We start from the raw sequence: 230,686 nt of genomic DNA, 5'->3' as shown, positions 1-230,686 counted from the left end.
TCGAAGGGTTCAAGCGCGAGCCGCATCGCAAGATCGAGGTGCATCGCGCCGGCAACGACAAGCCGCTGTTGTTCCCCGACGATCCCGGCATTGTCGGGATCGCGACCGACGTCGCGGTTGAAACCCGGCTGCCGACTGTCCATCTCGATGACATCGAGGCCGCTGCGGCACTGCTGCTGCGCGCGGCGATGCCAGTCGAGGAAGCGGTGGCAAGAAGCGCGGCGACGCGCTGACGAGGCACCATGGCGCAACTGTCGGACGATTGCTTTGCCTTCGGCGGACCGATGATGTCGGTCGACGAGGCCGTTGGCCTGATTACGGCACGCGTCAGCGCGATTGCCGATCTCGAGACGGTCGCACTCGTCGATGCCGACGGACGTGTCCTGGCGCGCGATGTCGCAGCGCCGCTGCCGCTGCCGCCGTTCACCAACTCCGCCGTCGATGGCTACGCCGTGCGCAATGCCGACGTTCCGCAAGGCGCCGAACGGGCGTTCCCGCTCGATGGCCGCATCCAGGCTGGTGGCTTGGCGCAGACCTCGATCAAGCCCGGCTATACCGCGCGTATCTTCACCGGCGCGCCGATGCCGCCGGGGGCCGAGACCGTCTTCATGCAGGAAGATGTCCGCATCGATGAGGCCGGCAAGATCGTGCTGCCGCCCGGGTTGAAGCGAGGTGCCAATGTTCGTCCGGCAGGCGAGGACATTCCAGTGGGACACGTCGCGTTGCGCGCCGGCCAGCGCTTGCTGCCCCAGCATGTCGCGCTTGCCGGAGCCTTCGGTCTGACCCGGCTCGATGTCGTCAGGCGCATCCGCGTCGCGGTATTCTCGACCGGCGACGAGCTAGTCTCGCCCGGCGAGCCGCGCGCGGCCTCGCAGCTGTTCGATTCCAACCGCTTCATGCTCATGGCGATGCTGCGCCGTCTCGGCTGCGAGGTCTCGGATCTCGGCATTCTGCGTGACGAACGCACCTCGCTCGCCAACGGATTGAAGCAGGTTGCCGGTCACCACGATCTGATCCTGACCACCGGCGGCGTCTCGACCGGCGAGGAAGACCACGTCAAGGCGGCGGTCGAGAGCGTCGGTTCACTCGTGCTGTGGCGGATGGCGATCAAGCCCGGCCGGCCCGTGGCGATGGGCGTCATCGGCGGCACGCCGTTGATCGGGCTGCCCGGAAATCCCGTCGCGAGTTTTGTCACATTCGTCCATGTGGTGCGGCCGACCGTGCTGGCACTTGCCGGCAGCTTGTCGCAGCCGCTGTTGCCGATCCCGCTGCGCGCGGCGTTCACCTACAAGAAAAAGCTCGGCCGTCGCGAATATGTGCGCGCATCGTTGCGGCGAGCAGAGGATGGCGCACTGGAGGCTGTGAAGTTTCCGCGCGAAGGGGCAGGCCTGCTGTCGTCATTGGTCGAGACTGATGGCCTGATCGAACTGGGCGAAGACGTTGTGCGGGTCGAGCCGGGCGAGAGCGTAGGTTTCTTGTCCTATGCTGATCTTCTCTAGGCCGTTGCATTGACGTGCTCGAGCCCTCCCGCCATGTTGCGCCCATGACAAGAGCAACGACCAGAACGACGCTTGATCTCACCGGGCTGAAATGCCCGCTGCCAGCCCTAAAAACGCGCAAGGCGCTGAAACCATTGCAGCCGGGCGATCAGCTCGAAGTGCACTGTACTGATCCGTTGTCGGTGATTGACATTCCGAACCTGATCCGCGAGACGGGCGACACGGTGGAGATCACCGAGCGCAACGAGGCGCGCATCGTGTTCTTGATAGAAAAAGCAAATGGTTCGATAGACAGCGCCAATGCTGCGCTGCGTTCTTGAGCGCGTTACCGCGCTGATACCGACCATTTATCTATCGACATCGATGACGGCTTCTGCCCCAATTGACTTTCTCCGTGCAGGCGCGGAGGTTGAGTCTCGTCCGCGATACGCGGATCAGCGGGCCACGTACGAAGCCTGCAAATCGTATCGGGCATAGAGCGCCGATCAAGGGGTTAACTTTTCAGACGCGCGTGACGATCCTGGCGCGTGTCGGGTGATTGTGCGGAGCAGCAGGGACAACAGCTGCACCGCAATGGGCTGAGGACCAGGATGGTAGCGGCAGTTTTGCTCAGAAGGGCAGCTGCAGGGGAGGAATGCATGGCTACAATTGAGAGCGCTGGAACGATTTCGGGCGCCGGCGCGGGGTTTCTTGATCGCGAGCGAACCATCGCGACCGCCGGCTTCAATCGCTGGCTGGTGCCGCCGGCGGCGCTGTGCATCCATCTGTGCATCGGCATGGCCTATGGCTTCTCGGTGTTCTGGCTGCCGCTGTCGCGCGCGATCGGTTTGACCGCGCCGAAGGCCTGCCCGGACATCTCGCTGTGGTCGGAGCTCTTCACCACCACTTGCGACTGGAAGGTCGCAAGCCTCGGCTGGATGTACACGCTGTTCTTCGTCGTGCTCGGCCTCTCGGCCGCGATGTGGGGCGGCTGGCTCGAGCGTGCCGGCCCGCGCAAGGCAGGCTTCGTCGCTGCGCTGTGCTGGTGTGGTGGCCTCGTGCTCGGCGCCATCGGCATCTATCTGCACCAGCTCTGGATCATGTGGCTCGGCTCCGGCGTGATCGGCGGCGTGGGTCTCGGCCTCGGCTACATCTCGCCCGTGTCGACGCTGGTAAAGTGGTTCCCTGATCGCCGCGGCATGGCAACCGGCATGGCCATCATGGGCTTCGGCGGTGGTGCCATGATTGGTGCGCCGCTCGCCAACTGGCTGATGGACACGTTCAAGAGCCCGACCTCGGTCGGTGTCTGGGAAACGTTCCTCACCATGGGCATCATCTATTTCGTCTTCATGATGATCGGCGCGTTCCGCTATCGCCTGCCTCCGACCGGGTGGAAGCCCGAGGGCTGGACGGCGCCGAGCGAGAAGAAGACGATGATCTCCGAGCATCATGTCCATCTCAACAATGCGCACAAGACGCCGCAGTTCTGGCTGATCTGGTGGGTGCTGTGCTTGAACGTGTCGGCCGGCATCGGCGTGATCGGCATGGCCTCGCCGATGCTCCAGGAAATCTTCGCGGGCAAGCTGATCGGCCTTCCGGACGTCGGCTTCAACGCGCTGAACGCGGCACAGAAGGCACAGATCGCCGGCATCGCCGCGGGCTTTGCCGGCCTGCTCTCGCTGTTCAACATCGGCGGTCGCTTCGTCTGGGCGTCGCTGTCGGACTATATCGGCCGCAAGAACACCTATTACACGTTCTTCATCCTCGGCATCGTGCTCTACGCGCTGGCGCCGACCTTCGCGGCAATGGGCTCGAAGCTGCTCTTCGTGCTTGGCTTCGGCATCATCCTGTCGATGTATGGCGGCGGCTTCGCGACCGTGCCGGCCTATCTGGCCGACATGTTCGGGACCCAGTTCGTCGGCGCCATTCATGGCCGGCTGCTGACGGCGTGGTCCACCGCGGGCATCATCGGCCCTGTCGTGGTCAACTACATCCGCGAGTTCCAGCTCGCGGCCGGTGTGCCGCGCGACCAGCTTTACAACACCACCATGTATATCCTCTGCGCGATGCTGATCGCGGGCCTGATCTGCAACTACCTGGTCAAGCCGGTCGATTCGAAGTGGTACATGAGCGAAGCCGAGGTGGCGAAACTGCAGGCCTCAACGGCCGGAGCGAGTGCGGGTCAGCAGAGTGGCTCGTTCGGGATCGGCACCGGCGGTCTCGACGGCAAGGCCGCGCTGTTCTGGGCTTTCGTCGCCATTCCGCTGGCTTACGGCGTGTACAAGACGCTCGAGAGCGCGGTGAAGATCTTCTGATCGCACACCCACATCGTCGCGGGATGCTGCACCTCAGCATCCCGCGATGCTCGCCTGACAAAACTGAGAATGGGATCTAGGGGGATTCTGATGTTTCGCACCCGTATCTGTCTTGCCGCCATGCTGCTGGCCGCAAGCGTTCATGTCGCGTCCGCGCAAACCGCAGCGGCGCCCGCCACCACCGCTCCTGCCGCAACGACTGACGCCAAGCCGCCGGGCAAGATCAAGCTCACCATGCAGAAGCTGAAGCAGATGAAGGCCACATGGGCGGCCAACAAGCCGAAGCTGAAGGCATGCCGTGCCGAGGTGAAGGCGAAGGGGCTGATCGGCGATGACCGCTGGTTTTACATCCAGGATTGCATGAGCAAGACCTGAGGAGGTTCCACGATCAAGTCGCATAGAGGGGGCGTGGCAGGGCGGCTGCCCGCCTCCTAAATGATTATAGAGACGTTCTAAATTTACTTGGCCTCTGGTATACCAGCGGCTAGAGTTGCGTGGAATGAGGCTTGACCTCAGGGCCGCGTGCGACGCGGTTCCCGAGTGTCAGGTCTGGAAATGAGGGTGGATCGCGATGGCAATCCCGCCCTGAGATCATCGCGCTTTTGAGGAGAACGCGACGTTTCCATGAGCAGCAACGACGACGTTCACAAGGTCAGGGAATTCGAGCATCCGGGCGAGGGCCGCCGGCGCGCCAAGGCCACGCCCAAGGGGCGGCAGGTCGATCCGACTGCCTCCCATGAGATCGAACAATTGCTCGGCGACAGGCCGCGGCGGCGCGATCTCCTGATCGAATATCTCCACCTGATCCAGGACAAATATCACCAGATCTCGGCTGCGCATCTTGCCGCGCTCGCCGACGAGATGAAGCTCGCCTTCGCCGAAGTGTTCGAGACCGCGACGTTCTATGCGCATTTTGATGTGGTGAAGGAAGGCGAGCCTGACATCGCGCCGCTGACCATCCGCGTCTGTGACTCGCTGACCTGCGCGATGCTCGGTGGTGAAAAGCTGCTCGAGGATCTGCAGCGCGCATCGGGACCCGGCATCCGCGTCGTGCGTGCGCCCTGTGTCGGCCGCTGCGACACGGCGCCGGCCGCCGAAGTCGGCCACAACTTCGTCGACCATGCGACCGTCGCCAATGTGATGGCGGCCGCGAAGAGCGGCGACACCCACGCGCATCTGCCGAAATATATCGACTACGACGCCTATGTCGCCGGCGGCGGCTACAAGCTGCTGGGTCGCGTGCGTTCGGGCGAGATGTCGAAGGACGATCTGCTGAAGGGTCTCGACGACGCTTCGCTGCGCGGCCTCGGCGGCGCCGGCTTCCCGACGGGGCGCAAATGGCGCGCGGTGCTCGGTGAGCCCGGTCCGCGCCTGATGGCGATCAACGGCGACGAGGGCGAGCCCGGCACGTTCAAGGACCGGGTCTATCTCGAGAGCGATCCGCACCGTTTCATCGAGGGCATGCTGATCGGCGCGCATGTGGTGCAGGCCTCCGACGTCTACATCTACCTTCGCGACGAGTATCCGGCCTCCCGCGAGATCCTCGAGCGCGAGCTCGCAAAACTTCCCGCGGGCGGTCCGACGCTGCACATGCGCCGCGGCGCCGGTGCCTACATCTGCGGCGAGGAGTCTTCGCTGCTCGAAAGCATCGAGGGCAAGCGCGGCCTGCCCCGGCACAAGCCGCCTTATCCGTTCCAGGTCGGCCTGTTCGGCCTGCCGACGCTGATCAACAATATCGAGACGCTGTGGTGGGTACGCGACATCGTCGAGAAGGGCGCCGACTGGTGGAAGGGCAATGGCCGCCACGAACGCCACGGCCTGCGCAGCTTCTCGGTCTCGGGCCGCGTCAAGAACCCCGGCATGAAGCTCGCTCCCGCCGGCATCACCGTGCGCGAGCTGATCGACGAATATTGCGGCGGCATGGCCGACGGCCATCAGTTTTACGCCTATCTCCCTGGCGGCGCCTCCGGCGGCATTCTGCCGGCGTCGATGGACGACATCCCGCTCGATTTCGGCACGCTGGAGAAATACGGCTGCTTCATTGGATCGGCGGCAATCGTGATCCTGTCGCAGAAGGACAGTGTGCGTGCGGCGGCGCTGAACCTGATGAAGTTCTTCGAGGACGAAAGCTGCGGCCAGTGCACGCCGTGCCGCGTCGGAACCCAGAAGGCGGCGCAACTGATGCAGAAGCCGGTCTGGAACCGCGCGTTGCTGGAAGAATTGAGCCAGGCGATGCGCGATGCGTCGATCTGCGGGCTTGGACAGGCGGCATCGAATCCGTTGTCTTCCGTGATCAAATATTTCCCTGACGAGTTCAAGGAAGCGGCCGAATGACCAAGATTACGTTCGAGCTCGACGGCAAGCAGGTCGAAGCCAAGCCCGGCGAGACGATCTGGCAAGTCGCAAAACGTCAGGGTCGCGAGATTCCGCATCTTTGCTATTCGCCCGCGCCGGATTATCGCCCCGACGGCAATTGTCGCGCCTGCATGGTCGAGATCGAGGGTGAGCGCGTGCTGGCCGCGTCCTGCAAGCGCACGCCGTCGGTGGGCATGAAGGTGAAGACCGAATCCGCGCGTGCGGTGTCTGCCCAGAAGATGGTGATGGAGCTGTTGGTCGCCGATCAGCCGGCGCGCGAGACCAGCCACGACCCGGATTCGAAGTTCTGGCATTGGGCAGAAACCACCGGTGTCACCGAGAGCCGCTTCCCCGCTGCCGAGCGTTGGGAAACCGACGCCAGCCATCCGGCGATGCGCGTCAATCTCGACGCCTGCATCCAGTGCGGCCTCTGCGTGCGCGCGTGCCGCGAGGTCCAGGTCAACGACGTCATCGGCATGGCCTACCGCAGTCATGGCTCGAAGATCGTGTTCGACTTCGACGATCCGATGGGCGAGTCCACTTGCGTCGCTTGCGGAGAGTGCGTGCAGGCCTGTCCCACCGGTGCGCTGATGCCGGCGGTGATGCTCGACGACAAGCAGACCCGCGTGACCTACGCGGACAAGAAGGTAGATTCACTCTGCCCGTTCTGCGGCGTCGGCTGCCAGGTGACCTATGAGGTCAAGGACGAAAAGGTGATCTATGCCGAGGGCCGCGACGGCCCCGCCAATCACAATCGTCTTTGCGTCAAGGGCCGCTTCGGTTTCGACTACATCCATCATCCGCATCGCCTGACGAAGCCGCTGGTGCGGCTGCCGAATGCGAAGAAGGATTCCAACGACCAGGTCGATCCCGCCAATCCCTTCACGCATTTTCGTGAAGCGAGCTGGGATGAAGCGCTCGACATCGCAGCCAAGGGTCTCGTCAAGATCCGCGACGAGAAGGGTGTGAAGGCGCTAGCCGGCTTCGGTTCGGCCAAGGGATCGAACGAAGAGGCCTATCTGTTCCAGAAGCTGGTCCGCACCGGCTTCGGTTCGAACAATGTCGATCACTGTACGCGCCTGTGCCACGCCTCATCGGTCGCGGCGCTGTTCGAGGGCCTGAGCTCGGGCGCGGTGTCGGCGCCGTTCTCGGCGGCAATGGATGCCGAAGTGATCTGGGTGATCGGCGCCAACCCGACCGTGAACCATCCGGTCGCGGCGACCTTCATGAAGAACGCGGTCAAGCAGAACGGCGCAAAGCTGTTCGTGATGGATCCGCGCCGGCAGACGCTGTCGCGTCATGCGACCAAGCATCTGCAGTTCAAGCCCGGCTCCGATGTCGCCATGCTGAATGCGATGATCAACACGATCATCACCGAAGGCCTGACCGACGACCAGTACATCGCCGGCTACACCGAGGGGTTCGAGGACCTCAAGGAGAAGATCAAGGAATTCACCCCGGAGAAGATGGAGGCGATCTGCGGAATCCCGGCACAGACGCTCCGCGAGGTGGCGCGAACCTATGCGCGTGCCAAATCGTCGATCATCTTCTGGGGCATGGGCATCAGCCAGCATGTCCACGGCACCGACAACGCGCGCTGCCTGATTGCGCTGGCGCTGATCACCGGCCAGGTCGGCCGGCCCGGCACCGGGCTGCATCCGCTGCGCGGCCAGAACAACGTGCAGGGCGCCTCCGATGCCGGCCTGATCCCGATGTTCCTGCCGGACTACCAGCCCGTCGGCCGCGACGATCTGCGCGGCAGTTTCGAAAAGCTCTGGCAGCAGGAGCTCGATCCCGTGCGCGGCCTGACCGTGGTCGAGATCATGAATGCGATTCACGCCGGCGAGATCACGGGCATGTATATCGAGGGCGAGAACCCCGCGATGTCCGACCCTGATCTCCAGCATGCGCGCCAGGCGCTGGCGATGCTCGATCATCTCGTGGTGCAGGATCTCTTTGTCACCGAGACCGCGTTCCATGCCGACGTCATCCTGCCGGCCTCTGCTTTTGCGGAGAAGGACGGCTCCTTCACCAACACCGACCGTCGCGTCCAGCTCGCGCGTCAGGTGATCAAGCCGCCGGGTGATGCGCGGCAGGATCTCTGGATCATCCAGGAGATCGGCAAGCGCATGGGCCTGCCTTGGAATTATTCCGGCCCGGGGGATGTCTACACCGAGATGGCGGAGCTGATGCCGTCGCTCAAGAACATCAGCTGGGAGCGGCTGGTGCGCGAAGGCGCCGTCACCTATCCGGCCGATGATCCGAACAAGCCGGGCAACGAGATCATCTTCACCACGGGATTTCCGACCGCGAGCGGTCGCGGCAAGATCGTGCCGGCCCATGTCATTCCGCCGGACGAAGTCCCAGACGACGAATATCCGATGGTGCTCTCGACCGGTCGCGTGCTGGAGCACTGGCACACCGGCTCGATGACGCGTCGCGCCCAGGTGCTCGACCAGATCGAGCCCGAGGCGGTCGCATTCATGTCGCCGAAGGACATGCGCAAGAAGAAGCTGGTGCCCGGCGATTTCATTCGGCTCGAGACCCGCCGCGGCGCCGTCGAGGTCAAGGTCCGTTCCGACCGCGACGTGCCGGAGAACATGGTGTTCATGCCGTTCTGCTACGCAGAGGCGGCAGCGAACTTGCTGACCAACCCGGCACTCGACCCGTTCGGCAAGATCCCGGAATTCAAGTTCTGCGCCGCGAGAGCCGAACGCGCGGAGATGAGGGACGCGGCGGAGTAGCGTCTTTCTGGTGTTTGACGCGACGGCTTGGCCAACCAACCGCTGTCGTCCCGGCGAACGCCGGGACCCATACCGCGTGGTCCATCAATTGCTGACGGTCGCAGTCCCGGACTACAAGCCTTAGCCAAACTCCTTCCTGGGGTTATGGGTCCCGGCGTTCGCCGGGACGACAGCTACACGTGCCGCGGCCTATGCCGCTTCGCCGCTGACGGTGTTACACATCGCCCATGTCCAAGGTCACCCCCGCCACCCGCGCACTCACAGCTGCCCGCGTTGCCTTCACCGTTCACGCTTACGACTATGATCCCGATGCCGAAAGCATCGGGATCCAGGCCGCCGCGGCGCTCGGCGAAGATCCGGCTCGCGTCCTGAAGACGCTGATGGCGCTGGTGGACGGCAAGCCGGTTTGCGTGATCGTACCCTCCGACCAGGAAGTCTCGATGAAGAAGCTCGCCGCTTCCGTGAGCGGCAAGTCGGCGCAGATGATGAAACCGACGGAGGCCGAGCGTGTCACCGGCTACAAGGTCGGCGGTATCAGCCCATTCGGGCAGCGCAAGCCGGTCCGCACCGTGATCGAGCAGAGCGCGCTCGCGCATGCTCTGGTCTATCTCAATGGCGGCCAGCGTGGCTTGCAGGTGCGGATGAAGCCGACCGATGTGCGCGATGTCGTGAAGGCGGTGGTGGCGGACGTGCTGGCGTGACGGCACTCAAGAAAACAGAGAAAGGTTGGCGTCCTGCGCCCGCGTTCTCTCTCGGGATGCCAAGGTCGGGTATGGGAGCGACATGGACTTGTCTAGCATTTCCGATTTGGATCATTTAATCCTCAAGACCCGCCAGAGCGCCAATCCGGCTCTGTGGAAACGCGCAATTTCGCAGACAAGCAGATCAAAGAGCTTTCAAAGGCAATGAAACGACCGTAGCAAATCAGATGGGATGCCGATGGCCTCCATGGATGCGAGTGCGGAGCGTAACGCCGGGGAGCGGCTTGAGCCAACCTCCAACCAGGTCAGGAAGATCAACCTTGCGCTTCAGGGAGGTGGCGCGCATGGCGCCTTTACCTGGGGTGTACTCGATCGGCTGCTGGACGAAGAGAAATTGGCCTTTGATGGACTGAGTGCGACCAGCGCCGGCGCGATGAATGCCGCGGCCTTCGCATACGGGTTGACGGTTGGCGGTCGTGATGGCGCGCACAAGGCGCTCACCGACTATTGGAAGCGTGTCAGTGAGGCAGCGAGGCGTGGGCCGTTGCAGCCGAGTCCGTTCGACCGGATGCTGGGCGATCACAAGCTGTCATGGTCGCCGATATTCTCAATGATCGGCTTCGTGACACGCATGCTCTCGCCCTATCAATTCAACCCGATCAACTACAACCCTTTACGTGAGGTGGTCGAGCAGTCGATCGATTTTGGCGTATTGCAACGAGCGAACTGTCCGGTCAAACTCTTCCTGTCAGCGACCAATGTTCGCACTGGCAAGGTGAAGATCTTTGCGGAAAAGGAGATCTCGGTCGATGCAGTGATGGCTTCGGCCTGCCTCCCGACTATGTTTCATGCGGTGGAGATCGACGGTGAAGCCTATTGGGACGGCGGTTATATGGGAAATCCCGCAATTTTCCCGCTAATCTACAACTGCGAGAGCGCCGACACCGTCATTGTCCACATCAACCCGTTGCTGCGCACAGATGTGCCCCGCACGGCCGACGATATCCTCAACCGCATCAACGAGATCAGCTTCAACTCGTCCCTGATGCGGGAGATGCGCGCGATCGGCTTCGTCACCAGCCTGATCAGGCAAAAGCGTGTCACGGATGGCGGGCTGAAGAGCGTGCTGATCCACAGCATCTCGGATGACGGCTTCATGGGCGCGCTCACGCCGACCAGCAAGTACAACGCCGACTGGGATTTCCTGATTTTTCTTCGCGATCAGGGCCGCAAATGCGCGGACGACTGGCTCGCGAAGAACTTCGTCAAACTCGGCGTCGAATCCTCGGTGGACCTCGATAAGATCTACCTCTGATATCAGACGCGTCCCGGCGGCATGCCCCGCGGACGCTTCAGGTCATAAGCAGTCGATGCCGACCAAACGGGGCGACCTCCGCTAAACCCGCGGGAGCTGACTTTCATGCGCAAACGCCCTACTGCTTCTGCAGCAGCTTGAGCCGGCAGCGCAGCGCCTCGCGAATGTGGGCGCGCGCGAGCTGCTCGGCCTTGTCGCCGTCGCGCGCCGCGATGGCCTCGATGATGCCCTGGTGCTCGCCATGGCTGGTCGAGGGCCGTCCCGTCACGGTGAAAGTGGTCGGGCCGAGCAGCGCGATCCAGTCCTGCAGCTCGCGCGAGGCATTGTCGAGATAGCGGTTGCGCGCGGCGCGGCAGATCGCCTCGTGGAAGGCGCGGTTGAGCCTTGCCATTTCTCCGGCCATCTCGGCGGCCTCGGATGCCTCGACAAAGGCCTGCTCGATGTCCCTGAGTGCGTCGATCTCTGGTGCGGAGGCGTGCTCCGCGGCGAGGCGCGCGGCGGCGCCTTCCATGATCTCGCGCATGGCGTAGAGCTCAAGCACCTCCGAGATGTCGAGGTTGCGCACGATCAGCCCGCGGCCGCCGGCGGGCTCAACGAAGCCGCGTGCGGCGAGCCGGCCAAGCGCCTCCCGCACCGGTGTGCGGCTGACCTTCAGCCGTTGCGCGACCTCTTCCTCGCGCAGGCGATCGCCGGCGCGGTAGCTGCCGGCCTGAAGGGCCTCGCAGAGCGAGCGGAACACCGCTTCGCCCAGCGCGACGCCACCGCCGCGTGCGATCGATCCGCCTGCCTTTGCCGGGCGTCTGGCCATGATTCCTCGGGCTCGCAATGCGCATCCTGCCCATGCAGAGATGCGGCTTGCATCGCGTCTGTATATCTTTGTATACAAAAGTACGCAATGGCTGCCAGCCTTGACCGGGGCTGCCTGCGGGCAGAATGTCTCTAACTTCATCGCATCGGACTGACGGTATGAGCGGCAAATACGATGTGCTGGTGATCGGCGGCGGCAACGCAGCGCTGTGCGCGGCGATCGCGGCGCGCCGCGGCGGTGCCTCGGTGCTGGTGCTCGAAGGTGCGCCAAAGTTCTATCGCGGCGGCAACACCCGCCACACCCGCAACATGCGCTGTGCCCATGACGCCGCGACCGAAATCCTGACCGGTCCCTACACCGAGGATGAGTTTTGGGAGGATCTGCTGCGCGTCACCGGCGGCCAGACCGACGAGGTGCTCGCCCGCCATATGATCCGGGAGTCCAAGGACATCCTGAACTGGATCGTGGAACAGGGCGTGCGCTGGCAGCCCTCGCTTGGCGGTACTCTGAGCCTCGGCCGCACCAACTCCTTTTTCCTCGGCGGCGGCCGCGCCATGCTGAACGCGCTTTATCTGACCGCCGAGCGGCTCGGCGTCGACGTCGAATATGACGCCGAGGTCACCGATCTCGTGATCGAAGACGGCATGTTTCTCGCCGCGCGCCTGAAGCGGCCGATCAACGGCGAGGCCGAGGTCCGCGCGACGTCGCTGGTTGCCGCCGCCGGCGGGTTTGAGGCGAACATCGAATGGTTGAAGCAATATTGGGGCGAGGCAGCCGACAATTTCCTGATCCGCGGCACGCCCTACAATCGCGGCTCGATCCTGAAGATGCTGCTCGACAAGGGCGTGCAGGAGGTCGGCGATCCCACCCAGTGCCATGCGGTTGCGATCGATGCCCGCGCGCCGAAATTCGACGGCGGCATCATTACGCGGCATGACTCCGTCGTGTTCGGCATCGTCGTCAACAAGCATTCGCAGCGCTTCTACGACGAAGGCGAGGACATCTGGCCGAAGCGCTACGCGATCTGGGGCCGGCTGGTCGCGGCGCAGCCCGACCAGATCGCCTACATCATCTTTGACTCCACTGTCGTCACCTCGTTCATGCCGACGCTGTTTCCGCCGATCGCCGGGCAGACGATCGCCGAGCTTGCCGGCAAGCTGACGCTCGACCCGGCCGCGCTGGAAAAGACCATCACCGAATTCAACGCGGCGGTGCGGCCCGGCACGTTCGATCACACCATTCTGGATGATTGCCGCACCGAAGGCATCACGCCGCAAAAGACGCACTGGGCGCGCAAAATCGACACGCCGCCTTATCTCGCCTATCCGGTGCGGCCTGGCATCACCTTCACCTATCTCGGCACGCGTGTGAACAAGGAGGCGCGGATGCTGATGGCAGACGGCAAGCCGTCGGCCAACATGTTCGCAGCCGGCGAGATCATGGCGGGCAATGTGCTCGGCAAGGGGTATGCCGCCGGCATGGGCATGACCATCGGCAGCGTGTTCGGGCGGATCGCAGGACGGGAAGCGGCGAAACATGCACGGAACTAGAATTCTGGACGAAGCCGACCGTCTGATGACGGTCTGCAATTCCTGCCGGTATTGCGAGGGTCTTTGCGCGGTATTTCCCGCGATGGAGATGCGCCGCGCCTTCTCCGACGGCGATCTCAACTACCTCGCCAACCTCTGCCATTCCTGCGGCGCCTGCTACGTCGATTGCCAGTTCTCGCCGCCGCACGAGTTCAACGTCAACGTCCCGAAGACGCTGGCGGTCGCGCGCGCCGAATCTTATGCCGCTTATGCCTGGCCGCAGGCGCTGTCCGGCGCCTTCGCACGCAATGGCCTCGTCATCAGCATCGTCGCTGCACTGAGCATGGCGGCCTTCATCTTCGGCTTTGCGGCCCTGAACGATCGCAGCGTGCTGCTTGGCGTGCACACCGGTCCCGGCGCCTTCTACAAGCTGATGCCGCACAATGCGATGGCCGCGCTGTTCAGCGCAGCCTTTCTCTATGCGATCCTCGCACTGGTCATGAGCGTCCGCGCCTTCTGGCGCGACATCGGCACGCCGATCGGCGGGCGGGCTGATGGTGGCTCCATTTTCCAGGCCACCCGGGACGCCGGCGAGTTGCGCTATCTCCATGGTGGCGGGGTCGGTTGCTACAACGAGGACGACACGCCGACCGACCGTCGCAAGCTTTTCCATCATTTGACGTTCTATGGCTTCCTGCTGTGCTTTGCCGCGACCTCGGTCGCTACGCTGTACCACTATCTTCTCGGCCGTGAGGCGCCGTATCCGTTGTGGGATCTGCCCGTGGTGCTCGGCACACTCGGCGGCATCGGGCTCGTCGTTGGTCCGATTGGCCTGTTCCTCGCGAAAACGCGCCGCGATCCGGCCCTGCTCGACGAGAACCGTTACGGCATGGATGTCGGCTTCATCGCCATGCTGTTCCTGACCGGTTTCACCGGCATGCTGCTTCTGCTCCTGCGCGAGACTCCGGCCATGGGGCCGCTGCTGGCGCTGCATCTCGGTGCGGTGTTCGCGCTGTTCATCACCATGCCCTATGGCAAGTTCGTGCACGGCATCTATCGCTTCGCGGCGCTGGTGCGCTACGCTCAGGAGCGGCGCAGCGAAGCCGGCTCTTGAGGGGCGTGCAGGGCTGACGTATCTCTTGCGCCGCTCGCGCGATGCGCGAATCGCCTGGGGGAGCCCGCGCTCATGTACATGTTTCTGCCTTTCTTGCTGGCGCTGGCAGGCTGCGCGTCGGTCTGGTGTTCGCGCGCGGGACTGAGCTATGCGCTCTGGAGCGCGACGATCGTCGTCACCATCGCATGGTTCTTTCACCACGCGACCGATCCGCTGAAGTTCTCGTTCTGACGGGGGCGAGATGAGCACGACGGAAATGAGCGAACAACGATCGGTCGGTGCGGTCCTGAACATGCTCGGGCTGCTCGGGATCTCGCTGGTTCTGGCGGTCGCGTTTTTCTATCAGCTTGCGCTCGGCGAGCTGCCATGTCCGCTGTGTCTGCTGCAGCGGGCTGGTTTCATCGCGATCGGCATGGGGTTCCTGTTCAACATTCGCGTCGGTGAGCGTCCGTCGCACTATGCGATGATCCTGATCGCCAGCCTCGTCACGGGAGTCATTTCGATGCGGCAAGTCTCGCTGCATCTCGCACCCGGCGACGCTGGATATGGTTCGGCGCTGTTCGGGCTGCATTTCTACACCTGGGCGCTGATCGCGGCCGTCGGCATGATCTGCTATGTCGCGCTGGTCTTCATCCTGAAGGATTTGGCCGGCGAGCGAGATGCCGCTGCGCCGATAAGCGGGCCGGCATCGAACGCAGTGTTCGCCATCTTCGCGTTGCTGGTTGCCGCAAACCTGCTGTCCACGGTGCTGGAGTGTGGCGCCGGCCAATGCGACGACAATCCGGTTCGCTATCTCTTGCTCAGGTAATCGGGCTGAAGCGGCCGTCGTGCAGGAAGGCGATCGTCTGCTCGATCGCAACGCTGTGGCGCGGCAGCCTGGTATGGGACGCCTTGACGACGATGTGGTCGGCCATATCGTCGAGCTTCGCACTCGCGACGGAAACCCTGCCGTCATTGGGCCGCGGCAGGACGAAGGCCGAGGCGATCGGCGCGATGGTGCGACACCCCGCGATGATGCCGACCGCATAGTCCGGCGACGGCAGAGCGGCGAGCACGGGATCCGGGATGGTCGTCAATTGCTGGCCGGACGGCCCAAACGCTGCGCGGTAGACGGAGAGATCCTTCACGAGATCCGCGACCTCGCTGCCGTGATTGGGCGTGCCCAGCATCACGACGCGGCCGAGCCGCGCCGGCCGGTGCCTGAAAATATAGACGCGCGCGAGCAAGCCACCCATGGAATGAGCGACGAAGTGGATCGTGCCGCCGCATTGCTCGGCGAATGCGGCGATTGACGCGTGGATGTCCTCCGCAAGCTGTTCGAGAGGCCTCTTCCGGCTGGCATAGTCGAGATTGAGCGTCGTGAAACCGCGGCGCTGCAGCGCTCGTTCGAGCCGCTTCAGCGTCCAGGAGCCAACCCCGATGCCGTGAAGCAAGACCACGCCGTCGCGCCGGAGGTCCGGCGCGACGGCGATGGGTTTTATCTCACGCAACCTCGCGCTCCGATGTTGGCGTCGCTTGCTCGCGGGCCATCGTCGTTGCCGTGACGTAGTCGGTCTTGCCGGTGCCGAGCAGCGGCACCTTGTCGACCACCATGATCGTTGCGGGCACGGTCAGCTCGGAGGCCCCGATCGTCTTGGCCTGGGCCTGCATTGCGCTGCGCTCGGCATTCTTCTCCGTCGTCAGCAGCACGACGCGCTCGCCCTTGCGCTGGTCGGGGATCGACACGGCGACTGACGCGGCCTGCGGCCACAGCGTCGTCGCGATGCTCTCGACCGCCGACAGCGAGACCATTTCGCCCGCGATCTTGGCAAAGCGCTTGGCGCGCCCCTTGATGGTGATGAAGCCGGCGGCGTCGATCGCTACGATGTCGCCGGTGTCATGCCAGCCCTCTGCGAGCGGCTCGAGCACGCCGGGATTTTCGGCCCGCAAGTAACCGAGCATCACATTCGGTCCGCGCACCGAGAGGCGTCCGCCTTCCTCGATGCCGGGGACCGGATCGAGGCGGCTTTCCATCAGCGGCGACAGGCGGCCGACGGTGCCGGGGCGGTTGGCCATCGGCGTGTTCATCGCCAGCACCGGCGCCGTCTCGGTGACGCCATAGCCTTCGAGGATGCGGATGCCGTAGCGTTCCATGAACACCTGGCGCGTCCGGTCCTTGACCGCTTCGGCGCCGGCGATCACCAGGCGCAGGGTGCGGAAGTCGTAGGCATGCGCCGAACGTGCGTAACCGGTGAGAAACGTGTCGGTGCCGAACAGGATCGTGGCGCCGGTCTGGTAGATCAGCTCGGGCACGATGCGATAGTGCAGCGGCGAGGGATACATGTAGATCGGAATGCCCGCGAGCAGCGGCATCATCATTCCGCCGGTCAAACCGAACGAGTGGAACACCGGCAGCACGTTGAACACCTTGTCATTGGCATTGGCATCGACCCGCGCCAGCGCCTGCGCTGCGTTGGCGAGGATGTTGCGGTGGGACAGCACCACGCCCTTGGGCGTGCCTTCCGAGCCCGATGTGAACAGCACGACGGCGGGATCGTTGGCCTGACGGGCAACGCGCGGTGCGGTGCCGGCGAGCAGGCCCTTGATCTTGTCGGCGGTGCCGATCGAGGCGCGGACGTCCTCGAGATAGACGACGCGGGCCTCGGCCGAAATCGCGGCCATCAACTTGTCGAGCTTGCCCTTCTCGATGAAGGCTTTCGACGTCAGCACGGTCTTGACCTGCGCAGCCTTCATGGCGGCGAGGACGTTGACCGGGCCGGCGGAGAAGTTGAGCATCGCCGGAACCCGGCCGATGCTCTGCAGTGCCATGAAGACGACGGCGACGCCCGCGGAGTTCGGCAGCAGCACGCCGACATTCTCGCCGGCCATCGTGCCGGTTTCGAGCTTGCGGCTCAGGACCTGCGCGCCGAGGATCAGCTTGCGATAGGTCAGCTTGGTGCCGAGCGCGTCTTCGATGATGACCTTGCCGGTGTCGCGGTCGCGATAGGCGTGGCCGAGCGCTTCGAACAGCGTGTGGTCGAGCATGGCGTTCTTGACCATCGCATCGATCATGACGTCCTGGAGCGCCGCGCCCGCGGCGTTGCGGCGCGCCTTGCCCTTCAGGGCCGGATCGACCGGCAGCTTGACCGGCGGCAGGATCGTCACCGTCACCCGCGGAAACCACGAGCGCTTGATCTGGCTGCCGTTGAGGTAACTGAGATGCGAGCGTTGCGCGCCTTCGATGCGAACCGGCACGACCACGGCGTCGGCCTTGTCGGCAATCATCGCGGTACCGTCATAGACCTTCATCAGCGAGCCGGAGACGGTGATGCGTCCTTCCGGGAAGATGACAACCGGTTCGCCGGCGGCGACGAGCTTGATCAGGTCGCGTGCGGCCAGCGGCTTGCTCGGGTCCATGGTGTAGTGCTTGACGACGCGCAGGAACGGCTTCGCCCACCAGGCCTTGGAGATGCCGGTATCGACCGCGAAGCTCGCGTCGATCGGCAGCACGGCGTGCAGCAGCGGGCCGTCGATCAGGCTGACATGGTTGGGCGCGATCAGCATGCGTGTGCCCGGAGGCGGCAGGTTCTCGAGCCCGCGCACCTCGGTGCGGAACAGGGCACGGAACAAGAGCCCGCCGAAATCGCGCACGCCTTCCTTGCCCCATTTCGTCAGCACGAACCACACCGCGCCGAAGCTCGCGACACCCAGGCCGAGGAAGATCCAGCCGACATGCAATCCGGCCGCCTGCAGCAGCGCGACGAACAGCGAGCCGACCACCATGAAGGCGGCCTGCAGCACGTTGCCGGCGGCGATGATGCGGGCGCGCTCGTTCGGAGCCGACCAGGCCTGCACGGCCGCGAAGGACGGAACGACGAACAGCCCGCCGCCGAAAGCGAAGACGACGAAGTCGAGCAGCATGCGCAGGCCGGCAAACGAGGTTGCGAAATCGACCGCCGCGATGTCGTTGCCCTTCACCGTGACGCCGATGGCCCAGGCGAGGTCAATGCCGGCAAATCCCATCATGATGGCGCCGATCGGCACCAGCGCGAGGTTCGGGCGCACATGGCTCAGGCTGGCTGCAAACAGCGAGCCGATGGCGATGCCGATCGCGAAGATCGCCAGGCACAGCGTCACCACGCCTTCGCTGCCACCGACAACGTCCTTGACCAGCGCCGGCAGCAGCGACAGCACGATCGCGCCGACCAGCCAGAACCAGGACACGATCACCGTGCCGTCCCACAGCCGGTGGTCCGCGTGGAGTGTCTTCAACAGGCTGAGCGTCGAGGTCCAGGGATTGGCATCGACGGGCAGATCGGGCGCGGACGGCGTCGTTTGCGGAATGCGGGAGGCGAAGGCCCACGACAACAGCGCCAGCACGACCACGGCCGATGCGACCCAGCCCATATGGGCGGAGCCGGCCACGAACTGGCCACCCGCGACGGTGCCGAGCAGGATGGCCATGAAGGTCGCGCCTTCGACCAGCGCGTTGCCGGTCGCGAGCTCACCGAGCTCGAGCTGGTCCGGCAGCATGGAGTATTTTACGGGGCCGAACAGGGCGGCGATGATGCCGAACAGCGCAAGCGCCGTGAACAGCAGCGGCACCGAGTGCATGAAGAAGCCGGCGGCGGCGAAAGCCGCAGCGAAGATCTCAGCGAATTTCAACCGCCTTGCGACGACCGATTTGACGTATTTGTCGGCGAGCTGGCCGCCGAGCCCGGACAGGATGAAATAGGGGAAGATGAAGACGGCGCCTGCGACCGTCACCAGCGCATCGCCGTGGCCGGTCGCGGCACTGTAAAGCAGGATGATGACGAGCGCGTTCTTGAGCACGTTGTCATTGAGCGCCGAGAAAAATTGCGCCCAGAACAGCGGCGCGAAGCGGCGAGACGACATCAAATCCCTGATCATGACGAGTCCTGTTTTCGGGAGGCAGCCTGAGGTTGTTGCGTTGTCGGTGAAACGTCACGACCGGAAGGGTGTGGGAGAGCGGTTGCAGGGTGACGACGGTCATCGGCCTGCGCAGTCCCCTCGGTCCTTCCGATCCTGTTGGTCTCCAGGTGGTCTCGTTAGGTTCGCAATTATCCGGTTGCGGCCGCGGTTTCGGGCGGAATTGCCGCGCTTACGGGGATATCGCGACGGCCGATGAGGAAAAGCTGAACGGCATCTCCGACATCAGCGGCATCGGCCACGAATCTCCGGACATATTGAGTCTTTTGTTGCGGCCAATCCTCGCATTCGAGTGGATTCGCATGCGCACCGGCTTCCCCTCAGGTGAGGTGGGCGAGATGGCGGAAGGGGTTCAAGCGGCCGAGCAGGCTGAAGCGGCGGCGCTCGTGGCGGGCACGGGCCCGGCTGGACCGCCACATCCGGAAGGTTGCGCGGCGCTCGGCGAGGACGCCGGCAATGTCGCAGGCATTTGCGATCCGATCGACCGGGGCCATGACGATCCGCAGCACGGCGCGGCCGAAGCCGCTCAAGAGGGCCGCGGCGTCATCGAGAAAGGTGGCGGCGATATCAACAGCGAGGGTTTGCATTTTGCTGGTCTCCGAGTTAATTTGAACAATGTTCACATGAGTAGCTTGAAAATGAACAATGTTCAAGAAGAATCGCTGCGAGACCAGAAAAAAAATCGACGGCGTCTCCAGATCCTGGAGATCGCCCGCAGCATTATCGCGACTAAGGGATTGAGATCGTTGAAGGTTCGGGACGTGGCCGAGGCCGCGGGTTGCTCGGTCGGCAGCGTCTATAATGAATTCGGCGACTTCGACGGGGTGATCCTGACGGTCAATCGGGAAACGGTTCAGGCGCTGACGGCGCGGCTGGGCAAGGTTCCGGCTGAGGATCCGGTCCGCCAGCTCTATGGTCTGGCGGAGACCTATCTCGAATTCTTCGCCGAAAACGCCAATCTGTTGCGCTCGCTGTTCGAGCATCGGATGGAAGACGACCGTCCCTATCCCGACGACATTCTTCAGATGGTGATGGACGCCTTCGCGTTGATGCATCCGCCTCTGGTGCGTGTGCTGCCGGATGCGGATGACGTGAAGATCGCACTATTGTCGCGCACGCTGTTCTCCGCAGTGCATGGAATCATCTCGCTCGGCCTCGAAGAACGAATGATCGCGGTGCCGCCACAGATGCTTCGCCAGCAGGTCACGCAGTTCCTGGACGCGCATCTCCTGGGTCTCGGGATCCTGCCGGCGCGGTAATTGCGACGGTCACGCGCGGGCAGCTTCGCGCGGCCGCGCTGCGACGAGCACGACGTCCGGTTTTCCGTTGTCGACTTGAACCCGGTTGCGTCCCTTTTCCTTGGCGCGATAGCAGGCCACGTCCGCCCGGCGCATCGCCTCTTCGAGCGTGGTGTCGGCGTCGGCAATGCAGGCGACGCCGATGCTGGCGGTCACCGCAAAGCATTGATCGTCCCAGGCGAAGTTGAACAGCTCGAGCGACCGCCGCAGCCGCTCGGCGATGTCGACGGCGTCGTACGGCGCGCATTGCGGCAGGATCAGGCCGAACTCGTCGCCGCCGAGCCGTGCGACCAGATCCGGTGGCCGCCGCTCCTGCTGCAACAGTCGCGCGACCTGACACAGCAGCCGATCTCCGGCGAGATGACCGCAGCCGTCGTTGACGCTTTTGAACTGGTCGAGGTCGAGCAGGATCAGGCTCAGCGTATTTTCGCCGCGACCATCGAGCTCGCTCTGCAGGCGCGCCTCGAAGGCCCGCCGGTTGGCGAGGCCGGTCAGCCAGTCATGCGAAGCCTGAAAGGCGAGGCGCTCCTTCTCGGCATGCAGCGCATCCTCGAACGCCTGCCGTTGCAGCACCAGTCGCCGCGTGTGCCAGATCAGGAGCAGGATCAGGGTCGCGGCGGTGACGATGTTGAGGCATGTCAGCGTGAACTTGATGGCGCGGGAGCCTTCGCCCAGCACCGTCGAGAACCGCTCGGCATGACCCGTGAACTGCCTGTTGAGCTCCGACAGCCGCGACGACAGGAATTGCAGCCGGTCGCTATCCCCAATGGGGCCGTTCTTAAGTTCACTCTTGATGACTTCACCGAACACGCTGAGCTCCAGCAGCATCGGATCGGTGGCAGTCCACTCGCGGATCGCTTCGCGCAGGAAGCTGACCTTGTTGAAATAGCGGAACAGCCAGATCAGGCCGGGAACATCATCGGGATGGTTGCCGCCTTGCAGGAAGCCGATGCGCGCGAGCTCGACGTCGACCGGATCGCCCTCGAGGGCCCATCTCGCATATTCGTCGCCGATCGGCACGGCGAGAGAACTCTGATACCGCGCGAACTGGTGGGCTTCGCCCGAACGCAGATAGAGATTGAGGGAATAGACGGCGTTCTTCTGCGAGCGCGACCACATCGCTTCGCCCGCGACATAGGCGCGAACCGATGACATCACCTCCAGGCTGAATCCCGCGATCGCCGCCTGAAGTACGACGACCATGACGAAAGGCGAGACGAGCTTGATGACGTGAAGGAAGCTGCGTTCCTTCGCCGACGCTGCAGTTCTGCGAAACACTCTGCGTTCCCCAAATCACTCAACGATCCCAGCGGAGCGTTCCGCTGATAACGCCAATGAGGCGGGAACGCTGCTTAACTCAACCTGAAAGAGCAGAGAGACTGTCTCGCAGGGTGAAAGCGCTGTGAAACGGATGCGCGCAGATCGTCGCAAATGCCGCTGAACCGGAACCAGCGCGGCATCGGCGCGCCGATGTCGCGAATCCGACCGGCGCGATTTACCCGATTGAGAGAATTTGGATCGGACTAGACCAGCACCGGCTTGCGGACACGGCCGGCATCGCCGAACACGCGCAGATAACGCTCGATCTCCGAGGGCATGCCGGTCGCCTTCTCCGGATTGTCGGAGAGCTTGACCGCGGGGTGTCCGTCGACCGACGACACCTTGCAGACCAGCGAGATGGGATCGAGATTGAACGAGCCGTCCGGCGCGCAGCCGACGAAATCATTGGTGAGGTTGGTGCCCCAGCCGAACGAGAGGCGCACGCGACCGGAGAAGTGGTGATAGGTCTCCTCGATCGAGCCGACATCCATCGCGTCGGAGAACACGAGCAGCTTGTCCTTGGGGTTGCGGCCCTTCTTCTCCCACCAGGCGACGATTTCCTCGCCGGCCTGGATCGGCGGCGCGCTGTCGGGGCGGAAGCCGGTCCAGTCGGCCACCCATTCCGGCGCGTCGCGCAGGAAGGCTTTGGTGCCGAAAGCATCCGGCAGTGCGATCAGCAGGTTGCCGCCATAGGTCTGGCGCCACTGATCGAGAATGCGATAGGGCGCCCAGCGCAATTCCTCGTCGTCCTTGGCGAGTGCGGCGGCGACCATCGGCAGTTCATGAGCGTTGGTGCCGATGGCCTCGAGATCGTTGTCCATCGCGAGCAGCACGTTGGAGGTGCCGATGAAGGACGAACCCAGCCCTTCCTTCACCGCCTCCACGCACCAGCGTTGCCACAGGAAGCCATGCCGGCGGCGGGTGCCGAAGTCAGAGAGCCTCAGATTCTCCAGCTTGCGCAGCCGCTCCACCTTGGTCCACAACTTGGCCTTGGCGCGCGCATAGAGCACGTCGAGCTCGAAACGGCCGCGGCCCTTCATCGCCGAGCGCGAACGCAACTCGTTGAGGATGGCGAGTGCTGGAATCTCCCACATCGTGGTGTGGGTCCAGGGCCCGTGGAAATGCAGCTCGTACTGCCCCTCGACCTTGCGCAGCTCGTATTCGGGCAGGCGGAATTCGGACAGCCAGCGGATGAAATCCGCCGAGAACATATGGGTCTTGCCGTAGAAGGTGTTACCGGCAAGCCAGATCAGCTCCTTCTTGGTGAAGCGGATGGTGCGGGCATGGTCGAGCTGAGCGCGAAGCTCGCCCTCGTCGATGATCTCGGCAAGGCGGACATGGCGCGAGCGGTTGATGACCGAAAATGTCACCTGCTGATGCGGGTATGATTCCCGAATCATCTGTAACATCAACAGCTTATAAAAGTCGGTATCAAGCAGGCTGCGGATGATGGGATCCAGCCGCCAGCTGTGATTGTAGGTTCGGCTCGCGATATCGGTCACTGTCATGGCCGAATTCTAGCGTGGCCGCCCGCGCGCAACCAGTGGGTTTGGCGAAGGGCAGGCCACCGCCGCGGCTGCTGGCAAGCACTATCGTGACCGGCGCTGAAACAACGTCTTGGTCCAGCGCAGCGGCGCTGTCACCCGCCAGGACGTCGAGCGGTGGACCGCCGCCAATTGCGCCCGCGCCTGATCCCGCTCCGACGCGAGCTCGTACCGTTTGGCGAGGGCGGAATCCCGCTCGCCGGTGACCCAGTCGCGCATGGCCGCGTCCTCGCGCCACAGGCCGAACTGGCGGGCGATCGCCTGACGCACATCGGCATCGAGCCCTTCGCGCATCGACGCCGTCAGGGCATCCGCCTCGACCATCTTGAGCCGCGTCGACGGATTGCTGATCCCGGCATAGTGGTGAACGATCGGGTCCGGCGCGGTGGCGAGCCCGGGGATCGAATTCCAGGCCGTGTCGAGACGCGCGACATGAGACCGGTTGGGTTCGTCCGGGCGATCCGGTCCAAGTCCCAGACAGTCATCGTAGCCGAGCGCGTGGAGGATGGTCGCCTGGTCGAACCAGGCATGCTGCACCTGGCCGATCTCCCAGACCCGTTCGAAAAACGCGCGCGACCAGTCGGTCACGCGGATCAGCATGACGCCTGAATTGAAGTGCGGCACGAAATCGGCGGCCATGATCTCGGATGTATCGGGACCGTGCCAGGCCATGTGCAGGTCGGCGGCATCTATCGCCGCGGTCCTGACATCGACATCGTTACGGAGCACGACGGCATCGACGTCCATCCAGAGCACGAAGTCGAAATTGTCTTCGAGAGCGGCGCGGATCACCTCGATCTTCAGCCATCCGCGCGGACGTTTCCAATCATTGCGGTGAACGAAACGCTGCTGGTATCCCTGTGCTGCCGCGAAGGCTTGCATGCGGGGAATCGTGAAGTCGGCAAGCGGCCTCTGAAGGGAATCGCAGGCCGTCAGAAGGCACAGGCTGGACTTCACAAGGCTTCTCCGAACGCCTTCGCATCGGCGTTGCCTTCGCACGTCCTTGTGGTGTCGCCAATGAACCGTCGTTCGCAATCGACGCGTCGGATTCAGGCGGCGGCCGTCGCTGCCATGGACTCCAGTTGCGCGCGAATCCAGCGATGCGCCGGGTCCTTCTGATAACGCTGGTGCCAGACCATGAACATCGGCAGCTCGGCCAGCGTGCGTGTGCGCGAGGCTAGCGGAATCCGCGCATGCGCGAAGCCGTGCATCACGCCGGGCGCCAGCAGGCTCGGCATGCTCGCCAGCATCTGCGTCCCGCGCAGGAACGACGGCACGCCGGAAAAGCTCGGCACGGAGATGGCGATGTCGCGGTGAAAGCCGTTCGCGGCGAGCCGGCGGTCGAAGTCGAGCCGCTCGTTGTCGGTGTAGACCACGGTGATGTGGCGCGCGGCGAGATAGGCGCTGCGACTGCCCGGTGCGGCCCGTGCCTTGGGATCGAAATAGCACACGTAATGATCCCGCAGCAGTCGCTTCTGCACGATGTCGATGCCGGACGGCGGCAGCGGTGTGATCAGGAGATCGCACCGATTCTCGCGCAACATGGCAGGTGAGGGCGACTGCGACGGGATCACGCGCAGATTGAGGCTCTTCACCTGCGCGGCGACATGTCCGAAGAAGCGCGGCAGCAGCAGGTCGCGCTGGAAATCATTCGCAGCGATCGTCAGCGAAAGCTGGGCGCTTGCCGGTTCAAACGTGACGCCGCCGGCGAAGCTGCGCATCTCGTCGATCAGCGCCCGCGCCTTTGCGGCCAGCGCCTGGGCATGGGCGGTCGCGACGATGCCGCGGCCGGATTTGGCGAACAGCGGATCTCCCGCGATCCGCCGCAACTTGTTCAGGGCGTGACTGACGGCCGATTGCGTCAGGCCGAGCCGGGTCGCGGCGGCCGTCACCGAACCCTCCTCCAGCACGGCGAGGAACAGTTCGAGGGCGTGGCCGTCCAGCGCCAAATGATCGATTTCTTTCATGCAATATATTATAATCGATCTATTTATCTGTGGAATAGGCCGGCCCATGATCTCCCGATAAGCCGCGCGCCCGGACCGAGGCGCTACAGGGAGAGACAACGCCGATGAATGTCCAGGCGCCAGCCTTAAGGGATCCCCGCCTCAACAGCCCCGAGCCGTTCACCCCGCGTGACGGCGGCTTCTTCCAGCGCGACCGCACCATCCATCCGCCGGCCTACGCGCCCGGCTACAAATCCTCGGTGCTGCGTTCGCCGCGCCAGGCGCTGCTATCGATCGAGAACTCGGTCTCGGAGATCACCGGGCCAGTGTTCGGCCATAACGATCTCGGGCCGCTCGACAACGATTTGATCCGCAACTACGCCAAGGACGGCGATCCCGTCGGCGAACGCATCATCGTCCACGGCCGCGTGCTGGACGAGACCGGCCGCGGCGTGCCGAACACGCTGGTCGAGTTCTGGCAGGCCAATGCCGGCGGCCGCTACCGGCACAAGAAGGACACCTATCTCGCGCCGATCGATCCGAATTTCGGCGGCTGCGGCCGCGCGCTGACTGACGACACCGGCTACTATTATTTCCGTACCGTGAAGCCGGGCCCCTATCCCTGGCGCAACTTCGTCAACAGCTGGCGTCCTGCCCATATCCACTTCTCGGTGTTCGGCTCGGGCTTTGCACAGCGGCTGATCACGCAGATGTACTTCGAGGGTGATCCGCTTATTCCGGTCTGCCCGATCCTGACGACGATCCCGGACAAGGACGCGCTCGAACGTCTGGTCGCGCCGCTCGACCTTAACGCCTCGACGCCGTTCGACTCGCTCGCCTATCGCTTCGACATCGTGCTGCGCGGTCAGCGCTCCACTTATTTCGAGAACCGCCCGGAGGGGAACTGAGCCATGCCGCAGCCGCTCAACTATCTCAAGGAAACCGCTTCGCAGACTGCCGGGCCCTACGTCCATATCGGCCTGATTCCGGCCATGGCCGGCTTCGACATTTTCGAGAAGAATTTTTCCAACGTGCTGGTGACGCCGAACACGCAGGGCGAGCGCATCACGCTGGAAGGCAAGGTGATCGACGGCAGCGGTTCGCCACTGCGCGACGTTCTGCTCGAGATCTGGCAGGCCAACGCGGTCGGCCGCTACAATCATCCGGCCGATCGCTCCGCCGGCGCTTTGGACGGGGATTTTCGCGGCTGGGGCCGCGGCGGCTCGGATTTCGAGAATGGGCTCGTCACCTTCGAGACCATCAAGCCGGGCGCCATCACCGACAAGGCGGGGCGCAAATGCGCGCCGTACGTCAACATCTGGATTGTCGCGCGCGGCATCAATATCGGGCTCAACACGCGGCTTTATTTCTCCGACGAAGAAGCCGCAAACGCCGCCGATCCGGTGCTCAATCTGGTCGAACCTCCAATGCGTCGCAAGACGCTGATCGCGACCCGCAGCGAGCGTGCCGGCAAGGTTGTTTATTCCTTCACGATCAATCTGCAGGGGCCCGACGAGACGGTGTTCTTCGACGTCTGACGACCCGGGGATCGTCGCGCCGGATCATTCCAGCCGGTCGCTTCGATTCACCGACCCGCGCGCGTTGAATTGTGGCGGTTGCTGACGCATCTCGCGCGATCCCGGCCGTTCCGCCGGATCGCGTCCCACTTTCGGCTTCAGTTCCGCCAGGTCAACGAAGATGTCCGCCTGCCGGCGCAGTTCGTCGGCGATCATCGGCGGCTGGCTGGCTAGCGTGGAGATGACGGTCACCCGGACGCCGCGGCGTTGCACCGCCTGAACCAGCGACCGAAAATCTCCGTCGCCCGAGAACAACACCATCTGATCGACGTGTCCGGCGAGCTCCATCGCCGTCACGGCGAGGTCCACATCCATGCTGCCCTTCATCTTGCGGCGGCCGGTGGTGGCGTCGACGAACTCCTTGGAGAACTTGGTGACGACGGTATACCCGTTATAGTCGAGCCAGTCGATCAATGGGCGGATTGACGAGTATTCCTGATCCTCGATGACGGTCGTGTAATAGAAGGCTCGCAGCAACACGCCTCGGCTGCGAAATTCGCTGAGCAGACGCCTGTAATCGATGTCGAAACCGAGCGCCTTGGAGGTGGCATGGAGATTGGAGCCATCGATAAAGAGTGCGATCTTCTCAAACGAAGACATTATGCACGAAGCTCCAGTTTCGCATGGAAGCCGGCAGTTTCGACCGCGAGGGCTCGATGTGGCGGCCGGGGAAACACGAAGGTGGCTACGGCCTGCTGAAAAGGCGGCGCAGACGACCGGACAGGGTGTGGCCGTCTTGCGCCAAGGTTAGGGAGGTCCCGTGCCACCAGCGCCTGGGCGCCGAATGCAGCCACGATAAGGCGTGGGCATTCCGGGCTCAATCGTACGGAGGTAAACGAATTCTATCAAAAGGGTTGGTCGTTCTATACGAAGGTAAGTAGACGCGCCGGGAATAGGGGCGGGCCCGGTCCAAATTCACCCGATCCCGGTTATGGCCGCCTTCGTGTATTCCTTCGCGATCAACTTGCAGGAGGGCCGGAGGAGGTCGTCGTCTTCGACGTTCCCTTCACGTGACCAGGAATAAGCCGGCCGCATCCGATGATGAGGCCGGCTCTCTTATCGTGGTTGAGCTTGCACCGCCGCGTTTTGTCGGCGGCGCGCCGGCTAGAAGCCGGTCGGTCCCACCGCGCCGATCCAGCGCTTGACCTTGTTGGGGTCCTTTTCGTCCATGTAGAAGAAATGGGCCATCGTCGGCCTCACGGCTGCGATGGTGGGATCGTCGAAGCGCATCGCGACCTTGCCGTGGAAGATCTTGAGCTCGGGACTATCCCAGAACTCGACGACGTCATGGAGCGCGGTAAAGCCGCGGTCGATGAACTGCCGCAGATTATTGCGGATCGCCTCGCGGCCGTGCCAGTCGGCGACGCCGAGATTGCAGATCGCGTCTTCGGCGAAACAGTCAAAACCCTTGCCGAAGGTCTTGTCGTCGATCTCCTTCCACATCGCGAGAAGCCAGTCCGGCGGGGCGGTCTTGATGAAAGTCTTGGTGGTCATGGTCTCTCCTCGAGGCTGGACAGCGGCAACATAACCGGGCACGCTTTGGCGCAAATGCCAAAGAACCCTCGTTTCTCGCCAAGCTCCAGGTCACGCGCCATGCGGAACTCCGCGCGGGTGATCGAGGTGCTGGCCTATCCGTCGGTGCAACTGCTCGACGTCACCGGTCCGCTCCAGGTCTTCGCGACCGCCAACGAGCAGATCGCGGAGGCCGGCGGAACGCCGCCTTATGTGCTTCGCGTGGTGGCGAAAGGCCGCGCGTGTGTAACGGCATCCTCGGGATTGGAGATTGCAACGGAGCTGCTGCCGCGCGCCGGCAGCGGGCTGGACACGTTGCTGGTTGCGGGAGGTCCGGGCGTTGATGCCGCCGCCTCCGATCCGGTGCTGCTGGACTGGCTGCGGCAGCGGGTGAAGAAGGCACGCCGCGTGGCGTCGGTCTGCACCGGCGCGTTCCTGCTCGGTGCATCCGGCGCGCTCGACGGGCGCCGTGCGGTGACCCATTGGTCGTATTGCGCCGAGCTGGCGCGGCGTTTCCCGGCCGTGCGCGTCGAGCCCGATCCGATCTTCGTGCGCGATGGTGCGATCTGGACTTCGGCAGGCGTGACGGCCGGCATCGATCTGGCGTTGGCCCTGGTCGAGGAAGATCTCGGCCGCGCCACGGCGCTGGCCGTGGCGCGTTATCTCGTCGTCTTTCTCAAGCGGCCCGGTGGGCAGGCGCAGTTCAGCGAGGCGCTATCGCTGCAATCCGCAGAGGATGAATTCGGCGCGCTGCACCAGTGGATCGGCACGCACCTCGCCGGCGATCTCTCTCTGTCCAGGCTGGCGCGCGAGGCCGGCATGAGCGAGCGCAGCTTCAGCCGCCATTATGCCAGGGCGACCGGGCTGACGCCGCTTCGGGCCATCGAGCGGCTGCGGGTGGAAGCTGCGCGGCGAATGCTGTCGGAGACGCGCCTGCCGGTGAAGCGGATATCCCAGCGCTGCGGCTTCGGCTCCGAGGAGACCATGCGCCGCAGCTTCTTGCGCGTGCTCGCGACCGCACCGCAGGACTATCGCCGCCGCTTCGGTTCCTGAGTGAGACCAAAGTCTAGGCAGCCAATCCGCACCCAATAGGAACAAAATCGCGCGCCGCCCCTTGCTTCGACAGATCCCTCGCGGAGGGTTTGCCATGAGCAAGCTGCAAGAGCGTGAAACTGCCCCTGACGTCTACAATCTGTTTCTCGCGGCCGTCCTCTTTATATCGCCGTGGCTGTTCAAGCTGACCAACAGCCAGGGCAAGATCGACCTCTGGGTCACCAGCGCCATCATTGTCGTGCTCTCGCTGGCGGCCATCATCGCCTACCGGGACTGGGAGGAATGGATCAACGTCCTGATGGGCGTCTGGCTCATCGCTTCGCCCTGGCTGCTCGGATTTCCCCATACGCGGGCGATGCATCTGAGCATCGGTTTCGGTATCGCCATCGTGCTTCTGGCGTTGCTCGATCTCTTCCTGCATTATGAGAAGAGGCATCCGGAGGATGCGCGAACTGAAACCGGGAATCGGGCGCACCAATAGGCCCCGGATCAGCCCTCGCCGCCAAGCAGTTGCTCCCGAAACGCGCGCGGCGACAGCCCCGTGGCGGCGGCGTAGACCCGGCTGAAATAGGCGGGGTCCTCGAAGCCGAGCGCGTACGCAATCGTCGAGACCGGCAGGTTGGTATAGACGAGGTTGCGGCGGGCTTCGCGGATCAGCCGGTTCAGGATCAGATGCGAGGCGGTGTCGCCGGTCGCTGCGCGTGTGACGCGGTTGAGATGGGTCGGCGTGATCGCCAGTGTGTTCGCATAGTCCGCAACGGTCCAGCGCTCCAGATGATGTTGTTCGAGTAGGGCTTCGAAGCGGCGGAACAGATTTGATTCAGAGCTGCTACCGGTGCCGCTCTCGCCTGTCAGCGCGCGTGCCACGAGTCCGATCATGGCCGCCGACAACGCGCGAAGCACATGCGCGCGGCCGAAATCGCGCGCGGCGTGCTCGGCAAAGATCTGCTTCATCGTCGCGCGGATCTGCGGCGTGCCGCGCACCACGGCCGATCGTGACAGCACGCCGCGCAGGCCCTCGGCGGCGAGCAGGGCCTCATCCAGGATTTCCGCAGCGATGGTCAGCACCCAGCCCTGGGTCCCCGGCACGAAGCGGAAGCCATGGACATGGCCGACCGGTACGTTGACGATCCGCATCGGCTTGAGCGGCACCACACGTCCATCGAGCGTCGCTTCGCCGCCGCCGCGCTCGATCAGCAGCACCTGGTGCAGACGGGCGTGGCGGTGCACGGCGAGCGTCCAGTCATGCAGCACCGAACGCGACGCAATCGTCTCGCAATGGACGACGTCGGGCAGGTCGCCGGCTTCGCCGAACAGATTGTAGACCCGGATGGCCGGGGCGGGGGCTGCGGTTCTCATGTTCGAATAGTACAAGACAATGGCGAAACCCTCCATCGGTCCGGACTGCTGAATCTGCAAAAAGGTGCCGACGGGAGGACGGAAAGATGAAAGTCCAGGTTTGCATCATCGGCGGTGGGCCGTCCGGGCTGCTGCTGTCCCAACTCCTGCACCTGAAGGGCATCGACACCATCGTGCTGGAGAAATACAGCCGCGAGCACGTGCTGGCGCGCATCCGCGCCGGCGTGCTCGAGCACGGGTTTGCCCGGCTGATGCGCGAGGCGCAATGCGGCGAGCGGATGGACCGCGAGGGCGAGATCCACAACGGCTTCGAGATCGCCCATGACGGCGTGCTCTCCCATATCGACCTGCACAGGTATTCCGGCGGCAATTCGGTGCTGGTCTATGGCCAGACCGAGCTGACGCGCGACCTCTATGAGGCGCGCGATCGTCTTGGCGGCAAGGTCGTGCACAACGCCGAGGATGTGACGCCGCATGATCTGATCTCCGCCCGGCCCTACGTGACGTATCGATCGAACGGCGAGGCGATCCGCGTCGACTGCGACTACATCGTCGGCGCCGATGGATTTCACGGCGTCAGCCGCAAATCGATCCCGAAAGACGTGCTGCGCGAATACGAGAAGGTTTATCCGTTCGGCTGGTTAGGGGTGCTGTCGCGCACGAAACCGGTGTCGCCGGAGCTGATCTACGTGAAGCACGCGCGCGGCTTTGCGCTCTGCTCGCTGCGCTCACAGGTGCTGAGCCGCTATTACGTCCAGGTACCGCTGACGGACAAGGTCGAGGACTGGTCGGACGATGCGTTCTGGGCGGAGCTGAAGTGTCGCCTGCCCGACGAGGTCGCCGACCGTTTGACAACCGGCCCCTCGATTGAAAAGAGCATCGCTCCCTTGCGCAGCTTCGTCGCCGAGCCGATGAGCTATGGCCGCCTGTTTCTCGCCGGCGATGCCGCCCACATCGTGCCGCCGACCGGCGCGCGCGGGCTGAACAGCGCCGCCTCCGACATCTATTACCTCTACCACGCGATGCTCGCGCATTATCAGGATGGTGACGATTCCGGACTGGAGGGCTATTCCGCCAAGGCATTGGCGCGGATCTGGAAGGCGCAACGCTTCTCGTGGTGGATGACGATGATGCTGCACCGTTTCCCGGATCGCTCCGACTATGAAGACCGGCTGCAGCAGACCGAGCTCGAATACCTGCTGTCGTCCGAGACGGCGCAGCGGTTGCTCGCGGAGAATTATGTGGGGCTGCCGTTCTAGGCGTCGGCCTTCACCCTCCCCTGGAGGGGGAGGGTCGATCGCGCGTAGCGCGAGCGGGGTGGGGTGACGGTCTCTCCACGATGAACAGTGCCCGCGGGGAGAGATCACCCCACCCCGTCTCACATTTTCGCTGCGCTTAATGTGAGCCGACCCTCCCCCTCCAAGGGAGGGTAAGAGATCGCTACTTCCCTTCGAGCGTATTCACCGGTGTCCACTCGCCTGGCGGCGGATTCGTTGCCAGGGCTCGGGCACGCCTGGCAAAATACCGGCTCGGCGGATCATCGCGTGCGGCACTTTCGAACAGCGCAGCGGCTTGCGCGAAGTCGCGCGCGCGCCAGCATGCGAGTCCCTCGGCGTAAGCTGCCGCGCGGGTACCCTGCTCCTGCGTCTCCTGGTTCACGTCGGCGAGCGGCTCGTATACCCTGATCGGCTCGTCGCGTCCCTGCACCCTCACCATGTCCAGCTCGCGCCAGGTGTAGGCGTTGCGGCTCTGGTCCACGGTCATCTCGGACGCCATGATCACGGTGCCAAAATATTTGTTGGCGCCTTCGAGCCGTGAGGCAAGATTCACGGTGTCGCTCATGACGGTGTAGTTGAAGCGCCGGCGCGAGCCGATATTGCCGACCACGGCTTCGCCGCTGTTCAACCCGATGCGGTGGGCGAGGCCGCGGCCGCGGAACGCGGGATGGCTTTCGTTGAGCTCCTCGAGCCGGTCGCGGCATTGCAACGCGGCGGCGACCGCGTTGCGTGCATGATCGGGATCGTCGGCCGGCGCGCCGAACATCGCGACGATGGAATCGCCGATATATTTGTCGACGTAGCCGCCATGGCTTTCGATGATGTCTGTCATCGCCGAGAGATAGTCGTTCATCAACGCGACCAGCTCGCTCGGCGTCATCTTTTCGGCGATCGAGGAGAAGCCACTGAGGTCCGAGAAGAACATGGTGATGTTGCGCATCTCGCCGCCAAGCACCGGCATCTTGCCGGAGGCGACCATGCCGTCGATCACCTCGGGCGCGAGATAGAACGCAAAGCTCTTGCGCAGGAAGCGTTCCTCACGGTCGGCGATCACGAAGCGGTAGCCGATCATCAGCGCGAGCGCTGCGAGACCCGCGAGCACCGGCTCGGTCAGGGGCAGCGCGATGGCATGCGTGAACGTGCCGACGGCGACGGCGGCGTAGGCGACGGTGAGCCCAAGCCAGGTGATCGCCGCGCCGGTCGGAGCGAGCAGGCAGGCGGCCGCGGCAATGATCGCCGCGAACGCAATTGTCAGGATCGCTCGCAGCGGGAAGCCGAGCTCGGTGATGGCATCGTGTTCGAGCAGATTTCGCACGACGGTGGCGTGGACGAAGACGCCGGCGACGGCGTTGCGGGCTTGTTGCGCCGCGCCCGCAGGCGCGGGCGGGGCGCATCGCGAGCCGGGTGTCCCGTCATATCCGCCGGCCAGGCGCATAGAGGTGAGCTTGCGGTCGTCGAAATTGAGGATGCTGCCGAGCAGCACGATCTTGCCGTCGAAGGCGCGGCGGAAGAACTCGGCATCTCCCTTCTCGACACAGGCGCGTAAATCGGCGAAGGAATAGGCGGGGATGTCGCGGCCCATGCCGCGGAAGTTGAGCGTGAGCGTGTTGGGGACCGGGCCTGGGATCGCGTAGCCCGACAAATTCGTCACGCCGGTCGGCCCGGTCTCGGGCTTGGCAGCGAGCGCGCGCGCGGTGAGTTCGACGGCCATTGCGGGCATCGGCTGGCCCGCGATGGAAAAGCTCAGCGGCATTCGCCGGATCACGTCGTCGGCGTCGGTATGGACGTTGAGCGCGCGGATGTTGTTTTTCACCGCCAGTTGCTGCGCGCGATCGGGCCTGTCCGGATGGTCGTTGCTGAGAATCTCGCCGAGCACGAGCTTGCCGCTGTCGGAGAGTTTTCGCAGGGCGATGAGATAGTCCCGGTCAAATCCCTTCACACGGTTGCCGAACGATGTGTCGCCAAAGGGAATTTCCGACTGCTCGATCGAGCTCGGAAAGATGACGTCAAATCCGATGACCTTGGCGCCGCCTTCGGTGATGCTTCCGAGCACCCGGCCGATCTCGCGTGTCCAGGTCTGGGTCGGCGATCCCTTGAAGGGCGGGGTCTCGTAGGTCTCGCCGTCGATCGCTACGACGACGACCGGCGATGTCGCGGGATCGCGGCGGTCGCCGACCAGCTTCCAGCGCAAGGCTGTGAGAATGTCGAGCGAGAGACCTTGCAGGGTCTGCAACGGCGGAGACGTGAAGGCCGCACCCGCAACGAGCGCAATCAGGATTGCCGCAACGATGTCCCGCTTGCCGATCAGCCGCATCGTTGCCGTCGCGGACGTCTATTCGAGCCGCAGCAGACGGCCGACGATCGGCGTCGGCGACGCGGTCGCGCTGGCGTCGACCTGGAACGTGTAGCGCTTGGTGCCGAGCTTCGCGAGATAGCTGCCGCCCGGGGTCAGCGACTTGCCGGCTTTCGAGAGGTCATAGAATTTTCCGGCGACCATGATGTCGCTCTTGAGCGGGAGGTTGATCGTGGGCTCCTTGCCGTCGGTGCGCTCGATCACCAGCGTGCTGCCGCTCTTGGCCTGAATCAGCGGGGCTGTGCCGTAGATCGTCGGCAGCTTGGCCGGTGAGCTATTGGCGTCGGCGCGCATGCTGCGGAACGTGGTCGCCGCGCTCTGGTTGGCCTCGCGCTCGGAGAGCTGCACGGCGTTGGCATCGCACGGCACCTTGACGCGCTCGACGTTGCCGAGCTGCACGGTGCTCTGCTCCGCGCCGACCAGCACGACGCCCTCGGTGATGGTCTCGCGCAGGCAGGATTTCAAATAGCTGAGCGTGACGCCAGCCTTGGGGCCGAGCTTGATGATCTTGCCGGGCGCCACGTAGTCCATGAACTCGATGCCGTCGACCTTGCCTTGCACGTCCTCGACGATGGCGGCGGGCGTCTCGGCAATGGCCGGACCCGCGAGGCAAAACACGCCGGCGATTGCGCCGATCAGGCTTCTCATGACTTTCTCATCCAGTTCGAACGATATACCCGACTGATCCACGTCCCGGCGGGAGCCTAGCAGTGGATCGCCCAGGCAAGTGTGATCAGAATCACTCTTGGTATTGGTGCACCCTAGCAGGAACAGGTTCAAACCGGTGATGGCAGAAAACGGCGCCGCGGCAAACCGTTACTGTTGGTGCAATGTCAGCCCCCGCGGTGGCCCCGCCCATGCGGTCCAGCTCCGGGCGGCTCCCGGTCGCCCCTAATATAAAGGGTGCGAGGGTGGCCTCGGATTTCGGCAGCGGCGTCGGCCCGGCGGCGATCGCCACCACCTCATCCCAGCGCGACAGGAAGGCCTCGACGCAGGCCGGGTCGAACTGCCGTCCCTGGTTCTCGACCAAATAGTCACGCGCCACGTCCAGCGGCATCGGCTCTTTATATGGGCGCCGCGTCGTCAGGGCGTCGAAGACGTCGGCGACCGCGACCACGCGTGCAGCGACCGGGATTTCGTCCGCCCTGAGGCCGTTCGGATAGCCGGCGCCATCCCATCGCTCATGATGGCCTGCGGCAATTTGCGCACCGAGCTGGATCAGCTCGCAGCTGGAGTCGGCCAAAATCTTCTCGCCGATCGTGGCGTGGGTGCGGATCACCGCCATCTCGTCGTCGGTCAGCCGGCCGGGCTTGAGCAGGATGTTGTCGGGAATCGCGACCTTGCCGACGTCGTGCAGTGGGGCGGCGAGATAGATGTCGCGGCAGAGGCGGGGCGGGAGCCCGAGTTGCTCGGCGATGATCCGGCTGTAGCGCGCGACCCGCAGCGTGTGCTCGCCGGTGTCGTTGTCGCGGTACTCGACCGCGAGGGCGAGCCGCAGGATGATCTCCTCCTCGCGCTCGCCGAGCTTGCGCGTTGCGGCGGCGACTTCGCTCGCCAGATGGGCAGCGCGATCGTTGAGCTTGCGTACGGCTGCACCAAGCTGAATTAAATTCCGCAGCCGCACCGTCATCTCGACGCTCTGTGGTGCCTTGGGCAGGAAATCGGTTGCACCTGCCTGCAGCGCTTCCATTTTGATGTCGTCGGTCTGCCGCGACGTGATCATCGCGATCGGAATGTCGGTGCATCCCGGCAGCGTACGAAGCGTGCGGATGAAGCTGATGCCGTCCATGTGCGGCATTTCGTAATCGACCAGCACGAGATCGAAGACCCGCTCGCGCGCGCAAGCCAGCGCCTCGACGGGATCGAGGAAGGTGGTGGCCTCGACGAGGCCTTCCGCTTCGATATGACGTTTCAGGAAATTGAGGACAGAGCGGCTGTCGTCAACCAGAAGCGCTTGGGTCAGCATCGGCGGCCCGACTCGTTCGGATGGCGAGGCGTGACCTCAACAGATAGCTCGCGCGATTTAACGCGGAGCAAACGTCCATGCCGCGTCAAACTGCCTCAACGTTGCGCGCAGCGCATGAGATTTGCGCCGGCTATGCACGCATGCATGCACACGCGAAGTTTCTGGGAATGTGACCCGTAGTTGTACGGAGGATTCCATTAGGGGTTTGCATACTCTCCAACGCGAATAGTCATCGTGCGGGATTCGCGCGATGCGTGCAGTGAATCCCATGAATTTGGGGGACGAATGTCGTCTGATGTCACTGAGCCGAAGTGGTCCCTACGGCTGCCTGCAGATTGCAGCATCGCTGCGATCCGCAGTGTCTATGACCTGATCCGCGAAGCGTTCGGCCGGCAGGACCGGCTCGAGATTGATTGCTCCAGCGTCGACAAGGCCGACGTGACCTCGATCCAGCTTCTGCTGTCGGCTGCCAAGACCGGTGATGCCCAAGGCCGCCCGGTGGTCCTGACGTCTTTCTCCCAGTCTCTGCGCAACACCCTTCGCCGCGCCGGCTTCGCCAGCGAGGCGATGATCGATCAGCACTTCCCGCAAAAGAAAGATGGCGCCTAATGGCCACGATTCTGACCGTCGACGATTCGCCCAGCATCCGGCAGATGATCAAGGTCGTGCTCGAGCCGGCCGGTCATAGCGTGATCGAGGCCGGCGATGGTGCGCAGGGCCTCGCCAAGGCGCAGGCCGGCAAGCTCGATCTCGTCATCACCGACCTTAATATGCCTGTCATGAACGGGCTGGAGCTGATCAAGGCGCTGCGCAAGCTGCCGAGCGCTGTCGGCATGCCAATCGTGTTCCTGACCACCGAATCCAATGACGCGGTGAAGCAGGAAGCCAAGAGCGCCGGCGCCACCGGCTGGATCACCAAACCCTTCAAGCCCGAGCAGCTGCTCGCCGTGGTCGCAAAGCTGGTGCGCGCATGAACGCGATGGACCCGACCGAGGTCTTTCGCCAGGAAGCCAGCGAGCTGTTCGAGGTCCTGGAAGGGGCCTTGCTCGACCTCGGCCAGCGTCCCGACGACCGCGAGCTGGTCGATTCCGCCTTCCGTGCCCTGCACACGATCAAGGGCTCGGGTGCGATGTTCGGCTTCGACAAGGTCGCCTCCTTCGCCCACGAATTCGAGACCGCCTTCGACCGCGTCCGCAAGGGCGAGATCAAGCCGACCCAGGAGCTGATCTCGGTCGCGCTGGCCGCCAAGGACTATATCCGCGCGCTGATCGAGGATCCGCAGTCGACCGACGACATCATCGGCGAAGCCATCCTCGACGACCTCAAACGCTTCGTCTCGTCGGACCAGCCTGCCGCTCCGGTCGCCGAGATCGCGGAAGCTCCGCCGCTCGCGCCCGTCGAGAGCAAGCAGGCCGGCTGGCACCTTTACCTGGAATTCGAATCCCACATCCTGCGCAACGGCTCGAACCCGCTCGATCTGCTGGAGGATCTCTGCAAGCTCGGTCCCTGCTTTGTCGTTCCCGTGACCGACGGCATCCCGTTCCTCGACGAGATGGAGCCGGAAGATTGCTATCTGAAGTGGGACGTCAAGCTGCACGCCGCCTGCGACAAGGATGCGATCGACGACGTCTTCATGTTCGTCTCGGACGAGATGAAGCTGACGCTCTCGCCGCTGGAACATGTCGAGGCGCCTGCGCCGATGCCGCTGTTCCAGCTCCTCGACGAGGAGCCGGCTCCGATGGTCGAGATGGCTGCCCCGGTCGGTGAGGTTGTCACTGCACCCGTCGCCGCTCAGCCCGTCGCAAAGGCGGACTCGAAGCCCGAAGTTAAGGTCGACGCGAAGCCGGAATCGAAGGCCGAAGCCAAGCGCGACGATCGTGGCATCGCCACCGTCCGGGTTCAGGCCGAGCGCCTCGATGAGCTGATGGACCGCGTCGGCGAGCTCGTCATCGCCCAGGCCCGGCTGACCCAGCTCGCCGCCTCCGGTTCCGATCTCTCGATCAAGATGATCGCCGAGGAGATCGAGCGCCTGGCTTCATCCCTGCGCGATACGACGATGGGCGCGCGCATGGTGCCGATCGGCTCGCTGTTCGGCCGCTTCCGCCGCCTCATCCACGACCTGTCGCGCGACCTGTCGAAGCCGGTCGAGTTCGTCACCACTGGCGAGGATACCGAGCTCGACAAGACCATGATCGAGTGCCTGGCCGATCCGCTGGTACACCTGATCCGCAACGCCATCGACCATGGCATCGAGGACACCGCGACCCGCAGCGCCAATGGCAAGACCGAGCAGGGCCGCATCGAGCTCGCGGCCGTGCATTCCGGCGCGCAGGTGCTCGTCACCGTCAAGGACCATGGCGGCGGCCTCAACACCGCCCGCATCCGCGCCAAGGCCGAAGAACAGGGCCTGATCGCGGCCGGTGCGGTGCTCTCCGATCACGAGATCCATCAATTCCTGTTCCATCCGGGTTTTTCGACCGCGCAGACCATTTCCGCGCTGTCCGGCCGCGGCGTCGGCATGGATGTGGTCAAGCGCACCATCGAGAACATGCGCGGCTCGATCGACCTGTCGACCCGACCGGGCCAGGGCACCACGGTGACGCTGCGTCTGCCGCTGACGCTGGCGATCATCGAGGGTCTTTTGATCCGCGTCGGTGAAGGCCGCTACATCATTCCGCTGTCGGCCGTTGAGGAATGCATCGAGCTGACCGCCGAGGACGAACGCTCCCGCGGACGCAACTTCCTCAACGTGCGCGGCAACCTCGTGCCTTTCCTTCGCCTGCGCGAGATCATGTCGTCGTCGGGCACGCCTGATCGGCACCAGAAGACGATCATCATTTCGACCGGCGAGACTCACGTCGGCCTCGTCGCCGACCAGATCATCGGAAACCACCAGACCGTGATCAAGTCGCTCTCCAAGCTGCATTCGGACGTCACGATCTTCTCCGGCGCGACCATCCTGGGCGACGGCACGGCGGCGCTGATCCTCGACGTCGCCCAGCTCGTCGCGCTGGCGCAGTCGAAGGTCGAGAAACAGCATATCAGCGAGGCGGCGTGATGAGCGACGGATTGGCGGGAGAACATCAGGCCGGCGCGATGCAGGTCGTGATGATCGGGCTCGGCGACGAGAAATTCGCGCTCGACGCCGGCCTCGTGCGCGAAATCATCGATCCCGTGCCCGTGACCAAGGTGGCCGGCGCGCGGGCCTTCGTTCCCAGCGTGATCAACGTGCGCGGCAATGTCATTCCGCTCGCGGATTTGCGCATCCGCTTCGGCATGCCGCAGCCGGAAGACTCCGCGGATACGCGCATCGTCGTTATCGAGATAGAGCTGGACAACGAACCGGTGCTGGTCGGCGTTACCGCCGACAAGGTCTACGAGGTTACGGAGATCTCGCATACCGACGTGCAGCAAACGCCGCGCGTCGGCATGCACTGGAAGCCGGAGTTCATTCGCTTCATCGCGAAATGGCGTGAAGAGTTCGTCATCGTTCCCAACATGGAACGCATTCTGAATTGAAACGACGTCTCGGGGCGAGACTGGGGTTAGGGGCTGGATATGAGATTTACGGTCAAGGCAAAGCTTGCCAGCGCATTCGGCGTGGTTCTGTTGCTGTCGATGGCGGCGGGCGGTCTCGCTTATGTCAAGCTGACCGAGATGATCGAGACCGCTGACAGCCTGGTGTCGCGCGCCAATCGGATGGAGCGGGCCGCCGAGCTCGAGAAGGGGATCTTGCTGCAGGTCCGTGCCGAGAAGAATCTTATCATGGCCGCGGAGAGCGACGCGGACCGTTTCCAGGCCGAGATCGCCAAGCAGCGTGAGGCACTCCTGAAGTTCAAGGACGAGATCCAGGCGGCGGCCTCTCCCGAAGGGAAGAAGCTCCTCGATGTCTTCGGTGCCGCCTACGCGCGGATGAATGCGCTTCAGGACGAAGCTCTCAAGATCGCGCGGACCGACAAGGCCAAGGCCGCCGAGCGCTCGATGACCGACGTCCGCAAGGCGGTTGGCGAGGCGATGGAAGCCGCCAGTGCCTACATCTCCAACGTCAAGAAGAACATGGCCGATCAGGCGGCCCAGGCCCATGAGGACGGCAATCGCGCCCAGTTCCTGCTGACTTCGGCCGTGCTGGCGTCGCTCATCATCGGCCTGATTGCCGCGATCTGGATTTCGCTCAGCATCGCCCGCGGCCTCGGCCGTGCGGTGGGTCTCGCCGGCTCGGTTGCCGACGGCGACCTCAGTCAGATGATCAAGATCTCCAGCAATGATGAGATCGGCGATCTCACCAAGTCGCTGAACGTGATGGTCGAAAAGCTTCGCCAGATCGTCCACGAGGCGCTCACTGCCGCGCAGAACGTCTCTGCCGGCAGCCAGGAGCTCTCGGCCAGCGCCGAGCAGCTCTCGCAGGGCGCGACCGAGCAGGCGTCGTCCGCCGAGGAGGCTTCTTCCTCGATGGAAGAGATGGCCTCGAACGTGAAGCAGAACGCCGACAACGCCAACCAGACCGAGAAGATCGCGGCGCAGTCGGCCAAGGATGCCGAGGCCAGCGGCGTCGCTGTCGGCCGCGCCGTCCAGGCGATGCAGACCATCGCCGAGAAGATCACCATCGTGCAGGAGATTGCGCGTCAGACCGACCTGCTCGCCCTGAATGCCGCGGTCGAAGCCGCCCGCGCAGGCGAGCACGGCAAGGGTTTTGCGGTGGTTGCCTCCGAAGTGCGCAAGCTCGCCGAGCGCAGCCAGGCGGCCGCGGCCGACATCGGCACGCTGTCGAGCGAGACCGTGAAGGTTGCGCAGGAAGCCGGAGAGATGCTGTCGAAGCTGGTGCCCGACATCAAGAAGACCGCCGAGCTGGTGCAGGAGATTACCGCCGCCTGCCGCGAGCAGGATGTCGGTTCCTCGCAGATCAACCAGGCCATCCAGCAGCTCGACAAGGTCGGCCAGCAGAACGCCAGCGCCTCCGAACAGGTGTCCTCGACCTCGGAAGAGCTCGCCTCGCAGGCCGAGCAGCTGCAGTCGACCATCTCGTTCTTCCGCATCGAGCAGGCCGGTCGTGGCGAGAGCGCTTCGTCCGCGCCGATCGACCGTGCCGTGACCCAGCTCCGCAGCAAGGCAGGGCAGATGCAGGCGGCGGATCGTGGCGCAAAGAAGCCTGTGCCCACGCGCAAGCCGGCGCGCGCGATGAAGGTCGCCAATGGCGGCGGTTTCGCCTTCGACATGCATGACGGCGAAGACGATCGCGACGCCGAGTTTCAGCGCTGACAATTAGAACCATCTGACCCTGGACTTGAGCATGGCCGCAACCTCGCAATATCTGACGCTCGGGCTCGCCGGCGAGACGTTCGGCATCTCGATCCGCAACGTGCGCGAAATCCTCGACATGCGGCCGATCTCGCGTCTGCCGCATGCGCCGAGTTTTCTGCTTGGCATGATCGACGTGCGTGGCGCCGGCTATCCGATCGTGGATCTCCGCACCAAGCTCGGCCTCCCGGCCGTGGCAGCGACCGAGGCGACCCGCATCATCATCCTCGATGTGCCGATGAAGGAGCGCCTGGTCGGCGTCGGATTCGTCGCGGACTGCGTGTTCGAGGTCACCGACATCGACGAGCAGGCGATCGAGCCGATCCCCGAGGTGGGCGGCAAATGGCAGTCCGACTATGCCGCCGGCATCGGCCGCAAAGGCGAGAAATTCGTCGTCATCTTCGATCTCGCCAAGCTGATGGCAAATGACGAGCTACCGGGCGAGGCGCCTCGCGCCGCCTGATCCTAGATTTTGTGCAGCAAGCGTAAGCAACATTAATCCAGAACTACGAGATACATCATGAGATTCACCGTCAAAGCCAAGCTTGCCAGTGCCTTCGGCGTCGTCATCCTGCTGTCCATGATCGCCGGTGCGGTCGGGTATTTGAAGCTGTCGGATATGGTCGGTACCACCGAGCAGCTGGTCGGCCGCGCGGGCCGGATGGAAAAGGCCGCCGAGCTCAAGGAAGGCGTGCTGTTCCTGGTGCGCGCCGAGAAGAACTCGATCCTCGCGGCAAGCGATGCCGAATATGATCAGTTTCAAGCCGACCTCGCCAAGAACCGCGAAGCGCTGACCAAGTCCAAGGACGAGATCACCGCCGCGGCCAGCGAAAGCGGCAAGAAGCTGATGGAGAATTTCTCCGTCGCGTTCGCCAAGCTGAATGCCTATCAGGACGAGACCGTCAAGCTTGCGAAGACCGACAAGCCGAAGGCGCTCGACCGCTCCATGCATGACGGCCGCAAGGTCGTCGCGGACGCGTTGGAGGCAGCTGACGGCTACATCAAGAACGTCAAGAAGAACATGGCGGAGCAGGCCGAGCAGTCCAAGCAGGACGGCGCCCGCGCCGAGATGCTGCTGATCAGCCTGGTGATTGCCTCGCTCCTGATCGCCGTCGTCGCGGCGACCTGGATCGCGCTCAATATCAGCCGTGCGCTGGCGCAGGCCGTCGGCCTCGCCGACGCGGTCGCGATCGGTGATCTGAGCCAGAAGATCGAGTCTTCGAGCAATGACGAGATCGGCGATCTCATCAAGTCGCTGAATGCGATGACGGTGAACCTGAACGCCACCGCGGCCCTTGCCAACCAGATTGCGCAGGGCGACCTCACCGTCGAAGCCAAGGCGCTGTCGGACAAGGATACGCTCGGCCTCGCGCTCGAACGGATGGTGGAGAAGCTCCGTCAGATCGTCTCGGAAGCTCTGACCGCGGCGCAGAACGTCTCGGCCGGCAGCCAGGAGCTCTCGGCCAGCGCCGAGCAGCTTTCGCAGGGCGCGACAGAGCAGGCCTCGTCTGCCGAGGAGGCTTCGTCTTCGATGGAAGAGATGGCTTCGAACGTGAAGCAGAACGCGGACAACGCCAACCAGACCGAGAAAATCGCTGCGCAGTCGGCCAAGGACGCCGAAGCCAGCGGTGCTGCGGTGGGCCGTGCTGTCAACGCGATGCAGACCATCGCCGAGAAGATCACCATCGTGCAGGAGATCGCACGCCAGACCGATCTGCTCGCGCTCAACGCCGCGGTCGAGGCCGCGCGCGCCGGCGAGCACGGCAAGGGCTTTGCGGTGGTCGCCTCCGAAGTGCGCAAGCTCGCCGAGCGCAGCCAGGCGGCTGCGGCCGAGATCGGCACGCTGTCGGCCGACACCGTCAAGGTCGCGCAGGAAGCAGGCGCCATGCTGTCCAAGCTCGTCCCCGACATCAAGAAGACCGCAGAGCTCGTCGAGGAGATCACCGCGGCCTGCCGCGAGCAGGACGTCGGCTCGGCCCAGATCAACCAGGCGATCCAGCAGCTCGACAAGGTCGGCCAGCAGAACGCCAGCGCCTCCGAGCAGGTGTCTTCGACCTCGGAAGAGCTCGCCTCGCAAGCCGAGCAGTTGCAGTCGACGATCGCCTATTTCCGCATCGAGCATGGCGGGAAGAGCAACGCGCCGGCACCTATCGACCGGGCCGTCACTCAGCTCCGCGCCAAGGCCGCGACCATGGCAGCGGCCGAGCGCCCCGCCAAGAAGCCGCCGGCCAGGCCGGCACGCGCCATGAAGGCGGCGGGCGGTGGCGGCTTTGCTTTCGACATGAACGACGGTGAGGATGATCGGGACGCCGATTTTCAGCGCTGAGATTTTCCGGGAACAGGTCCGCCCGCCGATCGGGCGGACTTGTTCTCTTCTCTTGTGTAGACGCGTAGGAAGCAAAATGGCCCGGTTGGCCCGACATTCATTGCATGCGGGCCGTCAGGGCCGGGGCAGGCGGCCATGATGCCCGCCATGCAGGATACGGCCGTGCACCTGTCGGACCGTCATTTCCGGACCATTGCCGAACTGATCGAAGGCCAGGTCGGCATCAAGCTGCCGCAGGGCAAGCGGCTGATGCTGGAGGGACGTCTGCACAAGCGCGTGCGCGCGTTGAACTTCTCCGACCTGAACGAATATGTCGACAACCTGTTCGAGGCCGATCATTTCGACACCGAGCTCACCCATCTGATCGATGTGGTGACGACCAACAAGACCGACTTCTTCCGCGAGCCGCAGCACTTCACTTTCATGCGGGACATCGCCATCCCGGCGCTGCTCAAGTCGCACGGCCGCAAGAATGCGAACCTGAAACTCTGGAGCTCGGCGAGCTCTACCGGCATGGAAGCCTACACCACCGCGATGGTGCTGGACGACATGACGCGGAGCGGGTCGCGATTTCAGTATCGCATCCTCGGCACCGACATCTCGACCGCGGTGCTACGCCTCGCCAAGACCGCGATCTACACCCGCGACGTGCTGGCACCGGTGCCGGAGCCGTTCGTGAAGCGATATTTCCTGTCGTCGCGCGACAAGTCGCGTGGTGAGGTGCGCGTCGTGCCGGAACTGCGGCGCATGACGCATTTCATGCGCATGAACCTGATGGATCCGTCCTATCCCGTCGACCGGGACGTCGACGTGATTTTCTGCCGCAACGTGCTGATCTATTTCGACAAGCCGACCCAGCGTAAGGTCGTCGAGCAGCTTTGCAATCATCTGCGGCCGGGCGGGTATTTGCTGGTCGGCCATTCGGAATCCATGATTCACAGTGCCGTCCCGGGTTTGAAGCAGGTTCAGCCCACCATTTTTCAGGTCTGATTGGAGCTCCGCCGAATATGCCGAAAGGGAAAGTTCGCGTACTGATCGTGGACGATTCGGCGTCGGTGCGCCAAATCCTTCAAACGATCCTCAACGATGATCCCGACATCGAGGTGATGGCGACGGCGTCGGATCCGTTCGTGGCGGCCCGTCGTCTCCAGGACGAACTTCCCGACGTCATGATCCTCGACCTCGAGATGCCGCGCATGGACGGCATGACGTTCCTGCGCAAGATCATGGCGCAGCGTCCGATCCCCGTGATCATCTGCTCGTCGCTCACCGAGGAAGGCTCGAACGTGATGTTCGAGGCTTTCGAGGCCGGCGCCGTCGATATCGTACCCAAGCCGAAGATCGACACGCGGCAGGCGCTGCTGGAGTGCTCGACGCGGCTGCGCGAATCCGTGAAGTCGGCGGCGCGTGCGCGCGTGCGGCCGCGCACGGAACGACGGGTGATCGAGAAGAAGCTGACGGCCGACGCCATCATCCCGCCGCCGGTGCAGGGCAAGGTCCGGCCGACAACCGAGCGCATCGTGTGCATCGGCGCTTCGACGGGGGGAACGGAAGCGCTCAACGACGTGCTCGAGATGCTGCCGGCGAACTGCCCTCCGATTTTGATCGTCCAGCACATGCCGGCGGGCTTTACGGCCGCCTTCGCCAGGCGCCTCGACGGCGTCTGCCAGATCCGCGTCAAGGAGGCGGAGGATGGCGAGCCGGTACTGCCGGGCTGGGCCTATATCGCACCGGGCGCCCGGCACATGTTGCTCCAGCGCATCGGCTTGCGCTATCAGGTCGCGATCAAGGACGGCCCGCCGGTGTCGCGGCATCGGCCCTCCGTCGACGTGCTGTTTCGCTCCGCGGCCCAGCATGCCGGCGCCAATGCGCTCGGGGTCATCATGACCGGCATGGGCGATGACGGCGCGCGCGGCATGTTGGAAATGCGCAAGCTCGGCGCCTCGACCCGCGCGCAGGACGAAGAGAGCTGCGTCGTGTTCGGCATGCCCAAGGAAGCCATCGCCCATGGCGGGGTCGAGAAAGTGGTCGCGCTGAATCATATCCCGCGCGAGATCATGCACTGGTACCAGGCCGGGCACGCGGCGGCGGTGGGTTGATCGCAATGTCCGTGCTTCCGGCCAACACGCTGACGGATACGATTTCCGCGGTCGAAGACGTCTCGTCGCGCATCGAGGACGTGTTTGCGCGCGTCGGTCACGAGCTCGGTCGCGGCCAGATCATCTTCAAGGAGCTGAATCAGGGGCTCGCGTCTCTTTCCGAAGAGCTCTCCGGTGCCGAGATCGAAGGTGCCGCGACTGCGCTGCAGGAGATCGCGGCGCGGCTGAGCGAGCTGGCGCAGGCACTGCCGGCCGAGAGTGCGCTGCTGGCGATGATCGGCAAGAGCACGACCGAGGCATCCGCGCTGCTGAAGCCGCTGTTCAAGCATATCCAGATGATCACCATCATCGCGCGCAGCGCGCGGATCGAGGCGGCGTCGCTCGATGGCGATCGCGAGGGCTTTCTCGCCTTCACGCAGGAAGCCTACGATCTCGGCAAGGCCGTGCAGGGCTCGATCGAGGGGTGCGCGCGAGACCAGCAGCGCCTGTCGGACGCGGTCGCGACTGCCTCCGGCCGGCAGAAGGAGTTCGAGAGAAGTTACGGCGATCAGCTGGTCGCCGAGAGCGCCGAACTCGGTGCGGCCTATTCCGGCCTGCGCGACCAGCGCAGCAAGAGCAGCCATCTCGCCGATCTCGCCAGCGGCAGCACGCGGAAGATCGCCGAGGCGGTCGGCGGTGCGATCATTTCCCTGCAGGCCGGCGACAGCACGCGGCAGCGCCTCGAACATGTCTGCCACGGCTTGCGCCTCTCATCCGACGCCGCGCCGAGCCTCGTCCCGGAACCGGTTGCGAGCGATGACGGCGCGCATGCGATCCGCCGGCTGCAGGCGGCTCAGCTCAGGGACGCGCAGCGCGAGTTCGGCGGCGACATCGGCCAGATCATCCGCGCGCTGTCGGCGATCCTGAACGATGCAAGTGGCGTCGTCGGTCACGGCCGCTCGCTGTTCGGTGGCGAGAACGGTTCTTCCGCGTCGTTCCTGACCCGCATCAAGCAGACGCTGGCCCAGGCCTCGACCCTGATCGGCACGTGCGAAAGCGCCGGACGCGCGGTCGACGAGGCGCTCGCGGTGGTCGAGGATACGCTGGCGAAATTCCGCCAGGCGATTGCGGGGCTGGCGGAGGCCACGGTCGACATCACGCTGATCGGCATGAACGCGGGTCTCAAGGCGAGCCATCTCGGCAGCCGCGGCAGCGCCTTCGTCGTGATCGCGAACGAGCTCAAGGCGACTGCAGACCAGGTGTCGGCCGGCGCAGGGCGCTTGCGCCCCGTGCTCGACGGCATCGAGCGCTCCGCCAATGCGTTGAAGGAGCTCCGCGTCCAGGGCGATCCGACGCAACTCGCCAATCTGGAGCCGCAGATCCTCCAGGCGCTGCGCGAGGTCGAAGCTGGCAACGAACGGCTCGGCAAGCTGATGAGCCGGCTCGTCGACGAAGGCGCCGAGTTCGAAGGCCTGATGAATTCGGCGCAAGGGCTGATGAGCTCGCTCGGCGAGAGCTCTGCGACGCTGCCCACCGTCGCTGCGCGCCTGGAGACGGCAAGCGCAGGCACGCATCGGCCGCAGCCGCAGGACGAGGCGCTGCTCGACGATCTCTTCGCGCGCTACACGATGGAGCGCGAGCGCGACGTCCACCGGGAATTTTTGCAAGCGCTCGGGCTGTCGTCGAGCGCTGCCGCTCGCCGGGTCGAGGCTGTCGAGCCTGCGGATGATGGCATCGAATTGTTTTGAGTTGCCGCGGGCGTCGCGCATGCGGCACACCGCAATTTGACGCTTTGGTTTTGCAGGGCGTTAACCGTGGCGGAATACCCGCCATATCGGCCATTGTCGCGCCCCAGAGTTGGTCGCAAATACGTTTGAATATTGCGACGGATGTTGTTCATGTTGAGAGACGGCAAATACGCTGCCTGGTTCAGAACCCCGCGTGGCCAGGGCACCGGCCTCGTTGAATTGATCGAGGGGCGAATCTCGGGCCGTGACAGCTTCTTCACCTATGGCGGCTCCTATCAGGTCGATCAGCAACGCTTCACGGCTGTTCTGACCGTGAAGCGCCACGCCGAGGGCAATCCGAGCGTGTTTGGTCCTGATGAGGTCGAGGTCAATCTGACCGGCCTCTGCAGCGGCGCGATGGCGACATGCTCGGGCACGGCGCGAGAGGCGCCCGAGGTCGGGTTCGAGTGCACGTTGATCTACAGCCAGGAAGAAGCGCTGCCGGCCGATGCGAAATGCGCCGTCCTCAAGCTCAATCCCGACAAGTTGCCCAAGGGGCTCGACAGCCGGTCGCGGCCGCGGCCGCCATTCACGCCCTCCAGGCCTCCGGCGTCCTGACGCATCCCGCGCCTTAGCTTTGCGTTGACGCTGTTGTCGCGAAAGCACGTGAAGACCGCACCGCGGCAACAGTGCTTTTAGATGTGAAATCTAGGTTGAGGCCCATAACAAAAGGCGGACAGGGATATGCCTCAGATCTGGATGACTTATGACGAACTCGCGACGCTCAGCGGCTGCACGGCCTCTGAAGCCAGGGTGCTGGCACTGCACTTGTTGCTCGATCGGCGCAAGAGCCGCGATGGAAACACCCGCGTCAAGCTGGACTTTGGCTTGATGACCCGCTTCTTCGAGACCATTCGCGAGGGCGAATTCGGCCTCGATGACGCGATCACGGCGCTGCGCGAAACCCACCGGCAGATGTCCGCCGGATTCGGCGCCGATCAGGACGGCTTCAGGCGCGGCGTGGCGTAGGTCCGCCGCTCCGGCAGCAGTCGGCTCCGCTCGAATCAGGCATAATCATCCAGGCGGAATTTGGTGCGACCTCCGGTGTTTCACACCGGAACAGGTCGAAGCCAACGGAATCCGGGCTGGGAGGTTGCCATGTTGAGAGCCGTGTACCTGACGGGTGCGTTGGTTTTTGCGCTCCCGCCTCTTCTCATGACCACCGCCAGCGCCGAAGTGGTCAAACTGCAGGCCGACCTCAAGGGCAGCAACGAGGTGCCGCCCAACACGAGTTCCGGCTCCGGCAAGGCCGAGGCGGCTTTCGACACCGATACCAAGGTTCTGACCTACACGGTCACCTACGCGAATCTGACCGGTCCGGCGCTCGGCGCGCATTTCCATGGACCGAGCGAATCCGGCAAGAATGCCGGCATCGCACTGCCGTTCAAGTCGACGCAAAGCCCGATCCAGGGCACCGCAACCCTCACCGAGACGCAGGCTGCCGATCTCCTGGCCGGCAAATGGTATGCGAACATTCACACCGCGGCCAATCCAGGCGGTGAGCTGCGCGGGCAGATGGCAAAATGATCTGTCGGCCCGGGCTGGATATCGCGTTCGCGATGTGAGCCGACGCCGCCCGCGTCAGGACGGCGGTCTGGGCAGGAAAGCCAGAATGGTCTGGGCGAGGCTGACGCCGAGGATGCCGCCGGCCGACTTTTGCAGCACGTCGATGAATCGCGGATCGCGATCCGGCACCAGCATCTGCAGGACCTCGAGTCCGACGGCGACCGCGATCACGAATGCGCAAGCCAGCCTGAAACGTCCTGGCAGCAGGAAGGACAGCAGGAAGCCCAGCAGGCAATAGGCGCTGAAGCGCTCGATGACGACGACCCAATACGCCTCGGCATGGCCGATCAACACCGGCCTGCCCGCAAGCGTCGCCAGCGTGGCATAGACGATCAGCGCAAGGCAGACGGCCGCAGCTGCGATGAGATGATTTCGGCGCATTGCAGCATCATAGCCGGTCGACCGGCGTGCCGCTCTCGAAAGCGGAAAATATCGTTAAGGGGCGTATCTCTTCGATGGCGCCTTCATGACAGGTGGTTCGCACCGGGACATGGTGCGGATCGCAACTGTCCGAATTCGGACCAGCCGGGCAGGCCTACGCCACCAGCGCGGTATCGCCTGCCGGAGCCACGGTCGCGGCACGCCGCGACGCCAGCAATTCGCTGAATTTCGCCAAGGGCAGGGGCGCGGCGACGAGATAGCCCTGACCCTCTTCGACGCCGCACGAGATCAGCGCGCGGACCTGCTCCTCGGTTTCGATGCCTTCCGCAACCACGGTCATGTGGAAATCCCGGGCGAGCGCCACCAGCATCTCAACGATCGTCGTGGTCGAGGCGTCCACCGTGATGGTGTCGACGAAGAACTTGTCGATCTTGATCGTGTTGGCACCGAGCCCCTTCAATCGCGACAGTCCGCTATGGCCTACGCCGACGTCGTCGATGGCCACGCGAAAACCGTAGTCGCGCAACTCGCCCACCACGGCCGCGGCGCGCGCGAGATCGTCGAGCTCGTCGCGCTCGGTCACCTCGAGCACGATCTGCCGCGCGGACACCCGTGCTGCCGCGACGGTGCTGCGAAGCGTTTCGACGAACCCTGCGCCGAGCAGGTGCCTGGGAACGACATTGAATGAGAGCTTGAAATCCTTGTCGGCCTTGAGAAGCGGCTGGAGGTCGGCCAGCGCGCGGCCGAGCAGCTGCCAGGTCATGGCCTCGATCCGTCCGCTGGATTCCGCCAGTGGAATGAAGTTCATCGGCGGCACCACCGTGCCGTCCTCGCGCAACCAGCGCGCGAGCATCTCGCAGCCTCTGATCTCGCCGGTGTGGAGATCGAAGATCGGTTGGAAGTAAGGCTTGAATTCACCCCGCGCCAGCGCGCGATCGAGATCGGCGACGGGTCCTTCCATGCGCCGCGTCCGCGACAACAGGACCCCGAACAGCACACCGAGTGTGACCGCGACCGCCATCGCCGGCCAATAGATCTCGCTGTTCCAGGTCGACAGCACGGAATTGTCGATGCGGATGACCGCGCGCAACGGATAGCGCGCTGAGCCTTTCTCGAACTCAATCGGATGCGCCTGCGTTTTGTCGGCGTCGAGCGCGAACTCGCCGAGCTGTGCGCCGTTCTTGAGTGCCAGCAGCACCTCGCCATGGGCGCGCAGCTCGGCCGGCATGATGTCGAACAGGCTGGAGTTGATGCCGAGAATGGCGACCAGTGCCTTGTTGTCGCCGATGTCCCTGAGCACGCCGAGCGCGTCGCCGCCGAACTGCTCGACACGGAACAGCATCAGCTTCGAATCGCGGGATGCAAGCATGTCGGCCCGATCGACCCAGCCCTTGTCGAATTCGAGCGTCTCCGAATAGGCCGAGCAGATCACGGAGCCGTCCGAATTGACGAGGCGGACGTCCTTCACGGCGGAGCGCTGATAGACGTGGAGGCGGATCGCCTGGAGCGAGGCGGGGGCGCATGTGGCGAGCCCGCGGCCGGCCAGCTCGTCAAGGCTCGCGGTCGCGAAGTCGACGGCGAATTCGGACCGGCGCAGCACGACTTCGGTCAGCTCGTCGAGCTGGCGCGCTTGCTGATCCCGGATGAACCGTGTCGCCGCGATGTGACCGGCAAGGGCGAACGCAACCATGCCCGCAAGCACGAGCACTGCCAGTGAAAGTATCGGCCGTGTTGCTTTCATCCGGCCCGCAGAGGTTAAGAGAGAATGACCAGAACTCTAACCTCGGAGGCGCTAAGATAGGGTTTAAGGCGATCGCGTGTGGTTGCATGACGCCAGTTGACAGTCCCGGGAACGCCCGAAAGGCCTCCGGCGCGACCGGTGATGTCGGCGGCGTCAGGCGTGGCGGCGCAATTGCGATTTCACCCTGACGGGACCGAGATGGCGGGCGCGGGTATCAATGTTCCAGCTATCGGGCCGGCTCACCCACAATCGCCACGCCGCGACCAGGACATTAATGGCGAGCCAAATCGACATCACAATTAGGAAAGAGTTTGCCATGATGGGCTCCGCCCCCGCATTCCCTAAGGGAGCAATGCTGAGGCGGCCCGGGAGTTCCGTTTATCGAGGGTTGGGCAAGCGATCGCGGCGCCGCTCAAATTCTCGTCATCCGCGGGTGCGGCCCGTCGGGGCAAGCGCGACGAGGATCGGTTCGCTGCCAGGACGATGGCGTCGGCGGCGCGCCGCGTTCAACGTCGATTGTAGGACCAGCCCTTGTCGACATTGGTCGGGTAGCGGGCCGCGAAGTAGGGATTCTTGAGGCAGTTATGCGCGGGGTCATAGATCCGGTCGGCGCATTCGTGGAAATTCAGGAATCGGCAATCGAAGCCAAACGCACACCAGGGTGCCCCCTTCGGGAAACCGAACCCGACGGGAACTTGCGCCGACGCCACGGAAGGAAGAGCCAGGAGCAAGGCGACGGCGAGAGCGCGGGACAACATGGTGCAATCCTCCAACAGATTATCGATCGGATACCGAGGCCGTCGAGCAAATGCCTCGGTAACAAAAAAGCCGACGTTCAATTGGAGAGCCTAACATCCGGGCGCGGAGAGATCGAGAGCGCTGCGACGTCCGGAATGCGTCGTTTTGCGACTTGCATTCGGCCGGTGCCGACGGCAATGGCCCGCATCCACGAATTGTCGCTCGCGCGGCATAAGCCGGCTAGCCCTTCTTGGCGGCCTTCGACTTCAGCGCCAGGCCGAGACGCAAGGCCATTCGCTTGATTGCGTCGGGCGATCGCCCGAGCTGCTTCGCTGCGTCCTCCAACGACGTCGAAGATTTGGCCAGCTCCATGAGCCGGCGGTCTTCCTTGAACGACCAGGGCTTCCGCGCCATAACCGAAATCATCCTCTTCCATCGACACAACGACAAAGCCGCCAAGCGGACCCATGTCGCTCGACGGCTTTGCTTGGGTGGGGCCGGGCTCTTGGGGAAAGCCCGGTGCGAAGATGGATATGCGATCGGTGAGACTTCGCAACAAACAACGGGGATTAAGCTAACCCCTCAACCTTACCGCGAGGAAATCAGCCCTTGGCGCTCCGTACAATTCCGGGGTTTTCCTTGTCGCGCGTCAATCGGCGACCTTCGCGACCATCCGACCTGACATCCCGCCACCACGTCCGGTTGCCGCCGAACCGGTCTCCGCTCTGTCCGCAAGACAGCTTGCAAAACTTCACATGCAGTCGGAAGGACTCACGTGAAAGTTGCAAACTCTTGATTCGCAAAAATTACGCACAAACGCGTCGTCGGAAAAATTGTTCCGCGTTCCGACGTTGCGGGCCGCATCGATTCAAAATTCGTTGAAGATCGCTGTCGTGATGGAGTCCGCATGCGCGGCGACCGTTTCTCGTCTGCATCCGTCACGAGATCGTCGAATTCATTCGGCTATGATCGCGCGAGCGATACAAGAAAAAGAAGATCGAGATGCTTCAAAAAACGCTATCTACAAAGCCTCTATCGAAGATGAGAGAGCGGGCATTCGAAGGTGCCTTTCTCGGCATTGCGCTGATCGCAATGGCAGGGTGGGCCTATTTCATCGTTCTGCTGTCGGTGAAATTCTTCTTCTGGCTGTTTGGCTGACGCGAACGGCCAGGAAGCAAGCACGCTGCTGCCCAAAAATTCCCGCCTGTGACGACAAAATCAGCGACCGCGATCACGATCTCGACACAACTCGAAGGTGAGAATGTTCGCACTCCGAAAGGAGGCGGCGGACGCGCGGCCAAAGTGAAAGACCTCGGATGAGTTGGGTTTCGATTCTGATTTCAATCTTCGTCGGCTTCTGCATCGGCTATGCGATGCGCGGGCGGCGGGCGCGCAGGGAACAGCGACCGGTCCAGGCTGCCTGGCAGCGCCAGCACCTGTCGTTTGCCAGGGCGCGCCGTGCGTTCTGAGCGAATTCAGCCGAAACCGCGCCGCGCGAAGGTAACCATACGAGGCAGGTTAGGTCGTGCCCGATATTGTTCCGCTCGCATGCCCTCACTAAGTTGCGCACGGTTCTTGCGGGACTTGATGGTCCCTGCGTGCGTGACTGAGTTTTGGAATCCGACGCGGATGGTCCGGCAATTTGCCCCTGGCCGTTCGGGCTTGCGGGCATCGTCCGGTTGGTCTGAGCGGCCCGTGGATCGCGAAAGAGGTTCGCTATGACGAGCGTCAGGAACAACAATGCGCCGCGGCGATATTTTGTCGATGCGGTCGGCAGGCGCGTTCTGATCGGGCTCACGCTCGAGGAGACCTTTGAGTTCGAGCGGCTCGACAGCGAGCCGGATGCCGGTCGAACCGGAGCAATCTGGATCGAGCGAAGCTCTCAGCCTGCTCCGGGCGAGCAGCGCTGGCTGGAGCTCTATGCCAAGCATGAAGACGCATGGAAGGTCTGGATGGCGCAAAGCCGCGTCGATCGGCCCTACCTCTAGCCTTTTACAGGCTCCAATCTCAGGCCAGTTCGTCCGGGACAGGCGGCGCGGGAAAAAGCTTCGCGAGGCGGTCCAGCCCGATCCCACGTACCCTTGCGTCAAGAGCATGTCGGGCCATGACGTGCCTGAACTTCCATTCCGGCCCGGAAAACTGCTCCGCGTCCCAGATCTGCGGCTTCGGACGACCATCCAGGCCGCGAATCCAGACGAAATAGGATTCGTGCATCCTTGTGTGAGTCCCTCTTGCGGATCGACGTGGTCGGCTGCCGTCACATCTTGCGGGACGGCAGCTGCCACCAAGGGGGCGGTCGATCCCTAGCCGAGGCCGATGCGCTTCTGCTGGTAGCCGCGATCGAGAATGGCTTGCCACCAGTCGCGGTTGTCGAAGAACCAGCGAACCGTCTTGGCAAGGCCGCTTTCGAAATTCTCGTCGGCGCGCCATCCGAGCTCGCGCTCGAGCTTCGAAGCATCGATCGCGTAGCGGCGATCGTGACCGGGGCGGTCGGCGACGAACGAAATCAGGCCGCGCCGGGGACCTGCGGTGCGTGGCGACATTTCGTCCAGCATGTCGCAAATGCTTTCGACGACGTGCAAATTGGTGCGCTCGTTTCGGCCGCCGACATTGTACGTCTCGCCGATTGCACCGCGCTCGAGCACGAGCGTGAGCGCCTTGGCGTGGTCCTCGACGTAGAGCCAGTCGCGAATGTTCTGTCCGTCGCCGTACACCGGCAGCGGCTCGCCGGCGAGCCCCTTGATGATGATGTGGGGAATGAGCTTCTCGGGAAAGTGATACGGCCCGTAATTGTTCGAGCAGTTCGTCACCATCGTCGGAAGGTCGTAGGTCTCGCGCCAGGCGCGCACCAGATGGTCGGACGACGCCTTGCTCGCCGAGTAGGGCGAGTTGGGCGAATAGGACGTGGTCTCGGTGAAGTAACCGTCCTTGCCGAGCGACCCGAACACCTCGTCTGTGGAGATGTGGAGAAAGCGGAATTGCGAGCGGCGGTCCGGGCTCAGCCCCCTCCAGTATCGCAGCGCCTCCTGCAGCAGCGTGAAGGTGCCGACGATGTTGGTCTGGATGAATTCGCCGGGGCCGTCGATCGAACGATCGACATGGCTCTCGGCCGCGAGATTCATGACCGCGGCGGGCTGGTACTTCTCGAACAGCTTGCGGAGCGAGGCAGCCTCGCAAATGCATTGCTGCTCGAATGCATAACGCGGATTGGCCTCGGCGTCGGGGATCGACTCGAGGTTCGCCGCATAAGTCAGCTTGTCGATGTTGACGACGCGCGCGTGCGTGTCGCGGAGGAGATGACGGACGACTGCAGAGCCGATGAAGCCTGCACCGCCCGTGACGAAAATCGTTGAGCCTTCGAAACGCATGTGTGATTTGCCTCAGTCGTGAGCGGCGAAGGAGCGGGCAACCGATTGCAGATACTCGCCGTAGCTGCTCTTGGCGGTCCTCTCAGCAACCTTCTTGAAGGCCTCGAGAGAAATGTAACCGCGCCGCAACGCGATTTCCTCGGGGCAGGCGATGCGCAAGCCCTGGCGCTGTTCCAGTATCTGAACGAAGTGGCTGGCTTCGACCAGCGAGGCGTGCGTGCCGGTGTCGAGCCAGGCAAACCCGCGCCCGAGCACTTCGACGAACAGGTCGCCACGCGCGAGATAGGCGTTGTTCACGTCGGTGATCTCGATCTCGCCCCGCGCCGAAGGTTTGATCCCCGCCGCGATGTCGACCACGCTGTTGTCGTAGAAATAGAGGCCAGTGACGGCCACATTCGACTTCGGCTGCTTGGGCTTCTCTTCGATCGAGCGCGCACGCCCGTCACCATCGAGCTCGACCACGCCGTATTGTTCGGGCGAGTTGACGACGTAGCCGAAGACCGTGGCGCCGCTCTTGCGTGCTGCCGCCCTGGCCAGCATCTCCGGAAGTCCGTGGCCGTAGAAGATATTGTCGCCGAGAACCAGCGCGACGGAATCCGATCCCACGAATTCGCGTCCGACGATGAAGGCGTCGGCAAGACCGCGCGGGGTGTCCTGTGTCGCATAGGAGAAGTTGACGCCGATCTGCGATCCATCGCCAAGCAAGCGCTGGAACAGCGGCTTGTCCTGCGGCGTCGAGATGATGAGAATGTCGCGGATCCCAGCGAGCATCAACGTCGACAGCGGATAGTAGATCATCGGCTTGTCGAAAACCGGAAGCAGCTGCTTCGACACCACTGTCGTGACGGGAAAAAGGCGCGAGCCTGTTCCGCCAGCGAGTATAATTCCCTTCATAGGTCCCTCTGGTTTACCAATTCGAAAATATCAGATAGTGTGCGCTGCACAAGATTGTTGTACGTGCGGAGCTGAAGTCGCTGGAATGAACATCATCAAGACAGATCTGCCAGAGGTTTTGATCATCGAGCCGAAGCTATTCGGCGATCAACGCGGCTTTTTCTTGGAGACCTACCAATTCGAGCGCTACGCGCAGAGCGGGGTTGCGCGGCCGTTCGTTCAGGACAATCTGTCACGCTCGCGTCATGGAGTGTTGCGTGGGCTGCACCTACAAAATCCGGGCGCGCAGGGCAAGCTGGTCACGGCGCTCCGCGGCAGAGTCCTGGACGTTGCTGTCGACATTCGCGTCGGTAGCCCAAATTTTGGGCGTCATGTCGCCGTCGAACTGAATGAGGAGAATCGACGGCAATTGTGGGTTCCTCGCGGCTTCGCCCATGGTTTCGCCGTTCTCTCCGAGACGGCCGATTTCTTCTACAAATGCGACGCGCTCTACAGCCCGAAGGATGAGATCTCGATTCGATGGAACGATCCGGCGATCGGTATCGACTGGGGCCTCGCAGATCCCGCGCTGTCGGCCAAGGATGCCGATGCGCCCTTGCTCGCAGATGTGAAGAACCTCCCGCGCTACGGGGAGGTCTGACATGAAGATTCTTCTGACGGGCACTGCTGGGCAGGTGGGCGGAGCTCTGCTTCCGCTGCTCAAGGGACGCGCCGATGTCGTTGCGCCGGAGCTGGAGGAGTTCGATTTCTCGCGACCGGACGAGCTTGCAGGCAAGCTGGATTCGATCAAGCCGGATCTGATCATCAACCCCGCCGCCTACACCGCCGTCGATCGTGCTGAGGACGAGCGAGAGCTTGCGTTCCGGATCAACGCGGAATCTCCCAAGGCGATCGCCCGATGGGCGGCGCCCCGCGGCGTGCCGCTGGTGCACTTTTCGACGGACTATGTCTTCGACGGCTCCGGTCATCGTCCGTGGCGCGAGGACAGCACGCCGGGTCCTCTCTCGGTCTACGGCCAAAGCAAGCTCGCCGGCGATCAGGCCATTGCCGAGGCGGGTGCCCTGCATGTGATCGCGCGGACGTCCTGGGTTTATTCCGCGACGGGTGCGAGCTTTCTCAAGACGATCGTGCGGCTCGCCGGAGAGCGCGAGCAGTTGCGGATCGTCGCCGATCAGATCGGCGCGCCCACGACAGCCGATGCGATTTCGCAAGCAGTGGTTGCGATGCTGCCGCGGAGCGACGACGACCTTCGCAAGACGTTCGAGCAGCGCGGCGGCGTCGTCAATCTGGTCTGCGGGGGCGAGACCAGCTGGCACGGCTTTGCGACTGCGATCGTTGCCGGGCTGCGATCGAGAGGCGTGCAATTCGCCGTGAAGGAAATCGTTCCAATCCGCTCGGACGAATTTCCGGTCAAGGCGAAGCGGCCCTCCAATTCCCGCCTTGATCTCACGCGACTGCGCGAGCAGTTCGGCGTTACGCCGCCGAGCTGGCAACAGGCGCTCGATCGCGAGCTGGATGCTTTCAAGGCGACGATTTGAACGCCTGTTCACGCGGCCGCATCGGAGCACAACGTTCCGCGGCCTTTAAACTTTGTTAACCATCCAGGGCCCATTTTCCGGTTTGGCGCCTCGAACCGGAAAGTGCACGCATGTTTCAGCTCTTCTTGCGGGCCCGCACTCACAATTTCCTGAAAGACCGCTTCGGCGGAGAGCAAACGTTCCGTGCCCGCTCGCCCGAGCGCGACGCCGAGACCGATCGCACGCGCATCGAAGGCATCATGAGCGCAATCGAGGAGGCGCTGCAGGCCGCGGAGCGTGAGCAATCAGGTCTGAACCGCCGGGTCGAGGACGTGCTGGCGCGCGCGGCCGTGACCATCGGCAACGGCAATGACGAATATCTCGAGCGCGAAGCGCTGGACAATCACCATCAGGATCTGTTCGACACGGAAATCCTCAACGGTCAGCGCAGGCTCAAGGAGCTCAGCGCCTCGATCGCCCATTTCAAATTCCTGAAGGCCGCGATGCTCAGCCGGTTCCCGGAATACCGGCCGCCGGCCAGCCAGACCAATTGACGCTTCGCGCCGTGCGCGGGCGCGCCGGATTTTGTTTTGACGCGTTTTCTTGACGCGAACCGGTGTCCACTTCGCTCGAAAACGCTAGCTAGATCGCGAGCATGCTGTTGCCCTGAATCGACAACAGGGTCAGGTTGCCGGTCGCGTACGCCCCGGTGTCGATATTGGCGCGGTTCTCGAGCAGCTCGGCTTGGCGCACCGGCGTATGGCCGTGCACGACGTATTTGCCGAATCGCTTCTTGCTCTGCAGAAATTCGTCCCTGATCCACAGCAGATCCTGCTCGCGCTGCTCGGACAGCGGGATTCCCGGACGAACGCCGGCATGCACGAAGAAAAAGTCGCCGCATGTGAAGGTCGGCCGCAGCTGGCGCAGGAACGCAATGTGCTGTGGCGGCATCGCGGAGGTGAGTTCGCGCACGAGATCCGACTGTTCGTCCTTGCTGAGATCGGGCGCTGCCGAGATCCCGTATGACATCAGGGTCTGGAGCCCGCCGAACTGAAACCAGTCGGCTGTGCGCGAGGGATCATCCAGCACCGAGGTGAAATAGGCCTCGTGATTGCCCTTGAGAAAGACCGTGTTGCGGCGGCGGCTGCGGTCGATCAGCAGATCGAGGGTGTGACGTGAGTCCGGTCCGCGATCAATGTAGTCGCCGAGAAAGACCTCGATCGCGCGATAGGGCCGGCTGTTCGCCATGTCCGCATCGATGACAGCGAACATCTGTTCAAGCAGATGCGCGCAGCCGTGGATGTCGCTGAGTGCGTAGATTCGCACGCCGTTCGGCAGCTTCGGCCGGGGCGAGGTCTGAGTCGGGGTCGTGACCATGAGGTCCAACTCTTTCAGAGAGCTTCGCCCGAGATGTCAATATGCTATCGACGAATTTGGGGCCGCACGAGCAGCTTTTTTTGTCGACGCCATGTGAACGTCGGTTCGTGCAACCGCCTTGATCACCCGTGTGGTCTGATGAGGTGTCGATTTGCCGCGCTGGGTGCGCTCAACCGAAGCTGCGGGCTGTCGAACGACGCTGCGGCCTCGGTGCGATACGCTGCCGCACGCGAGCGGACCAGAAGCGCGCCGCAGAGATAGCCAAGCTGCAGCAAGCTCGCAAAGACGACGATCATAACGACAATGTGAGCGGCGCCTTGTCCCTGCCAGGCCGAGACCGCGCCAATGATCGCTCCGCCCAGCACGATTGCCGGAGGCAGAATAAAAATCCGGAATCTGCCTCCAAGCAACGATCCGATCAGCAGACTGAAAATGGCGACGGCACTCACGGCACAACTCCCTCGAAACTGCCACGAGTGTTAATGGCGCCGGCCTAAGGTCGGCTTAAGTAACAGGGTTGAACAACCGTTCAAATGCGCGCGCAAATATGTTTAAAACTAGAATGATTTGATGCGAAATACGGCGCGATGCTCAGTTAGATGTCAGGCCTGTGACAACACTTTGAGCATGCGCGAATGCGAGCGCCGTGTTGCAGAAAGCGGGTGCTGTATTGCAGAAAATAGATTTGATTTTTTAGGTGCGGTGCCGCATTGTTGCTTTGTTTAGTTAAGACATTGTCGAAGACGCACCCCCAAATTTAAAACGACTGCATGCAATCGGCGGTTGCGAATGCGTGACGAGGCAGCGAGGTTCGGATGGCTGTAGCAACTTATGGTTCGGAAAACTATTATTCGGCTATATCGAACCGTCGCGGTGCCCTCCAACGTCCCCTCCAGATCGCTCTGATCGCGGGTGACTTTCTCGCACTCCTGCTGAGCTATTTCGCGGCGAGCGGTCTGTATCGCCTGCTCGTTGCCGAACAGGATTCGTCGGTCGGCGCGGGCCTTGTGGTCGCCGCGGTGTTCGTGACGATCTCCTACTTCCAGGGCATCTACGATCACCATCGTCTGCTCAACACGGTCTGGCAGCTCCGCAAGACGCTCGCGATCTGGGCGATCTCGCTGACCATTCTCGCGGTCGAGGCGTTCCTGCTCAAATCGTCGGCGGATCTGTCGCGCGGAACCACGCTGCTGTTCGCTGCGACCGGTGGTGCTGCCCTCGGTGGTCTCCGGGTGCTGTGGCGCATCGCGCTGAACTCGAGCTATGCGAGAGGCCGCCTGGTCGACCGCAAGGTCGTGCTGCTCAGCCTGAAGCCGCTCGATTTCACGTCGAGCCGTTTCAAGGATTTGCGCAAGCACGGCTTCAATGTCGTGCGTCATTTCGTTCTCGGCCCGTCCGAAGATGGTGAGGGGTGGGATCACGAGATTCGCGACGTCGTCCGCCAGGCGCGCGCGGCTGATGTCGAGGAATATCTCCTGGTCATCGACTGGGACGAGATGCCGCTGCTCCAGAAGCTGAGCCAGCACCTGCGCGTGGTTCCCCAGCCGATTCGTCTGTTGCCGGATTTTCCGATCGCCGATCTGGTCTCGCGGCCGTTCCAGCCGGTCAGCGGCACGGTGGCCATCGAGATCCAGCGCGCGCCGCTGACCGTGTACGAGCGAGCGCAGAAGCGCTGCCTGGATATCGGCCTTGCCTCGTTTGCCCTGCTGCTGCTGGCACCGCTGCTGATGACGGCGGCGATCATGATCAAGCTCGACTCGATGGGCAATGTGATCTTCAAGCAGTCCCGGCGCGGGTTCAACGGCAAGCCGTTCCAGATCTGGAAGTTCCGTTCCATGACGGTGGCGGAGAATGGCCACACCGTGACGCAAGCGACGAAGTCTGACGCCCGGGTCACCCGCGTCGGTCGCGTGCTGCGACGAACCAGCATCGATGAGTTGCCGCAGCTCTGGAACGTCCTGCGCGGTGAGATGTCGCTGGTCGGACCGCGGCCGCATGCGCTTGCGCACGACAATTATTACGACCAGCTGATCAGCAACTACGTGTATCGGCACCACATGAAGCCGGGCCTGACCGGTTGGGCTCAGGTCAACGGTTTCCGCGGCGAGACGCCGACCATCGACCTGATGGAGAAGCGCGTCGAGTATGACGTCTGGTACGTCAGCAATTGGAGCATCTGGCTGGATATCAGGATCATCCTGAAGACCGCTCTGGCCCTGATCCATCAGGAAGCCTACTGAGAAGCGCGAGCCTCTGCCGGTCGTCGGCAGAACGTTCTCTACCGCATCGATCTCATGAGAGCTGATGAGGCGCAGTGCTCCTGTCCGTGCGCTAGCGGTGCAGCCGGGCGCAGCCGCTAATTCTCGAGCAGATAGCGCGGGCGGTCGTCTGCCGGATAGCAGCGATGCTGGATCTTTCCTCCGGCGTCCCTGACCAGATACCAGAAAGCCAATTTCTCCCTGGCGGACACGTCGCAGGTCAGATCGAGAAGTCTGCCGCGTGTCGACGCCGGCGCCTTGACGTAGAGGACGGCTGCGCTCGGATACAGCCGGTCATGGAAGACGTCGTTGAAATCCTGCACTGTCGCGTCCGTCAACGCCGTGGGCAGCGCGTCGAATGCCCGGAAGGCGAGGGGCACGCGCATCATTTGCAGCCAGACCTCATGCGGTGCCAGGCGGTACGATTCGCCGAGAAGAGCGACCGTTTTGGCCGTTAGTCCGTCCTGGCGCGAGCCGGCCCAGAACGCTGCCAGCCATCCGAGTGATTCGGTCGGAGCGCATCCCAGCAGGATCCTGCTCATGCGCTGGACCGCATCAACGTCCGCATCCGCCTGCGTCAGGTCGGTGCCGCGGACGGTCATGTCGGCGGCCGACAATTGCAGGACGAGCAACTCCCGAAGTGCCTTCGGTTCGCACTGGTGCTGAGCCGCGGGCAGGTTCGCCGCGACGATACGCCTCAGCAATTGCGCATCGTAGCTCTCGCCGGCGGCGATTTGCCGGGCAACCCGCGAGACCGTGGGATCGGTCAGGTTGGGAAGGATCGATGCCGCCCATGCCAGGGCGGAAGCCGCCAGCAAGCAATTGGCGCCGCGCGCGAGCCAGCGCGAGCGGCGAGATGCGCCGGCTTCGGCCTTAGGCTCCCTCGACATAGTACGCGTTGTAGTGCGAGCCTTTGTAGCCCTCGATGCGCTTCAGCATCTTCGGGTTTGCACCGTTGAGAACGGCGCCCAGCACCTTCTTCTGGATGCCTTCTGAGCTCGACATCGATTCCTGCAGGGCGGTACGCGTGGTGCGGCCCCATTCGATGACATAGATATAGGCGTCGATGAGGTGGCTGATGGCCTTGGCGTCGGTCACCGGCATCACCGGTGCAAGATCGATGACGATGTAGTCGTATTCGTTACGCAGCAGCGTCAACAAATCGGCCATCGCCTTCGATGCCATGATGTCGGCGGAGTTCACCATGCGCGTGACGGCAAAGGAGGGCAGGAAATCCAGGCCGGTCTCGGCGCTGCGCCGGATGTGATGTCCGACCGATTGCGGACTCTTGAGAGCCTCGAGCAACCCGCTCTTGGCGGTCGGGTCGAGCTCCTTGGTGAGCGAACGCGTATGGAGGTCGCCGTCGATCAGCAGCACGCGCTTGCCTGTGAATGCGGTGAGGTGCGCGAAGTTGGCGGAAACCGTGGTTTTGCCTTCCTTCGGAAGCGACGACACGATGCCGATGACCTTCACCTCGCGGGACAGGCGGGCGAGATCGATCGAGACCTTGATGTTGCGCATGGTCTCGGCATAGCGCGAGAAGGGATGGTCGATGACGTAGCGGGAGAGCGGGCCGGCGTCGGCTCCGCCGTCGGGCGGTCGCGATCCGCGCACCTTCGGCAAGCCCATCGCCTTGGCGCCGATGGCCGGAAGCACTCCGAGACATTTGACGCCGATCTCGTCCTCGACCTCGATCGGAGAACGCAGCACGTCGCTCAGCATCTCGCGGGCGAAGGCAGCGCCCAGGCCGAAGCAAAGGCCACCGAACAGCGCGCCGATCAGCGAAAGCACGGTCTTGGGGGAGCTCTTGCGGTCCGGCTTCACAGCGGTGCTGATGATCCGGGATTCGCTGATCGGGAAGCTCTGGTTCTGCATCGCCTGCTGCTGCTTCTCGAGGAAGCTGTTGTACAGGTTGCGGTAGGTGTCGGCCGCGCTCTCGAGGTCGCGCAGCTTCACCTGCGCCTGGCCGGTGTTGCCGGCCTGGCTGACCAGGTTCTTGAGGTTTTCCTCCAGCGAGGTCTCGCGGCTCTTGGCGATTTCGTAGTCGCTGCGATAGGCGTCGCCGATACGCTTGACTTCGTCCGCGATCGACTTGCGCAGCTCTTCCATGCGGTTGGCGAGATTGACCGAGGCCTGGTGGGTCTTGCCGTAGCGGGCCGACCAATCGGAATACTGCGCCTGCAGATCGAGATATTGAGCGCGCAGGCGGGTGATGACGGGATTGTTCAGCGCGTCGGTGACCGTCGGCTGGGCAAGATCCTTGTCGCTGATCGCCTCGATGCGGTCGAGCCGTGCCTTGGCCTCGGAGGTGGCCGCGCGCGCCTGGATGAGCTGCGTGTTCACGTCGGTGAGCTGCTGCTCGTTCATCAGGCCGCGGCTGGTGCCGACGATATTGTTCTGGCTCTTGAAGGTCTGCACGGCGCGATCGCTGGCGGTCGCCTGCTCGCGCAACTCGGCACTGCGCTGCTGCAGCCATTCGCTGGCGCGCTTGGTGGACTGATACTTCGCGTCGAGCGCGCCCACGATATAGGCGTCGGCGATCTCGTTGGCGATCTGGGCCGCCTTGTCGGGGTCCCGCGAGCGGAAGCTGGCCGACAGGACGTAGGTCGTCAGCAGGCGCTCGACCTTGAGGTTGTTCTCGACCGCAGCGACCGTCCCGCGTTCGATGCGTTCCTTCGAGGCAGGCCCGTCCGATCCGAACAGCCCGATGACTTTTCCGATAATGGCGGGCAGCAGGCCCGGATCCGAGCCGTTGAACTCGGGATCCTCCGTCAGATTCATGCGGCGGACGACGGACCGGATCAGATCGTCCGAGGTGATGATCTCGACCTGGCTATCGACGAAGCCGGGGTCGATCAGCGCGTTGGGCGTGCCGTTGTCCTTGTCGAGCACCTGCGTCTGACGGGTGTCCATCAGGATGCGCGTGTTCGCCGTATACATCGGCGTCGCCGTCAGCAGGTAGACGAGGCAGATCGCCACCGCGACGCCGACGACCCCCGCGATGACAGGCCACTGCCGGCGCAGAATGCCAATGATGCGCTCGAGGCTGAGAGACGACCCCGCCAAATCGAAGGCGGACCTCTCTTGCAGCTGGAATTGCTCTCTGGGCTGATACATCTGAATGTTCATCGACCTGACGTGGGATTATTGGGGGAGCGGCGCAGGAGCAAACGGATCGCCGACATCCGTACTCCACTCGCCGGACATGAGGCTGTTGGCAGAACCAGAAGGCTTGTTGGTCGCCGACCCTGGCGCACTTCCCGACGGGGACGCCACCGCATTCGGATTGAATTCGACAGCCTCGAGCTCCGCGGAGTAGCCGGCGCTCACGGCCGAGTCTGACAGCTTCTGCACGAACTGACTGATCTTCTGGGCGTTCTCGGGTTTGCGCGGCACGCAAATCAGCTGCGCCCGGCGCAGCGCCATGCCGATCGAGGTCCGTTCGACATTGGCGGATTCGCTGACGAGCGCGCGCACCGCGGACAGAATCGTGATGTCACTCACGACATAGGCTGCAAGGCGACCCGTGAGCTTGTTGCGGTCGCCGCGGACGTCGCGGTCCCGCAGGAGCGACGTCGGCTCCATCTGGAAGACCTTCAAGATCTCCGCGGACACACGCTCCCCCTGCTCGACGCATTGCGCCTCGCAACGGCCGGCAGCGCACACCAGCATCAGCACTGCGAGAGCAAGTGCCGCGCGAAATCCGCCCAAGAAACCACCTGAGGCACGATCGGAAGATTGTCGTCGTTGAGGCAGGCCCAAACCACTCATCGCGTTCATTCAAATCGCCGCAAGACTTCGCTCAAACCGAGTGTCGCGCTTAACTATGTCAAATTCTTGTGCGGTGCAAAATATAGTCTGGAACCCCGGAGATTCATAGCAAATTTCACAATGCGCGATGACCTGTTGCGAACAGGGTATACGGCAACGCCCGCGGCGCGAGCCACGGGCGTTGATATACACGATCCGCTTAAGAAGTGGGATCCGGAGGCGCAACAATCAGAGCGACGAACCCGAAAGGGAAGCGAAGCGCTTCTCGCGGAGCTTGCGTCCATGATCGCCGATGTTCACCCAGAAGCGCGGGTTGGCGCCGGACTGCATCGAGATCCATTCGTAGCCGAGCGAATTCCAGGGGCGGACGCTCGCGGACAGATTGTCCAGCACCACGTCGCCGTCGGAAAGCCGGGCCACCAGCACCAGGTGACCCTGTCCGCCATCGATGCGCACAACCGCAAGGCGCAGGGCGGCCTGTGGCCATCCCATCGCGATCAGCTGGTGACGCTTGGTGACTGCGTAGTCATTACAGTCACCCGCTGACGGCGAGACCGTCCAGTTTGCGGTCACCGGATCCGTCGGCTTGCGCATCGGCGCAATCGATTCGTTGACCGAGAGGTTCACCTGGCGAAGCATCGCCATGGCGGTGTCGGCAGGCGGCAACGAGCGCTCGCTGACATCGGTGCCGCATTCCGCATCGTTCTTCATGCAGAATTTGACGAAGTTCATCGGCGCGAGTGCGTTGTCGAATTCTTCGATGAACGAAGCTCCGGCCGGACGTTGCGTGCTGTCCGACTCGGCCTTCGCGGTGTTGCCGGCGCAGGCAATCAGGGCTGCGAGCAACGGCGCGTACAACAGTTTCATGTCATTCCCCGTTATCCGTCTTTCTTGACGCAACAGGTGTCGCACAAAAGATTTTAGAGGCAGGTTCCCCGAACCTCTAAAATTGAATGCAAATGACCCGGCCACGTCTGCACGTGGCCGGTTTGGTTAATCAATCCGCTGGGGTTGAATTCGTTCCGGGCTAGCGCGACGGGCTAGTGGCCGTAAGCGACGAGGTCCCCGTCGATGCCGCGAACAGGGTCGTCGTCGTTGTCGTTGACTGGGAAGCAGCGCCCGCTCCGGCACTAAACGAGGGGGGCGGAGGGGGGCTGATCGCGCCGCCCGAGCTCGGGGTTGGTGTCGTCCCTTGTCCGCCACCTGCGGTGGTGTCGCCGTTGGCGTCCGCGCCGGTGATGGCCTCGGTCGGAATGTCGCCGGTGATGCTCGTGAAGGACTGGATCAGCCCCGGCTTTTCGGTCTTCAGCGCGACCTCTTGGATCTGCTGGGCGAACTGGGGCTGCGTCAGCACGCAGACCGCAGCGGCGGTGCCCATTCCCGCGCCAATTGCACGGCCCTGGTCATCCGAACTCGCCTTGGCCAGCGAGGCCATGCCTTCCAGGCTTTCCGGGCGATTGGTCAGGAGATCGCGGACCTGCGAAGCAAGACCGCCCTGACCGTCCTTGAACTGGTCGAGCAGAGCGGCAGGGTTACCAAGAAATTGGATTGCCCCCTCAGACGTCACTGCGGGATTTGGCACGCAGCCGTTCTGTGCTGCAAAAGTCGACGTCGCTGCCGTCATGGCGAGCAAGGCAGCCCCGAGCCCCACGGAAATACGCATTCAGCTCCCCAACCATGCAATCGAAAAAGTTTGACTTAACATATTGCCAAAACCGCAATTACGCTACTTTTTTTGCTCGGATGAGGGCCTGCTTTGCGCCAGCCCGCAGCCTGTGATCGCCGCAAAAAACACGCCGAAACCTGGAATCTGCAACGAGAAATCGATGCTCGTATGCAGGAAGCCAAGCGTCGCCACACTTGCACCGATGATCGGTATGTAGCGGTCACGCCGCCGATGCAAGCTTCCATTTAACAAATGGTAAAGATACCAGAGACATGTGACTATAATCAAACAAGCAGCAGGAAGGCCGAGCTCGGCTGCAAGCTCGAGCGGCGTGCTGTGCGCGCGGTCCCAAACTCCGAGACTTCCGAGTGAATCCGGCCGATAGGCGGGAAATGCGCTTTCGAAGTTTCCGTAGCCGATCCCGAGCAGCGGATGCTCCTGGATCATTGTCAGTACGGTTCGATACATCGTGAACCGCTGTTCATCCACGAGGCCGTAAGTCAGGATTCGTCCCGCCACAGCGCCGCCGACGAGCTGAAACAGCAACAGCGCTGCCACCGCGATTCCTGCGAGCCAGCCCCAGCGGCGAAGCTTGCCGATGCGCAGCGGTGCGAAGAAGAGCGCGGTCGCCATAAAGACCGTCAGGATCAGCAGCAGAAGCCCCGCGCGCGAGCCTGTCATCGCCGTCGCAACCATGCAGACGACAAAGCCGCTTCCCAGCGCCACGGGGGAGGACAGATAATATGCGATCAGTGCGGTCATTTGCCGCGAAGGCGGTCGACTTGGCCGATCCTGCCGATAGATGAAGCGCAGCAATGGCAGCAGAAACAGCAGGGCGCAGCTCGCAAAGAAGGTCGCAGCCGTGTTCCTGTTGACGAATGTGCCCGTGACGAAGCCGATATAGGCTTCCTTGCGGCGGAACAGGAGCGAGGTCGGATCGCCGATCCCCGCGAGGATTCCGTAGAGAGCATAGGCAAGCCCCGTCCAGGCGAGGATGCGCAGCAGCTGCCGCGCGTTCTCCGCGTCGGTGGCGATGTAGACGGCGCGCGTGAAGGCAAGCACAAACAATAGCGGATAGCCGAATGCGAGCCATGGCCCGTTGGCGGTGACCGAGACGCGGCCGGGCAGATCTGCTCCCACCACGCCTCGCGCCACCGCCCACGCCGCATCGACCTCGTGAAGAGGTGAATTCGGCCATAACTGGACCGTGATCACGGCTGCGACGACGACGAGAACGGCGAACAACGGCAGCAACAGGTAGAAATCATCGAGCGTCGCGCTGCGCAGGTCGGCGGTGGCGAGGCTGAACGCGAGCAGCGCCGTCCAGATGCAGATCCAGACCGTCTCGGCGGAGCCGAACGGCAGCGGGGCCAGCATGAATACCCCGATCGCCGTAAACCGCGAAACCTTGTACAAGATCAACTCCCGAGAGCCGCAGCGCGGCTCCGCATTCCAGTTCCCGAAGCTGGGTGCTCTTTTGCCACATTCGTGCCGAATGAATAGGTTAATTGCACAGTTCGCGAACATGCAAAGCGAGCAGCATTAACGCGAAGGGTGTGTGGCGCGATCAGCTTGTTGTCCTGCAGATGGCAAGCTGCACATCCCGAGGCACGCGGCCGATTCGTTCGCCACCTGCCGGGTGCATTTCCTGCGGCAAATTAACCGTCGTGCCAATGCCTTCGATATGGGCGACACCTCCAATCGATATGCATGCGACGAGTGCGGGCGGGACATTGTATTCAAATCGAATGCCCAGTAGAAATGCTGCACTGCAAGGTACTAGGAAATTGCCGTGACGGTGCCCGCTCATCGCGAGAAAGCGCATGTCCTCACTCTGGACAGCATTCGGGGAATTGCCGCGGTCACCGTGGTGATTCACCATGTGATCCTGATGCCGACCTTTCTTGCGGCATTTCCGAATCGTTCGTGGATCGACTGTGCGTTCTTCCGCAGTGGCGGATTTCTGGTCGACCTGTTCTTCGTGCTCAGCGGCATCGTGATGTCGTTGAGCTATCTGCAGACCGATTTCGGGCGCTTCTCCCTGCGCGACTTCATGGTTCGACGGTTCGCGCGCGTCTATCCGCTGCACATCGTGATGCTTCTGGTGTTGTTGCTATTCCGTCTCGCGCGCATCGGGCTTGGCCTGGTGATGGCGGGCGTCGTCGTGACCGCTCCCGCGGCCTTTGAAGTCAACAACGGCTATTCGTTTTTCCTGAACGTCTTCCTGCTGCACTCGCTGGGCTTTGTTCAGTACCTGAACTGGAATGCGCCGAGCTGGAGCATCAGCGTCGAATTCTACACCTATCTGGTGTTCGGCCTGATGCTGCTGGCCGCGCAGCGGCTCAATTCGCTCGCCTGGTTTTATGTCGGGGCCGTCGCTCTGGCGATCGGCAGCTGGTTGATTCTCACGCTGGTGATCGCGACGCCTCAACTGGACGTCCAGTTTGATTGGGGGCTGCTGCGATGTTTCACCAGCTTCTTTCTCGGCGTGCTCACCGTGAAAGCGGTCGAGGTACTGCCGCGTGACATCAGCCCCGCTTTTCAGGGCGGCATTCAGTTTGCGGCCGCGGTTGCAGCCGTGGCGCATGTGTCGCTGACCGAAGCATATCCCTGGGCCAGCTATCTCGCGCCCGTAACCTTTGCCGTGCTCCTTGGCTCGCTATTGGCGTTTCCGAAGGCCGCCGTCGTTCCTGCTACGCTCACGATCAGGCCATTGTTATGGCTCGGTCAGCGGTCATACTCGATCTACATGGTTCACGCCTTCGTCGTGCTGCTTGCCGAGTATTTTGTTCGCGCTGCCGGCAAGCCGGCGGTGGACAGGCTGGAAGCGATCCATCCAGGACTGGCGCCCACGCTCAATCTGCTGATCGTGCTCGGCGCCGTACTCGCTCTCTCGCAATTGACGTATCGGTGGATTGAATTGCCTGGGTCCAGGCTGGTGCGGAACATGTTCCGCGGAGCGTTGACGTATTCGCCGGCACCGGCCGAACCCTCTACACGCCTTTCGAGCTAAGGACGAATATGACGACGACAACGCTAGCGCTGCGCCGGACAATGCCGCTGTTGCGATTCCCCGTGCTGATGTGGGGAGCGTTCAGCCTCGACGCCGTTGCGATGGCCACATATTTCCTGCGCGACGATTTCTCGGCGGCCGCCCGATATTATCTCTACATCGCCCATCTGAGCCCGATCTGGTTCATACCGGATGCCTTCGGGTTCGTCTGTCTCTTCCTGTTCATTAATCGCTGCATTATCCAGAACCGCAGCATCATTGCCGTGGTCGTGCTGGTGTGGATCTTTCTGTCGCTCGGGATCGGCTATCTCTTCCTGGGCAACACCACCGCGCTCGCCTCGTCCTTCAAGATGATCCTGCCCGTCTTCATCGGTTTCAGCTTTTGCGACGCGGAAACCGGGACCTACAAGAAGCTTCTGCTGCTGATGACGGTTCTGTTCTACGCGTCGATCTTCGGCGTGGTCGTGTCGGCCTATTGGAAGGCGCCGTGGCTCAATTACACCTATGAGGCGTTCGGCGTGAAGCGACAGGCGGGGCGCCTGTGGTGGGCGGGCTCCGAACAGCGGCTGTCCGGTTTCTGTGAGGACAGCACCGTCGTTAGTCTCTTCATTCTCGTTGCTTTCGTCATGACGTCGATACGAAAGAACGTGTTGTGGTGCCTCGTTTGTGGCGCGCTTGCCCTCTACGCCTTGAAGCTGACGACGAGTAAGACGACCATGGGCGTTCTTGCCATCTATCTGATGGCGTTGCTCGTCGTCCGGGCCATGCCTGAAAATATGCGCTTCCCGACCCTGAGGATGCTGGCGGCATGGTCCTATGCCACGATCCTCGTTCCCATCTTCTTGATCCTGGTCTTTGGCGGAACGTCTGTCGGCCAAAAGGCTTTCCTCTTCAGCCTGGTCGACCGGATCAACAATAGCTGGCAGAAGCCGTTCATCTTCATGTCCCAGTTGATGCCGGTCGGCTACATCACCGGCTGCGGTGTCGGCTGCTTCAACTATCCGATGAACCAGTTTTCAAACCTGACGTCGTATTGGGTGCCGGTCGACAATTTCTATCTCGTCACCTTCCTGATGTTTGGCTTGCCTTTCGTCGTCTTCATGTTCTTCGTCATCCGTGCGACGTTGCTGACGACCGATGTCTACAAACTGTCCCTCACATTCGTGCTGAATATCTTCAGCGTCACTGTGGCCGACTACGGGCCGGCGTCGGGTCTGTTGTTGATGTCGTTCATCTTCAGTGGGGTGTTCTCCAAGCGTGCTTCCTTCGTCTTCCAGGGAGGGAAGCTGAAGCGGCGCTTCGCGCTGCCTCCGAATGCGGCTGCTCAAGGCGTCCCGGCCATGGGCGGAGCCACGCCCAGATTAAGCGAATCGGGCTGAAGGGCCGGTGATGCACAGGCGTCTCGCATTCATAGATACCTTACGCGGCATCGCTGTTCTGTCGGTGCTGCTCCAGCACGCGCTGGAGCAGATCGTGCTGAACCAGGCGGCCGGCGACTATTATCGGTTCTTCCACAATGCGGTCGGCGAGTATTTCAACTTCGGCCGGTTCGGCGTCGTGCTGTTCTTCTTCGTCAGCGGCTTCGTGATTCCAAACAGCTTTCCGAACAGCTCCGCGCCGATCCGCGACTTTGCGATCAGCCGCTTTTTCAGGCTTTACCCCGCCTATTGGGTGTCGATCGTCGTGGTCCTGCTCATTGCGCCGGCGTTCGAGGGGAAGACGTTTCCCCTGTCGCAGATCCTGGCCAACATCACCATGTTGCAGATGTTCATGAACATCCAGAACCTCAACATCGGATATTGGACGCTTGCTGTTGAGTTGATCTTTTATGTCGGATGCATCGCGTTGTTTGCGATCGGGCTCCTCAGGGCGCGCTGGACTGCGATTTGCATCGTCGTCGCGGCTTCTCTGACCGCAATCGTGGCCTTTCCCTTCGTCAAGAACCATCTCGTCTGGGGCTTGCTCGAGCTCATACTGGATCTGACGGCGATGTTTCTCGGCAAGGTGGTGCGCGATGCCGTGATCGGCGAGCGTCTGCAATGGCGCCACGTCGCCGTCTGCACACTGCTTTACGTGCTCTATGCGGCCGCCTGCGCCTATCGGCGCTACGGCGTGGATTATCAGGACAATTTCTTCTGCGCTTACGGCATGGGGGCCGCCTATATCGGAGCTGCCTTCTTGTTCCTGGCGTTTGCCGCTCTCGGCGAGCGCGGAGCTTCTGGCGTTCTGTCCTTTGTCGGCCGCATCAGCTATTCGGTCTATCTGATGGGGCCCTACGTGCTTGTGGTGATCGTGCAGTATTTCGGAACGGGTCAGAGCCCGGGCCAATGGTCCCTCTTTGTGATCGGAGTTGCTTTGGGGTCGATCCTGGTCAGCTGGTTGAACTATCTCACTGTGGAGAAGCCGATGGTGGCGTTCGGTCACCGGTTTCGTTCGCAGGCATTTACCGCGGTCGGGCTTCAGCCGTCGCTGCGGGGACAGGGGGCCGAATGAGCAGCCAAAACGAAAAAACCTACGCGGAGTCCGGCGGCGCCTTCGTGCCGTCAATTCAGGGATTGCGTGGAATTGCTGCGCTCACCGTTTTGATCTGTCACTTCCGCGACATGCCGAAGGGGGGCATGCCTGACGGGCCCGTCGCAGGCTTCCTGCCGCCGATCTGGCCGTGGCTTCAAGCCGTGCTCAACTCGGGCGGCCACGGAGTCGAGCTGTTCTTCATGATCAGCGGCTTCCTGATTCCGGCAAGCCTGGTGCGGCATGCGTCGATCGGCAAGTTCATCTACGACCGCGTTCTGCGCATCATGCCGCTCTTCGTCATCCTGCACCTGACGGTGTTCCTGGTCGGGCCGTTCGTCGGATACAAGTTCTTCCGCGGCTTGGACCTGCCGGGCTATATCGAGGTCTTCATCGCAAACCTGTTCTTCCTGCAGAATGCGCTCGGCTTGCCGATCGCGCAGCAGAACGCCTGGACGCTGACCTATGAATGGGCGTTCTACATCTGGTTTGCGCTGACCTTCTGCGCGGTGATCCAACTCAAGAACTGGTGGCTGGCGGCGCCGATGATGGTGGTGGCGGTGATCTGCTTGCTCTATTGGCCGATCGCGGCGTTCTTCGGCATCGGCATGCTGTTCAGTGCCACGAACATCCGTATTCCTGTGTCCGGTCCGCTGGGACTGGCTGCGGGCCTGATCTGCTTTGCCGCGATGTACGCAGCGCTCGACCTCTTTCATCCCTTCGTCAGCCTCATTCCCGGTTTCCTGCTGTTCGGGATGGTGCTCGCGCCGGGGTCCGGCGTCTCGACGGTTCTCAAGGCGTCGCCGCTGCAATATCTCGGCAAGATCAGCTACAGCTTCTACCTGGTCCATCCCTTCATGCTGTTTCCGCTGCAGATGATGGGGCTGAAGCTGGTCGACCGCGGATACGATCGATGGCTGCTGTGGTCGGGCTTCGTGGTCATCGGGACAGTGCTGGTGCTGATCGCCAGCGCGATGAGCTACGAACTCATCGAGGTCCGTTTCCGCCGCCTGATCGACAGCACGTTCCGGAGCGCCTTGTTTGGAAAGAGGGTGGAGCGCAGCCCGGCTTGACCTGCTGATCCGGAACCGGGCTACGCGCGGCTCCGTCAGGCCGGCCTCTGATAGAACCGGCGCAGCCGCAGCGCCGGTTTTTCAATGACGTTCCAGGAGAAGGCCGCAAAGCCGAGCGTCAGCACGATGACGATCGGCAGGATCACCGCCAGCGAGAGGCGGTGATCGGGCCCTAAGACGCGCTGGAAGATGTCGATCGTCGCCTGCGTGATCGGGAATCCGTAGAGATAGATGCCGTAGGAGAGATCCTGGCTGAACAGGCGATCGAATGCTTTGAAGCTCTGCATGCCGATGTAGACCGTGCAATAGGTCAGGAAGATCCCGGCCAGCGGCAGCAGGACGTTGAGCCACATGATCGCGGCGTAGCAGAGCGCCGAGGCGGCAAAGATCGCCCAGTGGATCGGCACGTATTTCGCATGCAGGCGGAACAGCATGCCGAAGAAGAACATGAAGACGAGGTACCAGCCTGCCAGCCTCGTCGAATCGGACCGGACGTTGAAGGTCGCGGGATCGATGAAGTAGGCGACCAGCTCGATGAGGAGCGCTACGCCCACCAGCAACGTGATCCAGCGGATCTTTCGCGGCTCGTCCGAGATCATGCGCGCAAGCAGCAGCGCGAAGGCGAACACGTAGCACCAGAGCTCCCAGGGCAGGGTCCAGAGATTGGCATTGACCATTTCCGGCCAGGGATTGTGCAGGAACAGGCCCGGCAGCTCGAAAGTGACGTGACCGACGATGTTGCCGAAGTAGCGGTAGAACTGGTACTCGGTCAAATATTGCGACAGCGGCAATTGCGTCAGCAGCGGTCCGACCACGAGCGCGCACAGCGTCACCTCGACGCTGAGCGCCGGGACGATCCGCAGCACGCGGTTGATGAAGAAGGTCTTGAGATCCGGATTCCTGATGGCGCTGCCGGTGACCAGGAAGCCGCTGAGCGCAAAGAACATCCCGACGAGCGCGATCAGTCCGGGACGGAGCAGCTCCTGGATGATTTCGGATGCATGGAGGTGGCTGAAGGACAGCGCGGTCAGTCCGCCCATCTTGTCGATGGCGGCGGCGCCGGGGTCCTTGAGGACATAGACGGCCATTCCCGGTTCATCGAGCTTCTTGACGAAGACGGCGCCGGCGAACAGGCCGGCAACCGCGACACGGCAATGATGCGACAGAATGACCAGCGACAGCAGGTGCCGCATCATGTTGAAGCCGGGTCCGAGACCCTTGTTCTTGGCCAGAATGCTTTCCGCGGTTTCGTGGCGCGCCAGGCCCGACTGGATGGTGTCGGGCAGCCGCCGGAGCCGCGTCGGAGCGGAGGGGCGCTCGCGGCCGAGGGCGCCCGGCAACGAAACGGTTGCGAGCTCTGCGTCTCGATCCGGTTGCGACATTCTCGTCAGCCTTTCATGCGCCTGTTTTGGCGGCATCTGCGGATGCCGTGGAGTTGAAGCCAATTCATGGCCGTGCGGCCGGCTTGGCATAGCATCGAATTGCGGCGTTCACCCAACCGATGGCCGCTATGCGACAATGGAACGGCGGCGTCCGAGCCGGCGGCAATAGGCAATGAGCGGTTGCTCGACATACCAATGGATCAGGATCCCGGCGAGGACCGACGCGACCACCGCTGCGACGACGAACAGCGCGGTCGGCAATGGATTGTGGAGCCGCGCGGATATCTGAATCAGCACGACTGCGGTCGCCGCGTGCGTGAGGTAGATCGAATAGGAGGCGTCGCCGAGCAGCATGCCGAGGGAATGCAGCGGTCCCGGCTTCTCGGTCGAGACGATGCCCAGCCAGACGACGAGCGTCGCGAACAGCGTCCACCAGAGGGCGCGGAGCCCGTTGTCTTCCGACAGTGTCGCCCCGACAAGGGCCGTTGCCAGGACCGTCGCAGCGAGTGTGAGCAGGAATGCTGCAGGATAGCGGCGCTGCACGATGGGATTCCCCCTCAGCCACAGCAGACCCAGCGCAAATCCCATGCCGAACTGAAGGTTGGGCATCATGATGTTGCCGTAACCGACCACGGTGGCGAGCGCGAGGCCTGAACCTTCGGGCTGCAGCAGTTCCGGCCACGCGAGCCAGTGAGACGCCGCGTACCACGCCAGCGGCGCAAGGAACCAGGCGGCCAGCACGTATGAAAGGGGTCGCGGCCGCAACATGGTGATTGCGAACAGGATGTAGAAAATGAACTCGTGCCTGAGCGTCCAGACCACGTGGGGCCGCAGCTCTCCGATCGGCCAGAGCGCCATGGCGCGCAGGCCCGGGAGGAGATCGATCTTCGCCGAGCCGGCCATCGACAGCAGGTTGTATCCGATCACGCATACCCACATGAAGGGAATGATGCGCAGGAAGCGCCGGCCGAAGAATTCGGCGCGCGTGCTGCGGATCGGGCCGAATGAAACAATCGTGATGATAAAGCCGCTGATGACGAAGAAGATTGCGACACCGAACAGGCCGGTTTCGGCAAGCGCAAACGGGCTCTCACCGTAAGACGGCGGCAGGCTGACCAGCCAGTTGACGTGCCAGATCACCACCAGAATGGCTGCAAAACCGCGCAGGTATTGAATTCCCGGTACGATCCCGCCCTTGGGGGACCGCGCACCCTCGATATCCGTCAATGTCGCCTCAATGCCGCGCTGATGCTCGATTTTACCGATCGCATCAGTGATCGGTCAAATCCTGATTTTTTGGCGCGATGATGATGGATGAGGCAATGCCGCAGCGATAAGGCGGCTGAATGCGGGCGTGCCGTCGATTCCGGGTTGCGTGCGGCAAGGCGGCGCTCGCCGCACGCAATCCCGGCTCGATCAGACGAACATGAAGTCGCTGCTGGTCACGTTCGCGGCAACGACGTTCTTCAGCAGGATGGTGTCGTTCGCCGTGACGTGGATCAGGGTGTCGGCACCGGACTGGCTGAGCTGGAGCTGGCTGTAGTCGGTGGCCATCAGCTTGGCGATGGCGACCGTGTCGTGGCCCGTGGCCGATCCGGCGTGGAAGCCGTTCACCGTGTCGCTGCCACCGCTGAACGAGATTGTGGTCGATCCGGCGCCGGCCACCGCGAAGGTGTCGTTTCCAGTGCCGCCGGTCAGCGTGATGCCGGCGACCTTGGCCGACGAATTGTGCGTGCCGTCCGAGTTCAGGATGTCGACATAAGCCAGGTTGCCGGCCGTGTTGTAGGAGTCGTGCTCCGTGTTGGTCGCGTTGAAGTAGAAATTGTCGTGCGAGCCGTCGGCATTGTTGACGTACATCTTCGCCTTGACGCCGTCCGTGTAAACGGTCGTCGCGTTCGAGCCGTCGGTGTTCTGGACGTAGTCGCTGGCGATCTTGCCGCTCGAATAGGTCTGGGTGTCCTTCGAGCCGTCGGCATTGGTGATGTAGACCGACGTCTTGACCCCGGCGCTGAAGTTGGTCGTCGTGGTGTTGCCGTTGGCCTTTGCCACCGTCTGGGTCACGCTGCCGGTCGTATCGTAGGTGGACGACAGGGTCGAACCGTCGGTGTAGTTCTGCACTTCGGTCGTCTTGTGACCGGTCGAGTCGTACAGATCCGTCGTGATGCTGCCGTCCGAGTTGACGACCTTGCTGTATTGCAGGGTGCCGTCGGCGTGCAGATCGGTGATCGAGGTGATGGTGCCGTCCGCCTTGCTCTGCTGGATCTCGGTCGTATAGGCCTTGCCGGTGACATTGAAGAACGTATTGGTGTGCGTGCCGTCGGCATGCGTCTCGTAGGTCGCGGTCTTGATGTCGTTGGTGTAGACCGTCGTTGCCGACGAGCCGTCGGTCTTCTGGATCAGCGTGCTGGTCAGGTGGCCGGACGTGTAGAGATCGGACTCCTTTGAGCCGTCGGCATTGGTGATGTAGACCGACGTCTTGACGCCGCTGCTGAAATTGGTCGTCGTCGAATTGCCGCTGGCCTTGGCGACCGTCTGCGTGACCGCGCCTGCGGTATTGTAGATGGACGTCAGCGACGAGCCGTCGGCGTAGTTGACGACCTCGGTCGTCATGTGGCCGGTGCTGTCATACTGGTCGGTGGTGACGCTGCCGTCGGCGTTGACGACCTTGGAGTACTGCAGGGTGCCGTCGGCGTGGAGATCGGTGATCGCCGTGATGGTGCCGTCGGCCTTGGTCTTCTGGATCTCGGTCGTGTAGGCCTGGCCGGTGATGTTGTAGAAAGTGTTGGTGTGGGTGCCGTCGGCGTTGGTGACGTACACTTTCGATTTCACGCCGCTGGCGAACACCGTCATGGTCGACGACCCGTCGGTCTTCTGGACGAGATCGCTGGCGATCACGCCGGCCGTAAACAGCTTGGTCTCCTTGGTGCCGTCGGCGCTCGTGATGTAGATTGAGGTCTGGACGCCGGCATTGAGGTTGGTGGTCGTCGTGGTGCCGTTGGTGGCCTTGGCCACGGTCTGCGTCACGACGCCCGAAGTATTGTAGGTCGTCGTGAGGCTCGATCCGTCGGTGTAGTTGCGCACCTCGGTGATCTTCTGGCCGGCCGTGTTGTAGAGGCCGGTGGTGGTGCTGCCGTCCGCATTGGTGATCTTGGTGTACTGCGTCGTGCCGTCGGCATGCAGATTGGTGAAGGCGGTCACGGTTCCGTCCGCCTTCGTCGTCTGGATCTGTGTCGTATAGGGCTGGCCGGTGATGTTGTAGAAGGTGTTGGTGTGGGTGCCGTCGGCGTTGGTGACATACATCTTCGATTTCACGCCGCTGACATAGACCGTCATTGACGACGATCCGTCGGTCTTCTGGACCAGATCGCTGGTGATCACGCCGGCCGCGTACAGCTTGGTTTCCTTGCTGCCGTCGGCGTTGATGATGTAGATCGACGTCGGAACGCCGGCGCTGAGGTTCGTCGTCGTGGCTGTGCCGTTGACGGCCTTCGAAACCGTCTGCGTCGCGACCCCTGATGTGTTGTAGGTCGTGGTCAGGCTGGAGCCGTCCTGGAAGTTCTGGACGGTTGTGATTTTCTGCCCGGCCGTATTGTAGAAGCTGGTGGTGGTGCCACCATCCGCATTGGTGATCTTGGTGTACTGCGTCGTGCCGTCGGCGTGCAGTTGGGTGATGGACGTGACCGTTCCGTCGGCCTTGGTCGTCTGGATCTGGGTCGTGTAGGCCTGGCCGGTGATATTGTAGAAGGTGTTGGTGTGGGTGCCGTCGGCATTGGTGACGTACACCTTGGATTTGACGCCGTTGGCATACACCGTCATCGACGACGATCCGTCGGTCTTCTGGACCTGATCGCTGGCGATCACGCCGGCCGTGAACAGCTTGGCTTCCTTGGTACCGTCGGCGCTGGTGATGTAGATCGACGCCAGCACGCCGGCGCTATAGTTGGTTGTCGTGCTTGCGCCGCCGGCAGCCTTCGCGACGGTCTGCGTCACCGTACCGGTGGTGTCGTAGTTCGTCGTCAGGCTTGAGCCGTCGGTGTAGTTGCGCACTTCCGACGTCTTCTGACCGGCGCTGTTGTAGAGATCCGTGGTGGTGCTGCCGTCGGCGTTCAGCACCTTGGTGTACTGCGTCGTGCCGTCGGCGTGCAGGTTGGTGATGGACGTGATCGTCCCATCGGCCTTGGTGGTCTGAATCTGGGTCGCGTAGGCCTGCCCCGTGATGCCGTAGAACGTGTTGGTGTGCGTTCCGTCGGCATTGGTCACATAGACCTTGGACTTCAGGCCGTTCGTGTAGACCGTCGTCGTGACGGTCTTGTCGGCGGCGGCGACCGTCTCGCTCGAGATGCTGCCGTCCGAATTGTAGTTGATGGTCTGTTTCGCGCCGTTTGCACTGACGATCACTTCCTGCGTCTTGACGCCGGCCGCGTACAGGATCGTGTCGCTGCTCGAGTCGACGTTGACGAGCGATTTGCTGGTGATGACGCCGTTGGAGAAGTTCGACGTCTGCGTTCCCGTCAGCGTGCCGGACGCGTTGAAGAACTTCGTCTCGCTCCAGCTCGACGTCGAGGTCGTGACGGAGAAGGAGTAACCGCCCTGGATCGCCGCGAGCGCGTTGCCGTAGTGCGAGATGATGTAGTTCATCGTCGACACTGACGCGACGGCGAGCACGTGGGTGTCGGTCAGCGTGATCGAATGCAGGGTGGGGGATGCAGAGAGATCGGCGAGCTCCGCGACGATCGTGGCGGCCGTGCCGGTGACGTCGGTGGCCTGGGCCGGATTCGAGGGCGCGCGGGCCACGCCGTCGATCTCGATGATGATGGGGTGATCGCTCACGGGAATCGTGAACGAGCTGACATTGGTGAAGGTCTCGATCGGGTCGGTTCCACTGGTCGGATCATAGACCTTGATGGACTGATGCACGCCGTCGAGCTCTACCGTGACGGTTTGGCTCGGATTGCTGATCTCGGTGTTGGTCTTCGGATCCCAGACCTTCGGCTCGGCCCAGACGACCAGATCGTAGGCGCCGTTGCTCTTGCCGAGCACCATGCTGTTGCCGGAGTCCGGCATGTTGCTCAGCGTATAGCTCAGCGGGCTCGTCGGCTGGCCGCTGCCGGTTCCGTCATCGTTGAGGATCGTCGTCAGGTTATGGACCGCGGTAGCCGCCAGCTTGGGCGTGCCGTCGTCGTAGAACAGTCCGAAATGGCTCTGCGCATCGGTATCGCTGCTGGACGAATTGCGGTCGAGCAGTTCGTAGAGATAAGTCGTGCCGACACCGTCCTTGAAGGCATCCATCAAGGTGTTGAGGATCGACTTGGCTTGCACCGACTCGTTCACGCCGAGATACGGCGTGGTGCTCAGCGTGGTGTAGCCGGTTTCGGTGATGACCGTGGGATCGCCGGGAGACACCGAGCTTGCGAGGTTCAACGCTGACGCCAGCGCGGCACCCGGCGTGGTGCCGGTGCTGACATAGGCGTGGGAGTTGGCGTAGTCCGAGGACGCGCCGAGATTGCCGAGCTTGGCGAAATCGCTGGGATCGTCGTAGCCGAGGGTCAGATTGTAGACCGGAAGCTTGGAAAGGTTCGCATCGGCCTTGATCGCGGTGTAGAGCGCCTGCTGGAATTGCGCGGCCGCTTCGATCGTCGAGCTGCCGTTGTAGCTGAACGCCTGAAGGTTGACCTCGTTCAGGCCTTCGAGCGCGATGATGCTGCCCGGGTGTGCCGCCTCGAACGCATCGAGCGCGGCGATGTACTGCTGCAGGCCCGCGGAACCTGTTGCGGGGATCGACGATGAGACGCCGAGGTCGAACTTGTATCCGTCGTTCGCCAGGCCATCGAGCACCGGCTGCGCTGCCGGGATGTTCGTCAAACCGTCACGAAGCGTGGTGACGCCGAGATATTTGAGATCGGCTTCGACGAGAGCCAGATTGTTGTAGCTGCCCCACGCATATGACACGTGCGTGTTGACGCCGATTGAACTTGTGAACGCGCTTGCCGAGAGAACAGTTTGATCGCTGCTGGTGATGGTCGCCATGACTTACTCTGGTGATGCCCGCTGTGTTGCTCCATGCGTAGCGGCAGAGTTTGTCAGTGACGTTAGAAAGAAGGCTAAAGATGTAGATATCCGCGGCTTTTCGCGGAACGAACTGCAAGTATTTTCAGCACATTGCGCGACACTGCTTGTTCCTCGCAGGAACTGGACGCGATTGCCTAATTACGATTCACAATTGGCCCGTCGTTCTACGGAATGTTCCATGACAGTCGCGTGAATCGTTTGCGCAATCGAAAATGATTCGTCGTGCGCTAATGCGCGGACGCAGTGCTCGATGGTGATGCGCCCGGCAATTGATATTCGGTTCGCCACCCAAGTCGCTGTGCGTCGCCGTCGGCGATGGCTTCGAGCAGCGGACGAAGCGCCTTTCTGGCACCATTGAGGCTGCGGTAAGCCAGGATTGCCTCGATCGCGAGCAGGCCAACGTAGCTCGTTCGATTGATTCGATAGACAATCGGGGAGGTTGTATACCGTTTCTCAATCAAGATCCGGTTCCGGCAGGCATAATAGAGCCGCCACGCCGGTGCGTCGGGGCTGACGAGCGCGCTGCGCGCGCTGGCGCTCGGCTTCTTGTCCCAGGATTCTTCGGCGTCGTTGATGCAACCGACATCCGTCAGATAGATGGCGATGCCTGCGTCCATCAGGCGCAGCGAGTAGTCGTGGTCGTCGCTGTAGAGGACGAACTCCTTGTTCGGAGGCGAAACCTTCCGGACCGCGCCGATCGGCAGCAGGAGTCCGCCATACGGTGCGGTCTCGATCCGGCGCAGATGAAACTCCCCGTAATTTTCCGGATTCCGCCGCGCGGACCGCGCAAACCGCCGCCAAAGTTTCGACGGAAGCGAGGCGAGATGAAAGTTCAGGAACGAGTTGGCGCGGATGGCCACGGCGTTCTGATCGGCGAGCAGGGTCGGATAGATGCCCCGATGCCTGCGCAATGCGCACAGCCCGATATCGTCCGTCGCGCCGAGCGCCGTATGCAGCGCGAGCAAGCGATCCAGGAAGCCGTCCTCGCCGACATTATCGTCGTCCAGAATGAGGACGAACCCCAAATCGGCGTCCTCGAGCCGCTGGGCTGCGGTGATGCCGGCGTGAAAGCCGCCGGCCGATCCCAGATTTGAATCGAGCCTGACAACGTCGACGGGAGGCATGGTTGCGAAATCGTCAACCATCACCGGCCGGTTGCATCCATTGTCGACCACGATCACGCGTTTGACCGCGGGGCTGGCCTGAACGGCGGCAACGGTCCGCCGCACCAGCTGCTCGCGTCGTCCGTATGTCACGATGACACATGCGACCGAGCGCCCCGCTTCGGTCGAGCGATTGAGGACGATCGGTGGCTTCGATTCGAGGGGAGCGTTCGACAATTTACTCTCGCTTGGCGTTAAGTCGTTCCATTCGGGCGACATTATAGATACTCAGTCGAATTGGAACGGCAATTCCTCCGGCAATTTTCGCCACAAAAGCGTGCAAACGTATGTTCGCTCCGACAGCGGCCGCGCTTTGCCGGTGAGGACTCATTGTGATCATATTGTGAAGGTCGGTCGCGCAGATGCAGGTGATGGTGGATCGGAATCGGATGCATGCAGTTTCTCGGGCGCATGGAGGCGCGATGTTCGTGGCAGTAAAGAGAATGTTTCTGGCCGTGGTGCTGCTGACGCTCGGTCTGGTGGCATCCATCGAGAAAGCCAGCGCGGGTCCGCTCACCTGGGGGGTCGATGGTCCCGACGCACGGCGCGTCGATCTGAAGGCGGTCTTTGAGGTCATGCGAGCCCGCGGGCTCACGCAATACCGCGTCGCTGCAAATCTCGCGCGGGATACCGATCCCTACGAGGTCCAGATGTACCGGGACATGCTGGCGCTGGCCAAGACCTACGGCATCACGCTCAAGCCGATCCTGGCTACTCCGTTTGCCTGGGGCGATCGCACCGACGGAGGCAAGTATCCGGCCGGCGACTGGAATGCGCTGTATCAGCAGGCCTATTCGAGAACTTACACCTTCGTGATCAATTTCAAGGACCAGATCAACGATTGGGAGATGGGCAACGAGATCAACCTTCTGGCGCTGGATTCCAGCGGCAAGAAGCTCTATGGCCACGGCTGGACCGCCGAGGAATTCGACATGCCGGTCATGAACGACTGGGTCGCGGTCCTCAAGGGCATGTCGGATGCGATCGACAAGATCAATCGCGAGCACGGGACGCATTTGCGACGGGTGCTCAACACCACGTCGACGATGTTCGGCTTCCTCGACTTCATGGCGTCGAAGGGCGTTGGATTCGATGTCATCTCCTATCACTATTATGAAGTCCTGAATCAGAATCCGAACCGCGCGTGGGGCGGCAGCAGGCAGCCCTACAATCTGTTCAAGAAGCTCGCGACCTATGGCAAGCCGGTGGTCTTCAACGAGGTCAATTGCGCGGAGATCTACAAGCCGGCCTACGAGAACGAAGCCGGCAAGCCTCTCACCGAAACGTGCTACAAGAGCCTGCACGCCACGTTGAGCTTCATCGCCAATCAGGTCGATGCCGACGTCGAGAGCGTGCTGATCTACGAGCTGTTCGACGAGCCGAAGAAGGCCCCGCCGGAAAACCGCTTCGGCCTGATGTACGACCTCAAAACGCCGAAGGTTCCGCTCTACATGCTGTCACGCTTCGCCGGAGGGCAGCTTGCGCCGCATGAGGCCGAGGAACTGACAAAGCGCGGAATGTAGGCGCGGCACACGCCGCGCCCGTGGCAACATTCGTCCTAGATCCAGAGCCAGGGGCAGACCGTGTCCAGGGCGACCCGAATGTAGAACTTCCAGATGTTGTCGGTTGCATATCCCTTGTTATCGAGGCCGCGGATGCCGCTCACGAGCGGCACCGTCCGGAACCGTGGAAGGAATTTTGACGTCTTCGGCGCGGCCTCGAAATCATCGCGCAGCGCCTTTTCGGGGAACGCGGCGGCGGACGTCTCCTCGTAGAGCTTGCACTTGCCCTGCAGGTATTGGCGATAGCCGGCCTTGGTCCACGCCATCATGTACATGTCGACCACCCTTTTGGGGTAGTTCCGCATGTTGACGTAGAAGGCGAACCCCTTCGGGGTCTTCTGGATCAGCTTGGCCAGATTCAGGACGATATAGCGGCCGGTCATCTTCCAGATCGGCGTGTCGGCGTCGCATTCCCTGATGAAGCGCGAGTTCGCCATCGCGTAGTCGAGCAGGAACAGCTCGCCGTAGCCGCGGCCGTACATCTGGGGATAGTCGAGCCCGGGAAAGGAAATGAACTCGATCTTGTCGACGATGTTCAACTGCTTGGCGATGGCCTCGAGACTGGACAAGTCGGATTCCGAGTTCTCGACGAAGACGATCTGGTCGATGCACTGGCCGACCAGCCGGCCGTAGAACCAGAGCGCGTCTTCATAGTCCTTGCGGCGGAGGGCGGGATCCTTCCGGCCAAGGCTTCGCACGTCGGCTTTCGGCGTGATGGTCGCCGTCATGATCAGGATATTCATGGGTCCTTTCGATGTCATCTCATCAATCTCTCGCGGCGGGATGGCTAGGTCGCAGCGACGCGCTCCTTGTTCAGTTCGAGATCCCGCAGGCCGAGCAGGCTCCGTGCCAGTTGCCGATGAAACAGCAGGTAGCTGATCGCGATCGTCAGGACGTATGCGGTCGTGCCGAGCAGCCAGGCTGACTTCGGCGTGGCGGCCATCTCCATGACGCGATTTGCGGCAAAGAGGCCGAGCAGCGTGGCGACGGTTGCGGGCGCAAGCGCCTTGACCAGATCGAATACCGGCAGCCTGGTCTCCCAGGAGGTGATCAGCATCGTGGCGACGGACACGATGAGCGTCACCGCAAGATAGATCTTGATGATCCCGATCAGCCCGAATCTCAGGCCGATGACGAACGCCACGATGGTCGAGATGCTGTTCGCGGTCGAAACCCAGAATTGCAGCTGAGCCTTGCCCCGCGACAGCAGCATGGCGCCGCTGTAGGCGGTGATCGACTGCGCCGCACCGGCTATCGACATCAGCCCGACCAGCGGAATGATGCCGGTCCATTTGGCCGGAAAGAACGCGGTGAAAAGGTAGTCGGCGCCGAACGTGAGATAGAGCATGCCGGGAAAGACCACGGCCGCCGTCAGCGACAGCACGCCGCAAATGATCTCGTTGCGCTCCTGCAGCGATCCTTTGGCGGCTTGACGGCTGAGCGTCGCCATGAGCACGCCGCTGCCGGGCCAGGTGATCACCATCAGCGGCAGGATCATGATCTGGTAAGCCAGACCGTACAGACCGACGGCGGCCGCGCCCACCGCGCCGCCGATCAGGACGTTGCCAACCGCGCGACCGGCAAAGTTGAGCAGATTGCTCGCCAGCACCCAACCGCCGAAGGTCAGGATCGAGCGCACGCGGCCCCATTGAAAGTTGAGCTGCACATCCTTGCGCGCGATGATGGCGAAGGCCGCGGCACGAACGATCTGGACCACCACGTAATAGGCAACCAGCGCCCAGACGCCCCAGCCCAGGAAAGCGCCGAGAACGCAGGTGAGCACCGAAACGATGACGGCGACGATCTCGACGCTGGCCACGACCTGGTAGCGCAGGTGCCGTTCCAACACGGCGCGCGGGCCGAGGGCGGCGATGGAGAGCACCACCGAAATCGACAGCGTGGCGAGCACGCTTCCCAATCCCTCCATCTCGAGACCTGCGGCGAGAGGCGCGGAGATGATCGCCAGGATCACGGCGCAGAGCAGGCCGATGGCGCAGATCAGCGTGATCGCGGCGCCCGCGTCGTCGCGATCGAGCGTTTGCCGCTGCACCATGGCGCTCGACATGCCCAGATCGGTCAACAGCGCGATGAATCCGACGAACGGCAGTGAAAAGGTGACGAGACCGAATTCGGCCGGTGCTGCGAAATACGTCATCATGACGGTCATCGCGAATTGCAGGCCGGATTTGAGAACGTTCATGCCGGACATCGACAGCAGGTTTTTCAGCATTACGTCGATCTCCGGGCGCCACGGGATGACGCCCACTCAGGTTCCATGCGGCCCAGCCCTGCACCCGCGCGTTTATCTCGCACATGCACAACTGGCAAGACAAGCAATCGGGCAGCAGGCATTGCCAAGTTGTTGGGCAGGCCATTTTTCATTCTGGCGAGCATCGCGGCGTCACGCTGTCGTTACACATCCGATCGGGATGCGCCGGCGGGCTCGAGGAAGCGCCCTTTCCACGCGAGGAGCGCGACGATGGCGGTTGCGGCCACAATCTTCGCAACCAGCCCAAGCGCGGACGCCGAGGGCACCGCCGAAAATGCGCCGATGAGCGTGGCGCCCGCGACGGATGCTGCGACGAGCCCCCATCGCGGCGTTGCGCCGAACCGCACCATGGGTCCCGCCGCGAGCACGATGACGATCCCGGTTGCGATGATCGCGCCGACCAGGACATAGGTCGGCGCTCCCGTGATCGCCTGCGTCGGCACGGCTATTGCGAGGACGAGCAGCAATTGGCAGAGGGCGACGACGACGAGACGCGTGGCGGACTTCGTCAGATGGGGCGTGATCGCGAGCGTGGACTGCAGATGGCAGTGCATGAAATAGAAGCCGGCCGCGGCCGCCGAAGTCTGGAGAAAGCTCGCCAGAATGGACGCCGGAACGAATAATTGTCCCGCGTCCGGCAGAAAGCCGATCAGGCCGCCGAGCATCACCAACGTGGCGCATATGATGAAATCGAGCAGATGGGCAACGGCCGCGCGGGAGTCGTCGGCACTGCCGCGCTCATATTGATGGACGACTTCGGGATAGTTGACGGTGTGGATGGCCGCGACCAGCACTGCAAACGGCCGCTGCAGCAGATCGATCGCCATCGAGAAGCCCGCGGTGACCGCGGGAGCGCTCGCGCCCAGCGCTGAAACGACGACGAAGCGGATCGAGACCGGGACCGAAAGGTGAAGCACGGAGGCGCCGGCGGCGAGCATCCCGTAGCGGGCGAAGCCGCTCCAATCCTCCAGCAGGGTCGGGCGCGTTACCTTCTGAAGTTTGTGAGGATGCAGCAACTGCCCGGCGATCAGGCTGGCGATTTGCGCGCCCAGCATGCCGAGCAGCGCCGCCTGCGCCGTGCCGTACAGCCACGCGGCGGCCGTCGCGCCGCCCACCATCAGCGTGGCTCGCAGAATGAGCAGAAACGCGGCTGCGCCAAGCCGGTGCGAGACGCGGACAACCATGAAGTGGAGATCGGTCGCGCCCTGCGCTACGGCCAGTGCAAGGCCGACCAGACCTACGCTCGCGGCGATCGGGGGCGCGATCGACACGGCGAGGCCCCCGATCACCAGAAGCGCGAGCGCGCTGGCGAGCGCGGCGCCGAACAGGGACGTTCTCAGTCGCGCCGCGTCGTCCGGCATGGCGGCGGCCAGAAAGCGCACGCCGGCCAGTTGCAGCCATTCGAACATCAGCACGCTGAGCAACTGACTGGAGGCGAGCGTGAGGGAGAAATTGGCGTAAGCGAGCGGCGAGAGGATGCGGCCGAGCAGGAAGATGAGGATGATCGCCGCCGCACTCTGGTAGACGACGCCGACAAGCGCGAACAGACGGGTCATGGGAGGTTCAGGCCGCGGGCTGAGGCGCAGGACGGAATGGGCTCGTTGCGCAAACCGGTCATCCCAGTGCTATTGCTTGTGCCGGCTCAGGAGCTCGAAGGCGTCGCGATATTCGGCGATGACATCGGTGAATGTCCGATGGTTGTTCTTTTCGTTGAGCTTGTCGACCATCGCCGCCAGCTCCGCGGGATTCGACATGATGCGCAGAATGCTGTCTGCGAGCGACTTCGGATCGGGCGCGGTCAGCCAGCCGACGGCGCCGCGCTTCACGGCCTCGGGAATTCCGCCGAATTGCGTTCCGAGGAAAGGCTTTCGTGCGGCTTGCGCGTCAGCAACGACGAGCGGGCCCGGCTCCTCCCAGATCGGCGGAATCACGACGACGTCGATCTGACGGTAGAATGTCTCGGGCTCGACGAAGCCGAGAAACTCGATCCTCGCCTTCGGCGCCATGGCCCGGATCTCGTGCTGTATCTCCGCCTCCGCGACGCCCGCGATGACGAGGCGCACCTTGTCATGGGGAAGATAGGCGAACGCCTTGATGAGATTGTAGATGCCTTTTTCTTCGGTCAGACGGCCGATGAATCCGAGGGTCAGGATGGGACCCGCGGAATACTTCGAAGGCGCGGAGACCGGCATCGTCGATGCATGGGGGATGACCTTGCGCAGCTGCGTATCGGCGAACAGGCCCGTCTCCAGATGGATGTCGAGGATGCGCTGGCTCACGCCGACGACGCCGCGCAGATATTTGGTTGCGCTTCGGCGATTGATGGTCAGCAGCCTGCAACTCATGCAGGTATGCTCGCAGGCCTTCCCCTTCGAGAAGCGCGAGCACCGCGGGCAGGTCAGGTAGTAGTCGTGCAACGTGTGAAGCACCGGCACATTGAGCTCGGCCGCCGTCTTCCATACCGCCGTGGTGAGGCCCGAGAGGTTGTTCGAGTGTAGCACGTCGGGCTTGAATGCCTTGATCCTGCTGGCCACAAGTTCAGCGTTTTGACGCCAGTCCTCCGTCGCGTGCCACAATCCCCGCGCAGGCGCGCTGCGCTGTCCGGTGAAGGGCCGGTAGATGTTGTGGACCGGCGCCGAATATACGTCGATGCCGTTGCTCGTCTCCATCGCCTGCTCAGGCAGCGAGGCGGCGCGAACGACTTCGACTTCATCGCCACTCTTCAAAAGGCCTTCGGCAATGCGGCGCACGAATATCTCGGCCCCGCCGACCACCTTCGGTGCGCCCGGTGTCGGGTACAGTGACGATGTGATCAATATCCTCATGGGAAGGATCTCATCCAATATACATTTGTGAACGAACCCCGAGAGTTCTTCTCATCTTTCTCCATCGGTGTTCGAAGTGCCTTCCAAATAAACGTCGAGATATTGTCCGGTGACAGCTTCCGGTGTGAAGCTGGCTGCAAAGTCAGGCCGAGGCGGGAAAGTCTGCTTCCATTTTGCCGCCTCACTGATTGCCTGCTTCATCAGTTCGGCCAGTTTGTGGTGGTCACTTGGCTCGTACGAGCCGAGTGTCGTCGAGAAATGAGAGATTTCTGGTATTCCGCCGGCGGTTGAGCAAATGGTCGCGCGTCCGGCATTGATGCTTTCTATCAGTGTCCGCGGCAATGGCTCAGGCCAAACCGAGCTAATTAGGCAAACATCCACGGCGGAGTAAAATTCCGCGGACTTCACGAAGCCAAGCCATTTGATCCTCGGATTATCATACCGTCCCTTCAGCTCTCTCACGTAAGCTTCAAGGCCCTTTCCGGCGATTTTGAGTTGCCAGCCCGAATCGGGGAGCAGAGAGACTGCTTTCAGGACGACATCGATGCCTTTTTCGGGCTCAATCCGGCCGATGAAGCCGAAAGCCAGGTCGGCGTCCGGAGACGGCGGGGCAAGTCCCGCGCTGGCGTCCGCGATGTTGTAGATCACCTTGTGAGGTACGCCCGGGAAGAAGCCGGGTTTCAGGTGCCGGTCCAGCACGTACTGGCTGTTGGAGACCACCGCATCGACCATGCGCGAGGCATAGAGATACGGCACGGTCATCGTCTTGCATGCCAGGCAGCGCTCCTTGCACGTATCGCCCTTGCTGAACAGCGTCGACCGTTTGCAGATGAGTGAATAGTCCCGCAGCGTATGGACGACACGGATATTGCGACGCTTGGCCTCTGCCCACAGCGACACGGAGAATCCGGTCAGATTGTTGGTGTGAACGACGTCCGGCTTCTCGGTGTCGAGGATCGCGGCAAAGCGCTTGGCTGCGCGCCTGTTCCAGGTATCCCGCAAGTGCCATCGCAGCCGGTCGATCCGTGGCGGTTTCCGCGTCTGTCCAAACGGCCAGTATGTATTGTCGATCTGCACCCGATAGGTGCGGATGCCGTTGCGATCTCCTACCGAGACGTCGCCCGCCTCCTGCAGGCAGACGACGGCGACCTGGTGGCCCTTGCGCATGAAGGCTTCTGCGAGCAGCGATACCGATACCTCTGCTCCGCCCATGATGTCGGGAGGATAGAGGGTGTTCACGATAAGTATCTTCAACGATCGCCTCATGCGTTGATCGTAGACGGGGGGTGCACCTCGCTTGCCACGCAATAGCTGGCTCTGCAATCGCATTCGAACCCAAAACGACGTGAACGATCACGTCGGAATGAGGCCGAAATTGTCACACGATATTCAAGAAGCGGGCCATGACATCCCGCCCGGATCTTCGCGCGTGGCGAGATCCGGGCAAGAGAGAGTCTCGAGCGTGGCGTTACTTGGAGTTGACCACGACGCTGGAGATATTCGACGCGTTCGTTGAAGCTGCGTCCAGCGGGGCCATGAGCTTGATGAACTCGGTCGACGGCGATTCAGCGACCGAGATCACGTCGTGGTCGCGCATCCTGAACGTGTCAGCCTGGAACCAGCCATCCGGCTTGCTCATGTCGAACTTGTAGACGGCAGGAATGGTCTTGGTCGGGAACTGCGACACGTCGACACCGATCTGCTGGAGCAGCGGCTTCGGCTCGAAACGATAGACGTAGATCGACTTGGAATCGGCGCGAGAACCATCGAGACCGCCGGCCTTCGCGAGCGCCTCGGCGAGCGACATGTTGTCGTTCTCGAAGGTGAAGCGGCGGTTGTTGGTGCCGCCGATCGAACCCGGCGACGGCGTCGAGCCGAACGCCATGTACACCCGCGGAATGCGCGTCAGGAAGACGACGTCGCCCGGAGCGAGCAGCACGTCCTGGTCCGGATGGTGCACGACGGAGGACATCGTCTCGTTGTAGGTGCGTCCCTCGCGCTTGATCGTGATCGTGCTCTCGTAGGACGGATATTTCGGGCCGCCGGCGCGCGCGATCGCACCCATCAGGCGAATGCCGCCCGGGTCGACCGGGAAGCGTTGCGGCGAATTGACTTCGCCGAGCACGCTGATCTGGTTGCCGCGCTGTTCTGCGACGCTCACGACCGCTTGCGGATCGATGGCGCGATCCTTGAGGCGTTCGCGGATGATGTTCGAGACGGCGCGCGGCGTCAGGCCCGAGACCTTGATCGATCCGGCGTAGGGGATGTTGATGTTGCCGGACTGGTCGACCTGCTGGCGCGGGATGTCGACGAAGTTGCCCGGCCTCACGCCGGCTTCGCGCGGAATGAACAGGCCGCCAGCCTGGGCTTCGTACACGGTCACGGTGACGATGTCGCCGACGCCGATAGTGACGTCACGGTAATTGCCGCCGGGGAGGCGCGAGAAGATCAGTCCGTTGCTGTCCGTAAACCCGTTGGTCGCCTGCAGCACGGCCGGATTGACCGGCATCAGAGCATAGGCGAGCGGCGCGGTCGGCTCGGTGACGAGCGCCGCATGTGTTTGCGTGGACACGGCATCGGGAGCGTCTAACGGAATGAAGCCCGAACAGCCAGCCAAAGACATGCTGATCGCAGCAACGGCCAGAATCCGGCTAATCCCGAAATTCGAGTGAGCTTGCTCGGTATTAGCCAATGTCATTCCCTCGTACACACGTAAAATCTGAATCACCGTAGCAACTGTCCAGCTACTGAGTCACTGCTGCGTCTTCGTGATTATGGTAAAGCACTTATGGCTGTGACCTTATTGCAACTTGTGAACACGCGTACACGAGCATTTTTCTGATCAAATCTTGTGCGAGATGTGCTCTTTTCTAAGCAACTCGCAAATTAGACATGCCAGTGTCAGATCGATGTCACGATTGGGTCCTCGGTTCATCCAGCGAGCAGCGCGCGAGCGCGACCGTCGCATCCGACGACATCTCCGCGAGGCGGCGCCGTCGCAAACTCCAGCGATAAACTCCAGCCATAAACTCCAGGTGTCGAATTCGAATCAGAGCGTCCCTGCGTTGTATTTCGCGGGGCACACGGCGGGCTTCGCTGTGGCCCGTCAGGATTTGCATCGATAATTCCGTCACGGGATTCCGCCTCCATTAACCCCTAGATTTGGAAGCTGGCGTCACGCTGGCGTCCGTAAGGTCTTCCTAATCCCGTTCCGGCTAGGTGTCGGGCAAACAAAAGGGAAGGCGAAGACAATGTTGCAAACCGGGCTGTTCGCGGCCGGCTTTCTCATCTGTGCGATGGCCGTCATGTTCGCGATCGCGTGGTCGTTCTCCGATCAACGCGTCATCGACGCCGATCTGGCGCGGGACGACGCCCGCCGGATGGCCTGATCGACAAGGTCTCTACGGTCGCAGATTGTTCGGGAAATCGGACTGCAGCTTGGCCTCGCCGGCCTCGCTCTCGCTCAATTGCAGCACGTCGGCATAGACCGCACTCAGGTTGCGATGGGTCTGCTCGATGTCGTAGAGGCGGGTGAAACGCTCATATCCGGCCCGGCCGACTGCAGATAGGTCGAGCCTGGTTGCGCGCTTGAATCCTTCAACCAGCTTTTCGGGCGAGACTTCGTCGCACAGCACGCCTGTGGCGCCGTCTTCGACGATTTCCGGCAGGGCGCCGATGCGGAATGCGATGATCGGCTTGGCCGCCCGCATCGCCTCGATGGCGACGAGGCCGAATGCCTCCCAGCGCGACGGAATCGCCACCATGTCCGCCTGATCCAGCTCGGCCTCGATCTGGTTGCGATCCATCCAGCCCAGCAGCGAGACGTTGGAGGGCAGGTCGCTTCTGCGGAATTTGCTGACGACCGAGGCGCCGATCAGGCGCACATCCAGCGTGTCTCCGAGCGCGCGGGCCGCCTCGATCAGGAGATCATATCCCTTCTGGCGGTCGAGGCGTCCGATGAACAGGACCTTGATCTTCTCCGACCGCCATGATGCTGCGCGCGTATCGGGCGCGGGGCGCTGCTTGGAAATCCCGTTATGCACGAGGACGAGACGATTTGCCGCGATTCCGACCCGCCTGGCATCGACCTGCTCGCTCTCCGAGATGCAGACGATGCGATGGGTCAGCTTCGACAGCAGGAGCTCGGTGAACTCCGTGACCGCGCGGCTGAGACGGCCCGTCTCGCGGCCGAAGGCCCATCCGTGCGGGCAATAGACGATGCGCGAGCGTCGGTACGTCAGCCACAGCACCGGCCGCACCACGAGCCCGGCGAACGACGAATGCAGGTGAATGATGTCCGGTCGTTGCTGCCGGACCGCGCGCATGGTCGCGGACAGCATGGCGAACAGGCCGATCGCGTTGCGACCGTCGCGCGGGAAGGTGGTGACCGCCTCATCCTCGATGTTGACCAGATCGTCGCGATGATCGGACGGAACGACATAGCTGACATTGCCGCGTCCGAAGCTCGCGCTCTGATGCGGATGAAGCTCGTTGAGATAGGTTGCGATGCCGCCTCTCACCGTTTCGGCGACATGCAGAACCTTCAGGCCGCTGGACAACGGTCGATCCTTCCTTGTCTTGCAGAGACCATGTGTACCGTCTCCAAGCAGCAATATTTGGGCCGCATCATCGCGCCGCTCCGCCGGATGCGGCCTGCGGAGCCGATTTGGCGAGCACGTCGAGCATGGCGGCGGCCGATTTGGTCCACGAATAGGTCGCGAGCCGCTCCCGCTGCTTCGCTTGTTCCGCCGGCGAAATCCTGCCGAGATCGATTCTTTCGTGCATTCGTGCGGATAGCTCGCCAGGGTTGAGCGCATCGAAATAGACGGCGGCGTCGGCACAGGTCTCGCGAACGGCTTCCGCGGAACTCGCAATCACCGGGCAGGCGAAGTACATCGCCTCCAGGGGCGGAATGCCGAAGCCCTCGTAGAGACTTGGAAACACGAAAGCAGCAGCCCGGGCGAACAGTGCGGCGACTTGCTCGTCCTTGAGGCGGCCGGCGATGACGATTCCGGCCTTCTGCTCGGTCACGCCGCCGCCAAAGACCTTGCTGTTGTCGCCTCCGACCACGACCAGCGGAACATCGGTGCGGCCGAGCCGCTCGGCGGCACGGATGGCGGTGTCGACATTCTTGTTCTTCGTCATCGAGCCAACAAACAGGAAGAATCGGTAGGGTTCGAGACGCAGGCTCTCGATGATCGAGAAGTCGGGCGCGACCGAGGCGAAATGCTCCGCACTGTTTGGAACGATCGGGATCGATCCGGGATCCAGCGAGAGCACGTCGGCAAGTTCGTTGCGTGAAAACGTCGAAACCGTTGCAATGGTTGCTGTGCGCGCCAGCAAATGTCCGAGCGACCGATGCAGAGCGAGGTATTTCCAGCTGAAGAAGTCCGGCCGCTTGAAGACTTGCGCATCGTGAATCACGACGAGATGGTCGCGGTGGAGCACCGGCCCGGAATTGGCGAGGCTGACGAGGCGCGTGCCGGCGGCCGCGCGCGCCAGATCGACCTGGTCCCACGCGTGCCCGCGCAAGGTTCCGACTTGTTTCACCTTGATGCGGTCGAGGCCGGCGAGCGTCTGGGCATCCGGGGGCACCAGAATCTGCCACTCCGCATCCAGGAGTTGCTGTGCAGCCTTGCCGCTCGTGAGCAGGCGGTCCATCGCTTTGACGATCTCGGCGGCATAGCGTTGCACGCCTGTCAGCGATTGTGTCAGGAACCTGCCGTTGATGGAGAGTTTCAAAGTCGATCTTTTTCTTTGCGCGTGTCTTGCGCGGTTGGTGCCTCAAGACTGGGCATCCGCGCGGAATGGACGGTTGATATGATCTCTAGCACATGCAGCGCTATCGTCCGAGCATCCTTGCAGCCGGATAGCATGCGTGGATGCATGATGCCATCATGTTTCCTACACATTTCGATGCGCTTACATGATCAAGACTGACTCGATGAGATCGTCATCGTCAAAACCTTGCCTCTCATGTCCTGGTCTGGCATTGCATTCGCGGAATGAACGAGATGACAACTTTGCGACCAGTGATCGTGACCGGCGCTGCCGGCTTTATCGGAATGCATGTCTGTGAACGGCTGTTGGCGCGTGGCGAACAGGTCGTTGGTATCGATGCGTTCACACCGTATTACGATCCGGCGCTGAAGCGCGCGCGCCTCGAAAAGCTCAAGCATCTTCCGGGCTTCAGCTTCCACGAGATCGACCTTGCCGATTTTGCCGCGGTGATCCGCGTATTCGATGAAGTCGCGCCCGATCGGGTTGTCCACCTTGCGGCGCAGCCGGGCGTACGCGCCTCGATCGATGATCCCATCACCAGCATCCGCGCCAATTGTGACGGCTTTGTCACCGTGCTGGAGGCCGGCCGGCGCCATGGCCTGGCGCATCTGGTCTACGCCTCGTCGAGCTCGGTCTATGGTGCCAACCGCACCCTGCCGTATTCGACCGAGCAATCGGTGAACCATCCGGTCAGCCTGTATGCCGCGAGCAAGAAGGCCAACGAACTGATGGCGCACACCTTTGCGCATGTTCACAAGCTGCCGGTGACGGGCCTGCGCTTCTTCACCGTCTACGGTCCGTGGGGCCGGCCCGACATGGCCGCCTATCTGTTCACGCGCGCGATCTTCGCGAATGAGCCGATCAAGATTTTCAATAATGGCGACATGTGGCGCGACTTCACCTATGTCGACGACATCGTCGAGGGCGTGATCCGCACCCTCGATCGGCCCGCAGCTCCGAATCCCGCGTGGAACGCGGAGCGGCCTGAAAATTCGTCGAGCTATGCGCCGTACCGCGTCTACAACATCGGCAACAACAGGTCGGTCAAGCTGCTCGAGTTCGTCGAGACGCTCGAGAAGATCATCGGCAAGCCCGCGATCCGCAAGCTGCTGCCGATGCAGGCCGGCGACGTCCTGGAGACGCGCGCCGACATCTCCGCCCTCCAGCGCGCCGTCGGTTTCGCGCCGTCGACGCCGATCGCGGAAGGCCTCGCGCGTTTCGTCGAATGGTATCGAAAGTACCACGGCGTGTGATCGCCGAAGCGAACGGCAAGACAACAAAAAGACTCGGGTGGCGACGGTTAAGGTTTGTTCGGCTTGCGAAGCAGCTTGCCCTAATGTTGGGCGTGCGACCGGATAGAGAATTGGTCTAGGGTGTTCAGTGAAACATCCGTCGTCAACGGAAAGAGTTTTTCATGCGAATCGCGATGATCGGCACGGGTTATGTGGGACTGGTGTCCGGAGCCTGCTTTGCGGATTTCGGTCACGACGTCACCTGCGTCGACAAGGACGAGAAGAAGATCGCTGCGCTTCACCGCGGCGAGATCCCGATCTACGAACCGGGCCTGGACGAACTGGTCGCGACCAACGTGAAGGCCAAGCGCCTCGACTTCACCACCGACCTGTCGAAGCCGGTCGCGGATGCCGATGCCGTGTTCATCGCGGTCGGCACGCCGTCGCGTCGCGGCGATGGCCATGCCGATCTCTCCTACGTCTACGCTGCCGCGAAGGAGATCGCGCAGTCGCTGTCCGGCTTCACCGTCGTCGTGACGAAGTCGACCGTACCGGTCGGCACCGGTGACGAGGTCGAGCGCATCATCCGCGAGGCCAATCCCAAGGCCGACGTCGTCGTCGCCTCCAATCCGGAGTTCCTGCGCGAGGGCGCCGCGATCCGCGACTTCAAGTTCCCCGATCGCGTCGTGGTCGGCACGTCCGACGAGCGCGGCCGCAAGGTGATGGGCGACATCTATCGTCCGCTGTCGCTGAACCAGGCGCCGCTGATGTTCACCGCGCGCCGCACCGCCGAGATGATCAAATACGCCGCCAACGCGTTCCTCGCGACCAAGATCACCTTCATCAACGAGATCGCGGACCTCTCGGAAAAGGTCGGCGCCAACGTCCAGGAAGTCGCGCGCGGCATCGGCCTCGACAACCGCATCGGCACAAAATTCCTGCATGCCGGTCCTGGCTTCGGCGGCTCCTGCTTCCCGAAGGACACCAAGGCGCTGATCAAGATCGCGCAGGATTACGACGTGTCCTTGCGCATCGTCGAATCCGTGCTGGCGGTCAACGAGAACCGCAAGCGCGCGATGGCACGGAAAGTCAGCCAGGCGCTCGGCGGCTCCTTGCGCGGCAAGACCATCGCCGTGCTCGGCCTCACCTTCAAGCCCGACACTGACGACATGCGCGACGCGCCGTCGATTCCTCTCGTGACCGGCCTGATCGACATGGGCGCAAAGGTGAAGGCGTTCGACCCGGTCGGCATGGAGCAGGCCAAGGGCGAACTGCCCAACATCACCTATTCCGAGGATGCGTATTCCTGCGCACAAGGCGCCGATGCAATCGTCATCGTCACCGAATGGGTGCAGTTCCGCGCGCTCGATCTCGACCGGCTGAAGAGCGTCATGGCGCAGCCCGTCGTCGTCGACCTCCGCAACATCTACCGCCCCGAAGAGATGGCCGAGGCCGGCTTCGTTTATGAAAGCGTGGGACGGTCGTCCCAGGCTTAGGGTCCCAGGCTCAGGGTCCAAGCCTGACCGATCATGCCGAGTTGATCATCGCCCGCCTCATCGTGAGGCGGGCGAAATCGTTTCCGATGCGATATGATGCGGGCGCGCCTGCCGCGATGGAGACTGCCATGACCGACGACACCCACACGATCCGCAGTGGCTCCCTCACCGCGACCATCAAGGCGCACGGCGCCGAGATGTGCTCGCTCAGGCACGAGGACGGCACCGAATTCGTCTGGCAGGCAGGTCCCGCCTGGGCGCGCCATGCGCCATTGCTGTTTCCGATCGTTGGGCGTCTCGCCAATGACGAAATGCGATACCGGGGCAAGACCTACCGGATGACCCAGCATGGCTTCGCGCGCGACAGCCGTTTTGCCTGGACGGAGCGTGGCGAGAACCGTTGCGCGCTCGTGCTCGAGGACAGCGAGGCGACGCGTGCGCTCTATCCGTTCGCGTTTCGGCTGACGGCGGCCTATGCGCTCGATGCGTTCGGTCTCGATCTCTCGCTCACGGTCGCCAACACCGGCAAGGAGACGCTGCCGGTGTCGCTCGGTGGCCACCCCGCTTTCAACTGGCCGCTTCGCCCTGGTGTGCCGAAGCAGAGCTACGCGCTGACATTCACGCACGAGGAGCCGTCCCCGGTTCACCGTGTCGAAGGCGGCCTCCTGCTCGCGGATACGGATCCGAGCCCGGTCCGAGGCACTGTACTTCCTTTGTCGGAAGCGCTGTTCAGCAGCGACGCCGTCATCCTCGATCCCGTCAACAGCCGCGGGGTCCGCTATGCCGCCACGGATGGCACCGGGCCCTGGCTCAAAATGTCCTGGCGCGGCTTTCGCGAACTCGGCGTCTGGTCGAAGCCGTCAGGCGCGCCGTTCCTTTGCATCGAACCCTGGCGCGGCTATGCCAGCCCCAAGGCGTTCGACGGCGAATTCAGCGACAAGCCGGGCTTGATGCACATCGCACCCGGCGCTGAGGAGCAGTTGTCGTTTCGGGTCGACGTGGGAATATCCTAGAGCATGATCCGGAAAAGTGTGAAGCGGTTTTCCGGAAAGATCATGCGCAAACAACAACCTGAAGCGCGATGAAGATTCATCCACATCTCATCGCGCTTTGCTCTCACACCTCGATGCGCGTCAGGTCTTCGCCGAGCACGACGGGACCTGAATAATCCCGCCGGACATCCGCAAGGAGCGCGTTCAGCATGGTGTCGTCGGTGCGGGGACGGTGATGGGTCAGCGCCAGCTTCTTGACGCCTGCTTTGGCCGCGATCTTGCCGACGGTGTCACCGCAAGCCAGCGTGTATTTCGCAAGCCGCCGGAAATGGTCGTTGTTGATCTCCGGCGTCGCGAGAAAGCAGACTTGCACGAGCAGGTCGGCGCCCTCAGCCAGCCGCTCGAGGCCGGGGCAGGGGACGGTGTCGCCCGAAATCGCAATGACCTTGCCGTCCGCCTCGAAGCGATAACCGAGACACATCCAGCGCGCGAGAAACGCCGGTGACATGTCGAGCCCGTCGCCATGCGAAACGAGCTCGGCGCTGATCTTCCAGCGACCGGTATCGAGAACGGGGCCTGGAACGATGTCGGTTGCGACCACCGGTTTCCAGCCGCCGAACGTCGGCTCGCCCTGGTCGCGCCAGGCGATGTCCTTGTCGTAAACCTGCGTCACCAGCGTGTTGACGAGCCGTTCGGTATCCGGTGGCCCATAGATTCGCAGATCGTCCTTGCGCCCATGCATCCAGGAATTCAGCATCACGTCGTAGAGGTCGCCGATGTGATCGAAATGATGATGGGTGAGAAAGACCGTGTTGATGGCGCCGAGCGGCACGCCGGCCTTGCTGAGCTGCACCATGACGCCGCGGCCCGCGTCGAACAGGATGTTCTCTTCGCCGAGCCTGATCAACGTCGTCGTTGCCATGCGACGTGGGTCCGGGCGCGGACCGCCGGTGCCGAGCAGAATGACTTCCATGGCGCTTACTCCCGTATGCAACTCGTCGGTTTGGTCAAATGAGGTTCGAAGGCGGTGCCGGTCAGATCGAAGCGGACGTTACGTTAACCAGCAGTTGAATCCGAATTCGGATGAACGGAATTGTCGGTGCCGGGTGCGGCCGGGGCCGGTCCGGCGAGCCAGGTCCACACATCCATGCGCTCAGTGAGAAGTGTGGGCCAATTCATACTTAATACTGCAATACCGTGACCTATATTGTTTGGGCGAAACAAGAAGCCTAGTATTCCGGCAGGCAGTTTCGGGGGCTCGAATAAGCCGTGAATGTTCGTTCACATGACAACGCATCACGCGGCGACTCGAATTTTCGAGCCGGGTCGCAGGCACACAGGACATCCAACATCGTGGCTGATTCCGCACTTCAGGAATTGCGTCCCATTGGGCGCGAGCGATTGATCGTGGTCGAAGACGATCCGGTAACCCGCACGATGCTGGTCGGTTACTTCAGCGAGAACAATTTCGACGTGATCGGCGCCGGGACCTGCGCGGAATGTCGCCAGGCGCTGCGCGCGCGTACCGACCTCGTCTTCCTCGACGTGCAGTTGCCCGACGGTGACGGCTTCGAGCTCGCCAAGGAGATCCAAGCGACCAGCAATGCGGGCATCATCTTCGTGACCCGCCGAGACACCGACGTCGATCGCATCCTCGGTCTCGAGATCGCCGGCGATCACTACGTCACCAAGCCGATCAATCTGCGCGAACTGCTCGCGCGTGCGCGCAGCGTGTTGCGGCGGCGCTCGATCGACCGCAAGGCGGCGCGCAACCATAATTCGATCGCCTTCGGCGACTGGATCATCGATCTGACGCGGCGCGAGCTGCTCGGCAGCGACGGCAAGCCGGTGGCGCTGACGCGCGCCGAGTTCGATCTGCTCGCCGCACTCGTCGGTGCGGACGGACGGCCGCTCAGCCGCGACTATCTGATCGAGGTCGTCAGTAACCGCCAGGCCGAGGTCGACATCCGCACGGTCGATGCGCTGGTGGCGCGGCTACGCCGCAAGCTGGTCGGCAGCGGTACGCCTGTCATCGCCACCGTCACCGGTGTCGGCTACAAGCTCGCGCTCAGCGAACGGCTCTGATCCCATCTCGCGAAAGACCTGATCGCCCGCGCAGCTATCGTGTGCGGGCGCTTTGATCCGTGGTGATTTGCCGCGTCGCTGCCGCGAGCTGGTCGTCGACCGCATAGAGCGTGCAGGTCGGCGACCATTTCATGCAGGCCGCGAGCGAATCGCGTTGCGCATCGTCCACGGTGGTGCGCCCCGAGCGCCAGCCGTAACCGCCATTGGGCGACACCGCGAAAGCCTTGTGCGGCGTGGTGCTGGCGAGATAGCGCGCAAACTCGGCTTTCGCCGCCTCACTGAAATGGCCGGGCGGCGGCAGCGGGTCGGGCGGGCTCAGAATGTCGTGGGCGAGGGCGCGCTCGCGCAGGAAGGCGTCGAGATAAGGCGTCCATTGCGGGCGGCCCGCCACGGAATAGAGGTAGTGGCCGTCGTCGCCATAGGACGGCGCGGAGACGAATTTCGCGTTGCCGCCATTGGCGCGAAAGGCGGCGTAGAGGCGGCGCGCCAGATCCGGGCCGAAGTAAAGGTCGTTGGCCGCGTAGACCCACAGCATCGGCACCCGCGAGGTCTTGCCGAAGCTGGCGAACGCCTGCACCAGCCCATCCTCGTTGCAGACGTCTTCGTCGTCGTCGCGCGAGCCGCGGCCGCCGGCGAAGCTGATCGCGGCGACGAGACCGGGCGGCGGCTGCGCGGTCAGGGCGACGGTGGCGAGCCCGCCGGCGGAATGGCCGGCCGCGATCATGCCTGTCGTGGTGACGTCGGCCCGGCGCGCCATCGCATCGATCGCGGCGCGCAAATCCGAAACCGCTACCGCGGCCGCCGGCAGATAGGCGGCATTGGCGCAGCCGCCGACGCTGTCGACCCGGCCGCCGGGCGATGTGCCGTAGCCGCGCCGCATCACGATCAGGGCGGCGAAGCCGCGCCGGGCATATTCCAGCGCAATGCCGTAATATTCGCGCGCGTTCATGGTCGCGCGATCGCCGAAGCTGCGCGGCGTGCCATGGCTGAGCAGCGCCAGCGGATAGCGCTTGGTCCCGGCCGGGCGAACCAGAAACGCCTCCAGCCCCTGCGGTCCGGCTTCCGCCATCGGGATGCGCAGATCCTCGACGTAGAACTGGGCGGCGCGCGCCGGCGCGTTGGCCAGGGTGAGGCCCATGGCGAGGCTGGCGATCAAAATAAACGAGAGCCAGTGAAACCGCGTCATGCGCCGACTCGAAAAGGTCCGATTTAAAAGAACACCATAGCACGATCTCAGGAACGGCCACCCCATCGCGCGGGTTGTGGTTTGGCGCAAGGCCCGCCGATGCTATGGTGTGGCGCAATCTCTGGACGGCAGGACGAGGATATTTCAGTGGCTGACATTCATCCCGCGGCGGGCAAGCTGGTTTCGCCGGACGCGCTCGCCAACATTCCGCGGCTCGTGACGGCCTATTTCGCGGGCAAGCCCGACGTCGCCGATCCTGCGCAGCGGGTGGCGTTCGGCACCTCGGGCCATCGCGGCACCTCGTTCAAGAACACCTTCAACGAAGGCCATATCCTGGCGACCACGCAGGCGATCTGCGACTACCGAAAGGAGAAGGGCCTCACCGGTCCGCTCTTCATCGGCATCGACACCCATGCGCTGGCCGAGCCTGCGCTTGCGAGTGCGGTCGAGGTGTTCGCGGCGAACGGCGTCGAGGTGATGATCGACAAGGACCACGGCTACACGCCGACGCCGGTGATCTCGCACGCGATCCTCACCTACAACAAGGGCCGCACATCGGGCTTGGCCGACGGCGTCGTCGTCACGCCTTCGCACAATCCGCCGGAGGACGGCGGCTACAAGTACAATCCGCCGAATGGCGGCCCGGCTGACACCGATGTGACCGGTGTCGTCGAGAAGCGCGCCAACGCCTATCTCGCCGATGGCCTCAAGGGCGTGAAGCGCATCGACTACGCCAAGGCGCTGAAGTCGTCGAACGTTCATGCCTACGACTACATCACCCCCTACGTCGCCGATCTCGGCAACGTCGTCGATCTCGAGCTCGTCAAATCCGCCGGCATCAATATCGGCATCGACCCGCTCGGCGGCGCCGCCGTGCATTACTGGCATCCGATCATCGAGCGCTACGGCCTCAAGGCTACCGTCGTGAACGAGGCGATCGACCCGACCTTCCGTTTCATGACGGTCGACTGGGACGGCAAGATCCGCATGGACTGCTCCTCGCCTTACGCGATGGCGAGCCTGATCGCGATGCGCGACCGTTTCGACGTCGCCTTTGCCAACGACACCGATGCCGATCGCCACGGCATCGTGACGCGCACCGGCGGCCTGATGAATCCGAACCACTATCTGGCGACCGCGATCTCCTATCTGTTCGCGCACCGGCCGCACTGGAGCAAGGATGCCGCGATCGGCAAGACCGTGGTGTCGAGCTCGATCATCGACCGTGTCGCGAAAAAGCTCGGCCGCAAGCTGGTGGAGACGCCGGTCGGCTTCAAATGGTTCGTCGACGGCCTCGTCAGCGGCGGCTTCGGCTTCGGCGGCGAGGAGAGTGCGGGCGCCTCGTTCCTGCGCCGCGACGGCACGGTGTGGACCACCGACAAGGACGGCATCATCCTCGGCCTGCTCGCCGCCGAGATCATGGCCAAGACCGGTCGCGATCCGAGCCAGTTGTTCAATGATCTCACCGCCGAGCTCGGCGTCCCCCATTACGCGCGCATCGACGTCGCCGCGACCGGGCCGCAGAAGAACATCCTGAAATCCGTCACACCGGAACAACTCGGGTTGAAAGATCTCGCCGGCGATCCCGTCCGCTCCACGCTGAGCAAGGCGCCCGGAAACGGCCAGCCGTTCGGCGGCATCAAGGTCGAAACGGATTTCGGCTGGTTCGCGGCGCGGCCGTCCGGGACGGAAGACGTCTACAAGATCTACGCCGAGAGCTTCCGCAGCACCGAGCACCTGAAGCGGATTCAGCAGGAAGCGCAGGCGGGCCTGGCGAAGGTGTTCGGCGCGTAACGGCCGAGGCGGCCTTTCTCTTTTACCCTCCCCTGGAGGGGGAGGGTCGATGCGCATGCAGCGAAGCGAAATGCGCAGCGGGGTGGGGTGAAGGTCCCTCCGCGATGAACAGTGCCCGTATGGAGAGATCACCCCACCCCGGCGCTTCGCACCGACCCTCCCCCTCCAGGGGAGGGTAAGCGAGGCTCTTGTATCCATACCGAATACATAAAGGTATTATGGTAGGCATTTTTGCCCTTGAACGATTCTATCCTTCCGCTATTGTATACATAACGCATACATAAGCCCTGGGAGATCGCCGGTGACAAAACCCTTCCCCATGAACGCCTGGTACGCCGCCGCGTGGGACGCGGAGGTGAAGCCGGCGCTGTTGCCGCGGACGATCTGCGGCAAGCACATCGTGATGTACCGCAAGGCCGACGGCTCGGTCGCTGCTCTTGAGGATGCCTGCTGGCACCGCCTGGTGCCGCTGTCCAAGGGCCGGCTCGAAGGCGACACCGTCGTCTGCGGCTATCACGGCCTGAAATACAATGCGCAGGGCCGCTGCACCTTCATGCCCTCGCAGGAGACCATCAACCCGTCGGCCTGCGTGCGCGCCTATCCCGTGGTCGAACGTCATCGTTACATCTGGCTCTGGATGGGCGACCCCGCGCTCGCCGACCCTGCGCTCGTGCCCGACATGCACTGGAATCACGATCCGGCCTGGGCCGGCGACGGCAAGACCATCCGCGTCGCCTGCGACTACCGCCTCGTGCTCGACAATCTCATGGACCTCACCCACGAGACGTTCGTGCATGGCTCCTCGATCGGCAATGACGCAGTCGCCGAAGCGCCGTTCGATGTCACCCATGGCGAGAAGACGGTGACGGTGACGCGCTGGATGCGCGGCATCGAGGCGCCGCCGTTCTGGGCCAAGCAACTCGGCAAGGGAGGCCTCGTCGACCGCTGGCAGATCATCCGCTTCGAGGCCCCGTGCACCATCGCCATCGACGTCGGCGTCGCGCCAACCGGCACCGGCGCGCCCGAAGGCGACCGCTCGCAGGGCGTCAACGGCTTCGTGCTCAACACCATCACGCCCGAGACCGAAAAGACCTGCCATTATTTCTGGGCCTTCGTCCGCAACTACCAGATCGGCGAGCAGCGCATCACCACCGAGATCCGCGATGGCGTCTCCGGCATTTTCCACGAGGACGAGCTGATCCTGGAAGCGCAGCAGCGCGCGATGGACGAGAATCCGGATCGGATCTTCTACAATCTCAACATCGACGCCGGCGCGATGTGGACGCGCAAGCTGATCGACCGGATGGTGGCGAAGGAAAACCCGCCAACACACCTCCAGGCCGCGGAGTAATCCAGGTGAAGGCAGCGCCCGAGCGTGAGGTCGACCGCTCCGTCTCGCAGACCGTGAAGGCGCAGCTCGCGCTGCGTGACCAGATCCTGTCGGGCGCCTTGCGCCCGGGCGAGCGCATCTCCGAGCTGCAGGCGGTGGAGACCACCGGCGCCTCGCGCACGCCGGTGCGCATGGCGCTGGTGCGGCTGGAGGAGGAGGGCCTGCTGGAGGCGATCCCCTCCGGTGGCTTCATGGTGAAAGCGTTTTCGGAGCGCGACATTTCCGATTCCATCGAGCTGCGCGGCACGCTGGAGGGCCTCGCCGCGCGCTTTGCCGCGGAGCGCGGCGTCTCCGCGCGCGAGCTCGAACCTCTGAAAGAGTGTCTCGCCGCGATCGACGATCTGCTGCGGCAAGTGCCGATCTCGATCGAAGCCTTCTCGTCCTATGTCGCGCTGAACGCGCGCTTCCACGCGCTGCTCACCGAATTGTCGCGCAGCCCGCCATTGGTTCGGCAGATCGACCGTGCCTCGGCGCTGCCGTTTGCGTCTCCAAGCGGCTTCGTGATGGCGCAGTCGGCGCTGCCCGAGGCGCAGCAGATCCTGATCATCGGGCAGGAGCACCACCGCGTCGTGATCGACGCCATCGAGAACCGCGAGGGTGCGCGCGCCGAAGCCGTGATGCGCGAGCACGCGCGGCTCGCGGTGCGAAATTTGCGGCTCGCGTTGCGCAACCGCACCCATCTCGATCTCCTGCCGGCGCTCGCGCTGATCAAGACCGCAACCGATTGAGGGCAATGCCATGCGCTTCATCGAAACCTGGATTCCGGCGACGCTGGTGTCGACGCGCGATCTTTCGCCCGGCATCCGCGAATTCTTGATCCGGCCGGATCAATTCGACGGCGCGGCCTATCCGGTCGGCAGCCATATCAATGTCAGCGTCACCATCGACGGCTTACCGGAGACGCGGTCCTATTCGCTGGTCGGCGAAGCCTCGCCGCAGGGCTTCAGGATCGCGGTGCGCCGCGCCGAGGATTCGCGCGGCGGCTCGCGCTACATGTGGCAGCTCGCGCCGGGCGCGCGGCTCGACATCACCCGGCCCGCCTCGCTCGTCGCGGTCGATTGGGCGCGCGAAAACTATTGCCTGATCGCCGGTGGCATCGGCATCACCCCGATCCTCGGTGCCGCGCAGGCGCTGGCGCGCCGCGGTGCAAGCGTTACGCTGCACTACGCCGTGCGCGGTCGCGCTGACGCTGCCTATCTCGACGATCTCGCGCGCCTGCTCGGTGACCGCCTGGTCGTCCATGCCAGCGATGAAGGCAAGCGGCTCGACCTCGACACGCTGTTCGCCGCGTTGCCGAAGGGCACGCTGACGCTGTTCTGCGGCCCGATGCGCATGCTTGATGCCGCCCGTCACGCCTGGATCGGCGCCGGCCATCCGCTTCCCGATCTCCGCTACGAGACCTTCGGCTCCAGCGGCTCGCTGCCGACCGAGACCTTTCGTGTGCGCCTGAAGGGCTCCGACGTCGAGCTCGAAATCCCGCGCGAGCGTTCGATGCTGGATGTCCTCAACGCCAGCGGCTTCGAGGTGATATCCGACTGCAAGCGCGGCGAATGCGGCCTCTGCGCCATCGACGTCGTCGATGTCGACGGCGAGATCGACCATCGCGACGTCTTCTTCAGCGATCACCAGAAGAGCAGCAACCAGAAGATCTGCGCCTGCGTTTCGCGGGCGCGCGGGACGATCACGGTGGATACGCTGTTGCGGGCGGATGCGGTCTGAGGCGGCCTACGCCGCGAAAATCGCCCGCAGCTTCTTCGAGTTGAGCAGCGCCTGCACGCCATCGGCCGACACCGGCCGGCCGATCAAATAGCCCTGCACCTCGTCGCAGGCGATCTGGCGCAGATATTCGAGCTGGTCGGCGGTCTCGACGCCTTCGGCGACGACGTCGATGTTGAGGTCGCGCGCCAGCGAGATCACCGATTTCACGATCGCGGCGCAGTCCGGCTGCACCAGCATGTCGCGGATGAAGGACTGGTCGATCTTGATGCGGCTGAACGGCAGCTTGCGCAGGTATGTCAGCGACGAGAAGCCGGTGCCGAAATCATCCAGCGCTACCGTGGCGCCGAGCTCGAGCAGCGCATTCAGGATCGAGGCGGCCGAGCCGTATTTCGACAGCAGCATCGATTCCGTGATTTCGATCTCGAGCCGGTGCGGCGCGACCCTGGCGTCGGCCAGCGCCTGCACGATGGTCTGGAGGATGCTCGCGTTGTGAAACTGCGCCGCCGAGAAATTCACGGCGACCCGGATGTTCTCCGGCCAGTCTGACAGCGTCGCGCAGGCGCGGCGGATCACCCATTCGCCGATCTCGTGGATCAGCCCGGTCTCTTCGGCGATCGGGATGAACTCGCTCGGCGGCACCAGGCCGCGCGCGGGATGCTGCCAGCGCAGCAGCGCCTCGAAACCGGTGATGCGGTTGTTGCCGAGATCGAGGAACGGCTGGAACACCAGAAACAGCTCGTTGCGCGCGACGGCGCCGGCGAGGTCCGCTTGCAGGGCCTTGCGGTCGCGTGAGGCCCTGTCGTCGGCTTCCTCGAAGAAGCAGACCGTGCCGGGGCCGGCCTTCTTGGCGCGATAAAGCGCGGCGTCCGCATTCTTCATGATGTCGAGCGGCGTGTTGCCGTCGCGCGGCGCCAGCACGATGCCGACGCTGGTCGCGCCCACGATCTCGCAGCCCTCGATCAGCAACGGTTCGGCAAAGGCCGCGACGAAGCGCTCGGCGATCTCGAGCGCATCTTCGGGCCGCGCCAGATTGGCCATCACCAGCGCGAACTCGTCGCCGCCGATGCGGGCGACATGCTCGGCCGCGCGGGTGCAGCGTTGCAGCCGGCTTGCGACCTGCACCAAAAATTCATCACCGGCGGGATGGCCGAAGCGGTCGTTGACCTCCTTGAAGCGGTCGAGGTCGAGCAGCAGCACGGCGAATTCCTCGCCGGACAGCGCAAGCCGCTTCAGCGCGCCATCGAGCGTCTCGTTGAAGGCGACGCGATTGGGCAAATGGGTGAGGGGGTCCTGGCGGACGATGCGCTCGGCCTCGATCTGCCGCATCACCCGCCGTGCAAATCCGATCGAATTGACGAACACGCCGCGCAGCAGCACGCTGCCATAGACCACGACCAGGAAAGCGATCAGCAGGAAGGCGAGGTCGCCGTTCCGGCTGAGGCAGATGGCGATGCCGACGAAGATCGGGGCAGTGAACGCGATGGCCGCGATCGGGATGGTGGCGAAGGCGAGCGCGCCGCCGGCCAGCATGCCCGAGCACAGGCAGGTGATGACGAGCTGGCCGCCGGTCGAAGCATTTGCAAAGAAGGCGACGGGGACGATGCCCCAGGCAGTGCCGAGCACGAAGGCATTGCGCACCAGCCGGTGCATGGCGCGGCGGGAGACGAATTGCGGCTTTGTGATCCGGCGCGAGGCGTGGGATTGCAGGCCGAACGCAATCGCGGCGCCGGCGACAGCGATGGCCCAGATCAGGGCAGGGATGCGGTCCGGTGACTGCCACAGCGCAATGGCGAGCACGGTGGCGTTGCAGGCATTGGCGAGCATGATGCCGACGGAATAGCCGAGCACCAGCGACATCTGTTCCGCGCGGATATGGCCGGCGACGGCTTCGTCGGTTGCGGGACCGCCAAAGGCTGACAGATCGCCGGCAAACAGCCTTGCGACATAGTTGGTCAGTTGAGTCCGCATTCCAGGGCCTAGCAGCATGAGCCGTTTGTCCGGCTCGATCCGGAAAATTCACCGCAAAACTTTGACGAACTATGAATTATCCCCGATTGCCGCAGTCGCCGCGACCACTTCTGCGTGTTCGTGTCGCAGTATCGATAACAAATCGATACAAATGCGGCGCTCCGCGTTACGGCTGTAACGATAGGCCGAGCGTCCGCCACTCACTCCGCTGTCATGCCCCGCGAAGGCGGGGCATCCAGTACGCCGTGGTCTATCGAGGAATCGCGACGGTCTCGGAGTACTGGATCGCCCGGTCCTGATGGGCAATTGCGCATAAGGCCGGGCGATGACAGCGGTGTTCGGGACGCGAGTCTCAATCAGACCAGCCCCTGCTCGGCCAGAAAATGCGTGAGCGTATCGGTCTGCTCGGAGCCGACGAAGGCGCCGATGTAGCCGTCGGGACGCACCCGGAAAGCCTCGGCCTGGTCAGGCGGCACGCCAGCGAAGCCGATCGCCATGTCAGCGAAGCCGCCGTCACGCCGAGCGGAAAGGCGATGACGGACGCGGTCGACCGGGCACGCGAACGGATTGTCGAGGAAATGTTTGCGAGCTGTTGCGCGTTCTCAGCCAGCGCACGAGCGCGCTCTCATCGCACCTTTGTGCGTCGAAATACGACGATTGGTATCGGATTGCCGCAGAGTGTTGCCGCGCCGACATAGTGTGAACCATCGGTTCCCCCTATCAATCCAGGCGCGACTTGGAATGCTGGAATGCCGGTGGTTGGAATGGGAATGAAGCGTCTGCTGCTCGCGACCTCGGCGCTGGCGAGCTGCCTGTTTTCGGTTTCGGCACAGGCCCAGAGTGTGTGGCACGGCTTCGGCAACTCGACAGCCACCAGCGATTACAATCTCGACACGAACTGGTCGAATCCGCCGGCGGGCGCTCCGCCAATCAATGCCGGCCAGTCAGCTCAATTCACGGGAGGGGGCAGTACGACCATCACGGTCACTGCCGGCCCGATCACCCCGGATTCGTGGACGTTCGGGGCAAACGCCAGCAACTACGCTTTGTCGGGCGCCGACGTGAACTTCAATGGCGCCGGACCGAACCTCGTCAACAACGCCAATACCGGTCAGAGCATCTCGATCAGCAACAACATGACGGGAGCGGGCATCTCGCAGGCCGGCGCCAGCACGCTGACGCTGAGTGGGACCAACTCGTTCACGACGACGAGTGTCTCGGCCGGCACCCTCGCCAACAGTGGCACCCTGACGTCTGCCGTTTCCGTCACGAACAGCCTCGCGACCTACGAAAACACCGGCACGCAGAATGGCGGCCTCGACAACAACGGCGTCACGCGCAATTCGGGCACGCTGAACGGCGGCTTGATCAATTCGGGTGGTTATATTCAGTTTGCCGGTTCAACCAATGGCGGGCTGACCAATATTAACTCGGTCGGCGCCCATGCCGGCGCCTTCAACGGCGCGATCGACAATAGCACCGGCGGTCTCTTCGAAATCTTCGGCACGGTCACCAGCGACAGCACGTTCACCAACAGCACCACCTCGTCTGTCCTGTTTTTTTCCAGCGGCTCTTACACCGTCGCTGGACTGATCACGAACTCGGGCACCGATCCGGCCGGAGGCATCGCGGTAAGCGCCGGCTCGACCCTCAACGCCAACGGCGGCCTGACCAACAACGCCAACGCGACGATCGTGAACAGCGGCGGTACCGTGACCGGCAACCTGAGCAACGCGGGCATCGTCACCAACAGCGGTGCGATGGGCGCGGTGACCAACACCGGATCGTTCGACAACCAGAGCGGCGGTTCGATCACGACGCTGACCAACAATGCCGGCACGTTTACCAACGAGAGCGGCGCGACCGTCTCCGGCGCGGCGACGATCTCCGGCGGCACCGTGACCAACGCCGGCACGTTTTCCTCCACGCTCGGCCTGACCGGCGGCACGTTCACCAACAACGCGGGCGGTCAGGTCCAGGGGATGACCACGATGAGCTTCGCCACGGTGAACAACAACGGCACGATGGCCGGAGTGACCATCAACGCGGGAACGCTCAACAACAACAACGGTGGCACGATCGCGACGGTGACGGCCAGCGATGGTAATTTCCGCAACTACGCAGGTGCAACGGTCTCCGGCGCGGTGTCGATCTCTGCTTCAAACATCACGTTGAACCACGGCACATTCGCCAGCACGCTTGACGCGACCGGCGGCATTTTCACGAACGCCGCCGACGGCCAGGTCCTGGGCGCGACGACGCACAGCGGCGGTGGGATGACCAACTACGGCACGATGGCCGGCGTGACCAACTCGTTCGGGAGTTTCACCAACTACGACACCGGTTCGATTACGACGCTGACCAATAGCGGCGGCAGCTTCTATAGTTTAGGGACGGTCTCCGGCGCTGCGACTATATCTGGAGGCAGCGTGGTAAATCACCAAGGTACGTTTGCGAGCACGATCGGGCTGACGGGCGGCTCGTTTGAGAATGATTCTGGCAGTGTGGTCCAGGGCGCGACGACGAACAATGGCGGCGCGGTGGGCAACTACGGTACGATGGCGGGGGTGACCAACGCCTCCGGAACGTTCGGCAACAACACCGGCGGCTCGATCACGACGCTGAACAACAATGGCGGCACCTTCACCAACGATACCGGCGCAACGGTCTCCGGCGCGGCGACGATCTCCGCGGGCAGCGTGACCAACGCCGGCACGTTCTCCAGCACGCTCGGCCTGACCGGCGGCTCGTTCACCAACAACACCGGCGGCCAGGTCCAGGGCGCGACGACGAACAACGGCGGCACGGTGAACAACAACGGCACGATGGCCGGCGCGATCAACATCTCCGGAACGTTCAACAACAATAACAACGCCACGATCACGACGCTGACCAACAATGGCGGCCTCTTCCAGAACGACAATCAGGGCAGGGTCACGGGCGCTGCGACCGTGTCTTCAGGCACCGTGCAGAATGCCGGTACGTTTGCGAGCACCCTCGGTCTGACGGGCGGCACGTTCAACAACTTCGGCACTGTTCAGGGCGCCACCACGAACAACGGCGGCACGGTGGGCAACGGCGGCACGATGGCTGGCGTGACCAACACGTCCGGAACGTTCAACAACAACGGCACCGGCTCGATCACGACGCTGAACAACAATGGCGGCACCTTCAACAATGACGCCACGATCAGCGGCGCGGCGACGATCTCCGGCGGCACGGTGTTCGTGACCGGCAGCGGGACCATCGGCGGCGCGGTGAGCCTCACCAATGCGGCGGGAACGCTCGATATCTCCGGCGTCACCACCGGTCTTTCGATTACGGATTTCTCGGGTGTGAGCGGAAGCACCGTGAACCTCGGCGCCAAGACGTTGACGATCGCGGGTGGCACGCAGACCTTTGGCGGTGCGATGCAGGGCGCCGGCAATCTGGTCCTGTCCAGCGGCGCGGAGACGCTGTCGGGCACCAGCAGCTACAGCGGCACGACCACGGTCAACGGTGGCACGCTCAGGGTCGATGGTTCGATTGCCAGCTCGTCGATGACGACGGTGAACGCCGCGGGCGCACTTTCGGGCGTCGGTATGGTGGGCAATGTCACCGTCAATGGTGGCTTGTTCGCGCCGGGCCAGGGCGTGGTCGGCGGGTCCATGACCGTGACGGGAAGCCTCGTCATGACCGCGGCCTCGACCTATCTCGTGGAGGTGACGCCGGCGACGTCCACCTCCAGCATCGTAACCGGTAACGCGAATCTCGGCGGCGCGACGCTGGGCATCAACTTCGCGGCCGGCAGCTACGTCTCGAAGCAATACACGGTCGTCGCCGCGAGCAGCATCACTGGCGCGTTCAATCCCACCATCCTCAGCCTTGGCCTGCCTGCGGGTTTTAGCATCAGCGCGAGCAACGACGGCACCCACGCCTATCTGAACCTCGTGCTGAACTTTGCACCGCCGTCAGGAAACCTGAACGTCAACCAGCAGAACGTCGGTAACGCGATCATCAACTTCTTCAACACGACCGGCGGGATCTCGATGGCGTTCGGCGGCCTGACGCCGGCCGGGCTGACGCAGCTCTCCGGCGAGGTCGGCAGCGCGCCGCAGCAGTCGACGTTCAACGCGATGACCCAGTTCATGGGCGTGATGACGGACCCCTTCGTCGCCGGACGCGGTGATCCCGTCAGCGCCGGCGGCGCACCGAATGCCTATGCCGAAGAGAGCCTGGCTTACGCCGCCGCCGGGAAGGGACGTTCGGCCAGCGCGCGCGACGCGTTCGCCGCCTACACCAAGGCTCCGGTGGCGCCGTCCTTCGAGCAGCGCTGGAGCGTCTGGGCCGCCGGCTTCGGCGGTGCGCAGCAGACCGACGGCAACAATGCACTCGGCTCCAACAACACCACCAGCAGCCTTTACGCGACCGCCGTCGGCGCGGACTATCGCGTGTCGCGTGACACGCTGCTCGGTTTCGCACTTGCAGGTGGCGGCACCAATTTCACGGTTGCCAACAATCTCGGCGGCGGGCGCTCCGACCTGTTCCAGGCCGGCGCGTTCTTCCGCCACAACGCGGGTCCCGCCTACATCACGGGCGCGTTGGCCTATGGCTGGCAGGACATCACCACCGATCGCACCGTGACCGTCGCCGGCGTCGATCGCCTGCGCGCCGAGTTCAATGCCAATGCCTGGTCAGGCCGGCTTGAGGGCGGCTATCGCTTCGTCTCGCAGGGCATCGGCCTGACGCCGTATGCGGCGGCGCAGGTCACCGCCTTCGACCTGCCGGCTTATGCTGAACAGGCGATCGCGGGCAGCAACCAGTTCGCGCTCGCCTATGGCGCCAAGAGCGTCACCGATACACGGAGCGAGCTCGGCCTTCGCACCGACAAGGCCTTCGCTCAGGACGACGGCATCGTCACGCTGCGCGGCCGCGTCGCATGGGCGCACGACTTCAACCCCAACCGCGCGATCGGCGCCACGTTCCAGACCTTGCCCGGCGCGAGCTTCGTCGTGAACGGCGCGGCGATGGCCTCGGAGACGGCGCTGGTCACCGCCGCGGCCGAGAAGAAATGGCTGAACGGCTGGTCGGCGGCCGCCACGTTCGAGGGCGAGTTCTCCAACGTCACGCGCAGCTATGCCGGAAAGGGCGTGGTGCGTTACGCTTGGTAAGGCTGCGGGCTTGAGGGTCACGAGCCGGCGTCCGGACGTCGGCGTCCCGGCGAAAGACAGGAACCAAAGGAGAGGGCGGCCATTAAGGTCTCATGACCGATGCGCCCAAATCAGCCGCTCGTGCTGCACGTCTCGTGATTGTTGCCCTCGCGGCAGTTGCGGCCTTTGCGCGGCCCGTCGGCGCGGATCAATCATCGACAAGCGCTCCGCTGAAAAGTCCTGCCGATTTTTCGTCGATCTCGAACACAAGCGAGCGCTCGCGCGCGATCTTCAACGAAATCGGCAAGGTGGTCATGAATCCGCGTTGCATGAACTGCCACCCGGCGGGCGACCATCCAACGCAGGGCGACGATTTTCACGAGCACATGCCGCCGATCTGGCGGGCCGAGACCGGGCATTTCGAGGCCAACTGCTCGGGCTGCCATGGCTCTCACAACGTCACGCTGCTCGAGGCGGCTTCATACCGAAGCATTCCCGGTCATCCGCGATGGGGCTTTGCGCCGATGTCGATGGCGTGGCAAGGCAAGTCACTGGGTGAGATCTGCCGCCAGTTGAAGGATGTCCAGGCCAACGGCGGCCGCGACCTCGCCGCGTTGCAGGAGCATGTCGCCAAGGACGATCTCGTCGGTTGGGCCTGGAATCCCGGCGAAGGTCGCAGGCCGGCTCCCGGCAGCCAACAGGCTGCTGGCGAGCTCGTGCAAGCGTGGATCGACAGCGGCGCGGAGTGTCCGCGCTAGCTTACCGCCCGAGCTGCTTCGGATCGTAGAAGAACCGCTCCTCGACGATCTGCTCGCCACGCCAGGTCTGCCAGGCGATCTCCTCAAAATTGCGCGTGACACCTTCAGTGTTGGTGAAGCTGAAGATCCAGCGCGTGGCGACTTTATCGCCCTCGATCAGGCTCGGCCCGACGCGGACGGCCTTCACCTCTTTGGACATCGCCAGCACGCCGCGCTCCTTGGTAACGAGAGCGTCGCGGCCAACCGTCGGTGCGGTGTTGTTCTCATAGGTCACGGCATCGGGTGTGCAGTAGTCCTCGATCGCGCCGATAAAGTCTCCGTTCTCGAGGCGCTTCGCAAATTCTTCGACGATGTCACGGCTCGGCATGATGGTCCTCACGATTAAAACCGACTGTTAGTCGGTAAATACCGACCGGCGGTCGAAAAGTCAACTGGCCGCGTGAGACGAATTGGATTAGATGGGACTCATGGCAAAACAGGCGGAGCGGCGGGCAGCGACTTCGGAGGCGATCCTGACGGCGGCGCGCCGGTTGTTCGGGACGCAGGGCTTTGCCGCCACCACCATGGACGCGATCGCCGAAGCGGCCGGCATCGCCAAGGGCGCGGTCTATCATCACTTCAAGACCAAGGAGGCGGTATTTGAGGCCGTGTTCGACCTCGTCTCGCGCGATCTCGTCGTTGAGATCGACAGTGCCGCACGCGCCGAGAAGGACGTGTTGGCCGCGATGGTCGCCGGCACCCAGCATTATTTTGCCGCGACCGCCAAAGGCCCGACCGGCCAGATCATCCTGCGCGACGGTCCCGCCGTGCTCGGCTGGGAGCGCTGGCGCGAGATCGACGCAAAGCATTTTGGCGGCAAGATGCCGCGCGCGCTCTCGGTGGCGATGGAGATGGGCCTGATCGCAAAGCAGCCGGTCGAGCCGTTGGCGCGGCTGCTGCTCGGCGCGGTGACCGAGGCCGCGGTCGCCTGCGCCGGACGCGCCGATATCGCAAGGGCAGGTGCGGAATATGCCCGTGCGTTCAAGTCGCTGGTCGAGGCGCTGCGTCTGCGGGCATGATCGTGCTAGTGACGAACCGGAAACGCCCACACCAACAAGAAGAAGCGTAGCGCATGAACGCAAATTCCGCCCTCGCGCCATCCGATCCCGAGTTCGACTACATCATCGTCGGCGCCGGCTCCGCCGGCTGCGTGCTCGCCAATCGCTTGTCTGCGAATGGCAAGCACAGCGTGCTGTTGCTCGAGGCCGGCCCCAAGGATTCCAACATCTGGATACACGTGCCGCTCGGCTACGGCAAGCTGTTCAAGGAAAAGACCGTCAACTGGATGTACCAGACCGAGCCGGAGCCCGAGCTGAAGGGTCGGCAGGTGTTCCAGCCGCGTGGAAAAACGCTCGGCGGCTCGAGTTCGATCAACGGCCTGCTCTACGTTCGCGGCCAGCACGAAGACTACGATCGCTGGCGCCAGCACGGCAATGCCGGCTGGGGCTATGACGACGTGCTGCCCTATTTCAAGAAGGCGGAGAACCAGACGCGCGGCGCCGATCAATATCACGGCACCGACGGGCCGCTGCCGGTCTCCAACATGGTCGTGACCGATCCGCTGTCGAAAGGTTTCATCGACGCCGCGGTCGAGACCGGTCTGCCCTACAATCCCGATTTCAACGGCGCCACGCAGGAAGGCGTCGGCCTGTTCCAGACCACGACGCGCAACGGCCGCCGCGCCTCGACGGCGGTGGCTTATCTCGGCCCGGCGAAGAGCCGCAGCAATCTCAAGGTCGAGACCGAAGCGCTCGGCCAGCGCGTGCTGTTCGAGGGCCGTCGTGCGGTCGGCGTCGAATATCGGCAAGGCGCGAATGTACGCCGCGCGCGGGCGCGAAAAGAGGTCGTGCTGTCGAGCGGCGCCTACAACTCGCCGCAGCTCCTGCAGCTCTCCGGCGTCGGGCCCGCCGATCTCCTGCGCAGGCACGGCATCGACGTGGTGCTGGATGCGCAGGGCGTCGGCCACGATCTCCAGGACCACATGCAGGTCCGCATCGTGATGCGCTGCTCGCAGAAGATCACGCTGAACGACACCGTCAACAATCCGCTTCGCCGCACGCTGGCGGGCGCGCGCTATGCGCTGTTCCGGAAAGGCTGGCTGACGATCGCGGCCGGCACGGCCGGCGCGTTCTTCAAGACCAATCCGCGGCTCGCTTCACCGGACATCCAGGTGCACTTCCTGCCGTTCTCGACCGACAAGATGGGCGAGCGGCTGCATGATTTTTCCGGCTTCACGGCATCTGTTTGCCAGCTCCGGCCCGAGAGCCGCGGCTCCTTGCGTATCAAGAGCGCGGATCCGACGGTGCCGCCGGAGATCCGCATCAATTACATGTCGACCGAGACCGACCGCACCACCAATGTCGAGGGCATCAAGATCCTGCGCAGGATCCTGAACGCACCGGCGATGAAACCGTTCGTGGTCAGCGAGTACGATCCCGGCGCGAAGGTATCCACGGATGCCGAAATTCTGGATTATTGCCGCGAGCGCGGCAGCACCATCTACCATCCGACCTCGACCTGTCGTATGGGCAACGACGCGCTCGCGGTGGTGGACCAGCGGCTGAAGGTGAGGGGGCTCGAGGGCCTTCGTGTCGTCGACGGTTCGATCATGCCGGACCTCGTCTCGGGGAACACCAACGCGCCGATCATCATGATCGCGGAGAAGGCGTCCGATATGATATTGCAGGATGCGCGATAAATTCGCGTTGGAGAGGATTTGGACTTGGCACCGCGATTCAAGATCGGCACCCGCAAGAGCGCGATGGCCCTGGCCCAGACGGACGAGATTGCGCGCCGCCTGACCGCTGCCGTGCCCGGCCTCGACGTCGAGATCGTCAAGTTCGACACCACGGGCGATCTCGACCAGACCAGCAAGCTGCTGCCCCATGGCGGCAAGGGCGGCGCCTTCGTCGCGCAGATCCGCGCGGCGGTGCTGGCGGGCGAATTGCAGGCGGCGATGCATTCGCTGAAGGACATGCCCGGCAACGAGGACACGCCGGGCCTCATCATCGGCGCCACGCTGTCGCGCGATCCCGCGAGCGATGCGCTGGTGCTGCGGGATGGCATGACGTTGGAAGCGCTGCGCCAGTCGCGCGGCAAGGGTTTTAAAATCGGCACCAATGCTGTCCGCCGCGCCGCTTATGCGCGACGGTTGTTTCCGGACATTGAAGTCATTCACTTCCGCGGTGCCGCCGACACGCGCGTGCGAAAGCTCGACAATGGCGAAATGCAGAAGCTGCCGGATGGCGGCGCGGTGGGGCCCGCGGACGCGCTGATCATGGCGCGCTCGGGTCTGGATCGCGTCGGTCTTTCCAGCCGCATTGCCTATGAGTTCACGGCGGCGGAGATGCTGCCGGCCGCGGGGCAGGGCATCGTCGCCGTCGAATGCGCCGCGCAGGACTGGCACACGCGACAAATCCTGTCATCGATCGACGACGCCGACGCGCATGCCTGCGCCGATGCCGAGCGCGAGGTGCTGTGGGTGCTGAACGGCCACTGCAATTCGCCTGTCGCGGGTTTTTCGACCATCGCCGGCGATCAGATGTCGCTCACCGCATCCGTGCTCGATCTCTCCGGCAACACCATCATCGAAGCCGCACGCACCGGCCCCGCCAATCGCCCGCGTGAGCTCGGCCGTGCCGTGGGACTCGATCTGCTCGGGAAGGGCGCCGCCGAAATCATCGAGCGCAGCCGGCCGCGCTAGGCGTTGTTGCGAAATCACGATCGTCGGGATAGTGTCATCGTGCGCCTGTTTTGCCCGACGTGTCAAATGTCGGTGCGCGAGGTGCTCAACCCGCGCGAAGCGAAATCCTTCAACGATTTCTACTGTGCATGGGGTTGTTTTCGCGGTTTTGATTTCCGCCCCCTGACGGGCGGAATTTTTTTACCCCCGTACGCGCTTGATCATCTGCTCGACATGGGCGATCGGCGTCTCCGGCTGGATGCCGTGGCCGAGGTTGAAGATGAAGCGGCCTTGCGAAAAATTCGCGAGCACATTGTCGACCGCACGGTCGAGCGCCGCGCCACCCGTGATCAGCACCAGCGGATCGAGATTGCCCTGCACGGCGACCTTGCTCTGAACGTGTTCGCGGATGAAGGCGGGCTCGGCGGTCCAGTCCATGCTGACCGCGTCGACACCGGTCGCCTCGACGTAACCAGGCAGCTGCGCGCCGGCGCCGCGCGGAAAGCCGATGATCCTCGCATCCGGCACTTTGGCGCGCACGCCTTCGACGATGCGGCGGGTCGGCTCGGTTGACCAGCGCGCGAACTCGGCCGGCGGCAGCACGCCCGCCCAGGTGTCGAAGATCTGCAGCGCGTTGGCGCCGGCGTCGAGTTGCGCGAGCAGATATTGGATCGAGTTGTCGACCAGCACGTCGATGATCTTCGCAAATGCCTCCGGATGCCGATAGGCCATCATCCGCGCCGGTGCCTGGTCCGGCGTGCCATGGCCCGCGACCATGTAGGTCGCAACCGTCCACGGCGCGCCGCAGAAGCCGATCAGCGCAATCTTCGGATCGAGCGCGCCGCGCACGATCTTCAGTGCCTCGAACACCGGCTGGAGCTTGCCGAAGTCGGCCTGCGCGGCGAGCGTCGCCACCTTGGCCGGATCGTCCAGCGGCTCGAGCCGCGGGCCTTCGCCGACTTCGAAGCGCACGGAGCGGCCGAGCGCGTAGGGGATCACGAGGATGTCGGAGAAGATGATCGCCGCATCGAAGCCGAACCGCCGGATCGGTTGCAGCGTCACTTCGGCGGCGAACTCCGGATCGAAGCAGAGATCGAGGAAGCCGCCGGCCTTGGCGCGCACCTCGCGATACTCCGGCAGATAGCGGCCGGCCTGCCGCATCATCCAGAGGGGCGGGACGGCTTGCCGCTGGCCGGAGAGCACGTCGATGAAGGGCTTTGTCGCAGACTGGGGCACGAATGGTCCTGATGCAGTTTTGAGGTTCCTGATACACCGTGCGCGGCCCGAGCGGAACAGGGGAACCAGCGCAATTGCGCCGCGTTGACCCTGCCAATGGAGGAGGAATTCCATGGCTCAGACATTCAACCCCGCGCCGCACGACAAGCACGCCGACAATCTGCACGAGGCGCTCGCGGCCGATCGCCACGCCAAGCTCGACACCGGGCTGGAAGATACCTTCCCCGCCTCCGATCCCGTGAGCGCCACGCAGCCGACGCCGTCGAAGGCCGATGCGGATGCCGACAATCCCTCGCTCTGGGACAAGGTTAAGTCGATCTTCAGCTAGCGGCCGCCGGTTTCCGATAGGCTTGATAAGACCTTGTTAGTGATCTGCGGAAGCCCCGGTCCGTAGGAGTACGGAAAACCCCGTAGATGAATGCGAATCCGCCCGGGCGCTTCAGGGTTCAATAAGAGAAGCGGCAGAGTTTCCGACTATTGGAGAATTCTGCCGCATGAACCTCGCCTCCCAGAGAGCCGGATGGAGCCGCCTGCCGCTGCGCGCGGCGGCGTTCGTCGTGCTCACCTGCGTGGCGATCCTCGGCGTCAGCGGCTGGCGTGAATGGGCCGCGCGGGATGCGGTGCTCAAGGGCGCCGAGACCGAGATGGCGAACGTCGCCCGCTCGTTGACGCAGCATGCCGAGGACAGCCTCGATCTGCTGGATTCCGGCGTCGTTGGCGTCGTCAGCCGGCTGGAGATGGATGGCGCCGATCCCGCGACGATCAACAAGCTGCGTACCCTCCTCGAGGCGCGCAAGAAAGCGATGGAGCGCGTCCACAGCCTCGCCATCATCGACGACCAGGGCAACTGGCTGACCTCGCCCGGCACGATCGCCTCGACGCTCAGCGACGATACGTTCTTCCGTCATCATCAGCTCTCGCCCAAGCGCGAGCCCTATGTCGGCCGTCCCGTGAAGAGCCTCGTCGACGGCGAATGGGTCGTGACCCTGTCGCGCCGCTTCAACAAGCCGGACGGCAGCTTCGGCGGCGTGGTGCTCGCGGCCATCGGCTCCCGATATCTGTCGCATTTCTACGAGCAGTTCGAGATCGGCCGCAACAGCTCCGTGACGCTGATGTACGGCGACGGCATGATCATCGCGCGCAACCCGAACAACGAAAAGTTCGTCGGCCGCAGCGTCGCCGACACCGCGCTGTTCCGCGACGCCAGCCTGCAACGGCCGTTTGGCGCCTATCATTTCAAGTCGCCGCTCGACGGCGCCGAGCGCGTCAGCTTCTTCAAGCGCTCCGGCCGTTACCCGCTGGTGTTGCTCGCAACCGTCGACAAGGACGAACTGCTTGCGCCATGGCGGGCTGCTGCGATCTCCCGCATGCTGTACGTGGTCGCGCTGGTGATGCTGATCGCGGTGATCGGCGCGGTGCTGGTGCGGCAGCTGCAGCGCGGCCAGCGCATGGCGGCGGCCCTGATCGAGAAGGAGGCGCATTTCCGGCTGCTCGCCGAAGGCTCCAGCGACATGGTCACCCGCATCGGGCTCGACGAGCGGCTGCGCTACGTTTCGCCATCGTCCAATCAGGTCGTCGGCTGGCGCCCCAATCAGCTGATCGGCACCGACGCGCTCGCCGGCATCCATCCGGAGGACCGGCCGCACGTGCAGGCCATTGTCGATGCCATGAAGCGCGGCGACACGGACGAAGCGCGCCTCACCTATCGCAACGTGCACCGGCAGAAGTCCGAGGTCTGGCTGGAATCGACCATGCGCGTCACGCGCAAGGACAACGGCAATGTCGACGGCGTGGTCGCGATCTCGCGCGACATCTCCGAGCAGAAGAAACTGGAGACCCGGCTCGAGACCCTCGCGATCGAGGACAGCCTTACCGGGCTTGCCAATCGCCGCCGCTTCGACGAGCGGCTGAAGGAAGAATGGGCGCGCGCCTATCGTGACCGCTCCAGCCTCGGCCTCCTGATGATCGACGTCGATCACTTCAAGTCCTACAACGACGAATATGGCCATCCCGCCGGTGACGCCTGCTTGCGCGTGGTCGCCAAGATCATCGCAGCCGAGATGCAGCGGGTCGGCGATCTCGCGGCGCGTTACGGCGGCGAGGAATTCGCCATGCTGCTGCCGAACACCGATGCCGCCGGCTGCGCCCGGATCGGCGAGCGGATCCGCGGCGCCGTCCACGACGCAGGCCTCGTTCATGTCTCCAGTGCGGTGGCGCCATGCGTCACCGTCTCGATCGGCGGCGCGGCCTGCCGCCCCTCATTCGAGCGCACCGCGGGTGCGGGATCGCTGGTGGAATCCGCCGACCGCGCGCTCTACGCCGCCAAGGCCGGCGGCCGCGATCGTCTGATGATGTCGGGCGAGGTCATGAGCCTGCTGAAGGCATCCGGTCAGTAATATCACTCAATAATGCGGAGGGCGCTCATTGGTGGGGCCCGGCGCATTCGCCTCGGCCTCCTGCAGTCGCTCGTTGAGCTGCGCCAGCTGCCGCGTCAGCACATCGATCTGCTTCCACTGCGCGGTGATGGTCTGGTTCAACGTCTCGATGGTGTCGTCCTGATAGGCAAGACGCGTCTCCAGCGTGTCGATGCGCTCGGCGAGCGTCTTGATGTCATTCGTCACGTGCGTGCCCCAATTCCTGTTCGCGCAGACCTCGTTCGCGCAGGCCATGGCCAAGGGCGACGCGCTCGTCGAACACAAAACATTCGCCGCGCCAGCGGCTGTGCGCCTCCGGCACCTCTTCCAGATATTTCAGGATGCCGCCCTTGAGGTGATAGACCTCGGCAAAGCCGCGGGCCAGCAGATGCGCGCTCGCCTTCTCGCAGCGGATGCCGCCGGTGCAGAACATTGCGATCTTGCGATGTTTTGCGGGATCGAGCTTCGCGGCGGCAAAATCCTTGAACTGGCCAAAGCTCTTGATGTCCGGGTCGACCGCACCCTCGAACGTGCCCATCGCCACCTCGAAGGCGTTGCGGGTGTCGAGCACCAGCGTGTCGGGTGAGGCGATCAGCGCGTTCCATTCGGCGGCATCGACATAGGTGCCGACCTGCCGGGTCGGATCGGCGGCTGCATCGCCGAGCGTGACGATCTCCTTCTTCAGCCGCACCTTGAGTCGGCCGAACGGCATGGTTTCCGCGGTCGAGCACTTCAGCTCGAGATTGTTCAGCCGGCCGCCGAACATCGCCCCATGCGCGAGCTCGTGAGCGAAGGCGTCGATGGCCTCAGGCGCGCCCGCAATCGTGCCGTTGATGCCCTCCTGGGCCAGCAGCACGCTGCCCTTCAGCGAAAGGCCGGCGCAGAACGCGCGCAGCGGCTCGCGCAGTTCGCGGTAGTCGGGCAGGGCGGCGAATTGGTAGAAGGCGCAGACCTTGTAAATCATGCGCCCGTTTAGCAGGCGGCCGGCGCCCAGAAAACCCGCAACCGACAGCTCTATTCCCAGCGAATGGCAGCCATTTCCCTGGTATGCCAGCATTGCCCGGGCGCCCCGGAATGTGTCATGAAGACCCGGTTTTTCGAGATGGCGCCGCGCGCGCCCCAAGACTTAGCCTAGACGGCCCTGAGAGAGCAAAACTTCGATGAGAAACTTCCATTTCCCCGGCAGGTCCACGGTCCACGCCACCAACGCGATGGTCGCGACTTCGCATCCGCAGGCATCCCTTGCCGCGATCGAGGTGCTCCGCGAGGGCGGCACGGCGGTGGACGCGGCGGTGGCGGGTTCGGCGATACTCGGCGTGATCGAGCCGCAATCGACCGGCATCGGCGGCGATTGCTTTGCGCTGATCCAACCGCGCGGCGAGGGCAAGATCATCGCCTATAACGGCTCCGGCCGGGCGCCGAAGGCGGCCAACGCCGACTGGTATCTCGAGCGCAAGATCAATTCCGTGCCACTGACCTCGGCCCATGCGGTCTCGATCCCCGGCGTGATCGACGCTTTCGCGACCGTGCTGCGCGACCACGGCAAGTTCGGCTTCGACCGTTTGCTGCAGCCTGCGATCAAGGCGGCGGAAGAAGGCTATGTCGTCGCCCCCCGCATCGCGTTCGACTGGAAGAACCAGTTCGAGAAGCTGAAGGGCGGCACCAACACCGTGCGCTACCTGCTGCCGGGCGGCAAGCCGCCGGTCGCCGGCGACGTCATCCGCCAGGCCGAACTCGGCAAGACGCTGCGTGCCATCGCCAAGGACGGCCGCGACGCCTTCTACAAGGGCGCGATCGCGGAGGACATGGTCGAGACCCTGCGCGGCATCGGCGGTCTGCACACGCTCGACGATTTCGCCGCGCACACCACCGAGACGACGACGCCGATCGGCACCGCGTACAAGGGCTACGACGTCTGGCAGTGCCCGCCGAACGGCCCGGGCGTCACCGCGCTGTTGATGCTCAACATCCTGTCGCGCTTCGACCTCACCAAATACGCCCCCGTGAGCGTCGAGCGTTTTCATCTCGAAGCGGAAGCTGCGCGCATCGCCTACATGAACCGCGAGATGCACGTTGCCTCTCCCGAGCACATGAAGATCAACGTCGCCGAGATGCTCGAGAAGGGCTTTGCCGACGAATACATCAGCAAGATCCGAATGGACGGCATGCTCGACCTGCCGAATGTCGCGCCGCCGATGAATCCGTCGACCATCTACATCACGGTGGTGGACAAGGACCGCAACGTCTGCTCGTTCATCAACTCGGTTGCGCATTCGTTCGGCTCGGCGATCGTCTCGAACAAGACCGGCGTCCTGTTCCAGAACCGCGCCGGCGGATTCCGCATCCAGCCGGGTCATCCCAACTGCATCGAGGGCGGCAAGCGGCCGCTGCACACGATCATGCCGGGCCTGCTCACCAAGGGCGGCCGGTCCACGATGTCGTTTGCCGTGATGGGTGGTCAATACCAGCCGACCGGCCAGACTCACCTGCTGACCAATATTCTCGACTATGGCTGTGACGTGCAGGAGGCGATCGACATGCCGCGCGGCCTGCACTACGAGGGCCAGTATCAGCTGGAGGACAGCGTGCCGGCCGATGTCGTCGAGGGCCTGAAGAAGCTCGGCCACAAGACCACCAGCGTGGTCGGCCCGCTCGGCGGCGCTCAGGCGATCTGGATCGACTGGGACAAGGGCACGCTCACCGGCGGTTCCGATCCGCGCAAGGACGGCTGCGCGCTGGGCTATTGATCGAAGGTCTCGAGGACTGGAAACGACCACCGCATTGCGCTAGACACCTTCCGCCTCAAACGGAAGGTGTTCTATGCAGCGTTTTCAGCGCGCACTCCTCGCCATCATGTCGGCCCTCGCGATCACTTTGATCGCGGGCGTATCGACATTCCTCTCCACCACGGCATCGGCCCAGACCGCAGGAAAACCCATGACCACAGCTTCAGGCTTGCAGACCATCGACAGCGTCGTCGGCACCGGCGCTTCGCCGAAGCCCGGCCAGATTTGCGTGATGCACTATACCGGCTGGCTCTACGAGAATGGCCAGAAGGGCAAGAAGTTCGACTCGTCCGTCGATCGCAACGAGCCGTTCGAATTCCCGATCGGCAAGGGCCGCGTCATCGCCGGCTGGGACGAGGGCGTTGCCACGATGAAGGTCGGCGGCAAGCGCACGCTGATCATCCCGCCGCAGCTCGGCTACGGCGCGCGCGGCGCGGGTGGCGTGATCCCGCCGAACGCGACGCTGATGTTCGACGTCGAACTGCTCGCGGTGAAGTGACCCTTCTCGTCATGCCCGGGCATGTCCCGGCCATGACGGATCGAGATCGGCACAAACAAAAAGACCGGCCTCTCGGCCGGTCTTTTCATTTTTAAGCTGCGCGCGTTACTCGGCCGCGCGACGAGCCGCCGCAGCGGCGCGATCGATTGCTTCCTTTGCGGCATCCTTCGCGTCGCCCATGGCCTTCTGGCCCTTGCCCTTGACCTCCTGGACTACGCCTTCGCCCTGAAGACGCTCGGAACCGGTGGCTTCACCGATGCCCTGCTTGGCCTTGCCGATGGCTTCGTTGGCGGTGCCCTTGATCTTGTCGCTCGTGCTACCCATGAAACTCTCCTTCCAGATTGCTCGGAATAACAACGCTGGGCGGCTATGAGGGTTCCGATTTTGGTATGGCTTGATAGGCGGCCTTTGGTTACTTTCGCACGCACGGAACCAACAGAAAGCAAGACACATGACCGGCCATGACCATTCGCATTCCCACCATGACCACGATCATCACGACGATCGCTGGAAACATGACGGGGTGCGCGTCATTCCCGGCAATCAGCTCGATACCAACGTTCCGTCGACGGCAGGCATGGATCGCGCGGCTGCGATCAATTTCGCCCGCGTCGGCGCACAGAAATTGTGGGCGGGCACGGTCAGCATCAAGCCGGATGCGAAGACCGGCGCGCATCACCACGGTCATCTCGAAAGCGTCATCTATGTGGTGAAGGGCAAGGCGCGGATGCGCTGGGGCGAGAGCCTGCAGTTCACTGCCGAGGCCGGTCCCGGCGATTTCATTTTCGTGCCGCCCTACGTGCCGCACCAGGAGATCAATGCCAGCGCCGACGAGGTGCTGGAATGCGTGCTGGTGCGCAGCGACGGCGAGGCGGTCGCGATCAATCTCGACATCGAGCCGGTCGAAAAGCCCGAGACAGTGCTGTGGATCGATCCGGTCCATCGGGATCCGAACGAGAAGAAGTAAGGCCGAAGCGCGCGGGGTTCGGTGCGACAGAACCCCGCAGCTCGCGATCGGAAAAATATTTCGGAAGCCGTGTCGGATGGCCGCTCAGCCATCCGTCCTTGGGCAGACCCAGCCCAAGGAGCTTCCCATGCCCAGGATGATTTTCCTCAATCTACCGGTGACCGACCTCAAGCGTGCGACCGCCTTTTACGAGGCGGTCGGCGCGACCAGGAATCCGCAATTCAGCGGCGACACGGCGAGTTGCATGGTCTTTTCCGAGGCCATCTACGTGATGCTGACGACCCACGACAAATTCCGTCATTTCACGCCGAAGCCGATCGCGGATGCCAAGACCTCGAACCAGGCGTTGTTCTGCCTGTCCGCCGACAGCCGGAACGAAGTCGACGAGATCGTCGACAAGGCCGCGGCCGCGGGCGGGGTGGCCGATCCGAGCCCGAAGGACGAATACGACTTCATGTACGGCCGCAGCTTCGAGGATCCGGATGGCCATATGTGGGGTGTGAACTGGCTGGACATGGCAGCGGTTCCTCCGAAGCCCGCCATGGCGAACGCCTGATCGAAAGCTGAAGAGGAGCATTCGCAATGTCCAAGCTCGTGCCCTGCATGTGGTTCAACGGCGATGCCGAGGAGGCCGCGAAATTCTACGTCTCGCTGGTGCCGAACTCAGAGATCACGCACGTTCAGCAGAACGTTTCGGACGGCCCGTCCGGCAAGACGGGGTCCGTGCTCGTCGTCGAGTTCATGGTGGCCGGACAGCCTCTGGTCGCGCTCAACGGCGGCATGAAGATGGAGTACACGCACGCGATCTCGCTGATGATCCATTGCGACGACCAGGCGCAGGTGGACAGCGTCTGGGATGCATTCCTCGCCCATGGCGGCAAGGAAGAGCAGTGTGGCTGGCTCAGGGATCGCTGGGGTGTCGCCTGGCAGGTGGTGCCGAAGGTGATGTTCGACTTCCTGACGAGCCCCGACAAGGCCGCCGCCGCCCGCGCGATGCAGGCCATGATGAAGATGGTGAAGCTGGATGTGGAGGTTCTGCGCCGCGCGTTCGAAGGCAAGTCGGCGGCGTGAGGTCAACACAGGTGCCGTAGGGTGGGCAAAGGCGCGAGAGCGCCGTGCCCACGATCTGTTCTTGATTGAGACGAGTGGTGGGCACGCTTGCGCTTTGCCCACCCTACGAGACCGTCTCCAATCGTCTCAGTAGTTGATCCGCAGCCCGACGCCGCCATGGATGGTGTTGCCGACCGGCTGCGGGCCGAGCGTGCCGTTGGCGAAGAGGTCCACGACCCAGCCCTTCTGCACGCGGAAGCCGAGGCGGCCGCCATATTCGAACCAGCCCTGGTTGCCCATCGTCGGCACCACCATGCCGTCGCCGGTCACGGTGGCGACGATGCCGCTATGGCTGGCGAACGACTGCACCCAGCCGCCATTGATATTGGTCTCGATATTGCCGGCGAAGAGATGGGTCCATTGGCCCCCGATCTTGACCAGGCTGGTGCGATCGGTGCCGGTGGCAATGGTGGCGTCGAACGGATTGAACGCGATCGTGTTGTCCGCATAGCCCGATACGCGCTGCCAGAGCTGCCAGACCTCGACGGAGGCTGCGACCTCATCCTGCGGTGACAACCGGCTCATCCAGCCGGCGCGACCGTAGACCGCGTAGTTCGCGGCGTTGGTCGAGCTGGTCACGCTCACCGGGCCGAGGCTGGTGTTGTAGCTGCGGGTGTAGCGCGCCTTCTCCCACGGCGTCAGGATCGTGCCGACGTCAAAGAACGGACGCGACGAGCCCCAATCGGTGAAATCATAGCGCAGCGCGAAGGCGCCGATCGGTGCGCTCGTGATGTTGTAGCCGCCCTCGCTGTATTGCGTGTAAGCGAGGCCGGCGAGCAGCGACAGATTGGGCGTCAGCTCCTTGCGGCCGTGGACGCCGGCCGAGAACGAGCCGGCCGAGCCGAACGCGCTGATGCAGTCGCTGCAATTGACCTGTTCGTTGACGCCAAGCAGCACCGTACCGAGCACGCGGTTGGTGATCATCTGGTTGAAGCGCTGGTTGGCGAGACCGCCAACCGAGTTGCCGCTGGAATCGGAGCCCGTCGGCGTGGGGCTGGGCGACGGGCTTGGCGACGGGACCGGGTTCGGCGACGGGGACGGACTCGGCGACGGATAGGAGGTTGGTGACGGATAGGGGTTGGGCTCGCCGCATTCAGACTCGCAGGTGCTCGCGGCTGCGGCCGAACGGGTGTTGAGCCCGAACAACGCAAGCGTCGCGCACGCAGCCAACGCGCCGGCCAGGACAAGCCTCTTGAAGCCGAGCTGCGCCATCGTCAGCGCCCGCACAGCATGCCGTCGTCATGGACGGCGGGCGTAATGGTCGGCGAGGCATCGGCATACTGGTTGACGGCGCACAGCCCCGCATTCGCGGCGCAGTTGGCGGCGAAAGTCCAGGGCGGCGTGTTGGTCTTGGTGATGGAGACCTTGCCGCCTGTCGAGGTGATGACCGCGGTGTCGCCCGGCTGAGTGAGCTGGATGCACTGGAAGTTCAGCGTGCAGACGCTGGCCGCCCCCTCCTGCAGCACGACGACCGAGCGGCCCCGCTGCGACAGGATGTCGAGCGTGGTGCCGCGGACACCGATGGTCGCGAGCGGCGTCGTGATCTTGTAGGCGGTCTTCTCCGAATGCCCGGTCACGAAGCGGAAGGCGCCGGTGGCCATGCGAATCGCGACGTCGCGATAGCTGTGCTCGTCGTTGAAGACGGTGCGATCGAGCTTCAGCGTGGCGCTCGGTCCAAGCGACAGATTGGTGCTGTCGGCCATGACGAAGCGCGCTGCGCTGTCGGTGCCGGTGCGTACGGTCTCGTCGCGCAGCATGCTGTCGCCAACGCTGATCGGTGACGTGGTCGCGGCGACGCGCACCACCTCGTTTTGAACCAGGACGGCTTCGCCGACACGCGTTTGGGCCTGCGTGCAGGTCGCGGCGCACAGTGTGGCCGACAGCAGCGCAGGGAAAAGCAGAAAACGAAAATTCATATGGTACCCGATCGAAGTCCCTGATCGCGCGCCTGCGTTGTGGTAGACTGATCCGTGGCGGCGCGAGACGAGCGTTAGCTTAGTGACAGTTGCGGCAGAATGCGTTCAATGGATCGGCTGAGTTGTTTTTTATTCGCGGTGACGCAGATTTGCCACGCAAACTAGCCCCACTTCAGTCGCTTGAGGCACATGCGGTTCCGCAACTGTCGCGAAGCGCAGTGATCGCTGTCGCGATCTTCCTAGCGGCGCATCTCGCGCTGCTGGTCGGGCTGGTGACGCCGGAAAAATTCGTCTTCGACGAGGTGCACTACGTGCCGGCGGCGCGGCAGATGCTGGGCTTCGGGACGTCGGATCCGATGCTCAATCCGATGCATCCGCCGCTGGCGAAAGAGCTCATCGCGGGTTCGATCGCAGCCTTCGGCGACAATGCGCTGGGCTGGCGCTATCCGGCGACGCTGTTCGGTGCGCTCGCGATCGTCGCGATCTATCTCTGCGGTCTGGCGCTGTTCGGATCGCAAGGGCCCGCGATCGCAGCCGCGCTGATCGCGGCGTTCAACCAGATGCTCTATGTGCAGGCGCGCATCGCCATGCTCGACATCTTCGCGCTCGGCTTTGGTCTGCTCGCCATTGCCGCTTTCATGCACGGCTTTCGACGAGAGCGGCCGCAGGCGCTGTTCGCACTCGCGGGCGCGTTGTTCGGTCTGGCCGCCGCCTGCAAATGGAGCGGCCTGTTTCCGCTCGGTGTTTGCATCGGGATCGTTGCATTGATCCGCCTGATGCAGGGTTGGCACACGCTGTTTGCCGATGCGAAGCCAAGCGATTGGTACCGGCCCGATCTGTGGCCGGAATTCAGGCTTCATCATGCCGCGCTCTGCTTCGCGCTGCTGCCGGCCGTGACCTATCTCGCCGCCTTCGTGCCGCTCTATGGTGTGTCGCTGCCGGATCTGGTCGAAGCACAGCGCCGTATCTTTGCCGACAACACCACCACCGCGATCGCCGGGCATACCTATATGAGCTCGTGGCCATCCTGGCCGCTGCTCGCGCGTCCCGTGTGGTTCCTGTTCGACAAGACGTCGGACGACAACGTCGCGGCGGTGGTTTTCCTCGGCAATCCGCTGGTGCTGTGGCCGGCGCTGCTCGCGCTCGCGGTGGTGTTGCGCGACTTCATCGTCGCGCGTCGCTGGGATGCTTTCCTGATCGCGGCGTTCTATTTCGGCCCCTGGCTCGCCTGGGCGCTGCTGCCGCGCACGCTGGGCTTCATCTATTATTATCTGCCGGCCGCAACCGCGGCCTCGCTCGCGCTGGTCTATGTGATGCGAAGAGAGGGCCTGCCGCGTTGGCTGTTGTGGGCTTATGTCGGCCTCGCCGCGATCGGCTTTGTGGTGATGCTGCCGGTCTCGGCCGCCTTCATCGGCACGTCGATGCAGACGTTCAACCGGCTGATGCTGTTCCAAAGCTGGATCTGACACCGGAAACCGCCTGCCGTTTTCAAGGCAGGCGGTTTATCGATCTCGGCAATCAGGTCCCGGATCACTTCGACGCGGTCTTGGTGTCCATGTTCACGACCTGGACGCGACGGTTGATCGGGTCGGCGCCGTTGGCGGTGTCCTTCAGCTTGGTCTTGCCGTAGCCGACCGTGACGAGATCATTGCCGCTGAGGCCATAGTTCTGCACCAGGTACTTCTTGATCGTGTCGGCGCGACGCTCCGAGAGGCCCTGATTGTATTCTTCGGTGCCGATCGCATCGGTGTGGCCGGCGACCACGAAGGTCGAGCCCTTCAGCGACGGATCGGACAGCGCCTTGCCGAGCGCCTGCACCGACGGTACCGAGGTCTTGGCGATGTCGGCCGAGTTGTAGTCGAACTGGATCTCCAGATCGATGTTCGGCTTGGTCGACGCGAACTCGGCAATCTGCTCGCGCTCGCCCATCGAAAGCGAACGGGTCTGCCGGTTGCGCACGGTGTTGAGGAAGGTCGCTTCCTTGGCTTGCGCCGTCGGATCGGCCTGCGGACCGGCGGACAGGCCGCGGGTGATCGGCTTCGGCTTCAACGCATCCAGGATCTGGTTGGTGGAGACGTTGGTGTCGCCGGCGAAAGCGAGGCCCGCCGTCAGCGACAGCGCGGCCGTGAGTGTGATCGCCTTCAGTCCAAAAAACTTATTGAAATGGGTCATTGTCGTATCCTCGCTGTGACGCCTGATGGCGATTTGATGCTGCGAGCATAGGGAAGGTTCAAAGGCCCGGATGTGATGCGGGTCACATTCAGAACCAGCCACAAGTCGAAGCGCATCCTGGCGCCGGTGCCGGTCGGCATCCATGGCAGCCAGCCAGCGGTAGCGGCTTATCGCCGGTGCTGCACGAGGCTCGCGTCAGGAAGCAGCGCTGTCTCATTCGATCGTCGAACGCAGCGGGTCCTCCTGCAGGGTCTTTTCGAGATCGTGCCCCGCGAACCGCTGGACTCACGGCCGATGCGGGTACAATCTCCCGCTATTGCTCGTCACCAGCCGTTGTTGTCCGCTGCGTCAGCAGCCAGAAAAGCAATCGTCGCAGCGTCTCTCGGCTCGGTTCGAGCAGCAGAAATCCCCGGGTGATCCAGATCACAGTATTCCGTCGTGAACTGGATCAGGTTGCTCTCATCGGATCGGCTCAAGCTGATCCGAGAGCAGCGAAGAAGTTTAGATCAGGGGAGAATGATCATGCGCTTCTTGATCGCAGCAATTTCAATCGTAGCATTCATTGTCAGCGGCAACGCGGCTCTTGCGGACAAGCGCGTCGCCTTTGTGGTCGGCAACGCCGCCTACAAGAATGTCCCGCAGCTCCCTAACCCCGCAATCGATTCCAAGGCTATCGCCAGGGTGCTCCGCAACGTCGGTTTTGATGTCGTCGAGGGCGCCAACCTCACCCGCGACGCCATGACCGCAAAGCTCCTGGAGTTTGGCAAGAAGAGCGAAGGTGCGGATGTCGCCGTGTTCTTCTATGCCGGCCACGGCATTGCCGTGAATGGCGTCAACTACCTGTTGCCGATCGACGCAGACCTGAAGTCGGAGATGGATGTCAAGCTCGGCGCGGCGATCAATGTCGATCTCACGCTCGACCAGACCATGTCGGACGCGAAGGTGAAGCTCGTGTTCCTGGACGCCTGTCGTGACAACCCGTTCGCGGCAAAGATCCGGTCGGCCAAGGCCACGCGCTCCGTCAACGTGCAGACCGGCCTTGCCGAGATGAAGTCGGGCGAAGGCACGCTGATTGCCTTTGCCACCGGCCCCGGCCAGACCGCGCTCGACGGCGAGGCCGGTACCAACAGCCCGTTCACCCGCGCACTGGTCGCCAACATTGCCCAGCCCGGGATCGAGATCCAGCAGGCGATGACCAAGGTCCGCGCCCAGGTCAGTGACGAGACCAACAAGGGACAATTGCCCTGGGGGCATACCAACCTCACCGGCAACGTCTATCTCAATCCGGTTAACACGCCCGCTGTGGCCACGACCGACACATCGAACGCGCCGGTGTCGTCCGCGACCAGGCAAGGCTCCGACATCGAGCTCGAGTTCTGGCGCTCGATCAAGGACACCAACAAGGTGGAAGAGCTCAACGCCTATCTCACCAACTATCCGAACGGCACGTTCAAATCGATCGCGCTCGCCCGCATCGCGGCGTTGCAGGATGGACCGTCCAACACCACCCGCAACCTCTCGGCCGGGATCGATCCCGCGACGTTTACCGACGAAGCCAATCAGGTGTCCGAAGACCAGATCGGTTTGGACAAGAGCCAACGTCGCGACGTGCAGCGCCGCCTCACCGGGCTCGGCTTCGACGTCAAGACGACGGGCAAATTCGACGACGAGACCCGTTCCGTGATGAAGCGGTGGCAGGCGGCACGCGGCTATCCCGCGACCGGTTATCTGAACAAGCTCCAGCACAAGGCGCTGCTGTCTGAAATCATCTCGACCCGCGCGGCCTCCTCCGAGGAGCAGGCGGACGATGAGCCTTCGCGTCGCCGGTCCTCCGGTGGCGGCGGCCGGCGCCATTATAGCGGCGGTGGTGGCGGTGGCGGTCCGATGGGCGGCCCCGGCGGTCTGTTCGGCGGTATGATGGGCGGGTTGTTCGGCCGCCGCTGAGCGGCAGGCAAGCAAAAGGCGGCCCGGTTCGGGCCGCCTTTTCGTTGTGGAAACCCTTGCTCACCGTTCGTCGCAAAGCCGTCGCCGCATGGCCTGCTCGCGAACAAGAAATCGGCCAGATGCGCGCCTAGCAGACATCCTTCATCAGACATCGCAGACGAGGGAGCAGAGTTCCGTCCAGTGGCCAGGTCGAGTGATTATCAGTTCTATCGTGGCGGCCCGCCGGATCGGACAGTCTTCCTGGGCTCGATGCCCATTTATATCGGTGCGGCGATGATCGCGGTGGCGATCCTGCTCTCGACGCTGATCACAGGGCTGACCTCCCGCTATGTCGGCCTCGAAGCTCCGACCGACGAGAACATGTGGCTGGTCGATCGCCTCACCGGCAGCGTCTATCGCTGCCAGGCGGAGGGCCGGGGCAAGGCCGCATGCGAGCCCGATATCGCCACCGGGAGCGTAGGGGAGCGCCCAAAAGCCGCACGTTAGATCGAGCGAAACTCTCTTCCTCCGCGAGACGCTATCCCGGAAAGATAGCTGTCGCGTAGGCCGGCATCACGCTGGTTTCGTTTTCCGGAGGAGGAAACTTGATGAAGACCCTGTTGCTCGCGGCGGCGTTCGCTGCACTTGCTCTGTCTCCCGCATCGGCTGCCAAGATGGCCTGCACCAGCGCGAATATGGCCAAGCTTGTTGTCGGCCTGGGCGGTGAAGACACACCCGGCAAGATCGCGGCGCGGAAGTCGATGGCTTCGGCCAATTCCGACATGAGCAAAGGCAACATGCGCAGCGCCTGCAAGCACTACGTGAGCGCCGAGAAGGCGATGGCGATGAAGTAAGCTTCGCGCCAATCCGGTTTGAGCCGGCCGCGCTGTCAGCAGATGGCAGCGCGGCTTTTCTTTGCCTCGATCCGTCACCTGTTCTTTTTCTTGTTCTTTTTCCTGGCGCGAATCCCGCTACATTGCCTGTCGCAATGTCCCGCGCACCAAAACCCCTTCCGCTCCCGACGACACAGGCCCGGCAGATCTGGCTGCGCGCCCAGCGGCTCGACACGCGCGCGCCGTTCGGCGAGGGCGCCCAGGCCGTCGCGGAGGCGATCGCCCATCTCGGCTATGTGCAGATCGACACCATCAACGTGATCGAGCGCTGCCATCACCACATCCTGTTCAGCCGCATCCCGTCCTATGGCCGGGCCGATTTGCGTCATGCCCAAAGCATCGACAAAAGCGTGTTCGAATACTGGACCCATGCGCTGTCCTACGTGCCGTCGAACGATTTCCGGTTCTTCCTGCCGGCGATGCGCGAGCACAAGCGCGAGGGCCACAGATGGTATGCCTCGGTGACGCCGGCCGACACGCGCAAGGTGATGCGGCTGCTCCGCGCCGGTCCGCTGACGATCCGCGACATCGAGGACGACGTGCTCACCGAGAAGGAGCATCTGTGGCAGAGCCGCAAGCCTTCGAAGCGGGCACTTCAGCTTGCCTTCTACACCGGCGTCGCGACCGTCAGCGCGCGTCAGGGCATGCTCAAGACCTATGATCTGATGACGCGGCATTTCGGCTGGGACAAGCTGCCGAAGCCGGCCTCGGCCAAGGAGATCACGGCCTATCTGCTCGACCGCGCGCTGCGCTCGCAAGGCGTGGTCAGCCTCGATTCGATCTGCCATCTCGATGCGCCGAGCAAGAAGGCGGTGGCAGGTCTGATCGCCGCGCGAGTCCGCCGCGGCGAGGTCTTGCCTGTCGCGATCGAGGGCGCCGGCAAGCAGGAGCACTGGGCCACGCCTGCGGCGCTGGAGCCGCATGAGGTGTCACCCGATCTCGTCCACATCCTGTCGCCGTTCGATCCGCTCATCATCCAGCGCAAGCGCACCAATCTCATCTTCGGCTACAACCATCTGTTCGAGGCCTATGTGCCGAAGGCGAAGCGCAAGCTCGGTTACTTCGCGCTGCCCGTGCTAGTCGGTGACGAGATCGTCGCCGCGCTCGATCTCAAGACCGACCGGCAGGCCAAGAAGCTGTTGATGCAGAAATGGACTTGGCTCGGGCAGGGCAAAAAGATGGCGGGGCGCAAGGAACTGAAGCAGAAGATCGAGGAGGAGCTCGATCGGTTCGAGCGGTTTCAGCTCGCGGAGTGAGGCCAGATACCGGTCCCGTAGGGTGGGCAAAGGCGCGTTAGCGCCGTGCCCACCATCTGCTTGTGGTGGGCACGCTTCGCTTTGCCCACCCTACGAGACTGTGCAACGCCGCGAGCTGGTCGATCCAAACGCCAAGCAAAATCCCGGCCGCATACGCCACCAGATTCCACAGCGAGAAGATCCGGCCCAACAGCAACGCACCGGCGGTGGTGAGCCGGAACGCATCGAGCCAGGGCGTATGCACCAGCCGCGAAAGCTCGACCACGATCGCGATCACCATGGCGACGGCCGCGATCTGGCTCCGCGACATCAGCGGCAGCACAACCCCGACCAGTAGGAACACCATCGTCGCCCACAGCAGCGAGCCGCCGTACTTGACCACGAAGGCCGGAAGGCCGATCGGAAAGCCGTACCAGCGTAGGGACAGCCCGCAGGCGATCACGGCGAGCGCCAGTCCGGCTCGGACCAGCATCCGTCGTCGCAGCGCAAGGGTGTTGACCGGCTGCGCTCCGTGCATGGCTTCCATTGACTCTTTGCCCGCGATGCTGAAAACCGCCAATTAGCCCATAAAAGCAACAACCCTGGGGGAAGCCATGAGCCAGACCACGACCTATACCGGTTCCGCCGGTGCGAAAAGCGCCATCGAAACCTCGACCATCCGCGCCATCTCCTGGCGCCTGATCCCGTTCCTGGTGCTGGCCTACTTCTTCTCCTATCTCGACCGCGTCAATCTCGGCTTCGCCGCGCTGACCATGAACGCCGAGCTGAAGTTCACGCCGCTGATCTTCTCCTGGGGCGCCGGCATCTTCTTCATCGGTTATTTCATCTTCGAGGTGCCGAGCAATCTGGCGCTGGAGAAATTCGGTGCCAGCCGCTGGATCGCCCGTATCATGGTGACCTGGGGCATCATCTCGGCCCTGATGGCGTTGGTGAACGGTGTGACCAGCTTCTATGTCCTGCGCTTCCTGCTCGGCGTGGCCGAAGCCGGGTTCTTCCCCGGCATCATCCTCTATCTGACCTATTGGTACCCGGCCGAATATCGCGGCCGCTTCCTTGCGGCCTTCGCGATCGCCGTGCCGGTCTCGACCGTGATCGGCGCGCCGATCTCGGGCCTGCTGCTCGGGCTCGACGGCGTCATGGGCCTGAAGGGCTGGCAGTGGCTGTTCATTCTCGAGGGCATCCCCTCGGTGCTGCTCGGCATCGTCACCTGGTTCTACCTCACCGACAGGCCGGAGAAGGCGGACTGGCTCTCGGCCGAGCAGAAGGCCTGGCTCAAGGCGAGGCTTGATGCCGAGATCGCGGCCAAGCAGGCCGTGAAGCATCTGACGCTTGGCGAGGCGCTGTCCTCACCCAAGGTGATCATGCTGAGCCTGATCTATTTCGGCTTCGTCGGCGCGCTTTACGGCATGCAGTTCTGGCTGCCGCAGATCGTCAAGGCGTTCGGCCTCACCAACGCCCAGACCGGATTCGTCACCGCGATCCCCTATGTGTTCGGCACGGTCGCCATGATCCTGTGGGCGCGGCATTCGGATGCCACGCGCGAACGCGTGATGCATGTCGGCGCGCCCATGATCCTGATCGCGGTCGCGCTCGCCATCTCCAGCTACGTCACCGATCCCACCATGACGATGGTGGCGCTGACCTTCGCCGCGATCGGCGTGTTCTGCGTGTTCGGCGTGTTCTGGACCTTGCCGACCTCCTGGCTGTCGGGCACGGCGGCCGCCGGCGCCATCGCGCTGATCAACTCGATCGGCAATCTGGCCGGCTTCGGCGGCCCGTATCTGATCGGCTGGGTCAAGGAAGCGACCGGACAGACTTCGACGGGTCTGCTGGTGCTCGCGGTCCTGCCGCTGCTCGCCGGCATATTGGTCTTTGTCGGCGGCCACGAGACCAAGCACGAGTTCGCCGAGCAGGGGCGGTAGCGCCGAGCGAACAGGCCCGGAGGGTGGGCAAAGGCGCATTTGCGCCGTGCCCACGAGCTCTCTCGATCACGAAAAATGGGTGGGCACGCTTCGTTTTGCCCACCCTACGGCATCGCGCCTGAGGCGAGGGATTCGGGCTACAAGCCTCCGCGAAGCCTACTATAGCACCTCCTCAACCGTGCCCTCGCAATCCTTACCACCCCTTAACGATCACGCTTTTCTGATAACTGACGATTATTGACTTTTATCAGTGATTAGTCGACATTCCTCTCATTACAGACGCAGGAGTGTCCTCCGATGTTCGTTCGGTCCGTTTTGTCCAGCTATTCCAGGCTCTTGGCGGGTGTGTCGCTGGCCCTGATGGCCGCCGCGCTGGCTGGGTGCAACGATACCGTGGCGCAGAAGGCCGAGCCGCCGCGGCCGGTTCTGGTCGCAACCGCTCATTATGATGCCGAGACCCCGGAGCGCAGCTTCGTTGGGACCATCCGCCCCCGGATCGAGAGCGACCTCGGCTTTCGCGTCGCCGGCAAGGTCGACAAGCGTCTGGTCGAGGTCGGCCAGACCGTCGAGATCGGCCAGCCGCTCGCTACCCTCGACGAGATCGATCTGAAGCTCCAGGCCGAGCAGGCCGTCGCCGAGCAGACCGCCGCCACTGGCGTGCTGGCCCAGGCCGCCGCCGCCGAGCAGCGCGCCAAGGATTTGAAGGCCAAGGGCTGGACCACGGATGCGGCGCTGGATTCGAGCCGCGCTGCTGCCGACGAGGCCCGTGCGCGCCTCGACCGCGCCGTCCGCTCGGTTGAACTGACCAAGAATTCCCTTTCCTACGCGACGCTCAACGCCGACGCCCGTGGCGTCGTCACCGCAACGCTGATCGAGCCCGGCCAGGTGGTTGCCGCAGGCCAGACCTCGATCCGCGTCGCCCGCTTTGCCGAAAAGGAAGCGGTCGTCGCGATCCCTGAGACGCTGGTCGGACGTGCCAAGTCGGGCGCCGCCAGCGTCACTCTTTGGTCGGAGCCGGACAAGAAGTACACGGCGAAGCTGCGCGAGATCGCGCCCACCGCGGATTCCGCCACGCGCACCTATCTCGCAAAGTTCTCGCTGCCCGAAGCCGACGACAAGGTTTCGCTCGGCATGACCGCGACGCTGACGCTGTCGGACGCCGCCACCGAGCGCGTCGCGCGGCTGCCGCTGTCGGCGCTGTTCAACGAAGGCGGCAAGCCGTCCTTCTATGTCGTCGACGACAATGGCGCGGTCACGCTGAAGCCGGTGGCGGTGAAGTCCTACGACAGCAACGACGTCGTCATCACCAGCGGTGTTGACGAGGGTGCCAAGATCGTCACGCTCGGCGTGCAGAAGCTCGATCCCGGCCAGAAGGTGCGGGTGGTGTCGTCACTGTCTTTCTGAGCGTTACGACCAGTTACGTCGTGTGAGGTGAGTTTCGGCCTTTGCCCCTACGCAACGGCTGAAGCGGCGAAGCGATCCAGAACCTGCCCAGCCCCCTGGATTGCTTCGCTGCCTCGCGACGACGCCTTGAACAGAGTGGCTGTCGTTTTTGGCAAGTGGATCGTTTTTTCCGGAGAGTGCGATGAAGCGCTTCAACCTTTCGGCCTGGGCCGTCAGCCATCCGACGCTGGTGCTGTTCCTGATGCTCGTGCTCGGCGTCGCCGGCTTCTTCTCCTATCAGAAGCTCGGCCGCGCCGAGGATCCGTTCTTCACGGTGAAGGTGGTCAACGTCTCGGTGATGTGGCCGGGCGCGACCGCGCAGGAAATGCAGACCCAGGTCGCCGATCCCATCGAGAAGAAGATCCAGGAGCTGCCCTATTTCGAGAAGGTGCAGACCTATTCCAAGCCCGGCTTCACCGCGCTTCAGGTCACCTTCCGCGACTCCACGCCGCCGAAGGATGTGCCTTATCTCTTCTATCTCCTGCGCAAGAAGCTCGTCGACGTGCAGGGCCAGTTGCCCGCAGGGATTCTGGGACCGGTCGTCAACGACGAGTTCTCCGACGTCGATTCCATCCTCTATATGATGACCGGCGACGGCGCCGATTACGCCCAGCTCAAGAAGGTCTCCGAAGGTTTTCGTCAACGCCTGCTCAAGGTGCCCGGCGTCACCAAGGTTGACGTCTACGGCAATCAGGACGAGCGCATCTTCGTCGAGTTTTCGCATGCGAAGCTCGCCACCCTCGGCATCACGCCGCAGGCGCTGTTCGATTCGCTTGCCAAGCAGAACAACGTGACCCCGGCCGGCACGGTCGAGACCTCGTCGCAGCGCGTGCCGCTGCGCGTCACCGGTGCGCTCGACGGCGCCAAGGCCGTGGCCGAGACCCCCGTCGAGAGCAACGGCCGCGTGTTCCGCCTCGGCGACATCGCCACCGTCACCCATGGCTACGTCGACCCGCCGAGCTTCGTCGTCCGTCAGGAAGGCAAGCCCGCGATCGGCATCGGCGTCGTCACCGCCAAGGGCGCCAACATCCTCGAGCTCGGCAAGGAGGTCGAGAAGGCGACCGCGGAGTTCATGAAGGCCGTGCCGCAGGGCGTCGACGTCGCGCTGATCGCCGATCAGCCCAAGGTGGTCGAGCACGCCGTCGGCGAGTTCGTGCACTCCTTCATGGAAGCGCTCGTCATCGTGCTGTTCGTCTCATTCCTCGCGCTCGGCTGGCGCACCGGCATCGTGGTCGCGCTCTCCGTGCCGCTGGTGCTCGGCATCGTCTTCATCGTCATGAACACGATGTCGCTCGACCTGCACCGCATCACGCTCGGCGCGCTGATCATCGCGCTCGGCTTGCTCGTCGACGACGCCATCATCGCGGTCGAGATGATGGTGGTGAAGATGGAGCAGGGCTGGGATCGCATGCGTGCGGCGTCCTTTGCCTGGGAATCCACTGCGTTTCCGATGCTCACGGGAACGCTGGTCACGGCCGCTGGCTTCCTCCCCATCGGCTTTGCCAATTCCGCGGTCGGCGAATATGCCGGCAGCATCTTCTGGATCGTGGCGATCGCGCTGGTCGCATCCTGGTTCGTGGCGGTGATCTTCACGCCCTATATCGGCGTCATGCTGCTGCCCAACATCAAGGTGCATCACAATCACGATCCGCACGCGGTCTACGAGACCCGCATGTACCGCGGCCTGCGCGCCATCGTGCAATGGTGCGTCAATCACCGCATCACCGTGGTGGTCGCGACCGTCGGCGTCTTCATCGCCTCCATCGTCGGCTTCGGCCATGTCCAGCAGCAGTTCTTCCCGCTGTCGGAGCGGCCCGAGCTGTTCCTCCAGCTGCGTCTGCCCGAAGGCACCGCCTTCAACGTCACCGAGAAGGCCGTGAAGAAGGCCGAGACGCTGCTCAAGGACGACAAGGACATCGAGACCTATACCTCTTATGTCGGCCAGGGCTCGCCGCGCTTCTGGCTCGGCCTCAACCCGCAGCTGCCGAACGAGGCCTTTGCCGAGATCGTCATCGTCGCCAAGGGCGTCGAGGCACGCGAACGGGTCAAGGCCAAGATCGAAGGCGCGGTTGCCGACGGCATGCTGACCGAGGCGCGGGTGCGCGTCGACCGTTTCAATTTCGGTCCGCCGGTCGGCTTCCCCGTCCAGTTCCGCGTGATCGGCCCGGACGCCAACAAGGTGCGCGAGATCGCCTACCAGGTTCGCGACGTCATGCGGCAGAACAAGAACGTCAAGGACGTCCAGCTCGACTGGAACGAGCAGTCGCCTTACCTCAAGCTCGTCGTCGACCAGGATCGCGCCCGTGCCATGGGTCTCACCCCCCAGGACGTCTCCCAGGCGCTGTCCATGCTGATCTCGGGCGCGCAGGTCACGACCGTACGTGACGGCATCGAGAAGGTTGGCGTGGTTGCCCGCGCGATTCCGTCCGAGCGCCTCGATCTCGGCGGCGTCGGTGATCTCACCATCACCTCGAAGAACGGCGTTGCCGTGCCGCTGCAGCAGATCGCCAAGATCGAGTACGCCCACGAGGAGCCGATCATGTGGCGGCGCAACCGCGACATGGCGATCACCGTGCGCTCGGACGTCGTCGACGGCGTGCAGGCGCCCGACGTCACCAACCAGATCACGCCGAAGCTGCAGCAGATCAAGGACTACCTCGAGCCGGCCTACCGCATCGAGCCGGGTGGTGCGTTCGAGGAATCCGCCAAGGGCAATGCCTCGATCTTCATCCTCTTCCCGCTGATGGTCATGGTGATGCTGACGCTGCTGATGTTCCAGCTGCAGAGCTTCTCGCGCCTGATCCTGGTGTTCCTGACCGCGCCGCTCGGCATCGTCGGTGCCTCCTTCGGCCTCAACGTCGCCAACGCGCCGTTCGGCTTCGTGGCGCTGCTGGGCCTGATCGCGCTCGCCGGCATGATCATGCGCAACACGGTCATCCTGGTCGACCAGATCGAGACCGACGTGTCTCACGGCTTGACTCGCCGGGAGGCGATCGTGGAGGCGACCGTCCGCCGCGCCCGCCCGGTGGTGTTGACGGCGCTCGCCGCTATCCTCGCGATGATCCCGCTGTCGCGGTCGGCCTTCTGGGGCCCGATGGCGATCACGATCATGGGCGGCCTGTTCGTCGCGACGTTCCTGACGCTGCTGTACCTGCCGGGCCTTTACGCCCTGTGGTTCCGCAAGAGCCTCGACGAGGCCGGCACCCCCGAGCAGCCTGCCGCGCCGCAGCATGGGAGCGATGACCAGCACGCAATTCCGCTTGCTGAAGCGGCTGAATAAATGAGAAGACTACCGACGGACGAGTCCTGACACATGACACTGGTTGCGGAACATATCGAAGGCGACACCCGGGATCGTATTCTCGAGGTGGCTGAGCGGCTGTTCCGCGTGATCGGCTACCAGAAGACCACGGTCGGGGACATCGCCAAAGAGCTCCGGATGAGCCCCGCCAATGTCTATCGCTTCTTCGAATCGAAGAAGGCGATCCACCAGGCGGTGGCGCGGGGCCTGATGGGCGAGGTCGAGCTGGAGGCGCAGCGGATCGTGGCTCGACCCGGTCCGGTGCTTCCGCGCTTCCGCGAGCTGCTCACCACCATCCACCGCATGAACACCGAGCGCTATGTCGGCGATTCCAAGCTGCATGAGATGGTCGAGATCGCCATGCAGGAGGACTGGGACGTCTGTGTCGCCCATATGGAGTGCATTGCCGGCTTCATGGGCCAGATGATCGCGCAGGGCGTTGCTTCCGGCGAATTCGAAGCGCCGGACCTGCAGCTGGCCTCGCTGTGCGCCTGCACCGCGATGATGCGCTTCTTCCACCCCCAGATGATCGCCCAGTGCGCCACCAAGCCGGGCCCGACCATCGACCAGATGATCGATTTCGTCATCGCGGGTCTGTCGCCGCGCCACTGACGGGCCGCCGGGTTTCCCCTATAAGCTGCTTCGCATTGCCCGGAATGGCGGGATAGCGGAGAAGCAGCGCGTGACCGACAAAGACCTGTACTTCTACGAGCCCTCCAAGGGCCACGGCCTCAAGCACGATCCCTTCAACGCCATCATCGCGCCGCGGCCGATCGGCTGGATCTCGTCGCGCGACAGCAAGGGCCACGTCAACCTCGCGCCCTACAGCTTCTTCAACGCCTTCGCTTACGTGCCGCCGATCATCGGCTTCTCCTCCACCAACTGGAAGGACTCGGTCGAGAACATCCAGCAGACCGGCGAGTTCGTCTGGAATCTCGCCACCATGGATCTCGCCAAGCACATGAACGCGACCGCGGCGCATGTTGCGCCTGAGGTCGACGAGTTCGAGATCGCGGGTCTCACCGCCGTGCCGGGCAGGCTGGTCAACGTGCCGCGGGTCGGCGAGAGCCCCGTCGCCTTCGAGTGCAAGGTGTCCGACATCGTCCGCCTCAAGGGCGCCGACGGCAAGGAGGCCGACGCCTGGCTGACGCTCGGCGAGGTCGTCGCCGTCCATATCGACAAGGCCATGATCAAGGACGGCGTCTACCAGACCGCCGCCGCCCGCCCGATCGTCCGCGCCGGCCGTCGCGGTGATTATTTCGAGATCAAGCCGGAAAACATGTTCGAGATGGTCCGGCCGGATTAAGGCCGGGCCGCACTCCCTCCACGCAGTCATTCCGGGGCGACGCGTAGCGTCGAGCCCGGAATCCATAACCACCATCGGGCGTATGGATTCCGGGCTCGCGCCAAGAGGCGCGCCCCGGAATGACATGGGGAGACATTCAGCCCGCGCCCCCTCCCGGAACTGCCCCCACGCCCCGGCCGTTATGGTCCCCGGGGCGGCCGCCCGGCCGCGTCAATTCGCATCATTTTGCTGGCGAAGTGTTCACGCATGCCGGCCACTTTCCGCTAAAATGCCGATACCCGCGCCGTTTCATGAGGTCCGCCATGAGCTTCCGCCGCGACACCCTGACCAAGCCGATCTTCTCCTGGGCGCGCGGCGTGCTGCCGGCGATGTCCGACACCGAGCGCGAGGCGCTGGAGGCCGGTGACGTCTGGTGGGACGCCGATCTCTTCACCGGCAATCCCGACTGGTCGAAGCTGCTGAAGATCCCACAGGCGACGCTGACCGGCGAGGAGCAGGCCTTCCTCAATGGTCCCGTCGACGAGCTCTGCGCCATGCTCGACGAGTGGAAGATCTTCTGGGAATGGCGCGACCTGCCGCAGGAGGCATGGGCCTTCATCAAGCGCGAGAAATTCTTCGGCATGATCATTCCGAAGGAGTTCGGCGGCCTCGGTTTCTCGCCCTATGCGCATTCGGAAGTGGTGCGGAAGATCTCGACCCGCTCGATCGCAGCAGCTGTCACCGTGATGGTCCCGAACTCGCTCGGCCCCGGCGAACTGTTGATGCGCTTCGGCAGCAAGGAGCAGCAGGAGCGCTGGCTGCCGCGGCTCGCCGACGGCCGCGACATTCCCTGCTTCGGCCTCACCAGCCCCGAAGCCGGCTCCGATGCTGCCTCGATGGTCGACACCGGCATCATCTGCAAGGGCAATTTCGAGGGCCGCGAGGTCCTTGGCCTCAGGCTGAACTGGCACAAGCGTTACATCACGCTCGGCCCCGTCGCGACGCTGCTGGGTCTCGCCTTCAAAGCCTATGATCCCGACCATCTCGTCGGCGATCAGGAGGAGCTTGGGATCACCGTCGCGCTGATCCCGACCAATCTGCCCGGCGTCGAGATCGGACATCGTCATCTGCCATCGATGCAGGTGTTCCAGAATGGCCCGAACTGGGGCCGCGACGTCTTCATCCCGCTCGACTATGTCATCGGCGGTGAGGCGCGGCTCGGCCAGGGCTGGAAGATGCTGATGACCGCGCTCGCCGCCGGCCGCGGCATCTCGCTGCCGTCGCTCTCCGCGGCCGGCGCGGCCTACGCGGCGCGCACCACCGGCGCCTATGCCCGCATTCGCGAGCAGTTCGGCATCTCCATCTCGAAGTTCGAAGGCGTCGAGGAGCCGCTCGCGCGCATCGTCGCCACTGCCTACCAGCTCGATGCGGCGCGGCGGCTGACTTGCGCTGCCTTGAACGCCGGCGTTCATCCCGCGGTGATCTCCGGCATCATGAAGCTGCACGCGACCGAGCGGATGCGCATCGCGATCGACGACGCCATGGACATCCACGGCGGCAAGGCCGTGATCGACGGTCCGCAGAACTATATCGGCAATCTCCATCGCGCCGTGCCCGTGGGCATCACGGTCGAGGGCGCCAACATCCTCACCCGCAATCTCATCGTGTTCGGGCAGGGCGCGATCCGGGCGCATCCCTATCTGCTCGACGAGATGAATGCGCTGGCCGACACCGACCGCGAGCGCGGGCTCACAGCGTTCGACAAGGCGTTCTGGAAGCATGTCGGTCACAGTTTCCAGACGCTGTTCCGCGCCTTCGGCCGAAGCTGGACCTTTGGCGCCTTTGCGCTGGCGCCTGACGCAGGCGATGCCACGCCGTTCTATCGCCAGCTCTCGCGCTACTCCGCCGCGTTTGCGCTTTGCGCCGACATGGCGCTGCTGACGCTCGGCGGCGCGCTCAAGCGCAAGGAGATGCTGTCGGCGCGCTTCGGCGACATCCTCTCCGAGCTGTACCTGCTCTCGGCCGCGCTGAAGCGCTGGCAGGACGAGGGACGGCAGAAGGAAGACTTTGCCGCGCTGGAATGGTGCATGGCGTCGGGCTTCCGGACGATCGAGAACAGGCTCGCCGAGATTCTCGCCAATCTGCCGAACCGCTTCGTCGCCGTGATCCTCAAGCTCGTGGTCCAGCCGTTCGGCGCGCGCGTGCTCGGGCCCTCCGACCGCGTCGTGCACCAATGCGCAAGCCTCGTGCTGGAGCCCACGGCCGCGCGCGAACGCCTGACGCCGGATCTCGCCCATGTCGACGACGACAGCGGTTTTGCCCGGCTGGAGCGCGCGTTCAAGCTGGTCGCGGCGAGCGACGCCATCGCCAAGCGCATGCGGGCTGCTCATATCCGCGACTGGAAGGACGCCGTCACTAAGGGTGTGATCACGCAGGCCGAAGGCGAGCAGCTCGCTTCCGCTCATGAAGCCGTCACAAAGGTCATTGAGGTCGACGATTTTGCGCCGGAGGCGCTGTCGCCGATTTACAAGAAAACCGGCGACGTGCATCAGTTCTTCCAGGAACTCGGTGAACAGAGGGCGGCGAGCTGATGGCACGACCGGTATTCATCGTCGACGGCAGCCGGACGCCGTTTCTGAAAGCGCGCTCCGGACCGGGCCCGTTCACGCCGGTCGATCTCGCCGTGCAATGCGGCCGGCCGCTGCTGGCGCGCCAGCCGTTTGCACCGACCGACTTCGATCAGGTCATCCTCGGCTGCGTCAACGTCATCGCCGACGAGATGAACCCGGCCCGCGTCGCGGCGCTCCGGCTCGGCATGGGCGAGGACATGGTCGCTTTCACCGTGCAGATCAATTGCGGCTCCGGCATGCAGTCGATCGATACCGCCTACCGCTACATCCGCGAAGGTCATGCCGATATGATCCTGGCCGGCGGCACCGAGGCGCTCAGCCACGCGCCGCTGGTCTGGCCGAACTCCGGTGTGCGCTGGTTTGCCGGCCTCGCCACTGCCAAGGGCGTCGCCGCGAAGCTCGCCGCCGCGTTCAAGCTGCGTCCGCGCTATCTCAAGCCGATCATCGGCCTCGAGCGCGGGCTGACCGACCCCATCACTGAACTCAACATGGGCCAGACCGCCGAGGTGGTCGGCCACCTCTTCGGCATTACGCGCGCCCAGTCGGATGCCTATGCGGCCGAGAGCCATCGCCGGCTCGCGCATGCGCAGGCCGAGGGTTTTCTGAAAGGCGAGGTCGAGACCGCGTTCGCCCGCGACGGAAAATTCTTCGACCATGACGACGGCGTGCGTCCGGACTCGACAGCCGAGACGCTGGCAAAGCTCCGGCCGGTGTTCGAGCGTCCCTGGGGCCAGGTCACCGCGGGCAATTCCTCGCAGATCACCGATGGTGCCTCCTGGGTGATCCTGGCTTCCGACGCGGCGGTGGCAAAGCACAAGCTGACGCCGAAGGCCGCAATCGTCGACAGCAACTGGGCCGCGCTCGATCCCAGCATCATGGGCCTTGGCCCAGTGATGTCGGCGACGCCGCTGCTCCAGCGCAACAACCTCACCGTCCAGGACGTCGAGACCTGGGAATTGAACGAGGCGTTCGCGACGCAAGTGCTCGGCTGTCTCGCCGCCTGGAACGACGACAAATTCTGCCGCGAGATTCTCAGGCTCGACGGCGCGGCCGGCGAGATCGATCGCGAAAAGCTCAACGTCGATGGCGGCGCGATCTCGCTCGGCCATCCCGTCGGCACCTCCGGCAACCGCATCGTGCTGCATCTCGTCAACGCGATGAAGCGGCTCGGCACGCGGCGCGGGATTGCCACCGAGTGCATCGGTGGCGGGCTCGGCGGCGCCATGCTGATCGAGGCGGTGTGACCATGGATTCGAAGATCATGACCGCACTCGGGGACCGCGTGCTCGAGCTCGGGCCCAAGCCTGCCGCCGACGGTCCGTACAAGAACTTCAAGCTGACGCGCGATGCCGACGGCGTCGCCTGGCTGCTGTTCGATCGCGCCGAGACAAGCGCCAACACGCTGTCCGCCGACGTGATGGAGGAGTTCGACGCCGCGCTCGCGGCGATCGAGACCGAGCGTCCGGCAGGCCTCGTGATCCGCTCGGCAAAGCCGTCCGGCTTCATCGCCGGCGCCGACGTCAACGAATTCCGTGGCGCGAGTGATCCGGAGTTGGTGGAGACGCGCATCCGCGCCGCGCATGCGGTGGTGGATCATCTGGAAGCGCTCAAGCTGCCGACGGTCGCGGTCATCCACGGCTTCTGCCTCGGCGGTGGGCTCGAGGTTGCGCTTGCCTGCCAGTCGCGCATTGCCGTCGACGGCGCGCGCTTCGGCTTCCCGGAGGTGATGCTCGGCCTGCATCCCGGCCTCGGCGGCACCGCGCGCTTCACCGCGCTGGTCAATCCGACCCAGTCGATGGCACTGATGCTCACCGGCCGCACCATCGATGCGCGCCGCGCCAAATCGCTCGGCCTCGTCAATACCGTGACGCAGGAGCGTCACGTCCGTGGCGCGGTGAAGGACGTGCTGTTCGGCCGCCTGAAGCGGGCCAAGCCCGGCCTTCTCGCCCGCGCGGCCAATCTCGGCCCCGTGCGCGGGCTGCTTGCCAAACGCATGCGCTCCGAGGCGGCGAAGGCCGCGCCGCGCGAGCACTATCCGGCGCCTTACGCGCTGATCGATCTCTGGGAGACGCATGGCGGCAGCAAGGCCGCGATGCTGAAGGCGGAGCAGGCGTCCTTCGCCAAATTGATGGTGACGCCGACCGCGCAAAATCTGATCCGCGTGTTCTTCCTGCGCGAGCAGATGAAGAAGGCTGCCGGCTCCGGCAGCACGGTCAAGCACGTTCATGTCATCGGCGCCGGTGCCATGGGCGGCGATATCGCGGCTTGGGTAGCCGGGCAGGGGCTGTGTGTCTCGCTGGCCGACATGAAGGCCGAGCCGATCGCGGGCGCGGTGAAGCGTGCGGCCGAGCTCTACGGCAAGATCATCCGCAAGCCGACCGAGGTGCGCGACGCACTCGATCGGCTGATCCCCGACATGGACGGGGAGGGCGTTCGCAACGCCGATCTCATCATCGAGGCGGTGCCCGAGAAGCTCGAGCTCAAGCAAAAGGTCTATGCCGGCCTTGAGCCGAAGATGAAGCCGGGCGCGATCCTTGCGACCAACACGTCGAGCATTCCGCTTCAGGATCTCCGCACCACGCTGACGCGGCCGGAGCGGCTCGTCGGCCTGCACTTCTTCAACCCGGTCTCGCGGCTGCAGCTGGTCGAAATCGTCAGCCATGACGGCAACGATGCGCAGGTGCTGAAGGAAGCGCTCGCCTTCGTCGGTGCGATCGACCGCCTGCCATTGTCGGTGAAGAGCTCGCCCGGCTTCCTCGTCAACCGCGCGCTGACGCCCTATATGCTCGAAGCCATGGTGATGCTGGACGAAAAGACCGACCAGCGCCTGATCGATGCGGCGGCAGAACAGTTCGGCATGCCGATGGGGCCGATCGAGCTGGCCGACCAGGTCGGGCTCGATATCTGCCTTGCGGTCGGCGACATGCTGCGCACGAAATTCGGCGATCTGCTGCCGCCGACGCCGGCTTGGCTGCGCGAGAAGGTCGCCAAGGGCGAGCTCGGCCGCAAGACCGGGAAGGGTTTCTACACCTGGAAGGACGGCAAGGCGGAGAAGGCGCCATTGCCCGAGACCGGTCCGCGCGTCACCGACCAGATGATCGACCGCCTGGTGCTGCCGATGTCCAATGTCTGCGTCGCTTGCCTGCGTGAAGGCATCGTCGACGATCCCGATGCGGTCGACGGCGCCATGATCTTCGGCACCGGTTACGCGCCGTTCCGCGGCGGTCCCCTGAACTATGCGCGCACGCGCGGCGTGGAAAATATTGTATCCACCATGCGCGCGCTGGCCGAGCGATTCGGCGAGCGCTTCGCGCCCGATCCGGGCTGGGACAATTTCAAGTGAGCCTTTCCAAGTGAGACCTTCTAAGTGAGACCTGCATGACTGAAAAGTCCGACATCGAGCCGAACGGCGATCTCTGCATCCGCACGCTGGCGATGCCCGCCGACACCAATGCCAATGGCGACATTTTCGGTGGCTGGCTGCTCAGCCAGATGGATGTCGGCGGCGGCGTGTTTGCATCGAAGGTCGCGAAGTCGCGCACCGTCACGGTCGCGATCGACGCGATGAACTTTCGCAAGGCGGTCTATGTCGGCGATCTCGTCTCGGTCTACGCCAATCTGGTGCGCGTCGGCCGTACCTCGATGACCGTTCATCTCGAAGCCTGGGCGTTGCGGCGGCGTGAGCTGCAGCCGATCCTCGTGACCGACGGCAATTTCACCTACGTCTCGATCGACGATAACGGCCATCCGCAAGCGATCCAGCGCGACGCTCCACCGATCGCGACGTAATCACGCGCGGCTTTGCGCCTCATCTCACGAAGACGTGCGGTGTTAAGAAACGCGGCATGACTAAGTCATCGCGTCGCGCCTTTGCCAACAACCAGTCACAAAACGGATGAGGTCCCGGCGTACTCAATGACGCGTCGATTCGGGGTGAAAACCGGCTGATTTGCCCGAGGAACTTTCGGGGAGGGATGCCGTTATTCGCCCGCACTGAGGAATCCACGGGCCATGCCGGACAGCTACATCATCGAAGTGAATTCAGAGACCGCGGGCATCGTCGTTCGCGGTCAAGGCGGCTACTGCTTCTTCGCCTCGTCGCATCAGTTCAATCGCCTCGAAGGCCAGCTCTTCCGCAACGCACGCGAAGCCGAGCGCGCTGCGCGTAAGCTGGTTAACGGTGATGTGAGAGAGGCGGCGTAGCCGCTGTGGTCATGTTCTGACGCGCAAAGCGTGGTCGGAAAATTTTGCAGCCCTTGATACCGCTGCACTTTCCTTCACCCTTGTGGGAGAAGGTGGCGCGAAGCGCGGGGCGGCGAGCCACCCTCTCCCGCAAGGGGAGAGGGTAAGTAGAGCATCACAATTTCGTTGCGGAACGGGACAAGAGCTTCCACTCGTCGCCCTGCTTCAGCCAGTTCATCAGGATGTGAAGGCTGTTTGCCACTTTCTTTCCGTCGGTCATCATCTCGGCCATCCAGTGGAAGCGCACGATCGCGGCGGGGCCGACGATCTTGATGGTCGGATCCTTGTACGCGATCGACAGGAATTCCGTTTTGCCGTCGGTGGCGTTGGCGATGAAGGCCGCCTTGTCCTCGAGGAAGCCGCTGGAATGGCTGTAGCTCAGATCGTCCGAGCACAGCACGCTGAGCGCCTTCGGATCAGCCGCGATCTGGGCGAGGCGAAATGCCTCGACATTTCTTGCCACTGCCTCATGATCCGCCGCTGCAGCATGATCGCGATTAATCGTCATCATTTCCTCCTTCTTGATCTTGTCGCGAGTGTTGCAGCGGTGTGCTGCGCGCGTCCCGGAACGATGGCGTTGATCACAATTTCGTCGCGGCGCGCGACAACAGCTTCCACGCGTCGCCCTGCTTCTGCCAGTTCATCAGGATGTGAAGGTTGGTCGGCACTTTTTTCCCATCGGCCGCCATCTCCTGTTCCGCGACCCAGTGGAAGCGCACGATCGCGGTGGGGCCGACCACCTTGATGGTCGGGTCCTGATAGGCGATCGACAGAAACTTCGATTTGCCGTCGGTGGCGTTGGTGATGAAGGTCGCCTTGTCTTCGACCTTGCCGTTGGAATGGCTGTAGCTGAGATCGTCCCAGCAAAGCGCGCCGAGCGCCTTCGGGTCGGCCGCGATCTGGGCGAGGCGGAAGGCCTCGACCTGCTTCGCCACGGCTTCTTCGTCCGCTGAAGCCGCGAGCGCCGGTGTCGAGAGCGCAAGCGCGGAGACGGCGAGAGCTGGAACGGCAAGAGTCGAGAGAGCCAGATCGCGTCGGTTGATCGTCATCGTTTCCTCCTTTTTGATCTTGTATGGAGTGTTACAGCCACGGGTAGCTTTGTCGAGTGGCGCGTGATCGTCATCCGCATGCGTTATTGCGCGCGCGGGGCTCTATTGATACGTCTTCAGCATTGATGCGTGGCGCATTCAGGAAAGTACGGACATGATCGAGACTCTCGGCAAGGCATTGTTGTTCGATATCGACGGCACGCTTGCCAATACCGACCCGCTGCATCTGAAGGCGTTCAACCAGGTGCTCGGTCCTCACGGTCATGTCTTCGACCACGCGCGCTTCTCCAGGGAGCTGCAGGGCTTCGCCAATGTGTCGATCGGCGAGCGCTTTCTGCCCAATGAAACGTCGGAACGGCGCACCGCGATTCTCGGCGAGAAGGAAGAAGTGTTCCGTACGCTCGTCGCGGGACAGATCGAGCCGTTGCCGGGCCTGATGGCGCTGCTCGACCGCGCGGACGCGGCCGGCATTCCCATGGTGGCCGTCACCAATGCGCCGCGTCTCAATGCCGAGCTGCTGCTCTCCGGCCTCGGCATCACGCACCGCTTCAGGACGCTCGTGATCGGCGACGAGTTGCCGCACGGCAAGCCGCATCCATTGCCCTATCAGGAGGGCTTGCGTTTCGTCGGCGCCAGCGCGGCTGCCTCGATTGCCTTCGAGGATTCCCGTTCCGGCGTGCAGTCGGCCACGGCTGCCGGCATTCCGACTATCGGCATCCGGACCAGCCTCAGCCATGCTGACCTTGTTGGGGCCGGCGCGGTCGCTTCCGCCAGCGCCTTCGACGATCCCGGGCTGCTCGCGCGGCTCGCAGCTGCGATGGGTGGTGAGGGTTTCATCCATTAACCGTGATCGGCACGCGCATTGACCACGCGCGCGAACCGCCGCACCATGCACTGCTCTGATTTGAGGCCATTGCCGTGACCGGATTGACCCATCGCCAAGCTGAAATTCTCAACATCGCCCGCGCCTCCGGCCGCGTCATGGTCGAGGAGCTGGCGCGCCGGTTCGAAGTCTCGGCGCAAACCATCCGCAAGGACCTCAACGATCTCTGCGAACGCCGTTCGCTGACCCGCGTCCATGGTGGCGCGATCATCGCCTCGGGCGTCGAAAATCTCGCCTATGAGGCGCGCCGCTTCGTCGCTGCCGACGAGAAGAAGGCGATCGGCGCTGCGGCCGCATCGCTGATCCCGAACGGTTGCTCGCTCTTCATCAACATCGGCACCACGACGGAGGAGGTCGCGAGCGCCCTGACCTCGCACGAAGATCTCCTCGTCATCACCAACAACCTCAACGTCGCCATGCTGCTCTACCGCCATCCCCGCATCGAGGTGGTGGTGGCCGGCGGCACGGTGCGGCGCGCCGACGGCGCCGTGGTCGGCTCGACCGCAACGCAGCTGATCGGCCAGTTCAAGGTCGACTACGCCATCATCGGCGCGTCCGCGATCGACGAGGAGGGCGCGCTGCTCGACTTCGACTACCGCGAGGTGCAGGTGGCGCAGGCCATCATCGCCAATGCCCGCAGCGTCATGCTGGTGGCCGATTCCACAAAGCTTCGCCGCAGCGCGCCGGTCCGCATCGCCCATATCAGCCAGATCCAGACCTTCGTCACCGATCAGGAACTGCCCGAGCGCCTCGCCACTATCTGCCACAGCAAGGGCATCGAGGTGATGGCGGCGATGCCGAAGGGGGCGAGCGACATCGATGACGCTCAGGCCGAAGCGCAGGACGCCGCGCCTGAAGCCGCGCCGGTCGTGCGGCTGCGCTAGCGGCCTACGCGGCGTCCCACGGATTGAGCAGGGGGACGCCAAATGCCGCGAAGTTCTTCATGTTGCGCGTTACGAGCGTGAGATTTTGGGCGAGGGCTGTTGCCGCGAAGAACCCGTCCATCACCGACAGCGCGATGCCGCTGCGACGGCTCTGCGCCATCAGATCACCCCAGCGCTCGGCCACAGTATGATCGATCGGCAGGATGCGCTCTGCAAACCGAGCCGGCAAATCATGGCTAAGCCAGGCGGTCAGCGCGACGCGTCGACGGCCGTCGTCCAGCAGCGCAACGCCGCGGCGAAGCTCGGCAATCGAAGCAACGCTGATGAACGCACGATCCTCATCGACCGTGTCGAGCCACGCCAGAACTTTTGGAGAAGGTACTGGTCGCTGAACCTCCGACAGCACATTGGTGTCGAGGAGCAGGTTCACGGCATTTCGTCGCGTGGTTCATCCCGCATGCGCTCCAGCTCGAGCTCGGCACCGCGCAGCGGCGACGCCAGCAGGAATTCGGCGAGCGTGCCTTTGCGCGCGGTCTTACGTGCCCATTCGTCAGCAGAAACGACCACCGCATTGGGTTTGCCATGACGGGTAATGATCTGGGGACCAGTCTGGGCACGATCGACAACCTCAGACAGGCGCGCCTTGGCATTGGCAAGCGTCCAAGTATCGGTCGGCGATTTGGGGGCTGTGGTGTGCTCTGTCATGTCGTTTACAACCAATATGACTATTATGACTATATATGTTCGAAGTGCTGATTCAAGCGCGCTACTGCACCCCAGATCACCATCCTAAGCGCTCATTTCGACGGCGAATTGCCCACCAAAAAAGTTCCTCTTTCGCTTCCTTTCCCCTCTCTTTCGTCTTGCTTTCGTTTTTCGGTGTGATCTAATCAAAAACGAAAGTAACCACTCGACGGAACGAGTGGTCGCCGGGGGATGCGTCTGTTGGAGCGTATTTTCGACCTCGCCATCATTGGAGGCGGTGTTAACGGTTGCGGCATCGCGCGCGATGCCGTGGGCCGCGGGAACACTGTTTTCCTGTGCGAAATGAACGATCTGGCGAGCGGGACGTCGTCCTGGTCGACCAAGCTGGTCCATGGTGGCCTGCGCTATCTCGAATATTACGAGTTTCGGCTGGTCCGCGAGGCGTTGATCGAGCGCGAGATTCTTTGGGGCATCGCGCCCCACATCATCCGCCCCTTACGTTTCGTTCTGCCGCATCACGCTGGCCTGCGTCCGGCCTGGCTGCTGCGCCTTGGCCTCTTTCTCTACGATCATATCGGCGGTCGTCATTTGCTGCCGGCGACCCGCTCGCTCGATCTCAGGCGCGACGAGGTCGGCCGTCCGCTGATCCCGAATCGCTATAGCCGCGCCTTCGAGTATTCCGACTGCTTCGTCGATGACGCCCGGCTCGTCGTGCTCAATGCGCGCGACGCCGCCGACAAGGGCGCCGAGATTCGTACCCGGACCCGTGCGACGGATATCAAGCAGTCCGACGGCGTCTGGACCGTCAGCATGGTCGACACGCTGACCGGTGCGCGCTCGCAGATCCAGGCCCGCGCGCTGGTCAATGCCGGCGGCCCCTGGGTCGAGGACGTGCTCGGCCGCGGTGCCGGCGTCAACGCGAAAGCCAAAGTGCGCCTGGTGCAGGGCTCGCACATCGTGGTCAAGAAGCTCTACGACCACGACCGCGCCTACATGTTCCAGAACGCCGACGGCCGCATCATCTTCGTCATTCCCTATCAGGATGACTTCACACTGATCGGCACCACCGACCGCGACTATGACGGCGATCCCGCCAAGGTGAAGGCGACGGCGGAGGAGATCCAATATCTCTGCGCCGCCGCGAGCGAATATCTCGCCAAGCCCGTGACGCCGGAGGACGTGGTCTGGACCTATTCCGGCGTGCGTCCGCTTTATGACGATGGCGCCAGCGAAGCCAAGGCCGCGACCCGCGACTACGTGTTCGAGCTCGACACGCCCGGTGGCTCGCCGCTGCTGTCGATCTATGGCGGCAAGATCACGACCTATCGCCGCCTCGCCGAAGAGGCGCTGGAACGGCTCGCGCCCTATCTTCGCAGCGCGAAGGCGCGCGAGGGCTGGACCGGCAAATGGCCCCTGCCGGGCGGCGACATGGACGTGTCGGCCGTCGACGGCCTGATCGGCGAGCTCCAGCGCGGCTATCCCTTCCTCAGCCATGAGCATGCGCGACGTCTCGCGCGCGCCTATGGTACCCGCGCCATCAAATTGCTCGGCGACGCCAAATCGGCCGCCGATCTCGGCCAGGCCTTTGGCGCAACTCTGACCGAACGCGAGGTTCGCTACCTGATGACCAACGAATGGGCGGTGACCGCCGAGGATATCGTCTGGCGCCGCTCCAAGCTCGGCCTGCGACTATCTGCCGACCAAATTGCCACTCTGGACGACTGGATCAGGACCCACGTCGTGTCGCAAAGTCCACTGCTGGAAGCAGGAGGACGCTCATGAGCGTGACACTCGATCATGTGACCCGGACCGTCGACGGGGTCCCGCACATTCGCGACGTCTCGCTGACGCTGGAGAGCGGCACGCTCAACGTGTTGCTCGGCCCGACGCTGTCGGGCAAGACCTCGATCATGCGGCTGCTCGCCGGTCTCGACAAGCCGACCACGGGGAAGGTGCTCGTCAACGGCAAGGACGTCACCGGCGTCGATGTGCGCCAGCGTTCGGTTGCGATGGTCTATCAGCAGTTCATCAATTACCCCTCGCTCACGGTCTATGAGAACATCGCTTCGCCGCTCCGCGTGCAGGGCAAGCCGCGCGAGGAGATCGAGACGCGCGTGGCGGAAGCCGCCCGGCTGCTCCGGCTCGAGCCGTTCCTGAAGCGCACGCCGCTCCAGCTTTCCGGCGGCCAGCAGCAGCGCACCGCGATGGCACGTGCGCTGGTGAAGGGCGCGGACCTCGTGCTGCTCGACGAGCCGCTCGCCAATCTCGACTACAAGCTGCGCGAGGAGCTGCGCGCCGAGCTGCCGCGCATCTTCGAGGCGTCCGGCGCGATCTTCGTCTATGCTACGACAGAGCCGACCGAGGCGCTGCTGCTCGGCGGCAACACGGTCTGCATGTGGGAGGGCCAGGCGCTCCAGATCGGCGAGACCACCAACGTCTACCGCCGGCCGCAGACGATGCGCGTCGCGCAGGTGTTCTCCGATCCGCCGCTCAACCTCGTCGGCATCGAGAAGAAGAATGGCTCCGTGCAATATGCCGGCGGCACCCCGTCGCCGGCCTCGGGTCTCTATTCCTCGCTTGCCGACGGCGCCTATCGCGTCGGCTTTCGCGCGCATCAGCTTGCGCTCGCCAACGGTCAGGCAGACCGCCACGCCTTCCATGCCACGGTGACGGTGACCGAGATCACCGGTTCGGAGAGTTTCGTGCATTTGACCCGCGACGGATCGAACTGGGTTGCGGTGCTGCACGGCGTGCACGAGTTCGAGCCCGGCCAGACCATCGACGCCGTGCTCGATCCCAACGATGTCTTCGTCTTCGATGCGGCTGATCGCCTCGTCGCGGCACCCGGCTCGTGAGGGAGGTGCGATATGGCCCGCATTGACCTCGTCGATCTCGCCCACTCCTACGGCGGCAATGATGCCCCGCAGGAAACCTTTGCGCTGAAGCCGGTGACCATGACCTGGCGGCAGGGTGGCGCTTATGCGCTGCTCGGACCAAGCGGCTGCGGCAAGACCACGCTGCTCAACGTCATCTCCGGCATCATCACGCCGTCGCGGGGGAAAATCCTGTTTGACGGCCAGGACATCACACCGCTGTCAACCCAGAAGCGCAACATCGCCCAGGTGTTCCAGTTCCCGGTGATCTACGACACCATGACAGTGGGGCAGAACCTGGCGTTTCCGTTGAAGAATCGCGGCGTGCCGAAGGCCGAGATCGACAAGCGCGTCGCAGAGATCGGGCGCCTGCTCGACCTCGAGCCCCATCTGAACCGCAAGGCAACCCGGCTGACCGCCGACGCCAAGCAGAAAATCTCGCTCGGCCGCGGCCTCGTCCGCTCCGATGTTGCCGCCGTGCTGTTCGACGAGCCGCTGACGGTGATCGATCCCGAGCTGAAATGGCAGCTCCGCTCCAAGCTGAAGGCGCTGCATCGCGAGCTCGACCTCACGATGATCTACGTCACCCACGACCAGACCGAGGCGCTGACCTTCGCCGACACCGTCGTCGTCATGCATGACGGCCGCGTGGTGCAGAGCGGCACGCCGGCCGAGCTGTTCGACAAGCCGGCGCACACCTTCGTCGGCTATTTCATCGGCTCGCCCGGCATGAACATCCTGCCGGCGGAAGTGAAGGGACGCGAGGCGCGGATCGACGGCCATGTCATTGCGCTGAACCGCAGCTACGACAATCTTCCCGCAGGCGCCAAGATCGAGATCGGCGTGCGTCCGGAGTTCGTCGAGGTCGTCGCGCCCGCGTCCGGCCTGCTCACTGCCAGGATCGAGCGCATCGACGATCTCGGCCGCATTCGCTTCGCGCGCGCGCGTCTGGGCGATGCCAAGCTCGCGGCACGGGCACCGGCTGGCTTCACCAGCTCCGACGGTACCGCCGGGCTGAAATTCGATCCGGCGCACATCCACGTCTACGCCGACAGCCTTCTGGTGGAAGGAGCCGCCTGATGGACAAGACCATCAACCAAAAAGCCTGGTTCCTGGTGCTGCCGGTGTTCCTGGTCGTCGCCTTCTCGGCGGTCCTGCCGCTGATGACGGTGGTGAACTATTCGATGCAGGACACCTTCGGCAACAACCAGTTCTTCTGGAATGGCGTCGGCTGGTTCAAGGAATTGCTCGATCCCTCGACCGATCTCGGCGGCCGCTTCCTGGCCTCGCTCGGCCGCAACCTGTTCTTCTCGCTGGTGATCCTTGCGATCGAGGTGCCGCTCGGCATCGTGGTGGCGCTGTCGATGCCACGTGACGGCTGGACGGTCGCGGCCTGCCTCGTCACCCTCGCGCTGCCGCTGCTGATTCCGTGGAACGTGGTCGGCACGATCTGGCAGATCTTTGGCCGGCCCGACATCGGCCTGCTCGGCTATACGCTCAATGCGATGGGCTTCGACTACAATTACGTGTCCAACGCCGTCGATGCCTGGGTCACCGTTATCGTGATGGACGTCTGGCATTGGACCAGCCTCGTCGCGCTGCTCTGCTATGCCGGCCTGAAGTCGATTCCGGAGGCCTACTACCAGGCCGCGCAGATCGACGGCGCTTCGCGCTGGGCTGTGTTCAAGGCGATCCAGTTGCCGAAGATGAACCGCGTGCTGCTGATCGCCGTGCTGCTGCGCTTCATGGACAGCTTCATGATCTACACCGAGCCGTTCGTCGTCACCGGCGGCGGGCCCGGCAACTCGACCACCTTCGTCTCGATCGAGCTCGTCAAGATCGCGCTCGGCCAGTTCGACCTCGGCAAGGCAGCGGCGCTCTCGCTGGTCTACAATCTGATCATCCTGATCGTCTGCTGGATCTTCTACACCGTCATGACCAATGCCGGCAATGAACGCAAACCCCAGGAAGGAGCGGCGTGATGCACTCGATCCCCGGCCGCCGCCTCATCATGGGGCTGTTCCTGATCTTCCTGCTGTTGCCGATCTACTGGCTCGTCAACATGAGCTTCAAGACCAACGCCGAGATCGTCTCGACGATGACCTTGTGGCCGCATGCGCCGACGCTGCAGCACTACAAGCGCATCTTCACCGACGAGAGCTGGTATTCCGGCTACATCAACTCGCTGGAATACGTCATCCTCAACACCCTCATCTCGATCTCGGTGGCGTTGCCCGCGGCCTACGCGTTCTCGCGCTATCGCTTCCTCGGCGACAAGCACCTGTTCTTCTGGCTGCTGTCGAACCGTATGGCTCCGGCGGCGGTCTATGCGCTGCCGTTCTTCAACCTCTACTCGGCGATCGGCCTGTTCGATACGCCGTGGGCGGTTGCGCTGGCGCACTGCATCTTCAACGTGCCCCTGGCGGTGTGGATCCTCGAAGGCTTCGTCTCCGGCGTGCCGCGCGAGATCGACGAAACCGCCTTCCTCGACGGCTATTCCTTCCCGCGGTTCTTCGTCCGGATCCTGGTGCCGCTGATCGCGAGCGGCATCGGCGTCGCCGCCTTCTTCTGCTTCATGTTCTCCTGGGTCGAGCTGCTGCTGGCGCGGACGCTGACCTCGGTGCAGACCAAGCCGATCGCGGCGATCATGACGCGTACGGTGTCGGCGGCCGGCATGGATTGGGGCCTGCTGGCGGCTGCTGGTGTGCTCACCATCATTCCGGGCGCGCTGGTGATCTGGTTTGTCCGCAATTACATCGCGCGCGGTTTCGCGCTTGGCCGCGTGTAGGAGGGATTTATGGAATCCATTGCATGGATGGCCTGGACGCTGCCGACGGCGATCTTCTTCGTCACGCTCGCCTGCACGCTCGCGGTAATGACTTGGCTCGCGGCAGTCTATCCCGAAGCCGAGCGCGTCGGCGTGCTCAGCATTCCGACCACGCGAGGTGACCGATTATTCATCTCGCTGATCGCGGCTGCCGTCATCCATTTGATATGGATCGGCCTGGTCGGTACCAACCCGATCGCCTCGCTGCCGATCGGCGAAGAGGGGATCGAGATTTCGAGCCTGTGGCTCGCAAGTGGAATTTCGCTGGCGACGGCCGTGCTCATTTTTCGCACGGTTTGAAGCTCGCGAAGGGACGGCCAGATCCGGGGTCAACCCGGGCCTGTATAAAAGTTTGTCGCTGCAACGGAGGAACAACATGCGACAGTTTAGGAGAAGGAAAGGTCCATTGACCAAGATTAGCTTTCTGACCGTGTCGAGCGCCGCGGCCATTCTCGCCACCGCGTTCGCAGCCTCGGCGCCGGTTCGCGCCGCCGACGATGCCGCCATCCAGAAGTGGATTGCGGAATTCCAGCCTTCGACCATTTCGAAGGACGACCAGAAGAAGGAGTTGGAGTGGTTCGCGAAGGCCGCCGAGCCTTTCAAGGGCATGGAGATCAACGTCGTCTCCGAGACCATCGCGACCCACGAATACGAGTCGCAGACGCTCGCCAAGGCGTTCTCCGAGCTGACCGGCATCAAGCTCAAGCACGACATCATCCAGGAAGGTGACGTCGTCGAAAAGCTTCAGACCCAGATGCAGTCCGGCAAGAACGTCTATGACGGCTGGATCAACGACTCCGACCTGATCGGCACCCACTTCCGCTACGGCCAGACCATCGCGCTGTCGGACTACATGACCGGCGAGGGCAAGGACGTCACCGATCCCATGCTCGACGTCAACGACTTCATCGGCAAGTCGTTCGGCACCGCGCCGGATGGCAAGCTCTACCAGCTGCCCGACCAGCAGTTCGCGAACCTCTATTGGTTCCGCTACGACTGGTTCACCAACCCCGACTACAAGGCCAAGTTCAAGGCCAAGTATGGCTACGATCTCGGCGTGCCCGTGAACTGGTCGGCGTATGAGGATATCGCCGAGTTCTTCACGAACGACATCAAGGAGATCAACGGCGTCAAGGTCTACGGCCATATGGACTATGGCAAGAAGGACCCGTCGCTCGGCTGGCGTTTCACCGACGCCTGGCTCTCGATGGCGGGTAACGGCGACAAGGGCATTCCGAACGGTCTGCCGGTCGACGAGTGGGGCATCCGCATGGAAGGCTGCCGCCCGGTCGGCTCGTCGATCGAGCGTGGTGGCGACACCAACGGTCCCGCGGCGGTCTACTCGATCACCAAGTACCTCGAGTGGATGAAGAAGTATGCCCCGCCGCAGGCGCAGGGCATGACGTTCTCTGAGTCGGGTCCGGTCCCGGCGCAGGGCAACATCGCCCAGCAGATGTTCTGGTACACCGCCTTCACCGCCGACATGGTGAAGCCGGGCATCGCCGTGATGAACGCGGACGGTACGCCGAAGTGGCGTATGGCTCCGTCGCCGCACGGTTCGTACTGGAAGGAAGGCATGAAGCTCGGCTACCAGGACGCGGGTTCGCTCACGCTTCTGAAGTCGACCCCGGCGGATCGCCGCAAGGCAGCCTGGCTGTATCTCCAGTTCATCGTCTCCAAGACGGTGTCGCTGAAGAAGAGCCATGTCGGTCTCACCTTCATCCGTGAATCCGACATCTGGGACAAGTCGTTCACCGAGCGTGCGCCGAAGCTCGGCGGTCTGATCGAGTTCTACCGCTCGCCCGCGCGCGTGCAGTGGACCCCGACCGGCAACAACGTGCCTGACTATCCGAAGCTCGCCCAGTTGTGGTGGCAGAACATCGGCGATGCGTCGTCCGGTGCGAAGACGCCGCAAGCCGCGATGGATGCTCTTGCCGCCGCGCAGGACTCCGTCATGGAGCGCATCGAGAAGTCGGGCGTGCAGGGTGCCTGCGGTCCGAAGCTGCACAAGAAGGAGTCGGCCGAGTTCTGGTTCGCCAAGGCCCAGAAGGACGGCACGATTGCTCCGCAGCGCAAGCTCGCCAACGAGAAGCCGAAGGGCGAAACGATCGACTACGACACCCTGATCAAGTCGTGGCCGGCCACCCCGCCCAAGCGCGCCTCGCTGCAGTAAGCAACGCCTCATAACGACGAAAGGCCGGGAGCAATCCCGGCCTTTTTCTTTTGCGCTTTGCCGCACGCGGCCTCCCGGCGTCATTGCGCTCGCGATGAGGGTGCTTGTTGGAACAGGCCCGCCCCACATCCTCGGTGTCGTCCTGGCTGAGGCCAGAGCAGCGCGGCGACGCGCACCCCCGCTTGACTCTCTGTCACGCCGAATTCATGATCAGCATAATCCGATTGAAGTAATCGTATTGCGATTACTTTGCGAAAGCCGCTTGGGCCAGGGTCGGCCCGTTCCGGAGGCCGGTAGATGGCATTGATCGAGGCGTTCAAGCAGTTGCTGGGCGACACGGCCGTGCTGACCCGCGAGGAGGATCTCGCTGGCCTGACCGAAGATTGGCGCGGCCGTTTTCACGCGCCGGCGCTCTGTGCGGTGCTGCCCTCGACCACGGAGCAGGTTGCTTCCATCGTCCGTCTCTGTGTCGCGCATGAGACGCCGGTGCTGCCGCAGGGCGGCAACACCAGCCTGTGCGGTGGCGCGACACCATCGGAGCAGGGCAAGCCGCCGGTCATCGTCGCGCTGACGCGCATGCGCCGCATCCGTTCGCTCGATCCCGTCAACAACACCATGGTGGTCGATGCCGGCTGTGTGCTCGCGACCATTCAGGAGACCGCTGCCGCCGCAGGCCGGCTCTATCCGGTCAGCCTCGGCGCCGAAGGGTCGTGTCAGATCGGCGGCAATATCGGCACCAATGCCGGCGGCACCGGCGTGCTGCGCTACGGCAATACGCGCGATAATGTGCTCGGCCTGGAGGTCGTTCTGCCGGACGGGTCGGTCTGGGACGGCCTCTACGCGCTGCGCAAGAACAACACCGGCTACGACCTCAAGCATCTCTTCATCGGCTCGGAAGGGACGCTCGGCATCATCACCGGTGCGGTGCTGAAATTGCATCCCCTGCCGACGGCAGAGGCCGTCGCCTGGCTCGCAGTCGATGGTCCGCAACAGGCGCTCGAGGTGCTCGGCCTGTTCCAGGCCGCCTGCAATTCACGGCTGTCCGCCTTCGAGCTGATGAATGCGAAGCAGATCCAGCTCGTGCTGGAGCAGGTGCCGGGCCGGCGCTGTCCGGTCGCCGAGATCGACACCTGGCACGTTCTCGTCGAATTGTCCGATACCGGCGATGCCGCAGAGCTCGCCGCCACGATGCAGACGGTGCTCGAGCAGGCGCTCGAGGCCGGGCTCGTCAGCGACGGCGTCGTCGCTTCGAGCGAGGCGCAGCGCAAGGCGATGTGGCTGGTGCGGCACAGCGTGTCGGAAGCCAACAAGAAGGCCGGCGTCGGCCTGACCTCGGACACTGCGGTTCCGGTCTCGACCGTGCCGGCCTTCATCGACCAGGCGATGGCGGCCGTGCGCGCGATCGTGCCGGATCTGCCGTTCATCGTGGTCGGCCACATGGGCGACGGCAACATCCATCTCATCCCCTTCTTCAGCTTCGCCGAATGGGATGTGCTGCCGGAGCGCGACGCCACCGCGCAGAAAATCCGTCGCGCCATGAACGATGTCGCCAGCTCCTTGCGCGGCACCTTCAGCGCCGAGCACGGCGTCGGTCGCACGCTGACCGGCGAGATGACCCGCTACAAGCCGCCTGTCGAGCTCGCCTTGATGCGCGCGGTCAAACAGGCATTCGACCCGCTTGGCCTCTTCAATCCTGGTCGCGTTCTGCCGCCGTCATCGGCGACCGGGGCGGCCGCCGCGTCGCCGACCATCGCAACATCGCTAGAGAGGGGACTGACATGACCAACGCACCGAAGATCATCACTTCCCGCCGTCGCTTGCTGCTCGGAGCAGGGGCCGGCGCCGTCGCGCTCGCCGCACCGTCCGTCTGGTCGCCGTCCCGCGCCGCGGGCAAGCGCATCGTCGTGCGTGACGATGGCGGCATCTACACCAAGGCCTATGGCGCCGTTTATTATCGGCCCTTCACCGAGGCGACGGGGATCGAGGTGGTCGGCGTGCAGGCCAATGCCGAGCCGGTCGCGCAGATCAAGACCATGGTCGATACCAAGAACTACAGCTGGGACATGGCCAAGATCTCCTGGCCCGCGATCCAGATCCTGACCACCGGCGGCAAGCAATATCTGGAGAAGCACGGCCTCGAATCCGAGCCGGTGATCAAGTCGATCCCGGCCGAATACGCCTCGCCCTACGGCGTCGCCACCAACGTCTACACCACTGTGCTCGCCTATCGCACCGACGCCTTCAAGGGCCGCAAGGCGCCGCAGTCCTGGGCCGATTTCTGGAACGTGGCGGATTTCCCCGCACGCCGCTCGGTGCGCAAGCATCCGTTCGACACGATCGAGGAAGCACTGATGGGCGCCGGTGCGCCAACCGCGCAGGTCTATCCGTGCGATCTCGACAAGGCCTTCGCTTCGCTCGACAAGATCAAGTCGCAGGTCGCGGTGTGGTGGACCAGCGGTGCACAGGTCGAGCAGATGCTGACCTCGGGCGAAATCGACATGCTCCCGACCTGGGTGTCGCGCGCGCAGTCGGCGCAGGCGGCCGGCGCGCCCGTCGAGATCGTCTGGAACCAGGGCGTCTGGGGCGCCGACAATTGGTCGATCCTCGCCGGCACGCCGAACGCCGATGCCTGCCGCGAGTTCATCAAGTTCGCGTCCGATCCGAAGCGCCAGGCTGCGCTGGTCGAATATTTCCCCGCCGGCCTCACGCAGCCGGAGGCCTTCAACTACATTAAGCCGGAGGTCGCCAAAAGCTGCCCGAGCTATCCTGACAACATCAAGGCCGGGCTGAAGATCGACGCAAAATTCTGGTACGACAACCAGGCCGCCGTCATCGAGCGCTTCAACAGCTGGATCCTGGCTTGACCGGATCAAACCGATCGGAGCGGCCCATGGTTTCGTCGAGCCTGCGCATTCACGAGCTGTGCAAGCGCTATGGCGACTTCGTCGCGCTGGCGCCGACCAGCCTCGATGTTGCCAAGGGCGAATTCCTGACCCTGCTCGGTCCGTCCGGATCGGGCAAGACGACGCTGCTCAGCCTGATCGCGGGTCTCGCCCATCCCGATCAGGGGAGGATCCTGATCGACGACGCCGACGTCACCCACAGCCCGGCCTATGAGCGTGACATCGGCGTCGTGTTCCAGAACTACGCGCTGTTCCCGCACATGACGATCGAGGAGAATATCGCGTTTCCCCTGAAGATGCGGAAGGTCACCGACGCCGAAGCGCGCAGGCGGACGGCGGAGGCGCTGGAGACGGTGCGGTTGGCGCACGTCGCAAAACGTTATCCGCGCGAACTGTCCGGCGGCCAGCAGCAGCGCATCGCGCTGGCGCGCTGCATCGTCTACCGTCCGGCGATCATCCTGATGGACGAACCGCTCGGCGCGCTCGACAAGAAGTTGCGCGACCAGATGCAGCTCGAGATCAAGCGCATCCATCGCGAGCTCGGCACCACGATCGTCTACGTCACCCATGATCAGGAAGAGGCGATGACCATGTCGGATCGCATCTGCCTGATGAACGCCGGTGCGATCGAGCAGCTCGGAACGCCCCAGGATCTCTACTTCCGGCCGCGCTCGGTGTTCGTCGCCGACTTCCTCGGCGAGTCCAACCTGCTCAGCGCGACGGTGCGCGGCGTCGACGGTGATGGGCTCGACATCGTCCTGGCCGCGCAGGCCGCGCCGTCGCGCGCGGTCGGCAATGGCTCTCGTTTCGCTGCGGGGGAGGCGATCAAGGTGATGGTGCGTCCCCAGAACCTCGTGGTGGGCGAGGCGGGCGGCCAGCTCTCCGGCCGGCTCGTGGACGTGATGATCAGCGGCAGCCTGACGCGGCTCTATATCGCGCCGGAGACGGCGGGTCTGCCGCAGCTCGTCGCCGCGCATCCGACCCGCAGCGGTTCGGCGCCTTACGAAATCGGGCAGTTGCTGTCGCTTGGATGGCATGCGGCGGATGCCGTTGCGATCTGCGACGGGAAGGGGATCTGAACTTGGCCGGTCTGCGCGCGATACAGCGAAATCTGGCCCTGACGCGGGTCGCGATGGGCGCGCCGTTGGTCCTGCTACTCGTGTTGTTCCTGATCTATCCCGTCGGCCAGCTGCTGCTGCTCAGCATCTACGGCGATGCCGGCTTCACGCTGGCGCAATACCGCCAGCTCTTTGCCTCGTCCGTTTATCTCGACGTTCTCCTGATCACGCTGAAGATTTCGCTGGTCACCACGCTGGTCTGCGTCGTCACCGGTTATCCGATCGCCTATCTGATCTCGATCGTCGACAAGGAGCGCAAGGCGACGCTGCTATTCTGGGTGCTGCTGTCGTTCTGGACCAGCTTCCTGGTCCGCGCTTTCGCCTGGATCGTTCTGCTCGGCCGCAACGGCGTCATCAACAAGCTGCTGATCTCACTCGGCATCATTTCGAGCCCAGCGAGCCTGCTCTACAATTTCGGGAGCGTGCTCGTCGGCATGGTCAATGCGCTATTGCCGCTCGCGGTGCTGACCATGCTCTCGGTGATGGAGAACATCGATCGTACCTTGCCGCGCGCGGCCGCAACCCTCGGGGCGCGGCCGGGCATGGCGTTCTGGAAGATTTATTTTCCGCTGTCGCTGCCGGGCGTCGCCGCCGCGGGGATCATGGTGTTCGTCACCGCGATCGGCTTCTTCATCGTGCCCGCGCTGCTCGGCGGCCGTCGCGAGACCATGATCACGCAGCTCATCATCGACCAGGTCCAGCAGACCATGAACTGGGGTTTTGCGGGTGCGATATCGGTGCTGCTGCTGGTCGTGGTCCTCGTCGTCTTTGCCGCCTATGACAGGCTTCTCGGTCTGTCGACCATGACCGGCGCATCCGCACCGCGCAATGCGGCACCGTCGCCTTTGTCGGGCCCGCTTCAGAAGGCCGGCGATGCGCTCCTCAATTTGCTCGGTGTGATTTCCGACCGCATCATCCTGATGATGCCGTCACGCCGTCGCGACCGCAATCCCGATCAGGCCGGCCTCGGCTTGCGGGCTTTCGTCTGGACCATGCTGCTCATCATCAGCGCACCGACCCTGCTGATGATCCCGCTGTCGTTCGGCAGCGGCGGCCTCAACTGGCCACCGCAGGGCTTCACGCTGCATTGGTATGAGACCGTGCTGAACTCGCCGGTCTGGACCCAGGCGCTGCTGCGTTCGTTGATGGTCGGCGTCGGCACGGGATTGCTCGCCATGCTGATCGGCACGCCGGCCGCGTTCCTGCTGGTGCGCAGCGAAATCCCCGGCAAGGCGGCGTGGCTCGCCTTCATCCTGTCGCCGATCGTGGTGCCGCGCATGATCATCGCGGTCGGCTTGTTCTATGTCTTCGCGCGCATGGGCCTCGTCGGCAGCGCCGTCGGCCTCATTCTCGGGCACACCGTCGTGGCGGTCCCCTATGTGGTGATGACCATGATGGCGGTGCTGCGCAACTACGACGCGCGGCTCGACCATGCCGCGCAGAGCCTCGGGGCACGCCCGATCGCGACGCTGCGTTACGTCACCTTCCCGATCCTCGCCGCGGGCATGATGTCGTCGTTCCTGTTCGCCTTCGCGACCTCGTTCGACGAGCTCACCATCGCGCTGTTTGCGACAGGCGGCCTGAACGCGACGCTGCCAAAGCAGTTCTGGGACGAGGTGACGCTCCAGGTCTCGCCCGCGATCGCCGCTGTCTCGACCTGTCTGTTCGTTTTCATGGGGCTCCTGATCTTCGTTGCCGAACGCCTGCGCCGGCGTGCCGCCGCGAGATAGCCTCTCCGCATTCCAACCAAGGGCTCACACCATGCTCACTGCCAATCGTCTCCGCGGCCTGTTCCCGGCCATTCCGACCCCCGTCAACGCCGACGACACCATCGATGCCGGCGCGGTCGCGGCCATGTTCGCCTGGCTCAACAAGCAGGGCATCGATGGTGTCGTGCCGCTTGGCGGCACCGGCGAGTACGGCGCGGTCGCACGCGCCGAGCGCATCAAGATGGCCGGGCTGTCGGTGAAGGCGATGGCGGGCAAGGGGCCGGTCATCGCCGGCGTGCTCGACACGGGCTTCCACGACGCCTTGCAGGCGGGCAGGGAATTTGCGGCCGAGGGCGTGGACGGCCTGCTGGTACTTACGCCATATTACACCAATCCGACTCAGGTCGGCATTCGCGATTATTTCCTGCGCTATGCCGATGCCTCGCCCGTGCCCGTCCTGATCTACGAGATTCCCTACCGCACCCGGATCGCGATCGAACCCAAGATCCTGCATGAGCTGTCCAGGCATCCCAACATCATCGGCATGAAAGCCTGTAATCTCGACATGTACCATTTCCTCCAGGTCGTGGCCGGTGTCGACGAGAGCTTTGCGGTGCTGAGCGGCGAGGACAGCCTGTTCCCGCTGCATCTCGCGGCGGGCGCCAAGGGCGGCATCATCGTCACTGCGTGCCTGCTGCCGCACGCCTGGCGCCAGATTTTCGAGACGGCGACGGCAGGCAGGACGGCGGAGGCCTTGAGCCTGCATCGCCGCCTGATCCCGCTGATGAACATGGCGTTCGCCGAGACCAATCCGGGACCGATGAAGGCGGTGATGGATCTCGTTGGCGTCGAGGCGCCGCGCATGCTCGCGCCGCTGGTGCAGCCGGCGCCGGCGTTGGTCGCCTCGCTTCGCGCCGAGCTCGGCCGGCAACTGGCGATTTCGGAGGGCATCGGGTGAGAGGATGGCAGCATGGCGCGTAGCAGCCGCGAGGGCGGCAGCCGGCCTGCGAAGGCGGCCAAGGCCCGCAGCTCAGGGAAGACCGAGCGAAAGAGCGCGGAGCCGGAGCGCTCGTCCCTGTTCGTCGGTTCGACCGAGAAGGCGTTCCAGGTCCTGCATGCCTTCGACGGCCCGCAGCGCTACATGACGCTCGCTGACATCGCGCGCGCCGCCGATCTCGACCGCAGCGCCACCCAGCGCCTGGTCTACACACTCGAGACGCTCGGCTATCTCAAGCGGATCGAGGGCACGCGCAATTACGGACTGACCTCGAAGGTGCTCCAGTTCTCGCACAGCTATCTCAAGGCCAACGACCTGATCGACCGGGCATCGCCCTATCTGCTCGAGATCAGCCGCTCTCTCGGGGAGACGACCAACCTGCACGAACTGGACGGTCATGAGGTCGTCTTCGTGGCGCGCTTTCCGGGCGCGCATCTCATCAACATCGATATCGTGATCGGCAGCCGGCTGCCGACCTTCTTCACGGCGTCGGGCACCGCGATCCTGTCGGCGCTGCCGGAGGAGGAGCGTCTCGCGCTGCTCGAACGTACGTCGCTCGTGCCGCTGACGCCGTTCACCCTGACCGACCCGAAGGCGTTGCTGGAGCGTGTTCGCGTCGCCGCCCGGCGCGGCTATGCCGTCATCATGAACGAGACCGTGATGGGCGACATCTCGGTCGCGGCTCCCATCATCGACGAGCACGGCCGGGCGGTTGCCGCGATCAATATTTCGGTGCCGACGACGCGCTGGACCAAGGAGCGTGCCGAGGCCGAGCTGGCGCAGCACGTCCATGTCGCTGCCACCTCGATCTCCAAGTCGAAGTTCAACCGCTACGCGGCTTGAGCCGGCTGCGGACAACAAAAAAGGCCGGGAGCGATCCCGGCCTTTTTGTTTCTGGCGTCCCGCAAGGGCTTCTCGCACTGGCGGAGGATGCAGCCTTACTTCGCCGCGGCCAGCGCCGGGTAGTCCGTGTACCCCTTGGCGCCGCCCCCGTAGAACGTGTTCTTGTCCCAATCGTTCAGCGCTGCACCCGTCTTCAGTCGTTCGACCAGGTCGGGGTTGGAGATGAACGGCTTGCCGAAGGCGATCAGGTCGGCCGCGTTCGCGTCGAGCACCTTGGTCGCGAGATCGAAATCGTAGCCGTTGTTGGCGATGTAGGCGCCCGAGAAGCGCTTGCGTAGGCTCGCATAGTCGAACGGTGCGAAATCGCGCGGGCCGCCGGTGGCGCCTTCGACGACGTGGAGATAGACGAGCTTCAGCGCGCTGAGACCGTCGGTGATGTGATCGAACAGCGCCTGCGGATTGGAATCCACGATGTCGTTGGCCGGCGTCACCGGCGAGATGCGGATGCCGGTGCGGTCGGCGCCGGCTTCCGCCACGATGGCCTTGGACACTTCAAGCATCAGCTTGGCGCGGTTCTCGATGGAGCCGCCATAGGCGTCGGTACGCTTGTTGGCGCCGTCCTTGGCGAACTGGTCGAGCAGATAGCCGTTGGCGCCGTGGATCTCGACGCCGTCGAAACCGGCCTCCAGCGCGTTCTTCGTGGCGCGCTTGAAGTCGTCGATGATTCCCGGAATTTCGGAGAGCTCGAGCGCACGGGGCTCGGAGACGTCGGCGAAGGTGCCGTTCACGAAAGTCTTGCCCTTGGCGCGGATCGCGCTCGGCGCCACCGGGGCTGCGCCGCCCGCCTGGAGGTCGACATGCGAGATGCGGCCGACATGCCAGAGCTGGATGAAGATCTTGCCGCCGTTCTCATGCACCTTGTCGGTGACCGTGCGCCAGCCCGCGACCTGGTCCTTCGAATAGATGCCGGGAGTGTCCTGGTAACCCTGGCCCTGCTGCGAGATCTGGCTCGCTTCGGTGATCAGCAGGCCCGCGGAAGCGCGCTGGCCGTAATAGTCGGCCGCGAGCGGGCCGGGGACGAAGGTGCCGGGCGCGGCGCGGTTGCGCGTCAGCGGCGCCATCACGAAGCGGTTGGCCAGCGTAATCGGGCCGAGCTTATAGGTATCAAACAATTTGGTCGGACGGCTCATTGGGTGCTTCCAGGGGTTGAGAGGTCCGGAACACTTGTGCATTGCGACAATCAGCGCAAGGGACGAGCCATACGGAAAGTGCAGGCGAGCTGCGCGGCAGGCCCCGCGCAGCATATTTCATGCGCTATTTCGGCCGCGGCAGCGGGATTCCACCGCCACGGCCGCGCGGATCGCCCAAATTAGTTCGCGCCGAGGAAATCGCGCTTGCCGATCTCGACGCCATTGTGACGCATGATGCCGTGAGCGGTGGTGGCGTGGAAATAGAAGTTCGGCAGCGAGACCGCGCTGAAGAACTGCTGGCCCTTGAGCGTCATGGTCCGGTCCGGGCCTGCCGGGAAGGTCACGTCCTTGGCGTCGGCGCCTTCGAACTGCTCCGGCTTGTACGATTTCACGTGGTCGATCGTCTTGGCGAGCCGCTGCTTCAGCTCCTCGAACGTCTTTTCCGTGTCGGGCATCGAAGGCACCTCGCTATGGGTCAGCCTGGCGCAGCCCTTGGCGGCGAAATCGCTGGCGAGCTGGATCTGCTTCGACAACGGCAGCATGTCCGGGAAGAGGCGCGAGCCGAGCAGGACGCTCGGGTCGATCTTTTTGGCCGCGCAATGCGCCTCAGCCTTGGTGAGCAGGCCGCTCAGGCTGTTCAGCATTTGCAGATACGCGGGGACGACGGCGTCGTAGAAGGACATGTGATGCTCGCTTCAATGGTGGGAGATTCTCAGGAGAAAACCTGAGCCACTCACATGGGAGCGTCATGGAATAATACAATCGCCGACGTCGCTTGTGCAGTGCGAAAATTCTACCGCACTGTCGCCTGGGGCTGGGCCTGGGCCGTGCCACCGCGCATGCGGGCCAGCAACTCCGCCGTCGGCCAGGAATCGGCCGGCAGGCCGTATTTGATCTGCATCGCCTTCACGGCGACGCGGCTCTGCTGGCCCAGCACGCCGTCGACCTTGCCGACATTGAAGCCGGCCTGGACCAGCAATTGCTGCAATTGCTTGAGCTCGTTGAACGGCAGTTGCGCGACCTGTCCGGCCGGTCTGCGCATGGGGGCTGCGCCCGCAATGCGCGAGGCGAGATAGCCCGCGGTGGTCGAATAGATCAGCGAGTTATTCCATTCGGTGTACGCCGCGAAATTCGCATACGCCATGAAGGCCGGCCCGTTGCGCCCCATCGGCAGCAGCACGGATGCCGCGAGATTGTCGTTCGGCAGCGGCCGGCCGTCGGGATAGGTGACGCCGAACTGCGCCCATTTCGAGCGCGGCAGCTGCACGCTGAGGTCGGTCTGATCCCACGGCAGGTTCGAGGGCACCTTGATCTCTTCCAGCCACGGCTCGCCGCGTCGCCACTTCAAGCCGTTGGCGATGTAGTTCGCGGTCGAGCCGATCACGTCGTCCTCGCTGCGCAGGAGATCGCGCCGCCCGTCGCCGTCATAATCGACGGCGTAGTTGACGTAATGCGTCGGCAAAAACTGCGTCTGGCCGAGCTCGCCGGCCCATGAGCCGATCATCTCATCGGGCGTGAGATCGCCGCGGTCGATCACCTTCAGCGCGGCGATGGTCTCGTTGACGAACATCTCCGAGCGGCGGCAGTCATAGGCGAGCGACACCAGCGATTTCAGCGTCGGCAGATTGCCCATGTTGACGCCGAAATCGCTCTCCAGGCCCCAAAACGCGGCGATCACCGCCGGCGGCACGCCGTATTCCTTCTCGGCGCGCGCGAACGCGGCCGCGTGTTGCTTGATGTGCTGCTGGCCGTTCTGCATGCGATAGGGCGCGGCCATGCGGCCGGCAAATTCGGTGAAGAGCTGGCCGAATACGCGCTGGCCGCGGTCGCGATTGACGATGCCCTGGTCGTAGACGAGGTAGGGCGCAGCCTCCGATATCGTTCGCTGCGACACGCCGGCGGCGACGGCCTGCTGTTTCACGTCGGCGAGGAAGCGATCGAAGTTTTGCCCATTGTGGCACGACGCCGCGCGCGGCGACGGCGCCGTGGCCTTCGGCGCGGCGGGCTTCGCGGGCGGCGGCACGAACTGGGCGGAGGCGGGAAGGGAGAGCGCGAACAGAGCGGCGGCCGCGATCGCAAATCGGGTCTGGACCATAGGGGTTCCGGCGGGGGGAGGGGCAGGCGTGGATTCGGCCGAAGTCTAGGTGAAGTGACGGCCTCGGGCCATCCTTTCCATGCCATGCGGGGCGCGGAATGCGAGTTAGCCAAACAGTCGCATCAGCAGCGCTTTTCCGACCGGAAGCGCACGGACGCCGCGATAGGCCCGCACATACTCGCCGGCGTAGAACGCCCGGATCGCGTGCACGCGCGTATCCATGCCTTCCTCGAACCGGACCGCGAATCCATCCGTGGTGCGCCGGACCACGATCGCGGCGATCGACCGGCCGTAGATGCGGCATTCGATCGTGCTGCCGGGGCGCGGCCGGATCGGGATCGATCAGCCGCGCGCCGGTGATGGAGATGTCGGCGAGCCGCGCCAGGTGCGACCTGCCGTCCTGGCGCAGCAGCACGGCCTCGTTGCGATCGAAGCGCTCCGCCTTGCGCTTGCGCGGCTGCTCGATGCAGACGAAGCAGACCACGGCGAGGATGAAGGCGTTGTAGAGGCTCCAGGCCAGTGCCAGTCCGCCATAGGCGATGTTCTCGCCGCGCAGATGCAGGATGAAGGCATAGGCAATGGCCGCGAGCGTGATCGCAAGCGCACTGCCATAGAGCCGCAGCAGCGGCCATTCGACAAATCGCCTGTCGCGGTCGCCGCCCTTCGCCGTGACCTTGAACTTGTGCCCCTTCGGCTTCAGCAGGCCGGCCGCCACGGCCTTGAGTACGGCAGGCGCGGCGATCAGTTGCGACACGTCCGTCATCATCGCGAGCGAACGGCCGCGCGACAGCCAGGCCATGGTGAGGCTGTGCCAGACGTAGAACGGCAGGAAGAAGCGCAACAGCTCGGTCAGGTCGGCCTGCACCGCCTTGATGCCGAACAGCAGGAACAGCCAGGGCACGATGAGGCCCGCCACTTTCGACGTGTAGACCGCAGACCAGCTCATGAAGGAATCGACCAGCGAGAGCCGGTCGATGAAGGCGAGTTTCGACACTCGCGAAAACGGTCCGCTGCGGCCGCGGATGATCTGCATGAAACCGAGGCACCAGCGCGCGCGCTGGGTGATGTATTCCTTCAGTCCCTCCGGCGCGAGCCCGATCGTGAGCCGTTCGTTCAGATAGATCGTGGTGAGGCCGTATTCCTTCAGGCGCAGCGTGACCAGATAGTCTTCCGTGACGGAGTCGGTCGGAAACCCGCCGATCCGCACCAGACCCTCATAGCGAATGAGGGACGAGGTCCCGCAGCAGAAGGCGACGCCCCAGGCGTCCTTTGCCGGCATCAGGATGTCGAAGAAGAAGCGCTGCTCGTCGGGCCAGACGTCGGTCGCGGCGAGGTTGGTCTGGATCGGGTCGGGATTGATGAAGTGCTGCGGCGTCTGCACCACGCCGACGCTGGAATCGTCCATCAACGAGATGGTGCGCGCGAGGAAGTCGGGCCGCGGCACGAAATCCGCGTCGAGAATGGCGACGAAATCCGGCCGCTCCGGCAGCGCGCCGACGTGCCTGAGGGCGTGATTGATGTTGCCGGCCTTGGCATGGTGGTTGTCGGGTCGTGTGAGATATTCGCAGCCGAGTTCGCCGGCAAGCCGCCGCAGCCACGGCCGCCGGCCGTCGTCGAGCACCCAGACGCGGTAATGGCCGTACTCCATGCCGGTCGCGCCGATGATGGTGCGCTCGAGGATCGATCGCTCTTCGTTGTAGGTGCAGATGAAGACGTCGATCAGCGGCGCGTGCGGATCTTTGGCGCGTGCGTCGATCCTGGCCGCTTTGGTGCGGTCGATGGTCCGGCTCAGGAACAGCAGCGACAGCGCGACCGCGACCAGCGACATCGCCTCCAGCAGCATGAAGGGATAGCCGATGATCGCATCCGCCGTCAGGTGCGGCGGCGGCAGCGTCGCCGTGATACGCCAGGCGAGATAGCGAAGCAGGAAAACGAGCGATACGATGGCGAGGAACGAGCGCGCCATCGTGCTGTCGCGCCTGAGCAGCGGCACGATCGCCATGAAAGCGCCGAGCGTGATCAGGCCGGGCGTCAGTGCCGTCATCACGACGCGGTCTCGGGTCGATTGAACACGACGCGGCCGGTGCGTCCCACGGTGCAGGCGTGTGACGCGGCATCGCGCGGCGCCACGGTGACGCGATAGGGCTCCTTGCTCAGCGCATCCGGATTGATGGCAAGATTGGCGGGCGCACCGGCCGCGCCGGTCAGGTTGACCACGGTGCCCGAGATCGGTGCGCCGTTATCGTTCGGCTCGAAGGTGGCGCTGTCGCCGAGCTGCAGGCGGTTGTAGACGCTCTCGGTGACATTGGCGGTGATGACGGCGCCGCTGCAATCGAGCACCTTGAGCAGCGGCTGGCCGGCCTGCACGTCCTCGCCCGGCGAGGTCATCATCTCCCAGACGCGGCCTGCGACGGGCGTCGTGATGTTGGCCTCGGAGAGATCGGCGAAGCGGACCTCCTCGACGATGATCTCGTTGCCGAGCCAGGCGATCTCGGTGTCGGTGCGTGTGAGATCGGCCTCGAGGTCGCCGGCACGCTGGCGCATCTCCTCCTCGCGCTGCACCGAGCTCGGCCGGTCGTTATAGCTGTCGCCGAGGAACGAGCCGTTCTGTGCCGCGGTCAGCTCGACCTTGGCCGCATCCAGCCGCTTGCGTGCACCGAGCTCGGTCTGCTGCGACACCGAAAGCTCGCGCGTCAGCCGTGCCAGCTCGACCGTCGAGACATTGCCGGATTTCGCCAGCGAGGACGCGCGCTCGACCGCGGCACTGGCTTCGTCCCGCCGCGCCGCCGCGGCCTCGATCGAAGTCTGGATCTCGGCGATGCGGGCCTCCAACTGGAGCACGCGCCCGTCGCGGAATTGCGCGGCCTGTCGCGCCAGATCCTTTTGCGCCGATTGCGCCGAGGCCAGCTTGGCGGCGAGGCTCGGCCGCTCGTTCTCCAGGCGTGATTTCTGCCGGCGCAGATCGTCGAGCCGGGTGCGGTCGCCGCGCGAATTGACAACGCGCAGGACGACGGTTCCGGCGTCCAGCTTGGCCTGGTCGGTGACGTGCTGGGCCGCCGACACGCGTCCGCCGATCGGCGCGCGTAGCGTGACGATGCGGGAGTTCAGCACAGCCTCGACGCTCGAATTTTCCCAGACCGCGCGCAGCGGCAGCCAGCCGAACACGGCAATGATGGCGAGCCCGATCGCGATCTTGGCGCCGCGCCGCAGATGCGGCCAGCGGCGCGTCGGTTCCTGTGACGTCTGCGCGTCGGGCGTATGGCCGGACTCGTCATTGGCGAACAGCTGCTCGTGCAGCGCGTCCTGTAATCCCTTTGCGTCAGCCTTGGTGTCCTGGGAGGAAGCAGCGGATCCTGGGTCGACGGAAGCGGCGCGTGAGCGGTCTGCCATGACAGTCACCTTGCGGGCGGGAGGCCAACGGAACCGGTCAATGCGCAAGGGCCGCGCAGCGTGCCCGGTGACCGTGGATTAAGCCGACGCTGCACTTTCCAGGTCGCTAAGCGTCCGCGCGCGTTTTTGCGCAAATCCCGGTCAAGGTTTAGCGACGCGTGAAAGCCTGGCGGCAACGCAGATGAATCTGCGGCCGGGCGACGCACGAACCTTGCAGCAGCCCGCCGCGGTCATACTTGCGGGGGGCCGGCCAGAGGTTTTGCCCGCGGCCGCTTCGGGAGACGGCCATGAACTACCTGCGTACCGCAATGCTTCTCGCAGGCCTCACCGCCCTGTTCATGGGCGTGGGCTATCTGATCGGCGGCGCTACCGGCGCGATGATCGCGCTCGTGATTGCGGCGGCGACCAACCTCTTCACCTATTGGAACTCCGATCGCGCGGTGCTCTCGATGTACGGCGCGCATGAGGTCGACCGTCACAGTGCGCCGGAACTTGTCGGGCTGGTTGCAGAGCTTGCGGGCCGCGCGGGCCTGCCGATGCCGCGCGTGTTCGTGATGGACGAGGCGCAGCCCAACGCCTTCGCGACCGGTCGCAATCCCGAGAATGCCGCCGTCGCCGTCACCGTCGGCCTGATGAACCAGCTCAGCCGCGAGGAGCTCGCCGGCGTGATCGCGCACGAGCTCGCGCATATCAAGAATCACGACACGCTGCTGATGACGATCACCGCCACCATCGCCGGCGCCATCTCCATGCTGGCGCAGTTCGGCATGTTCTTCGGTGGCAACCGCGACAACAACGGCCCCGGCATCGTCGGCTCGATCCTGATGATGATCCTGGCGCCGCTCGGTGCCATGCTGGTGCAGATGGCGATCAGTCGCACGCGCGAATATGCCGCCGACAATCTCGGCGCGCGCATCGCGGGCCAGCCGATGTGGCTGGCCTCGGCGCTGGTGAAGATCGAGGGCGCCGCGCATCAGGTGCCGAACTATGATGCCGAGCGAAATCCTGCGACCGCGCACATGTTCATCATCAACCCGCTGTCGGGTCATGGCGTCGACAATCTTTTCGCCACCCATCCCTCGACGCAGAACCGCATCGCGGCGCTCCAGCAACTTGCGGCCGAGCTCGGCTCGCAAGCCGCGCCGTCGGTCGGCGCCAACGAGAACTATCCGCCGCAGGGCCCGTGGGGCCGTTCGTCTTCCCGTGGTCCTTCAACTGGTCCTTCTCGTGGTCCCTGGGGCTGATGCGAAACAGGCCGATTCCGGCTGAGTTTGTGACCTGGCGCACACAGGGCAGGCCCAGCCGGTGTTAACACCTGATCGAGAGTGTTCCTTCGAAAGGGGATGCGTGGCCGGCTCGTCGCCGGACACCGTCGAAGATGACCAGAGCTGCCGTGCCATTGTTGATCGTCCTGGGCGTGGCCATTGGCCTGTCCACGCATACGGTCGTGAATTGCGGCGATGAGGACGAGCCCGATATCTGCTCGGCCGTGATCGGCTTCTCGCCGTTTCGTGGCTCCCTGATCGCCTTTGCTTATGAGGGGCGCGGGCGGATCGCGCTGCGCCACGGCGACAACGGCCGGGCGATCGCCGATTTCAACGAAGCCATCCACCTCAATCCCAACCGCGCCTCGCTCTATCGCGACCGCGCGCAGGCGTACCGTCGGAACGGCGATCTGGGCCTTGCGATTGCCGATTTTGACGAGGCCATCGCGCTCGATCCCAAGCCGGCGGTGCCCTATCACGAGCGCGGCCTCGCGCTCGCCGCCAAGGGCGATCTCGACCGCGCGATTTTGAGCTACAGCACAGCCGTCCGCCTCGATCCAACGGATGCACAGGCGCGCCTCGATCGCGGCCTTGCGTTCCTCGCCCGCGGCCAGGCCGACGATGCCCGCTCAGATTTCGAAGCCGCCGTTGCGTTGCCGTCCGGCAAGGACAGCCGCGCACGCGACGCCGCGCGCGCCAAACTCGCCGAGCTTGCCCACGCCGAGCCGACCCAGGTCTCGACACCGCGGCGGTGAAATTTCGCTTTCCCTCTCCCACAGGGGAGAAGGAGGAATGCGCGCCTACTTCGCCTTCTTGGCCTTCTTCGCCTTCGCGGCCTTCTTCGCCGGCTTGTCCTTGGCAGGCTTGTCCTTGGCCGGCTTCTCGGCCTTCACCTCGATGGGCGTGCTGGCGGCCAGCCGCATGGCGCGGGCGTAGCTGTCGGCGACGTTGTCGGCGGACATCTGCAGGCGCCTGGCGGCGGCGGTGGCCTGTTCCATGGTGGCCTTGGCCATCATCTTGAAGCGGGCGCCGGTCTCCTTGCCCTTGGCCTTGGCCGCAAGGCCGCTGAAGCGATCCCGCCGCTCCTTGGCGCGGGTCATCAGGCCCGTCTGCAGCTGTCTGGCCAGTTGCCGGATCACGACATCCAGGTCGGCGTCCGCCATGTCTTCTATCCTCTTCGAAACAGTCCCAATCGATGCGGCGGGACTATGCAGATCGGGCCCCACCTTGGCAATTGCCGCCCGGGCGTCATCCGCAGCTTCCGTTACCCAAAACAGAAAAGCCGCGCATGTCGCGCGGCTTTTGGCATTGGCTTGGCGCGAGGTGCGCCGTGTCGGCCTTACTTCAGCGAGGCGACCGGGCCGGCCGAAGCCGCTGCCGGATCGGGGTCGAAGCCGAACACGCCGACCAGATATTTGTAATAGTCCGGCATCTTCTCCTTGAGCGCTTCGCGGGTCTTGGGATCGTGGAATTCGCTCTTGCCGGCCAGGAAGATGCTGGCGGTCACCGCGAAGAACTCCATGTGGTTCTTCAGCGCATAGGCTTCCTTGGGCAGGAAATCCTTGGACTTGGCATAGGCGTAATAGCTGATCACGCCCTTGTTGGCGTAACCGTCCGGCAAGAGCCGCGCGTGATAGGCGTGCAGCATCTCGTGGAGCAGCACCGCCTCTTTCTCGTAACGCATCATGTCCGGCCGGACCATGATCACGCCGAGCCCGGAATCGACCGCGAGGTCGACGGCGTTCGGATTGGTCCAGCGCTGCTTGTCGTGGTCCCACACCGTCAGCGTCCGCGGGGTGGTGCGCTGGATGTCCGGCGTGACCCGGCCGTAGCACGCGGTCGCGGCGCCTTCGTCGAGGCAGGCCAGCTCGCTTGCGATGATCGGGACGGTTCGGAAGAAGCGCAGCACGCGCGGGGAGAACCCGGCACCTTCGACGACGTCGATCTGCTGCTTCAGGTTCTCGGTGAGCTTGTCGACGTCCTTGCGATCGGAATTCTCCGACACGTCGAACATGTAGCCGCGGTAGCTCTGGAAGCCGGGCGGCAGCGCCTTCGCGGCATCGGCGGACGCGACGTCGAGCGAGCCGGCGTTGGACGGATGGGCGAAGAGCGCGCCGACAATGGTCGCGGTCAGCAGCAACGCAATGCGCATGATGAACCCCCTGATGTCACTTCACGCGGCAGGATAGGCTGCCGTTGTTTGCGAAAAGTGAGTGAGGCGAGACTAAGGCCGCGATGTTGAGGCGTGCTTAATCGTTGGTTGCAGATCGCGGGAGGAGATTAGGGCAGGGTTAACCAAGCCGTAGATCGGCCGCGCGCTTCGGCGTAACATGCCGCCGGGCACCATGCCCCACATCACGAGCCGGAAGGGAGGATGCCATGTATGCCGCCATCCGTCAGGCCAAGGCCAAGAGCGGAAGCGCCGAAGAGCTGGCGCGCCGCATCAAGGACGGCGCCGTTCCGATCATCAGCGACGTCGACGGCTTCAGGGCCTATTACGTGGTCTATGCCGGCGACGACACGGTGACCGCGATCTCCATCTTCGACAAGTTCGAGCAGGCCGAGGAAGCGAATAGGCGCGCGATCGCCTGGATCGAAAAGGATCTTGGCTCGCTGCTGGCAGGGCATGCGAGTGCCGCGGCGGGGCCGGTGATCGTGCATACGCTGGCGTAGGGATTGGACGCGAGATCTCTCCGCGGGTCGTCCCGGCGAAGGCCGGGACCCATACCGCGTGATCTATCGGTGAATGGTGGTCGTCGTACCAAAGGACGTACAACGACGACGTCTCATCAAACTATGCCCTGTGGTTATGGGTCCCGGCCTTCGCCGGGACGACACCGAGGGGTAGTGCAGGTGTGCCGCCTAACGCCGAGCTCCTCACAACTCCCGCGCATTCGAGAACGCGAAACTCGACACCCGTCGCGTCGTCTCGTCCAAAATCAGCGTGCGCGTGATCGGCGGCTCGGCGCGCTGGGCGCAGTTTTCGCGCTCGCAGAGCCGGCAGTTGACGCCGATCGGCGTGCCTTCCGTCTTCTCCAGATCCATGCCCGCGGCGTAGGTCAGGCGCGCGGCGTGGCGGATCTCGCAGCCGAGGCCGATGGCGAAGCGCGGTTGCGGCAGCGGGTGCGGTGCCACCGGTCGGCGCACCATCTGCGCGATCGAGAAATAGCGCGTGCCGTCGGAGAGCTCGATCACCTGCTTCAGGAGGCGATCGGGCGTGTCGAAGGTCGAGTGCACGTTCCATAAGGGACAGGTGCCGCCGAATTTCGAAAACGGGAATGTGCCCGAGGAAAAGCGCTTCGAGACGTTGCCGGCATTGTCGACGCGCAGCAGGAAGAACGGAATGCCGCGCGCGTTCGGCCGTTGCAGCGTGGTGAGGCGATGGCAGACCTGCTCGAAGTCGGAATTGAAGCGCTGCGCCAGCACGTGGATATCGTAGTTGAGCGCTTCGGCAGCCGCGAGGAAGGCCGGGTAGGGCATCATCACCGCTGCTGCAAAATAATTGCCGAGCGTGATGCGGAACAGCCGACGCGGCGCGTCGTCGAGTGGACCGGCGCGGCCGATGATGGTTTCAAGCGCCTGCGCGCATTCACCCAAGCCCAGCTGGAAGGCGAGCTGGAAGGCGCGGCCGGGCGGATCGACCAGTTCAGAGATTAGGAGCTGGCGGCGATGGCGGTCGAAACGGCGCAGCGTCTCGCGCATCACGTCGACCGGCATGATCCGGGTCTGAATCGAATGCTTTTCGCGCAGGCGTGCCGCGAGTGCGGCATAGAGCCCTTCGGCCGGCACGTCCAATTCGTCCCGCAGGTTTTCGGCCGCCTGCTCGAGCTCCGGGAAATAATTGCGGTTGGCCTCGATCAGCTCGCGCACGCGCTCGACCGGATTGGCCTCGTAGCGTGTGCCGACGTCGCGGTCGGCCATTTGGGCCGCCGCCAGCGTCTCGCCCTGGCGTGCCTCGGCATAGGCTGCGTAGAGCCGTTGCAGCGCATGGGTGACGCCGGGACAGAGCTCGGCGAGGTCGCGCAGCTCCTGCTTGGGAACGTCGATCTGGCGGAACAGCGGATCGGAGAAGATCTCGTTCAACTCGGCGAAGAAGCGGTCCTCGTCGGCGGTGGCGAGGTCGCGCAGATCGAGATCGTAGGTTTCGGCCAGCCGCAGCAGGATCTGCGCCGTCACCGGCCGCTGGTTCCGCTCGATCAGATTGACATAGCTCGGCGAGATCCCGAGCCCCTCGGCGATCTGGGTCTGGGACAGCCCCAATTGCTGACGGATCCGCCGGAAGCGTGGACCGACGAACAGCTTTTTCCCGGACTCAGCGGGCATTTCCAGACCTCCAGACGCATTAAGGACAGATAGGCTGACCTATATTTTTACAAATTTTACAAAATAACATCTATTACATGTTCTTATGTTACATGACATCACCATTCAAATACAAGGCCTCTGTACGAACTTCTCTTTCTCGCGTTTATCTCATGACACGCATTTCGCAATGCATTGTCAAAAATGTCGATGACATCGCCAGTCGCTTTGTCATCCGTCGAAAAGGGATAAGGCACATGAACTACCAGCCCCGTGGCATCACCACCTTCCAGGGCCCGGCCTCGTATCAGAACGAAGTCGAGGCGGCCCAGGCGCTCCTCAAGACCCAGCCGACCTGGAACGGGGTGTCGGCCGAGGCCGTCGCGCGCATGCGCCTGCAGAACCGCTTCAGGACCGGCCTGGACGTCGCCCGCTACACCGCGGCGCTGATGCGGGCCGACATGGCGGCCTATGACAAGGATCCGACCAAGTACACCCAGTCGCTGGGCTGCTGGCACGGCTTCATCGCCCAGCAGAAGCTGATCTCGGTCAAGAAGCATTTCGGCGGCAAGACCGATCGCACCTATCTGTACCTGTCCGGCTGGATGATCGCGGCGCTGCGCTCCGAATTCGGACCGCTGCCCGACCAGTCGATGCACGAGAAGACCTCGGTGCCGGCGCTGATCGAAGAGCTCTACACCTTCCTCCGCCAGGCGGATTCCCGTGAGCTCAACGACATCTTCCGTTCGCTCGACAAGGCGCGCAAGGAAGGCGACAAGACCCGCGAGAAGGAGTTGATCGCGAAGATCGACAACTTCCAGACCCACGTCGTGCCCGTCATCGCCGACATCGACGCCGGCTTCGGCAATGCCGAGGCGACCTATCTGCTCGCCAAGAAGATGATCGAGGCGGGTGCCTGCGCGCTGCAGATCGAGAACCAGGTCTCCGACGAGAAGCAGTGCGGTCACCAGGACGGCAAGGTCACCGTGCCGCACGAGGTGTTCATCGCGAAGATCCGCGCCTGCCGCCACGCCTTCCTCGAGCTCGGCGTCGAGGACGGCGTCATCGTCACCCGCACCGACTCGCTCGGCGCCGGTCTCACGCAGCAGATCGCCGTCAGCCACAAGCCGGGCGACATCGGTGATCAGTACAACAGCTTCCTCGATTGCGAGGAAATCACCGCTGAGAACGCCCGCAATGGCGACGTCATCATCAACCGCAACGGCAAGATGATGCGCCCGAAGCGGCTGCCCTCGAATCTCTATCAGTTCCGTCCCGGCACGGGCGAAGATCGCTGCGTGCTCGACAGCATCACCTCGCTGCAGAATGGTGCTGACCTGCTCTGGATCGAGACCGAGAAGCCGCATATCGAGCAGATCGCCAAGATGGTCGACCGTATCCGCGAGGTCATCCCCAACGCGAAGCTCGCCTACAACAACTCGCCCTCGTTCAACTGGACCATCAACTTCCGTCAGCAGGTTTACGATGCGATGAAGGAAGCCGGCAAGGATGTCAGCAAGTACAGCCGCGCCGAATTGATGAAGCCGGAATACGACGATACGCCGCTGGCGATCGAAGCCGACGAGCGCATCCGCACCTTCCAGGCGGATTCGGCCAAGCGTGCCGGCATCTTCCACCACCTGATCACGCTGCCGACCTATCACACGGCCGCGCTGTCCACCGACAACCTCGCCCGCGAGTATTTCGGCGATCAGGGCATGCTCGGCTACGTCAAGAACGTGCAGCGCCAGGAGATCCGTCAGGGCATCGCCTGCGCCAAGCACCAGAACATGGCCGGCTCCGATATCGGCGACGACCACAAGGAGTACTTCGCGGGTGAAGCTGCCCTCAAGGCGGGCGGCGCCCACAACACGATGAACCAGTTCGGCTAACGCCACTCAACAGGAGACTGACAATGACCAAAGGCAGCAATTTCTGGGTGATCGGCGGCGAGTTCGGCTCGATGAACTTCCACAAGCTCGTCGAAGGCTCGGCCCAGGTGCAGGGTCCGTTCAAGACCCGCAAGGAAGCCGAAGACGCCTGGCGCTCGGTTTCGGAAGAGAACCGCCACAAGGCCGGCGTCCGTTTCTCGATCGTGGAAGAGCCGTCGCGGGTCTCGGCCTGACGGCTGCCTGACAAATCCAAGAAGACGTCCAAGGACGGAGGGTCCCATCCGGCGCAAGCCGGGTGGGATCGTCTGTTTTTGGCACATATCAACGGCCTGTGGGTGTCGTAAGTATCTGGAATTGTGGACCCTTTGCGGGCGCTGTGGTTGCTGATAGGTTAACGGCGGAAAGTCGAGGACGAGGCCGACCATGTCAGAGCCCGAGATCAGCGGTACCCAACCCAGCCAGCCGCGCCCGGTCCGGCTGCGCGACGCGCTGTTGCGTGCGCGGATCGAGGCCGCCGACCGGACCGGCGTCGTCGTCGATCTCAGGGATGCCGAGGTGGCGCGGCTCGAGATCCTCAACGACGCACTCGACCCGCTGTTCGCCCAGGTGCCCGAGCAGATCGATTTGTTCGACCGCGGCATCAGCCAGGGCGATACGCCACGGCTCTGGATCGACGTCGTCGCCCACATCCTGATGGGGCGCGACAAGCGACAGTACCGCTTCGTCCAGGACACCCGCTTCGGCCGCATCGTGCTCGCCGAATCGCACGACACCGCGGTGATCGTGGACGCCGTCACCGACTATGTCGCCCGCCGCATCGTCGAGCGCGAGCGTGCGATGGTGGTCCCGCCCGAGCCGAAGCCGGAGGTCGCGGAGCCGCCCCGTCGCTCGCGCGTCTGGCCGTTCGTGTTCGGATTCATCATCGGTGCCGCCGCGCTGTTCGGCGTCGCCGTGGTCGCGGCGTTGCGGAGCTGGTGATTGCTCTCCGTCGTCCGTGCTCGCGCTGACGCGCGCGCCTCAAACCAGCCGTGTGCGCTTGATCTCCCGCACCTGCATGCCCGGATCGATGCTTCGCACGATCTGCTCGCAGCGCCAGCCGGCATTGTCCTTCTCGATCGCGAACAGATTGTAGGCCGCCGCCGGGTAGCGCCCGTGCGCGAGCGCCGAGGCCGATGGCACGCCGATCGCGGGGATGTTGCCGTTGGGACCTTCGAACCACATCGTCGAATGGATGTGGTCGTGCCCGTGCAGGACCAGCTCGACGCCATGGCGCTTGAGCAGCGCCAGCAGGCTTGCGGAATCCGTCAGCCGCTTCTGGCGCGCTTCGGACTTCAGCGGATGATGCACGAGCAGCACGCGGAAGACGTCCTCGGCCGCGAGCCGGTCGAGCACCTCTTCGAGGGCTACGAGCTGATCGCGTCCGAGCGTGCCCGTTGCCATCAAGGGCGGCGTCGGCACGGCGCTGGAGAGGCTGATCAGCGCGGCCGGTCCACGCCGGCGCACGCCGGGAAAGCCGGCGCTGCCGTCGTCGCTGGCAAGATAGGGCGCAAAGGTCTCGCCGAAGCGATGGCGCGTGGCGCGGACATAGGCATCGTGATTGCCGGGAATCGTGGTGACGCGGTCGGGCGAGCCGACCCCGTCGAGCCAGGCGCGCGCCGGCGCGAACTCCGCGTCCATCGCCAGGTTGACGAGGTCGCCAGTCACCGCGATGTGGTCGGGCGCCTGCGCCTGCATGTCGGCGACCAGCGCGTCGAGAACCTCGCGGCGCTGGTATTTGTGACGGTTGCGCGTCCAGTTGACGTAGCCGAGTGCGCGCTTGCCGGCGAGCTCGATCAGTCGCGGCTTCGGCAGCGGCGGCAGATGCGGGTCGGACAGATGGGCGAGCGTGAAGGGTGCCGGCGTGTGGGAAGTCATGGCGCGCGATTGCCTCGCTATTCGGTTGCTGTAATGGCAAGGTCGCGCTCATCGCGCAAGGGAAGCCTGGAAGGGCGCATCACGAGAGGCTAATGGGCGAGCGCCTGGACCAGATCCGACGGAGATTCGAGCCGCTGCTGCGGCGCGTCTTCCACGCCTATTTCCTGGTGGTTCGCGGCATGACGCTCGGCGTCCGCGCCGTGGTGCTCGATGCCGACAACAAGGTGTTTCTGGTCAAGCACAGCTACGTCTCGGGCTGGTATCTGCCGGGCGGCGGCGTCGACTACGGCGAGACCATGGAGCAGGCGATGCGCCGCGAGCTCAAGGAGGAGGGCGATATCGATCTCACCGGGGAGGCCGTGCTGCACGGCATCTTCCTCAACAGCCACATCTCCCGCCGCGACCATGTCGCGGTCTATGTGGTCAGGCATTTCCGGCAGGACCGGCTGCCGGCGCCAAACCACGAGATCATCGCATGCGGCTTCTTCGACACCGCCGCGCTTCCGGAGGAGGCGACCCCCGGCACGCGGCTGCGGATCGCGGAAGTGCTTGACGGCAAGCCCGTGATTGCGACGTGGCGCTGAGGGCGGGCTATGCTAGTACCAGTCCGAATGGGCGTCACGGAAACCTGATGAAAGCGGCAAAACTCGTCTTCGGCCTGATCTGCCTCGCGATCCTCGCCAGCAACATTGCGACAATGTCGCGCTGGAGCGAGGCGCGCGGGGTCTATGACGACATCTGCTATCTCCGCCAGGCCCATCTGTTCCAGCGCTTCGGCGCCGGCGGGCTCGACACCAACGCGGTCAGGGACGACGATCGTTATTTCGAGGGCAAGCTGAAGGAAATCGCCTTCGCCGAATGGAAGGATCCGATCCGCTGGCCCTGCCACAATCCGATGCCGGGCGGCAAGGTCGTATTGCAATATCCGCCGGGCACCGGCTTCCTGCTGGCGCTGTTTCCGCAAGGCCATCAGGTCGTGCCGCTCTACATTGCCGCGAGCCTGATCGTGTGCGGCCTCGCGCTATCGGGCATTGCCATGGCGCGGACGCTGCCGTCGGTCCTGGGCGCTGGCGTGTTCGGCGCGCTTGCCGTCTATCTCATGATCAATCCGGCGAAAGCGAGCTATTCGGTTGCGCCGACCATGGCGTTGTGCGCCGTCGTGGGCTTCCTGACGGCGCTGTGGCTGGCCAGGGACAAGCGCAGCGTGTTGCTGATAGCCGTGATCGGTCTCCTGCTCGGTGTGTCCGTCAATTTCAGATTGCCGAATGCCTTGCTGGCGGCCGGCTATTTCCTGTTCCTCGGCATTCCCTTCCTGTGGACGCGCTCGCTTGCAACGTTCGTGCAGGGCCTCGCCTTCGGTGCCGGCGTGCTCGTCGGCATGGCGCCGACGCTGGCCGCCCAGGCCATCAACGCCGGCAGCGCGCTGGCGACGACTTACGGCAGCGCCGACGTGGTTGCGCCGGGCTTGGACTTCGCCGTACTTGGCCAGTATCTGCGCGACATGCAGATCGTGTTGATCGTGCTTGCGATCGGCGCGACGCTCGCGCTGTTGTGGTCGCGCGAGGGGCATGTGCGGCAGGCGGCCTTCGTCGTTGCCGGCAACCTCGTGGTCAATCTCGGCTTCTTCCTGAGCCATCCGATCTTCACGCCGTACTATGTCGTGCCGATCGCGATGCTGTCGCTGTGGACGCTGTCGTTTGCCCGGCTGTTGCAGCCGGCTGAGGTGCGTGAGGCCGCATCGGTCCGGTCCGAGCCGGCCAGTCTGGGAGCGCTGCCGCGATGACATCGGCTCAACCCCGCATCGCCGTGCTGGTGCCCTGCTACAATGAGGAGGCGGCGGTCGCGACCGTCGTCGCCGACTTCCGCAAGGCGCTGCCCGCGGCGGAGATCTATGTCTACGACAACAATTCGCGCGACAGCACCGCTGCCGTTGCGCACGAGGCCGGCGCGATCGTGCGCAGCGAGCGGCGGCAGGGCAAGGGCCACGTCGTGCGCCGCATGTTCGCCGATGTCGAGGCCGACATCTACGTTCTGGTCGACGGCGACGCCACCTACGATGCGCCGAGCGCCCCGCGCATGATCGACAAGCTGCTCGAGGAACATCTCGACATGGTGGTCGGGCTCCGCATCGACCAGTCGCAGGCGGCCTACCGTCTCGGCCATCGCACCGGCAACCGCATGTTGACCGGCTTCCTGTCCTCGACCTTCGGCCACGCCTTCAAGGACATCCTGTCCGGCTACCGCGTGTTCTCGCGGCGTTTCGTCAAATCGTTCCCCGTGCTGTCCGATGGCTTCGAGATCGAGACCGAGCTCGCGGTCTACGCGCTGGAGCTGTCGCTGCCGGTTGCCGAGGTCGAGACGCCCTATTACGCGCGGCCGGAAGGCTCGTTCTCGAAGCTCAACACCTGGCGCGACGGCTTCCGCATTCTCGGCACCATGCTGAAGCTGTACCGCTCGGAGCGGCCGCTGCGCTTCTTCACCGTGATCGGGATCCTGCTGGCGCTGGCCGCGATCATCCTTGCGGTCCCGATCGTCGTGACGTTCATCGAGACCGGCCTGGTGCCGCGCCTGCCGACTGCCGTGCTGTCGATGGGCTTGACGATCGTGGCGATGCTGTCCGTTTCGTCGGGCCTCGTGCTCGATACCGTGACGCGGGGACGGCGGGAGATGAAGATGCTGGCCTATCTGTCCCAGCCGGCGCCGAAAAGGACCTGAAGTCGGGCGCGGCGCCCATAGACCTCCAGATGCGCAGATGCTACTCCGCTTGCCGGATTGACGCGTTTTCTTAACGCGAACCGGAATCCACTTCGCTCGAAAACGCTATGATATGAACGATCTCTCAATCACCATCAGTCCCGAAGCCCCTGGCGACGCCCAGGCGATCGAGCGGCTGCACGAGCGCACCTTCGGCCCCGGCCGCTTTGTGCTCAGCGCCTACCGCATCCGCGAGCACGTCGACCATCTGCTCGACGTCTCCTTCACCGCCCGCATCGGCACGCTGCTGGTCGGCTCCGTCAGGCAATTGCCTGTCACGATCGGCGAGACGCCGGCGCTGCTGCTCGGGCCGCTCACCGTCGAGCCGCCGTTCCGCAGCCGCGGCATCGGCCGCATGCTGATGGAGCGGGCCCTGAAGGACGCCGGGGACAAAGGCCACGCCATCGTGCTGCTGGTCGGCGACGAGCCCTATTACAGCCGCGTCGGTTTCAAGCTCGTCCCCAAGGGACGCGTCACCATGCCGGGCCCGGTCGATGCCGCGCGCGTCCTGGTGTTCGAACTCGTCGACGGCGCGTTCGAAGGCGTCTCGGGCACAGTGGCTCCGGACTGGAGCAAGGCGCGGGGATAGCGCACCAACAATCGGTCGAGGCCCAAATGTTCCGCGTGATTGCCGACACATTGCAGGCCTACCTCGATTTCGATCCGAAGCGAAAGCGTGATCTGACCGAGTTGCACAAGCTGGTGGTCTCGGCCGCGCCAGCCCTCAAGCGCCATTTCCATCAGGGAACGCCCGCGGGAGAGGCGGGAATGCGCATGAAGATGATCGGCTATGGAAAGTTCCGCTATGCCATCAAATCGGGCAAAAGCACGGATTGGCCGGTGATCGGTGTTGCACTCCAGAAAAACTACATCAGCATGTACGTGACGGTGACGAGGCAAGGCGCGCCCGTCGTATCCCGTTACGCCGGAAAGCTCGGCGAATTGCGCATGGGCGGCAACAACTTCAGTTTCGAACGGTTCGACGATCTCAAGCACGATGCGGTGTCTGCTCTCGTCGCGGAGGTTGCCGGCATCTACGAAGCGGATCCTGAAAATCCCGTCCGCTACATGCAGGGGTCCTGACCTCCGATTCCGACGCAGTCGGGAATATTCCGGGTGACCAGGCGATCATGATCGGCGGGATTTTGTCCACCGCATGAGAACGCCCAGATGTCCCTTAGTCGCCGCCAACTTCTCGCGATCGCGTCGTTGACGGTCGCGTCCTCGATTGCAGGCGATTCCCATGGAGCAGGCGCGCCGATCAAGGCGATCGCGTTCGACGGTTTTCCGATCTTCGATCCGCGTCCGATCTTCGCGCTGGCCGAGAACCTGTTTCCCGGGCGCGGCGCCGAGCTGTCAAACGCCTGGCGAACGAAGCAGTTCGAATACACATGGCTCCGCACCATGAGCGGAGATTATCGCGACTTCCTCGGCGTCATCGATGACGCCCTGGTGTTCGCCTGCAAGTCGCTCGATATCGAACTGACCGGCGTCAAGAGAAGTGCGCTGGTCGAAGGTTATCTCGGCATGACGGTCTGGCCCGACGTATCGCCCGCTCTGTCCATGCTGAAGGACAACGGCTTGCGGCTCGCACTCCTGAGCAATTTCTCGCCCGCGATGCTCGACGCCAATATTCGCGCCGCAGGGCTCGAAGGTGTCTTCGAATTTCAGCTGAGCACGGATGCGGTTCGTGCCTACAAGCCTGACCCGCGGGCCTATCAGATGGGCCTCGACGCTTTCGCCTTGAAGCGTGAAGAGGTGCTCTTTGCAGCCTTCGCCGGCTGGGATGCCTCCGGCGCCAAACTGTTCGGCTATCCCACCTTCTGGGTCAATCGGCAGAAGCAACCGCGCGAACAGCTCGATGCCGTTCCCGACGGCGAGGGGCTCGGCATGACCGACCTGGTGCACTTTCTGTCGAGCTAGGGCCTGCGACCAGCTACACGCTGTACCGTCGGCGCGGTTTATGCCAAAAACCGCAGGCGAAGCAGACGAAGGACATGTGAAGTTTGGCCGCACCCAAGAAGGGCACCTCGCCCGCGGAACGCCAGAACGGGATTGATCGGACCATCGATCTCCTGGAAGCGCTGCTGCATTTGCGCGAACCTTCCAAGCTCAGCGATCTCGCCAAGCAAATGGGCGCGCCGCGATCGACCGTCTATGCCATCGCCAATCGCCTGATCGAGGCGGACCTGCTGGAGAGCGTCGGCGACGGCGGGCAGGTCTATTTCGGCAAGGCGGTGCATCTCTACGGGCGGGCCTATGCGGAGGCCAATCCCCTGCATCGCCGCTGTCGCGAAGCCCTCGACCGGCTCGCGACCCAGCACAGCGCCACCGCGCAACTCTGTGCGCTACGCGGCCGCAAATATGTGGTGGTCGATACGCGGGACGGGTCGGGCCTGTTCCGGATCACGACGGATGTCGGCATCGAGGTGCCGCTGCCGTGGACGGCATCCGGCCGGCTGCTGCTGGATCATATGAGCCCGGCGGACATTCGCGCCTTTGTTCCGAAGGAGGATTTTCGCCTTCCGGACGGCCGCGTCCTCGACATCGACGATTTCATCAAGGACGTCGCACGCGCGCGGCGTGACGGCAAATGCGTGACGACGGCGCTGTCCGACCGGTTTACGTCGTGTCTTGCCGCCCCCATCCGCGACAAGAAGGGTGTTGCGGTTGCGACGCTTTGCTTCGTCGTTCCCGCGGATTCGGTGAAGGAGCGCAGGACCGCGCTGCTCGACGATCTCGTCGCCACCGCAATCGAACTCTCCGATCGCCCCTGAGCCAAGCCGGCCTGCAAGCGCAGCGACCGATGTTCCCGCATCGCCTCGCGCGCCGTCGCCGCGCGTCCCCTGTTTGCGCGGCACGCAGTGCACAACGTTCGGAGAATGCGCGTCGCGGCGCGCAGGACTAGAATGTCCGGGCTTGACATCACGCCGTCCGAATATCTAACGTGACGCTATAAGAACATATTGTCCATTATAAGAGACAGTGTAGTTGCAGGCGCGGTGAGGTTCTTGCGGTCCCATGACAGGGCGCGAGACGCGATCCTGCGTGTCCAGGCGAGGATTCAACATGGCGAATGCAGGACAACAGGTACCCGGACGACGCTGGCTGATCGGTTGTCTGCTCGGCGTAGGAATTCTCATCAACTACATCGATCGCGTTGGCCTCTCGGCCGCGACGCCCGCGCTCACCAAGGAGCTCGGCCTCACCGCCACCGACATCGGCCTGCTCGGCAGCGCGTTCTTCTGGACCTATTCGCTGCTGCAGGTCCCCGGCGGCATGGTGCTCGATCGCTTCGGCGTCACCAAGGTCGGCCGCGGCTCGAGCTTCCTCTGGGCGGTTGCCGCCACCATCACCGCGCTCGCCAGCGGACTTTACGGAATCTTCGCCGCGCGTCTGTTGCTCGGCGTCGCCGAAGCGCCGGCGTTTCCGGCGAGCCAGAAGGCGACCGGCCACTGGTTTCCGCTCGACGAACGCGCGCGCTCGACCGCGATCTTCGATTCCGCGGCCAAATTCTCCAACGTGATCGGCGTGCCGCTGGTCGCCTACGTGATCTTTCTCTACGGCTGGCGCTGGGGTTTTGGCGTCACCGCGCTGCTGAGCTTTGCGTATTTCATCGCCTACTACATCATCTACCGAAATCCGAGCGAGGATCCGAAGCTCACCAAGGCGGAGCATGACTACATCGTCGCCGGTGGCGGCACGCCGGAAGGCCCGGCCACCGCGGGACAGAGCCGCATGCTCGGTTATCTCCTGCGCAACCGCAAGGTTTGGGGCCTCACCATCGGCTTCTCCGCCTATGGCTACACCTTCTATCTCTTCCTCACCTGGCTGCCGGGCTATCTCGCCCAGACCATGCATATGAACCTGATGTCGGCCGCGGGCTATTCGACGATTCCCTGGATCTTCGCGACGTTGTCCGACCTCCTGATCGGCGGGTTCCTGGTGGATCATCTGATCGCGCGTGGTTACGACTCGACGCGGGTGCGCCAGTCCGTGATCATCATCGGCATGCTGATGGGGCTTGCCGTGATCGGCGCCGCCTTCACCGTGCAGCCGGGCTGGGCGCTGTTGTGGCTGTCGATCGCGATCTCCGGCCTGTCGGCCGCGGCGCCGGTCGGGTCCTCGATCGTGTCGCTGATCGCGCCCAAGGGCGGCGCGGGAAGTGTCGGCGGCATTGTCAACTTCACCAACAATATGATGGGCGTGCTCGCGCCGATCGTCACCGGCATCGTGGTCGACTGGACACAATCGTTTGCCGGTGCCTTCATGATCGCTGGCGTCGTGCTGCTGATCGGTATCTTCTTCTATGTCGTGGTGCTCGGCCGGATCGAGTCGATTCCGGATTTCGAAGAGGCGTCGCCGGCAGGCGCCGTGCCTGTTCACTGAGGAGAGGGGCATGCCCCAGAATCTTGACAGCAAGGACACGCTGATCCGCAACGCCCGGGTGATCGACGGCACCGGCGCGCCGTGGTTCGAGGCCGATTTGCGCATCAGCGATGGCCGCATCGCGGCGATCGGCGCCTCGTTGCCGGCGGACGAGGCCGACATCATCGACGCGCGCGGATGCTATCTCGCGCCGGGCTTCATCGATGCGCATTGCCACGACGACCTGATCTGCCTGCGCGAGCCTGACAGGCCCGAGAAGACGTTGCAGGGCGTGACCACGCTCGTCGTCGGCAATTGCTGCTTCTCGCTCTATCCGGCGACCGCAGGCTCCGCCGAACTGCTGCGGCTGCACTTCTCGGGTCTCGCCGGTGAAACCCGTCCGGACGAAGTGTTCGGCAGTTTCGACGGCTACCGGCAGGCCCTGGAAGGGCCGGGCGTGGCGCTCAACCTCGTCTCGCTGGTCGGACATGCTGCGATCCGCCTCGCTGTGCTCGGTTACGAGCGCCGCGCGGCGACGGCATCGGAGATCGCGGCGATGCAGGCGCTGCTGGCGCAGCAACTCGCCCAGGGTGCGGCCGGCCTGTCGCTCGGCCTCGTCTATCCGCCGAGCGCCTTTGCCGACACCAATGAACTGAACGCGCTGGCGGAGACGGTGCGCGCTCACGGCAAGCTGCTGACCGCACACATCCGCAGCTATGAAGCGGGTCTGCTGCAATCCATCGACGAGTTCATCGCGATCCTGCGCGCCTCCGGCGCGGCGGGGCTGCTGTCGCATCTGCAATCGGCGGGCAAGCCGAACTGGGGCGCGATTCCCAAGGCGCTCGACCGGCTCGAGGCGGCGCGCGCGGAGGGGATCGATATCTCCTTCGACATGTATCCGTATCCGGCCGGCAGTTCCTACATGCTGCAATTGCTGCCGCCGGCCGCGCTCGAAGGCGGCATCGACGCGCTGCGCGAGCGACTGCGCGATTCCGCGAAGCGCGAGGCGCTGCGCGTGCTGGTGGAGGAGGGCGATCCCGATCCGCATGCCGCGCAGTCCAAGATCGTGCTGATCGGCTGGCACAATGTGCGCATCTCCGGTACCGGCAACCCCGCGCTGAAGCCACTCGAGGGCAAGTCGATGGTCGATGCCGCGCGCGAGCTCGGCATCTCGCCGTTCGATCTCATGGTCCGCTGCATCGAGGAGGATCAGGGCCAGACCGGCATCATCATGTTCCAGCTCGATGAGGCCGATTTGCGCGCGGCCTTCACCCATCGCCTGCACATGGTCGGCTCCGACGGCATTCCGCGCCCGGGCACCAAGCCGCATCCGCGCGCCTATGGCAGTTTCCCGCGCGTCGCCGGCCGCCTGACGCGCGAGCAGGGCTGGCTGACGCTGGAAGATGCCGTGCGGCGAATGACGGCGATGCCCGCCCAGCGCTTCGGCCTGTCCGACCGCGGCATCCTGCGGCCGGGCATGGTCGCGGATCTCACGCTGTTCGACGAGACCATCATGGACAAGGCGACGTTCGAGACTCCGACGGAAATGCCCGCAGGCATCCGTTCGGTTTTCGTCGCCGGCAAGGCCGTGGTCACGGACGGACGCAGCACCTTCGCGCGGCCAGGCCGGGCCCTGACGTAATCGCTACACACAGGACGAGACCAATGACGCTGAAACGATACGGCGCGGCCGGCGGCACCGGCACCGGCGGCCAGCACCTTCCTTTTGCCCGCGCGGTCGAGGCCGATGGCTGGCTCTACGTGTCGGGGCAGACGCCGATGGAGAACGGCGAGGTGATCGAGGGCGGCATCATCCCGCAATCGCACAAGGCGATCCGCAACATGCTCGCGATCCTGACCGAGGCCGGCTACGAGCCCAAGGATGTCGTGCGTTGCGGCGTCTGGCTCGACGATCCCCGGGACTTTCAAAGCTTCAACAAGGTCTTCGCCGAATATTTCGGCGCCAATCCTCCGGCGCGGGCCTGCGTGGTGTCGAGCATGGTGGTGGATTGCAAGGTGGAGATCGACTGCGTCGCCTATCGCAGGTGAAGCTGCTCCTGCTGCGTCCGCTGGGCTAGATCGGGATGAGCCTTGGTTGAATCGATGCGCGCCAGGCGTTCACCTCTCCCGAAGGGAGAGGTCGGATCGCATTGAAAATGCGATCCGGGTGAGGGGTTACAGTCTTGCCGATCGCTGCACCCCCTCACCCGGATTGCTCAGGCGCGCAATTGCGCGCCAAAGCAATCCGACCTCTCCCCGTTGGGGAGAGGTGGGCTTCCGAGCAAGCCGAACTAACCTAATCTCATCACGGTCTAGAACCGCTGCGACATGCCGACATAGAAGCCGCGCCGCGGTCCGTATTGCGGGGCGAACACGCCGATGCCGGAGCCGTCGCGGATCTGGTAGATCGTGTCGAACGCATTGACCACGTCGAAGCGCACCGTTGTCGGCTTGTTCGGTGCGATGATGTTGAAGTCGTGCGACAGGCCGAAATTCACCTGCGTGTAGCCGGGCAGGTGATCGGTGTTGGCAAAGCCCGAGCGTAGGCCGCTGCCATAGATCATCGACACGCTGTAACGCGTGCCCTCCCAGAGATAGGAGGCGCCGGCCGATCCCGACAGCATCTGGGCGTGGTCGGTGTAGATGTAGTGGCCCGCGATGTAGGCGAGTTCGTCCGCACCGAACAGATATTGGTTCGAGACGACGTTGCTCGCGATCTGCTTGGCCCAGGCGAGGTTGGCGTAGGCGCTGAAATTGCCGTTGCGGTAGGTCGACTTCAGTTCGACGCCGACGTTCTCGGCGTGATCGTAGTTGAAACCGCTCAGCACATAGGCCGCGCCGAACTGGCCGTCGTCGAGCAGGTCGCGCGCCTTCTTGTAGTAGGCGTCGGCGCCGACCTCCAGGCCCGGGATCGCGTAGATCTTCTGCGTCACGCCGACGTCGAACACGTGCGCACGCTCCGGCAGCACCGGACTGTTCTGCGCCACTTCTGGCGTCAACGTGTTCGCGGGCGCGCCGGGCGGCGTCACCAGCGCGAGATTGACCGGGGCCGCGATCACCTGCGAGGGCGGGGTGAAGGTGCGCGCGTAGCCGGCGTGGAACGTGGTGCCCTCGAACGGCTTCCAGGTCAGGCTGACGCGCGGGCTGAGCTGGTTCGCATCGACATATTGGTACATCTGGTCGAAGCGCAGGCCGGCGTTGAGGGTCAGATTGTTGGTGATCTTCCACTCATCTTGGACATAGGTCCCGATCAGCCAGCCGGTCTTGGCGCTGGAATCGAACACCGAGAACGGCGCGTCGTTCGTTCCCGCGGTCGGGTCGGTGGGATCGGCCAGCGGCAGCACGGTTGATCCGCTGTTGACCAGCGTCCGCTCCGCGCTCACCGAGAGGCCGAAGCGCAACGTGTGCGCATAGCCGATGCGCCAGGCGGTGTCCTGCTGGATGCCGTTGACCACGCTCTGGCGATAGACGTCCGAGGAGACGCCGTTGAACACGAGATCGCCGATCGGGTCGGGATAGAAGTGCAGCTGGCTGTAGCGATTGAAATACGAGGTCTGCGTGTCGAACTCGCCATTCGAGGTCTGGTAGGAGACGACGTTGAACTGGTTGAACTCGTTCTGGTGCTCGTTCAGCCGGGACGAGTCGAAATTCGAGACGCCGAACGCCGTGTTGGCAGGCGTCTGCCCGGGGTTGTTCGGAATCTGGAACGTCGCATTCGACACGCCGCTCATGAAGGTGAGGCGGCTGTTCGGATCGATCATCGTCGAGAGATAGAGAAATCCCTTCTCCTGGTTGGTGCGGTCGTGGATCGCATTGACCGACGGGGTCGGGTTCTCGATGCCGAGATTGTTCTGCAGGAAGCGTCCCGACAGGAAATACTGCGTCTGTCCGACGGTCCCGCCATATTCCACGTTGGTCGAGATGGTGCCGTTGCTGCCGCCATAGACACCGACGACGCCGGAATTGTTGAAGGCATCGGCCTTGGTGGAGATGTCGAGCACGCCGGCGGTGCGCTGGCCGTATTGCGCCGGTAGCGCACCGGTGAGCAGGCTCATGCTGCCGACGATGCCGGTGTCGAGGATCTGCCCGAACGCGCCGACGCCGTCGGGAAGCATGACGCCGTTGATGCGGTATTGCAGGTTGGCGTGCTCGTTGCGGACGTGCAGGTCGCCGCTCGCCGCCGAATCCTGGGTGACGCCGGGGAATTGCAGCAGCACCTTGTCGAGCGAGGCGTTGGTGCCCTGCGGCAGGGCCTCGATCGCCTGGCGCGTGAGCGTGTGGGCGGTGGCGCCGCCGGGCGGAAGCACGCTCTGGCGCGCCGCGTCCATCCTGTCGCTCTGCCCCTCGACCGCCGCCGGCGCTTCCGTCTGCGGCTTTGCCTGCGAATTTGTACGTCGCCTGTCGACGGCGACCCGAACCTTGGGACGGCGCGGCGCCTGCGTCTGCTTGGGCGCATCGACCTCGACGCTGGGCAGCGTCGCGACGGGAGCCGTCGTCTGCGCCATGGCGCCGCCGCCAGGGTGAAACAGCGTGAGTGCGGCGAGGCTCGAGCCCGCCAATATTGCTTTTGAAGACACCATTGTCCTGATTTCCGATCGCGCACCGCCGCGCTCATTCGGAGCACTTGCAGGCGGCACGCGCCGTCGACACGCGACGGATCAATTTCGATAGCCTTGCGGAATCGGCGCGACGCGCGGCCGATGTCGAAGGCAGCTCAATCGATGGGGATCAGGAGGCGGGAGGAGCGCGTGGCTGGAACGCGTGGCTTGCCGATTCCAGATGGATGAATTCGGCATCGGTGGTGCGGTAGAGCAGCTCGACCGCCTGCGGCAGCAACAGCAAGGGCGGCGTCGCGAACGTGACCGTGCCGGCCATCGCGACCAGCGCGCAGATCGCGCAATTGTCGTCGCCCGGCGGTTCGCGATCGGGATTTGCCGGGGACTGCTTCTGGATCGCCGCGCGATCGGTCGATGCGATCGTCTTGGCGCTGTCGGCCAGTTGGCCTTGCGCAAGCGGCGCGGCCTGCGCGAACCAGTGGCTGTGACCGAAGGTCAGCGCGAACTGCACCAGCATCGCGAACAACGCGAGCCGAGCGCCGTGCCTGATATTCGACCGGAACCACTTCATCTGAAAACGCCACCCCGCATCGCGAGGCGCCAACCGGGCGTCGCGATGTTATATTGTAACATCGCCCGATCGGTCAGCGGATGTCAACCGCCGCGGCAACGGCCCAGGCGGACCGTCGCTAAATGTGTCGTTCGGGCAACTAGCGCCCCTCGCGCACCCAGGTCGCGGCAAACGCGCCGAGCAGCAAGAGCAGGCCGATCAGGCCGGCGAAGATCGGCAGCACGCCGACGCCCTTGACGACGCTGGCGTCGCGCATTCGCACGCCCATCCAGCCGTCGCCGGCAAAGGTGCTGGTCGAGCGCACCGGGACGATGCGCGGCAGCTCGACGCTGCCGCCATCCGCGATCCGCACCGCGCTGCCGCCGGTCGCCTGCGTCAGCGGCTTCAACGTGTCGGTGGTGGAGGTGACTTCCGAAAACTCCTTCGGATTGGTCGGTCCGACATTGATCAGCGCCTTCAGCGTGCCGTCGGTCGCAGCCCACAGGCCGAGCTCGCTCGCGGGAAGGCTCGCGCGCCATTCGCCGGGGTCGCCGGGGCTGAGCGTCAGATCGCGCGAGACGCCGGAGGGCGAGGTCACGCTCACCGGCTGCACGCTATCAGCCATGGTCTGGCGTACCACGACGAGATCCTTGCCCTGCACCTGGAGACGCAGCGCTTCCTCGTCGAGGTCCGGCTGCTTCATCAGCCAGTGCGACATCCGCCGGAGCAGATCGAGATGCGGACCGCCGCCCTCGTAGCCACGCGCCCACAGCCAGATGTGGTCGGACAGCAGCAACGCGACGCGGCCCTCGCCGAAGCGCGACAGGAACAAGAGCGGCTTGCCGTCCGCGCCCGTCATCACCGGCGGGTTGACCGAATTGCGGGTCTCGACGGTGCGGAAGAAGCGGCTCCAGTGCGGCGGCTCGAAGGCCGAACCTTCCAGCCCGCGCGTGACGGGATGGCGTTTGCCGATGTCGGAGAGATGCGCATAGAACGGCTTCTCGGTGACGCCGACCGGTTCTGCCGGCAGCACCGTGTCGAGCGGCGTGCGCCAGATGCTGGTGGTCGAGGCGTAGTCCGGTCCGGCCGACACCAGCACGGCGCCGCCGGCGCGCACATAGCGCGCGATGTTGTCGAAATAGGCGATCGGCAGCACGCCCTGGCGGGCGTAGCGATCGAAGATGATCAGCTGGAATTCGTTGATGTGCTGCTGGAACAGCTCGCGGGTCGGAAACGCGATCAGCGACAATTCGTTGATCGGCGTGCCGTCCTGCTTCTCCGGCGGACGCAGAATGGTGAAATGCACGAGGTCGACGCTGGCGTCGGACTTCAACAGGTTACGCCAGGTGCGCTCGCCGGAATGCGGCTCGCCGGACACCAGGAGCACGCGCAGCTTGTCGCGCACGCCGTCGATGGCGACGACGGCGCGATTGTTCACCGGCGTCAGTTCGCGCTCGAGCGGCGAGGCCTCGATCTCGACGATGTTCGGCCCGGCATGCTTGATCTCGACGTCGACGCTGGCGCTCTGGCCGCTTGCGAGCGTGCGCTCGTTGATGACCTCGCCGTCGCGGCGGACCGTGACCTTGGCGCGCTCGCCGGTAACGCCCTGATCGTCCAGCTTGTAGGTGATGGTCTGGTTCTGGCCGACGATGCCGAAGCGCGGCGCCGCTGTGATCGCGATGCGGCGATCGCGCTCGTCCTTCTGCCCGGTGACCAGCGCCTGCACCGGCGCCTGGAAGCCGAGCGCGGCTGCGTTGGCCGGGATGTCGTGCACGCGGCCGTCGGTGATCAGGAACGCGCCGGCGACGCGGTCGACCGGCACGTCCGACAGCGCGGAGGCCAGCGCGCCGAACAGTTTTGTGCCGTCGGTCTCGCCGTCGGCCTGGCCGGCTTCGACGACGCGCACTTCGAGTCCCTTGATCTTCTTCAGGCTGTCGACCAGCGCTTCCTGCGCCTTCGCGGCCTCCTGGTTGCGCTTGCCGAAATTCTGGCTCGGGCTCTTGTCGACGACGACGGCGGCGACCGAGGTGAGCGGATCGCGGTCCTCGCGCGTGAAGGAGGGATTGGCGAGCGCCAGCAGGAACAGCGCCAGCGCAGCCACGCGCACGGCGGCGCCGCGCGCCCGCGCCACGAACAGAACGAGCGCGATGACGACGATAGCGGCGAGCGCGATCCAGAGGACGATCGCGGGAACCAGCGGCGTGAAGGCGATGCCGTAATTCATCTCTATCCTATTGGCCGAGACGTTCGATCAGGGCCGGTGCGTGCACCTGGTCGGCCTTGTAGTTGCCGGTCAGCGTGTACATCACGATGTTGACGCCGGCGCGGTAGGCGAATTCGCGCTGGCGCGGTTCGCCCGGCGTCAGCGGCAGCATCGGCTGGCCGTCGGGACGGAGTGCCCAGGCGCCCGCGAGGTCGTTGGAGGTGATGATGATCGGCGAGACGCCGTCACCGCCGCGTGCGGGGCGCTGCGCGCTCTCGTCGTCGTCCTCGCGCGGCAGCGCTTCGACCCAGGTCTGGCCCGAGTTGAAGCGGCCGGGGAAGTCGCGCAGCAGGTAGAAGGTTTTTGTCAGCACATGCTCGCGCGGCACCGGCTCGAGCTCGGGCACGTCGAGCGAGGACAGGATCTCGCGCAGCGACTGCATGCCCGGCGTCTGCGAGGCGCCGTTCTCGCCGGGCGGCGCTTCGACCGCATCGCGGGTGTCGAAGATCACGGTGCCGCCCTGCTTCATGTAGGCGTCGATCTTGTTGATGGCGTCCTGCGGCGGTTTCGGCGCGCCCGGCACGATCGGCCAGTAGATCAGCGGAAAGAAGGCGAGCTCGTCGCGCGCGGGATCGACGCCGACGGGGTCGCCGGCCTCGAGCGCGGTGCGCTGCGCCAGGAACAGCGTCAGGCCCGACATGCCGGCCTTGACGATGGAATCGACGTCGGCATTGCCGGTGACGACATAGGCGAGGCGGGTCTGCGAGGTCGACTTCATCGCGAAATCGTCCGATGCGCTGTCGGCGCGCAACGGCGTCGGCGACAGCACCGCGATGCCGGCGAGCATGACGCCAAGCAGGATCACGGCAGGCGCAGCGCGGCGACGCAGCAGTGCGGCGAGGCCGCCGCCGAGCAGCGCCACGATGATGGCGTCGACCAGGAACAGCGCCAGCGCCGTCGACAGCAGCCATCCGCGCAAGTCGCGCGGCTCGGCGTTGGTGTAGGTGGCGTGCCGGGCGCGCAGGCCCGCGGTATTGAGAGCTGCGATGCGGTCGGCGGCTGCGAGCGTGTTCACGGCGAGCGGTCCTTCTGCCGGACCGTAGAAGCCGGGCGGATGGTCCGGCGTGGCGCGGTCGCGATAATCAGCCGTCAGCGGCTTGGCGGTGGCCGGCGGCGGCCCGAAGGCGCCGAAGCCGTCGAGCAGATGCAGCGGGGCCAGCGTCTCGGCGGTCGCCTCGGCGGCAACGCCCGCGCCGGGTTTGGCGGTGTAGCCGGACATGTCGACGACACGCCGGAGCATTTCGACGAAGGTGCCGGACATCGGCAGATCCGACCAGCGCATGTCGGCGCTGACATGGAACAGGCTGACGATGCCCTTGCCGCGATGCTCGCCGGTCACGAGCGGCGTGCCGTCTTCGAGCGAGGCCCAGCTCTTGGTGGCGAGCACGGCGTCGGGCTCGGCCAGCACCTGCCGGCTCACCGTGACATCCTTGGGCACGACGACGCCGGTGAACGGACCGTCGGCCGCGAACGCGGCGAGATGCTGCGGCTTTTCCCAGGTCAGGCTGCCGCCGAGCGTGCGGCCGCCCTTGCGCAGCTTGACCGGAACCAGATCGTCCTCGGCCTGCGCCAGCCTGGGGCCGGCGAACCGCACCAGCACGCCGCCCTGGGCGATCCAGGCGTTGAGGCGCTCGCGCAATTCCGGCGCGATGGTGCCGACATCGGCCAGGATGATCATCGGCAGCTTCTGGTCCAAAAATTGTGTGATGCCCTGCTGCGGCGAGCCTTTGTCGGCGAGCCGCACGTCGGCGAACGGCGCCAGCGCACGCGTCAGGTAGAAGGTCGGCGCCAGCAGCGGCTGGGCAGTCTCGCTGCTTGCGCCCGAGACGATGCCGATGGCGCGCCGCCGCCAGCGCTTGTCGAGCAGCTGCACCGCACCGGCCGAACGCTCGCCCGAAATCTCGAGCCGCGAGATGTCGTTGCGCAATTCGACCGGCAGGTCGAACGCGGCTTCGACTTCCTTGTCCTGTGGTCCGAAGGTGAAGCGCGCCTCGCCGATCGGCGAGGCCTTCTGGTCCAGCGCCCGCACGGTGCCGGCGGCGATGCCGCCGTCGGTGCGAAGCACCTTCACCGTCATCTTCGCCGCCGCGTTTTCCGCCGCGACCAATGCCAGCGGGGAGGAGGTGCCGCCCTCGAACACCGTCAAGCTGCGATCCCCGATGGTCTTGCCGAGCCCGGCGACGAACTCTTCGCCGCGGCCCGTGTCGACGCCGTCGGAAAGCCAGGCGATCTCGCAGTCACCGGTCGCTTTCAGGAAACGATCGACCGCGGTGAGGGTTTCAACGCGCTCGATCGAATAGGGCTTTGGCACGATCTGCCGCAGCGCAACGCGCGCCGCACCCGCCGGCATCAGCGTGATGTCGCGGTTCGGCTCGGACAACGACACCAGCGCGATCGCGCGGCGGTCGTTGTCGGCGTTCGCAATCAGCTCGTCGGCGGCCCGGATCCGCGTGTCCCAATTCGATGCGGCGCTCCAGCCGTCGTCGAGCATGATCATCAGCGGCGCCTTGCTGGCGGCAAGGCCGGTCTGCGGATTCCAGATCGGGCCGGCGGCGGCGAAGATCACCAAAGCTGCGGCGAGCAGCCGCAGGGCGGTCAGCCACCACGGCGTCCGCGACGGCGTCTCTTCGCGTGGCGCGATGTCGAACAACAGGCGCGTCGGCGGAAACTCGATGCGGCGCGGCCGCGGCGGCATCACGCGCAGCAGCCACCACAGCACCGGCAGGCTGATGAGGCCGATCAGGAGCAGCGGTTCGGTGAAGGCGAGCGGCAATCCCATCATGCGGCTGGCCCCGCCTTGATCGAATGGGTGCGGGCGCCCGACTTGCTCACCTGCATGCCGGCATGGAGGAACAGCAGGAGCTCGGCAGCCGAGCGGTCGGTCGCATGCGTCGTGAACAGCCAGTCGAGCTTGTTGGTCTCGGCGCGGATCTGGTCGCGATGCAGCGCCAGCCGCGTGGTGTAATCCTCCGCCCAGCTCTCGGCGCGGCCGGCGGTGATCACGCCGAAACCTTCCGGCTCGACGAACTCGACGCGGCCCGAATAGGGGAAGCTTTCCTCGGCGGGATCGACGATCTGCACCAGCGTGCCATGCGCGCCGGAGCCGGAGAGCCCCGCGAGCGTCGTCCTGATCTCCGCGATCGGCGACCAGAAATCCGACAGCAAGATGGTTTCGGCGAGTGCGGCGGGAACAAAGGACGGCGGCAGGCTGAGCCGGTCGGCATCGTCATGCAGCATGGCCTGCGCCATCTTGTCGATGACGCTGCGGCTCGCGGTCGGTGCCATCAACCCGGGAATGCCGACGCGCTCGCCGCCCGCGACCAGCAGCTCGGCCAGCGCGAAGGCCACGATCAGCGTGCGCTCCAATTTGGATTCACGCGCGGTCTTCGAGGCAAACGCCATCGACGGCGACCGGTCAGGCCAGATCCAGACCGTGTGCGAGGCTTCCCACTCGAGCTCGCGGACATAGAGATGATCGTCACGCGCCGAACGGCGCCAGTCGACATTCTGCGACGGCTCGCCCGACACGAAGCGGCGGTATTGCCAGAAGTTTTCGCCGGAACCCGCGCGGCGCCTTCCATGCAGGCCGTGGATGACGTTGGCGGCGATGCGGCGGGCCTCAAGCACCAGGCGCGGCAGCGAAGCGGCGAGCGTACGGCTTTCGCCATCGGCACGTCGGATCGCGATGATCTCCTTTGTTGTGTGCCCGGTCTCTGCGGCCATCAACCGATCCGTGTTTTCAATTGCTTGATCACGTCCGGAATCGTGCGCCCCTCGGCGCGCGCCTGGAACGTCAATGCCATGCGGTGCTTCAAAATGGGTTCAGCGAGGTCGAGCACGTCGTCGACCGAAGGCGCGAGACGTCCATCGATCAGCGCGCGGGCGCGCACGGCGAGCATCAGCGACTGGCTGGCGCGCGGGCCGGGGCCCCAGGCGATGAACTTGCCGGCCTCGCCGCTGTCCGGACCCGGACGGGCCGAGCGCACCAGCGACAGGATGGCTTCAACCACGGAATCGCCGACCGGCAGGCGGCGCACCAGCCGCTGCGCGGTGATCAGCGCATCCGCCGTCAATGACGCCTTTGCCAGCGTCTCCTCGGCACCGGTGGTCTCGAACAGGATCCGGCGTTCGGCATCGCGATCGGGATAATCGACGTCGATCTCCATCAGGAAGCGGTCGAGCTGCGCTTCGGGCAGCGGATAGGTGCCTTCCTGCTCCAGCGGGTTTTGCGTCGCGAGCACGTGGAACGGTTTCGGCAGATCGTGGCGCGCGCCGGCGACGGTGATGTGCTGCTCCTGCATCGCCTGCAGCAGCGCCGATTGCGTGCGCGGGCTGGCGCGGTTGATCTCGTCGGCCATCAGGAGCTGCGCGAACACCGGACCGGAGATGAAGCGGAACGAGCGTTTTCCCGCCGTGCTCTCGTCGAGCACTTCGGCGCCGAGAATGTCCGACGGCATCAGGTCGGGCGTGAACTGGATGCGCTTGGCATCGAGACCGAGCGTGACGCCGAGCGTCTCGACCAGCTTGGTCTTGGCGAGGCCGGGCACGCCGATCAAAAGCGCGTGGCCGCCGGAGAGGATGGTGACCAGCGTGTTCTCGATCACGCGATCCTGGCCGAAAATCACGGATGCGATCGCGTCCTTTGCCGCGCGCACCTGGCTCGACACCTGCTCGGCCGAACGGACGATGCCGTCTTCGAGTTTCTCGACACTTTCCGCCATCCGTTAGCTCCTTAAGCCTGCCACGCGGCCATCTTGCGTCGTCATTTCGCGTCGTGTTGGGCCCCATGCTAGACTTGCAGGAAGGCCATGTATTCGTTGAATTAACCTATCCCCACCTTATCGGCTTAGGGTTATGTAGGGCATCACGAAGTGGCGACCTCCACACCGGACTAATGCGGGGGTGGAACCGCGCACCGATTTACAACGTAGACCTGCACCAATCGTGCCAAACGACATCCGTGCGAAATGACAAAGTCAGGGCAAACCATGGCGAACCAAGGGCAGAGCGCCGATCGCGGTCTTGAGGGGCTCACTGCCGCCGCCAAAAGTGCTGCCGGTGCCGAAGGCGCCAAAAAGGGCCTGCCTCCGGTGCATCTGTGGAATCCGCCGTTTTGCGGCGATCTCGACATCCGAATCGCCTCCGATGGTACTTGGTTCTACATGGGCACGCCAATCGGCCGTCACGCGCTGGTCCGCCTGTTCTCCACCATCCTCAAACGCGAGGGCGACAAGCATTTCCTCGTCACGCCGGTGGAGAAGGTCGGTATCCGCGTCGACGACGCGCCGTTCATGGCGGTCGAGATGCTGAAGGCCGGCGAGGAAAGCCATCGCCTGCTGAGCTTCCGTACCAATGTCGACGACTGGGTCACCTGCGATGCCGCGCACCGGCTGCGGTTCGAGCAGGCCAGGGATGGCGGCCTGACGCCCTATCTCCACGTCCGCGCCGATCTTTGGGCCAAGGTCACCCGCGCGCTCTACTACGATCTGGTTGACATGGGCGAGGAGCGGATGGTCGATGGCCAGCCGATGTTCGGCGTCGAGTCGGCCGGCGAATTCTTCGCCATGGCCGATGCGGAGCAGGTGAGGGCCGCGCTTTGAACAAGCCTATCTCCAAAAGCGAGAAGAGCGAGCCCGTCGCTTTCCGTGGAACGGATTTCTTTGCGCGCACCAGGGCGAGGCTCGGCTTCGACGTTCCGCCGGGCCTGTTCGATCCCAACATCGTTCCGGCCTCCGGCGATCCCGGCACCGACAAGATGCTCGAGATCGTCGCGCGCGAGCAGCCGGTGCGTCCCGCAGCCGTGCTGATCGCGGTTGTCGACCATCCCGAGCCGACCATCCTGCTGACGCAGCGTTCGGCCAATCTCAACGACCACGCCGGCCAGATCGCCTTTCCCGGCGGCAAGATCGATGCGACCGATTCCTCGCCGCTCGACGCTGCGCTGCGCGAGGCCGAGGAGGAGGTCGGGCTGTCCAGAGATTTCGTCGAGCCGATCGGCTATCTCGATCTCTATGGCACCGCGTTCGGCTTCCGCATCCTGCCGACGGTCGCCCGGGTGCGGCCGGGATTTCAGTTGACGATCAACCATTCCGAGGTTGATGACGCATTCGAAGTGCCGCTATCCTTCCTGATGAATCCGGCGAACCACCAGGTGCACAGCAAGGAATTCCGCGGCATGGAGCGGTTTTACTATGCGATGCCGTTTGCGGAGCGCTACATCTGGGGTGCGACGGCCGGAATGCTGCGTGTGCTGTATGAGCGGATCTATTCGTCATGATCCGGCCGGTTCTGACCGAGATCGGAATCTTCCTCATCCCCTTTGCCGTCTATGCGCTGTTCCTGGCCGCCACGCGGTCCGGCCTGTTCGTGCAATCGTCCTGGCCGATCACCGTCGTCGCGCGCCAGGTGCTGGCGGCGCTGGTGCTCGTCATCGCCGGGCTGATTGGGTTAGCGCATTTCTCCGGCGCCGCACCGAACTCGACCTACATCCCCGCCCATATCGAGAACGGCAAGCTCGTGCCGGGCAGGGACAGCTGAATGGAAAGATAAGGGCCGGACGATGAGCGCGGAGCCCATACTTGCTGGTGCGCCCTGGCTGACCTCGGGCGGGACGGCGCGCGTCCTGCACCTGCTCAATGCCGATGGCGAGGAAGCGCGCGTGGTCGGCGGCACCGTCCGCAACGCGCTGCTCGGCCTGCCGCCGGGCGACACCGATATTGCGACCACGGCGCGCCCCGAGGAGGTGGTCCGGCGCGCGAAAGCTGCCGGCATCAAGAGCGTGCCGACCGGCATCGACCACGGCACCGTCACGCTGGTCATCGACGGCACACCTTACGAAGTCACGACGCTGCGCGAGGACACCGAAACTTTCGGCCGCAAGGCCAGGGTCGTCTTCGGCCGCGACTGGGTCAAGGACGCCGAGCGGCGCGATTTTACGATGAACGGCCTGTCGGTCGACGCGCACGGCGTGGTCTACGACTATGTCGGCGGCATCGCGGATGCCAAAGCACGGCGCGTGCGCTTCATTGGCGCGCCCGACCAGCGCATCGCCGAGGATTATTTGCGCATCCTGCGCTTCTTCCGCATCCATGCCGCGTTCGGCGCCGGCGATCCCGATCGCGACGGCTACCTCGCCTGCATCCGTGGCCGCGGCGGCCTTGCCACGCTCTCGGCCGAGCGCGTGCGCATGGAGATGCTGAAATTGCTGGTGGCGGGCGGCGCATCCGCGGCCGTGCTTGCGATGGCCGATGCCGGCTTGCTGCCAGCGATGATCGGCGGCGTTGTCTATACCGGGCCGCTGACGGCGATGATCGCGATCGAGCAGGAGCTGCGCTTGCCGGCCAGCGTCACACGGCGTCTGGCGGCGCTGACGGTGGCCGTCACCGAAGACGCCAAGCGCGTCGCGACGCGCTTGCGGCTCTCTAACGCCGAAGCCAAGGCGCTGGATTCGATGGGCCATCGCTGGTGGCGCTTGCCGACCAAGGGCGAAGCCAATGCGCGGCGGCTGGTGTATCGGCTGGGACCCGAGCGCTATCACGATCGTGTGTTGCTGGCCTGGGCGCGGGGCGGCGGCGACGTGAATTCGTCGCGCTGGCGCGAGCTCGCCGAGCTGCCGCAACGCTGGACTGCGCCGAAATTCCCGCTGAAAGCCGCCGACTTCATCGCGCGCGGCATGGCCGAGGGACCTGCGCTCGGACATGTGTTGACACTTGCCGAGGACGCTTGGCTTGCGGCGGACTTTCCACTAGAGGAAGCCGCACTCGCTGCCATCGCCGATCAAGCTGCGGCACGCATCAGCCGCGATGAGAGAACGTGACCATCGTTTCAGGCTTCGCCGACATCTCGATATTTCAGCTCTTGCTGGTCGCGTTGATGGCGTTGTTTGCTTCGATCATCGGTGGTCTCGCCGGCTACGGCACCGGCGCGTTGATGCCGCTGGTGCTGGTGCCACTGGTCGGTGCCGAGCCCGTGGTGCCGATCATTGCGATCTCCGCGCTCTTCACCAATTCCAGCCGTGCGGTCGCCTATCTCCGCTATGCCGATCGCCGCCGTGCGCTGATCGTGCTGGCCTGCGCGGCGCTGACCACTGCGCTCGGCGCCTACGGCTACACGCGCCTCACCAATGCCGGCGCGGCACTCGTGATCGGCACCATGCTGATCCTCAGCGTGCCGCTGCGCCGCGTGCTGCGTCGCCGCCAGGTCAAGATCGGCGACACCGGCCTTGCCGCGGGATCGGTCGGTTACGGCGTTCTCGTCGGAGGCACGTCGGGCTCCGGCGTGATCCTGCTCTCGCTCTTGATGGCCGCAGGCCTCGAAGGCGCCGCCGTGATCGCGACCGATGCGATGATCTCGCTCGGCACCGGTCTGATCAAGATCTCGGTGTTCGGCCTCGCCGGCGCCGTCACCGCGCAGGTGCTCGCCTTCGCGCTGCTGATCGGCGGCATCGCCATTCCCGGCGCGTTCCTCGCAAAAGCTTTCGTCGAGCGGATGCCGGTGCACATCCACACCGCGATCCTCGATGTCGCCGTGATCACCGGTGGGCTGGTCATGATCTCGGCTGCGGCAAAACAGCTCATCGCGTAGACGACCCGACGACATCGGCGCGCGTGCCGCACCGTCATCGGCGGTTCGTGCGCCGGCGCGGATGTTCCTTGATCTAAATCAAGCGGTGCTCCGGCGGTCCCATCCCAAGCTGCATGCCTGGCCGCTGCCGACCTCGCGTTCGAACGGGACGTGCTGCACGTGCGGCCAAGCAGGAGATGCATCATGACGTGCTCACGCAACGCAGAAACCACCCGCACCTTGTTGAGAGCGGCATCGGTTGCAGCCGCCTTCGCGGTTTCGGCGGCAGGTTCGGTCGCGACGACAACGGCGCATGCGCAGCAATCCTCAGCCCCGGCGGCCCAATCGACATCCGCCGAGGATACGCTGACGATCGCGCAGGAAGCCTATGTCTATCTTTATCCCATGATCCTGATGGACCTGACGCGCAAGCAACTCACCAATCTCGACCCCAAGACCAATCCGCTTGGCGGGCCGGCCAATGCCTTCACGCATATCCGCGCGTTTCCGACAGCCGACATGCGGACCGTGGTGCGCCCAAACTTCGATACGCTCTATTCCAGTGCCTGGCTCGATCTGACCGGCGGCCCCATGGTCGTCTCGACGGCTGATACCGGCGGACGCTACTTCCTGCTGCCGATGCTCGACATGTGGACCGATGTCTTCGCCGTCCCGGGCAAGCGAACGAACGGCACCGGCGCTGCCAGCTTTGCCCTCGTGCCGCCCGGCTGGGCCGGAACGCTGCCGCCGGACGTCGAACGCATCAACGCGCCGACGTCCTATGTCTGGATCATCGGCCGCACCCAGACCAACGGCGTGAAGGACTACGACGCCGTCCACAAGATCCAGGACGGCTACAAGATCACGGCTCTGGCCGATTGGGGGAAAGCGCCGTCCAAGGTCGCGCAGAAGATCGATCCGTCGGTCGACACCAAGACCGAGCCGTTGAGGATGGTCGCCGAGATGCCGGCAGCCGAGTTTTTCAAATATGGCGCCGAACTGATGAAGCAGAACCCGCCGCACATGACGGACTGGTCTAACCTCGCGCGCATGAAGCGCATCGGGATCGAGCCCGGGACGTTCGATAGCACCAAGGCCAGCCCGGACGTTCTCGCACAAGGTGCTGCTGCCGGCTTGAAACGCATGTACGACAAGGCACCGACGTTGGCTCGCGTCACCAATGGCTGGCAGATGAACACCGACACGATGGGTGTGTATGGCGACTTCTATCTCAAGCGCGCCATCGTTGCGCTCGTAGGCCTCGGAGCCAATCAGCCGGAAGATGCGATCTACCCCCTCAATGTCGCCGATGCGGCGGGCAAGCCGGTGACGGCGGAGAAAAAGTATGTCCTGCACTTCGACAAGGATGAACTGCCGCCGGTCAGCGCGTTCTGGTCGCTGACGATGTACGACGAAGAGGGCTACCAGGTTGCCAACCCGATCAACCGCTTCGCCATCGGCGACCGCGACGCGCTCGCATACAATACCGACGGCTCGCTCGACCTTTACGTCCAGAACGAGACCCCGGGAGCAGACAAGGAGGCGAACTGGCTGCCAGCGCCGAAGAGCGGGAAACTTGGATTGACGCTGCGTCTTTACGGACCGAGGCCGCAGGCGATCGACGGACGCTGGAACCCTCCGGCCATCGAGCAGGCCGCAGGCGGAACGATCGGCCGCAAGTAGGAAAATTCCGAGGTAGATCGGATGGCCAATGGCACGGAGTGCTGCCTGTAGCGCATTGTGACGTGCCTGGCCTGGTGAAAGCCCGTCAGTCCAGCAAATTGGCCTCAGCTCGGGCAGCCCCGGAGTTGGGGCCGATTTTTGTTGGCAATTGGCAGTGGGAATGGGCCATCGGCCATGGTGTCAGGAAAGATCTGCCCGAACAAAATTCCAGCGCGAGGCCTGGGAGGACAACCAATGTTCTGGGTATTTTGGGACACGATGCTCAAGCGCGTTCGTATCCACCACCCGGAATGCGTCGCGTGCCGAAATGGCCAGGGAATGGAGCAGGGCAGTATCCGCGTTGGCCGCGGCAGCACTTACTTCTGGGAGGAGTTTCCCAGCTATCCGGAGGCCCGCCGGAAAACGGAGCAGCTTCGCCGAGCGGGCATGATGGCTCAAGGCTGCCGCGTCAATTGCAGCCTCTGCCATCCCGAACGTCCGACCAAGGATTCGGCTTAGGGTGCATCAGGCACGCCCCGGCGTGCGGCGACGACGACGACGACGACGTCCCCTGCGTCTCTAGAAATTGTAGTTCAGGCCGACGCGCACCAGATTGCCGTTGTTGCGAAATCTGTACGTGATCGTGTTGTTCGCATCGCCCGGAATCGGCGCGTAATCCAGGGTGAGGTTCTGTCTGCCAAGATCGTAGTAGAGGTATTCGACCTTGGCCCTCCAATTGCTGGCAAATGCGTATTCCAGGCCGCCGCCCGCGGTCCAGCCGACGCGAACCGACGACGAGCTGGCGCTGATCTGGACTGGGCCCGCACCGTTCGGCACGCCAATGGTATAGATGCTGTCATCGACCTTTCCATAGGCCAGGCCGCCGGTTGCAAACGCGAGCAACCTGTTGTTCAGGGTCGTGAACCCGAGGCGACCGCGTACGGTCCCAAGCCAGCCGAGCTTCTGTGTCGCGGATTCGGTATTGGGGTCGATGATGCCGCCGCCGATGAAAGGGGTCGCCGGGTATACGCGCGTATCGGTCTTGTTCAGTCCGCTGTAGTTGATATCGGCTTCGAGACCCGCGACCCAATTCGACCCGAACTGGAAATTGTAGCCAGCCTGAACGCCGCCGGTGAAAGCGGTATCGCGGACGTCGAAGCTCGGAAACTGGCCAACGGCCTGGCGCCCGGGAAAGTCAACGCCGGTGGTCGTGAATGACACGGGGTCGGCCCGTCTGTCGTTCCAGATGACGCCGACGTTGCCGCCCAGGTAGAACCCGGACCAGCTGTAGGCGACCGGTGCCGCAGGCGGCGCCTTGTACACGGGCGCGAGGTCGGCCGCGTTGGCCGAACCGGTGATCACAATCGTTGCGACAGCAACTGGAACCCACGCACGCACAGACCATCTCCCGTTAGCCCGCGAGCATATCTAACCACAGCCGCGAGACGACGCCTGTGCACTTCGGGCAACACCCCGTGAAATAGCGACGAATTAAGTTGCAAAATCAAAGTTCCACGAGGTCATCGTTAACGAACCATCTGGGCGCCGCCGCCGACCAAGAAAGCGGGAGCAGCGCCCAAGGGAACGGCTAACGGCCGTCCCGGCTCCTCCCGTCGATTGCGGAAGCCACATGTGATGCAGATGCGGTCCACACGATACCGGTTGTTTCCATGGCTGACCGTGCTGGCTCTCGCAGGCTTACCTGCGGTGGCTGTCGCGGACGACGCGGACACCTGCGCAAGGCAATCAGGCGACGCCGCCATCGCGGCATGCTCCCGCGCCATTGCGTCGGGCGATTTCAGGGGCGAGGAGCTTGCGAAAATCTACCTGAACCGCGGCGTTGAATATAAAAACAAGAGCGACCTTGACCGCGCCATCGCCGACTACAGCGAGGCGATCCGGGCCGATCCCAACCGCGCCGCTGCCTATTTCAACCGCGGCAACGCCCGGCAGGACAAGCGCGACTTCGATCGCGCCGCCGCCGACTACAGCGAGGTCATCCGGCTCGATCCCGGCTACGTCAAGGCCTACAACAACCGCGGCGTGACCTGGTCGGAGAGGGGGGCGGCCGACCGCGCCATCGCCGATTACAACGAGGCGATCAGGCTCGATGCGAACTACGTCGAAGCCTACAACAACCGCGGCAATGCCTGGATCACCAAGGGGGACCGCGATCGCGCCATCGGCGACTACGATTCCGCGCTCCGCCTCAATCCGAAATATGTCGAAGCCTATGACAACCGCGGCGATGCTTTCCTGGCCAAGGGCGACCTCGACAGCGCCATCGCCGACTACGGCGAAGCGATCCGGCTCAATCCGAGATTTGCCAAATCCTATTACAACCGCGGCGTGGCGCGGGAGAAGAAGCGCAGTCTCGTCGAGGCCGTGTCCGACTTCGAAGCTTATGCGCAACTCGTTCCGTCCGACCCGGATGGCCCGAACTCCCTGGCGCGCGTCAAGACGGAATTGAGCGCGATGACGGGGCGGCGCTGACGGCTTGATGGCTGGGAGTGGCCGACGCGCACACAGCCGCCACTCCGTCCGACCTGTGCTGATGATCCGATGCGGGCATTCCGCATGGCTCGAAATCCTCAAGCCATGCGGTCTTGTGTCCTGGTCAGAGCTGCCAGGCGTAGACTAGCGGCGGCCCCATTGCTGGCTTTCGGCGATGCGCTTTTCGCCGGGCAACTTGCCCCCGGCCAGCAGGCTGGTGCAAAGCCACCGGGATTCTCTCGGTTGCGCGCCAAGGAAACCCTTGGTCTCTACGCACTCCGCATAAGTGTTGTAGCTGAGCGTGTCTGTGCACGTTGGCGAGAACAGACTGTTGTCACCCCCTCCGGGATTATTGCTACATCCGACCCAGGGGGCGTTGCCGACCGGGAAACTTGTTTCGCAACCACCGTTGCAGCTGCGGGCCGCTCTCTCCAGCTTGGCAAGCCTCGCCAACGGTGAGCCCGGCGCGAACGACGCCGTTTGACCGGTTGCCGAGCCTGGTGCCCGGTGGTGGGTTCTCGCGGTCGTTGGCCCCTGCCGCGGCACAACAGTCGATCTTGCCTTAGGCGCTTCGACGGAAACGGCGGGAAGCGAAGAGTTCGGTGTGGGTTGAGACCATGCCGTGCCTGATGTGCTGCACAGCAAGACGGTTGCCAAGGTAACGACGACTGACGGCACGGCGAAGCCTAACGAGAATCTCATAAGGTGCCTCCCCAAAAAGGACGGAAATGTAATCCCGACAGCTAATGGTTGTATCACAGCATTCGGATACCGACAATTCGGAGGACGCAAGAGCATCTCCGTCATCGACATGGTGGCCGACAGAACGCCGCCCGCTCGCGCCGTTGCGATGTCGGCTTCCGGCCTTTCTGTGACATTCAGTGATGTCCGTTCGTCCACCGTTGTGTGCGACGATTGCCCGGGCCCTGGCCGTGGGCCCACGAAGTTGCCAACACGCCGTTGTCACAATATGACGCCGTGTCCGACGACCCATCTTCCCAGGAGCCAGCAATATGAACGTGGTCTCAGCGACCCGCGGGATCGATCGCCCGTCAGGGAAGATCGACATCCCATCCGCCTGGCTAGGCACCGAGATGAAGGCCAATCCTGATCGGTGGCTGGTATCGCTCGAGGCCGGCGAGATCGCGGAGCTCGAGAACGCGGCGGAATCCTATCTTGGTCGAAGCAGGAAAATCGCCGACATCACCAAGGACGGCTTTCCGCTTCCGCGCCTCGGTGCGCATCTGGAACAGCTCAAGGCAAAGCTGCTGACCGGCCTGGGCTTCGAGGTCATCCGCGGCCTCCCGGTGGCGACATACAGCCGGGAGTTTGCGGCTACGATATTTTGCGGGGTGGGCGCGCATCTGGGATCAGCGCGGTCCCAGAATGCAGCGGGTCACATTCTCGGTCACGTCCGTGACATTGGCGCCGACGCCAGGGATCCGAACACGAGGATCTATCAGACGTCGGAACGGCAGACATTCCACACGGATTCGTCCGACGTGGTTGGACTGTTGTGCATTCGCGAGGCGATGGAGGGAGGGGACTCTCTCCTGGTCAGCACGACGTCGATCTACAACGACATGTTCGACCGGCGTCCCGACCTTGCCGCGCTCCTGTTCGAGCCGATCGCGACCGACCGGCGCGGCGAGGTGCCGGAGAACGAAAAGCCGTATCTCGAAATCCCCGTGCTGAATTGGCATGCGGGATTCCTGACCGGGTTCTATCAGCGCCAGTACATCGACAGCGCGCAGCGCTTTCCCGATGCGCCGAGACTGACGCCGGCCCACGTCGAGGCGCTCGATCTCTTCGACGCGCTCGCGAATGATCCCCGCTTGCATTTCGGCATGCGGCTACAGCCGGGGGACATGCAGTTCGTCTACAATCATGCCTTGCTGCATGACCGGACCGGATTCCGCGATTGGCCCAATGCCGGCGAAAAACGTCATCTGCTGCGCCTTTGGCTCAGCATGGCAGGTGACCGGCCGCTGCCCGATTGCTTCAAGCAGCGCTATGGCTCGATCGAGATCGGCAACCGTGGCGGCATCATCACCAAAGGGACCAGTCTGAACGTTCCGCTGGATTGATGGTCCGAGTCGGACGACATCGCTCCCGGCACTTGCGGGTTCGAGCGTCTATGGGCCGTGCAAGCTGCCCAGAAACCGCTCCTTTTCGCCGGGCGCATAACCCTGACACGCGCCGTAATATGCTTCCGGCTTGTCACAGGGGTCAGCGGACCTGGATTCGGTCGGCGGCCGCGATGGCGCGTACGCAAAGCTCGAAGCGGAGCCCGGCGCGAACGTGCCCTGATCGGAGCGAACGACAGCGTGCCGATGGCTGTGGTGCGCCGGCGCCGCGTTCGCAACGCCGCACAGGCCGATCAAAAGGCTCAAAGCCAAAATGGAACGCATCGCTTTTTCTCCAGCTGCCTCTCGTCTGGTAACTTAAGGCTCGGCTGCAGCGCCCCAACGGGTGTGGGCTTCACGACCGGTCACATCCCCGGCATCGGGGACCCGCATCGGGCGATGCGATCGTGCAATTTGGCAAATGTCGCTTGTCGACATCGCGGGCTGATTGTCGCGTGCGTGAGCCGCCGGCGCTGCCGTGATCAGCGCGTCCGGCGCGGAGCCGGAGTTTGCTGCTGGAACCTCACGCGCGGGTTTATGTCGCAGTAGGTATTCCACCGGCCGGACGATGACGCCAGGCACTGTTCTCGCGTCGAATACATGCACTCGCCGGGGAAGCCGAGCCCGCCGCCAAACACGCACCAGGGATAGTCACGCTCGGCGTGCGCTGCGGGAGCAAGTCCCGCCACCATGAAGACAACCAGCAAGGCGATCCGCATGAGATCCTCCATCATGTCAATCGAACGGCGGCTGCCGATCGCCGACCATGGCTAACGAATTGCCGCCGCAACGGCAAGCATCAACCCGTCGCTACACGACATCGTTCCTGAAGGCGTCATGTGTCGCCGCAAATCGCATCTATCGCAGACGCGGAGCGCGGTCTGCAGGCGACAGTGGCGGCGGGGACGCTGGTTGCGCGTAAGGGTTCACCAGGCACGTGGCGGAAAGGCCTGCAGCGGTCGCTTTGCACGCCTCCCATGAATCGTACTGACACGAAATGGAGCTCGCACCGCCCCATTCCCACTTCTGAAGGCAAATCGGATGATGGCCGCCGAACCGTTGAGCGACGGCCGGCGCGGACGCAGACATCGCGATCCAGATGATCAGGAGAAAGGGAAGCGCGCGCATCATGCGACTCCGGGGATTTGCGAATTCGACGTCCAGGGCACTGACGGCCGGGGCACTGCGGACCACAGAGATCCCGGCTCTCCCGGCACCGCGACGATACTAGGCCACGCGCGTTCGCAGCGGCAACAGCAAATGCAATGACGCGTCCCGGCCTGCGATGGTTCGTGTGCCGCTGCTACTCGATCGTTGCATTCACGGTCATGACCGATCGGCCTGAGCCGTAGGGACCCTTTCCTTCACCGTAGATGGCGAAATTGTCGTTGCCTTTGTAACCGGATGCCGCGGTGTACCTGAACGTCGTGACGTTGATCTGCCGCAGCGTCCCGTGCGCAGGCTTCTGGGAAACGCCCGAGTTGTGCATCGCTCCCGGAATTCGCATCGGGAAATTGCACGTTTGCCCCGACCTGACCGCGAAGTAGGCCGTCATGTCGACGCCAAACACGGACGGATGACCGGTGACGCGGCACTCGGAGACGGCGAACGCCGTAGCCGGCGTCAGGCTCATGACAGCAGCGACAGCCAGGGTCCGCATGGTCATCTCCCGCGAGGATCAAATGGCCTCAGCGGGTCATTGATCTCCAGGCGTCGGGAGAACCATTGATTTGAATCAACATGCCGCCCCTCCGCGAGAGAGGCCGTGTCGCGAGATGAGCAAACGGCGCGGCCGGTGCGCCGCTGCTCATCCCGTGTGGAGATGGGCAGCGGCGAGAGCGGCCTGGTTGTCCCAACCGACGTTCGGATTGGAGGGCGGGCAGAACGGGCCAGGGCCGTGTCCGTCGAAGCCGGCGGCTGCGAATTGATTCATCAGCGCTGCAAGGCGATCGATATTCCCGGCGTCCCAGGGCGGGGCGGCGCCGGGACCACTTGGCGCCGACGCCGGCGGATCGGTCACCGTCATGGTCTGTGACGCCGATGTGGCGGCTTCGCCGGACGTCGTGTTGCTCGCCGTCACCGTGAGCGTCGCGACCGGATGGTCGGTGCCCGTATAGCTCGACGACAGCGTCAGCCCGGTGAGCGGTTGGCCCGTCGTGGAGGCGCCTTCGGTAATGGTCCAGGTGGTGGTTCCGTTGGATTGAAGGCTGCTGGTGACGGTGTTTCCGGCCGGAGCCGTGATCGACTCGTAGCTCGGCAAGCCGCTGATGCTCACCGACAATTGGTCGTCGGAATCGACGGGCGTCGCGGTGATGCCCAACGACACGGATCCTCCGGCGTTTACCGTCAGCGAATTGCTGCTGATGCTCAGTGCCGGACTCTCGGGCGCCCCGTCCTGATCCACCGCCAGCGCAGCCGCTCCCGCAGCGGCCGTCCCAAACACCTGGATGGGCGCCGCCGTCGCGGCGTTGTTGGGAGCGGTCAAGCCCAGCGAAGCCGTGATCGTGCTCAGAAGATTGTAGTGATTGTAGGCGGTGTTGTAGTTTCCCGGCACCACGTTGGCGCCGTACAGCAGAGTTGGTACCGTGTTGGCAGCAGCCTCGGAGGTCGAATCGTCATTCTCGTCCCAGGTCACGATCAGCAGCGAATTGTTGTTGACCGCCCACTGAGCATAGGCGCTCAGGTTTTGTTGAAGCCATGTATCGCCTTGCGCGATCGTCCCATCGTGCATGTCGTTACTCACGCTGGGAATGACGTACGAGACGGTCGGCAGGCTGGAATAATTGCCGTTGGCAAAAAGCGACGGGAAGCTGGTGAAATCCGTCTGAACCGTGCGGCCCTCGGGGAATGAAACCCAGGGATCATGGTTGAAGTCACTGCCAATTCCGCCCTCGTCGACATAGCCCGTGAACGAGTAGCCCCCGTTCTTCAGCACCGTGTACAGCGTTGGATCGGGAAGGCTGTAGGAGCCGTCATCGGTGGTGCCGAATGTCGAACCGGCATACATGACGAAGTAATTCGGTTGGCTCGGATGATACTCCGCCGTCATGTTGGTCAGCGATGCGCCGCCGGCCATCAGGCTGTTGATGTAAGGTGCCTGGCTACTGCCGGCGATCTGGTCGTAGTTATGGTTTTCTTCGACGACAACGACGATGTGGCTGTACTTCGGGACGCCGGTGCTGGTCGTGGTCGGGTTGACCTGCAGGGTGCCGGCGGGATTGTAGTTGGTGGCGCCGGCCAGGTTAGCCGCGTTGCCGGCGCCGTCACTGATGACCGCGCCGTTGAGGTTGAGCGAGGAGATGGCGAGATCGGACGTGGTCTGGCCTGCCGCCACCGTGTAGCTGAAGGTGAGCGCGGTGCTGCCCGTGCCGCCGGTGTAGCTCGCCGTGCCGCCATCATTGAGCGCGAGCGTCGGCGTGCCGCCGCTGGTGTTGACCGTGACGGCCTCACTGAGATTGACGGTCAAGGTGACAACCTGGCCGGTGCTCACGCTGCCGGCGCCGTTGGTGATGCCGGTGCCGGAAGCCACGATCGAAGCAATCGTCGGCGCCGTGGTGTCGATCTGCAGGGTGCCGGCGGGATTGTAGTTGGTCGCCCCCGTCAGGTTTGCGGCAATGCCGTTGCCGCCGGTGATGGTCCCGCCGTTGAGGTTGAGCGCCGAGACGATGAGATCGGCGGTGTTCTGGCCTGCCGCCACCGTGTAGCTGAAGGTGAGCGCAGTGCCGCCCGAACCGCCGGTGTAGCTTGCCGTGCCGCCGTCGTTGAGGGTGAGCCTCGGGGTGCCGCCCGCGGTATTGACCGTCACCGCTGCACTGAAGTTGACCGTCAGCGTGACCACCTTGCCGGCATTGAGATCGCCGGCGCCGCTGGTGATGCCGGTGCCGGACGCGACGATCGAGGCGACCGTCGTCGCCGTCGTGTTGACCTGCAGGGTGCCGGCGGGATTGTAGTTGGTGGCTCCCGCAAGATTGGCGGCGTTGCCGGCACCGTCGTTGATGGTTGCGCCGTTGAGGTTGAGGGCCGAGATGACGAGATCGGACGTGGTCTGGCCCGCGGCCACCGTGTAGCTGAAGGTGAGCGCAGTACCGCCCGAGCCGCTGACGTAGCTCGCCGTGCCGCCATCATTGAGGGTGAGTGTCGGCGTGCCGCCGCTGGTGTTGACCGTGACCGCCTCACTCAGATTGACGGTCAGGGTGACAACCGCACCCGTGCTGACATTGCCGGTGCCGTTGGTGATGCCGGTGCCGGTCGGAACGATCGACGCAATGGTCGGCGCCGTCGTATCGATCTTGAGCGTGCCCGCCGGATTGGCGTTGGTGGCACCTGCCAGGTTCGCGGCGTTGCCGCCGCCATCGCTGATGGTCGCGCCGTTGAGGTTGAGCGCGGAGACGATGAGATCTGCGGTGTTCTGGCCTGCCGCCACCGTGTAGCTGAAGGTGAGCGCAGTGCTCCCCGTGCCGCCGGTGTAGCTTGCCGTGCCGCCATCGTTGAGGGTCAGCGTCGGCGTGCCGCCGGTGGTGTTGACCGTCACCGCCTCGCTGAAATTGACCGTCAGCGTAACCACCTTGCCGGCATTGAGATTACCGCTGCCGCTGGTGATGCCGGTGCCGGAGGCCGCGACCGATGCAATCGTCGGTGCCGTCGTGTCGATCTGAAGCGTGCCGGCCGGATTGTAGTTGGTCGCGCCCGTCAGGTTCGCTGCAACGCCGTTGCCACCGGTGATGGTTGCGCCGTTGAGGTTCAGCGATGAGATGATCAGATCGGCGGTGTTCTGGCCTGCCGCCACCGTGTAGCTGAAGGTGAGCGCGGTACTGCCCGAGCCACCGGTATAGCTCGCCGTGCCGCCATCGTTGAGCGTGAGCGACGGCGTGCCGCCCGCGGTGTTGACCGTTACGGCCGCGCTGAAGGTCACCGTCAGCGTGACCACCTTGCCCGCGTTGAGATCGCCGGCGCCGCTGGTGATGCCGGTGCCCGAGGCCGCGATCGAGGCAACCGTCGTCGCCGTCGGGTTGACTTGCAGCGTGCCGGCGGGATTGTAGTTGGTGGCGCCGGCCAGGTTGGCCGCATTGCCGGCGAGGTCGTTGACGACCGCGCCGTTGAGGTTGAGGGCCGAGATGGCGAGATCGGCCGTGGTCTGACCCGCCGCGACCGTGTAGCTGAAGGTGAGCGCGGTGCTGCCCGTGCCGCCGGTGTAGCTCGCCGTGCCCCCATCGTTGAGTGTGAGCGTCGGTGAACCGCCGGTGGTGTTGACCGTCACGGCCTCACTCAGATTGACAGTCAAGGTGACAACCGCACCTGTGCTCACAGTGCCGGTACCGTTGGTGATGCCGGTGCCGGTCGGGACGATCGAGGCGATCGTCGGCGCGGTGGTGTCGATCTGCAGGATGCCGGCCGGATTGTAGTTGGTCGCCCCCGTCAGGTTGGCGGCAATGCCGTTGCCACCGGTGATGGTCGCACCGTTGAGGTTGAGCGACGAGACAATGAGATCTGCGGTGTTCTGGCCCGCTGCCACCGTGTAGCTGAAGGTGAGCGCGGTGCTGCCGGTGCCGCCGGTATAGCTTGCCGTGCCGCCATCGTTGAGGGTGAGCGACGGCGTGCCGCCGCTGGTATTGACCGTCACGGCCGCGCTGAAGTTCACGGTGAGCGTGACCACCTTGCCGGCGTTGAGATCGCCGGCGCCGCTGGTGATGCCGGTGCCCGAGGCCGCGATCGAGGCAACCGTCGTCGCCGTCGGGTTGACCTGCAGCGTGCCGGCGGGATTGTAGTTGGTGGCGCCGGCCAGGTTGGCGGCGTTGCTGGCTCCGTCACTGACGACCGCGCCATTTAGATTCAACGATGAGATGGCGAGATCGGACGTGGTCTGGCCTGCCGCGACCGTGTAGCTGAAGGTGAGTGCGGTGCTGCCCGTACCGCCTGTATAGGTTGCCGTACCGCCATCGTTGAGCGTGAGCGTCGGTGTGCCGCCGGTGGTGTTGACCGTGACGGCCTCACTCAGATTGACAGTCAAGGTGACAACCGCACCCGTGCTCACATTGCCGGTGCCGTTGGTGATGCCGGTGCCGGTCGGGACGATCGAGGCGATCGTCGGCGCGGTGGTGTCGATCTGCAGGACGCCGGCCGGATTGTAGTTGGTCGCCCCCGTCAGGTTGGCGGCATTGCCGCCACCACTGATGGTCGCGCCGTTGAGGTTGAGCGATGAGACAATGAGATCGGCGGTGTTCTGGCCCGCCGCCACCGTATAGCTGAAGGTGAGCGCAGTGCTGCCCGAGCCGCCGGTATAGCTTGCCGAGCCGCCATCGTTGAGCGCGAGCGACGGCGTGCCGCCGCTGGTGTTGACCGTCACGGCCGCGCTGAAGTTCACGGTGAGCGTGACCACCTTGCCCGCGTTGAGATCGCCGACGCCGCTGGTGATGCCGGTGCCCGAGGCCGCGATTGAAGAAACCGTCGGTGCCGTTGCCCCGGAACCCTGGACGGCGATCTGGGTAACCACCGTCTGCCACCAGCCGTTGGCAATATATTCATTCGAGATCCAGAACCCGTTCGGGTTGTTCGGATCGGCGATAGCGGTCGAATAGGTGCCCCAGCGCTGGTCGTTCAGAGTACCGGAATCGAAAAACGTAGTGCTCGCCTGGTAAAGCGTCGGCGCGGTGAAGGCGGAAGCCCCGGCGCCGAGCACCGTATAATAGTCGGAAGGATACATGTTCGACCCGGAGGCCGAGAAATTGATGAGCACGTCGCCGTTCTGGTCGACCGCAATCGAAGGATTGAATACGGCGACACCCGTGCCGATGGACGCGCCGGAAATGACGTTCCCGATGACATATTGCGGATTCGTGGGGTCGGTGACATCGAGCTTGAACCACTCGATTTGCGCGAGCCCTCCCGCGCTAGGCATGGCTTCGCTCACGCCGTAGACGTAATTGTGTCCTCCGGACGAGGTGTAGGCAAGGCTCTGGATGCGTCCGTCGTTAATGTCGAGCTTCTTGGTCGTGCCCAACTGCGCGGTGGTGAAGTTGCTTCCGCCCCCTCCCACATCGGCGTCGCCGAGGAAAATCGTTTGGGTCGCGCTGAAGCCATGCGTCGGATCGTACGTTTGATATGTGAGTGTGGTCTCCCTCGCGTCCGAATGGGCGCTCAAATAATAGGTCACCCCGTTGTCGCCGGCGACATTGCGCATGATGCTGGCGGTGCTAGGCACGCTGGTGCTGGCGTCGGGCGTGATCGCGCGGTTTCCGGCGGCTATGACGCTACTTTCGTTGACGATGAATTCGCCGTTGCTGTAGCCGCCTCCCGCGTCCAAAAATTCGGGCGTGGCGACGTAGATTTTGCCGTTGCTGACCGACAGATAGGGCATGTCCGACTGGGTCGTTCTGCCGTTGGACGTGTCGATCGAAGCCAAATACCAGCCGTCGCTCGGATTGCTGTCCACCGACACGGCGATATCGACATTGGTGGCGAAATTCCCGCCGCCTGGTTGAAAATTATCCGCGGTGACCACGTAGCGGCCGGTCGAACTGTCATAGACGGCGCGCGCGTCGAGAAGGGCGTTGTCAAGCGTGCCGCCAAGCGGCGAGAACAAGCTGTACAATGACCCGTTGGCTACGATTGGATTGCCGCTCAGGTCGGTGATCTCGTAGTGAGTGGTCTCCGCAGTGAAAATGTAATTCGGCCCGACCGCCAACGCATTTTGGGGCGGAGTGTTGGTCCGGTCGGACAATCCGGAGAATGACCGAGTGACCGTGGCGGACGCTCTCGTCGGTGTCGCCGAATAGAGGTTGAGTGCCGGTACGCCGGCGCTGGCGCCGATCGGTGCAGCGCCGTAAAGGCTTTCGATCGTGGCAAGCAGGGAATACGGGTCAGTCGGCGAGTCGTTGACGGCTCCGGCCGGAACGCCCCCGCCGACGACGATTGCCGCAACGTGACTGGGGTAGGTCACCGCTGGATTGGTGTTGTTTTCGTCGAAGGTGACGATCAGCAGCGAATTGTTGGCCTGCGCCCAGGCGGCGTAGGCGGAGAGATTGGCCTGGACCCAGGCGTCGCCGGCCGGAATCCCGCCGCCGTTGTCGCTCGTCGGCGTCATGTTGTCGGCGTCGTTGGGCGAAACGTAGGAAACGGTCGGAAGGTTGGCAAAGCCGGCCGCGGTCTGAGGAAAAGCGCTGAAGTCGTGAGCGGTGCTGGCCGAATTGGCGAAGTGGATCCAAGGCTGGCGCTCGGGATCAGCCGTGGTTTCGGCGTAACCGCCGAAGGTGTAACCGCTGGCGGCGAGCGTGCTCGCCAGCGTCGGCACGCTGGCCGGAAGCTGGGGAAAGTTGCCGTTGGTGGTGATGCCCTGCGTCGAGCCGGAAAACAGGGCAATGTAATTGGGCTGGCTCGGATGAGTCACACCGTTGTAGTTGGTTAGCAGCATCCCCTGAGCGATCAGCGAGTTCAGGTAAGGCGCCTGCGAACTCCCTACGATGTCGGAATAGTTCTCGTTTTCCAGGGAAAGGACGACGATGTGGTTAGGTTTGGCGGCGGTGGTCGGGTTGACCTGCAGGGTGCCGGTCGGATTGTAGTTGGTGGCGCCCGACAAATTGGTGGCGTTGCCTGCTCCGTCGTTGATGGTTGCGCCGTTGAGGTTGAGGGCCGAGATGGCGAGATCGGACGTGGTCTGGCCTGCCGCGACCGTGTAGCTGAAGGTGAGCGCGGTGCTGCCCGTGCCGCCGGTGTAGCTCGCCGTGCCGCCATCGTTGAGCGTGAGTGTCGGCGTACCGCCGCTGGTATTGACCGTGACGGCCTCGCTGAGATTGACGGTCAGGGTGACGACCCCGCCGGTGCTCACAGTGCCGGTGCCGTTGGTGATGCCGGTGCCGGTCGCGACGATCGAGGCGATCGTCGGCGCCGTGGTGTCGATCTGCAGGATGCCGGCGGGATTGTAGTTGGTCGCACCCGTCAGGTTGGCGGCATTGCCGCTGCCGTCGACAATCGTCGCGCCGTTGAGGTTGAGCGCCGAGATGATGAGATCGGCGGTGTTCTGGCCCGCCGCCACCGTGTAGCTGAAGGTGAGCGCGGTGCTGCCGGTGCCGCCGGTGTAGCTCGCCGTACCGCCATCATTGAGAGTAAGTGATGGCGTGCCGCCGCTGGTATTGACCGTCACGGCCGCGTTGAAGGTCACCGTCAGCGTGACCACCTGGCCCGCGTTGAGATCGCCGGCACCGCTGGTGATGCCGGTGCCCGAGGCCGCGATCGAGGCAACCGTCGGCGCCGTTACGTTGACCTGCAGGGTGCCGGTGGGATTGTAGTTGGTCGCTCCCGCAAGATTGGCGGCGTTGCCGGCTCCGTCGTTGATGGTTGCGCCGTTGAGGTTGAGGGCCGAGATGGCGAGATCGGATGTGGTCTGGCCCGCGGCGACCGTGTAGCTGAAGGTGAGCGCGGTGCTGCCGGTGCCGCCGGTGTAGCTTGCCGTGCCGCCATCGTTGAGGGTGAGCGTCGGCGTACCACCGCTGGTGTTGACCGTCACCGCCTCGCTGAGATTGACGGTCAAGGTGATGACCCCGCCGGTGCTGACGTTGCCGGTGCCGTTGGTGATGCCGGTGCCGGTCGGGACGATCGAGGCGATCGTCGGCGCGGTGGTGTCGATCTGCAGGATGCCGGTCGGATTGTAGTTGGTCGCCCCCGTCAGGTTGGCGGCATTGCCGCTGCCATCGGCGATCGTCGCGCCGTTGAGGTTGAGCGCCGAGACGATGAGGTCGGCGGTGTTCTGGCCCGCCGCCACCGTGTAGCTGAAGGTGAGCGCGGTGCTCCCCGTGCCGCCGGTGTAGCTCGCTGTACCGCCGTCATTGAGGGTGATCGTCGGCGTGCCGCCGCTGGTGTTGACCGTCACGGCCGCGCTGAAGTTCACCGTCAGCGTGACCACCTTGCCGGCGTTGAGATCGCCGGCACCGCTGGTGATGCCGGTGCCGGAAGCCACGATGGAAGAGACCACAGGCCCGGCCGGCGTTGAGTTCTGGATCGCGATCTTGGCGACCGACGTCTGCCACCAGCCGCTGGCGACGTATTCGTTCGAGACCCAGAACGCGTTCGGACTATTCGGGTCGACAGTGGCCGACGAATTGACGCCCCAACTCTGGACGCTGGCGCCATCGCCCGCGTTGAAGAAACCGGTACTCGCCTGGTACAGGATGGGGGCGCTGAACGAGCCCACGGGATCGCTACCACCCTGGAAGACGTAGTAGTCCGCCGGGTACATGTTCGGGCCGCTGGCGGTGAAGTTGATGAGGACATCGCCCGCGGTGTCCACCGCGATGGATGGATTGAACGTCGCCACACTGGTGCCGATCGCGGCGCCCGAGATATCGCCCTGCGCCACGAGGGACGGCGCGCTGGGATTGCTGACATCGATCTTGAACCAATGGACCAGCGGCACGCTGGAGCCGGTCGGCTTCATCTCGGCTACGGCGTAGAGGAAGCCGTTGGCATAGACCATGCTGGCGATCCGGTTGTCGCCGGCATCGAGCGGGAGGCTGGTCCCCTGCTGCTGGGCCGTGTAGCTGCCGCCCTGGTCGATATTGCCGAGGTTGACGGTGCTGGTCGTGCTGAACGTATTCGTGGCCTTATCGTAGATCTGCACGGCGACGACGATCTGACCTCCGCTGGAGAAGTCGCTCGCGTAGTAAGTCTTGCCGTTGTTGCCGGATGCGACGGCAAATTTGCCTTGGGTTGACGGCATGGCTTCGCTTGCGGTCACGCTCAACGTGCCGCCGCCATAGATCCCTCCGCCCGCGCCGGCGGTATCGCCGATGACCCAGTTTTCGGTGCCGGCATAACCGGACGCGCTGGTATTATACTGTGCTGTCGAGATGTAGACGTTCGAACCGTCGACCGCCAAAATCGGGCGGTCGGAGTCGGTCGGCTGACCGCTGATCGTGATGGTTGTATTGAGCTGCGAGAAGGTCCAGCCGTCGTTCGGATTGGAATCCTTGGAGACCGCGATATCGATGGACGTCGTGACGCCATCCGGCGCCAGGTACTCCATGATCGCGACGAAGCGCTGATTGACGCTGTCGTACGCGACGCGCTGACCATAGAGGCCGCCGGTTGGCGATAGCGGCGAGAAGAAGCTGTAGACCGACTGCTGGGTTGGTGATCCGCCGGCCAGGTTGGTCCATTCAATCTGCCCCCCGTCGATCATCACGACGTAGTTCAGCCCGACGGCGAGGCCGCTATCCGGGGGATAGGTGCTGGTGTCCAATGGCCCGGAGAACGATGTCTGGATCTGAGAGGAATAGGTCATGTTCCTGCTCCGTCTATCCAAGCTTTCAATGAGGATCAGATGCCGACGTTGACATGAGGTTTTTGCAGCGAACGTTATTCCAGCACCACGCACGCCCATGCCGGTTGCAAGACGCTAGATCTTGCAAGCCGTGGCGCTAATGTCCGACAGCCTCTCGGGCAACTTGTCGCAGTGTACCATCACGACGGACCACTTTGAGACCTCAATGGGGGTACTCCCTACCGGGTCCGAGTGTCCGCTCGATGCCGACCTTGTCGCGCCTATGCTGGATCTCTCGTCGTCCTGGCGCAGAACAGCCGCACCCAAGCAGAGCCCTGCCGAGGGCAGCGAGCGGCGACTGGACTGAGCTGCGTGCGCAAAGCCACGATTGCGGATGAGACTCGACCGCCGATGGACGTGGACCTATCTCCGCTTTGGCAGTCCAACGTAGGGAAGCCATTCTGTCATGTGAGATGCGACGGCCGCGTTACGTGCCCGCCTGAAGAGCTCTTCGCGCTCCCTGCCGTCGGGCAATCGATAGGCCTCTTCGCGTAGACGCCTGGCTTCCTCAGCCAATTTCTCTTCGAACGAGCGTTCGCAGTCTGCTTGGAGCATCATGGGCCCGGCTCCATGCCCACAGAGTTTCATTCAACCGTTTGCAGAAGCTTCCGTTCCCGTTTTTCAAGTGTTCACGCAGAGAAGGGCAAAAGCAGGACCTGCGGGGCAGGGCCCTTGACGCAACTGACGGCGCGACCCTGCTCTTGCCTTCGCGTGGGGCGCGATCTCAGGCGTGCCTACTCGTCGTCCTCGTCGTCTTCTTCCTCGTCTTCGTCTTCATCCTCGTCGTGGTCTTCTTCGACCTGGATGAGAGTGGCGAGCGGCAGCGTCTCGCGGAAGAGGTCGCCTTCCATGCCCATCCAGAGGCAGAGCACGTCGTCGCCCTTGACCTCCGCGACGGTCAGCGGCTGGCCGCCCGATTTCAGCATGACGATATCGCCGGCTTTCAATTCCATGGATTGTCCTTTCGAGTTGATCGATCCGGACCACAGCTAGCAATTTGTCATGACACGCCGAACACGGGGGAGGGGCGATGCGCATGATGCTCGCGGGCTGCGACAGGTGGGCCTGCATGGTTCGAGATGCCCGCTCACGCGGGCCCTCACCATGAGGGTCTGACATCTTGCCGGGAATGAGACCTCATCCTGAGGAGCCCGCGTAGCGGGCGTCTCGAAGGATGGCCACAGGTGAGGTGCGTGCCAGGCTCTGCGCTGTCATCGCACGCATCCCGACGATGGCATCATGCGCCTGTTTTGCCCGACGGGTCAATGATTTTTCGTAAAATCAGCAATCCGTCGGATTTGCAGCAGGGCCCTACTGTGCATGGGGTTGTTTTCGGGATTCAGCCTGGCACGAGCTCGGTCAGCGAGCGGATGATGCGGTCCGGCTTGACGGTCGAGCCCTCGGGCAGGCCGTCGCCATGCACGTCGATCCAGATCGCGTAGATGCCGAGCCGCTGCGGGGTGACGACTTCCCATTCCAGATTGTCGCCGATCATCCAGGTATCATCGGCGGTGACGCCGAGCGCCTCCATCGCGTGCAGATAGGCGCGCTCCTCCGGCTTGCCGAAACCGTGCTCGCCCTCGATCTGGATGTGGTCGAAGCGATGGGTCAGCTCGAAGCGCTCGACCTTGGCGCGCTGCATGTCGGCGGCGCCGTTGGTGACCAGCGCCAGCTTGACGCCGTGCGCCTTGAACGCGTCGATCGCATCATGCGCGCCCGGAAAGACGAAGATCGCTTCCTCGCGGTAGGTGGTGAAGCGGTCGGCGAGGCGCGCGGCGAGATCGTCGGAGAGGGCGCGGTGGCCGCTCGCGGCAAGTGCTGCGAAGCCGCCGCGCACCGTGAGCCGTCGTGCTTCGCCGAGCTTCATCCGCCACTCAGCTCCCGCGGTCGACCAGAACTGCCGCGCATAGGCCAGAACTGCTGATGCGACCTGTGCCGGCGGCAGCGGTCCGAGCTCCTCGGCGAATTCTTCGGCGATCGTGTTCCAGGCGATCTCGGGCCGGCCATAGGCCGACAGGATGGTGTCGTCCATGTCGATCAGCATGGCGCGGGGCAGCGGTCTCATTGCGGGCTTCGTCGTTGTCATGGCCATTTCACCTCCGGCGGCAGCGACGACAGGATCGAATCCACATTGCCGCCGGTCTTGAGCCCGAAGATGGTACCGCGGTCGTAGAGCAGGTTGAACTCGACATAGCGGCCGCGACGGATCAGCTGCTCCTCGCGGTCTTCAGCGGTCCAGGCGCTCGCGAAATTCCGTCTGACAAGCTCGGGATAGATCTTGAGGAAGGCGCGGCCGACATCCTGCGTGAAGGCGAGGTCGGCGTCCCAGTCGCCGCTGTCGTGCCAGTCGTAGAAGATGCCGCCGATGCCGCGCGCCTCTTTCCGGTGCGGCAGATAGAAATATTCGTCGCACCACTTCTTGTACTTGTCGTAATCGGCAACGCCGTTCGGCCCGGTGCAGGCTTCCTTCATCGCGGCGTGGAAGGCGAGCGTGTCGGCATCCTCCTGCGTACGCCTTCGGTCGAGCACCGGGGTGAGATCGGCGCCGCCGCCGAACCACGCCTTGGTGGTGACGACGAAGCGCGTGTTCATGTGCACGGCCGGCACGTGCGGATTGCGCAGGTGGGCGATCAGCGAGATGCCCGAGGCCCAGAACCGCGGGTCTTCTGCGGCACCCGGAATCTGCGCGCGAAACTCGGGCGCGAATTCGCCGTGCACGGTCGAGCAGTGCACGCCGACCTTCTCGAACAGGCGGCCCGACATCATCGACATCACGCCGCCGCCACCCTTGGCTCCGCTGTGATCGGTGCGTTGCCACGGCGTGCGCGCAAAGCGGCCGGCGTCGCCGGGATAGAGGCTTTGCGGCGCGTCATCCTCGAGCCGCTCGAAGTTTTCGCAGATGTCGTCGCGCAAGCGCTCGAACCAGCTGCGCGCGCGGGCCTTGCGGTCTTCGATCAGTGTTGGGTCCAATGTGGCTGTCATGCGGTTAGCCTTGCGGACCGTAATAGGTGCAGCTCTCGTTGCAACTGTCGCGGTGGATGCTGACGCGGGTGAGCTTGCCGATATGGGCGAGCCGGTCCCAGACGAAGCGCGACAGGTTCTCCAGCGTCGGTGTGCCGAGCGCCTCGATCTTGTTGAGGAACTTGTGGTCGAGCGTCAGCCGCACCTCCTCGATCGCGCGCTGGAGCAGGCCGAGATCGACCACCATGCCGGTTGCAGGGTCGGGCGTGCCGCGCACCGTCACCTCGGCGCGGAAGGAGTGACCGTGGATCTCTTCGCTATCAGCGCCAAAGGTCGTCCCCTTCAGCGTATGCGCCGCCTCGAAGCGGAACGATTTCGTCAATTCCCACATCTGTCCGTTCAGTCCTATCTGATGCCGAGCGATTTATGCGTCTGCACGCTCAGCCGCCATTGCGGATGGCGCAGGCAATAGTCGATCGCGCGCGCGGTGTTCTCGATGACCTCGGGCCCGTCCATCGGCTGCAGCGAGAAGCGCTCGAAGGCGAGGCTCTCGAAACTCTCGGGTGCGGCGAGGGCCTGCGGATAAACCAGCTTCAGCTCGTGCCCCTGGCGCAGCACCAGCTCGCTGCCGCCCTTGGGGCTGACGCAGATCCAGTCGAGGCCCTCGGGCGGAGCGACCGTGCCGTTGGTCTCGACGCCGATCTCGAAGCCGCGGGCATGCAGCGCCTCGACCAGGGCGTCATCCACCTGCAGCAGCGGCTCGCCGCCAGTCAGCACCACGTAGCGGTTGTCGGTGGAGGCCGTCCATTGCGCGGCGATGGTGTCGGCGAGTTCCGCGGCCGTGGCGTAGCGGCCGCCGAGCGTGCCGTCGGTGCCGACGAAATCCGTGTCGCAGAACTGACATGTCGCGCCGGCGCGGTCCGCCTCGCGGCCGCTCCAGAGGTTGCAGCCGGCAAAACGGCAGAACACGGATGCGCGCCCGGCATGGGCGCCTTCGCCTTGCAGGGTCAGGAAGATTTCCTTGACCGCGTAACTCACTGGTCTCTCCTCGTCATATCTCAACTTGCGGGTTCCGGACCTGCCGGAGCGCTTCGCCTGCGGCCATCGCCGCGGTCATGGCGACATTGAGCGACCGCAGCCCCTCGGTGATCGGGATCACCAGCCGCGCATCCGCGGCCTCGACCACCGCGTCGGTGACGCCGGCGCTCTCGCGCCCGAATAGCAGGATGTCCGACGTCTGGTAACGGAAATCGCGGTAGTCGGTGGCACCTTTGGTGGTGAACAGCAGCAGCCGGTAGCTGTGTGCCGCCCGCCACTCCTCGAATTTCGACCAGGAATCGTGGCGGGTAATGCTGACGTGGTCGAGGTAATCCATTCCCGCCCGGCGGAAATGCCGGTCGGAGACCGGGAAGCCGGCGGGTTCGATGATGTGGGCGTCGATGCCCAGACAGGCGCACAGGCGGAGAATCGTGCCGGTGTTCTGCGGGATGTCGGGTTGGAAAAGTGCGATCTGCATGGGCGGTGACGGGTCTGTTGTGGGCCGGAAATGTCTCAATAAAACATCGCTGGCCGCGGAATTCGTGCATTGCACGCTCCCGCGCCGTTAGCGGGCTTGCGCTCGCCCTGCAAGGGTGCCAATAGAACGATTCTGGACTGCTGTTTTTCGCCTTGTTTTGGTGGGGACAAGCCAAGTTCTGCC

At 63.9% G+C, this 230,686-nt stretch carries 202 protein-coding genes and 1 pseudogene (1 of these 203 cut by a window edge); 119 read left to right on the top strand and 84 right to left on the bottom strand.

Translation table 11 applies throughout. The features are described 5' to 3' along the window. The 9 genes from mobB to QA645_RS35185 form a co-directional block, all read left to right on the top strand. Positions 1-233, top strand: partial view of a molybdopterin-guanine dinucleotide biosynthesis protein B gene (gene mobB / locus QA645_RS35225; protein WP_283045804.1) — the final stretch only. Its footprint begins 295 nt before the window's first position; 233 of the gene's 528 nt are visible here — the last part of the coding sequence; its start codon lies beyond the left edge, outside the window; its stop codon occupies positions 231-233. Positions 234-242: 9 nt separating this feature from the next. Then, positions 243-1,499 (top strand): gephyrin-like molybdotransferase Glp, encoded by a 1,257-nt coding sequence (gene glp / locus QA645_RS35220; protein ID WP_283045802.1) that lies wholly within the window; start codon positions 243-245, stop codon positions 1,497-1,499. 44 nt (positions 1,500-1,543) lie between these two features. Continuing rightward, positions 1,544-1,819: a sulfurtransferase TusA family protein gene (locus QA645_RS35215; protein WP_254129128.1), complete on the top strand. Its 276-nt coding sequence runs from the start codon at positions 1,544-1,546 to the stop codon at positions 1,817-1,819. A gap of 318 nt (positions 1,820-2,137) precedes the next feature. Continuing rightward, complete coding sequence (locus tag QA645_RS35210) at positions 2,138-3,793, top strand: OFA family MFS transporter (protein WP_283045800.1); 1,656 nt, start codon at positions 2,138-2,140, stop codon at positions 3,791-3,793. A gap of 90 nt (positions 3,794-3,883) precedes the next feature. Further along, positions 3,884-4,168, top strand: coding sequence for a hypothetical protein (locus QA645_RS35205; RefSeq protein ID WP_283045799.1), 285 nt, complete (start codon positions 3,884-3,886; stop codon positions 4,166-4,168). A gap of 249 nt (positions 4,169-4,417) precedes the next feature. Then, the gene (locus QA645_RS35200) at positions 4,418-6,127 is read left to right on the top strand and encodes an NADH-ubiquinone oxidoreductase-F iron-sulfur binding region domain-containing protein (protein ID WP_283045798.1); all 1,710 of its coding nucleotides are present in this window, start codon (positions 4,418-4,420) and stop codon (positions 6,125-6,127) included. After that, positions 6,124-8,892 (top strand): formate dehydrogenase subunit alpha, encoded by a 2,769-nt coding sequence (gene fdhF / locus QA645_RS35195; protein ID WP_283045797.1) that lies wholly within the window; start codon positions 6,124-6,126, stop codon positions 8,890-8,892. The genes QA645_RS35200 and fdhF overlap by 4 nt, the downstream gene beginning before the upstream one ends. 227 nt (positions 8,893-9,119) lie before the next feature. Next, entirely contained in the window at positions 9,120-9,593 is a 474-nt protein-coding gene (gene ybaK / locus QA645_RS35190; RefSeq protein WP_283045796.1) for a Cys-tRNA(Pro) deacylase, read from the top strand. A 247-nt stretch (positions 9,594-9,840) separates the two neighbouring features. Further along, positions 9,841-10,908, top strand: coding sequence for a patatin-like phospholipase family protein (locus tag QA645_RS35185; RefSeq protein ID WP_254135292.1), 1,068 nt, complete (start codon positions 9,841-9,843; stop codon positions 10,906-10,908). A gap of 118 nt (positions 10,909-11,026) precedes the next feature. Here QA645_RS35185 and QA645_RS35180 read toward each other — a convergent pair whose 3' ends face one another. After that, positions 11,027-11,716: a GntR family transcriptional regulator gene (locus QA645_RS35180; RefSeq protein WP_283045794.1), complete on the bottom strand. Its 690-nt coding sequence runs from the start codon at positions 11,714-11,716 to the stop codon at positions 11,027-11,029. A gap of 158 nt (positions 11,717-11,874) precedes the next feature. Here QA645_RS35180 and tcuA point away from each other — a divergent pair, with 158 nt between their 5' ends. The 4 genes from tcuA to QA645_RS35160 all read left to right on the top strand — a co-directional run bounded on the left by tcuA (position 11,875) and on the right by QA645_RS35160 (position 15,167). Continuing rightward, positions 11,875-13,266, top strand: a complete 1,392-nt coding sequence (tcuA, locus tag QA645_RS35175; RefSeq protein ID WP_254129135.1) for an FAD-dependent tricarballylate dehydrogenase TcuA — start codon at positions 11,875-11,877, stop codon at positions 13,264-13,266. After that, positions 13,253-14,359 carry a tricarballylate utilization 4Fe-4S protein TcuB gene (tcuB, locus tag QA645_RS35170; protein ID WP_283045793.1) on the top strand — a complete coding sequence of 369 codons (1,107 nt, stop codon included), beginning with the start codon at positions 13,253-13,255 and terminating at the stop codon, positions 14,357-14,359. The genes tcuA and tcuB overlap by 14 nt, the downstream gene beginning before the upstream one ends. A gap of 72 nt (positions 14,360-14,431) precedes the next feature. Further along, positions 14,432-14,590: a DUF5993 family protein gene (locus QA645_RS35165; RefSeq protein WP_254129137.1), complete on the top strand. Its 159-nt coding sequence runs from the start codon at positions 14,432-14,434 to the stop codon at positions 14,588-14,590. A 25-nt stretch (positions 14,591-14,615) separates the two neighbouring features. After that, on the top strand, positions 14,616-15,167 hold the full coding sequence (locus QA645_RS35160; RefSeq protein ID WP_283045791.1) for a disulfide bond formation protein B: 552 nt from the start codon (positions 14,616-14,618) through the stop codon (positions 15,165-15,167). Here the strand turns inward: QA645_RS35160 and QA645_RS35155 are convergent. Together QA645_RS35155 and QA645_RS35150 are read right to left on the bottom strand one after the other, a co-directional pair. Next, positions 15,160-15,849 (bottom strand): alpha/beta fold hydrolase, encoded by a 690-nt coding sequence (locus QA645_RS35155; RefSeq protein ID WP_283045790.1) that lies wholly within the window; start codon positions 15,847-15,849, stop codon positions 15,160-15,162. The two genes, QA645_RS35160 and QA645_RS35155, sit on opposite strands and share 8 nt — an antisense overlap. Further along, positions 15,842-19,249: an acyl-[ACP]--phospholipid O-acyltransferase gene (locus QA645_RS35150; RefSeq protein WP_283045789.1), complete on the bottom strand. Its 3,408-nt coding sequence runs from the start codon at positions 19,247-19,249 to the stop codon at positions 15,842-15,844. The genes QA645_RS35155 and QA645_RS35150 overlap by 8 nt, the downstream gene beginning before the upstream one ends. Positions 19,250-19,926: 677 nt before the next feature. Between QA645_RS35150 and QA645_RS35145 the strand changes: the two genes are divergently transcribed. Further along, complete coding sequence (locus QA645_RS35145) at positions 19,927-20,547, top strand: TetR/AcrR family transcriptional regulator (protein ID WP_254135293.1); 621 nt, start codon at positions 19,927-19,929, stop codon at positions 20,545-20,547. A gap of 9 nt (positions 20,548-20,556) precedes the next feature. On the opposite strand, the gene QA645_RS35140 is transcribed toward QA645_RS35145, so the two are convergent. The 4 genes from QA645_RS35140 to QA645_RS35125 form a co-directional block, all read right to left on the bottom strand. After that, positions 20,557-21,864 (bottom strand): GGDEF domain-containing protein, encoded by a 1,308-nt coding sequence (locus QA645_RS35140; protein ID WP_283045788.1) that lies wholly within the window; start codon positions 21,862-21,864, stop codon positions 20,557-20,559. Between the two features lie 245 nt (positions 21,865-22,109). Continuing rightward, entirely contained in the window at positions 22,110-23,414 is a 1,305-nt protein-coding gene (pncB, locus tag QA645_RS35135) for a nicotinate phosphoribosyltransferase (RefSeq protein WP_283045787.1), read from the bottom strand. Between the two features lie 81 nt (positions 23,415-23,495). Then, positions 23,496-24,407 (bottom strand): putative nucleotide-diphospho-sugar transferase, encoded by a 912-nt coding sequence (locus tag QA645_RS35130; protein WP_283045786.1) that lies wholly within the window; start codon positions 24,405-24,407, stop codon positions 23,496-23,498. A gap of 92 nt (positions 24,408-24,499) precedes the next feature. Further along, complete coding sequence (locus tag QA645_RS35125; protein WP_283045785.1) at positions 24,500-25,417, bottom strand: LysR family transcriptional regulator; 918 nt, start codon at positions 25,415-25,417, stop codon at positions 24,500-24,502. A gap of 104 nt (positions 25,418-25,521) precedes the next feature. Between QA645_RS35125 and pcaH the strand changes: the two genes are divergently transcribed. Together pcaH and pcaG are read left to right on the top strand one after the other, a co-directional pair. Beyond that, entirely contained in the window at positions 25,522-26,304 is a 783-nt protein-coding gene (gene pcaH / locus QA645_RS35120) for a protocatechuate 3,4-dioxygenase subunit beta (RefSeq protein WP_283045783.1), read from the top strand. A 3-nt stretch (positions 26,305-26,307) separates the two neighbouring features. Beyond that, positions 26,308-26,934, top strand: a complete 627-nt coding sequence (pcaG, locus tag QA645_RS35115; protein ID WP_283045781.1) for a protocatechuate 3,4-dioxygenase subunit alpha — start codon at positions 26,308-26,310, stop codon at positions 26,932-26,934. A gap of 24 nt (positions 26,935-26,958) precedes the next feature. Here the strand turns inward: pcaG and QA645_RS35110 are convergent, their stop codons facing one another. Beyond that, the gene (locus QA645_RS35110; protein ID WP_254192213.1) at positions 26,959-27,573 is read right to left on the bottom strand and encodes an NYN domain-containing protein; all 615 of its coding nucleotides are present in this window, start codon (positions 27,571-27,573) and stop codon (positions 26,959-26,961) included. A 504-nt stretch (positions 27,574-28,077) separates the two neighbouring features. Further along, entirely contained in the window at positions 28,078-28,467 is a 390-nt protein-coding gene (locus tag QA645_RS35105; RefSeq protein WP_283045779.1) for a nuclear transport factor 2 family protein, read from the bottom strand. Positions 28,468-28,566: 99 nt separating this feature from the next. Between QA645_RS35105 and QA645_RS35100 the strand changes: the two genes are divergently transcribed. Both QA645_RS35100 and QA645_RS35095 read left to right on the top strand, forming a co-directional pair. After that, positions 28,567-29,538 (top strand): GlxA family transcriptional regulator, encoded by a 972-nt coding sequence (locus QA645_RS35100; RefSeq protein ID WP_349253149.1) that lies wholly within the window; start codon positions 28,567-28,569, stop codon positions 29,536-29,538. Between the two features lie 94 nt (positions 29,539-29,632). Then, positions 29,633-30,019, top strand: coding sequence for an SPW repeat protein (locus QA645_RS35095; RefSeq protein WP_283045777.1), 387 nt, complete (start codon positions 29,633-29,635; stop codon positions 30,017-30,019). An 8-nt stretch (positions 30,020-30,027) separates the two neighbouring features. Here the strand turns inward: QA645_RS35095 and QA645_RS35090 are convergent, their stop codons facing one another. Then, entirely contained in the window at positions 30,028-30,933 is a 906-nt protein-coding gene (locus tag QA645_RS35090) for a helix-turn-helix domain-containing protein (RefSeq protein WP_283045775.1), read from the bottom strand. 50 nt (positions 30,934-30,983) lie between these two features. Between QA645_RS35090 and pobA the strand changes: the two genes are divergently transcribed. Further along, a complete protein-coding gene (gene pobA / locus QA645_RS35085) occupies positions 30,984-32,156 on the top strand; it encodes a 4-hydroxybenzoate 3-monooxygenase (RefSeq protein ID WP_283045773.1) in 1,173 nt (390 codons plus the stop codon). 181 nt (positions 32,157-32,337) lie between these two features. On the opposite strand, the gene QA645_RS35080 is transcribed toward pobA, so the two are convergent. The 3 genes from QA645_RS35080 to QA645_RS35070 form a co-directional block, all read right to left on the bottom strand. Next, positions 32,338-34,488 (bottom strand): adenylate/guanylate cyclase domain-containing protein, encoded by a 2,151-nt coding sequence (locus tag QA645_RS35080; RefSeq protein WP_283045772.1) that lies wholly within the window; start codon positions 34,486-34,488, stop codon positions 32,338-32,340. A gap of 18 nt (positions 34,489-34,506) precedes the next feature. Next, entirely contained in the window at positions 34,507-35,175 is a 669-nt protein-coding gene (locus QA645_RS35075; protein ID WP_283045771.1) for a hypothetical protein, read from the bottom strand. 91 nt (positions 35,176-35,266) lie between these two features. Next, positions 35,267-36,493 (bottom strand): HD domain-containing phosphohydrolase, encoded by a 1,227-nt coding sequence (locus tag QA645_RS35070; RefSeq protein WP_283045770.1) that lies wholly within the window; start codon positions 36,491-36,493, stop codon positions 35,267-35,269. 285 nt (positions 36,494-36,778) lie between these two features. Here QA645_RS35070 and QA645_RS35065 point away from each other — a divergent pair, with 285 nt between their 5' ends. From QA645_RS35065 to QA645_RS35005, 13 genes are all read left to right on the top strand, one after another. Beyond that, on the top strand, positions 36,779-37,102 hold the full coding sequence (locus tag QA645_RS35065; protein ID WP_254129155.1) for an STAS domain-containing protein: 324 nt from the start codon (positions 36,779-36,781) through the stop codon (positions 37,100-37,102). Next, positions 37,102-37,467, top strand: a complete 366-nt coding sequence (locus QA645_RS35060; RefSeq protein ID WP_194477495.1) for a response regulator — start codon at positions 37,102-37,104, stop codon at positions 37,465-37,467. Before QA645_RS35065 ends, QA645_RS35060 begins: the two co-directional genes overlap by 1 nt. Next, positions 37,464-39,551 (top strand): chemotaxis protein CheA, encoded by a 2,088-nt coding sequence (locus QA645_RS35055; RefSeq protein WP_283045769.1) that lies wholly within the window; start codon positions 37,464-37,466, stop codon positions 39,549-39,551. Before QA645_RS35060 ends, QA645_RS35055 begins: the two co-directional genes overlap by 4 nt. Further along, positions 39,551-40,012: a chemotaxis protein CheW gene (locus tag QA645_RS35050; RefSeq protein ID WP_283045768.1), complete on the top strand. Its 462-nt coding sequence runs from the start codon at positions 39,551-39,553 to the stop codon at positions 40,010-40,012. Before QA645_RS35055 ends, QA645_RS35050 begins: the two co-directional genes overlap by 1 nt. A 39-nt stretch (positions 40,013-40,051) precedes the next feature. Then, entirely contained in the window at positions 40,052-41,749 is a 1,698-nt protein-coding gene (locus QA645_RS35045; RefSeq protein WP_283045767.1) for a methyl-accepting chemotaxis protein, read from the top strand. A gap of 31 nt (positions 41,750-41,780) precedes the next feature. After that, entirely contained in the window at positions 41,781-42,251 is a 471-nt protein-coding gene (locus QA645_RS35040) for a chemotaxis protein CheW (RefSeq protein WP_283045766.1), read from the top strand. Between the two features lie 57 nt (positions 42,252-42,308). Next, the gene (locus tag QA645_RS35035) at positions 42,309-44,114 is read left to right on the top strand and encodes a methyl-accepting chemotaxis protein (RefSeq protein WP_283045765.1); all 1,806 of its coding nucleotides are present in this window, start codon (positions 42,309-42,311) and stop codon (positions 44,112-44,114) included. 135 nt (positions 44,115-44,249) lie between these two features. Beyond that, a complete protein-coding gene (locus QA645_RS35030) occupies positions 44,250-45,104 on the top strand; it encodes a CheR family methyltransferase (protein WP_283045763.1) in 855 nt (284 codons plus the stop codon). Between the two features lie 17 nt (positions 45,105-45,121). Beyond that, positions 45,122-46,213, top strand: coding sequence for a chemotaxis response regulator protein-glutamate methylesterase (locus QA645_RS35025; protein WP_283045762.1), 1,092 nt, complete (start codon positions 45,122-45,124; stop codon positions 46,211-46,213). A gap of 5 nt (positions 46,214-46,218) precedes the next feature. Next, a complete protein-coding gene (locus QA645_RS35020) occupies positions 46,219-47,940 on the top strand; it encodes a chemotaxis protein (protein ID WP_283045761.1) in 1,722 nt (573 codons plus the stop codon). A 150-nt stretch (positions 47,941-48,090) separates the two neighbouring features. Then, positions 48,091-48,537, top strand: coding sequence for a hypothetical protein (locus QA645_RS35015; RefSeq protein WP_283045760.1), 447 nt, complete (start codon positions 48,091-48,093; stop codon positions 48,535-48,537). Positions 48,538-48,663: 126 nt separating this feature from the next. Next, a complete protein-coding gene (locus QA645_RS35010; RefSeq protein ID WP_283045759.1) occupies positions 48,664-48,948 on the top strand; it encodes a hypothetical protein in 285 nt (94 codons plus the stop codon). 129 nt (positions 48,949-49,077) lie between these two features. Next, positions 49,078-49,506, top strand: a complete 429-nt coding sequence (locus QA645_RS35005; protein WP_283045758.1) for a CHRD domain-containing protein — start codon at positions 49,078-49,080, stop codon at positions 49,504-49,506. 54 nt (positions 49,507-49,560) lie between these two features. Here the strand turns inward: QA645_RS35005 and QA645_RS35000 are convergent, their stop codons facing one another. From QA645_RS35000 to QA645_RS34980, 5 genes are all read right to left on the bottom strand, one after another. Beyond that, complete coding sequence (locus QA645_RS35000) at positions 49,561-49,926, bottom strand: VanZ family protein (protein ID WP_254129166.1); 366 nt, start codon at positions 49,924-49,926, stop codon at positions 49,561-49,563. 154 nt (positions 49,927-50,080) lie between these two features. Beyond that, positions 50,081-51,616, bottom strand: coding sequence for an EAL domain-containing protein (locus QA645_RS34995; RefSeq protein WP_283045757.1), 1,536 nt, complete (start codon positions 51,614-51,616; stop codon positions 50,081-50,083). A gap of 204 nt (positions 51,617-51,820) precedes the next feature. Continuing rightward, on the bottom strand, positions 51,821-51,985 hold the full coding sequence (locus QA645_RS34990; protein ID WP_283045756.1) for a hypothetical protein: 165 nt from the start codon (positions 51,983-51,985) through the stop codon (positions 51,821-51,823). A 188-nt stretch (positions 51,986-52,173) separates the two neighbouring features. Beyond that, complete coding sequence (locus QA645_RS34985) at positions 52,174-52,425, bottom strand: hypothetical protein (RefSeq protein WP_254129169.1); 252 nt, start codon at positions 52,423-52,425, stop codon at positions 52,174-52,176. Between the two features lie 220 nt (positions 52,426-52,645). Continuing rightward, positions 52,646-52,819, bottom strand: a complete 174-nt coding sequence (locus QA645_RS34980) for a hypothetical protein (RefSeq protein ID WP_283045755.1) — start codon at positions 52,817-52,819, stop codon at positions 52,646-52,648. A gap of 588 nt (positions 52,820-53,407) precedes the next feature. Between QA645_RS34980 and QA645_RS34975 the strand changes: the two genes are divergently transcribed. Further along, on the top strand, positions 53,408-53,563 hold the full coding sequence (locus QA645_RS34975) for a hypothetical protein (protein WP_283045754.1): 156 nt from the start codon (positions 53,408-53,410) through the stop codon (positions 53,561-53,563). A gap of 560 nt (positions 53,564-54,123) precedes the next feature. Continuing rightward, positions 54,124-54,393 carry a hypothetical protein gene (locus QA645_RS34970; RefSeq protein ID WP_254129173.1) on the top strand — a complete coding sequence of 90 codons (270 nt, stop codon included), beginning with the start codon at positions 54,124-54,126 and terminating at the stop codon, positions 54,391-54,393. Between the two features lie 19 nt (positions 54,394-54,412). Here QA645_RS34970 and QA645_RS34965 read toward each other — a convergent pair whose 3' ends face one another. The 3 genes from QA645_RS34965 to rfbA all read right to left on the bottom strand — a co-directional run bounded on the left by QA645_RS34965 (position 54,413) and on the right by rfbA (position 56,667). After that, positions 54,413-54,619, bottom strand: a complete 207-nt coding sequence (locus QA645_RS34965; protein ID WP_283045753.1) for a hypothetical protein — start codon at positions 54,617-54,619, stop codon at positions 54,413-54,415. A gap of 89 nt (positions 54,620-54,708) precedes the next feature. Further along, positions 54,709-55,773 (bottom strand): dTDP-glucose 4,6-dehydratase, encoded by a 1,065-nt coding sequence (rfbB, locus tag QA645_RS34960; protein ID WP_254129175.1) that lies wholly within the window; start codon positions 55,771-55,773, stop codon positions 54,709-54,711. 12 nt (positions 55,774-55,785) lie between these two features. After that, a complete protein-coding gene (gene rfbA / locus QA645_RS34955; RefSeq protein WP_254129176.1) occupies positions 55,786-56,667 on the bottom strand; it encodes a glucose-1-phosphate thymidylyltransferase RfbA in 882 nt (293 codons plus the stop codon). An 85-nt stretch (positions 56,668-56,752) separates the two neighbouring features. Here rfbA and rfbC point away from each other — a divergent pair, with 85 nt between their 5' ends. The 3 genes from rfbC to QA645_RS34940 all read left to right on the top strand — a co-directional run bounded on the left by rfbC (position 56,753) and on the right by QA645_RS34940 (position 58,738). Beyond that, positions 56,753-57,307: a dTDP-4-dehydrorhamnose 3,5-epimerase gene (gene rfbC, locus QA645_RS34950; protein WP_254129177.1), complete on the top strand. Its 555-nt coding sequence runs from the start codon at positions 56,753-56,755 to the stop codon at positions 57,305-57,307. 1 nt (position 57,308) lies between these two features. Further along, complete coding sequence (gene rfbD, locus QA645_RS34945; RefSeq protein WP_283045751.1) at positions 57,309-58,205, top strand: dTDP-4-dehydrorhamnose reductase; 897 nt, start codon at positions 57,309-57,311, stop codon at positions 58,203-58,205. Positions 58,206-58,315: 110 nt separating this feature from the next. After that, positions 58,316-58,738 carry a hypothetical protein gene (locus tag QA645_RS34940; protein ID WP_283045750.1) on the top strand — a complete coding sequence of 141 codons (423 nt, stop codon included), beginning with the start codon at positions 58,316-58,318 and terminating at the stop codon, positions 58,736-58,738. A gap of 88 nt (positions 58,739-58,826) precedes the next feature. Here the strand turns inward: QA645_RS34940 and QA645_RS34935 are convergent, their stop codons facing one another. Next, positions 58,827-59,561, bottom strand: a complete 735-nt coding sequence (locus QA645_RS34935; RefSeq protein ID WP_254129180.1) for a metallophosphoesterase family protein — start codon at positions 59,559-59,561, stop codon at positions 58,827-58,829. Between the two features lie 122 nt (positions 59,562-59,683). Beyond that, positions 59,684-60,010: a hypothetical protein gene (locus QA645_RS34930; RefSeq protein ID WP_283045749.1), complete on the bottom strand. Its 327-nt coding sequence runs from the start codon at positions 60,008-60,010 to the stop codon at positions 59,684-59,686. A gap of 366 nt (positions 60,011-60,376) precedes the next feature. Between QA645_RS34930 and QA645_RS34925 the strand changes: the two genes are divergently transcribed. Further along, positions 60,377-61,801, top strand: a complete 1,425-nt coding sequence (locus tag QA645_RS34925) for an undecaprenyl-phosphate glucose phosphotransferase (RefSeq protein ID WP_254192223.1) — start codon at positions 60,377-60,379, stop codon at positions 61,799-61,801. Between the two features lie 116 nt (positions 61,802-61,917). Here QA645_RS34925 and QA645_RS34920 read toward each other — a convergent pair whose 3' ends face one another. The 6 genes from QA645_RS34920 to QA645_RS34895 form a co-directional block, all read right to left on the bottom strand. After that, a complete protein-coding gene (locus QA645_RS34920; protein WP_283045748.1) occupies positions 61,918-62,637 on the bottom strand; it encodes a hypothetical protein in 720 nt (239 codons plus the stop codon). 55 nt (positions 62,638-62,692) lie between these two features. Further along, entirely contained in the window at positions 62,693-64,936 is a 2,244-nt protein-coding gene (locus tag QA645_RS34915; protein WP_283045746.1) for a polysaccharide biosynthesis tyrosine autokinase, read from the bottom strand. Positions 64,937-64,963: 27 nt separating this feature from the next. After that, positions 64,964-65,599: a hypothetical protein gene (locus QA645_RS34910; protein WP_283045745.1), complete on the bottom strand. Its 636-nt coding sequence runs from the start codon at positions 65,597-65,599 to the stop codon at positions 64,964-64,966. Positions 65,600-65,818: 219 nt separating this feature from the next. Next, on the bottom strand, positions 65,819-66,457 hold the full coding sequence (locus tag QA645_RS34905) for a transglutaminase-like cysteine peptidase (RefSeq protein ID WP_254129186.1): 639 nt from the start codon (positions 66,455-66,457) through the stop codon (positions 65,819-65,821). A gap of 160 nt (positions 66,458-66,617) precedes the next feature. After that, a complete protein-coding gene (locus QA645_RS34900; protein ID WP_254129187.1) occupies positions 66,618-67,253 on the bottom strand; it encodes a hypothetical protein in 636 nt (211 codons plus the stop codon). 63 nt (positions 67,254-67,316) lie between these two features. Next, positions 67,317-68,672: an O-antigen ligase family protein gene (locus tag QA645_RS34895; protein ID WP_283045744.1), complete on the bottom strand. Its 1,356-nt coding sequence runs from the start codon at positions 68,670-68,672 to the stop codon at positions 67,317-67,319. A 376-nt stretch (positions 68,673-69,048) separates the two neighbouring features. Between QA645_RS34895 and QA645_RS34890 the strand changes: the two genes are divergently transcribed. Genes QA645_RS34890 through QA645_RS34875 form a run of 4 tightly spaced genes read left to right on the top strand, consistent with a single transcriptional unit; the run spans position 69,049 to position 73,853 of the window. After that, entirely contained in the window at positions 69,049-70,269 is a 1,221-nt protein-coding gene (locus QA645_RS34890) for an acyltransferase (protein WP_283045743.1), read from the top strand. 8 nt (positions 70,270-70,277) lie between these two features. Then, the gene (locus QA645_RS34885) at positions 70,278-71,648 is read left to right on the top strand and encodes a hypothetical protein (RefSeq protein WP_283045742.1); all 1,371 of its coding nucleotides are present in this window, start codon (positions 70,278-70,280) and stop codon (positions 71,646-71,648) included. 10 nt (positions 71,649-71,658) lie between these two features. Further along, entirely contained in the window at positions 71,659-72,762 is a 1,104-nt protein-coding gene (locus QA645_RS34880; RefSeq protein ID WP_283045740.1) for an acyltransferase, read from the top strand. Beyond that, positions 72,759-73,853 carry an acyltransferase gene (locus QA645_RS34875; protein WP_283045739.1) on the top strand — a complete coding sequence of 365 codons (1,095 nt, stop codon included), beginning with the start codon at positions 72,759-72,761 and terminating at the stop codon, positions 73,851-73,853. The genes QA645_RS34880 and QA645_RS34875 overlap by 4 nt, the downstream gene beginning before the upstream one ends. Positions 73,854-73,888: 35 nt before the next feature. Here QA645_RS34875 and QA645_RS34870 read toward each other — a convergent pair whose 3' ends face one another. From QA645_RS34870 to QA645_RS34855, 4 genes are all read right to left on the bottom strand, one after another. After that, the gene (locus tag QA645_RS34870) at positions 73,889-75,235 is read right to left on the bottom strand and encodes an acyltransferase (RefSeq protein WP_283045737.1); all 1,347 of its coding nucleotides are present in this window, start codon (positions 75,233-75,235) and stop codon (positions 73,889-73,891) included. Between the two features lie 126 nt (positions 75,236-75,361). Then, positions 75,362-76,462: an acyltransferase gene (locus tag QA645_RS34865; RefSeq protein ID WP_283045736.1), complete on the bottom strand. Its 1,101-nt coding sequence runs from the start codon at positions 76,460-76,462 to the stop codon at positions 75,362-75,364. 189 nt (positions 76,463-76,651) lie between these two features. Beyond that, positions 76,652-81,262 carry an RHS repeat protein gene (locus tag QA645_RS34860; protein ID WP_283045735.1) on the bottom strand — a complete coding sequence of 1,537 codons (4,611 nt, stop codon included), beginning with the start codon at positions 81,260-81,262 and terminating at the stop codon, positions 76,652-76,654. 269 nt (positions 81,263-81,531) lie between these two features. Next, the gene (locus QA645_RS34855; RefSeq protein ID WP_283045733.1) at positions 81,532-82,644 is read right to left on the bottom strand and encodes a glycosyltransferase; all 1,113 of its coding nucleotides are present in this window, start codon (positions 82,642-82,644) and stop codon (positions 81,532-81,534) included. A 251-nt stretch (positions 82,645-82,895) separates the two neighbouring features. Between QA645_RS34855 and QA645_RS34850 the strand changes: the two genes are divergently transcribed. After that, complete coding sequence (locus QA645_RS34850) at positions 82,896-83,990, top strand: glycosyl hydrolase 53 family protein (RefSeq protein WP_283045731.1); 1,095 nt, start codon at positions 82,896-82,898, stop codon at positions 83,988-83,990. Positions 83,991-84,025: 35 nt separating this feature from the next. On the opposite strand, the gene QA645_RS34845 is transcribed toward QA645_RS34850, so the two are convergent. The 6 genes from QA645_RS34845 to QA645_RS34820 all read right to left on the bottom strand — a co-directional run bounded on the left by QA645_RS34845 (position 84,026) and on the right by QA645_RS34820 (position 91,695). Further along, positions 84,026-84,772 carry a hypothetical protein gene (locus tag QA645_RS34845; RefSeq protein ID WP_254129199.1) on the bottom strand — a complete coding sequence of 249 codons (747 nt, stop codon included), beginning with the start codon at positions 84,770-84,772 and terminating at the stop codon, positions 84,026-84,028. A 44-nt stretch (positions 84,773-84,816) separates the two neighbouring features. Beyond that, positions 84,817-86,259 (bottom strand): oligosaccharide flippase family protein, encoded by a 1,443-nt coding sequence (locus tag QA645_RS34840; RefSeq protein WP_283045729.1) that lies wholly within the window; start codon positions 86,257-86,259, stop codon positions 84,817-84,819. A 182-nt stretch (positions 86,260-86,441) separates the two neighbouring features. Further along, entirely contained in the window at positions 86,442-87,854 is a 1,413-nt protein-coding gene (locus QA645_RS34835; RefSeq protein ID WP_283045728.1) for a hypothetical protein, read from the bottom strand. A 69-nt stretch (positions 87,855-87,923) separates the two neighbouring features. Further along, positions 87,924-89,123: a glycosyltransferase family 4 protein gene (locus QA645_RS34830; RefSeq protein ID WP_283045727.1), complete on the bottom strand. Its 1,200-nt coding sequence runs from the start codon at positions 89,121-89,123 to the stop codon at positions 87,924-87,926. A gap of 51 nt (positions 89,124-89,174) precedes the next feature. Next, the gene (locus QA645_RS34825; RefSeq protein WP_254129203.1) at positions 89,175-90,362 is read right to left on the bottom strand and encodes a glycosyltransferase family 4 protein; all 1,188 of its coding nucleotides are present in this window, start codon (positions 90,360-90,362) and stop codon (positions 89,175-89,177) included. Positions 90,363-90,591: 229 nt separating this feature from the next. Next, the gene (locus QA645_RS34820) at positions 90,592-91,695 is read right to left on the bottom strand and encodes a polysaccharide biosynthesis/export family protein (RefSeq protein ID WP_254129204.1); all 1,104 of its coding nucleotides are present in this window, start codon (positions 91,693-91,695) and stop codon (positions 90,592-90,594) included. Positions 91,696-92,374: 679 nt separating this feature from the next. Here QA645_RS34820 and QA645_RS34815 point away from each other — a divergent pair. Next, positions 92,375-92,512, top strand: a complete 138-nt coding sequence (locus QA645_RS34815) for a hypothetical protein (protein ID WP_254192231.1) — start codon at positions 92,375-92,377, stop codon at positions 92,510-92,512. Between the two features lie 12 nt (positions 92,513-92,524). Here the strand turns inward: QA645_RS34815 and QA645_RS34810 are convergent, their stop codons facing one another. Beyond that, complete coding sequence (locus QA645_RS34810; RefSeq protein WP_283045726.1) at positions 92,525-93,682, bottom strand: glycosyltransferase family 4 protein; 1,158 nt, start codon at positions 93,680-93,682, stop codon at positions 92,525-92,527. 67 nt (positions 93,683-93,749) lie between these two features. Continuing rightward, positions 93,750-94,865, bottom strand: coding sequence for a glycosyltransferase family 1 protein (locus tag QA645_RS34805; protein WP_283045725.1), 1,116 nt, complete (start codon positions 94,863-94,865; stop codon positions 93,750-93,752). A 272-nt stretch (positions 94,866-95,137) separates the two neighbouring features. Between QA645_RS34805 and QA645_RS34800 the strand changes: the two genes are divergently transcribed. From QA645_RS34800 to QA645_RS34790, 3 genes are all read left to right on the top strand, one after another. Then, a complete protein-coding gene (locus QA645_RS34800) occupies positions 95,138-96,157 on the top strand; it encodes an NAD-dependent epimerase (RefSeq protein WP_283045724.1) in 1,020 nt (339 codons plus the stop codon). A 161-nt stretch (positions 96,158-96,318) separates the two neighbouring features. Continuing rightward, positions 96,319-97,632: a UDP-glucose/GDP-mannose dehydrogenase family protein gene (locus QA645_RS34795; protein ID WP_254129209.1), complete on the top strand. Its 1,314-nt coding sequence runs from the start codon at positions 96,319-96,321 to the stop codon at positions 97,630-97,632. A gap of 128 nt (positions 97,633-97,760) precedes the next feature. After that, a complete protein-coding gene (locus QA645_RS34790) occupies positions 97,761-98,645 on the top strand; it encodes an aldose 1-epimerase family protein (protein WP_283045723.1) in 885 nt (294 codons plus the stop codon). Between the two features lie 103 nt (positions 98,646-98,748). Here the strand turns inward: QA645_RS34790 and QA645_RS34785 are convergent, their stop codons facing one another. Then, positions 98,749-99,597 (bottom strand): MBL fold metallo-hydrolase, encoded by an 849-nt coding sequence (locus QA645_RS34785; RefSeq protein ID WP_283045722.1) that lies wholly within the window; start codon positions 99,595-99,597, stop codon positions 98,749-98,751. 296 nt (positions 99,598-99,893) lie between these two features. On the opposite strand from QA645_RS34785, the gene QA645_RS34780 reads away from it, so the two are divergent. Beyond that, positions 99,894-100,709 carry a response regulator transcription factor gene (locus QA645_RS34780; protein WP_254129212.1) on the top strand — a complete coding sequence of 272 codons (816 nt, stop codon included), beginning with the start codon at positions 99,894-99,896 and terminating at the stop codon, positions 100,707-100,709. A 34-nt stretch (positions 100,710-100,743) separates the two neighbouring features. Here the strand turns inward: QA645_RS34780 and QA645_RS34775 are convergent, their stop codons facing one another. Continuing rightward, positions 100,744-101,895, bottom strand: coding sequence for an alpha/beta hydrolase (locus QA645_RS34775; RefSeq protein WP_283045721.1), 1,152 nt, complete (start codon positions 101,893-101,895; stop codon positions 100,744-100,746). A gap of 147 nt (positions 101,896-102,042) precedes the next feature. Between QA645_RS34775 and pgm the strand changes: the two genes are divergently transcribed. The 4 genes from pgm (at position 102,043) to QA645_RS34755 (ending at position 106,798) form a co-directional block, all read left to right on the top strand. Further along, on the top strand, positions 102,043-103,689 hold the full coding sequence (gene pgm / locus QA645_RS34770) for a phosphoglucomutase (alpha-D-glucose-1,6-bisphosphate-dependent) (protein WP_283045720.1): 1,647 nt from the start codon (positions 102,043-102,045) through the stop codon (positions 103,687-103,689). Positions 103,690-103,990: 301 nt separating this feature from the next. Beyond that, positions 103,991-105,040 carry an aromatic ring-hydroxylating dioxygenase subunit alpha gene (locus QA645_RS34765; protein WP_283045719.1) on the top strand — a complete coding sequence of 350 codons (1,050 nt, stop codon included), beginning with the start codon at positions 103,991-103,993 and terminating at the stop codon, positions 105,038-105,040. Between the two features lie 5 nt (positions 105,041-105,045). Then, positions 105,046-105,807 (top strand): GntR family transcriptional regulator, encoded by a 762-nt coding sequence (locus QA645_RS34760; RefSeq protein ID WP_254129216.1) that lies wholly within the window; start codon positions 105,046-105,048, stop codon positions 105,805-105,807. A gap of 10 nt (positions 105,808-105,817) precedes the next feature. Then, positions 105,818-106,798, top strand: coding sequence for a PDR/VanB family oxidoreductase (locus QA645_RS34755; RefSeq protein ID WP_283045718.1), 981 nt, complete (start codon positions 105,818-105,820; stop codon positions 106,796-106,798). 6 nt (positions 106,799-106,804) lie between these two features. On the opposite strand, the gene QA645_RS34750 is transcribed toward QA645_RS34755, so the two are convergent. Together QA645_RS34750 and QA645_RS34745 are read right to left on the bottom strand one after the other, a co-directional pair. After that, positions 106,805-108,766: an EAL domain-containing protein gene (locus QA645_RS34750; protein ID WP_283045717.1), complete on the bottom strand. Its 1,962-nt coding sequence runs from the start codon at positions 108,764-108,766 to the stop codon at positions 106,805-106,807. A gap of 356 nt (positions 108,767-109,122) precedes the next feature. Next, complete coding sequence (locus tag QA645_RS34745) at positions 109,123-109,263, bottom strand: hypothetical protein (RefSeq protein WP_254192239.1); 141 nt, start codon at positions 109,261-109,263, stop codon at positions 109,123-109,125. 273 nt (positions 109,264-109,536) lie between these two features. Between QA645_RS34745 and QA645_RS34740 the strand changes: the two genes are divergently transcribed. Together QA645_RS34740 and QA645_RS34735 are read left to right on the top strand one after the other, a co-directional pair. Next, the gene (locus QA645_RS34740) at positions 109,537-113,916 is read left to right on the top strand and encodes an autotransporter domain-containing protein (protein WP_283045716.1); all 4,380 of its coding nucleotides are present in this window, start codon (positions 109,537-109,539) and stop codon (positions 113,914-113,916) included. 92 nt (positions 113,917-114,008) lie between these two features. Next, complete coding sequence (locus QA645_RS34735) at positions 114,009-114,653, top strand: Isoquinoline 1-oxidoreductase subunit (RefSeq protein WP_283045715.1); 645 nt, start codon at positions 114,009-114,011, stop codon at positions 114,651-114,653. A gap of 1 nt (position 114,654) precedes the next feature. Here the strand turns inward: QA645_RS34735 and QA645_RS34730 are convergent, their stop codons facing one another. Then, a complete protein-coding gene (locus QA645_RS34730; protein ID WP_254129222.1) occupies positions 114,655-115,020 on the bottom strand; it encodes a nuclear transport factor 2 family protein in 366 nt (121 codons plus the stop codon). 100 nt (positions 115,021-115,120) lie between these two features. Here QA645_RS34730 and QA645_RS34725 point away from each other — a divergent pair, with 100 nt between their 5' ends. The 3 genes from QA645_RS34725 to hemC are packed head-to-tail and all read left to right on the top strand — an operon-like array spanning position 115,121 to position 118,395. Further along, positions 115,121-115,711, top strand: a complete 591-nt coding sequence (locus QA645_RS34725) for a TetR/AcrR family transcriptional regulator (RefSeq protein ID WP_254129223.1) — start codon at positions 115,121-115,123, stop codon at positions 115,709-115,711. A gap of 53 nt (positions 115,712-115,764) precedes the next feature. Next, positions 115,765-117,390, top strand: coding sequence for a choline dehydrogenase (locus tag QA645_RS34720; protein WP_283045714.1), 1,626 nt, complete (start codon positions 115,765-115,767; stop codon positions 117,388-117,390). Between the two features lie 24 nt (positions 117,391-117,414). After that, positions 117,415-118,395: a hydroxymethylbilane synthase gene (gene hemC / locus QA645_RS34715; RefSeq protein ID WP_283045713.1), complete on the top strand. Its 981-nt coding sequence runs from the start codon at positions 117,415-117,417 to the stop codon at positions 118,393-118,395. 180 nt (positions 118,396-118,575) lie between these two features. Here the strand turns inward: hemC and hemE are convergent, their stop codons facing one another. After that, positions 118,576-119,610 carry a uroporphyrinogen decarboxylase gene (gene hemE / locus QA645_RS34710; RefSeq protein WP_283045712.1) on the bottom strand — a complete coding sequence of 345 codons (1,035 nt, stop codon included), beginning with the start codon at positions 119,608-119,610 and terminating at the stop codon, positions 118,576-118,578. 112 nt (positions 119,611-119,722) lie between these two features. Here hemE and QA645_RS34705 point away from each other — a divergent pair, with 112 nt between their 5' ends. Together QA645_RS34705 and QA645_RS34700 are read left to right on the top strand one after the other, a co-directional pair. Next, positions 119,723-119,938, top strand: a complete 216-nt coding sequence (locus QA645_RS34705) for a hypothetical protein (RefSeq protein ID WP_254129227.1) — start codon at positions 119,723-119,725, stop codon at positions 119,936-119,938. Between the two features lie 166 nt (positions 119,939-120,104). Further along, on the top strand, positions 120,105-122,006 hold the full coding sequence (locus QA645_RS34700; protein ID WP_254129228.1) for a diguanylate cyclase: 1,902 nt from the start codon (positions 120,105-120,107) through the stop codon (positions 122,004-122,006). Positions 122,007-122,012: 6 nt separating this feature from the next. Here QA645_RS34700 and QA645_RS34695 read toward each other — a convergent pair whose 3' ends face one another. Next, entirely contained in the window at positions 122,013-122,231 is a 219-nt protein-coding gene (locus QA645_RS34695; protein WP_283045711.1) for a SlyX family protein, read from the bottom strand. Beyond that, a complete protein-coding gene (locus tag QA645_RS34690) occupies positions 122,221-122,988 on the bottom strand; it encodes a rhodanese-related sulfurtransferase (protein ID WP_283053473.1) in 768 nt (255 codons plus the stop codon). The genes QA645_RS34695 and QA645_RS34690 overlap by 11 nt, the downstream gene beginning before the upstream one ends. 196 nt (positions 122,989-123,184) lie before the next feature. Between QA645_RS34690 and ggt the strand changes: the two genes are divergently transcribed. Together ggt and QA645_RS34680 are read left to right on the top strand one after the other, a co-directional pair. Continuing rightward, positions 123,185-124,771, top strand: a complete 1,587-nt coding sequence (ggt, locus tag QA645_RS34685; protein WP_283045710.1) for a gamma-glutamyltransferase — start codon at positions 123,185-123,187, stop codon at positions 124,769-124,771. A gap of 73 nt (positions 124,772-124,844) precedes the next feature. Continuing rightward, positions 124,845-125,309, top strand: coding sequence for an FKBP-type peptidyl-prolyl cis-trans isomerase (locus QA645_RS34680; protein ID WP_283045709.1), 465 nt, complete (start codon positions 124,845-124,847; stop codon positions 125,307-125,309). 105 nt (positions 125,310-125,414) lie between these two features. On the opposite strand, the gene QA645_RS34675 is transcribed toward QA645_RS34680, so the two are convergent. Next, the gene (locus QA645_RS34675) at positions 125,415-125,633 is read right to left on the bottom strand and encodes a CsbD family protein (RefSeq protein WP_254129232.1); all 219 of its coding nucleotides are present in this window, start codon (positions 125,631-125,633) and stop codon (positions 125,415-125,417) included. Between the two features lie 127 nt (positions 125,634-125,760). Between QA645_RS34675 and QA645_RS34670 the strand changes: the two genes are divergently transcribed. The 3 genes from QA645_RS34670 to QA645_RS34660 all read left to right on the top strand — a co-directional run bounded on the left by QA645_RS34670 (position 125,761) and on the right by QA645_RS34660 (position 127,347). After that, the gene (locus tag QA645_RS34670; RefSeq protein ID WP_283045708.1) at positions 125,761-126,276 is read left to right on the top strand and encodes a cupin domain-containing protein; all 516 of its coding nucleotides are present in this window, start codon (positions 125,761-125,763) and stop codon (positions 126,274-126,276) included. Positions 126,277-126,403: 127 nt separating this feature from the next. Further along, complete coding sequence (locus QA645_RS34665; RefSeq protein ID WP_283045707.1) at positions 126,404-126,832, top strand: VOC family protein; 429 nt, start codon at positions 126,404-126,406, stop codon at positions 126,830-126,832. Positions 126,833-126,858: 26 nt separating this feature from the next. Next, entirely contained in the window at positions 126,859-127,347 is a 489-nt protein-coding gene (locus tag QA645_RS34660) for a VOC family protein (protein ID WP_283045706.1), read from the top strand. Positions 127,348-127,473: 126 nt separating this feature from the next. Here the strand turns inward: QA645_RS34660 and QA645_RS34655 are convergent, their stop codons facing one another. Both QA645_RS34655 and QA645_RS34650 read right to left on the bottom strand, forming a co-directional pair. Then, the gene (locus QA645_RS34655) at positions 127,474-128,598 is read right to left on the bottom strand and encodes a hypothetical protein (protein ID WP_283053471.1); all 1,125 of its coding nucleotides are present in this window, start codon (positions 128,596-128,598) and stop codon (positions 127,474-127,476) included. Between the two features lie 2 nt (positions 128,599-128,600). Further along, complete coding sequence (locus QA645_RS34650) at positions 128,601-129,302, bottom strand: FecR family protein (protein WP_283045705.1); 702 nt, start codon at positions 129,300-129,302, stop codon at positions 128,601-128,603. Positions 129,303-129,520: 218 nt separating this feature from the next. Here QA645_RS34650 and QA645_RS34645 point away from each other — a divergent pair, with 218 nt between their 5' ends. Further along, positions 129,521-130,768 carry a phospholipid carrier-dependent glycosyltransferase gene (locus QA645_RS34645; protein ID WP_283045704.1) on the top strand — a complete coding sequence of 416 codons (1,248 nt, stop codon included), beginning with the start codon at positions 129,521-129,523 and terminating at the stop codon, positions 130,766-130,768. A 64-nt stretch (positions 130,769-130,832) separates the two neighbouring features. On the opposite strand, the gene QA645_RS34640 is transcribed toward QA645_RS34645, so the two are convergent. Then, positions 130,833-131,474, bottom strand: coding sequence for an OmpA family protein (locus tag QA645_RS34640; RefSeq protein ID WP_283045703.1), 642 nt, complete (start codon positions 131,472-131,474; stop codon positions 130,833-130,835). 522 nt (positions 131,475-131,996) lie between these two features. Here QA645_RS34640 and QA645_RS34635 point away from each other — a divergent pair. The 4 genes from QA645_RS34635 (at position 131,997) to QA645_RS34620 (ending at position 135,546) form a co-directional block, all read left to right on the top strand. Next, entirely contained in the window at positions 131,997-133,418 is a 1,422-nt protein-coding gene (locus QA645_RS34635) for a caspase family protein (protein WP_283045702.1), read from the top strand. A 249-nt stretch (positions 133,419-133,667) separates the two neighbouring features. Continuing rightward, positions 133,668-133,904: a hypothetical protein gene (locus QA645_RS34630; protein WP_254129241.1), complete on the top strand. Its 237-nt coding sequence runs from the start codon at positions 133,668-133,670 to the stop codon at positions 133,902-133,904. Between the two features lie 101 nt (positions 133,905-134,005). Further along, complete coding sequence (locus QA645_RS34625) at positions 134,006-134,251, top strand: hypothetical protein (RefSeq protein ID WP_254129242.1); 246 nt, start codon at positions 134,006-134,008, stop codon at positions 134,249-134,251. A gap of 134 nt (positions 134,252-134,385) precedes the next feature. Beyond that, complete coding sequence (locus tag QA645_RS34620; protein ID WP_283045701.1) at positions 134,386-135,546, top strand: crosslink repair DNA glycosylase YcaQ family protein; 1,161 nt, start codon at positions 134,386-134,388, stop codon at positions 135,544-135,546. 37 nt (positions 135,547-135,583) lie between these two features. Here the strand turns inward: QA645_RS34620 and QA645_RS34615 are convergent, their stop codons facing one another. Further along, positions 135,584-136,063 carry a DUF2809 domain-containing protein gene (locus tag QA645_RS34615; protein WP_283045700.1) on the bottom strand — a complete coding sequence of 160 codons (480 nt, stop codon included), beginning with the start codon at positions 136,061-136,063 and terminating at the stop codon, positions 135,584-135,586. Between the two features lie 76 nt (positions 136,064-136,139). Between QA645_RS34615 and QA645_RS34610 the strand changes: the two genes are divergently transcribed. The 10 genes from QA645_RS34610 to QA645_RS34565 all read left to right on the top strand — a co-directional run bounded on the left by QA645_RS34610 (position 136,140) and on the right by QA645_RS34565 (position 150,330). Then, entirely contained in the window at positions 136,140-137,468 is a 1,329-nt protein-coding gene (locus QA645_RS34610) for an MFS transporter (RefSeq protein ID WP_283045699.1), read from the top strand. Between the two features lie 297 nt (positions 137,469-137,765). Next, positions 137,766-138,872, top strand: coding sequence for an efflux RND transporter periplasmic adaptor subunit (locus QA645_RS34605; protein WP_283045698.1), 1,107 nt, complete (start codon positions 137,766-137,768; stop codon positions 138,870-138,872). A gap of 181 nt (positions 138,873-139,053) precedes the next feature. Further along, positions 139,054-142,191, top strand: coding sequence for an efflux RND transporter permease subunit (locus QA645_RS34600; protein ID WP_254129247.1), 3,138 nt, complete (start codon positions 139,054-139,056; stop codon positions 142,189-142,191). 33 nt (positions 142,192-142,224) lie between these two features. Continuing rightward, positions 142,225-142,824 carry a TetR family transcriptional regulator gene (locus QA645_RS34595; protein WP_254129248.1) on the top strand — a complete coding sequence of 200 codons (600 nt, stop codon included), beginning with the start codon at positions 142,225-142,227 and terminating at the stop codon, positions 142,822-142,824. A gap of 70 nt (positions 142,825-142,894) precedes the next feature. Continuing rightward, a complete protein-coding gene (locus tag QA645_RS34590; RefSeq protein ID WP_283045696.1) occupies positions 142,895-143,518 on the top strand; it encodes a flavin reductase family protein in 624 nt (207 codons plus the stop codon). 302 nt (positions 143,519-143,820) lie between these two features. Then, a complete protein-coding gene (locus tag QA645_RS34585; RefSeq protein WP_283045695.1) occupies positions 143,821-146,088 on the top strand; it encodes an acyl-CoA dehydrogenase in 2,268 nt (755 codons plus the stop codon). Then, positions 146,088-147,371, top strand: a complete 1,284-nt coding sequence (locus QA645_RS34580) for an acetyl-CoA C-acetyltransferase (protein WP_283045694.1) — start codon at positions 146,088-146,090, stop codon at positions 147,369-147,371. The genes QA645_RS34585 and QA645_RS34580 overlap by 1 nt, the downstream gene beginning before the upstream one ends. Positions 147,372-147,373: 2 nt before the next feature. Beyond that, positions 147,374-149,470: a 3-hydroxyacyl-CoA dehydrogenase NAD-binding domain-containing protein gene (locus QA645_RS34575; RefSeq protein ID WP_283045693.1), complete on the top strand. Its 2,097-nt coding sequence runs from the start codon at positions 147,374-147,376 to the stop codon at positions 149,468-149,470. A 35-nt stretch (positions 149,471-149,505) separates the two neighbouring features. After that, positions 149,506-149,916: an acyl-CoA thioesterase gene (locus tag QA645_RS34570; RefSeq protein WP_283045692.1), complete on the top strand. Its 411-nt coding sequence runs from the start codon at positions 149,506-149,508 to the stop codon at positions 149,914-149,916. A gap of 222 nt (positions 149,917-150,138) precedes the next feature. Next, positions 150,139-150,330 (top strand): hypothetical protein, encoded by a 192-nt coding sequence (locus QA645_RS34565; protein WP_237866489.1) that lies wholly within the window; start codon positions 150,139-150,141, stop codon positions 150,328-150,330. 154 nt (positions 150,331-150,484) lie between these two features. On the opposite strand, the gene QA645_RS34560 is transcribed toward QA645_RS34565, so the two are convergent. After that, on the bottom strand, positions 150,485-150,895 hold the full coding sequence (locus tag QA645_RS34560) for a nuclear transport factor 2 family protein (protein ID WP_254196171.1): 411 nt from the start codon (positions 150,893-150,895) through the stop codon (positions 150,485-150,487). Between the two features lie 55 nt (positions 150,896-150,950). Then, entirely contained in the window at positions 150,951-151,418 is a 468-nt protein-coding gene (locus QA645_RS34555; RefSeq protein WP_283045691.1) for a nuclear transport factor 2 family protein, read from the bottom strand. A 154-nt stretch (positions 151,419-151,572) separates the two neighbouring features. Here QA645_RS34555 and QA645_RS34550 point away from each other — a divergent pair, with 154 nt between their 5' ends. Beyond that, positions 151,573-152,262, top strand: coding sequence for an HAD-IA family hydrolase (locus QA645_RS34550; protein ID WP_283045690.1), 690 nt, complete (start codon positions 151,573-151,575; stop codon positions 152,260-152,262). A gap of 74 nt (positions 152,263-152,336) precedes the next feature. After that, positions 152,337-153,185, top strand: a complete 849-nt coding sequence (locus QA645_RS34545) for a DeoR/GlpR family DNA-binding transcription regulator (protein WP_254129257.1) — start codon at positions 152,337-152,339, stop codon at positions 153,183-153,185. Positions 153,186-153,189: 4 nt separating this feature from the next. Here QA645_RS34545 and QA645_RS34540 read toward each other — a convergent pair whose 3' ends face one another. Beyond that, positions 153,190-153,615, bottom strand: a complete 426-nt coding sequence (locus QA645_RS34540; RefSeq protein ID WP_283045689.1) for a type II toxin-antitoxin system VapC family toxin — start codon at positions 153,613-153,615, stop codon at positions 153,190-153,192. After that, positions 153,612-153,890, bottom strand: coding sequence for a type II toxin-antitoxin system Phd/YefM family antitoxin (locus QA645_RS34535; RefSeq protein ID WP_283045688.1), 279 nt, complete (start codon positions 153,888-153,890; stop codon positions 153,612-153,614). The genes QA645_RS34540 and QA645_RS34535 overlap by 4 nt, the downstream gene beginning before the upstream one ends. Positions 153,891-154,121: 231 nt before the next feature. Between QA645_RS34535 and glpD the strand changes: the two genes are divergently transcribed. The 13 genes from glpD to QA645_RS34470 all read left to right on the top strand — a co-directional run bounded on the left by glpD (position 154,122) and on the right by QA645_RS34470 (position 169,333). Next, positions 154,122-155,672, top strand: a complete 1,551-nt coding sequence (gene glpD / locus QA645_RS34530; RefSeq protein ID WP_283045687.1) for a glycerol-3-phosphate dehydrogenase — start codon at positions 154,122-154,124, stop codon at positions 155,670-155,672. Further along, positions 155,669-156,745 (top strand): ABC transporter ATP-binding protein, encoded by a 1,077-nt coding sequence (locus QA645_RS34525; RefSeq protein ID WP_254129261.1) that lies wholly within the window; start codon positions 155,669-155,671, stop codon positions 156,743-156,745. Before glpD ends, QA645_RS34525 begins: the two co-directional genes overlap by 4 nt. Positions 156,746-156,757: 12 nt before the next feature. Next, positions 156,758-157,843 (top strand): ABC transporter ATP-binding protein, encoded by a 1,086-nt coding sequence (locus QA645_RS34520; RefSeq protein ID WP_283045686.1) that lies wholly within the window; start codon positions 156,758-156,760, stop codon positions 157,841-157,843. Beyond that, the gene (locus QA645_RS34515) at positions 157,843-158,745 is read left to right on the top strand and encodes a sugar ABC transporter permease (RefSeq protein ID WP_283045685.1); all 903 of its coding nucleotides are present in this window, start codon (positions 157,843-157,845) and stop codon (positions 158,743-158,745) included. Before QA645_RS34520 ends, QA645_RS34515 begins: the two co-directional genes overlap by 1 nt. Further along, entirely contained in the window at positions 158,745-159,551 is an 807-nt protein-coding gene (locus tag QA645_RS34510) for a carbohydrate ABC transporter permease (RefSeq protein ID WP_283045684.1), read from the top strand. Before QA645_RS34515 ends, QA645_RS34510 begins: the two co-directional genes overlap by 1 nt. Positions 159,552-159,560: 9 nt before the next feature. Next, entirely contained in the window at positions 159,561-159,890 is a 330-nt protein-coding gene (locus QA645_RS34505; protein WP_283045683.1) for a DUF2160 domain-containing protein, read from the top strand. 76 nt (positions 159,891-159,966) lie between these two features. Continuing rightward, positions 159,967-161,763, top strand: coding sequence for an ABC transporter substrate-binding protein (locus tag QA645_RS34500; RefSeq protein WP_212297500.1), 1,797 nt, complete (start codon positions 159,967-159,969; stop codon positions 161,761-161,763). 297 nt (positions 161,764-162,060) lie between these two features. Next, positions 162,061-163,545, top strand: coding sequence for an FAD-binding oxidoreductase (locus tag QA645_RS34495; RefSeq protein ID WP_283045682.1), 1,485 nt, complete (start codon positions 162,061-162,063; stop codon positions 163,543-163,545). Next, entirely contained in the window at positions 163,542-164,627 is a 1,086-nt protein-coding gene (locus QA645_RS34490; protein ID WP_283045681.1) for an ABC transporter substrate-binding protein, read from the top strand. The genes QA645_RS34495 and QA645_RS34490 overlap by 4 nt, the downstream gene beginning before the upstream one ends. A 26-nt stretch (positions 164,628-164,653) precedes the next feature. Then, positions 164,654-165,745 carry an ABC transporter ATP-binding protein gene (locus QA645_RS34485; RefSeq protein ID WP_254129267.1) on the top strand — a complete coding sequence of 364 codons (1,092 nt, stop codon included), beginning with the start codon at positions 164,654-164,656 and terminating at the stop codon, positions 165,743-165,745. A gap of 2 nt (positions 165,746-165,747) precedes the next feature. Then, a complete protein-coding gene (locus tag QA645_RS34480) occupies positions 165,748-167,514 on the top strand; it encodes an ABC transporter permease subunit (protein ID WP_283045680.1) in 1,767 nt (588 codons plus the stop codon). A 31-nt stretch (positions 167,515-167,545) separates the two neighbouring features. Continuing rightward, positions 167,546-168,451, top strand: coding sequence for a dihydrodipicolinate synthase family protein (locus tag QA645_RS34475; RefSeq protein ID WP_283045678.1), 906 nt, complete (start codon positions 167,546-167,548; stop codon positions 168,449-168,451). 12 nt (positions 168,452-168,463) lie between these two features. Next, the gene (locus tag QA645_RS34470) at positions 168,464-169,333 is read left to right on the top strand and encodes an IclR family transcriptional regulator (protein WP_283045677.1); all 870 of its coding nucleotides are present in this window, start codon (positions 168,464-168,466) and stop codon (positions 169,331-169,333) included. A gap of 95 nt (positions 169,334-169,428) precedes the next feature. Here the strand turns inward: QA645_RS34470 and QA645_RS34465 are convergent, their stop codons facing one another. The 5 genes and pseudogenes from QA645_RS34465 to QA645_RS34445 form a co-directional block, all read right to left on the bottom strand. Then, a complete protein-coding gene (locus QA645_RS34465) occupies positions 169,429-170,523 on the bottom strand; it encodes an alkene reductase (RefSeq protein ID WP_283045676.1) in 1,095 nt (364 codons plus the stop codon). A gap of 179 nt (positions 170,524-170,702) precedes the next feature. After that, positions 170,703-171,206: a DUF1993 domain-containing protein gene (locus QA645_RS34460; RefSeq protein ID WP_283045675.1), complete on the bottom strand. Its 504-nt coding sequence runs from the start codon at positions 171,204-171,206 to the stop codon at positions 170,703-170,705. A 110-nt stretch (positions 171,207-171,316) separates the two neighbouring features. Continuing rightward, the gene (locus tag QA645_RS34455; RefSeq protein ID WP_283045674.1) at positions 171,317-172,618 is read right to left on the bottom strand and encodes a lytic murein transglycosylase; all 1,302 of its coding nucleotides are present in this window, start codon (positions 172,616-172,618) and stop codon (positions 171,317-171,319) included. Between the two features lie 105 nt (positions 172,619-172,723). Continuing rightward, positions 172,724-174,665 (bottom strand): annotated as a pseudogene (locus QA645_RS34450) (glycosyltransferase). Continuing rightward, positions 174,662-176,008 (bottom strand): HlyD family secretion protein, encoded by a 1,347-nt coding sequence (locus QA645_RS34445; protein WP_283045673.1) that lies wholly within the window; start codon positions 176,006-176,008, stop codon positions 174,662-174,664. Before QA645_RS34445 ends, QA645_RS34450 begins: the two are co-directional and overlap by 4 nt. 287 nt (positions 176,009-176,295) lie before the next feature. On the opposite strand from QA645_RS34445, the gene htpX reads away from it, so the two are divergent. After that, positions 176,296-177,252 carry a zinc metalloprotease HtpX gene (htpX, locus tag QA645_RS34440; protein ID WP_283045672.1) on the top strand — a complete coding sequence of 319 codons (957 nt, stop codon included), beginning with the start codon at positions 176,296-176,298 and terminating at the stop codon, positions 177,250-177,252. 134 nt (positions 177,253-177,386) lie between these two features. After that, positions 177,387-178,028, top strand: coding sequence for a tetratricopeptide repeat protein (locus QA645_RS34435; RefSeq protein WP_283045671.1), 642 nt, complete (start codon positions 177,387-177,389; stop codon positions 178,026-178,028). A gap of 45 nt (positions 178,029-178,073) precedes the next feature. Here QA645_RS34435 and QA645_RS34430 read toward each other — a convergent pair whose 3' ends face one another. Both QA645_RS34430 and QA645_RS34425 read right to left on the bottom strand, forming a co-directional pair. Beyond that, on the bottom strand, positions 178,074-178,436 hold the full coding sequence (locus QA645_RS34430) for a hypothetical protein (protein WP_254192269.1): 363 nt from the start codon (positions 178,434-178,436) through the stop codon (positions 178,074-178,076). A 176-nt stretch (positions 178,437-178,612) separates the two neighbouring features. Further along, positions 178,613-179,425, bottom strand: a complete 813-nt coding sequence (locus tag QA645_RS34425; protein WP_283045670.1) for a hypothetical protein — start codon at positions 179,423-179,425, stop codon at positions 178,613-178,615. 227 nt (positions 179,426-179,652) lie between these two features. Here QA645_RS34425 and QA645_RS34420 point away from each other — a divergent pair, with 227 nt between their 5' ends. Further along, a complete protein-coding gene (locus tag QA645_RS34420; protein ID WP_045005289.1) occupies positions 179,653-179,946 on the top strand; it encodes an antibiotic biosynthesis monooxygenase in 294 nt (97 codons plus the stop codon). Positions 179,947-180,150: 204 nt separating this feature from the next. Here QA645_RS34420 and QA645_RS34415 read toward each other — a convergent pair whose 3' ends face one another. Continuing rightward, positions 180,151-181,596, bottom strand: coding sequence for a short-chain fatty acyl-CoA regulator family protein (locus tag QA645_RS34415; protein WP_283045669.1), 1,446 nt, complete (start codon positions 181,594-181,596; stop codon positions 180,151-180,153). A 236-nt stretch (positions 181,597-181,832) separates the two neighbouring features. Between QA645_RS34415 and QA645_RS34410 the strand changes: the two genes are divergently transcribed. From QA645_RS34410 to QA645_RS34400, 3 genes are all read left to right on the top strand, one after another. Beyond that, positions 181,833-183,467 carry an isocitrate lyase gene (locus QA645_RS34410; RefSeq protein WP_283045668.1) on the top strand — a complete coding sequence of 545 codons (1,635 nt, stop codon included), beginning with the start codon at positions 181,833-181,835 and terminating at the stop codon, positions 183,465-183,467. Positions 183,468-183,490: 23 nt separating this feature from the next. Next, positions 183,491-183,700, top strand: coding sequence for a hypothetical protein (locus QA645_RS34405; protein ID WP_008137787.1), 210 nt, complete (start codon positions 183,491-183,493; stop codon positions 183,698-183,700). A gap of 190 nt (positions 183,701-183,890) precedes the next feature. After that, entirely contained in the window at positions 183,891-184,445 is a 555-nt protein-coding gene (locus tag QA645_RS34400) for a hypothetical protein (protein WP_283045667.1), read from the top strand. Between the two features lie 39 nt (positions 184,446-184,484). Here the strand turns inward: QA645_RS34400 and QA645_RS34395 are convergent, their stop codons facing one another. After that, entirely contained in the window at positions 184,485-185,381 is an 897-nt protein-coding gene (locus QA645_RS34395; RefSeq protein ID WP_283045665.1) for a metallophosphoesterase, read from the bottom strand. Positions 185,382-185,473: 92 nt separating this feature from the next. On the opposite strand from QA645_RS34395, the gene QA645_RS34390 reads away from it, so the two are divergent. The 10 genes from QA645_RS34390 to QA645_RS34345 all read left to right on the top strand — a co-directional run bounded on the left by QA645_RS34390 (position 185,474) and on the right by QA645_RS34345 (position 194,552). Continuing rightward, positions 185,474-185,965 (top strand): NUDIX domain-containing protein, encoded by a 492-nt coding sequence (locus QA645_RS34390; RefSeq protein ID WP_283045664.1) that lies wholly within the window; start codon positions 185,474-185,476, stop codon positions 185,963-185,965. 47 nt (positions 185,966-186,012) lie between these two features. Continuing rightward, positions 186,013-187,164, top strand: a complete 1,152-nt coding sequence (locus QA645_RS34385) for a hypothetical protein (RefSeq protein ID WP_283045663.1) — start codon at positions 186,013-186,015, stop codon at positions 187,162-187,164. Continuing rightward, on the top strand, positions 187,161-188,096 hold the full coding sequence (locus tag QA645_RS34380) for a glycosyltransferase family 2 protein (protein ID WP_283045662.1): 936 nt from the start codon (positions 187,161-187,163) through the stop codon (positions 188,094-188,096). Before QA645_RS34385 ends, QA645_RS34380 begins: the two co-directional genes overlap by 4 nt. Before the next feature lie 112 nt (positions 188,097-188,208). Continuing rightward, positions 188,209-188,724, top strand: a complete 516-nt coding sequence (locus tag QA645_RS34375; protein WP_254129287.1) for an N-acetyltransferase — start codon at positions 188,209-188,211, stop codon at positions 188,722-188,724. 26 nt (positions 188,725-188,750) lie between these two features. After that, positions 188,751-189,218, top strand: coding sequence for a DUF1801 domain-containing protein (locus QA645_RS34370; protein ID WP_254129288.1), 468 nt, complete (start codon positions 188,751-188,753; stop codon positions 189,216-189,218). A gap of 87 nt (positions 189,219-189,305) precedes the next feature. Further along, entirely contained in the window at positions 189,306-190,058 is a 753-nt protein-coding gene (locus QA645_RS34365; protein WP_283045660.1) for a haloacid dehalogenase type II, read from the top strand. 83 nt (positions 190,059-190,141) lie between these two features. Further along, positions 190,142-190,912 carry an IclR family transcriptional regulator gene (locus QA645_RS34360; protein WP_283045659.1) on the top strand — a complete coding sequence of 257 codons (771 nt, stop codon included), beginning with the start codon at positions 190,142-190,144 and terminating at the stop codon, positions 190,910-190,912. Positions 190,913-191,204: 292 nt separating this feature from the next. Beyond that, entirely contained in the window at positions 191,205-192,524 is a 1,320-nt protein-coding gene (locus tag QA645_RS34355) for an MFS transporter (RefSeq protein ID WP_283045658.1), read from the top strand. A 10-nt stretch (positions 192,525-192,534) separates the two neighbouring features. After that, on the top strand, positions 192,535-194,145 hold the full coding sequence (locus tag QA645_RS34350) for a D-aminoacylase (RefSeq protein ID WP_283045657.1): 1,611 nt from the start codon (positions 192,535-192,537) through the stop codon (positions 194,143-194,145). 23 nt (positions 194,146-194,168) lie between these two features. Further along, positions 194,169-194,552 (top strand): RidA family protein, encoded by a 384-nt coding sequence (locus tag QA645_RS34345; protein ID WP_209968996.1) that lies wholly within the window; start codon positions 194,169-194,171, stop codon positions 194,550-194,552. Between the two features lie 263 nt (positions 194,553-194,815). Here QA645_RS34345 and QA645_RS34340 read toward each other — a convergent pair whose 3' ends face one another. The 6 genes from QA645_RS34340 to QA645_RS34315 form a co-directional block, all read right to left on the bottom strand. Continuing rightward, positions 194,816-197,083 carry a TonB-dependent receptor gene (locus QA645_RS34340; RefSeq protein ID WP_283045656.1) on the bottom strand — a complete coding sequence of 756 codons (2,268 nt, stop codon included), beginning with the start codon at positions 197,081-197,083 and terminating at the stop codon, positions 194,816-194,818. Between the two features lie 148 nt (positions 197,084-197,231). After that, entirely contained in the window at positions 197,232-197,630 is a 399-nt protein-coding gene (locus tag QA645_RS34335; protein WP_283045655.1) for a DUF2946 domain-containing protein, read from the bottom strand. A gap of 139 nt (positions 197,631-197,769) precedes the next feature. Further along, on the bottom strand, positions 197,770-199,833 hold the full coding sequence (locus QA645_RS34330) for a hypothetical protein (protein WP_283045654.1): 2,064 nt from the start codon (positions 199,831-199,833) through the stop codon (positions 197,770-197,772). A gap of 7 nt (positions 199,834-199,840) precedes the next feature. Beyond that, complete coding sequence (locus QA645_RS34325; protein ID WP_283045653.1) at positions 199,841-202,654, bottom strand: DUF4159 domain-containing protein; 2,814 nt, start codon at positions 202,652-202,654, stop codon at positions 199,841-199,843. Further along, positions 202,651-203,595: a DUF58 domain-containing protein gene (locus tag QA645_RS34320; RefSeq protein ID WP_283045652.1), complete on the bottom strand. Its 945-nt coding sequence runs from the start codon at positions 203,593-203,595 to the stop codon at positions 202,651-202,653. The genes QA645_RS34325 and QA645_RS34320 overlap by 4 nt, the downstream gene beginning before the upstream one ends. Continuing rightward, a complete protein-coding gene (locus tag QA645_RS34315) occupies positions 203,595-204,593 on the bottom strand; it encodes a MoxR family ATPase (RefSeq protein ID WP_254129298.1) in 999 nt (332 codons plus the stop codon). Before QA645_RS34315 ends, QA645_RS34320 begins: the two co-directional genes overlap by 1 nt. A gap of 267 nt (positions 204,594-204,860) precedes the next feature. On the opposite strand from QA645_RS34315, the gene QA645_RS34310 reads away from it, so the two are divergent. From QA645_RS34310 to QA645_RS34280, 7 genes are all read left to right on the top strand, one after another. Next, complete coding sequence (locus QA645_RS34310; protein WP_283045651.1) at positions 204,861-205,472, top strand: DUF1285 domain-containing protein; 612 nt, start codon at positions 204,861-204,863, stop codon at positions 205,470-205,472. Then, positions 205,469-206,149 carry a CoA pyrophosphatase gene (locus QA645_RS34305; RefSeq protein ID WP_254129300.1) on the top strand — a complete coding sequence of 227 codons (681 nt, stop codon included), beginning with the start codon at positions 205,469-205,471 and terminating at the stop codon, positions 206,147-206,149. Before QA645_RS34310 ends, QA645_RS34305 begins: the two co-directional genes overlap by 4 nt. Continuing rightward, positions 206,146-206,409 (top strand): DUF6111 family protein, encoded by a 264-nt coding sequence (locus QA645_RS34300; RefSeq protein ID WP_283045650.1) that lies wholly within the window; start codon positions 206,146-206,148, stop codon positions 206,407-206,409. Before QA645_RS34305 ends, QA645_RS34300 begins: the two co-directional genes overlap by 4 nt. 22 nt (positions 206,410-206,431) lie before the next feature. Continuing rightward, entirely contained in the window at positions 206,432-207,688 is a 1,257-nt protein-coding gene (locus tag QA645_RS34295; RefSeq protein WP_283045649.1) for a CCA tRNA nucleotidyltransferase, read from the top strand. After that, the gene (locus QA645_RS34290) at positions 207,685-208,455 is read left to right on the top strand and encodes a sulfite exporter TauE/SafE family protein (protein ID WP_283045648.1); all 771 of its coding nucleotides are present in this window, start codon (positions 207,685-207,687) and stop codon (positions 208,453-208,455) included. Before QA645_RS34295 ends, QA645_RS34290 begins: the two co-directional genes overlap by 4 nt. Before the next feature lie 183 nt (positions 208,456-208,638). Continuing rightward, a complete protein-coding gene (locus QA645_RS34285; protein WP_283045647.1) occupies positions 208,639-210,117 on the top strand; it encodes a DUF1254 domain-containing protein in 1,479 nt (492 codons plus the stop codon). Positions 210,118-210,351: 234 nt separating this feature from the next. Beyond that, positions 210,352-210,615 (top strand): hypothetical protein, encoded by a 264-nt coding sequence (locus tag QA645_RS34280; protein WP_254129306.1) that lies wholly within the window; start codon positions 210,352-210,354, stop codon positions 210,613-210,615. Positions 210,616-210,675: 60 nt separating this feature from the next. Here the strand turns inward: QA645_RS34280 and QA645_RS34275 are convergent, their stop codons facing one another. Then, a complete protein-coding gene (locus tag QA645_RS34275; protein ID WP_283045646.1) occupies positions 210,676-211,458 on the bottom strand; it encodes an outer membrane beta-barrel protein in 783 nt (260 codons plus the stop codon). A 279-nt stretch (positions 211,459-211,737) separates the two neighbouring features. Here QA645_RS34275 and QA645_RS34270 point away from each other — a divergent pair, with 279 nt between their 5' ends. Then, positions 211,738-212,589, top strand: coding sequence for a tetratricopeptide repeat protein (locus QA645_RS34270; protein WP_283045645.1), 852 nt, complete (start codon positions 211,738-211,740; stop codon positions 212,587-212,589). A gap of 1,013 nt (positions 212,590-213,602) precedes the next feature. Next, positions 213,603-214,676 carry a TauD/TfdA family dioxygenase gene (locus tag QA645_RS34265; protein ID WP_283045643.1) on the top strand — a complete coding sequence of 358 codons (1,074 nt, stop codon included), beginning with the start codon at positions 213,603-213,605 and terminating at the stop codon, positions 214,674-214,676. Between the two features lie 521 nt (positions 214,677-215,197). Here QA645_RS34265 and QA645_RS34260 read toward each other — a convergent pair. The 10 genes from QA645_RS34260 to QA645_RS34210 all read right to left on the bottom strand — a co-directional run bounded on the left by QA645_RS34260 (position 215,198) and on the right by QA645_RS34210 (position 230,503). Next, positions 215,198-215,434, bottom strand: coding sequence for a DUF3551 domain-containing protein (locus tag QA645_RS34260; RefSeq protein WP_283045641.1), 237 nt, complete (start codon positions 215,432-215,434; stop codon positions 215,198-215,200). Positions 215,435-215,573: 139 nt separating this feature from the next. Continuing rightward, a complete protein-coding gene (locus QA645_RS34255) occupies positions 215,574-215,804 on the bottom strand; it encodes a DUF3551 domain-containing protein (RefSeq protein ID WP_283053466.1) in 231 nt (76 codons plus the stop codon). Between the two features lie 214 nt (positions 215,805-216,018). Further along, complete coding sequence (locus QA645_RS34250; RefSeq protein ID WP_283045640.1) at positions 216,019-216,375, bottom strand: hypothetical protein; 357 nt, start codon at positions 216,373-216,375, stop codon at positions 216,019-216,021. Between the two features lie 147 nt (positions 216,376-216,522). Next, the gene (locus QA645_RS34245) at positions 216,523-225,987 is read right to left on the bottom strand and encodes an alkaline phosphatase family protein (RefSeq protein ID WP_283045638.1); all 9,465 of its coding nucleotides are present in this window, start codon (positions 225,985-225,987) and stop codon (positions 216,523-216,525) included. Positions 225,988-226,760: 773 nt separating this feature from the next. Then, positions 226,761-226,979 carry a DUF2158 domain-containing protein gene (locus QA645_RS34235; RefSeq protein WP_254129315.1) on the bottom strand — a complete coding sequence of 73 codons (219 nt, stop codon included), beginning with the start codon at positions 226,977-226,979 and terminating at the stop codon, positions 226,761-226,763. Positions 226,980-227,365: 386 nt separating this feature from the next. Next, complete coding sequence (locus QA645_RS34230) at positions 227,366-228,118, bottom strand: HAD family hydrolase (protein ID WP_254129316.1); 753 nt, start codon at positions 228,116-228,118, stop codon at positions 227,366-227,368. Further along, on the bottom strand, positions 228,109-229,008 hold the full coding sequence (gene hemF / locus QA645_RS34225) for an oxygen-dependent coproporphyrinogen oxidase (RefSeq protein WP_283045637.1): 900 nt from the start codon (positions 229,006-229,008) through the stop codon (positions 228,109-228,111). The genes QA645_RS34230 and hemF overlap by 10 nt, the downstream gene beginning before the upstream one ends. A 4-nt stretch (positions 229,009-229,012) precedes the next feature. Further along, on the bottom strand, positions 229,013-229,378 hold the full coding sequence (locus tag QA645_RS34220; RefSeq protein WP_283045636.1) for a 6-carboxytetrahydropterin synthase: 366 nt from the start codon (positions 229,376-229,378) through the stop codon (positions 229,013-229,015). A gap of 14 nt (positions 229,379-229,392) precedes the next feature. Beyond that, positions 229,393-230,025: a 7-carboxy-7-deazaguanine synthase gene (gene queE, locus QA645_RS34215; RefSeq protein WP_283045635.1), complete on the bottom strand. Its 633-nt coding sequence runs from the start codon at positions 230,023-230,025 to the stop codon at positions 229,393-229,395. 13 nt (positions 230,026-230,038) lie between these two features. Then, complete coding sequence (locus QA645_RS34210; RefSeq protein WP_283045634.1) at positions 230,039-230,503, bottom strand: tRNA (cytidine(34)-2'-O)-methyltransferase; 465 nt, start codon at positions 230,501-230,503, stop codon at positions 230,039-230,041. Positions 230,504-230,686 lie beyond the last annotated feature (183 nt).

This window comes from Bradyrhizobium sp. CIAT3101 (assembly GCF_029714945.1).
Taxonomy (GTDB): domain Bacteria; phylum Pseudomonadota; class Alphaproteobacteria; order Rhizobiales; family Xanthobacteraceae; genus Bradyrhizobium.
This window is presented reverse-complemented; position numbering and strand designations above follow the sequence as displayed.

Excerpts from the sequence above, each read along its gene's own strand:
- glp (WP_283045802.1), top strand. The coding sequence starts at position 243 with ATGGCGCAACTGTCGGACGATTGCTTTGCCTTCGGCGGACCGATGATG.
- QA645_RS35215 (WP_254129128.1), top strand. The coding sequence starts at position 1,544 with ATGACAAGAGCAACGACCAGAACGACGCTTGATCTCACCGGGCTGAAA.
- QA645_RS35210 (WP_283045800.1), top strand. The coding sequence starts at position 2,138 with ATGGCTACAATTGAGAGCGCTGGAACGATTTCGGGCGCCGGCGCGGGG.
- QA645_RS35205 (WP_283045799.1), top strand. The coding sequence starts at position 3,884 with ATGTTTCGCACCCGTATCTGTCTTGCCGCCATGCTGCTGGCCGCAAGC.
- QA645_RS35200 (WP_283045798.1), top strand. The coding sequence starts at position 4,418 with ATGAGCAGCAACGACGACGTTCACAAGGTCAGGGAATTCGAGCATCCG.
- fdhF (WP_283045797.1), top strand. The coding sequence starts at position 6,124 with ATGACCAAGATTACGTTCGAGCTCGACGGCAAGCAGGTCGAAGCCAAG.
- ybaK (WP_283045796.1), top strand. The coding sequence starts at position 9,120 with ATGTCCAAGGTCACCCCCGCCACCCGCGCACTCACAGCTGCCCGCGTT.
- QA645_RS35185 (WP_254135292.1), top strand. The coding sequence starts at position 9,841 with ATGGATGCGAGTGCGGAGCGTAACGCCGGGGAGCGGCTTGAGCCAACC.
- QA645_RS35180 (WP_283045794.1), bottom strand. The coding sequence starts at position 11,716 with ATGGCCAGACGCCCGGCAAAGGCAGGCGGATCGATCGCACGCGGCGGT.
- tcuA (WP_254129135.1), top strand. The coding sequence starts at position 11,875 with ATGAGCGGCAAATACGATGTGCTGGTGATCGGCGGCGGCAACGCAGCG.
- tcuB (WP_283045793.1), top strand. The coding sequence starts at position 13,253 with ATGCACGGAACTAGAATTCTGGACGAAGCCGACCGTCTGATGACGGTC.
- QA645_RS35165 (WP_254129137.1), top strand. The coding sequence starts at position 14,432 with ATGTACATGTTTCTGCCTTTCTTGCTGGCGCTGGCAGGCTGCGCGTCG.
- QA645_RS35160 (WP_283045791.1), top strand. The coding sequence starts at position 14,616 with ATGAGCGAACAACGATCGGTCGGTGCGGTCCTGAACATGCTCGGGCTG.
- QA645_RS35150 (WP_283045789.1), bottom strand. The coding sequence starts at position 19,249 with ATGATCAGGGATTTGATGTCGTCTCGCCGCTTCGCGCCGCTGTTCTGG.
- QA645_RS35145 (WP_254135293.1), top strand. The coding sequence starts at position 19,927 with ATGAACAATGTTCAAGAAGAATCGCTGCGAGACCAGAAAAAAAATCGA.
- pncB (WP_283045787.1), bottom strand. The coding sequence starts at position 23,414 with ATGACAGTGACCGATATCGCGAGCCGAACCTACAATCACAGCTGGCGG.
- QA645_RS35125 (WP_283045785.1), bottom strand. The coding sequence starts at position 25,417 with ATGAAAGAAATCGATCATTTGGCGCTGGACGGCCACGCCCTCGAACTG.
- pcaH (WP_283045783.1), top strand. The coding sequence starts at position 25,522 with ATGAATGTCCAGGCGCCAGCCTTAAGGGATCCCCGCCTCAACAGCCCC.
- pcaG (WP_283045781.1), top strand. The coding sequence starts at position 26,308 with ATGCCGCAGCCGCTCAACTATCTCAAGGAAACCGCTTCGCAGACTGCC.
- QA645_RS35110 (WP_254192213.1), bottom strand. The coding sequence starts at position 27,573 with ATGTCTTCGTTTGAGAAGATCGCACTCTTTATCGATGGCTCCAATCTC.
- QA645_RS35105 (WP_283045779.1), bottom strand. The coding sequence starts at position 28,467 with ATGACCACCAAGACTTTCATCAAGACCGCCCCGCCGGACTGGCTTCTC.
- QA645_RS35100 (WP_349253149.1), top strand. The coding sequence starts at position 28,567 with ATGCGGAACTCCGCGCGGGTGATCGAGGTGCTGGCCTATCCGTCGGTG.
- QA645_RS35095 (WP_283045777.1), top strand. The coding sequence starts at position 29,633 with ATGAGCAAGCTGCAAGAGCGTGAAACTGCCCCTGACGTCTACAATCTG.
- QA645_RS35090 (WP_283045775.1), bottom strand. The coding sequence starts at position 30,933 with ATGGAGGGTTTCGCCATTGTCTTGTACTATTCGAACATGAGAACCGCA.
- pobA (WP_283045773.1), top strand. The coding sequence starts at position 30,984 with ATGAAAGTCCAGGTTTGCATCATCGGCGGTGGGCCGTCCGGGCTGCTG.
- QA645_RS35080 (WP_283045772.1), bottom strand. The coding sequence starts at position 34,488 with ATGCGGCTGATCGGCAAGCGGGACATCGTTGCGGCAATCCTGATTGCG.
- QA645_RS35075 (WP_283045771.1), bottom strand. The coding sequence starts at position 35,175 with ATGAGAAGCCTGATCGGCGCAATCGCCGGCGTGTTTTGCCTCGCGGGT.
- QA645_RS35070 (WP_283045770.1), bottom strand. The coding sequence starts at position 36,493 with ATGCTGACCCAAGCGCTTCTGGTTGACGACAGCCGCTCTGTCCTCAAT.
- QA645_RS35065 (WP_254129155.1), top strand. The coding sequence starts at position 36,779 with ATGTCGTCTGATGTCACTGAGCCGAAGTGGTCCCTACGGCTGCCTGCA.
- QA645_RS35060 (WP_194477495.1), top strand. The coding sequence starts at position 37,102 with ATGGCCACGATTCTGACCGTCGACGATTCGCCCAGCATCCGGCAGATG.
- QA645_RS35055 (WP_283045769.1), top strand. The coding sequence starts at position 37,464 with ATGAACGCGATGGACCCGACCGAGGTCTTTCGCCAGGAAGCCAGCGAG.
- QA645_RS35050 (WP_283045768.1), top strand. The coding sequence starts at position 39,551 with ATGAGCGACGGATTGGCGGGAGAACATCAGGCCGGCGCGATGCAGGTC.
- QA645_RS35045 (WP_283045767.1), top strand. The coding sequence starts at position 40,052 with ATGAGATTTACGGTCAAGGCAAAGCTTGCCAGCGCATTCGGCGTGGTT.
- QA645_RS35040 (WP_283045766.1), top strand. The coding sequence starts at position 41,781 with ATGGCCGCAACCTCGCAATATCTGACGCTCGGGCTCGCCGGCGAGACG.
- QA645_RS35035 (WP_283045765.1), top strand. The coding sequence starts at position 42,309 with ATGAGATTCACCGTCAAAGCCAAGCTTGCCAGTGCCTTCGGCGTCGTC.
- QA645_RS35030 (WP_283045763.1), top strand. The coding sequence starts at position 44,250 with ATGATGCCCGCCATGCAGGATACGGCCGTGCACCTGTCGGACCGTCAT.
- QA645_RS35025 (WP_283045762.1), top strand. The coding sequence starts at position 45,122 with ATGCCGAAAGGGAAAGTTCGCGTACTGATCGTGGACGATTCGGCGTCG.
- QA645_RS35020 (WP_283045761.1), top strand. The coding sequence starts at position 46,219 with ATGTCCGTGCTTCCGGCCAACACGCTGACGGATACGATTTCCGCGGTC.
- QA645_RS35015 (WP_283045760.1), top strand. The coding sequence starts at position 48,091 with ATGTTGAGAGACGGCAAATACGCTGCCTGGTTCAGAACCCCGCGTGGC.
- QA645_RS35010 (WP_283045759.1), top strand. The coding sequence starts at position 48,664 with ATGCCTCAGATCTGGATGACTTATGACGAACTCGCGACGCTCAGCGGC.
- QA645_RS35005 (WP_283045758.1), top strand. The coding sequence starts at position 49,078 with ATGTTGAGAGCCGTGTACCTGACGGGTGCGTTGGTTTTTGCGCTCCCG.
- QA645_RS35000 (WP_254129166.1), bottom strand. The coding sequence starts at position 49,926 with ATGCGCCGAAATCATCTCATCGCAGCTGCGGCCGTCTGCCTTGCGCTG.
- QA645_RS34995 (WP_283045757.1), bottom strand. The coding sequence starts at position 51,616 with ATGGTTGCGTTCGCCCTTGCCGGTCACATCGCGGCGACACGGTTCATC.
- QA645_RS34990 (WP_283045756.1), bottom strand. The coding sequence starts at position 51,985 with ATGGCAAACTCTTTCCTAATTGTGATGTCGATTTGGCTCGCCATTAAT.
- QA645_RS34985 (WP_254129169.1), bottom strand. The coding sequence starts at position 52,425 with ATGTTGTCCCGCGCTCTCGCCGTCGCCTTGCTCCTGGCTCTTCCTTCC.
- QA645_RS34980 (WP_283045755.1), bottom strand. The coding sequence starts at position 52,819 with ATGGCGCGGAAGCCCTGGTCGTTCAAGGAAGACCGCCGGCTCATGGAG.
- QA645_RS34975 (WP_283045754.1), top strand. The coding sequence starts at position 53,408 with ATGCTTCAAAAAACGCTATCTACAAAGCCTCTATCGAAGATGAGAGAG.
- QA645_RS34970 (WP_254129173.1), top strand. The coding sequence starts at position 54,124 with ATGACGAGCGTCAGGAACAACAATGCGCCGCGGCGATATTTTGTCGAT.
- QA645_RS34965 (WP_283045753.1), bottom strand. The coding sequence starts at position 54,619 with ATGCACGAATCCTATTTCGTCTGGATTCGCGGCCTGGATGGTCGTCCG.
- rfbB (WP_254129175.1), bottom strand. The coding sequence starts at position 55,773 with ATGCGTTTCGAAGGCTCAACGATTTTCGTCACGGGCGGTGCAGGCTTC.
- rfbA (WP_254129176.1), bottom strand. The coding sequence starts at position 56,667 with ATGAAGGGAATTATACTCGCTGGCGGAACAGGCTCGCGCCTTTTTCCC.
- rfbC (WP_254129177.1), top strand. The coding sequence starts at position 56,753 with ATGAACATCATCAAGACAGATCTGCCAGAGGTTTTGATCATCGAGCCG.
- rfbD (WP_283045751.1), top strand. The coding sequence starts at position 57,309 with ATGAAGATTCTTCTGACGGGCACTGCTGGGCAGGTGGGCGGAGCTCTG.
- QA645_RS34940 (WP_283045750.1), top strand. The coding sequence starts at position 58,316 with ATGTTTCAGCTCTTCTTGCGGGCCCGCACTCACAATTTCCTGAAAGAC.
- QA645_RS34935 (WP_254129180.1), bottom strand. The coding sequence starts at position 59,561 with ATGGTCACGACCCCGACTCAGACCTCGCCCCGGCCGAAGCTGCCGAAC.
- QA645_RS34925 (WP_254192223.1), top strand. The coding sequence starts at position 60,377 with ATGGCTGTAGCAACTTATGGTTCGGAAAACTATTATTCGGCTATATCG.
- QA645_RS34915 (WP_283045746.1), bottom strand. The coding sequence starts at position 64,936 with ATGTATCAGCCCAGAGAGCAATTCCAGCTGCAAGAGAGGTCCGCCTTC.
- QA645_RS34910 (WP_283045745.1), bottom strand. The coding sequence starts at position 65,599 with ATGAACGCGATGAGTGGTTTGGGCCTGCCTCAACGACGACAATCTTCC.
- QA645_RS34905 (WP_254129186.1), bottom strand. The coding sequence starts at position 66,457 with ATGAAACTGTTGTACGCGCCGTTGCTCGCAGCCCTGATTGCCTGCGCC.
- QA645_RS34900 (WP_254129187.1), bottom strand. The coding sequence starts at position 67,253 with ATGCGTATTTCCGTGGGGCTCGGGGCTGCCTTGCTCGCCATGACGGCA.
- QA645_RS34885 (WP_283045742.1), top strand. The coding sequence starts at position 70,278 with ATGACGACGACAACGCTAGCGCTGCGCCGGACAATGCCGCTGTTGCGA.
- QA645_RS34880 (WP_283045740.1), top strand. The coding sequence starts at position 71,659 with ATGCACAGGCGTCTCGCATTCATAGATACCTTACGCGGCATCGCTGTT.
- QA645_RS34875 (WP_283045739.1), top strand. The coding sequence starts at position 72,759 with ATGAGCAGCCAAAACGAAAAAACCTACGCGGAGTCCGGCGGCGCCTTC.
- QA645_RS34870 (WP_283045737.1), bottom strand. The coding sequence starts at position 75,235 with ATGTCGCAACCGGATCGAGACGCAGAGCTCGCAACCGTTTCGTTGCCG.
- QA645_RS34860 (WP_283045735.1), bottom strand. The coding sequence starts at position 81,262 with ATGGCGACCATCACCAGCAGCGATCAAACTGTTCTCTCGGCAAGCGCG.
- QA645_RS34845 (WP_254129199.1), bottom strand. The coding sequence starts at position 84,772 with ATGAATATCCTGATCATGACGGCGACCATCACGCCGAAAGCCGACGTG.
- QA645_RS34840 (WP_283045729.1), bottom strand. The coding sequence starts at position 86,259 with ATGCTGAAAAACCTGCTGTCGATGTCCGGCATGAACGTTCTCAAATCC.
- QA645_RS34835 (WP_283045728.1), bottom strand. The coding sequence starts at position 87,854 with ATGACCCGTCTGTTCGCGCTTGTCGGCGTCGTCTACCAGAGTGCGGCG.
- QA645_RS34830 (WP_283045727.1), bottom strand. The coding sequence starts at position 89,123 with ATGAGGATATTGATCACATCGTCACTGTACCCGACACCGGGCGCACCG.
- QA645_RS34815 (WP_254192231.1), top strand. The coding sequence starts at position 92,375 with ATGTTGCAAACCGGGCTGTTCGCGGCCGGCTTTCTCATCTGTGCGATG.
- QA645_RS34800 (WP_283045724.1), top strand. The coding sequence starts at position 95,138 with ATGACAACTTTGCGACCAGTGATCGTGACCGGCGCTGCCGGCTTTATC.
- QA645_RS34795 (WP_254129209.1), top strand. The coding sequence starts at position 96,319 with ATGCGAATCGCGATGATCGGCACGGGTTATGTGGGACTGGTGTCCGGA.
- QA645_RS34790 (WP_283045723.1), top strand. The coding sequence starts at position 97,761 with ATGACCGACGACACCCACACGATCCGCAGTGGCTCCCTCACCGCGACC.
- QA645_RS34785 (WP_283045722.1), bottom strand. The coding sequence starts at position 99,597 with ATGGAAGTCATTCTGCTCGGCACCGGCGGTCCGCGCCCGGACCCACGT.
- QA645_RS34775 (WP_283045721.1), bottom strand. The coding sequence starts at position 101,895 with ATGACGCGGTTTCACTGGCTCTCGTTTATTTTGATCGCCAGCCTCGCC.
- QA645_RS34755 (WP_283045718.1), top strand. The coding sequence starts at position 105,818 with ATGCGCTTCATCGAAACCTGGATTCCGGCGACGCTGGTGTCGACGCGC.
- QA645_RS34750 (WP_283045717.1), bottom strand. The coding sequence starts at position 108,766 with ATGCGGACTCAACTGACCAACTATGTCGCAAGGCTGTTTGCCGGCGAT.
- QA645_RS34745 (WP_254192239.1), bottom strand. The coding sequence starts at position 109,263 with ATGGCGATCGGCTTCGCTGGCGTGCCGCCTGACCAGGCCGAGGCTTTC.
- QA645_RS34740 (WP_283045716.1), top strand. The coding sequence starts at position 109,537 with ATGAAGCGTCTGCTGCTCGCGACCTCGGCGCTGGCGAGCTGCCTGTTT.
- QA645_RS34735 (WP_283045715.1), top strand. The coding sequence starts at position 114,009 with ATGACCGATGCGCCCAAATCAGCCGCTCGTGCTGCACGTCTCGTGATT.
- QA645_RS34730 (WP_254129222.1), bottom strand. The coding sequence starts at position 115,020 with ATGCCGAGCCGTGACATCGTCGAAGAATTTGCGAAGCGCCTCGAGAAC.
- QA645_RS34725 (WP_254129223.1), top strand. The coding sequence starts at position 115,121 with ATGGCAAAACAGGCGGAGCGGCGGGCAGCGACTTCGGAGGCGATCCTG.
- QA645_RS34720 (WP_283045714.1), top strand. The coding sequence starts at position 115,765 with ATGAACGCAAATTCCGCCCTCGCGCCATCCGATCCCGAGTTCGACTAC.
- QA645_RS34705 (WP_254129227.1), top strand. The coding sequence starts at position 119,723 with ATGGCTCAGACATTCAACCCCGCGCCGCACGACAAGCACGCCGACAAT.
- QA645_RS34700 (WP_254129228.1), top strand. The coding sequence starts at position 120,105 with ATGAACCTCGCCTCCCAGAGAGCCGGATGGAGCCGCCTGCCGCTGCGC.
- QA645_RS34690 (WP_283053473.1), bottom strand. The coding sequence starts at position 122,988 with ATGATTTACAAGGTCTGCGCCTTCTACCAATTCGCCGCCCTGCCCGAC.
- ggt (WP_283045710.1), top strand. The coding sequence starts at position 123,185 with ATGAGAAACTTCCATTTCCCCGGCAGGTCCACGGTCCACGCCACCAAC.
- QA645_RS34680 (WP_283045709.1), top strand. The coding sequence starts at position 124,845 with ATGCAGCGTTTTCAGCGCGCACTCCTCGCCATCATGTCGGCCCTCGCG.
- QA645_RS34675 (WP_254129232.1), bottom strand. The coding sequence starts at position 125,633 with ATGGGTAGCACGAGCGACAAGATCAAGGGCACCGCCAACGAAGCCATC.
- QA645_RS34670 (WP_283045708.1), top strand. The coding sequence starts at position 125,761 with ATGACCGGCCATGACCATTCGCATTCCCACCATGACCACGATCATCAC.
- QA645_RS34665 (WP_283045707.1), top strand. The coding sequence starts at position 126,404 with ATGCCCAGGATGATTTTCCTCAATCTACCGGTGACCGACCTCAAGCGT.
- QA645_RS34660 (WP_283045706.1), top strand. The coding sequence starts at position 126,859 with ATGTCCAAGCTCGTGCCCTGCATGTGGTTCAACGGCGATGCCGAGGAG.
- QA645_RS34655 (WP_283053471.1), bottom strand. The coding sequence starts at position 128,598 with ATGGCGCAGCTCGGCTTCAAGAGGCTTGTCCTGGCCGGCGCGTTGGCT.
- QA645_RS34650 (WP_283045705.1), bottom strand. The coding sequence starts at position 129,302 with ATGAATTTTCGTTTTCTGCTTTTCCCTGCGCTGCTGTCGGCCACACTG.
- QA645_RS34640 (WP_283045703.1), bottom strand. The coding sequence starts at position 131,474 with ATGACCCATTTCAATAAGTTTTTTGGACTGAAGGCGATCACACTCACG.
- QA645_RS34635 (WP_283045702.1), top strand. The coding sequence starts at position 131,997 with ATGCGCTTCTTGATCGCAGCAATTTCAATCGTAGCATTCATTGTCAGC.
- QA645_RS34630 (WP_254129241.1), top strand. The coding sequence starts at position 133,668 with ATGCCCATTTATATCGGTGCGGCGATGATCGCGGTGGCGATCCTGCTC.
- QA645_RS34625 (WP_254129242.1), top strand. The coding sequence starts at position 134,006 with ATGAAGACCCTGTTGCTCGCGGCGGCGTTCGCTGCACTTGCTCTGTCT.
- QA645_RS34620 (WP_283045701.1), top strand. The coding sequence starts at position 134,386 with ATGTCCCGCGCACCAAAACCCCTTCCGCTCCCGACGACACAGGCCCGG.
- QA645_RS34615 (WP_283045700.1), bottom strand. The coding sequence starts at position 136,063 with ATGCACGGAGCGCAGCCGGTCAACACCCTTGCGCTGCGACGACGGATG.
- QA645_RS34610 (WP_283045699.1), top strand. The coding sequence starts at position 136,140 with ATGAGCCAGACCACGACCTATACCGGTTCCGCCGGTGCGAAAAGCGCC.
- QA645_RS34605 (WP_283045698.1), top strand. The coding sequence starts at position 137,766 with ATGTTCGTTCGGTCCGTTTTGTCCAGCTATTCCAGGCTCTTGGCGGGT.
- QA645_RS34600 (WP_254129247.1), top strand. The coding sequence starts at position 139,054 with ATGAAGCGCTTCAACCTTTCGGCCTGGGCCGTCAGCCATCCGACGCTG.
- QA645_RS34595 (WP_254129248.1), top strand. The coding sequence starts at position 142,225 with ATGACACTGGTTGCGGAACATATCGAAGGCGACACCCGGGATCGTATT.
- QA645_RS34585 (WP_283045695.1), top strand. The coding sequence starts at position 143,821 with ATGAGCTTCCGCCGCGACACCCTGACCAAGCCGATCTTCTCCTGGGCG.
- QA645_RS34580 (WP_283045694.1), top strand. The coding sequence starts at position 146,088 with ATGGCACGACCGGTATTCATCGTCGACGGCAGCCGGACGCCGTTTCTG.
- QA645_RS34575 (WP_283045693.1), top strand. The coding sequence starts at position 147,374 with ATGGATTCGAAGATCATGACCGCACTCGGGGACCGCGTGCTCGAGCTC.
- QA645_RS34570 (WP_283045692.1), top strand. The coding sequence starts at position 149,506 with ATGACTGAAAAGTCCGACATCGAGCCGAACGGCGATCTCTGCATCCGC.
- QA645_RS34565 (WP_237866489.1), top strand. The coding sequence starts at position 150,139 with ATGCCGGACAGCTACATCATCGAAGTGAATTCAGAGACCGCGGGCATC.
- QA645_RS34555 (WP_283045691.1), bottom strand. The coding sequence starts at position 151,418 with ATGACGATCAACCGACGCGATCTGGCTCTCTCGACTCTTGCCGTTCCA.
- QA645_RS34550 (WP_283045690.1), top strand. The coding sequence starts at position 151,573 with ATGATCGAGACTCTCGGCAAGGCATTGTTGTTCGATATCGACGGCACG.
- QA645_RS34535 (WP_283045688.1), bottom strand. The coding sequence starts at position 153,890 with ATGACAGAGCACACCACAGCCCCCAAATCGCCGACCGATACTTGGACG.
- glpD (WP_283045687.1), top strand. The coding sequence starts at position 154,122 with ATGCGTCTGTTGGAGCGTATTTTCGACCTCGCCATCATTGGAGGCGGT.
- QA645_RS34525 (WP_254129261.1), top strand. The coding sequence starts at position 155,669 with ATGAGCGTGACACTCGATCATGTGACCCGGACCGTCGACGGGGTCCCG.
- QA645_RS34520 (WP_283045686.1), top strand. The coding sequence starts at position 156,758 with ATGGCCCGCATTGACCTCGTCGATCTCGCCCACTCCTACGGCGGCAAT.
- QA645_RS34515 (WP_283045685.1), top strand. The coding sequence starts at position 157,843 with ATGGACAAGACCATCAACCAAAAAGCCTGGTTCCTGGTGCTGCCGGTG.
- QA645_RS34510 (WP_283045684.1), top strand. The coding sequence starts at position 158,745 with ATGCACTCGATCCCCGGCCGCCGCCTCATCATGGGGCTGTTCCTGATC.
- QA645_RS34505 (WP_283045683.1), top strand. The coding sequence starts at position 159,561 with ATGGAATCCATTGCATGGATGGCCTGGACGCTGCCGACGGCGATCTTC.
- QA645_RS34500 (WP_212297500.1), top strand. The coding sequence starts at position 159,967 with ATGCGACAGTTTAGGAGAAGGAAAGGTCCATTGACCAAGATTAGCTTT.
- QA645_RS34495 (WP_283045682.1), top strand. The coding sequence starts at position 162,061 with ATGGCATTGATCGAGGCGTTCAAGCAGTTGCTGGGCGACACGGCCGTG.
- QA645_RS34490 (WP_283045681.1), top strand. The coding sequence starts at position 163,542 with ATGACCAACGCACCGAAGATCATCACTTCCCGCCGTCGCTTGCTGCTC.
- QA645_RS34485 (WP_254129267.1), top strand. The coding sequence starts at position 164,654 with ATGGTTTCGTCGAGCCTGCGCATTCACGAGCTGTGCAAGCGCTATGGC.
- QA645_RS34475 (WP_283045678.1), top strand. The coding sequence starts at position 167,546 with ATGCTCACTGCCAATCGTCTCCGCGGCCTGTTCCCGGCCATTCCGACC.
- QA645_RS34470 (WP_283045677.1), top strand. The coding sequence starts at position 168,464 with ATGGCGCGTAGCAGCCGCGAGGGCGGCAGCCGGCCTGCGAAGGCGGCC.
- QA645_RS34465 (WP_283045676.1), bottom strand. The coding sequence starts at position 170,523 with ATGAGCCGTCCGACCAAATTGTTTGATACCTATAAGCTCGGCCCGATT.
- QA645_RS34460 (WP_283045675.1), bottom strand. The coding sequence starts at position 171,206 with ATGTCCTTCTACGACGCCGTCGTCCCCGCGTATCTGCAAATGCTGAAC.
- QA645_RS34455 (WP_283045674.1), bottom strand. The coding sequence starts at position 172,618 with ATGGTCCAGACCCGATTTGCGATCGCGGCCGCCGCTCTGTTCGCGCTC.
- QA645_RS34445 (WP_283045673.1), bottom strand. The coding sequence starts at position 176,008 with ATGGCAGACCGCTCACGCGCCGCTTCCGTCGACCCAGGATCCGCTGCT.
- htpX (WP_283045672.1), top strand. The coding sequence starts at position 176,296 with ATGAACTACCTGCGTACCGCAATGCTTCTCGCAGGCCTCACCGCCCTG.
- QA645_RS34435 (WP_283045671.1), top strand. The coding sequence starts at position 177,387 with ATGACCAGAGCTGCCGTGCCATTGTTGATCGTCCTGGGCGTGGCCATT.
- QA645_RS34430 (WP_254192269.1), bottom strand. The coding sequence starts at position 178,436 with ATGGCGGACGCCGACCTGGATGTCGTGATCCGGCAACTGGCCAGACAG.
- QA645_RS34425 (WP_283045670.1), bottom strand. The coding sequence starts at position 179,425 with ATGCGCATTGCGTTGCTGCTGACCGCGACCATTGTCGGCGCGCTCTTC.
- QA645_RS34420 (WP_045005289.1), top strand. The coding sequence starts at position 179,653 with ATGTATGCCGCCATCCGTCAGGCCAAGGCCAAGAGCGGAAGCGCCGAA.
- QA645_RS34415 (WP_283045669.1), bottom strand. The coding sequence starts at position 181,596 with ATGCCCGCTGAGTCCGGGAAAAAGCTGTTCGTCGGTCCACGCTTCCGG.
- QA645_RS34410 (WP_283045668.1), top strand. The coding sequence starts at position 181,833 with ATGAACTACCAGCCCCGTGGCATCACCACCTTCCAGGGCCCGGCCTCG.
- QA645_RS34405 (WP_008137787.1), top strand. The coding sequence starts at position 183,491 with ATGACCAAAGGCAGCAATTTCTGGGTGATCGGCGGCGAGTTCGGCTCG.
- QA645_RS34400 (WP_283045667.1), top strand. The coding sequence starts at position 183,891 with ATGTCAGAGCCCGAGATCAGCGGTACCCAACCCAGCCAGCCGCGCCCG.
- QA645_RS34395 (WP_283045665.1), bottom strand. The coding sequence starts at position 185,381 with ATGACTTCCCACACGCCGGCACCCTTCACGCTCGCCCATCTGTCCGAC.
- QA645_RS34390 (WP_283045664.1), top strand. The coding sequence starts at position 185,474 with ATGGGCGAGCGCCTGGACCAGATCCGACGGAGATTCGAGCCGCTGCTG.
- QA645_RS34385 (WP_283045663.1), top strand. The coding sequence starts at position 186,013 with ATGAAAGCGGCAAAACTCGTCTTCGGCCTGATCTGCCTCGCGATCCTC.
- QA645_RS34380 (WP_283045662.1), top strand. The coding sequence starts at position 187,161 with ATGACATCGGCTCAACCCCGCATCGCCGTGCTGGTGCCCTGCTACAAT.
- QA645_RS34375 (WP_254129287.1), top strand. The coding sequence starts at position 188,209 with ATGAACGATCTCTCAATCACCATCAGTCCCGAAGCCCCTGGCGACGCC.
- QA645_RS34370 (WP_254129288.1), top strand. The coding sequence starts at position 188,751 with ATGTTCCGCGTGATTGCCGACACATTGCAGGCCTACCTCGATTTCGAT.
- QA645_RS34365 (WP_283045660.1), top strand. The coding sequence starts at position 189,306 with ATGTCCCTTAGTCGCCGCCAACTTCTCGCGATCGCGTCGTTGACGGTC.
- QA645_RS34355 (WP_283045658.1), top strand. The coding sequence starts at position 191,205 with ATGGCGAATGCAGGACAACAGGTACCCGGACGACGCTGGCTGATCGGT.
- QA645_RS34350 (WP_283045657.1), top strand. The coding sequence starts at position 192,535 with ATGCCCCAGAATCTTGACAGCAAGGACACGCTGATCCGCAACGCCCGG.
- QA645_RS34345 (WP_209968996.1), top strand. The coding sequence starts at position 194,169 with ATGACGCTGAAACGATACGGCGCGGCCGGCGGCACCGGCACCGGCGGC.
- QA645_RS34340 (WP_283045656.1), bottom strand. The coding sequence starts at position 197,083 with ATGGTGTCTTCAAAAGCAATATTGGCGGGCTCGAGCCTCGCCGCACTC.
- QA645_RS34335 (WP_283045655.1), bottom strand. The coding sequence starts at position 197,630 with ATGAAGTGGTTCCGGTCGAATATCAGGCACGGCGCTCGGCTCGCGTTG.
- QA645_RS34330 (WP_283045654.1), bottom strand. The coding sequence starts at position 199,833 with ATGAATTACGGCATCGCCTTCACGCCGCTGGTTCCCGCGATCGTCCTC.
- QA645_RS34325 (WP_283045653.1), bottom strand. The coding sequence starts at position 202,654 with ATGATGGGATTGCCGCTCGCCTTCACCGAACCGCTGCTCCTGATCGGC.
- QA645_RS34320 (WP_283045652.1), bottom strand. The coding sequence starts at position 203,595 with ATGGCCGCAGAGACCGGGCACACAACAAAGGAGATCATCGCGATCCGA.
- QA645_RS34315 (WP_254129298.1), bottom strand. The coding sequence starts at position 204,593 with ATGGCGGAAAGTGTCGAGAAACTCGAAGACGGCATCGTCCGTTCGGCC.
- QA645_RS34310 (WP_283045651.1), top strand. The coding sequence starts at position 204,861 with ATGGCGAACCAAGGGCAGAGCGCCGATCGCGGTCTTGAGGGGCTCACT.
- QA645_RS34300 (WP_283045650.1), top strand. The coding sequence starts at position 206,146 with ATGATCCGGCCGGTTCTGACCGAGATCGGAATCTTCCTCATCCCCTTT.
- QA645_RS34295 (WP_283045649.1), top strand. The coding sequence starts at position 206,432 with ATGAGCGCGGAGCCCATACTTGCTGGTGCGCCCTGGCTGACCTCGGGC.
- QA645_RS34285 (WP_283045647.1), top strand. The coding sequence starts at position 208,639 with ATGACGTGCTCACGCAACGCAGAAACCACCCGCACCTTGTTGAGAGCG.
- QA645_RS34280 (WP_254129306.1), top strand. The coding sequence starts at position 210,352 with ATGTTCTGGGTATTTTGGGACACGATGCTCAAGCGCGTTCGTATCCAC.
- QA645_RS34270 (WP_283045645.1), top strand. The coding sequence starts at position 211,738 with ATGCGGTCCACACGATACCGGTTGTTTCCATGGCTGACCGTGCTGGCT.
- QA645_RS34265 (WP_283045643.1), top strand. The coding sequence starts at position 213,603 with ATGAACGTGGTCTCAGCGACCCGCGGGATCGATCGCCCGTCAGGGAAG.
- QA645_RS34260 (WP_283045641.1), bottom strand. The coding sequence starts at position 215,434 with ATGCGGATCGCCTTGCTGGTTGTCTTCATGGTGGCGGGACTTGCTCCC.
- QA645_RS34255 (WP_283053466.1), bottom strand. The coding sequence starts at position 215,804 with ATGTCTGCGTCCGCGCCGGCCGTCGCTCAACGGTTCGGCGGCCATCAT.
- QA645_RS34250 (WP_283045640.1), bottom strand. The coding sequence starts at position 216,375 with ATGCGGACCCTGGCTGTCGCTGCTGTCATGAGCCTGACGCCGGCTACG.
- QA645_RS34245 (WP_283045638.1), bottom strand. The coding sequence starts at position 225,987 with ATGACCTATTCCTCTCAGATCCAGACATCGTTCTCCGGGCCATTGGAC.
- QA645_RS34235 (WP_254129315.1), bottom strand. The coding sequence starts at position 226,979 with ATGGAATTGAAAGCCGGCGATATCGTCATGCTGAAATCGGGCGGCCAG.
- QA645_RS34230 (WP_254129316.1), bottom strand. The coding sequence starts at position 228,118 with ATGGCCATGACAACGACGAAGCCCGCAATGAGACCGCTGCCCCGCGCC.
- hemF (WP_283045637.1), bottom strand. The coding sequence starts at position 229,008 with ATGACAGCCACATTGGACCCAACACTGATCGAAGACCGCAAGGCCCGC.
- QA645_RS34220 (WP_283045636.1), bottom strand. The coding sequence starts at position 229,378 with ATGTGGGAATTGACGAAATCGTTCCGCTTCGAGGCGGCGCATACGCTG.
- QA645_RS34210 (WP_283045634.1), bottom strand. The coding sequence starts at position 230,503 with ATGCAGATCGCACTTTTCCAACCCGACATCCCGCAGAACACCGGCACG.